This window comes from Burkholderia lata, assembly GCF_902499335.1.
GTDB classification, from domain to species: Bacteria; Pseudomonadota; Gammaproteobacteria; order Burkholderiales; family Burkholderiaceae; genus Burkholderia; species Burkholderia lata_B.
Genome location: NZ_CABVQK010000001.1, coordinates 57,672 through 280,193, shown reverse-complemented (window position 1 = coordinate 280,193; position 222,522 = coordinate 57,672). Strand labels below are relative to the sequence as shown.

Here is a 222,522-nt window from a genome sequence, read left to right as displayed (position 1 = left end):
GATGTGCCGGATCGCCCCGGTGAAGTCGACGTGGCCGGACAGCGGATGCCCGCCGATTTCCGCGCCGTCCTTCGCGGCCCGCTCCACGTTGACGTTGGCGCCCGTCGCGAGATCGGCCAGCGTGGTGATCCGCAGGCTCGGCAGCATCACGTCGAAGTCGATCAGCTCCGGCGAATGGATGGTCGTCACCGTCAGGCAGACGCCGTCGACCGAGACGCTGGCGCCGATCTCGATGTCGTCGGTAAACCGCTCGGGGAATTCGATGCTGAAGGTTCTCAGTTCCCCGTGATCGGCGATGGTCTTGATGGTGGCAACGCCCTGGACAATTCCTGTAAACATGGTCGATCCCTAGTCGCAAATTTCCTGGTCGACATGATAAGTGATCCCGGAAGCGGCGGCCTTGCGGCGCGCGCTTAGGAGCGAGAGACGAGGTTCGCGGGCGAAAAAAAGGCCGTGCACCTGGCACGGCCTCGATCCGGATCCGTTTATCGACACGCGCCGGCGGTGATGACCGCACCGCCGGCGCGCATCGCGACGCGCTTGCGTCACACTTCGGCCGGCTCGCCCAGCGGCCCGGCGGCGTCGTCCGCCGTGCGCCGCGGCGAATCGGCGAGCCCCTTCGCGAGCTCCAGCGCCTGCCGCTCGAACAGCCGGCGATAGATGCCGCCGTCGATCCGGATCAGCGCGTCGTGGCTGCCTTCCTCGATCACCTTGCCGCGATCGAGCACCAGCAGCCGGTCGAGCGCGCGCACGGTCGACAGCCGGTGCGCGACCACGAGCGTCGTGCGGCCGACCATCAGCCGCTCCATTGCCTGCTGGATCAGCAGCTCGCTTTCGCTATCGAGGCTCGACGTGGCTTCGTCGAGGATCAGGATCGGCGCATCGGCGAGGAACGCGCGCGCGATCGCGACCCGCTGGCGTTCGCCGCCCGACAGCTTGATCCCGCGCTCACCGACGAGCGTGTCATAGCCGTCCGGCAGCGTGGCGATGAAGTCGTGCGCGCTGGCGAGCCGCGCGGCGCGCTCGATGTCGGCCCGGCTTGCGTCGGGACGCGCATACGCGATGTTCTCCGCGAGCGTGCGGTGGAACAGCACGGGTTCCTGCTGGACGATCGCGATCTGGCTGCGCAGCGAATCCTGCCGCACGCTCGCGATGTCCTGGCCGTCGATCGTGATGCGGCCGCCCGACACGTCGTACAGGCGCTGGATCAGCTTGATGAACGTCGTCTTGCCCGACCCCGAGTGGCCGACGAGGCCGACGCGCTCGCCCGGTGCGATCCGCATCGAGAAATCGTCGTACAGCGGCACCGGATGGTTGCCGTAGCGGAACGTCACGTGCTCGAAGCGGATCTCGCCTTGCCCGATCCGGATCGCCGGTGCGCCGGGACGATCGTCGATGCCGAGCGGCTGGCGTTCGAGCGCGACGAGTTCTTCCATGTCGTTCACCGAGCGCTGCAGGTTGCGAATGTGCATGCCGACGTCGCGCAAGTAACCCTGCAGCATGAAGAACATCGTCAGCGCGAACGCGATGTCGCCGACGCTCGCCTCGTTGTTCGCCCACAGCCGCAGCGCGACGCCGATCATCGCGGCCTGCATCGCGACGAGCATCGCGCCCTGCAACCCGCCGTTCAACGTGCCGCGCACCCAGGTGCGGCGCGTGCGTTGCCGCCATTTGCTGATCACGCGCGCGAGCCGCGCTTCCTCGCGCGTTTCCGCGCCGAACGCCTTCACGACCGCGTTGCAGCTCACGGCATCGGCGAGCGCACCGCCCATGCGCGTATCCCACAGGTTGCCGAGCCGCGCGGCCGGCGCGACGATGCCGAGCGACACCGCGACCGTCACCGTGATGTACAGCAGTGAACCCGCGCCGACGACGAGCCCCATCACGGGCCAGTGCGTGCCGAGCAGCACGGTGGCGCCGACGAGCATCGTGACCGACGGCAGCAGCGCGATCAGCACGGTGTCGTTCAGCAGGTCGAGCGCCCAGATCCCGCGCGTGATCTTGCGCACGGTCGAGCCCGCGAAGCTGTTCGCGTGCCAGTCGGTCGAGAAGCGCTGCACGCGATGGAACGACGCGGCCGCGATCTCGCTCATCATCTTCAGCGTGAGCGTGATGATGTTCAGGTAGACGCCTTGCCGCAGCACCGTCGCGCCGAGCCCGAGCGCGGCGAGCGTGCCGAACGCGACGAGGGCCGCATGCCATGCGGCGGCGCGGTCGGTCAGGCCGGTCGACAGCGCGTCGACGAGGCGGCCGGCGAACAGCGGCGTGAGCACGTCGGCGAGCGCGGCGAGCAGCGCGAGGCCCGCGACCGTGGCGGTGCGGGCCGGCTGCTTGCGCCAGTAACGGAAGGTGAAGCCGAAGACGGCCTGGAATGCCTGGCCGCCCAGATGGGTGGTTTTTCTGGTCATTTATCGTTGCCCGGCGCATCGCGCGACGGGACTTTCCGGTTCGGAGAACATCGAAAACGCAACAGCCGGGCCGCGCGGAAACCATGCGGCGAAACGAAACGGGCTGTCGGGAAACGGCGCGGCTGACGGGTTAGCGGAAAACTCGGGAGCCGGCGCGGACGGCGGGCTGGATCAGCTGTGCCGTGGGACCACGTTCGGGAAGGTTGCTGGCATTCGGAACATCTGCACCTCCCCTGAAGTGAACGGTTGAAAGGACGCCGAAAAGACGTGTAAAGATTCTATCAGCAGTGAAGGGCGCGCCGCAACGTCTGACGAATGCGGCGTTGCAGCGTCGATACGGTTAGTATTCGGGGTTTTGGCCCTTCTCTCGCGGGCCAGCCGCAGTGCGGCAGCGCAAGGGCCGGCATGCGCATCGATTACACTTCAGCGTCTGCGGCGCACGACGCCGTGGCCCTCGCAGATTCACCACGATACATTCCTGAGGAAACGATGAGCGACGTTCAGCAAGGCATCCTGACCCCGATCGATACGGCGGCCCGATACCTCACTTTCACGATTTCGAATGACGGCAATGTGGCGGCGGCGCTGGCCGCGCTGCGCGAGATCGTCGACGGACGCGACACGGTGGTCGGGTTCGGGCAAGCGCTGGCGGCGCACCTCGGGCACCCGGTGCCGGGCCTGACCGAATTCCCGGCGTTCGCGGTGAAGGACCGCACGCTGCCGGCGACGCCGGCCGACGTGTGGGTCTGGCTGCGCGGCGGCGACCGCGGCGAGATCGTGCTGCGCGCGCGGGCGATCGAACGCGCGCTGGCGCCGGCATTCGCGCTGCAGGACGCCGTCGACGGTTTCCGCTATTCGAACGATCGCGACCTGTCCGGCTACGAGGACGGCACCGAGAATCCGGAAGGCGACGACGCGGTGGCTGCGGCGATCGTGACGGGGCAGGGCGCGGGGCTCGACGGCGCGAGCTTCGTCGCGGTCCAGCAATGGCTGCACGACTTCGACCAGATGGAGCGCATTCCGTCGGGCGACATGGACAACATCATCGGGCGCCGCCGCTCGGACAACGAAGAACTCGACGACGCGCCCGAGTTTGCGCACGTGAAGCGCACCGCGCAGGAAAGTTTCGAGCCCGAAGCGTTCATGCTGCGTCGCTCGTCGCCGTGGTCGGACGCGCGTCGTGCGGGCCTCTACTTCGTGGCGTTCGGCTGCTCGTTCCGCGCGTTCGACGTGCAGATGCGCCGGATGAGCGGCGCGGAAGACGGGATCGTCGACGGCCTGTTTCGCTTCACGCGGCCGCTGACGGGCGCGTATTTCTGGTGCCCGCCGATGAAGGACGGCAAGCTCGACCTGTCCGCGCTGGGACTGTAAGCGCCTGACGGTATCGACGAACGGGGGGCCGCGCATCGTGCGCGGCCCCCGTTTCTTTTTGGCGCGGCGATCGAGCGCCGCGTGCGTTGTGTGTCAGGTCAACGTCGTGTCGATCCGCGTGCCACGCTTGATGAACTGCGTGACCGGCGTCTTCTCGCAGATTTCGGCAAGGCGCTGGCGCTGCGCTTCGTCGAGCGGGCCGTCGAGCGTCACGACGCGGCGCACGTACTGCGTGCCGTCGCGATCGGCATGCAGCTCGGTGCGCACGTCGATGCGCGTGGCCGGCCACGTCTTGCGCTGCATGTACATGCGCAGCGTCGCGGCCGTGCATTGGGCGAGGCCGGCCAGCACGAACTCGTACGGTGCGGGCCCGCGATCCTGGCCGCCTTCGCGTGGTGCTTCGTCGCCGGTCAGCACGTGCGTGCCGGCCTGCAGCTGGACGACGTAGTCGGGCGCATCGGCGTCGAGGACTGCGGCGGCATGGATGAGCGACATGGCAAGTCTCCGGTCAGCGGAAAGAGGGAAGCGGGCGCCGCGTGGCGGCGCGCAGCCGTCAGCATACCGCCCCGATCGTGACGGCGTGCGCCGCGCTGCCGTGCGGCGGCTATGCGCCGGTGACGCCGGCGCTGCTGCGCACGAGCGCGGCGATGCGTTCGCGTACCCACTGGTGCGCGCGATCGGCGTCACGCGATTCGTGCCAGTACGCGAGGAGCGGGAACGGCTTGAGCCGTAACGGTAGCGGCCGTACGTCGATCGGCAGTAGCGCGGCCATCCGCAACGCGTACGTGTGCGGCAGCGTGACCAGCAGGTTGCCGGTCGCGGCGATCTGGCATGCGGCGAAATAGTGCTGGCAGGTGAGCCGGATATCGCGGAAGCGGCCGTCGTTGCCGAGCAGCACGTCGAGCGATTGCGGCTCGCCGAGCGACGACACCGCGACATGCTGCGCCGCGAAATAGTCGCCGCGCCGCAGCGGGTCGCGCGCAAGCGGATGATCGCTGCGCAGCGCGACGACGAGCGAATCGTCGAGCAGGTGTTCGGTGGCGATGCGCGGTCCGGTCGGCACGCGGCGATCGACGGCGAGATCGAGATTGCCCGATGCGAGTTCGCGCTCGATGTCGGCCACCGCGATGCGGCGGCTCACGAGCCGCAGGCCCGGCGCTTCGTCGGCGAACGCGGCGACGATCCGCGGCAGCGCGATCGACTCGAGCACGTCGCGAATGCCGACTGCGATGCTCAGGTCGAGCGTCGCGGGATCGAATGCCGACGGCGCGCGCGCAGTGCCTTGCAGTCCTTTCAGGTGCAACTGCACGTCCGCGATGATCGAACGCGTGCGTTCGGTTGCGACGACGCGGTTGCCCTGCCGCACGAACAGCGGATCGTCGAAATGCGCGCGCAGCCGGTTGAGTGCATGCGTGACGGCCGGCTGCGTGAGATGCAGCGCGCGGGCGGCCGCGCCGATGCCGCCGTGCACGTAGACGGCGTCGAGCACGCGAAACAGGTTCAGGTCGAGACGGTGATCGGCGGGCACGGGGCGCGGGCGGCGTGGTGAATGGTGGACCGATTCTAAAGGATGCGCAGGCAACGGATACGCGGGCTTTCCTGCGTGGCGATCGGCGGCATCGGATACGAATCGATATCGTTTGCGCCGATATTCGGTTGTGCATTTATCCGGATACCCGACGCAATAAGCCGCAATGAAATGCGCGGATTGCAACGTACACAATCGCAATAATTGGCGATATCGGCCCGGGCTATTCCACACAGGGCCGCCAGCAAACCGTGACAGCCTGTAGTAATCCGCCATCATGCTGTCCACGTCGGCCATTTCGCGCCAAAGGCGCGACCCGTTCGGCTAAGATGCCGTCGCTTCATATTTCGGGATAGCCGTCCTGTCGCACGCATTCAAACCAAATATAAGCCTGACAGTTCGACGGTATTAAAAGAAGTCGAACGAGTCGGGGGCTTGGCCAGTGAATGCAGCAGATCAGAGATGGGTCGTTATCTATTTGAGTACGGGATTTTCGTTGGCCCAGGCCGCGCGTATTGGCGAGGCTTTCAACCTGGCGAATCGCCTGCACGCATACAGTGCTGACTACCAGTTGAAGTACGTGTCCGAAAGCGGGGGGCTGTTGCAGTCGTCCTCCGGCGTGAGCATCGCGGCCGATCCGCTCGGTGACGAGCACGGGCGTCGCGCGCTCGCGTTCTTTCATCTTCACGGTGACCGCGCGGCCGTCAACTGGGACGACGCATTGCAGCGTCGCCTCAGCGACATTCGCCGTCATGCGCGCTGGATCGTCGACGGGATGGACCTGCCTACGCTCGCGGCGATGCAGCGTCCATCGGCGGCGATCGAAGGGCGGCCCGGCCGGGGCGGGCGACGGGTCGCCACGACGGTCGAGCTGCAGGCCGGCGAAACCGACGTGTTCGCCGCCGTGCTCGACATGTTCCGCGTCGACCTCGGCGACGGCGCCGCGCAGGAGATCGCCAGCAACATGCTGCGGCCGGTCGAGCAACGCTATACGCAGTCGATGTGGGCCTTTCGCGAGCTGAGCGCGAGCCCGTCGATCCGGATGTCGGCGCAGCGGCTGCGCGCGCAGAGCGTGAACCGCATCTCGATCGCGAACGCCGCACAGGCCGCCGCGATGAGCGAGCGCAATTTCCTGCGGCGCTTCAAGAAGGAGATCGGCGTGACGCCGACCGAATTCGTGCAGCACGTGCGGCTCGAGCGCGCCTGCCACATGCTGGTCCACACGACGTTGCCGGCCGACAAGGTCGCGCGCCGCACCGGGTTCGGCAGCGGCGAGCGGCTCGCGAAGCTGTTTCGCCAGCGCATCCTGATGTCGCCGACCGAATTTCGCGTCACCGAGCGTGAAAGGATCCTCACCCGTGGCGCGCCGCCGGCCGATGCGCACGGGGGGGCCTGCGATGGCGCGGGGGGGCTTTGCGCCGCGTGCGCCGCCGCGCAGGGGAAAACCGGACGGATACCCGTAGAATCGTCCTGTCGCGATCTCGATTCCCGGTTTCCATGTCCCTCCTCCCCACTACCGCCACCGCCCCTTTCTGCCCGTCGGAAGTAAAGGGCAGCATCACGATCGATGCCGGTGCGCCACGCTGGCAGAAGCTCAAGCGCTTCTTCGGCCCCGGCCTGCTGGTCGCGATCGGCTACATGGATCCCGGCAACTGGGCGACCGATATCCAGGCCGGCTCGCAGTTCGGTTATTCGCTGCTGTGGGTCGTCGCGTTCTCGAGCCTCGCGGCGATCTTCCTGCAGATGCTCGCGGCGCGGCTCGGCCTCGTCGCGGGCAGGGATCTCGCGCAGGCCAGCTACGACCGCTACGGCCGGTTCGGCCGCGTCGTGCAGTGGGTGACCGCCGAAGTGTCGATCATCGCGTGCGACATCGCGGAAGTCCTCGGCTGCGCGCTCGCGTTCAAGCTGCTGCTCGGCGTGCCGCTCGCGTGGGGGATCGTGCTGACCGCGCTCGACACGGTGATCGTGCTCGGCCTGCAGGGCAAGGGGTTCCGGCAGATCGAGGCGATCGTGCTCGCGCTGATCGCGACGATGGCCTTCTGCTTCGTCGCGCAGGTCGCGATCACGCCGCCCGACTGGCACGCGGTGGTCGGCGGGCTGGTGCCGGGCGATCCGGGCCATGACCGCAAGGACGCGATCGTGCTTGCGCTCGGCATCGTCGGCGCGACGATCATGCCGCACAACCTGTACCTGCATTCGTCGGTCGTGCAGACGCGGCGCGTGGTCGGCGGTGCGCGCGGGATGATCCGCGACACGCTTGCGCTGGTGCGCATCGATACTTTCGTGTCGCTGTTCGTCGCGATGCTCGTCAACGCGGCGATCCTGGTCGTCGCGGGCGCGGCGTTCCATGCGACGGGCCAGCACAACGTGGCCGACATCGAACAGGCCTACAAGCTGATTACGCCGATCGCGGGCGGCGCGGCCGCGCTGCTGTTCGGCATCGCGCTGCTTGCGTCGGGGCAGAGTTCGACGCTGACCGGCACGATCGCCGGCCAGGTGATCATGGACGGCTTCCTGCACACGAAGATCCCCTGCTACCAGCGCCGGCTGATCACGCGCGGGCTCGCACTCGTGCCGGCGCTGATCGGCGTGCTGTGGCTCGGTGACAACTCGGTCGGGCAGCTGCTCGTGTGGAGCCAGGTGCTGCTGAGCCTGCAGCTGCCGTTCGCGATGTGGCCGCTGATCCGCTCGGTCAGTGATCGCAACACGATGGGCGAGCACGCGATCGGGCGCGGGATGCAGGTTGCCGCGTGGGCGCTGTTCGTCGTCATCACCGGCACGAACCTGCTGCTGATTACCGGTGTCGCGAGCTGATACAGGCTGTCACAGGCTGAAACAGGCGCGCTGCGCGCATGCGGTAAACTGCGGCCTTTCGATCGTCGTCCGAAGTCCGTTATGTGGAGTGAAATCAGCAACATCGGCGATGCCGCGCTGACCTTGCCGATCGCGCTGACGTGCGGGGCGTGGCTCGCGCTCACCGACTGGCGCCTCGCCGTCCGCTGGGGCGTGCTGCTCGCCGCCGGCATGGGCCTCGTCGGCGCCACGAAGATCCTGTATGCCGGGTGCGGCATCGAGCTGCCGCAATTCGGTTTTCGCGTGATCAGCGGCCATACGATGCTGTCGACGTCCGTGTGGACCGTCGCGCTGTCGATGCTGTGGCAGGCGTTCCGGCCGGGCAAGGCGCCCGGCATCGCGGCCGGGCTGGCCGTCGGCGCGGTCACGGCCGTCGCGCGCGTGTTCGATCATTCGCACACCGTTCCGGAAGTGATCGTCGGCTGGATGCTCGGCGCGCTCGTCGCGCTGGTGTTCCTGCGCGGCTACGACGGCGCGCGGCAGCGTGCCTTCTCGCCGCGCGTCGCGGCCGTCTGCCTGCTGCTCGTGTCGGGCATCGCGTACGGGCACCGTGCCCCGTTCCAGCAGATGATCGATACGCATTCGCCGCAACTCTGCGCGTTCGTGCGCGCGCCGTCGGGCGACGGATTCTGACGGTAGCCGGTCGCGGCGCCCCGGTGCCGCTTTCTTGCCACCGGCTTTCGCCCGGCGGTTGCACGATTCCACGCCGTTCATCTTCCCGATTGCTTCCTCGTCTGCACGGAACGCCGTCCTCCTTCATTCCCGGAATCGACGAACCGCCCGGTCTACGAGACTGGCGGGCGCCGCCGGCCGGTGCATGCATGCCGGGATGCGAAAGTCATGAACCAGGTCTATGACCGGGCATAACGATTATTCATTTCATCGATTGGCGGCATTCGCGTACGCTGGCTGACGTTCAACCGGGGCAGGCTGCCCGGCCGGTCCGGCGCGCGTCACGTTCATCTCGATATACTCGCGGAAACCGTGCGATGCCTCGTGATATCGAGGCGCGGTCGACCGGCCCGCGTCGGCCGGAGCAGGCACGGCACGGCCACCCCGTCGCGGCAGCGTTCCGCGATGACGATTCACGATAGGAGCAGGTCACATGACAGTCGTTTCTTCGCGCCTTGCCGGCAAGTGCGCATACATCACGGGCGCCGCGGGCGGCCTCGGCCGCGCGATCGCGCGCCGGATGGTCGAGCAGGGCGCGCGCGTGTTCGTGACCGACATCGCCGACGCGGCGGTGCTCGACGCGTTCGCGCAGGAACTCAACGCAGGCCGCGCGACGCCGGTCGCGTTCGCCGCGACGCAGGACGTGCGCGACGAGGCGCGCTGGCAGGCGCTGCTCGCGCAGGCCGTCGATGCGATGGGCGGGCTGTCGGTGCTCGTCAACAACGCGGGCGTCGGCTCGATCGGCTCGCCCGCGCAAATCGAGCTGGACGAATGGCGGCGCGTGATGGCGATCAACGTCGAGAGCATCGTGCTCGGCTGCAAGCATGCGCTGTCGTATCTGGCCGAGAGCCATCCCGCGTCGATCATCAACATCTCGTCGGTGGCCGCGTTCAAGGTCGAGCCGGATTTCACCGCGTACAACGCGTCGAAGGCGGCGGTTGCGTCGCTGACGAAGTCGGTCGCGATCGACTGCGCGCGCCGGGAGATCGACGTGCGCTGCAACTCGATTCACCCGGCGTTCATCCGCACGGGGATCGTCGAGCCGCTGTTCCAGTCGCTCGGCGAACGCGATGCGACGCGCAAGCTCGCGCGCGGCATTCCGCTGCGCCGGCTCGGCGAGCCGGATGACGTCGCGCACGCGGCCGTGTATCTCGCGTCCGACGAGAGCCGCTTCGTGACGGCCGCCGAACTCGTGATCGACGGCGGCATGTGCGCGGTCTGACGCGCATCCCGAACTACAACGACCGGAGGAGAACATCGTGTCCACACCCGTGAACCGCCAACTGCTGCTGAAGACGCGCCCGGAAGGGCGGGTCGGCCGCGAACACTTTTCGCTCGTCGAGACGCCGGTGCCGGCGCTCGCGGACGGCGAGGTGCTCGTGCGCGTGTTGTACCTGTCGATGGACCCGACCAACCGCGTGTGGATGAGCGACGTGCCGCAGTACCTGCCGCCCGTCGCGATCGGCGAGGTGATGCGCGCGCTCGGCATCGGGCGCGTGGTGGCGTCGCGCCATGCGGGGTTCGCGGAAGGCGATCTCGTGCAGGGGCTCGTCGGCTGGCAGGACTACGCGGTCGTGCCGGCCGACCAGGCCGCGCAACTCGTGAAGCTGCCCTCGGAGTCGGGCCTGCCGCTGCCGACGCTGCTCGGCGCGTGCGGGATGAGCGGGCTGACCGCGTACTACGGGCTGACCGACATCGCGCCGGTGCAGCCGGGTGAAACGCTCGTGGTATCGGCGGCGGCCGGCTCGGTCGGCTCGATCGCCGGGCAGATCGGCAAGATCCACGGCGCGCGCGTGGTCGGCATCGCGGGCGGTGCGGACAAGTGCCGCTACCTGACCGAGACGCTCGGCTTCGACGCGGCCGTCGACTACAAGGCCGACGATTTCCGTCAGCAACTGAAGGCGGCGACGCCGGACGGCGTGCACGTGAACTTCGAGAACGTCGGCGGCGAGGTGATGCGCGCGGTGCTGTCGCGCATGGTGATCGGCGGGCGCGTTGCGCTGTGCGGCGTGATCTCGAACTACAACAGCGGGCGCGCGGCGGACGACGTCGGCGTGCTGATCTCGAAGCGGCTGACGATGCGCGGCTTCCTGATCCTCGACTATCGCAAGAGCCGCGAGGCCGTGCAGACGCTCGCGGGCTGGCTGCGCGACGGCCGGCTCAAGGCCGAGGAGACGGTTGCAGACGGTCTCGAGAATGCGCCCGACGTGCTGAATCGCCTGTTCGACGGCGACCATCGCGGCAAGCTCGTGCTGCGCGTCGATCCGGACGCGTGACCGGCCCGCGGCATGCCGTGCGATGCCGGTCGTACGCTGCCGCGAGCGGCGCGAACGCGGTGCGTTCGAACGACCGGGCTTTAGTTTCGGACTTGTCCCATATATTGTCCGGGCGTCTCTCCCTAAAGTGATTGCCAGCAGACAGGCGGTGTGACCGACGCGTCACGCCGCTTTTTTTCTGGTCACGTCAGGGGAGAAGGAACATGCGAAACGACGCGAAGCGGGCGGCATTGGTGGCGATGCGCAATCGAACGGTGCGGTGTGCCGGTGCCGTGTGGAAGATCGCAATAGGGCTTGGCGTGGCGTTCGCGATGTCGAATGCGATGGCTGCCACGCACGCTGCGTCAGGCGGTGACGTGCGCTTCACGGGTGCGCTCGTCGATCTCTACGACGTGACGCTCGACGCACGATCGAGCCTAGTCGTCGAACGAAGAGAGATGGCGCACGGCGGGGCGGCGGCAACGCTGCGGTTCGATACGCATGGCCGCCGTTTGCCGGGCGCCCATGTGGCGCTGGTCGGGCCTGACGGTGCGCCGTTCGCGCCGGATGTCGCCTCGCGCGTGCGTGCAACGTGGCGCGATGCGCACGACGATCGAAGCGTGCCGCTGGTGTCGGGCCGTACGTATCGCGTCGGGCCGTATGGCGGCGTGATGATGCTGGCGGCGGATGAAGAAACGGGCGCCGTGGCGCCCGTTTTGATTCGCATTCGTCACCCGTGACCGCAAAGGTCCGCAGGTGCGTGGCACGCGGCCACGCGCAGTGTCATTCGCCCTGTTCGGAGCGTGCGTAGATGTCCCAGCTCGCCATGAACAGCGCGGCGACGAGCGGCCCGATCACGAAGCCGGTGATGCCGAACAGCGCCATCCCGCCGAGCGTCGAGATCAGCACGACCCAGTCGGGCATCTTCGTGTCCTTGCCGACGAGGATCGGGCGCAGCAGGTTGTCGACGAGACCGATCACGCCCACGCAGAACGCGACGAGGATCACGCATTTCCACACCGCGCCGATCATCAGCAAGTAGAGCGCGGCCGGCACCCAGACGAGGCTCGCGCCGATCGCGGGCAGCAGCGACAGGAACGCCATCAGCGCGCCCCACAGCACGACGCCCTCGATCCCGAGGATCCAGAAGATCAGGCCGCCGAGCGCACCCTGCACGAGCGCGACCGCGATGTTGCCCTTCACGGTCGCGCGCACGACCGTCGTGAATTTCGCCAGCAGCAGGTTCTTGTGCTCGTCGTCGAGGGGCAGCGCGCGGCGCACGCGGCGGCCGATTTCGCCGCCGTCGCGCAGCAGGAAGAACACCATGTACAGCATCACGCCGAAGCTCACGACGAACTGGAACGTGTTCTGGCCGATGCTGAGTGCCTGCGCTGCCGCGAGCTGGCTGATCTGCGCGGCGCCATCGGTCAGTTTCTTCTGGATGCCCGGGAGGTTGCTCAGCCCGTATTTCTGCAGCAGGTGCTGGATCGAAGACGGCAGCGCGTGGATGATGTCCTGGAAGTATTGCGAATAGTTCGGCTGTGCGGTCTTGATTTCCTGGTACACGTACGCGATTTCCTGCACGAGCGTCGCGGCGACGAACACGAGCGGCAGGATCACGATCAGGACGATCAGCGACAGCGTCACGAGCGCGGCCAGGTTGCGCCGCTTGCCGAAGCGCGCGGCGAGCCAGCGTTGCACGGGCTGGAACAGGATCGCGAGAATGGTGCCCCAGAACACGGCTCCGGAAAACGGCGCGAGGATCCAGCAGAGTCCGACGGTGACCGCGGCCAGCAGGAAATAGAAGAATTTTTGGTGGTCGTGTCCGCTTTCCATGGATGACATTCGCGCAGATTGATGCGTGGTTTGATTGAATCTCGTTGCTCCGCGCACGATCGGTTCGCGATCGTCACGGGTTCGCGGCGAAATGCGCCGCGGAGCGGCCCGAAGCGGAGTATGCCCGCAAAGGTGCCGCCATCATAGCCGCTGCGCGCGGCACATGCGAAAACGCCGCGGCCGGGGCCGCGGCGCTGCCGGGAAGCAAACGCGGCGCAACGCCGCGTGCCGCATCGTCAGATATCGAGCTTCGTGACCTTGGTGCCGTTCACCGACAGGTCACCCATCAGGCCCGCGTTGGTCAGGACCAGCACCTCGACCGGTGCGGTGGCCGTGGTCGTATCGACCGCGCCGTTCGCGCCGACCTTCACGACCGCGACCGATGCGTCGGCGCCCGCGGCCCAGCCTTCGGACTTGCGGAACGAGTCGAGCGCATCCTGCGTCATGAACAGGAACACGATCGCCTTCGACTGCGCGCCGGCCTGCAGGCCGACCGACAGCGACGACGTGTTGTAGTAGCCGACCGTGCTGCCGCCGACGCGCAGCGCGCCGTTGCCGGACTGGCCGCCGACGATGAAGCCGGCCTGCAGCACGTTCGGGAACACGAGCACGCCACGCGATTTCGCGACGAGTTCACGCGAACCCGGTACCGTCGAATAGAGGCGCGACAGCGTTGCGTTCACGCTGGCGTCGATCGACTGGCGCTTCGACGCGCTGGTCGCCGCGTTTTCGGGTTTGTCGGGCGTGGTCGTGCAGCCGGCGAGCGCGAGGCTGCCGAGCAGGACGGCGGCGGCGGCTTTCATGGCAAAGGTTTTTTGCATGGCGTTTCTCCTTCGTTGTCTGATTGAGGACGGTCGGGGCGGGCAGCGGGGCGGCCGGCTCCGTTCAACGGCGGGCAAGGAGCAGGCCCGCAACGAACGCGAGACCGGCGACGACGCCGGCGGTTTGCCACGGGTTGTCGTGCACGGCCTGCGACACGCGTTCAGCCGAATCGCGCAGCCGGGCGGCTGCGCTGCCCGACGCATGGTCGAGCGCGCTGCGCGCTTCATCGAGCCTGGATTGCACGCGCTTGCGCAGCGCGGCGATATCGCCGTCGCCATCGTTTTTCAGCAGGTCTTCCAGTTCGTCGACCAGCCCGCGCAGATCGTCGGTGACGTCGGCATGCAGGTCGCGGGCGGCCGAGCGCGTCGTGCGTCCCACGCGCCGGCCCGTGCGACGAATGTCGGACAGGCCGCGGTCCAGCTTGTGTTCGATCGAGTCGGTGAGCGCCATGGTGTTGATCCTCCTTCGATTCAAGGCCAATTTGAAGATAAGACGAATCCCAGCAACTTGTGTGATTCACTTGGCCCGATTTTGTTTCGAGACAAATTTTCAATTCGTCGGCAGGATTGCCGCGAAGCCCCGCCGCACGGGGCGGCACGGCGGTTGAAAAAAATTCGCATTCCGGGCGAAGCGGCGTATCGGGCTGCGGTACGCGGTGAAGGCACGGTAAATATGGCGTCGCCAGGGCTATCAGGTAAATAGTGCCGTTGCAGGCCTTGAGCTGATGCAAATGCACTAGTCGACGCGTTGTGGACGAGCACGGTTCGTGCCCGGGGCCGCCAACGTGCCGCCGTCGTCAAGCGCGACGTCGATCACGACGGGATCGTGGTCCGATGAACGGTACGCGTCGGGTGCGTAATAAGACGACCGTTGCGAGGACGTTTTGTAATCGGGCACGGGTTGCAGCGCGACCGGTTCGTCGGCGTTGATGTGCCAGACGTGCACGGCCTTCACGCGCGCGGCGAGCGCTGACGTGGCGAGCGCGTGGTCGAGGCTGCCCGCTTCGCCGCGAAATACGTAGCTGTACGCAGTATCGCCGACGAAGCGGGCCACCAGGTTCGCGTAGCCGCGCGATTCGAGCATGCGCACCGGATCTTCCTTCGCGTAGCTGTTCAGGTCGCCGATCAGCAGTACGCCGTCGGCTGCGGTACCTGTCGGCGACGTGGCGAGCCAGTCGGAGACGCGTGCGGCCGCTCGCGTGCGCGCTGCGTTCCAGCAGCCCTGGCCGTCCGACTGGTCGCGATCGGCGCCGGTCGCGTTCGGGCAGTTCTTCGATTTCAGGTGATTGACCGCGACCGTGAACGCGCGCGTGCCGCCGATGCGCCGGAATGTCTGCGCGAGCGGCGGGCGGTGCCGGCCGCCGAGTGAGACGGTCGCCGCACGCCCGGCCGGCTCGACCGTGCGGCTGTCGTACAGCAGTGCGACCGCAATCGCATCGCGGCCGAGCCGCGCGGTGCCGGGATCGACCGCGCGCCAGCCGTCGCCAAGCTGCCCTGCGAGACGCTGCACGGCGCTCGCGTCGCCGTGGCCGTTGTTCGCGATTTCCATCAGCCCGATCACGTCGGCACGCAGCGCGCGCAACGCCGCGACGATCTTCGCTTCCTGTCGCGCGAACCCGGCGGGCGTTTTCGCGCCGCGGTTGGCCGGGGCATCGAATCCACTGCCATGCCCGTCGCCGTTGAAATAGTTGAAGACGTTGAACGACACGATGCGCACATCGGCGTCGGGATGCCGGGCCGGCGCATCGGTACGCGGGTTCGCGGCGGCATCGAACACCGGCGCCGCGCCGGCAACCGGTTGCAGCCGCCATGCGCCGTGGCGCAGTTCGAGCACGCCTTCGACGCGGCGCACCGTATAGCCCGCGCGCAGTGTGTTGGCGGCGCTCAGCGCGGGCGGCGGATAGCGCACGGTCGCGGGATCGCGGCGGCTCGAGCCGTCGTCGAGCACGATGCGGTTGTGTGCGTTGGCTGCTGCGAGCGCGGCGGCCTCGGCCGGCGGGGCGACGTGGGTCGGAATGCGCAGCCGGCCGTTGCTGAGGACGACACTGCCGTAGCGGCCGAGTTCGTGGGTATCGCTGACCGTCAGCGTTTGTGGCAGGCGCACCCGCATCCCTTCATGTGCGGCCAGCACGGATAGCGTGGCGACCGGCAGCGTGAGCGTTGCCGGTGTGACAGCCTGCCCGCGTGCGCAGACGGTCACGCCGCCCGACAGCGTGAATTGCGTCCGGCCGTATCGCTCGTCGACGCGGCCCGTGAGATGGACGAGATCGCCGGCCTTCGGGCGTGCGTTCGGCGCGTACACGAACACGCCTTCCGGGACGCCCGGCCGGTGCAGCCGCTGCGCGTCGGCCTGCTGAACGAAGAAGCCGCCGAGGCCGTCGGCGCCGCCGAACGCCGCGGTGACGACCGCTTCGATCGAGGTCGTTTGCCCGGCCAGCGGCGACGGGCCGCCGTCGCCGCGGAGCTCGGCAATCGGCGTGGTTGCGCCGCCGCAGCCGGCGCTGACCGGCGGCGCGGCCGTGGCCGGCCGGGCGAAGAGGGCGGCGGGTGCGAAGACGGTGGCGAGGGCGATGAACGGTGCAACGGCAAGCGGCGGAAGCAGGCGTGACATGGGGCGGTCCACAGGAAGAAAATCCGACGGTTCGGGCAGGCATCTTGACGGCAAAATGTCAGGAAGCGGCCGAATTGGCCGTCCGGCCAGTGCCGATTGGCCGACGATGCAAGCCGCACGGCGGCTGCTACGCTTTTGCATCGGTCGGCGCATCCCGATCGCGCAGCGAACGCTGCCGCGCCCCGTTCCCACAGGAGAAATCCATGTCTTACATGCTGTTGATTGTCGAGCCAACCGACCAGCGCGCCGAGCGCACGCTCGACGAAGGTCAGGCGCTGTACGCGCGGATGGTCGATTTCGCCGAGACGCTGAAGGCGCGTGGCGTGCTGCGCGGCGTCGAGTCGCTGGAGCGTTCCGAGCGCGGGACGCGCGTGCAGGTGCGCGACGGCGAGACGCGCCTGCTCGACGGCCCGTTCGCGGAGGCGAAGGAGATGGTCGGCGGCTTCTTCCTCGTCGATGTCGACACGCGTGAGGAAGCAATCGAGATCGCGCGCCAGTGCCCGGCCGCGCAATGGTGCACGGTCGAGGTGCGGGCGGTCGGCCCGTGCTTCCTGTGATTGCCGCGACTCGGTATTTACCCTGATCTATCGCGGAATATGTCGATCCGGCTGTCTTCCGGCCGTCGTCCGGATAAGGCGCCGATGAACGGGCGCTGCCTTCCACCACGACAAGGAGTGAACGATGCGATTCATGATCATGATCCGGGCGAACGCCGTCAGCGAGTCCGACGCGTTGCCGGACAACCGGCTGGTCGAGGCCATGACCGTCTATCACGAGGAACTGGCCAGTGCGGGCGTGCTGCTCGACGCGAACGGGCTGCGGCCGAGCGCGCGCGGCTGGCGCGTGCGCTACACGGGCGGCAAGGGCACGGTGGTCGACGGCCCGTTCGCCGAAACGAAGGAACTGATCGCCGGCTATACGCTGATCCAGGTGCGTTCGCGCGACGAAGCGCTCGAATGGACGCGCCGGTTCCCCGCGCCGTTCGGCGCCGAGATGGATTGCGAGATCGAGGTGCGGCCGTTGTTCGAGCTTGACGACCTCACGCCGAGCGACGCGGTCGAGCGGTTCCGCGAACTCCACGTCGGCCGCACCGGCGCCTGATTGATCACCCACCACCTGAGTCCAACCTCACCGGGAGCACCCGACATGCACAAGATGGTCTTCATCAACCTGCCCGTGGCCGACCTGCCGCGTTCGAAGGCGTTCTACCAGGCGCTCGGCTTCGAGGTCGTGCCGGCCTATACCAACGACCAGGCCGCGTGCATCAAGATCAGCGACACGATTTTCGCGATGCTGCTCGTGCGGCCGTTCTTCCAGACGTTTACCGGCAAAACCATCATCGATCCCGCGACGCAGGTGCAGGCCCTGTCATGCCTGTCGTGCGAAAGCCGCGCCGAGGTCGATGCGATCGTCGCGAAGGCGCTGGCGGCCGGCGGGTCCGCGCCGCAAGCGCCGCGCGAGTACCCGAACATGTACGGCCACGGGTTCGACGATCCGGACGGCCATGCATGGGAACTGATGGCCATGCCGCTGGACGCGTCCGCCGAGGGGCAGGCGTCGTGACGCGTGAGGCGACTCACCGTGCGATCGAAGCGGTCTGGCGGATCGAGGCGCCCAAGATCATCGCGCGCGCCGCACGCGTGGTGCGCGACGTCGGCGTGGCCGAGGAACTGGCGCAGGACACGCTCGTCGCGGCGCTCGAGCACTGGCCCGTCGACGGCGTGCCCGACAACCCCGCCGCATGGCTGATGACGGCCGTGAAGCGTCGCGCACTCGATCGTGTCCGGCAGGAGTCGCTCCACGCGGCGAAGCGCGACCAGCTCGGCCACGAGATGGACGCGCTCGAAGCGCATGTCGTCCCCGACATCGCGGAGGCGCTCGCCGACGCGAGCGACGACGACATCGGCGACGACCTGCTGCGGCTGATCTTCACGTCGTGCCACCCGGTGCTGTCGACCGATGCGCGCGTCGCGCTCACGCTGCGGCTGCTCGGCGGGCTGACGACGGGCGAGATCGCACGCGCGTTCCTGACGCCCGAGCCGACGATCGCGCAGCGGATCGTTCGCGCGAAGCGCACGCTCGCGGCGGCGCACGTGCCGTTCGAGGTACCGGCCGCCGATGCGCGGCCCGCGCGGCTCGCGTCGGTGCTCGAAGTGATCTATCTCGTGTTCAACGAAGGCCATGCGGCGACCTCGGGCGACGACTGGACGCGCCCCGCGCTGTGCGACGAGGCGCTGCGGCTCGGTCGCGTGCTGGCCGGGCTGGCGCCGGACGAGAGCGAGGTGCTCGGGCTTGTCGCGCTGATGGAGCTGCAGGCGTCGCGCATGCATGCGCGCACCGACGCGCAGGGCCGGCCCGTGCTGCTGCTGGACCAGGATCGCAGCCGCTGGGATCCGTTGCTGATCCGGCGCGGCCTCGCGGCGCTCGAACGCGCGACGAAGCTCGGCGGCGTACGCGGGCGGTATGCGCTGCAGGCCGCGCTGGCCGCCTGCCATGCGCGCGCGCGGCAGGCGTCGGATACTGACTGGGCGCTGATCGTCGCGCTGTATGACGCGCTTGCCGAAGTCGCTCCGTCGCCCGTCGTCGAGCTGAATCGCGCGGTGGCGGTCGGGATGGCGTTCGGGCCCGCTGCGGCGCTCGAACTCGTCGATGCGCTGCGCGACGATCCCGCGCTCGCGCGCTATCACTGGCTGCCGAGCGTGCGCGGCGACCTGCTGGCAAAGCTTGGCCGTGCCGACGAGGCGAAGGCCGAATTCCGCCGCGCGGCGGAACTGACGCGCAACGAGCGCGAACGCGAATTGCTGCTCAGGCGCGCGACGGACGCGTGACGCTCGCGGCACGAGCGAACGAGCGAACGAGCGAACGAGCGAACGAACGAACGAACGAACGAACGAACGAACGAACGAACGAACGAACGAACGAACGCGGCGCACCGTGCGCCAGCCGCGCCCGGTAGCACGCGCCGCGTCCCGCCGGGCACTATCGCCCGGATTGAAAAAGCCTATTGGGGGATGCGAACGCGAGCGCCTAGATTGAAGAGCACGATGCGTGCGCCCCGGCGCACGCATCGTTCCCCACATATCTGATCGGTCCGGCTTCGCACGCGGCCGCGCCGACTCGAACGGAGGCGCAAATGGCTCAACTCAAGGGCAGCAAAACCGAAGAGAACCTGAAGGCCGCATTCGCGGGCGAATCGCAGGCGAACCGGCGTTATCTGTATTTCGCTTCGAAGGCTGACGTCGAAGGCCAGAACGACATCGCCGCGCTGTTCCGCTCGACCGCCGAAGGCGAAACCGGCCATGCGCACGGCCACCTCGAATACCTGGAAGCCGTCGGCGATCCGGCAACGGGTTTGCCGTTCGGTTCTTCGCGGCAGAATCTCGAATCGGCGATCGCCGGCGAAACGCACGAATACACCGACATGTATCCGGGCATGGCGAAGGCGGCGCGCGACGAGGGTTTCGACGAAATCGCGAACTGGTTCGAGACGCTCGCGAAGGCTGAACGCAGCCACGCGAACCGCTATACGAAGGCGCTGGACAGTCTCGTCGACTGACGGGCCGCCGCGGGCCGCACGGCAGGCCGTGTGACCGGCAAGCGGCCGGCTGTTCGTTCATCGCTGCCCGCATCGCGCGGGCGGCGCTGGCGCGCATGCGCGCCACGCTGGAGCGCCCCATGCCCCACAAGGAAGGCAGTCTCGAAGCCCCGACCCGGCATCCGCTCGACTGGCAGTCCGATACGTTCTACGACCAGGCCGCGATCGATGCGGAAATGACGCGCGTGTTCGACATCTGCGCCGGGTGCCGGCGCTGCGTGTCGTTGTGCGGCGCGTTTCCGACGCTGTTCGATCTGGTCGACGACACGCCGATGGGCGATATCGAGGAAGTGCCGAAGGAGGCATTCGGCAAGGTCGTCGACCAGTGCTACCTGTGCGACCTCTGCTACATGACGAAATGTCCGTACGTGCCGCCGCACGCATGGAACGTCGACTTCCCGCACCTGATGCTGCGCGGCAAGGCCGCGCGCTACAAGCGCGGCGAAGCGACGCTGCGCGACAAGGTGCTGTCGAACACCGACGCGCTCGGCCATTTCGCCGGTATCCCGATCGTCACGCAGGCGGTGAACGCGGTGAACCGCACGCCGCCCGCGCGCCATGCGCTCGAAGCGACGCTCGGTGTCGACCGCGATGCGTGGCTGCCGGAATTCGCGCCGCGCAAGTTCCGGCGCACGGCGAAGCCCTCGGACGGCTTGCCCGTGCGCGACGGCGAACGCACGCCCGGCAAGGTCGCGATCTACGCGACCTGCTACGTGAATTTCAACGAGCCGGGCATCGGCCACGACCTGCTCGCGATCCTCGCGCACAACGACATTCCGTACGAGCTCGTCACGCGCGAAGCCTGCTGCGGGATGCCGCTGCTCGAGCAGGGCAATCTCGCCGGCGTCGCCGCGAAGAAGGACGTGAACCTGCCCGTGCTCGAACGCTATGCGCGTGAAGGCTATGCCCTGATCGGCGCGATCCCGAGCTGCGTGCTGATGTACAAGAGCGAGCTGCCGCTGATGTTCCCCGGCGACGAAGCGGTGCGTGCGGTGGCCGAAGCATTCTGGGATCCGTTCGAATACGTGATCGCGCGGCATCGCGACGGACTGCTGAAGACCGATTTCAAGACGGGCCTCGGCACCGTGTCGTATCACGTGCCGTGCCACGCGCGCGTGCAGAACATCGGCCGCAAGACGGCCGACGCGCTGTCGCTCGTGCCCGATACGCGCGTGAATGTCGTCGAGCGCTGCTCGGGCCACGCGGGCACGTTCGGCGTGAAGAAGGAGTTTCATGCGGACGCGATGCGGATCGGCGGGCCCGTGTTCAAGGCGATGGCCGAGCCGCAGCCGGATTTCGTGTCGTCGGATTGCGCGCTGGCCGGCCATCACATCGTGCAGGGCATCGACGACAAGGGGCTGCCGTCCGCGCCGCTCGCGCATCCGCTCACGCTGCTGCGCCGTGCGTACGGCATCTGAGCCGCCGCCGGCCGACCCACGAGGACATCCCATGACGTTGACCCGCGACTCCCTGCTGACGCTCGAGGCGTACGCGAAGATCCGCAAGGCCGAACACGCGCGGCTCGTCGCGTACAAGCGCCGCCGCGCGGTGGCGCTCGGCAATCATCTGCGCTTCCTGTTCGAGGACGAGACGACGATCCGGTATCAGATCCAGGAGATGCTGCACATCGAGAAAATCTTCGACCAGGCGGGCATCGAAGGGGAGCTGGAAGCGTATCTGCCGCTCGTGCCCGACGGCACGAACCTGAAGGCGACGTTGCAGATCGAGTACGAGCACGAGATCGAACGGCGTGCGGCGCTCGCGCGGCTGATCGGTGTCGAGGATCGCGTGTACCTGCAGGTCGACGGGCACGCGAGCGTCTACGCGATCGCCGACGAGGATCTCGAGCGCGACACCGCCGAGAAGACGTCGGCCGTGCACTTCGTGCGCTTCGAGTTCGGCGCGCCGATGCGCGCGGCGCTCAAGGGCGGGGCGGTGCTGTCGATCGGCTGCGATCACCCGGCCTACACGATGCCGGCGCAGCGCGTGGACGCGGACGTGACCGCATCGCTGGCCGGCGATCTGCGCTGACGCGTCCGCGGCGCGCCCGGTACGCCTGACCCACCGGTTTCCCTTTTTCTGTTCCGACCCGAAACTCGCGTTCCGCACGCGATGCGGCGCTGCCGCTCGTCTGCCGCCGCGAAGATGTAACAGACGTCACGCGTTTGCGTGTGGCGACAAATGTGCATCGCGCGTCACCGTGCTTTCATCACTCGCAGAGAAACAATAAAAAGATTGTGCATGGAGATAATTAAAATCGGCGAAATTCGAATGATTTACCGATTCGTGAATATCTTGTTACGATTTTTTCCCTGATTTACCGATGTTCGGCAGCAATGCTCTGGATTGTTGCCGGCAGGGGTCGGAGCAGCGCGAAAATGCCCATAAAAAGGTATTCTTCATACGCTCCAGAGCCCCGCCAGGCGGGCCTTTGCAGCGACGGGCATAAAGATCTCGCAAAAAAATTCAAGCGTAAATACATTACGCACCCATGGCAGGTTGTTTCAGTGCGTAACATTAAGTCATTGTCATATTGAGATAAACCCTAGGGATGGTATGCTTCGTGCACAAAAATTCCCACATTGGAGTGAGACCGTGATTTGTGCGTCATTGCCGGGAATTTCGGCACCGTGAAAGTGCGGTGTCGCGCCGGCATGCACAACACCGGATAACCATAATGTGCAACCTGGCCGCCCCGCGACGCGATGTGTCGCGACGGCGCCGCCAATCGCAGCCCCGGCCTGGCTGCGTGGAGAGATCTACTATGTTCTTCGATGAGCTTAACGATGAAGAGTGGTTTCGTCTTTCAACGCTGATCGCCGATGAACCCATCCGGCTGAACCGTCGTGGGCGTCCACGAGCCGAACCGCGCGTCGTTGCCAACGCGGTGCTCTGGATCCTGACGACCGGTGAAGCCTGGTCGAAGCTGCCCGGACGTTATCCGTCCGGGCCGACGTGCCGTCGCCGTTACGAGGAGTGGCTGGCGTCCGGTACGTTGCTGCAGATGATCGACGTGCTGACCCAGTTCAGCGGGCGAACGTTCGCGTATATTCCGCCGCCGCCGGAGGCGGTCGTGCCCGCGCGTCGTGCCGAGCCGGTGCCCGACAACGATCGCTTGCGCGGCGTGTTCTGGCAAAACCCCGAGTCGTGGCAATTGCCGGTCGCTCAGGCAAACGTTTGGGAGGGCGAGGGCGCGTCGCTGAGCGCGATGCCGGTCGACGAAGTGGTCGATCCGTCGGCCGTCTCGTTCGAGGTGCCCGGTGCGCCGTCTACGGAGTTGCGCCATGCGCATGCGTCGTCGGCGAGCTTCGCGGCAGCCGAACCGCAAGTCGACGAGTATCGCGGCTATACGATCTGCGGCATTGCGCAGCCCGTGCAGAACCTGATGTATCGCGCGTGGGCGGAGATTTCGCAGGACGACCGGCGCGTCGAGCGCTCGGGCCTCATCGGTCCGCGCTTCACCGACGCCGAGGAAGCCGAGCAGTTCGCGCTCGACTGGGCGCGCCAGTGGATCGATCGCCATGGCGCGAGCGACGAACCGGCACGCGAGCCGCAAGGCGAGGTGCTGGCCGGCCTGTCCGCGCTCGCGCGTGCGGAGTCGGACATCAAGCGCTTCATCGCCGAGCATCACGCGAGCACGCTGTCCGAAAGCCGCAACGATCCGGTGCAGCCGGAGCGCCGCGAATTCGTGTACCGCGTAGGCTGATCGCCGTACCGCTGACACGCGCGGGCCGTCGTGTGCCACGACGTCCGCGCGGAAGCCCCGTCTTTCCATGCCTGCCTTGTCCGGGGCGCCGCTGTCGAAGCGGCGCCCCGGGTGCATTGCATTACTGCCGGCCGTAGGTATCGTCGAAGCGGACGATGTCGTCCTCGCCGAGATACGCGCCCGACTGCACTTCGATCAGCTCGAGCGGCATCTTGCCCGGGTTCTCCAGGCGGTGCGCCACGCCGAGCGGGATGTACGTCGATTCGTTTTCGGACAGCAGGAACGTTTCGTCGCCGCGGGTAATGCGCGCGGTGCCGCACACGACGATCCAGTGTTCGGCGCGGTGGTGGTGCATCTGCAGCGACAGTTGCGCGCCCGGCTTCACGACGATGCGTTTCACCTGGAAGCGCTCGCCCATGTCGACCGAGTCGTAGTGGCCCCACGGGCGATGCACCTTGCGGTGATCGGTCGCTTCCGCGCCGCGTTGCGCCTTGATGCGCCCGACGATTTTCTTTACGTCCTGCACGCGCGACTTGTCCGCGACGAGCACGGCGTCCGGCGTTTCGACGACGACGAGGTTCTGCGTGCCCACGCAGGCGACGAGCCGGCTTTCGGAATGCGCGAAAGTCGATTCGGCGTCTTCGAACAGCACGTGGCCGCGACCGACGTTCTCGGCATCGTCCTTCGGCGAAATCTGCCAGATCGCGTCCCACGAGCCGACGTCCGACCAGCCCGCATCGAGCGGCACGACGACGCTTTCGCACAGTTGCGGCAGGCTCGCGAGCGGCTCCATCACCGCGTAGTCGATCGAGTTCGACGGCGACGCGGCGAACGCTTCGCGATCGACGCGGAAGAAATCGCCATCGGCCTTGCCCTGGGCGACAGCCTGTTCGCAGGCCGCGTAGATCGCGGGTTCGAGCTGGCGGATCGCCTTGAGCCAGACCGATGCGCGCACGATGAAGATGCCGCTGTTCCACCAGTATTCGCCCGATGCGACGTACTGCTGAGCGAGCTCGAGATGCGGTTTCTCGACGAAACGGTCGAGGCGGCGCACGTCGAGGTTGCCCGTCGCGGCATCGCCGAGCGGCGCGCCGACGCGGATGTAGCCGTAGCCGGTTTCCGCGTGCTTGGGCACGATGCCCATCGTCGCGATCTTGCCTTGCATCGCGCTGTGCACGCCGGCGGCGACGGCCGCGTGGAAGCGCGGCAGGTCGGCGACCGCATGGTCGGCCGGCATCACGGTCATTACCGCATCGTTGCCGTCGGCGACGAGCCGCAGCGCGGCGAGTGTCAGCGCGGGCGCGGTGTCGCGGCCGACCGGCTCGAGCATGATCGATGCCGATTTGCCGGTCAGGCGCAGCTGTTCGGCGGTGGTGAAGCGGTGATCCTCGCCGCATACGATCAGCACGTCGTCGTTCAGCGGATGGTCGGCCGTCAGGCCGTCGAGGCGCAGCGCGGTCGACTGCAGCAGCGAATGTTCGCCGAGCAGCCCGATCAGCTGTTTCGGAAAACGTTCGCGCGACATCGGCCACAGGCGGGTGCCGGAACCGCCGGCGAGAATCACCGGTTGCACGGCGACGCGCGTGCCGGCGGCGGGTGCGGCGGATGTAGCGGAAGAAGAATGGCGCGTTTCGGCAGCCACGGCCGGAGCATTCATGAGGACACTCTCCACGGTTGAAGTCAGTGCCTGTCGTTGTAGCACGAAGTAAATCGACAATAAAACCGGATCCATTGCCGGATATTCGCCATGAACGCATCAGGAAGATTTTTCCGCGCTAGCATCCGATGCAAATAAAAAATTAAAAAATAAATCCGGATATCGGCCGGTGTTGACCGCCCGCAAAGGGCGGGCGGGAATCGTAATGCTTCCGAAAAATTCCCGATTTCCGGGCATTTCGGGAAAACCTGCCGATTTAATTAAAAAACATCGCGGCAAGAATTTCCGATTATTTTTCGAAATACTTGTACGCTTGAGGCGAAAATTTCTTACCGCTTCAATAGCGTCATGCAACGTTTGAATCGAATGTGCGGCACGGGTCGCACAAGCAGCAGTTCGGCAAACGCCTGTTCAAAGAGGAAGCAGACATGTTGAGCGTGCTGGCGAGAGTCATCGATATCGCGATGGTCGTGACGGGGGCGCTGATCGCCGCCGCGCTGCACGGTGGCGGCATCTGGCTCAACGACCTGCAGCGCACGATGATGCTGTTCGATTGCCTGCTCGTCGTCGTGTGTTTTCCCGCCTTCGGCATCTACCAGTCCTGGCGCGGCAAGCGTCTCGTCGGGCTCGTGGGGCGGGTCGCGTTCGCGTGGCTCGTGGTCGAGCTCGCGGGCATCCTGTTGAGCTTCAGCTTTCATCAGTCGGGCGACCTGTCGCGGCTGTGGCTGGGTTACTGGGCGTTCGTGACGATGGCGCTGCTCGCCGGGTCGAAGACTTGCGTGCACGTCGTGCTGCGGCAACTGCGCCGCGGCGGCTACAACCTGAAGGCGGTGGCGATCGTCGGCGGTACGCCGGCGGCGCGGCGGCTGATCGCGCAGATGCGGGCACGGCCGGAAGCCGGGTTCAACCCGGTGTGCGTGTACGACGAAAGCGAGGCGCCGGGCGAAGTCGCGCTCGACGACGTGCGCATCGAGCGGCAGTTCGAATCGCTGGTGTGGCTGGTGCGCAGCCGCGCGATCAGCGAGCTGTGGCTCACGTTGCCGATCACGGAGGAGCGCCGGATTCACCAGATCGTGACGGTGTTCCGCCACGACTTCGTGAATATCCGCTTCATCCCGGACGTGCGCACGCTGTCGTTCTTCAACCAGGAAGTGGTCGAGGTGCTCGGCGTGCCGGCGATCAACCTCGCGGCGTCGCCGATCACCGACGTGCGGATCCTGCCGAAGTTCGTGTTCGACCGGTTGTTCGCGCTGGCGGCGCTCACCGCGCTCGCGCCGGTGATGGTGCTGATCGCCGGCCTGATCAAGCTGACGTCGCGCGGGCCGGTGTTCTTCCGCCAGAAGCGCAAGGGCATCGACGGGCACGAGTTCGAGATCTACAAGTTCCGCTCGATGAAGGTGCACCAGGAAGTGGCCGGGCAGGTCACGCAGGCGAAGAAGAACGATTCGCGCGTGACGCCGGTCGGCCGGTTCCTGCGCCGCACGAGCCTCGATGAGCTGCCGCAGTTCATCAACGTGCTGAAGGGCGAGATGTCGGTCGTCGGCCCGCGCCCGCATGCGCTCGCGCACGACGACATCTACAAGGATCTGGTCAAGGGCTACATGTTCCGCTACCGGATCAAGCCGGGCATCACCGGGTGGGCGCAGATCAACGGCTTTCGCGGCGAGACCGACCAGATCGAGAAGATGATGGGACGCGTGAAGCTCGATCTGTACTACATGCAGAACTGGTCGTTCTGGCTCGACATCAAGATCGTCGTGCTGACGCTCTGGAAAGGCTTCACCGGCAGCAACGCGTACTGAGTACCGAGTACCGAGATCGTGCCACGCGGGCATTCCGGTTTTACGAATTTCGAATCATTGGTCAAGAGGTCCGACACATCATGAATCTGACTATCATCGGCAGCGGTTACGTAGGTCTTGTCACCGGCGCGTGTCTCGCCGACATCGGGCACGACGTGTTCTGTCTCGACGTCGACCAGGCAAAGATCGACATCCTGAACAACGGCGGCGTGCCGATCCACGAGCCGGGCCTGAAGGAAGTCATCGCGCGCAACCGCTCGGCCGGCCGCCTGCGCTTTTCGACCGATATCGAGGCCGCGGTCGCGCACGGCGACGTGCAGTTCATCGCGGTCGGCACGCCGCCCGACGAGGACGGTTCGGCCGACCTGCAATACGTGCTCGCGGCCGCACGCAACATCGGCCGCTACATGACGGGCTTCAAGGTGATCGTCGACAAGTCGACGGTGCCGGTCGGCACGGCCGAGCGCGTGCGCGCGGCGGTGGCGGACGAGCTCGCGAAGCGCGGCGGCGACCAGATGTTCTCGGTCGTGTCGAATCCGGAATTCCTGAAGGAAGGCGCGGCGGTCGACGATTTCACGCGGCCGGACCGCATCGTGATCGGCTGCGACGACGATGTGCCGGGCGAGCGCGCCCGCGAGCTGATGAAGAAGCTCTACGCGCCGTTCAACCGCAACCACGAACGCACGCTGTACATGGACGTGCGCTCGGCCGAGTTCACGAAATACGCGGCAAACGCAATGCTCGCGACCCGCATCTCGTTCATGAACGAGCTGGCGAACCTCGCCGATCGCTTCGGTGCCGACATCGAGGCCGTGCGCCGCGGGATCGGCTCCGATCCGCGCATCGGTTATCACTTCCTGTACGCCGGCTGCGGCTATGGCGGCTCGTGCTTCCCGAAGGACGTCGAGGCGCTGATCCGCACGGCCGACGAGCACGGGCAGGCGCTGCAGATCCTGAAGGCCGTGTCGTCGGTCAACGCCACGCAAAAGCGCGTGCTCGCCGAGAAGATCGTCGCGCGCTTCGGCGAGGACCTGACCGGCCGCACGTTCGCCATCTGGGGCCTCGCGTTCAAGCCGAACACCGACGACATGCGCGAAGCGCCGAGCCGCGAGCTGATCGCCGAACTGCTGTCGCGCGGGGCGCGCATCGCCGCGTACGACCCGGTCGCGCAACAGGAAGCGCGTCGCGTGATCGCGCTCGATCTCGCCGATCACCCGAGCTGGCTCGAACGGCTGACCTTCGTCGAAGACGAGGCGCAGGCCGCACGCGATGCCGACGCGCTCGTGATCGTCACCGAATGGAAGATCTTCAAGAGCCCCGACTTCGTCGCGCTCGGCCGCCTGTGGAAGACGCCGGTGATCTTCGACGGCCGCAACCTGTACGAGCCGGAGACGATGAGCGAGCAGGGCATCGAATACCACCCGATCGGCCGGCCGGGCTCGCGCCAGGCCGTCGCCGCCCGTGTGCCGGGCACCGCGCCTGCAAGCGCGTAACCCGCTTCCCGTCACTCATTACGAGACGCCATGTTCCGGAACATCCTGATCGTCTGCCACGCAAACGTCTGCCGCAGCCCGGCAGCGGAAATGCTGTTCAAGTCGCACGCCGCGTCGCGCGGCGGCCCGCGCCCGACGTTTCACTCGGCCGGGGTGCATGCGAACGACGGCGACGGCATCGATCCGGTGATGCGCCAGCTGCTCGCCGAGCGGGGCGTCGATGCGACGACCCATCGCTCGCGGCGGCTGTCGCGCCGGATCGTGCGCGACGCCGACCTGATTCTCGTCAGCGAGCGCGGACAGATTGCGGCCGTCGAATCGGTCGATCCGTTCGCGCGCGGCAAGGTCCACCTGCTCGGCAAGTGGGAAGGGGCCGAGATTGCCGATCCGCACGGCGGCCCCGAGGCCGATTACCGCGAGAGCTACTCACTGATCGAACGTCTGGTTCAAGGATGGCTACAGAAACTATGCTGAAACGCCCGATGCGCCCGGTGGCGCTTGCCGTCGCGCTGACGACTTTCCTGTCAGCCTGTGCAACCGCGCCCGGCAACTACCTCGACTCGTCGAACCTGAAGGACGAAGGCCGGCAGCAAGCGGCCGAGACCTATCCGGTTCATTACATCGACGCCAAAGTGGTGATGGACCAGCTGCAGAAAGCGCAGGTCGACCACCCGCTGCCGCCCGGACGTTACACCGATCCGTCGGAGTACGTGTACCGCGTCGGCCCGCAGGACATCCTCGGCGTCACCGTGTGGGATCACCCCGAGCTGACGACGCCGCAGGGCCAGTCGTTCTCGAGCGGCGGCAACACGACGCAGACGATCGCGGGCGCGCTGCAGCAGCCGTATACGACTGCGCTGCCGGGCCAGGCCGATCCGTACGGCCAGACGGTGGCCGCCGACGGCACGATCTTCTTCCCGTTCGTCGGCCGCATCAAGGTGGCCGGCAAGACGGTCGCGCAGATTCGCGAGCAGATGGCCACCACGCTGTCGCGCTACGTGAAGAATCCGCAGCTCGACGTGCGCGTGCTGTCGTTCCGCAGCCAGAAGGTCCAGGTGACGGGCGAAGTGAAGCAGCCGGGCCCGCTCGCGGTGAGCGACGTGCCGCTGACGCTGGTCGACGCGATCTCGCGCTCGGGCGGCTCGACCAACGAGGCCGACCTGCAGCGCGTGCGCCTGACCCGCGACGGCAAGCTCTATACGCTCGACGCGAACGGCGTGCTCGATCGCGGCGAAGTGCGGCAGAACGTGATGCTGCAGCCGGGCGACATCATCAACGTGCCGGACCGCAGCGACAGCCGCGTGTTCATCATGGGCGAGGTCAAGACGCCGGTCACCGTGCCGATGCTCAAGGGCAAGCTGACCCTCGCCGATGCGCTGACGTCCGGCGGCGGCATCCTCGACACCGATGCGAACCCGCGCAAGATCTACGTGATGCGCGGGATGCGCGACAACCCGACGAAGCCGGAAGTGTTCCGTCTCGACATGACGCAGCCGGATGCGCTGATGCTGTCGAGCCGCTTCCCGCTTCAGCCGCTCGACGTCGTCTACGTCAGCACGGCCGGCTCGGTGCAGTTCAACCGTGTGCTGCAGCAGGTGTTGCCGACGATCCAGACGATCTTCTTCATGCGGCAAATCACGCGCTGATAGCCCGCCGGGGCGGCGCCTCCGCCCCGGCACCACTCAAGCGGGAACGAATGGTGAACACGCAAGCGAAACACTCCTACGCGGACCTGACCGCGAAAACCGAGGAAGAGGACGTCGTCCTCGGCCAGCTGCTCCAGGTGATCATGGACGACATCTGGCTGCTGCTCGGCATCGCGGTGACGGTCATCGCGCTCGCCGGCCTCTATTGCTACATCGCGAAGCCGGTCTACCAGGCCGACGTGCACGTGCGGGTCGAGGGCAACGACAACACGTCGCAGGCGCTCACGCAAACGCAGACGGGTGCGATGATCAACAGCGGCCCGCAGCAGGCGCCGACCGATGCGGAAATCGAGATCATCAAGAGCCGCGGCGTAGTCGCGCCGGTGGTCGAGCAGTTCAAGCTGAATTTCTCGGTCGTGCCGAAGATGCTGCCGGTGATCGGCAGCCTCGCGGCGCGCGTCGCGACCCAGGGTGAACCGGGGCGGCCGTGGCTCGGCCTGAAGTCGTACGCGTGGGGCGGCGAAATCGCCGACGTCGATTCGATCAGCGTCGTGCCGGCGCTCGAAGGCAAGAAGCTGACGCTGACGGCAGGCCCGAACGGCACCTACTCGATCGTCGACCAGAACGGCATGCGGCTGCTGTCGGGCCATGTCGGCGAAGCGGCGCAGGGCGGCGGCGTGACGCTGCTGGTGTCGAAGCTCGTCGCGCGCCCCGGCACGCAGTTCACGGTGGTCCGCTACAACGATCTCGACGCGATCAGCGGCTTCCAGACCGGCATCCAGGTGACCGAGCAGGGCAAGCAGACGGGCGTCGTGCAGATCTCGCTCGAAGGCAAGGACCCGGACCAGACCGCCGCGATCGCGAACGCGCTCGCGCAGTCGTACCTGAACCAGCACGTGGTCGCGAAGCAGGCCGAGGCGACCAAGATGCTCGACTTCCTGAAGGGCGAGGAGCCGCGCCTGAAGGCCGACCTCGAACGCGCGGAAGCCGCGCTGACGCAGTACCAGCGCACGTCGGGCTCGATCAACGCGAGCGACGAGGCGAAGGTCTACCTCGAGGGCAGCGTGCAGTACGAGCAGCAGATCGCCGCGCAGCGCCTGCAGCTCGCGTCGCTCGCGCAGCGCTTCACCGATTCGCACCCGATGGTGATCGCCGCAAAGCAGCAGCTCGCGGAGCTGCAGGGCGAAAAGGACAAGTTCAGCAACCGCTTCCGCAGCCTGCCGGCCACCGAAGTGAAGGCCGTCCAGCTGCAGCGTGACGCGAAGGTTGCCGAGGACATCTATGTGCTGCTGCTGAACCGCGTGCAGGAGCTGTCGGTGCAGAAGGCCGGCACGGGCGGCAACATCCACCTCATCGATTCGGCGCTGCGTCCGGGCGATCCGGTCAAGCCGAAGAAGGTGCTGATCCTGTCGGCCGCGGTGTTTCTCGGCCTGATCCTCGGCACGGGCGTCGTGTTCCTGCGCCGCAACATGTTCCAGGGCATCGAGGATCCCGACCGCATCGAGCGCGCGTTCAACCTGCCGCTGTACGGGCTGGTGCCGCAAAGCGCCGAGCAGGTGAAGCTCGACGCACAGGCCGAGAAGGGCGGCAGCCGCGCGCGGCCGATCCTCGCGAGCCTGCGTCCGAAGGATCTCAGCGTCGAGAGCCTGCGCAGCCTGCGCACCGCGATGCAGTTCGCGATGATGGATGCGAAGAACCGCGTGATCGTGCTGACGGGCCCGACGCCCGGCATCGGCAAGAGCTTCCTGACGGTCAACCTCGCGGTGCTGCTCGCGCATTCGGGCAAGCGCGTGCTGCTGATCGACGCCGACATGCGTCGCGGCCTGCTCGACCGCTACTTTGGGCTCACCTCGCAGCCGGGCCTGTCCGAGCTGCTGAGCGACCAGTCGGCGCTCGAGGACGCCGTGCGCGAAACGCCGGTGCAGGGCCTGTCGTTCATCTCGGCCGGCACGCGCCCGCCGAACCCGTCGGAACTGCTGATGTCGACGCGCCTGCCGCAATACCTGGAAGGGCTCGGCAAGCGCTACGACGTCGTGCTGATCGATTCGCCGCCGGTGCTGGCGGTGACCGACGCGACCATCATCGGCCGCATGGCCGGCTCGACGTTCCTCGTGCTGCGCTCGGGCATGCATACCGAAGGCGAGATTGCCGACGCGATCAAGCGCCTGCGCACCGCGGGCGTCGACCTGGAAGGCGGGATCTTCAACGGCGTGCCGCCGAAGGCGCGCGGCTACGGCCGCGGCTATGCGGCCGTGCATGAATACCTGAGCGCCTGATCCGCATCGCACGTAACCGGGCGGGCAGCGAGCGTTGCCCGCCCGGCCGACAGGAGAACCAACGATGAAAATTTCCGTGCTCGTTCCGACCTATCGGCGTCCCGCCGACCTCGCGCGCTGCCTGCTGGCGCTGCAGCGGCAGCATCGGCTGCCCGACGAGGTGATCGTCGTCGCGCGCCCGGAGGACGATGCCACGCACGAACGGCTCGCCGATCCGGCGGTCGGCGGCGCGCTGCCGCTGCGCATCGTGCCGGTCGACGTGCCGGGCCAGGTCGCCGCGCTGAACAAGGGGCTCGACTCGGCGAACGGCGACATCGTCGCGATCACCGACGACGATGCGGCGCCGCATCCCGACTGGCTCGCGCGCGTCGAGTCGGCGTTCGCTGCCGATCCGCGCGTGGGCGCCGTCGGCGGGCGCGACTGGGTGCACGAGAAGGGCCGCGTACTCGACGAATCGCGTGAACTCGTCGGCCAGCTCACGCTGTCCGGCAAGATCGTGGGCAACCATCATCTCGGCGTCGGCGGCATGCGCGAAGTCGACATGCTGAAAGGCGCGAACATGAGCTACCGCCGCGCCGCGATCGAGCGGCTGCGCTTCGACACGCGGCTGCGCGGTGCCGGCGCGCAGGTGCACAACGACATGGGTTTCAGCATGCATGTGCAGCGCGACGGCTGGAAGCTCGTCTACGACCCGGCGATCGCGGTCGATCATTTCCCGGCCGAGCGCTTCGACGACGACCGGCGCGATGCCGCGTCGCTGAATGCGATCAGCAACGGCGCGTACAACATGCACCTGATCCTGCGTGAGCATCTGCCGCCGGTCCGGCGCGAGATCGCGTGGTGGTGGTGGACGCTGGTCGGTACGCGCGTCTATCCGGGTCTCGCGCACGTGCTGCTGTCGTTGCATACGGCGAAGCGCGAGCGGATCCGCGAGCACTGGCGCGCGGTGCGCCGCGGCGCGCGCGATGCCCGCCGCGTGAACCTTGCCCCCCATCGTGCGGCGATGCCGCCGGTGACGTCTTGAACGGCCTGCGCGCCTCGCGCGCGGCCACCCACGGAGGGCTCGCATGACTGCAACGAAAGCTGCAACGAATGTCCACGTTCACCTGTTTTACGGCGCCGATCCGCGCACCTATCGGAAAGGCGAGAACATCGGCTGCCTGTACGGCTATCACCATGCCGAATCCGACGAATTCCGGCTGACCTATTCGCAGGACGGCGGGGAGAACCGCGTCGCCAGCCTCGCGCGCCGCGCGCTGAAGGCGGCGCTCGGCTTCGACGTCGTGCATGCGTGGCGTAACCGCGCCGCGCTGCTGAACACCGACGTGATCTGGACGCATACGGAGCAGGAACACCTTGCGGCGTCGCTGATCCTGAAACTCGCCGGTGCGCAGGGCAAGCGCCCGCTGCTGCTCGCGCAGAGCGTGTGGCTGTTCGACAAGTGGGGCAGCTTCGGCGGCCCGCGCCGCTGGCTGTACCGCAAGCTGATCGCGCGCGCCGACGCGCTGACCACGCTGGCCCGCGACAACGCCGACCTGTGCCGCCGCTATCTCGGGCGCGACGCCGAGTTCGTGTACTACGGGCTGAACACGCAGGACTTCCCGCTCACCGAGCCGCAGCAATGGCAACCGAACCGGCCGCTGCGGATCGCGGCGATCGGCAACGACCGCGACCGTGACTGGCGCACGTTCCTCGCCGCGTTCGGCGGCGACGCGCGTTACGACGTGCGGCTCGCGACGCGGCGCCGCGTGCCGCGCGAGTGGCATGCGCCGAACGTGAGGATCGGCTCGGCATCGGGGCTCGCGAAGCAGCACGAGCTGTACGCGTGGGCCGACGTGATCGTCGTGCCGCTGCGGCCGAACTTCCATGCATCGGGCATCACCGTGATGCTCGAGGCGGCAGCCGTCGGCAAGCCGATGATCGTGTCCGACGTCGGCGGGCTCAGCGACTACTTCCCGCACGATACGGCTGCCTATGTGCCGGCGTTCGACGCGCAGGCGATGCGCCAGGCCGCCGATCGCTTCGCGGCCGATCCGGTCGTGGCGCTGGGCTGCGCGCGGGCCGCCGCCGCATGCCTGCGCGAGCGCGACCTGACCACGCAGGCGTTCGCCGAGCAGCACGTGCGGATCACGCGCGACATGCTGCGCCGGCGCCGGACGCCGGCCGCCGCGGGCCTGGCGATGCCGCTCGCGGATTCGCGCCCGTCGTCGCGGTGAGAGCGGATCGATGAGTACGATTGCCGCCGAACGCGCACCGTCGCGCAACCGCAACTGGCTTCCCGAGCCGAAGCACTGGGTCGGGCAGGCCGGGCTGTGGACGTTCACAGCCGCGCTGATCGCCATTCACCAGGGCAAGGTGCTGACGCTCGCGTTTCCGGTGCTGGCCATCGCGGTCGGCATCTGGCTGTATTTCAAGAGTCCGGCGCGCTACGTCGGCTTCATGTGGTGGGTGTGGTTCCTGAGCCCGGAAGTGCGGCGTCTCGCCGACTGGTCGAAAGGCGCGTTTACGCCAACGAGCCTGATCCAGGTCGCGCCGCTCGCGGTGACGATGATCGCCGGCCTCGGGCTGATCCGGCATTACCGCGTGCTCGCGCAGAGGCGCGGGATCCCGATCCTGCTGATGCTGTTCGGGCTCGCGTACGCGTACCTCGTCGGGATCGTGTCGAGCGGCGTGATGGCCGCGACCTACGATCTCGCGAACTGGGTGTACCCGGTGCTGATCGGCTTTCACATCATGGTCAACTCGCGCGACTACCCCGAGTACCGCGACGTGCTGCTGTCGACGTTCATGTGGGGCATGCTCGTGATGGGCGTGTACGGCGTCGTGCAGTACTTCGTGATGCCGCAGTGGGACGTGCTGTGGATGATCGGTTCCGACATGGGTTCGCAGGGCGAGCCGGTGCCGTATGGCGTGCGCGTGTTCAGCACGATGAACTCGTCGGGGCCGTTCGCGTTCGCGATGATGGGCGCGCTGGTGTTCGTGCTCGCGGCGCCGCAGAAGATCCGCTGGTTCGCGGGGGCGGCCGGCTTCGTGTCGTTCGCGCTGTGTCTCGTGCGCTCGACGTGGGGCGGCTGGGTGATCGCGCTCGCGATCCAGCTCGCGCAGTCGAACAACCGGGTGCGGATGCGGATCCTCATCAGCGGCGTCGTGCTGGTCGGGCTGTGCGTGCCGCTGCTGACCGTCGGGCCGGTGGCCGACCGTCTCGGCGCGCGTCTGCAGTCGATCACGAACCTGAAGGACGACCGCAGCTACGACGACCGCAACAAGTTCTACGCCACCTTCGCGCAGACGGCATTCACCGACGTCGCCGGCGAAGGGATGGGCGCGACGGGCGCATCCACGAAGCTGTCGAGCGACAGCGGCGAACTCGGCAAGTACGGCAGCTTCGACAGCGGCGTGATGAACGTGCCGTTCGTGCTCGGCTGGCCCGGCACGCTGCTGTATCTCTCGGGCGTCGTGATGCTGTTCGGGCGTACGCTGCGCGCGGCGTTCAAGCTGCGCAAGGACAAGTTCGTCGGCGCATGCCTGAGCCTGTGCCTGTCGACCTTCGCGATGCTCGTGTTCACGAACTCGCTGATCGGCACGGGCGGCCTGCTGATGTTCACAGCCATTTTTTCGATTCTTTCCGCGGCGCACTGGCAAAAGGCGCAACGCCTGCTGGCCGCCGCGCGTTTACGGGGAGGCGAACATTGAGAATCGCGATCGTCACGCACGTCGTGCGACATAACGACGGGCAAGGCCGCGTCAATTACGAAATCGCGCGCGCGGCGCTGGCCGAGAACTACGAGGTCACGCTGGTCGCGTCGCATGTCGCGCCCGAGCTGCTGGCCGACCCGCGCGTGCGCTGGGTGCCCGTGAAGGTCGGCGGCTTCTGGCCGTCCAATCTCGTCAAGCAGCAGGTGTTCGCGCTGAAGAGCGCGGCCTGGCTGCGCGCGCACCGCAGCGAGTACGACGTGCTGCACGTGAACGGCTTCATTTCGTGGATCAAGGCCGACGTGAACACCGCGCACTTCGTGCACGGCGGCTGGTTCAAGAGTCCGTACTATCCGTTCGGGCCGACGAAGGGGCTGTGGTCGGCCTACCAGTATGTCTATACGCGCGTGAACACCACGCTCGAGCGCTGGGCGTACAAGCGCTCGCGCGCGATCACGGCCGTTTCGCAGAAGGTGGCCGACGAGATCGCCGGACTCGGCATCGACAGCCGCAAGATCAGCGTGATCTACAACGGTGTCGACGGCAGCGCGTTCGCGGGCGCCCAGGCCGACCGCGCGGCGTTCAAGCTGCCGGACGATGCGTTCCTGCTGCTGTTCGTCGGCGACCTGCGCACGCCGCGCAAGAACCTCGGCACCGTGCTGAAGGCGCTGACGAAGCTGCCGGCGAACGTGCATCTGGCGGTGGCCGGCTATCTGCCCGGCAGCCCGTATCCGGAAGAGGCGCGTGTGCTCGGCATCGATTCGCGCGTGCATTTCCTCGGTCTCGTGAAAAACATGCCGACGCTGATGCGCTCGGTCGACGCGTACGTGTTCCCGTCGCGCTACGAAGCGATGAGCCTGTCGCTGCTCGAGGCGATGGCGGCCGGGCTGCCGGTCGTCACCGCGCGCACGGCGGGCGGCGCGGAAATCATCACGCGCGAATGCGGGATCGTGCTGGAGGATCCGGACGATTCGGCGGCGCTCGCGCAGGCGATCGGCTCGCTCGCGGCATCGCGCGACACCTGTCGCGCGATGGGCGATGCAGCCCGCGAACTGATGACCCGTTTCGGCTGGGCGCACATGGGCGCCCAGTATGTCGCGCTTTACCGGCGCATCGGCCAACCCTCGCAGCCGTCCGCTTTCGAGCGGGTCGAGCATGCGGTCACGCAGGAGCAAACGTGATGTCCCAATCTTCCCGGCCGATCAAATCGTTGCAGATCGGCATGCACTGGTTCCCCGAACGCGCGGGCGGCCTCGACCGGATGTACTACTCGCTCGTCGGCGCGCTGCCGGGCGCGGGCGTCGAGGTGCGCGGGCTCGTCGCCGGCTCGCCGAAGGTCGCCGACGACACGGGCGGTGCGATCCAGGGCTTCGGCCCCGCAACGGAGCCGCTCGCGCGCCGGATGCTCGCCGCGCGGCGCGCGCTGCGCGAGGAGGTCCGCAGCGAGCGGCCGGACGTGATCTCGTCGCACTTCGCGCTGTACACGTTCCCGGGCCTCGACGTCATGCGCGGGATTCCGCAGGTGTCGCACTTCCAGGGGCCGTGGGCCGACGAAAGCCAGGTCGAGGGCGCCGCGTCGCTCGGCCAGCGCGCGAAGCGCTATCTCGAACAGGCCGTCTATACGCGTTCGTCGCGGCTGATCGTGCTGTCGCAGGCGTTCGGCCAGATCCTGACGAACCGCTACGGGATCGATCCGTCGCGCGTGCGCGTGATTCCCGGCTGCGTCGATACCGCGCAGTTCGATACGCCGCTCACACCGGCCGAGGCTCGCCACAAGCTGCAACTGCCGCAGGACCGGCCGATCGTACTGGCCGTGCGCCGGCTCGTGCGGCGCATGGGGCTGGAGGACCTGATCGACGCGATCGGCCTCCTCAAGCACCGTCACCCGGACGTGCTGCTGCTGATCGCCGGCAAGGGCAAGATCGGCGAGGAACTGCAGCAGCGCATCGATGCGGCCGGGCTGCAGGACAACGTGAAATTGCTCGGCTTCGTGCCCGACAACCATCTCGCGGCGCTGTACCGCGCGGCGACGGTCAGCGTCGTGCCGACGGTCGCGCTCGAGGGCTTCGGGCTGATCACCGTCGAATCGCTGGCGTCCGGCACGCCGGTGCTGGTCACGCCGGTCGGCGGGCTGCCGGAGGCGGTTGCCGGGCTGTCCGACGATCTCGTGCTGCCGTCCACGGGCGCGGACGCGATCGCGGAAGGGCTCGGTGCCGCGCTGTCGGGCGCGATCACGCTGCCCGACGAGGCCGCGTGCAAGCGCTATGCGCGCGATCATTTCGACAACGCGGTGATCGCACGACGCGTTGCCGGCGTGTACGAAGAGGCGATCCAGGCGGCAGGCTGAGCGCTCGCGGCGCGCTACTTGCGCGCCGAACCGAAAGCCGAACCGGCGCGCGTGCGCGGCCGGTTCGCGTACCGGCCGGCCGCGAAGGGCCGGCCTTCTCCATCCGATACGCGGTGCCGGCACGCATCACGCGCGCCTGAGCGTCGCGGCCCAGACCCCGAGCGCCGCCACGCTCACGACCGCGCCGAGCACGCAGACGCCCGTCCATCCGGCGCGCGCATACATCATCGTCGACGCAATCGCACCGAGCCCGCTGCCGGCCGAATAGAACAGCATGTAGCAGCCGACGAGGCGCGCATGCGCGTCGGGCCGCGCGCCGAGAATCATGCTCTGGTTGACGACATGGACCGCCTGCCCGCCGACATCGAGCAGCACGATGCCGACGATCAGCAGCGCGATCGACGTATCGCCGAACGCGAGCGGTAGCCAGGAGCACGCGAGCAGTGCGAGCGCGACGCCGGTCGTCGCTTCGCCGCGCCCGCGGTCCGCGAGCCGGCCCGCGCGGGCCGCCGCCGCCGCGCCCAGCGCGAGCATCGAGATCGCGAGGGCACCCGACACCAGATAGACGGCCCGCCAACCCGCGATATCGGTGACGACGCCTGCCAGCGAGCGCGCGGCCAGTAACCCGACCACGACGCCACCTTGCGCGGCGCCCACCACGCGCCCGCGTTCGCCGGCGCCCGCGAGCGCGGCCGAGCACGCGATCAGCCCCTGCGTCATCGCGGTGCCGAGCAGCCCGACCGCGACCATCCCTGCCAGCAGTGCGACGCGCGTCGACGATGCGGCCACACCGATGCAGGCCGCCGTCAGCAGCAGAAGCTGCACGGTGATCAGTCGCTTGCGGTTCAGCAGGTCGCCGAGCGGCACGACGAACAGCAGGGCGAGCGCACAGCCGAGTTGCGTCGCGGTGATGACGCCGCCGACGGCCGCCTGCGACACACCGAAATCCCGCGCGATCGAATCGAGCAGCGGTTGCGCGTAGTAGACGTTTGCGACACTGGCCGCGCAGCAGACGGCCAACAATGCGACGCGTGCCGCGGACAAGCGGCCGCCATCGGCCGGGTGTGCCGCATGCGCAGGGCCGTTCGATGCAACGGTGCCGGTATGACAGGAAGACTCCATGGGTTCCCTCGTGCAAAGTAGTTGCAAATTGAAACTGGTGTGGAGTGTAGGAAAAGTAGTTTTAAAATGCAACCTGTTGTGCGTCGGGCGAGATGTCCGTGCACGGATGGCCGGCGTTGCCGCGAAGGCGGCCGGCAAGATTGCGGAGAGGAACATGGCCAGGCAGAAAAGTCTTGCGGATTCGCCGTGCCCGGTGGCGCGGGCAACCGATATCGTCGGCGATCGCTGGGCGTTGCTGATCGTGCGCGACGCGTTCGACGGCGTGCGCCGCTTCGGCGATTTCCGCGCGAGCCTCGGCGTCGCGAGCAATATCCTGTCCGATCGGCTGAAGATGCTGGTGGACGCCGGCGTGTTCGACGTCGTGCCGGCGTCGGACGGCAGCGCGTATCAGGAGTACGCGCTCACCAAGAAGGGCGAGGGACTGTTTCCGGTGATCGTGATGCTGCGGCAGTGGGGCGAGGCGAACCTGTTCGCGCGCGGCGAGCCGCATTCGGTGCTGGTCGACCGCGGTACCGGGCGCGCAATCCGCAAGCTCGCGCTGCGGCATGACGATGGCCGGCCGTTGAAGGCCGGCGAGACGCTTGTGAAGAAGGTCGGCGACGCATGACCGCACCCGTTGTTCAATCGGCTGCCGCCACGACCTGACGCGCGGGCGACGCGCCGCGATGCGCATCGTGCCGCACCAGCGTCGCGAGCAGCGCGGCGGTGACCAGCAGCGCGACCGATACGGCCGTTTCGATCCGCAACCCGTCCACGACCTGCCCAGCGCCGCCACCGCCGGCGAGCGCGCCGAATGCTGCGACGCCCATCGCGCCGCCGGCCTGCCGCGCGGTATTCAGCACGGCCGACGCGATGCCGGCTCGTTCGGGAGCGACCGACGCGAGCACGGCGGTCGTCATCGCCGGCACCGCGAACCCCATACCCGTCGGAATCAGCAGGAACGGCACGAGCAGGAGGGCCAGCGGCGTCGATGCGTCGACGAAATGCAGCGACCCGTAACCGAGCGCGGCGACGAGCGCGCCCGCCAGCATCGGCGCACGCGGGCCGTGACGCGCCACGACGCGGCCGCTCGCGAGGTTCGACAACAGGAAGCCGCCCGTCAGCGGCAGGAACGCGAGGCCCGCCTGCAACGCCGATTCGCCGCGTGCGCGCTGCAGGTACAGCGCGAGCACGAACACGGTGCCGTAGTACGTGAGGTTCACGCAGATCCCGAACAGCACGGCCGCGCTGAACGTGCGATGGCGGAACAGCGACAGCGGCAGCATCGGCGTGGCCGTGCGTGCTTCCACCGCGACGAATGCGAGCGCGGCGAGTGCGGCCAGCGCGAAACCGCCGGCGACGACCGGATGCGTGAAGCCGAGCGGCCGCCATTCGATCACGGCGCCGGTCAGTGCGGTCAGCATCGCGATCGCGATGAACTGGCCGCGCAGGTCGAGTGCACGGACGGAGGCGCGGGATGACGCGGCCGGCGTCACCGCCACGCGGCGCGCGGGTACCCACGCGAAGGCGGCTGCCAGCCCGGCCGCACACAGCGGCAGGTTCACGAGGAAGATGCCGCGCCAGCCCCACGTCGCGATCAGCAGGCCGCCGACGACCGGGCCGGCCGCGATCGAGATCGAACCGGCCGCCGTCCACCAGCCGACGGCCCGCGCACGCAGGTGCGGGTCGTGCCGGCACGCGTCGTTGAGCAGCGCGAGCGAATTGGGCAGCATCGCCGCGGCGCCGACGCCCTGCAGCGCGCGCGCCGCGATCAGCATCGCGGGCGCGCTCGCGGCGCCGCACGCGAGCGACGCCAGCGCGAACAGCATGAGGCCGGCGATGTACAGGCGGCGCGCGCCGAAGCGGTCGCCGAGCGCGCCGCCCGACAGCATCAGTACCGCGAACGCGAGCGTGTACGCATCGACGACCCACTGCAGGCCGGCGACCGGCAAGCGCAGGTCGCCGGCGAGATGCGCGAGCGCGATGTTGACGATCGTCACGTCGAGCTGCGTGACGACGAAACCGGTGCTGACGGTCGCGACGACGCGGGCGAGCGCGGACGGGAAGCCAGGGGTGGGGGTGGTCGTATCCATGCGTCAATCGTAGGACGCGGCCGGCAGGCGATGTTTCAGCGGAACGTGAAGCGTCGAAACGCCAGATGCGAAGCAGTGGGGTAGCGAGCGGGAACGAAGCGGGAACGACGAATGCTGCGGCCGGGCCGGCGCGAACGCGGTTTGCCGAGCCGTGCCGCTACGTGCGTTGAAGCGTGTTCAGCGCGGGACCGCGGCTGCGTTCAATGCCGCTCGCCGCGCCAGCGACCCGGCGCAACGCCGAAGCGCTTCGTGAAAGCGTGCGTGAACGTGCTTTGATCCGCGAAGCCGACCATCCCGGCGATATCGACGAGCGGATACCGGCCGTCCGCGAGCAGGATCACGGCCGCGTCGAGCCTGAGCCGCTGCAGGTAGCGATGCGGCGTTTCGCCGAATGCGTCGACGAACAGTTGATGAAAGCGGCGCATCCCGTAGCCGCAGTGCGCGGCGAGATCGGCGATGCGTAGCGGCTCCGCGAGCCGTGCGCGCAGCCAGCGGTCGATGCGCGCGAAATCGAGGCCCGAGGCGGGCGCGGCGATGTCGCGTTCGTCGATCAGCGCGCCGCACAGCCGCGCGGCGGCCTGCCACTGGAAACGGTGCGCGGCCGCGTGCTGCGCGTCGCCGGCGGGTGCTTCGAGTTGCGCGGCGGCGGCCGCGATCTGCGCGACCAGCGACGTCAGTGCCGGATCGATCGCCACGGCGCGCGCGCTGTCGAATAGCCGCTGCGGCACCGCGAGCGATGCGAGGGGAAGATTGAGCACGAGCTGGCGGTTCTCGCCCAGGCCCGCGTAATCGTGGCGGGCGCCGGCCGGAACCAGCCACGCGCCGTGCCGGTCGAGCCGCTGGCTGACGCCGTCCACCGCCATCACCATCGCGCCGTCGATGCCGAGCACGATCTGGTGAAAGTCGTGCACGTCCGACGCTTCGAGCGTGTCGTAGCGTTGCAGCGCGACGGTGGGGGACGGAAGGTGTGCCATGAGGCAGGGCGTCAGCTAGCGGCTCGAGTGCGGTGTCAGATGTCGAGCAGTTCGACTTCGAACACGAGCGTGGCATTCGGCGGAATCACGCCGCCTGCGCCGCGCGGGCCGTAGCCGAGTTGCGGCGGGATCGTCAGGCGACGCACGCCGCCGACTTTCATGCCCTGCACGCCTTCGTCCCAGCCCTTGATGACCATGCCGCCGCCGAGCACGAACGCGAACGGGTCGTTGCGATCCTTGCTCGAGTCGAATTTCTGACCGTCGGTCAGCCAGCCCGTGTAGTGGACGCTGACGGTCTGGCCGGCTTGCGCTACGTCGCCGGTGCCTTCGGTCAGGTCTTCGTATTTGAGGCCCGATTCGGTCGTGATGACAGACATGACTTCTCCTGAAAAAGGATGGGTAAAACCGCTATTGTAGGCGAGCGCGCAGCGGGCCGCCGCTCGTGGCTTTCGCCCGGTCGCGCGCGTGTCGCGGGCGGCGGCGCACCACCTCGGCCGCGATCGTCCGAAACGCAAATGGAACGCGTGTTTGAATTTTTTGCGAGCCTCGCGACGGCGGTTGCACCGCGCGAGTGCGGCGGGTGTATGAATCGGTGCTACCGGGGAGCTCGGTAGCGTGCCGCGCCGCTTCGCCGGATTCCGCGAAACACCCGCCACACGGGGCTTTCGGGCCGCCACCATGGCACCGCGCGGGTCAGCGCGTATCGCTCGCGAGCCACCGCGCGCGTTCGAATCCCGCCCCGTCCGGATGCCGTTCGAACGCCGTTTTTTCCGCCTTTTCGACCGTGCCCTGTTTGGAAGCGCGCATCTACCGCGCAGCTTGCGCGTGCCGCTGCGGGCGGCCTATCTTTACATCTGTCGATGTCAAGATTTTGGCGGTGCGCGACGCGCCGCCCGGGCCCGCGCCGGCCGCGTCGAGTGACGCGCCGGGCCGCTCCGGAACCAGGAGAACGATGAACATGAAGTCAGCCGCTTCCGCCACCGCAGCCGGGATCATGCCGGTGCGCCGCGACCTGCGCTTCGACCTGCCGGTCGAACGCGCGAAGGACTGGCATGGCCTCGGGTCGCACGTGACCCATTTCTTCAACGCGTTGTCGCTGCTGTTCCCGGCCGGCGAGCGTTTCTTCATGGATTCGGTGCGCAACTACCGCGACCGGATCGACGATCCCGTGCTGAAGCAGCAGGTGCTCGGCTTCATCGGCCAGGAGGCGATGCACACGCGCGAGCACATCGAGTACAACGAGCTGATGCAGGCGAATCACCTGCCCGCGCGCAAGCTCGACAAGCGCGTGTGGACGGTGCTCGGCTACATGAAGCGCAAGCTCCCGCATTCGGTGCAGCTCGCGCATACGGTCGCGGCGGAGCACTACACGGCGATGCTTGCCGACTGGCTGCTGCGCGACCCGACGCGCCTCGACGGCTCGGTAGAGGGCTACCGCCAGATGTGGATCTGGCACGCACTCGAGGAAACCGAGCACAAGGCCGTGTCGTTCGACGTATGGAACGCCGCGATGGAACCGGGGCTGCGCCGTTACCTGATCCGCATCGGCGTGTATCTGCTGACGACGCTGACGTTCTGGCCGACCGTGTTCCTGATGCACGCGACGCTGTTGTGGCGCGATCGCGGCGCCGGCCATCACGTGCGCGGCATGCTGCGGATGATCGCGTTCCTGTACGGGCCGCGCCGCGGGCTGTTCCCGCGCATCGCCGGCGAATGGCTGAGCTTCTTCCGGCCGGGCTTCCATCCGTGGGATCACGACAACCACCACCATCTGGCGCGGGTCGACGCGCTCGCCGCCGCCTACGGCGAACACGGCGGCACGCCGGCCGGCCGCGGTCGCGCGAACGCGCCGGCACCGCTCGCATCGGGCCGCTGAAGCCGCCGATGCGCCGGCGCGCGCGGCATCGGGCCGCGCATGTTGCATTCGTGCATCAGCCGGCTTCCTCTGACGATTGACCGAAGTCAATTCGAACCGGCTGCGCGGGCGTCCGGCCGGCCGCTCGACCGGCTGCGCACGCATGCGCGGGCGGGCCGATCCTCCGTGCAGCGCATCGCCCGCGAACGCCATGCGCCAGCACCGGCGCGGCTTTGCGCGCCGCGCAGCCGCCCGTTCAGGGTTCGCGCCGCGTACGCCACCGGGATAACACCCATCTAGCCTTGCGTCGGCCGCATCGATATACCGTTCATGACAATGTCCACCTCTCGCGTGATTCGTGCGCGGGGGGATTTTATTCGGACGGAAATGCGGCCAATATGTCGGTTCTATCGAGGTCCGTCGCGTGCGACGGCGAGCCGGCGCGATACCAACGCCAAGCGGGGAACAACGATGGTTGCTAGGTCACCTGACGCAAACGGGCAAGCGGTGTCCGAGACGACGCATGTGTCCGTCACCGCGCCCGAAGACGGACGCAAGCTGTTCGTGATCATGCGTTCGCCCGACGAGCCGTTGCTTGCGCAACTGCGCGGGCTCGGCTGGGAAATCTCCGTCGCGAAGACGGCCGGCGCCGCGCAGAACATGACGTCCGGCGTGACCGTCGCCGCCGGTCTGGTCGATTTCACCGGGTTTACGTCGCGCGATTATCCCGCGCTGAAGGCGTGCCTGAGCCAGCCGGCGATCGGCTGGATTTCCATTGCGCAGGCCGGCATCACGATCGGCCCCGCCGTGCGCGAACTGATCCGCAGCTACTGCTTCGATTACGTGACCCTTCCGTTGCCCTACGAATGGATTTCGCACGTGCTCGGCCATGCGCGCGGGATGGCCGCGCTCGATCGCGTCGACGGCGCGGCCTATGCGGCGTCGATCGGCGAACACGGGATGATCGGCAACTGCGAGGCGATGCAGCAGCTGTTCAGCACGATCCGCAAGGTCGCAAAGACCGACGCGAGCGTGTTCATCTCGGGCGAGTCGGGCACCGGCAAGGAGCTGACGGCGCTCGCGATTCACGAGCGCTCCGGCCGCGGCAAGGGGCCGTTCGTCGCGATCAATTGCGGCGCGATTCCGCATCATCTGCTGCAGTCGGAACTGTTCGGCTACGAACGCGGTGCGTTCACCGGCGCGAACCAGCGGCGTGCGGGCCGGATCGAATCCGCAAACGGCGGCACGCTGTTTCTCGACGAAATCGGCGACATGCCGGTCGAAAGCCAGGCAAGTCTGCTGCGTTTCCTGCAGGAAGGGAAGATCGAGCGGCTCGGCGGGCAGGAATCGATTCCGGTCGATGTGCGGATCATCTCGGCCACCCACGTGGATCTCGACGGCGCGGTCGAGGCCGGACGCTTCCGCGCGGACCTTTATCACCGCCTGTGCGTGCTGCGCATCCACGAGCCGCCGCTGCGCGCACGCGGCAAGGACATCGACATCCTCGCGCATTACGTGCTGCAGAAGTACAAGGCCGACAGCGGCCGCAAGATCAGCGGCTTCACGTCGGCCGCGCTCGACGCGATGCGGCGCTACGAGTGGCCCGGCAACGTGCGCGAGCTGATCAACCGCGTGCGGCGCGCGATCGTGATGGCCGAGAGCAGGCTGCTGACGCCGCACGATCTCGGGCTCGACACGCCGGGCGAAACCGAGCCCGTGACGCTCGAACAGGCGCGGGCGCTCGCCGAGCGCACCGCGATCGAGAATGCGCTGCTGCGCAACGACCACCGCATCAACAAGGCCGCTGCCGAACTCGGCATATCGCGCGTGACGCTCTACCGGATGATGATCGAGCACGGGTTGAACGATCACGACAACAGCGGCGGGAACGGCGACAACGGCGGGCATGACGGCACGCCGTCCGGCGACGCAGGGCATCAGCGGGTCGGCTGAGCGGTGCACGCGCGACGCGTGAACCGGGGCGGCGATCGGTCCAGGGCCGGTGCAGCAAGAACGTGACGGGCGGCACGCACGGCACGACTACGGCGCTGCGCCACGCGCGGACAACCCGCGGCTCGCGGGCCGCCGACAGCATGTAAAGCGCATGAAACATTTCGCTTCGGCAGCCAGGCAAATTTGCGCGGCGAATCAGGGTGAGCGGCCGGCCGTCCATCGGTAAAAATGCCGTGCTCCATTGTTCAGCCTTATCCGGCAAGGCAGGGCCGCCACGTGGCCGCTGCGTGCCGTGCGCCGCGTGTTTCAGTTTCGTAACTTCCCGCCTTCCGCACCCGTTCCGGCCGCCATGCTGCCCGGTCAACCCCTTGTCCGGGCGGGCTTGCGCGAAGCTGGCCCGCTCCTTGCGAAAGTGGTCTTGCGAAAGTCGACGATGCAAGGTCCGTCCGGTTCGGCAGCGAACCCTGTCAGTACCGGCCAGGACACAGTCCGCGGGGATGCGGCGGCGGAGCGCGGCACGACAGCCGCGTTCCGGCGAGCACGGAGCGTCGTCATCTGATCGTCGGAGCACCGGCTTCGTCCGGTTGCCGGAACAACCATCAGACTGATACGGGGAAGAAAAATGAACGATCGCTACACACTGCGGCAAGCAGGCCGCGATCGCAGTGACTCGGAGCATCGCCGATCCAACGTCGTTCTCGCAGCCGGCCGGCATGCATCGACAGGCCATCTCTCCGCGCCCGGTGCGAGGCGGATCCGGCTGATTGCCGGTCATCCGCGCCGGGTCGGCACTTTCCTGCACGCGAACCCGATTCGCAAGGGCATGTGCGCACGGGCGCCGGTACCTCGACGCCCGATATTCGCCTACTGACTGAAGCAGCACGATTGCTGTTCGCGCCGGGCATTGCCCCCGCGAACGATCAATCTGCAATCCGAATGAAATGCGCAGCGTCGTGCCGCACGTACGACGGATGATGCATTCGATGTGACGGCAAACGGCATCATGCGCTCGCCGTCTGGTTGTAGGGGAGGGGCGGTCGGACGCGCGCGACGGGTGTGGCGCCCGTACGCGCGCGACGCCGTTTCAGCCGCCGTAGATGTCGAAGTCGAAGTACTTCGACGCGAGCCGCTTGTAGGTGCCGTCCTTGACCATGTCGAGGATTGCGCTGTCGATCTTCGCCTTCAGGTCGGTGTCCTCCTTGCGCAGCCCGATGCCCGCGCCGATGCCGAGCACCTTCTCGTCGACGAGCTCGGGGCCGACGAACGTGTAGTTCGCACCGCGCGACGATTTCAGGAACCCGATGGCCGCCTGCACTTCATCCTGCAGCGCCGCGTCGAGGCGGCCCGAGGTCAGGTCCGCGTACACGCCGTCCTGGTTCTGGTACGACACGACGTTCGCACCTTGCTTGCCCCAGTACGCCTTCGCGTACGTTTCCTGCGTCGTGCCCTGCTCGACGCCGATCGATTTGCCCTTCAGCGATTCGGCCGTCGGCAGCAGCGGCGAGCCCTTCTTCACGACGAGCCGCGTCGGCTGGTTGTAGATCTTCGTCGTGAAGCCGATCTGCTGCGCGCGCTGCGGCGTGATCGACATCGATGACAGCACCGCGTCGAACTTCTTCGCCTTCAGCGCCGGAATCATCCCGTCGAAATCGTTCTCGAGCCACACGCACTTCGCCTTCAGGCGCGCGCAGATCTCGTTGCCGAGGTCGATGTCGAAACCGACGAGCTTGCCGTCGGGTGCCTTCGACTCGAACGGCGCGTAGCTGGCATCGGTGCCGAAGCGGATCGTGGTCCAGTCCTTCGCGACGGCGGGGCCTGCGGATACCGCGAGCAGGGCGATCGAAACAGCGGCAATCAGTCTCTTCATGGTGCGTTCCTTGGCGGGGTGCTTCCGGTTTCTGTGCGACACGGTTTCACGGACCCGAGCCGCGTCTGCGCGCGGTGTCCGCACGGTCATTAACGCAGAAAATAAAATCCGAGTCCAGAATGGACAAAAAATATCGTTTCGTTGGAAGCAATCGCCAATCGACGGGTCTTGACCCTTGCAAAAATACGAAAATGGACTAATCTTGTTAGTAAATTCGTTTCGAGACTAACGATCATGTCACAGCCCGCCTACGAATCGCATTCCGCCCCGCCGCAGGCCTCGGTCGCGCAGATGTCGGCGGCCGGCCTGCGTGCGTTTTTCAACATCGCGCGCGACTGGGAGCTGACGATCGACGAGCAGATCGTGCTGCTCGGGTCGCCCGGCCGTTCGACGTTCTTCAAGTGGAAGTCCACGCCGGAATCGGCGCGGCTGCCGCGCGATACGCTCGAGCGGCTATCGCTGCTGCTCGGCATCTACAAGGCGCTGCAGATCCTGCTGCCGCAGCCGGCCGCGGCCGATGCGTGGGTCAAGCGGCCCAACGATGCGGCGCCGTTCGGCGGCAGGCGCGCACTCGACCGGATGCTCGCCGGCAACGTCGGCGATCTGGTCGCCGTCCGGCAATATCTCGACGCGATGCGAGGTGGCTGGGCGTGACAATGCCGATCCAAGCACAACAATGGCCCACGACCGCGGTCGACTGGGCACCCGCCTATCGCGTGATCCCCACTCGCTTTCCGGCGATCAACCTGTTCGACCGCGTGGCCTCGGCGGACGATTTCGACGCGCTTTACGCGCTCGAATCGCTGACCAACGACCGCATCCGCAACGAAGTCGGCACGCTCGACCTCGTGCCGCCCGCCGAGCGCCGCTACGGGCTGGGCTGGGGGCCGATCATGGCCGCGTTCACGCACTTGAATCCGCAGGGCAGCCGTTTCTCCGATGGCAGCTACGGCGTGTTCTACTGCGCGCGTTCGCGTGACACGGCGATCGCCGAAACGCGTTATCACAGCGCGCTGTTCCTGGCCGCGACGAGGGAGCCGCCGATGCGCCAGCAGATGCGGCTCTATACGGTGATCGCGCAAGGCGACGTGGCCGATATACGCGTGTGGCCGAAGCGCGATCCGGCGCTGCTGCATCCGCTCGATTACAGCGCCGGGCAGGCGCTCGGTCGCGCGGTGCGCAATGCCGGCGGCGCGGGCATCGTTTATCCGTCGGTGCGCGACCCGCGCGGCGAGTGCCTGGCGGCGTTCCGCACCGCGCTGCTGCGCGACTGCCATCACGCGGCGTACCTCGAATACAACTGGAACGGCTCGGCCGTCGATGCGGTGTTCGAACTGAACCAGGTCGGCTAGGGCCCGCCCACGGGCATCAGCGCCTCAGGGCAGCGGCCAGTCGCCCGAGTGGCGTTCGCGCGCTTCGGCCTGCGTCATCGACCACGTGCGCCCGGTGCGCGGCTCGGCGAGCGTGAGCCGCCCGGCCGGCGCGAACGCGCCCGTGTCGATGAACCACTGCGCGCCGATCCGCTGCGGCGCACGCACCGGCGTGTGCCCGGTGCAGGTCAGCGACAGTCCGGCCTGCCTCGCCGGATCGGCGAGCCCCTGGACGAGATCGCGGCCCCAGATCAGCCGCTCGCGCACGTCGTGCGAATAGCTGCCCGTGTCGAGATCGGCATCCGAGCCGAAGAATTCCGCGTGCAGCACGTTGAAGCGCCCGGGGCCGTCGCCGATCACGCGCACCAGCGGCAACGCGTCGACGCGCGCCGCATGCGCGTGCAACCGTTCCGGCGGCAGGTCGGCGCCCCAGTCGCCGCCGATCCCGCGCCACGCGTCGGGCGACAGCTTGCCGCGCGCCACGAGGCTCATCACTTCCTCGTGATTGCCGCGCACGACGTGGCACCACGGGCGGTCGAGCAGGTCGAGCGTGGTTTCGGAGGCAGGGCCGCGGTCGACGAGGTCGCCGACCGAAAACAGGCGGTCGCGAGCCGGATCGAAGCGGATGTCGTGCAGCAGCGCGCGCAGCACATCCACGCAGCCGTGCAGGTCGCCGACGGCGAAGTCGCGGCCAGCCGTGTTCGCCGGATGGTGGCAGAGGGGGGCGGTGGCAGTCATCCCAATATCTTAGGCGCTCGCGCCCCCATCGCCACGTCACGATGGAATGACGATAATCGGGGCAGTCCCCACCGGTGCGGCGCGGTGGGCCGTCCCGCGCGCCGGCCGAACCCTTTCCATTTGCTTTCGGAATCACACGATGACGATTTATCCGCAGGTATTACGCAACCGGCCGCGCATGGTCGCGGCGTTCGTCGCCGGCGTGCTGTGCGCGGTGCTGCTGCCTTTTTCGCTGCGTCCGACCGTGCGTGCGCTGATCGGCTGGGATTGCGCGATCTGGCTGTATCTCGTGCTGATGTGGGTGCGCATGATCACCGCGCATCATCACCAGGTGCGTGATATCGCGATCCGCGAGGATGAAAACGCGACGACCGTGCTGACCGTCGTGTGCCTCGCGACCGTCGCGAGCGTCGCCGCGATCGCGATCGAACTCGCGACCGCCAAGAGCGTCGGCTTCAGCGCGGGGCTCAGCCACTACGCGATCACGGGCGCGACGCTGTTCGGCGCATGGTTCCTGATCCCGACGATCTTCACGCTTCACTATGCGCGGCTCTATTACGGCTCGCCGAGCAAGGATCGCGCGCTGCGCTTCCCGGACCAGAACCCCGAGCCCGATTACTGGGATTTCCTGTATTTCGCGTTTACGCTCGCGGTCGCGTCGCAGACCGCCGACGTGTCGCTGACGAACCGTTCCGCGCGGCGCTCGGTGCTCGCGCAGTCGATCCTGTCGTTCTACTTCAACATGGCCGTGCTCGGGCTGTCGATCAACGTCGCGGCGGGCCTGCTGAGCTGACGCAGGCCAGGGCTACTTGAGCAGGTCGTACGGGCCGCCGCGCTCCAGCGCCCGCTGGTACGCGGGCCGCGCGTGGATCGCATCGAGGAAGCGCGCGATCGCGGGATACCGGCTGCCGCCCCCGCGCGCGGTCGCGGCTTCGAGCGGAAAGCTCATCTGGATGTCGGCTGCGCTGAACCCGTCGCCGACGAACCAGCCGGTGCGGCTCAACGTGTCGTCGAGATAGCCGAGATGCAGCGCGATCTGCGGATCGACGAAGCTCGATTGCAGCGTGTCGGCGATCTTGCGCGCGATCGGCCGTGCGAAGAACGGCATCGGCGCGTGCGCGATTCGCAGCGCGACGAGCTTGAGCAGCAGCGGCGGCATCGCCGACCCTTCCGCGTAGTGCAGCCAGTACGTGTAGCCGTGCCGCTCGGGCGTGCCGGGCGGCGGCGCGAGGCGCCCGTTGCCGTAGCGTTCGACCAGGTATTCGATGATCGCGCCCGATTCGGCGTACGTGCGGCCTTCGTCGGTGACGACCGGCGACTTGCCGAGCGGATGGATCGCACGCAACTCGGGTGGCGCGAGCATCGTTTTCGGATCGCGTTCGTAGCGCACGATCTCGTACGGCACATCCAGTTCTTCGAGCAGCCAGAGCACGCGCTGCGAGCGCGAGTTGTTCAGGTGATGGACGGTGAGCATGGCGACGCCGGAAGTGGGGGCGGGAACGACATCATACCCACCGCGTATGGCGCGCACACGAAACGCGTTGCGCGCCGTGACGGGCCGCGTCCAGCCGACCGCGTCTGGCCGACCGCCCCGATCCATCACGCGCGCCGCACCGCGATCCACGCGCCCCAGAACAGGCTCGCGAAAAAGCGCAGCGGCGCATCGAAGCCCGCCTCGCGCAGCAGGTCGAAGACGGCTTCCTCGGACGCGGGCGGATCGGCGCCCTGCAGGATCTTCGCGAGCTGCGCGCGCACCGCGTCGGGTGTCGCGCCTTTCATGCGCCAGCGCTGCTGCCATGCGTCGAGCAGGCGAGGGTGGTCCGCGTAGCGGCGATGGTTGCCGGCGAGCACGAGCGGCGCGCCGGGTTTCAGGCGCCGCGCGATCGCATGCAGCAGCGCTGCCTTCGCTTCGTCGCCGGGGACGTGATGCAGCACGCCGATCAGCGTTGCGCCGTCGAACGCGGGCGTATCGGGCAACGCATCGACACCGTCCTCGACGAACGCCGTGCGCGCGCCGAATCCCGCGGCCTCGACGTTCGAACGTGCGAGCGCGAGCATCGGCGCGGACGGGTCGACGGCCGTGAACCGCCAGCCCGGCTCGAGCGCGGCCGCCACGCAGATTTCCTGCCCCGTGCCGCCCGCGCCCGCGACGAGAATCCGTGCGTCGGGCACATCGATCGCCGACGCGAGCATGCACGCGGTGAGTTCGTGGCACGCATCGTAGCCGGCGAGCGCGATGCGGGATTGCTCGGCGTATTCGTGTGCGCGTGCGGGATCGAATTTGGCGGCGCTGGCGGGAAGCGACATGGCGGGTTCCTCGGGTCGGGCGCGGACGACGTGTCCGCGAGCATGGCGCAGAGCGTAAGCGTGCGCGGCCGGTGCAACAAGGCGAGCAGCCATTCCGGTATGGCTGCTACCTGACTCGCCGGAGCCCGCCGGATTGCGGGTTTTCCCGGGGTCGATTCGTATTTAAAAATGTCCGGGAACGATGCATCGCGGTGGCGAATCCGGCGCATACTCGTTTCTCTCCCCCCGCCTGGCCGTCGCATGCCGGGCCCCGATGCGCCGCGCCCCGCTGGCGCGGCCATGCCGCTCGGCACGCACGAGGAGCGCATGATGTCCGATTGTCCGCACGATCCGTATGCGCAGCACCACATCCACTGCTTGCCGTTCGGCGCACAGCCCTGTGGCGCGCTCTGCGCGACGCCGCGCACGCACTTTCGCGTGTGGGCGCCGGGCAGCACGCAGGTCCAGCTCGAACTCGATACCGGCTTCGGCCCGTTGTTCGTCCCGATGACGGCGGCCGGCACGAACTGGTTCGAAGTCTTTGCCGATTGTGGTGCGGGTGCGCTTTACCGCTATCGCCTCGACGATACGGTATCGATTCCCGATCCCGCGTCGCGCTCGCAACCCGAAGGGCTCAACGGCCCGAGCGAGGTCGTCGATCCGCGCGCGTTCACGTGGCGCAACACGTTCTGGCACGGGCGCGCATGGGAAGACATCGCGCTCTATGCGATTCGCCCGCACGCGGTGGGCGGCTTCGACGGCGTGCGCCGGCGCCTGCCGCAACTCGCGCGCCTCGGCGTGACCGCGCTGGAGCTGCTCGCGTCGCCGCACGACAGCCTGCCGTTCGCGCCGCTCGCGGTCGAAGGCGGCCCCGACGCGCTGAAGGCGCTAATCGACGATGCCCACGGCTACGGCCTTGCGGTGCTGCTCGAGCTCGACTATGCGCGCTTCGGCAGCGGCACCGATGCGCTGCGCCACTACGCGGCGCCGTTCTTCCATACGCGCGACGATCCGCTGCAGGCGCCGCCGCTCGCGCTCGATCATCCGGAAGTCTGCGATTTCTTCTGCGACAACGCGTTGTACTGGATCGACGAATACCGTTGCGACGGGCTGCGCCTGCGCGAAGCCGACCGGATCGGTGTGTCGTGGCTGCGCGAGATCGCGGATCGCGTGCGCGCGGCCGTGCCGGCCGACCGGTTCATCCATCTCGTACTTGGCAGCGAGCGACATCCGGCGCATCTTGCCGACACCCATTTCGATGCACAGTGGAACGGGTGCGGCGAACGCGCGCTGCACCGGCTGACGGGGCGCGACACGTCGGCCCACGAAGGCATTTCCACGCACCAGTCGATCCACACGCTCGCCCGCGCGCTGACCGCGGCCGGTGCCGCGTTCCAGCCGGCCGGGTCGGGAGAAGGCATGGTTGCCGACAGCGGGCTGTCGTTGACGTCGCTGGTGCTGTCCGATGGCGCGTGGCGCGACAGCGGGCAGGGCGACCACGGGCAGGAGGCCGGTCTGGCCGCACTTGCGCTGTCGCTGCTCACGCCGCAGATTCCGTTGATCTTCGACGAAACCGCGCGCGACATCGATCGCGCGCATTTCGTGCAGTCGGCACTTGCGGTGCGCGCGAAGCTGATCGCACCGCGGCTGTCCGATTGCCGGCCGCAGGATGCGCGTGCGCTGAAGTCGGACGGCGACGGCGATGCCGACGCGCTGCTCGCGTCATGGCGGCTCGCCGACGACGAGACGCTGACGATTGCGTTGAACCTGTCGCCCGAGGCGCTGCCGTTCGACGCACCGAAAGGGCGAGTCGTGTTCGAGACGCCGGCGCGTGCGCGCGACCGGGTCGATGAAGGGGTGTTGCCGCCGTATGCGCTCGTTGCGTGGCTGACGGGTGACGTCAACCGCTATGCGCTCACGCACGATGCGCGTCGCATCGATGACGGCACGTGGCGCGGAATGCGTCCGAACCTGAACGCATGACGATGTGAGCGCTTGAGAGTCCGAGAGGCCGGGCGCATTCGCGCCCGGCTGCCCCGCAGGAAATCCCGAACTACCAGAACCCGCGAATGCCCGCGATGCCGTATGCGCGGTGGCGGCGTGCATCGTCGAGGTGCGTGCGCGTCATGCCGCCGAGCGCGAAGACGGGCATCGCGGCTTCGGCGGCCAGCGTTTCGAACAGCGCCCAGCCGAGCGTCGGCGCACCGGGATGGCTGAGCGTCGGCAACACGGGTGACAGCGTGACGAAATCCGCGCCGGCGTGAGCGGCCAGCAGCAGGTCGTCGCGCGTGTGACAGGCGGCGGACACCCATCTTCCGGCCGGCAATGGCCGCTGCGCGGCGGTGCGCAATGCGGTGCCGTCGAGATGCCAGCCGGCGCCGTCGAGCCGCATCACGCCGGCCGCATCGATCGGGCCGTTCAGCATCAGGTGTGCGCCGGCCGCGTCGCAGCGCGCGAGCGCTTCGGCGGCGAGTGAAACGAACGCGCCTGCGTCGAACGATTTCACGCGCAGTTGCACGAGCGTCTCGCCGCGCGCGAGCACGGCCGACAGCCGGTCGAGGAACGCCGCGCAATCGGCCGCCGACGCGGACGCCGGTTCCGGCGTGATCACGCAGCAGCGCGGCAGCGCGGCGTTCATCGCGTGCGGCGAAGCGCGGCCGTCATTCGTCGGCCTCTTTCGCGATCTTCGGGTAGACGCGCACGAGCACGATGCGCGGCCCGTTCATCTTCTTCACGACGACGTCGAAGCGGTCGAACGACACGCGCTGCCCTTCGGTCGGCAGGTCGCTGAGCGCCTGGATCACGAGGCCGCCGACCGATTCCGCGCGACCTTCGTCGATGTCGATGCCGAGCGCCTGCTCGAGCGACACGACGGGCAGGCTGCCCTTGCCCATCAGCGTGCCGTCGTCGAGGCGGCTCCAGTCGGCGTCGCCCTGGCGGAACTCGTCGTGGATCTGGCCGACCAGCGCGCCGAGCAGGTTGTCGAGCGTCAGGAAGCCGATCGGCTTCTCGCCCTTGTTGCCGACCAGCGCGAAGTGCGGCGCGCCCTTGCGGAAGCGGCGGAACAGGTCGAGCGCCGGCGTGTCGGGCCTCACGTACTGCACGGGGCGCACGTAGTCGGACAGGTCTTCGAGCGCCGCGCCCGCGTGACGTGCGAGCAGCAGGTCCTTCAGGTGGATCAGCCCGCTCACCTGCTCGCGCGATGCATCCTCGAACAGCGGATAGCGGCTGAAGCGGTGGCGCGCGACGATTTCCATGTTGTCCGGCAGCGGCAGGTCGCGGCGCAGCCCGATCATTTCATGGGCCGGCCGCATCAGGTCCGACACGGTCATCGACGAAAAATCGAGCGAATGCGCGAGCGTATTCCACTCGTCGTTGCTGTACGTGCCGCGAGCCGGCTGGGCCGGATTGCCGGCCGTGCTGCGGCGGCTGCGCAGGATCAGCTTCAGCTCGTCGGTCGAATAGTGGGCGTCGCCGCCGTGGTCGGCGGACAGCCCCGCGAGCCGCAGCACCGCGTTGGCGCTGTTGTTGAGCACCCAGATCGCCGGATACATCGCCCAGTAGAACGCGTAGAGCGGCAGCGCGACCCACAGGCCGACCTTCTCCGACTGGCGGATCGCCATCGATTTCGGCGCCAGCTCGCCGACGACGATGTGCAGGAACGAGATCAGCGAGAACGCGAACACGAGCGAGATCAGGTGCACGACGCGTTCGGACTGCACGCCGATCAGGTCGAGCAGCGGGCCGAGCAGTTGTGCGAAGGCCGGTTCGCCGACCCAGCCGAGGCCGAGCGACGCGAGCGTGATGCCGAGCTGGCACGCGGAAAGATACGCGTCGAGGCGGCCGTGCACGATGCCGAGGATGCGGCCGCGCAGGCCGTGCTTGCGGGCCAGTGTCTTGACGCGCGTGGCGCGCAGTTTGACGAGGCCGAATTCGGCCGCGACGAAGAACCCGTTCAGGGCCACCAGGAACAACGCGCCGATGAGCGCGAAGATCTGTAACAAAGAATCACTCCGGTTATGACAGGCCCATCAGTATAGAGCCAGAAAGGAATTTGTAATGTATCAGGCGGCCGATTGCTTACACCGGCGCCTCGCAGGGGACGGAGAAGGTGAGGGTGGCGGTTGCGCCATCGGCGAACGCGTCGTGCGAGAAACTGCCGCCGTGTGCGAGCGCGACGCGCTGGCAAAGCGCGAGGATCCAGGCGATCCGCTTGGCGTCGCGCTCGCGCAGCAGCTCGCGCCGTGCGAACGATTCGAACGCGTGCGGCTGCGCGGGATCGGCGAGTGCGCCGGCGTTGACGGTGCAGGTGGCGCGTGCGGTGAACTGCACGCCGTCGCGTGCGCACACGAACGCCACGCGGCCGCCAGCGGCGCTCGCTTCGACGGCCGCCGTCAGCATCGTCCACAGCGCCTGAGCAATGCGTTCGCGGTCGGTGGTCAACGACGGTTCGCCGTCCGGCAGCGTCGCGTCGAGCGCGACCTGCCGTGCGTCGGCGAGCGCGAAACGGACCAGCGCGATCGTGTCGTCGAGCAGCGCGCGCAGCGCGAACGGCTGCGGCTCGAGGGCGAGCGTGCGCGAATCCGCGCGCGGCGCGTCGAGCACGTTGTCGATCAGCGCGACCTGCTGGTCGATGCCCGTGCGGATGCCCGCGAGCGCGCGCTGCAGGTTCGGATCGGCGTTGGCGAGCTGGCGCTCGAGCACATACGCCCAGCTATGCATGGCGTTCAGCGGGCTGCGCAGGTCGTGCGACGCGGTGGAGAGCGCCTGGTCGCGCAGGAACAGCGCCGCCTGGGTGGCGTAATGCGCTGCGCGTTCGCGCAGCAGGTCGGCGGCGGGATCGACGGAAGTGGACGTCACGGAGCTGGCCTGTCGGAAGCGGTTGGCGTGGAAGTCACGCGAACCGCCATTATAGGGACGGTGCGTGTCACGCCGGCAGCGCGTCCTCGTCCTTTTTCCGGGCGTCCCCGTTCGGCAGCAGCTGGCACGCGAGCAGGCCGGCCAGCATCAGCGCGCAGCCGATGAGCGCGCGCAGCGTCAGCGTTTCGCCGAGCGCGGCCCAGCCGGCGATCGCCGCGAACACGCCTTCCATGCTGAAGATCACGGCCGCGTGCGCCGGTGCCGCGTCGCGTTGTGCGACGACCTGCAGCGTATAGCCGACGCCGACCGACAGCAGGCCGCCATACAGCAGCGTCGGCAGTGCGTTGCGCAGCATCGCGCCGCTGACCGGCTCGATGACGAGGCCGACCGCGAGGCACGCCGCGCCGCATACGACGAACTGCAGGAACGCGAGCACGAGCGGATTGTGGCGCTTCGCGAAATGGCCGACGGCCATCACGTGCGCGGCGATGATCACGGCGCCGGCGAGCTGGAACCAGTCGCCGTACAGCACCGAGAAGTGCTCGTTGATGCTGAGGAAATACAGGCCGATCGCCGCGAGCAGCGCGCCGAACCACGTGCCCGGGCCGATCCGGTGACGTGCGAACACGCCCATCAGCGGCACGATCACGACGTACAGCGAGCTGATGAAGCCCGCGTTGGCGATGCGCGTGTACTGCAGGCCGATCTGCTGCAGCGAAATCGATACCGCCAGCAGCCCGCCGAGCGCGAGGCCCGGCAGCAGCAGCTTCGGTTCACGGCGGATCGCCGCGAGTTGCGTGCGCGACGCCGTGTTCAGCATCAGCAGCGGCACCAGCACCAGCGCGCCGAGCAGGAAGCGGAGCCCCGTGAACAGGAACGGCCCGATCACGTCGAGGCTCAGGCGTTGCGCGACGAAAGCCGAGCCCCAGATCGCGGCGGCGGCGAGCATCAGCAGGTTGGCACGGAGGTGCTTGCGGGCGTCGGATTTCATTGGAATTCTTCTGGAGATTGCGGGCGGCGTAATCCGCTAGTTTACGCCGAGATTGCAAGGCTGTCGGCAAACCTGCGCAATGCAGCGCCGGCGCGTGCGTCGCGCACGCGCGAATACAGCACGACCTGCGACAGCGGCAGCGGCGGAAGCCCGAACTTTGCGCCGACGTCGACCAGCGTGCGCGGCGCGACCCGCCGCGCGAGCGGGCAGACGGCGAGCCCCGCGGCAGCGGCGGCCGTGACCGCCGCCACGCCGCCGCCCGTAAAGCGCTCCCGCCACGGCCGCCCCGCATGGTCGAGCGCGCGCAGCGCGGCGGCCCGCACGCCGCACGGGCCGGCCAGCACCGCGAGCGGCAGCGGTTCGCCCGCGCGCGGCACCCAGTCCGGTGCGGCGAGCCAGGCCAGCGGTTCGGAAAACAGCAGCGTGCCGTCTTCGCGCGGCGGGTCTTCGCCCGGCTCGTGCCGCACGATCACCGCATCGAACCGGCGTTCGTCGTATTGCGCGAGCAGGTTCGTCGACGTTCCGAGATGCATTTCGAGCGACAACCCCGGATCCTGCCGATGCAGGCTCGTGAGCACGGCCGGCAGGTCGGGCACCGCGACATGCTCGCTGACGCCGAGCGACAGCCGGTGCGTGCCGGCCGAGATCGCGCCGAGCGCGTGATCGTGCGCGTCGAGCAGCGCGCGGGCGGCCGGCAGGAAATTCTCGCCGTCGGCGGCCAGCTTGATGACACGTGGCGTGCGCGCGAGCAGCGGCTTGCCGAGGTGTGCCTCCAGCCGCTTCAGCTTCAGGCTGACGGCCGACTGCGTGGTGCCGAGCGCATCGGCGGCGCGTGTGAAGCTGGCGAGATCGGCGACCAGCACGAACGCGCGTACAGCATCGAGATCAAGGACTTTCATTTCAGATGTAAATAGATGAAATATCTATCGATGACTGTTCATTATAGTTCGGCGAGCCTAACCTGACGCTGTGTTTTCGTTCTTCAACGCCAACTTCACCGACAGGAGCAGGACCATGCCATTCACCCGTATCGCAGTCCGCGAAGGCAAACCGGCCGCCTACCGCGCGGCGCTCGTCGACGGCGTGCATCGCGCGCTGATGCATACGTTCAACGTGCCCGAGGACGACATCTTCATGGTCGTCACCGAGCATGCGGCCGAGAACTTCGTGTTCGGTCGCCATTACCTCGATATCGAGCGCAGCGACGATCTCGTGATGATCCAGATCACCGCGAACAACACACGCACGCTCGAGCAGAAACGGGCGCTGTACCGGGCGATTGCGGACAACCTCGCGCAGCAGCCCGGCGTGCGGCAGCAGGACGTATTCATCAGTCTTGTCGAGGTGCTGAAGGAGGACTGGTCGTTCGGCAACGGCCTCGCGCAATACGCCGTTTGACCTGCGACAGCACGACAGGGCCAGATCGTCGCCCGCGAGTTTTGGCGACGTGTACTATGGAAGCAGCTTCACGGACGACGCCGGCGCGGTCGATGCGCCGGCGATTCTTCATGTGCAGGAGCCTCCATGTCGCGTGTGCTGGAAATCGTGTTGTCGCTGTCACTGGAAGGGTGGCCGGTCAAGGCCGCAAGTCGCGCCCGCGGCGCGCAGCGTGATTTCGGCGCCGAACTCGTGCGCGCATGGCGGATCTGCCCGCAGGTCCGGATGCGCCGCGGCCATGAGCGCGTGACGATCGAGCCGTGCCAGATCGAGGAGGCCGAGCCGAGCCCCGGCGCAAGCTGGTGGACGTGGGTCGAGTCGAATGCGCACGGCAGGCGGGTCGTCGCATCGCGCACGAAGGCGTTTGCGCCAGGTGTCACGGCGCGCGAACTGTTCGACGCGGAGCATGCGGGCATCGTCGTCGCGATGCCGCTGCCCGTACCCGAGGCGGCCGTCGCAGCCGAGGCCGTCGTCGCGACAGGGGAAATCGACGGCACCGCGCCGGATTCGGCCGGGCGCCCGGAGGAGGTCGCTACCCAGCCGGAATCGTCCGCGTTGCGCCTCGTCAGCGAACGGCGGCGCGGGCGCTGGGCCGACGACAGCGGTGTCGTGGTCGAGATGACGCTCGACGACGTCACGCTGCATCACGGTAGCGAGCCGCCGCGCCGCTATGTCGAGCTGCGTCTCACCGCACCCGACTGGGAAACCTTGCCCGCGCGCACGGCCGCGCTGCACGCGCTGTTTGCCGCGGCGCGCGAATTGAGCGGCGCGTGGCCCGCATTCGCGCAGCTGACGAGCGTGATCGATCGCGCATGTGCGGCCGAGCCGGCCGCCGACGGGCCCGTCAAGGCAAAGCTCGTCGACCTGGCCGGCGTGCGCACGCAGCGCGCCGCGCTGTTCGCGCTGTCCGGCGACATCACCGCGCAATGGCTCGGCAACGAAGGCGGCGTGCTCGAGCACGACGATCCCGAATTCGTGCACCAGATGCGTGTCGCGCTGCGCCGCCTGCGCACGCTGATGCGTTTCTTCCCGATCTTTGCCGACCGCCAGTGGCGGGACACGCTCGGTGTCGACCTGCGCTGGCTTGCCTCGCTGCTCGGCACGGTGCGCGACTGGGACGTGTTCGCGACCGAAAGCCTGCCCGCGCTGATCGCGGCCGACGGTGGCGACGGCGAGTGGAACGGCACGCTCGATGCCGCGCGCGCGCAGTGCACGGCTGCGCGGGTCGAGCTGCGGCAGGCGCTGCATTCGGCCCGCTATGCAAGGCTGACGCTCGGCTGGCTCGAATGGCTGGGCTCGCTTGCGCTGCCGTCCGCCGAAGACGGCGACGCACCGTCGCTGCGGCGCCACGCGACGAAGCGCGTGCGGCGGCTGTTCGGTCATCTCTACGCGTCGCCGTCGCTCACGTCGCTCGACACGGCCGCGCGCCATCAGGTGCGGATCGATGCGAAGCGGCTGCGCTATGCGCTCGAATTCTTCGCGTCGCTGGCGTCGCGCCGCACGCGCACCGAGACGGTCAAGACGCTCACGCGCGTGCAGAGCGTGCTCGGCGAAGCGAACGACACGATGGTCGCGCTGCATCACCTCGAAAAACTCGCGGCGCCGCCGTACCAGCTCGGTTTCGTGCGCGGCTACGGCGCGGCGCTCGAGCAGCGCGCGGCGCGCGACGCTGAGACGCTGCTGGCCAGCCTGCGGCCGCCGAAGCTCGACGGCAAGCCGAGTTGACCGGCACGCGCTGACTATAATGGCCGCCCGATTCCGGCACGTATCCCGATGACCGACACACCGCATTCTTCCCCGTCCACCGAACCGCTCGAACTGGGCGGCGAGCTGTGGCTGCGCGCCGGCGAGCAGACGCTCGGCGGCGCCGCGCGTATCGCACTGCTCGCGGCGATCGGCGACACCGGTTCGATCACGCGTGCGGCGAAGGCCGTCGGCCTCAGCTACAAGGCCGCATGGGATGCGGTCGACACGATGAACAATCTTGCCGGCGAACCGCTCGTCGCGCGTTCGACGGGCGGCAAGGGCGGCGGCGGTACGACGCTGACGCCGCGCGCGACGTCGCTGATCGCCGCGTTCCGCACGATCGAGCGCGAGCATCGCCGGTTCATCGAGGCCGCGAGCGCGGCCGTGTCCGGGTTCGACGTCGACTGGGCGTTGATCGGCCGGATCGGGATGAAGACCAGCGCGCGCAACCAGTTGTTCGGCAAGGTCGCATCGATCGTGCGCGGTACCGTCAACGACGAGGTCACGCTCACGCTGCCCGGCGGACAGCCGATCGTTGCCGTGCTGACGCACGAGAGCGCCGATGCGCTCGGCCTGCAGGTTGGCGCGGACGCCTGCGCGCTGGTGAAGGCGTCGTGGGTCGTGCTCGCGGTCGACGATGGCGAGCCCGAGTTGAAGGTGTCCGCGCGGAATCAACTGCGCGGCAGCGTGGAAACCGTCGCGGCGGGCGCGGTGAACAGCGAGGTGACACTGGCGCTCGACGGCGGCGGGACGCTGACGGCCGTCGTCACCAACGACAGCGTCGCTGCGCTGCAGCTCGACGCCGGCCGGCCGGCGATCGCGCTGTTCAAGGCGTCGAGCGTGATTCTTGCGGTGACGGGGTGACGAAGCAGGTAGGGCGGCGCGCTTCGACGATCGAGTGACGGGCGGGGCGAAGCCGGCATCGCATGGTGCCTGCACGGTACCGGCTTCGTTTCCGCTTTCAGCATATGCCGCTACGCGCGGCTTCTCTCAGGCTCCAACGGTGCCTGCCACGACCACGGCCTCGCGCGCTCACGTGACGCGCGTCGGCCACTCGGCGTGCGGCGGAGCCGCCTGCACGCGTCCTTCGCTCAACTGCACGACCTGGTCGCCGAACGCGGCGACGTCGTCGGGATCGTGCGAGATCAGCACCATCGGGATATCGAGCCGCGCCTGCAGCTCGGCGAGTTCGTGACGCATGCGCTGGCGCATGGCGCCGTCGAGCGCCGCGAACGGTTCGTCGAGCAGCAGGATCCGCGGCTGCGCGACCAGTGCGCGCGCGAGCGCGACGCGCTGTTTCTGCCCACCGGAAAGTTGCGACGGGTACTGCCCGGCGAGCGCTTCGAGATCGAACGCCTTCAGCCAGTACGCGACTTCCGGCGACACCGTCTTCGCGCGCGGGTTGCGCAGTCCCGACGTGAGCCCGAACGCAATGTTCTGGCGCACGTTCAGATGCGGAAACAGCGCGTAGTCCTGGAACAGGTACGCGACACGGCGTTCGCGGGTCGGCACGTCGATGCGGCGCGCGGCGTCGAACAGCGGTTCGTTGTTCAGCACGATCGTGCCTTCGTCGGGCGACAGCAGCCCGGCGATCGCCTGCAGCGTCATGCTCTTGCCCGCGCCGGACGGCCCGAACAGCACGACGCGCTGCGTCGTTGCCGTGAACGACATGTCGAGCGTGAAGCGGCGCTCGGCGTTCGCGTAGGTCTTGCGGATGTCGACGACGAGGCTCATGCGGGCCTCCGCCGAAGCCGCCCTGCCGCGAAAGACGATGGACGAGGCAGGCGCTTCATGTCAGCTGACTCCGCCGGGCACGCGACGGCACGAGCCAGCCGGTCGCGAGCAGCACGAGCACGCAGGTGATCGACGTCACCAGCACGAGGAAGTTGGCCGTGCTGTCGTCGCCGGCCTGCACGGCCGCGTAGATCGCGACCGACAGTGTCTGCGTGCGGCCGGGCAGGTTGCCCGCGATCATCAGCGTCGCGCCGAACTCGCCGAGTGCACGTGCGAACGCGAGCAGCGCGCCCGCGAGGATCCCGCGCGTGGCGAGCGGCAGCGTCACGCGGAAGAACACCGCGACTTCGCCGAGCCCGAGTGTGCGCGCGGCGCGCTCGAGATGCGGATCGACGCCTTCGAACGCGGCCCGCGCCGACTTCAGGATCAACGGAAACGCGACGACCATCGACGCGATCACCGCGCCCTGCCACGTGAAGACCAGCTCGATGCCGAGCTTGTCGAGCCACGCGCCGAACACGCCGCGCCGGCCGAGCAGCACGAGCAGGTAATACCCGAGTACCGTCGGCGGCAGCACGAGCGGCAGCGTCAGCACGGAATCGACGACGTCGCGCAGCGGCGAGCGCCAGCGCGCGAGCATGAACGCGGCGGCGACGCCGAGCACGATGTCGAGCGCGGTTGCCCAACCGGCAACCTTCAGCGACAGCAGCAGCGGTACCCAGGCGTCTTGCATCGCGCTACGCTCACTTGCCCGCGGGCTTGAAGCCGAACGTCGACAGCACGGCCTGGCCCTGCGGCGACGCGACGAAGTCGATGAACGACTGCGCCTGCGCGGCGTGGCGGCTGTCCTTGACCACGGCGATCGGATAGGTGATGGCCGTCTTCGTCGGCACCGTCAGCGCGACCTTCACGCGGCCCGGCATGATCGCGGCGTCGGTGCCGAACACGAAGCCCGCGTCGACTTCGCCGCGCGCGACATAGTCGAGGCTCTGGCGCACGTTGGCGGCCAGCACGCCTTTCGCGCTGACGGCATCCCACACGCCGGCCGTGCGCAGTGCGCCCTCGGTGTAGCGACCGACCGGCACCGATGCCGGGTCGCCATACGCGATGCGCTTCACGCCGGGCGCCGTCAGGTCATTCAGCGACGTCGGCGCGGCGGCCTTGCTGTCCGCCGGCACGATCAGCACGAGCGAGTTCGCCGCGAAATCGCGGCGCGTGCCGGGCACGATCACCTTTTCGTCGGCCGCACGATCCATCGCCTTCTGGTCGGCCGACGCGAACACGTCGGCCGGCGCGCCCTTGGCGATCTGCTGCATCAGCACGTCCGACGCGCCGAAGTTGAACAGCACCTTGGTATCGGGATGCTGCTTCTCGTACGCATCGCCGACGGCCTTGAACGCGTTCGTCAGGCTGGCGGCGGCCGACACGACCAGTTCGTCGGCGGCGGACGCGGGCGCGCTGAACGCAATACCGGCAGCGGCAAGCGTGGCGATCGGCAGCAGGCGAAGCAGGGTGCGGCGAAGCGGACGGACGGTTGAGCGCATGGTGGATTCGTTTTGAATGGGTGGAAACCGTAATCGTAATATAGGGCGGGTTATAACGCTCGACATACCGCTCATGCGACGGCGTGCATGAATGGTCAGACCAGAAAAGGGGCGGGCGTGACGGCCGGGCGGCCGGTCACGTACGGAGCGTTTGCGGCGGCGACTGGGTGCGCTGCAGCGACGACGGCTGCGATGCGGGTCGGTAGTTCGGGTTGGCCTTCCAGCGCGCGCGGACGAACGGGCGCTCGTGGCCCGACAGTTGCAGCGCCACCTTGGTGACCCAGCGATGCGACGGCACGGTGATGCCGTGCAGCGCCACGGTGACGAGTGCGAGGCTCGCGACGACCGCGGGCACCGACCAGCGGTGCGGTACCGCGCGCCACGAACCGGCGATGAACGCGAGCGCGGCGATCGCGCCGACGATACAGCCGGTGATCGATTCGGACGGCGAATGCGCGTCGAGCGCGACGCGCGACACGCCGACCGCGACGCCGGCCGCGAGCCCGAGCGCGATGCCGGCGATCCTCACCGGCGTGCGCGTGCGGATCAGCGCCAGGAAAATCGCGACCGGATAGACCGACGTCGACAGCATCGCATGGCCGCTGAACCCCGTGAAATCCCACTTGCGGATGCCGATCCCCCAGCCGAGGAACGCGATCTTCGTGAGCGCGACCACGCCGATCGCGGCCGCGAGCACACCGAGCCACGCGGCCGCGCGCTGCCACGAGTAGCCGAGCGCGAGCCAGACGGCGATCGTGATCGCGAGCGGCAGGGTCAGGCCGGCGCCGCCGAACGCGGTGATCATGATCCACAGGTGAGACGACAGGTCGAACATCGGGAAGGGGACGAACGAAGGCGGGGAAGATGCTTAAATCAACGCGCGAGCCGGAAAGAACGACTACAACGGATACAAGCGGCGAAGCCCCAGTATAGCGCCGCGTGCGCACGAGCCCCGTTTTTTGCGCGGCCGGGAACTATCCACGTGCAGGAAAAATCCCAGAAACAATGTTATGGTGCATTGCACAAAGACGAACGATGCATCCGCTGTGGTGCCCCTATTTTTCCTGACTGCGAGCCCGATCGATGACCAAAAGTCTGACCAAGGTGTGGCTGGGCGGCATGAAACGCATGCTGTCTCCGGCCGCCCAGCGCGCGGCGCGTGATGCGCAGCGCATCACACGCGACGCACTCGAGGCCGCTGCCTCTCCCGCCGTATCCGATCTGTCCCCGCCGCGCGAATCGCGCGTGCGACCGCGCGCGGCCGCCTGGGCGGCCGGCGAGTGGACGCGCGGCGAACATCCAATGGCACCCGCGCTCGGGCGCCTCGTCCAGAATCTCGCGTACGGCCTCTACGTGCCGACCGGCCGCCGGCGCGGCGCGATGCCGCTCGTCGTGATGCTGCACGGCTGCCAGCAGTCCGTCGACGAATTCGTGCAGGGCACGCGCATGAACCTGCTGGCCGACAAGTACGGCTTCGCGGTGCTGTATCCGGAGCAGTCGCTGCGCGCACATGCGCACGGCTGCTGGCACTGGTATGAAGACACTGACCGCGCGGGCCGTGGCGAGGCGAATGCGGTGGCATCGCTCGTCGACGCGCTCGTCGACGAACGCGGTTTCGACGCGTCGCGTGTCTATGTCGCGGGGCTGTCGGCCGGCGCGGGCCTGGCGTCGCTTCTTGCACTGCACCATCCCGACCGCTTCGCGGCGGTGGCGCTGCACTCGGGCCCGGCGCTCGGCGAGGCGAATTCCGGCATTACCGCGATGGACGTGATGCGGCGCGGCGTGCGGCAGAATCCGGCCGCGGCCGTCGATGCGCTGGTCGATGCCGCCGCGTATCCCGGCATGCCCGCGCTGATCGTCCAGGGCGATGGCGACCACGTGGTCGCACCGAAGAACGCCGACCAGTTGACGGTGCAGTTCATGCGCCTGAATGGGCTGGCCGACAGCCGCGGCGCACTGCGCGGCGGCGAGCGGGTCGAGACGCGCGAAGCGGGCGCGCAGATCACCGATGTCTGCCGCGACGGCGAGCCGGTCGTGCGGCTCTGTCATGTGAAAGGGCTCGATCATGCGTGGGCCGGCGGCGATGAAGCCGTGCCGTTTCATGCGGCGGTCGGCCCCGATGCGAGCGCGATGATCTGGGCCTTTTTCGAAGCCAATCGCCGCACTGTGGCGACCGAACGACGCATCGGTTGAGCGACGCTGGTCAAAGCCTAGGGTTTTCCCTATAATTCGGGAAAACCCTAGTCAAAGAACCTTCGAATAGCGAGATCAACCATGTACCTGCTGAGCCACCTCTTCCTGATGCTGACCAAGAACGCTGAAAAGGCCTCGAAAGAGCGCGCCGACGCGTACCTGGCCGACGCCACCGACATCTACGATCTCGAATTCCGCATGCGCAAGATCGATCGCGAAGCGGCGATGAATCGCCCGTATTCGTTCGGCGCGCGCTAAGCAGCGCAGGGCGGGCCGGCTGGTCCGCCGTTCCGGCGAGTCACGCAGCAAAAAGGGCGCGTGCGGCTACATGCCGCACGCGCCCTTTTTGCATGGGTGGCTTTGCGTCGCGTCAGACGACCGTCAGGCGCACCGGCACGTTGTTGCGCGTCGCGTTCGAATACGGGCACACGTGGTGCGCCTTTTCGACCAGCGCTTGCGCGTCGGCCTTGTCGAGCCCGGGCAGCGACACGCGCAGCTCGACGTCGAGCCCGAAGCCGCCTGCGTCATTCGGGCCGATGCCCACTTCCGCGGTGACCTGCGTGTCGGCCGGCAGTGCCTTCTTGTCCTGGCCGGCAACGAATTTCATCGCGCTCAGGAAACAGGCCGAGTAACCTGCGGCAAACAGTTGCTCCGGATTCGTGCCTTCCGCGCCCGTGCCGCCGAGTTCGCGCGGCGCGGCCAGCTTCACTTCCAGCTTGTTGTCAGCGGATACCGCGCGGCCGTCGCGGCCACCCGTGCTCGTGGCGCTGGTCTTGTACAGAATGTTCATCGTGCAGCTCCTGTCTGGGAAAGGGAGGAAAAGCGGCCCGGTCGAACGGGGTGTCGCCGGCCACGAAGAAAATATAGAACACAAATCATTAGTGTGCAAATGAAATTTTGAAGAAAAGGCCCGGCAGCGCCGGGCCGGTTCGCCGAGGCTCGCCTGTCAGCGTTCGTTGGCGGCCGACAGCGCGTCGCGCAACTGCTGGAGATCGGCGCGCAGCCTGACGAGGAATTCGGGGGATTGCTGCATCGCGCAAAAGAGATCGGCGGGTACCGAGCGTGCGCGGTCTTTCAGCGCACGGCCTTCCGGCGTCACGCGCACGTTCACCACGCGTTCGTCGGCTGCGCTGCGCACACGCTCCACGTAGCCGAGCGCCTCCAGCCGCTTCAGCAGCGGCGTGACCGTGGCCGGGTCGAGGTCGAGCCGCGCGGCGATGTCCTTCACGGCGATGTCGTCGCGTTCCCACAGCACGAGCATCGCGAGATATTGGGGATAGGTCAGCGACAGCTTGTCGAGCAGCGGCTTGTACGCCTTCGTCATCGCATGCGAAGTCGAGTAGAGCGCGAAGCAGAGTTGCTCGTCGAGCGTCTGGGGCAGCGGGGGCAGGCGGTCCATGATTCGGGAGGCGCGGCGAACGCGCGAACAATTTGCACGCAAATTATTTTGCGCGCAAATGATCGGGATGAACAGGGGGCGGCCGGCGCGGGGCGGTGGCCGACGGAGGCGGGGAAGGGATGAGGCGCCGGGAGGCAACCCGGCGCGGAGAACGGTGGCCGGCGACGTGCGCCGGCCGGGGATACGTCAGCGGCCCGACGTGGTGGTCGTTGCGCCGGGTTCCTGTACGCCGAAGCAGCCGCGATAGGTCGCGTAGAACGAGCAGTACAGCATCGTGACGATGATGATCGTCACCGGCATCATGATCGTCAGCGCGTACGCGCCGGCGCCGAGCGCCTGCAGCAGCAGCGACAGCGCGAGCGACGTGCCGAGCGCGACGGCGAACCACAGCACGCCGTACACGACGAACGCGCCGCGATTGCGCCAGCAGCTGACGACGCTGAAAAACAGCGCCTTCGCGGGCGGCACGTCATGCCATGCGACCAGTACCGGCGCGAACCAGAACAGCATTGCGACCGGCAGATAGAGCAGCGTCGCGAAGAACAGCGCGCCGAGCGTGCCTTGCGCGGCGAGCGTTTCCGGCGTCGCGCTTGCCTCGTCCGCCGCGCCCATCATCACGTGGAACAGCGCGCCGCCGTCGACGAACGACGAAGCGGCGAACACCAGCACCATCGACGCGACGTAGATCACGCCGAGCACGAGCAGCCGCTGGGTCGCGACAGTGCCGTACGAGCGGAAGCCGTCGACGAGGATCGTCGGCATCACCGGCTTGCCGGCCACCGTGTCGCGGCATGCGGCCATGAAGCCGACCGCGACGCCCGGAATGAACACCAGCGGCAGCGCGGAGCCGATCACGGGCACCATCGACACCAGCGTGATCGCCAGCAGGTACGTGAAGAACAGCGTGATGAACGCGAGCGGGTTCCGGCGGAACAGCCAGACGCCTTGACGGAACCAGACATAGCCCGTTTTGGCGGGCACTTCGATCAGTTGCATGCGGTTTGGATCTCGGGAAGCGCGGGCGTATGCGCGATACGCTCGCGCAGGATGCGTTCGAAATGGCCGGGGTCGTGCGGCTTGAGCATCTCGGCCGCACGCGGCAGGTAGAAGTCGTACAGGCGCGACACCCAGAAGCGGTACGCGCCCGCGCGCAGCATGTCGCTCCAGTGGCGGCGCTCCTCGGCCGTGAACGGCCGGACGGTCTGGTACGCACGCAGCATCGCATCGGCGCGCGCGACGTCGAGCACGCCGGTCGCGAGGTCGACGCACCAGTCGTTGACCGTGACCGCGACGTCGAACAGCCACTTGTCGCAGCCCGCGAAATAGAAGTCGAAGAAGCCGCCGAGCCGCACGTCGTGGCCGGTGCCGGGCGCCGCGTGCGCGAACAGCACGTTGTCGCGGAACAGGTCGCAATGGCACGGCCCGGCAGGCATCGCCGCGTAGTCGTCCGATGCGAAGAAGCTGGCCTGGTGCGCGAGTTCGCCCTCCAGCAATGCGCGCTGCTCATCCGTGATGAACGGCACGATCGCCGGCACGTTCTCCTGCCACCACGGCAGGCTGCGCAGGTTCGGCTGGTTGCGCGGATAGTCGCGGCCGGCGAGGTGCAGGCGCGCGAGCATCTGCCCGACCTCGATGCAGTGTTCGACCCCCGGCGCGAGTTCGGCCGAGCCGTCGAGCTTCGTGACGATCGCGGCCGGCTTGCCGTGCAGCTCGCCGAACAATGCGCCGTCGTCGCGCGGGATCGGATCCGGCACCGGCACGCCGTGGCCGGCCAGATGGCGCATCAGGTCGAGGTAGAACGGCAGTTGCTGCGCCGTGAGCTTTTCGAAGATCGTGAGGACGTACTCGCCGCGCGTCGTCGTCAGGAAGAAATTGCTGTTTTCGATACCGGACGGAATGCCGCGGAACGCAAGCACGTCGCCCAGTTCGTAGTGGCGCATCCATTGCGCGAGATCGGAGTCGGAAACAGCAGTGAAAACGGCCATGCGGGATGCGTCAGGTCAGGGTGTCGGCACGCGGGCGGCGTGCGTCGCGACAGCAGGTGAAGGGAGGCGGCGCGCGGCGTTCGACGCGGCGCGCCACGGAATCAGTAGCGCAGGTTCAGCGACGGCAGGCGCGTGATCGGGATGCCCGCGTCGTGCGGCTTCGGCGACGTGTCGGGCGTCGAGCTCATCTGGTAGCGCGTGCCAAAGTTCGACTTCACGTCGATCTCGACCGGTTTGCCGCGATCGCGATACTCGGTGACTTCGGTGCCGTTCTTGCTCTTTTCGTGGAAGCTCGGCGTGCGGCGGATGTCGGCGAAGTCGACTTTCGACGTGACTTCGGCACCCGGCCGGTTGATCTTGCGGAGATCGGGCAGGCCGGCGGCCTCGTTGGCCTCGGCCCGAGCCTGCGCGTCGGCGTCAGGCGTACCGCCGGCGGCGTAAGCGACGCTGGCGGCGGCAAACGCGGCGGCAGCGGCGACGAGAATGAGCGGCTTCATGATGAGTCTCCAGTGAACCCACCGATTTTAGCAAATACTGCGCCCCTTCCGGCCCTCGCGTGCGCAGGGGCGGCCATAAGCGTGACCAGGTTCCGTGGTAATGTCGTCAGATCAGACGAGGTGATGAAAATGAAGAACGATTTGAGCCGCCGGCACCGAGTGCTGACGCCCGAAAGCCCGTCGGTCGAGGCTTTCGACGATCCGATCGCCGCCGTCGCGCGGCTGTCCGCCATTTACGATACGAATACGGGCTTCCTGCGCGACGCCTTCGCGCGCTATCGCCGCCACGAACCGATTACCGACCACGTGCGCGCATGCTACCCGTTCGTGCGGATCCGCACCGACGTCAACACGCACGTCGATTCGCGCCGCTCGTACGGTTTCGTCGCCGGCCCCGGCGTATTCGAGACGACGGTCACGCGCCCCGATCTCTTCGCGAACTACTATCGCGAGCAGTTGCGCCTGCTGGCGAAGAACCACCATGTGAAGATCGAGATCGGCGTGTCGTCGCAGCCGATTCCGGTTCATTTCGCGTTTCCGGAAGGCATCCATCTCGAGGGCGAGCTCGATCGCGACCGCCTGCTCGCGATGCGCGACATCTTCGATACACCCGACCTGTCGTATCTCGACGACCGCATCGTCAACGGCACGTTCGAGCCGGCGCCGGGCGAGCCGCATCCGCTCGCGCTGTTCACGGCCGCGCGCGTCGACTTCTCGCTGCACCGGCTGCGCCACTACACGGCCACGTCGCCCACGCACTTCCAGAACTACGTGCTCTACACGAACTACCAGTTCTACATCGACGAATTCGTGAAGCTGGGCCGCACGGTGATGACGGAGAGCGACGATCCCGAGGTGCGGGCATACCGCAGCCAGTACAGCTCGTTCGTCGAGCCGGGCGATGTCGTCACGTACAACGCGAACCTCGGCAGCGAGCCGGCCGAGGGCAACGCGCCGCCGCGCCTGCCGCAGATGCCCGCGTATCACCTGAAGCGCGCGGACGGCAGCGGGATCACGATGGTCAACATCGGCGTCGGTCCGTCGAACGCGAAGACGATCACCGATCACATCGCGGTGCTGCGTCCGCACGCGTGGGTGATGCTCGGTCACTGCGCGGGGCTGCGCAACACGCAGCGTCTCGGCGACTACGTGCTCGCACACGGTTACGTGCGCGAGGATCACGTGCTCGATGCCGACCTGCCGCTGTGGGTGCCGATTCCGGCACTGGCCGAAGTGCAGCTCGCACTCGAACGCGGGGTGGCCGACGTGACCCGGCTGGAGGGGGCTGAACTGAAGCGCGTGATGCGCACGGGTACGGTCGCGAGCGTCGACAACCGTAACTGGGAGTTGCGCGATCATCGCGAACCGGTGCAGCGGCTGTCGCAGAGCCGTGCGGTCGCGCTCGACATGGAAAGCGCGACGATCGCCGCGAACGGCTTCCGCTTCCGCGTGCCGTACGGCACGCTGCTGTGCGTGTCGGACAAGCCGCTGCACGGCGAGCTGAAACTGCCGGGCATGGCCGACACGTTCTATCGCGGGCAGGTCGACCAGCATCTGCAGATCGGGGTGAAGGCGATGGAGATCCTGCGCACGAACGGGCTCGACAAGCTGCATAGCCGGAAGTTGCGGAGCTTTGCGGAAGTGGCGTTCCAGTGATAAATCCTTGCTGTACAAGGCTCCCCGGCCGGTTCGGGGAGCCTTCGTGTCTAACATGAGCGTCGGTGTCTAACTTGCACGCGTCAATGGAACTGGTTGGACGCGTTCTACTTCACGTGATTTTGTGTAGTGTGCCGTCATGCTTTCGGTCGTGTGGCCGGCAAGTGATTGCGCTGCCGCTGCTCCCCGCTGCCGCTTTAGATCGGTCAGCGCCTTCGCCCGCAGATCGTGGAAGTGCATGCCGATCAGGTATAGCGGGTTCGGGGTGATTCTCCTTTCTTCGCAGTCTTTCTCGTAGGCCGTTCGCGCGCGCTGGCAAGCGCGTTTCCACCCTGAGTACGCGCCGATGTAGGTGAAGCGGCCGCCGGCATGCGTGCAGATCACCGGCCCGATGGCCGTGATCTTGCCGCCGCGCGCTCGATCCAATGTTTCTCGCAGGTCGGGTGTCATCTCGATCAACAGGCGCACGCCGCTACTGTTGACCGTCTTGCTCGGGTGAAACGAAATCCCCTCGTCGGACACGTTCTGCCAGTTGAGCGCGAGAAGATCTCCGATACGTTGAGCGGTCTGGTACGCCAGGTCGATCAGGCAGAGGATCGACCGTGCGGACGATGTCTTATAGCCTGCACTGGCAACGATGGCCGCCCGCACTGCGTCCAGTTCGTCGTCCGTGATGTAGCGATCCCGCTTCTTTTCCCTGGCCGCGCCGATCTCGCGCGCGGGATTGCGGTCGCAAAGCCCACGCCGAACCGCATGCATGAAGATCAGCGACAGCAATGCCTTGTGTTTGTTGCTGCTGCTCGCCTTGTCGTGGAAATGCTTGTCCAGGAACCGAGCAACATCGGCTGGCCTGACGTCCTCGATCAGCCACTGCGGGCCAAACTCCTTGCGAATGAGTCCAATCATCTTGACGTAGTTGGAGCGAGTCTTCGGCGCATACGCGGGAAGCTTTTTCCGCACCCAGTCATCGATGAGGGCCGGCATCGTGTTCTCGAGAGCTGCTTTGCTGTCGGATGCACGCGTGAACTCGGCCAGCGATTCGTACAGGCGGACGATGCCGTCTTTGACGCGGCAGAGCTTGTGCCATTTGCGGTCCTTGTCGACGAACCACCATGATCCGTGCTTCTCGTAGACGCGAGCGGGCAGGAAAGAGGGGCTTTGACGGCGTCCGATCATTTCGTAGTGTCCTTCATGTCAGAGGTTAGTTTTGGGCGTTTGCGATGGAGCGTCTTTTCTTGAGCGCCGAAACCCAGCACGTGGTGTCGCCAAACTCTGACGCTGCCATCAGGTCGGCGGTCGGCCGGAATCCCCGCGACCGCGAGGGCCCGCAGTTGTCTCGCTGGTTGGCGGTATCCCGTCGCTTCGTAGATTTCTCGCACTGTCAGGGTGAGCGAGCTCGCCTGGATCGCGTGCGAATGGTCGCCGGGCTCGGAGCGCGAAGGGCGGGGGCGCAGAACAACTCGTGGACTCGTGGTTTGAATTGCGTCGAGCATTTAACTTATTGATTCGTAAAATATTTTTGCGCCATCAATTGCCACGAAAAACACGTGGCACCCCCTTGCGACTCGTGGCCTAAAAAATAGGCAGCGTTCGCGACTCGTGGCAAAACGCACCCGACTCGTGGCATGACATTTCGGTCAATTTCCGCCCCTTCTACGTATTCTTTCTTCTTCTTTTTCAATGAATTAGAGAGAAGAGAAAAAGGGGCGACGGCGGCCAGCGCAAAAACCGGACTAGTGGCAAAAACGGCCCGACTAGTGGCAAAAGCGGACTGACACATGGCGGCACTCGCTTCAAGAATCAAAGACTTACGAGCGAGCAGCCCCGAAAACCACGATTCACGTGCACTGCCTGCCCGTTCCCTGTGGAAAAACCGGCTCGCGCGGCCCTTCTCCCTCAAGGCCAGCGTAGTTGCCCGGCCGTTTCGACTTGCGGGGGGGACGGGGGGCAGCGGAAAGAGCGACGGCCGGGCATTCGCGTGCACCGATTGCTGCGCGCATCGACGCACGCACCGGAAACTCGAATACAGGGCCGCTACGCGGCCGGAAAGAAGAGGGAAAGGGGCACGGCCGCATGGCGGCCGCATCGGCTGAGAGGGCGTCACGCTGCAGCCCCTTGCCGCGCATCGGTGGCCAGATCTTCGCGGATGGACACGTGCAGCCCGAAGCCGGCCAGGCGGTCCAGCGAGATCGGCGTGAGGTACGGCACGCGTCGGGTGTAGATGCGGCGCTCGACTTCCTTCTCGCCGACCACGACGCCGGCGTGCTTGAGCTGCGCCTTGAACACGCGGTCGGATTTCACCGGCAGGCCGTTCCATTTGTCGCGCAGCGCGCTCGTGTGGGCGATGTGGTCCATCACATGCCCGGTGCGCAGTAGCAGGCAGAACTCGCCGTCGACGGTATCGAACGTGAACGGGTGCTTGTAGTTGCCGCCGTCGATCTCCGACAGCACGGTTTCCATGATCCAGACCCACGGCTCGCGATCGGCGCTCGTCTCGGCGACGTGGCCGTTCATTTCGGTGAGCAGGTCGCGCGCGAAGTCCCCTTCACTCGGGTCCATGCCGGCGAACTCGCACAGGTAGCGCCAGGCGAGTGCGACGGCTGCATAGTTGCCGGCCATTCGCTTCGCGCCGTCGTCCTCGCCGCTCGCACGGCAGTTGGCCAGAGCCTTGTCGCGCAGCGTCGCGTACTGGTCGGCCACGGCGCGCTTGTCCAGGCCTGCGAGGAATTCGAGCCACTGCCGAACCGGGAAGCGCGGCAGGCCGTCGGGCATCAGCGGGCCGCGCTTGCCGGTCAGCGTCGTGCGCACGAGCTTGCCGAGCAGGCTGCGCACGGGTACGTCCTCGCCGGCCAGCATCACGGGCGCGCACAACAGGTATTCCGTCATGTCGGTGCCGCGACGCGTCACGGTGTACTGGTAGTTCTCCTGCAGCAGCCCGACCGCCTTGTCGATCACGTCCTGCCGGCGCGCGGACAGTTCTTCCCATCCGACCGGATGGCTCGTGTGGCTGATGCTGGTGAGCAGGCGGAACTCGGTCTGCAGCGACTGCCCGGAGAACATCGTGAACGCCAGCGAGCGCTCGAGGCGCTTGATGAGCGTCGACTTGCCGGCGCCCTTGTTCGCCTGGATCGTGATGTGCGGCCAGAAACCGAGCAGCGCCTTCAGGTGGCCGCCGAGCGCCCACACGAGCGGGATCGTCGCGGCGTTCTGCTTGAACGTCGCCTGGTACGCGGCGATCACGCGGCGCGCATCGCTGGCCGGGCCAGTCGGGAACGTCAGGTTGTGATACGGGCACTGCTTGTCGGCTTCGGTGAAATAACAGTCCGGGCCTTCGTTGACGATCAGGCGGCCGTCGCGCCAGGCGAGCCCGACGAAGTTGGCCGCCTGACGCGCGCCGAGGTCGGCGCCGCGCTCGAGGATGTTGACCATGCGCTTGAACGGCGCCGGCGCCCAGATCGGGCCGAACTTGCCCCACTGGTCGACGTTGTGGAGCTGGTCGTCGAGCATCACGCGGCGCACGAGCTGCGCGCCGTGGCGCGGCGCCTGCACGGACACGGCGAAATAGACGGTGGGCGCCTGGTCGGCGTCGCCCGTCATCGTCGACGTCGCGCTCGCGACGGACACGCGGCTGATGCCGGCGATCCGGAAGCCACACAGATCCGTCACGACGGGCGTCTCGACGCCCGATTCCTCGTTGCGGTCCATCTTCGTGATGTAGCTGGTGAAGTCCGGCCGCACGCGAAAGCGCCAGTACTGCGCGAAGTCGTGCGACGGCAGGAAGATGCGCGGCCGGCCGCGTCGCGTGGTATCGCCAGGCATGCCGGCGATGAGCCACGGCTCGAGCTGCTCGAGCGCGTGCTGCAGCCCAGCCGCGCCGCGCATCTGCAGGTAGTCGTTCACGTCGTTGATCGGTTTGGCGGTCTTCTCGCCGTCCGCGAGGTCGGCGAGCCAGCCGGCCTGGTCGACGAGCATGGCGCTGATGTTCAGCGCCGTGAGCCGTTCGTAGAGCGCCCACGCGGCTTCTGGCCCAGGGCGGCGGCCGGCGCGCGGGTGGCCGTCCGCGAACGGCTCGTCGTTGTCCATGCAGATCACGGCCTGTTTGCCGCGCAGGAACGCGAAGTCGATGCCGTCGACGTTCGCCAGGCCGCGCAGCGCGAGTGCGGCCGTGCCAGGCAGCGCACAGGTGTCGATCGACAGCGCATTGATCGCGCTTTCGACGATGAACACGCGCTTTGCCTTGTCGAGCCGCCGAGGGTCGGCGGTCCAGCCGTAGCCGGCCTTGTCGCCCTGGGTTTGAGTCTTGACACCGCCGTTGAGCGCCGGATCGACGTAGCGCATGTCGACGGCGACGACGCGGCCGTCGCCGGCCCCGCGCACGATGAACGCAGCGGCCGGGCCGGCGTGGCCGACTTCGCCGGCCGCGACCTTCGCGCTGGTCCAGGTGTTGAAACCGAGCGTGCGCGCTGCGATCGCGGCGTCGATCGCAGCGGCCGAAATGGCGCGGCCGGCGAGATACTCGCGCGCGCGATCGCGTTCGGTGAAGCAGCAGTCGGCAATGTATTCGAATTTCGTTTTCTCGCGGCGCTCGGCCGGCGCCTGGCGGTCGAGCGGGATGCCGTACGCGTCGTGCAGGTAGCGCACCGCGTCGGCAACGGTGCCGCCGCGCGCATGAATGACCAGGTCGATACACGAGCCGCCGGTGTCGGCGCTGTGGTCGCGCCAGCCGGTGCCGTGCTTCGGGTGGTTCACGTAGATCGACAGTGACGGACTCTTGTCGTCGTGCTGCGGCGAGTGGTAGAGCGCGCGGTCGCCGCCGCGACCGCGTTTCATGCCGAGGCGATCGGCGAGGTCGTGCAGGTCGATGTGTTGTTTCAGTTCGTCGATCGAGGCCATCGTTATTGCTGTTGCTGTTGATGCAGGGAGAGGGCGGCAGGGTTGCCGGGTGTCGCGGGGCTGTCGACGAGCGCACGCAGTGCGCCGGACGACGCGGGGAAGGCCAGCGCTAGGCGATCGCCGAGGACGCTGACGAACAGCGCGAGCACCGCGACGCGCTGCAGGCCGCCGGCTTCGTGGTCAAAGCGAAGCGCGTCGGCGGCAGCTGCGATGGAAGCCGCGAGCGCGGCGTCGTGAGGGGTAGTGGTGCGCGTCATGCTGCTGCGCCTCCGAGGATGTCGTGATGGTTCTGCTGCAGGCGGTATGCGGCGTGTTGCAGCTCGTAGCGCGAGGCCGTCGCCTGCTCGAGGATGTCGCGCAGCCGGCGGCGGTTGCGTTCGACGTTCGAGGTCGCGTTCGCGAGCGCTGCGGTGCGTGTTGCGCCGTGGCCGATCCGCATGCCCGAGATCAGGTGCGTGACGATGTACCTTTCCGGATGACCGTCGCGCATCTGCAGCTCGGCATGAATGCCGAACGTGGCATCGGCAGTGTTCGGGATGACGACGTGCTCGCCGGCGACGGTGCGCAGGCCGGCTGACGTCAACAGTTCGTAGCGGATGGTGGGTTCGTTGGTCATCGTGTCACCCGCGCGGCGGAACGGACGAGGCCAGCGCCACGACCAGGACGAACGTCACGGTGGCGCCGATCACGAATGCGATCGGTCGTGCGAGGCGCACGTCGAATAGGCGCAACAGGTCGGCGGCCAGGCTGTAGACGCCGGTAAGGGAGAAGGCAAGCATCAGCAGGACGCTGATGCCGAACACGTAGGGCTTCATGGTGTGGTTCCAGGTGATTGCGTCGGCGACCGGCGCGGATGGTCAGTCGAAGTCGTTCGCGGCGCGACGCTTCACGTCGACGAGTGGTGACTCGGGTACTGGCTCCCTGGCCCGCCATACGCTCGCCGTACATTCGAAGGCGCGGCGTGCGGCCGGGTGAAGCGAGTCAAAGTCGCCGACCATGTGCAAGCGCCGCCAGGTCGCGCGCAGCTCGAGCTCGGTGAGGGCGGGGCGCATCGTGTGGGCGGTCAGTGCAGCCATGCGAGGATCGGCGTGCCGTTGGCGTGGTCCCAGGTCACGCGGAAGCCGAGCGCGCTTGCGGAGCGGACGAACACGTCGGCGCGCACGTCGGCGGCGGAGATCTTCGTGAGGTAGGCGATGCGCTCGTCGTAGGACATCGATTCAGCGAGCGCGGCGAGCGGGGCATGGATCAGCGATTGCATACGGCCTCCAAGAAATTTCAGGCAAAAGGAGTCCCTCACGCCCGCAGAGCGGGCGCGATGGGTGTTCAGCGAAAAAGCGAGTTAGGGTTTAGGCGTCGAGCAGCGGGAGCTGACGCGAATCAGTCGGGAGCCGATCAACCTTGCCCATCGGCACGTACACATGCGGATTCGGGTTGAGGCTCGGCGCGATCGTGTGGACAGTGGCGACGTGGATCTTGTACGTCGTCGCGCATTCGACGTTGGTGCACTGGCAGTACGCTTCGCGGACGAGGGACGACAGCGTGCGGCTGGTTCGAATGACGGCGCGGCTGCCGCAGTGGTGACACTTCAATTTCATCGTGACTTCCTGTCGGAGACTGCCGCGTTAGTTACGGCTGGTGGTTACGGCGTAAAGCGCCCGGTTTCGTCCGGTGAGGCGACGCGCACCATTGCGCAGTCGTCGCTTCACGAGCCATTCGGCCGCCTGCTGGATCGTCGCAAGACCTTCCTGCAGTCGCACGCGCTCGAGTAGTTCGGCTTCTTGCTCGGTGAATGTGAGTTCGAGTTCGGGCATTGGATCGGCTGCTGTTTGGCTGCTGGTTTCAGCCGTGCTCGCGGGCTACATTGCACGCTGGCATCAGAGCTTCGGCGGCTTCGCGCATAACCATTTCGCGAATCAGCGTTGCAGCGCATGCGCCCTGGTAGTTGGCGAGCGCGGTGATGAGGGCGTATTCGTAGTCGTCGAAACGCACCATCAGGCGGTTGTCGCGGACACGTTTTGGATCCGGATACATGGTGGTCACCTCGGGTTCAGCTTGTGGAAACGTTGCCCGTGGTGTCCTCAAACGAGGACATCTTGGCGAGGTAGCGGGGGAGCCCTTCGAGATAGATGAGGCGCGCCAAGCTCGACAGGGAGCGCCGCTCTTGACGGCCGAGCTGCTCGAGCTGGGTACGCTCTGCGGGAAGGAGGCGCAGCGAAACGGTCTTGCTGGACATGACGCCCGGCGGCGCACGCCGCGGGCCTTTGTGGGTAGTCATGGCGGGTATACTCAATTTCGATAGTGCTTCACTAGGGATAAGTGAAGTGTAAGTTACTCAAAACGAATACGCAAGATGTCGGATACAACAATCGGATTACGGCTGAAGGAGGAGCGGATGCGCATCGGTCTGAGCCAGGCGGAGTTCGCCGCGCTCGGCGGGCTCGGGAAACAGGCTGAGTTCAACTACGAAGCCGATGCGCGATCGCCCGATGCGAACTACCTGGCCGCGCTTGCGAAGGTCGGGGTCGACGTGCTGTACGTTGTAACGGGCGAGCGTGCACAGGGGGTAGTGACGCCAGATGATGAGGCCGAGCTGCTTGAGGGGTTCCGCCAGTTGAACGACGTCGGCCGCACGGCCGTCCAGGCGTCGGTCAACGGGTTCCTGCTCGCGGGGACGATGACGATCTCAGGCGCGCCGGCGAAACGGCTTCCGCGACTTGCTGAAAATCGAGCCGCGAAATTGGACGCTGCGGCGCTCAAGGTGCTGCGAGATGCACAGGACGATGCGGACCGCGTAAAGCGTAAGCGCGCATCGACGCGAAGCGCCGGGAAAGATCAGGACTGACGAAGAGTCTCTGCGGCGCGCTCGAGCGCCGCCATCGCGGTTTCGACATCTCCCAGCACGTCGCTCGTTGTCATGTTGGGCGATGCCCCGCCGGACAGTTCGCATAACGCAGCGAGTTCACGATCGAAACGGGCTACGACGGTGCGGAGTTGCGCGCCGAAGTCCGTGAGCCGAAACCCGTCACTCCCCGACCGACGCTCCATCAGCGGGCGGCCAAGGACGCGCTCAAGTGCGGATACCTTTTCGCTGACGGTCGGTCGCTGCACTCCCATAGCCTGCGCCGCCTCCGAGATGCTGCGATAGCGCGCGATCTCGCTGTATGCGCGCAGCAGATTCCAATTGAGGCGCGGGGGAGTCGTCCGGGAAACCATGATTCAAGCGATAGTTGTTATTGGCCGTAATGCGCCCTTCGCAGTGGCTGGGGACGGGTGATCGGGAGAGAGCCCGCAAAAGTTAGGCATTTTCCTAACTTTCAAGGGGCTTTCTCCTACATTCCATTTGTCTGAAAAAAGCACGAGAATGGGGCAGCGTTACAGCACGCGTGAATGCCGTTTCACGTCGTAGCGCCTCTCAAAATATCCGAAGAGGAAGCCGTTGTGAGTTACAAGCCGCAAGACCCGCAATTCCGAATTGCAACAGCCGAGGATGGGGTAATCCGACGCTGTACCGAAGCCACGATAGCCGCGCAATGTGGGCGCGCCGGCTCCACTGTAGCCGGGAACCGCGAGGCGCGCGCAGTGCGTGACTTATCGGCCGTTGAACGAGCTGCGCTGCTGGCACAGGTGACGAGTGCAATGTTGAGCCTGTCGAATATCCGTGACCTGCTGCTGACGTAACGTCAGCCATCCTCCGAGGTGTCGATCTCCGGCACCTCGGTCGCCTTGACCTCTAGATCGAGGTCCGATGTAAATCCGCCGTTACCGTCGACCGTATGTGTAACGCGCGCAATGATCCAGTTGCAATCATCAATGACACGTTTGTAACCGCGCACGGTTACAGGCAATTCGGTCATCAGCTCGGGGCGGCCGAGCGCCAGCACGACGCTGAATTCCGCGACGCCGCGCTGTAACTTCTCCCATTCCGCCTTCGCCGCGCGCGTCGCGTTCCCCTTGTTCGCATACGTGTGTCGCAACGTCTTGACGTTCTCAGCCGTGCCGAACAACACGTCGCCGCTCTTGTCGATCGGCTTCTTCTTTTTCGTGGTCGTGCGCCGCCGGCGCCGCTTCACGGTGGTCGACTGTTTCTTCGCGGTGCGCGTGTTCAGGTAGAACGCCTGCACGCCGGAATACGTGTCCCGATCGGCGACGCCGAACTCGTGGCGATCGCCGACGTCGCGCGTGATCGTGACGGCGGGCAGCGGCTTGCCGTTTGCGGTCGTCGCCTCGCCAGCCTTGATGAACAGCAGCAGCCCGTTTTTCACGGTGGCGATCGCGTCGAACATCTTCGCCAGGCGCGATAGCAAGTTGGCGTCCGATTCGGCCGTCTGGTCGATGTGGTCGACGAGCTGCGCGTCGAGCGCCTTGCTGATGCGCGCCTCGACCTTGTTCTGACTGGCGATCGCGCGCACGATGGCGCCGACCGTCTGCCGATGCCAGGACCGCTCTTTCTTGATCGACAGGCCCGCGCGCAGATCGACGCTGCGCGCGCGGATCGTCAGCACGTCGGGCGTGCCGGTGTGCCGCACCTCATCGACCATGAATTCACCCTTGTCGACCAGGCCGTTCGCCGCACCGGCCCAGCCGAACGAAAGCTTCAGCGTGACGCCCCGACTCGGGATCTCGAGTGCGCCGTCCGAATCGTCGAGGCTGATGTCGAGCTGGTCAGCTTCGAATCCGCGGTTGTCCTGCAGCGTCATCGAGATCAGCCGGCCGTCGAACTTCTTCGTGATGTTCTTGCCGTTCAGCGTGATCGAGTAGATCGCGCGCGGCACGCGATCGTTGGCAAGCGCGGTCTTCTGTACCAGGTCGGCGCCGGGGATGTTGGCCAGGTTCATAACGAGATTGCCCCCTTGATGGCGTCGGTCACGATGCCGAGCAGGCTGAAGTCGTCGCAGCGCGTCAGCGTCATTGAGAACTCGATGCGGCGGGCGGCGCCGTCATCGAAAAACAGCGTGCGCGTCGTTTCGATGCTGTCGATCGTGAACATGCCGTAAATGTGTCCGTTGCCCTCGATCAGCGGCCAGGAGGTGTGCTGCGTCGCCATCGCTTCGATGGTGGCAAGCGACAGGTCGCCGCCAGTCAGCTCGGGCAGCAGCACGCCGGACAGACTGATAGTTTCGTCGTCATCGCCGACGTACTGCCGCGCCGGCTTTTTTCCGACGCGGTTGTTGCTCGCGAAACGCCAGCTGCGCCGGCGCTTCAGCTCCTGGTACGGCAACGTCGACAGGCTGAACACGAACAACCCGAGCGCCATCATCATGAGAAACCCTCCATCAATCGCGATCGCGCAGACGCGAGCGCTCGCGCGCGGCCTGCGCGGCCTGTTCCTGGCGCATCACCTGCAGCACCTTCTGCGCGAGCGCCTGTTCGTCCATGCCTGGTGCCGCATACACCTGGATCGTGATCGGCGCCGGCGTGACCGGTGCGCGTGCAGCGGCCGACGCGACCGTGAGCGGCGGCCGGTTGTCGACGGTGAGCGGTGCGCCGCCGACGATCGCCGCGCCCGTGATGCCGATGCCGGCGCCGGCGGCGACGATCCGCTTGCCGACCTCGAGCACGGTCGACAGCGGCCCGTCCTGACCTTCGCGTAGACCCTGATCCAGGCCGGCCATCGTGAAGCCGCCGAGCGCGGCGAACACGCGGCTGGGCGAATGGATGCCGAGCTTTTCCTTGAACCAGCCGATCACACTGCCACCGGCCGACTCGATCGCATCCTTCACCGAGCCCAGGCCGTTCTTGATCCCGGTGACGAGCCCTGACATCAGATTGGCGCCGAATTCGATGAAGCGCGCGGACACGTTCGCAAAGGTCACGATGATGTCCGCAAGCCACGCGCCGAAGCCCTTGCCGGCGTTGGTCGCCGCGTCGAGGCTCTTCTTGCTGGTGTCGACCGGCCCCAACAGACGCGAGATCCAGTCCCAGGCGCTCTTCACGGCGTCGACCAACCAGTCGAACACGGGCTTCAGCGGCGCGAACGCCGCACCGAGCGTCGCGAGCACACCGCTGAAGATCGGCGCGAGCGGCCGCAGACCTTCGGTCAGTCCCTGCCAGAAGCCCGAGAAAAACGCCTTGATCGGCTCCCAATACTTCCAGATCAGCAGCGCGGCGAGCGCGATCGCAGTGATCGCGAGGCCAACCGGGTTCATCAGCGCGACGCGGCCGACGAAGAGGAACATCTGCGCGAGCCCTCCGAGCGCAGCCCGCACGCCGTTGATCGCGCCCATCGTGCCGCCCTTGACCAGATTGAGGCCACCGCGCGCCGTATCGACAGCCATCCCGGACGCGCCGCGCCGGGCGACGTACTTTCGGGCTGCGGTCCAGCGTGACGCGGCCGACGCACGCGTCGCGGCCGCCTGCGCGCCGATCGCACGCCCCATCTGGACGGTGTATTGCCGCGCGGCGCCGGCGCCATCCTTCATCGCGGTTACGGTCGAGCCGCCCCACTGCTGCACGGCTGTCTTGGCGGCCTGGCACGCGGCCGGCACGCGCTGGGTGAGCGATGAAACGTAAGTGCGCAGCGACGACGTCGCAGCGCGAGGCGATGACGCCTGCCAGGCGCCCGACAGTGCCTTGCGAATGCGCCCGGCTGCGGACTGCGTGCCCTTGCTGGCGGCCGTCACGCCCGATGCTGCGCCGGACGCCGCGCGGGAAATACCACCCAGCGCGCGGGCACCGTCGCCGAGCGCGCGCGCGATGGCGCCGCCCTTGATGCCGAGCATCGACATACTGAAGCGCACGATCGCCATCGGCCCGAGGATGCCCGCGAGCGCGATCGTGATCGTCCCGAGTACGGCGAGCAGCACGCCGAGGCCGGTCGCGCCGATCGCGACCGCGCGCGTGAACTTCGGGTATTCCTTCGCGAAGCCGAGCAGCCGCTCGAGGACGCTCGACGTCAGCTCAAGCGCGCGGGTGTACAAGGGCAGCACCTGCTCGCCGATGACGGTGCGCAGGTTGCGCACCTTCTCGAGCGCGATGAGTTCCTTGCCTTCTGGCTGCTCCATTCCGACCTTGTACAACTGGTCGATCCCGTACGCGCCACGGTTCAGCTTTTCGTTCTTGTGAATCTGCTCGCGCTGCATGTACATCGTGGCGAACAGGTTCGCACCGTTGCCGTTCGTCATGATCGTGGAGAATTCCTCCAGGATCTTCGCGTCGGACGTAATGCCCTTGGCCTTCAGCTTGGGCAGAAGCACCTTCTCCATCCATTCGAACGGCGATGCGTTGAAGAGATCACCCTGCAGCAGCGCGCCGGGCTTGATGCGTTGCACGTTGCCGACGCCGTCGTACTTCACCATCTTCTTGTCGACGAGCCCGAGCTCGACGAGGCGCTTCGACGCCCGGTTGGTGGTCTTGCCCTGCATCAGGTTGCTGTACGCGGCCTGCACGCCGGTGCCGGCCGCATGCCCGCCCATTTCCTGAATCAGCGGTTCCATCTGGTAGTAGAACGCGTCCGCGCGCATCTGCTTTGCCGCGACCTTGCCGGTCTGGATGAAGTTGCGCCACTCGGAGCCGCCGACACGGGCGCCCGTCGCGGACACCACCTGCTGGACCATGTTCGCTTCGCGCTTGGCTGATTCATCGCTTTTCATGCCGCCGCGCAGCTCAATCACCTTCAGCATGTCCATGAACTTCTCTTCGTTCTCGTGCCCCTGGCCTGCACCGAACACAGCTTCGTTCGCGAACTTCATTTTCGTGAGCGTCGGCATGATCATCTGCGCGTGATGCTCGTCCGCGAAGATCGACATCGCGTCGCGCATCAGCGTCATGTTGTCGGCCATGGCTACGCCGGGCGACTTCATCGACCGCACGTAGCGCTCGGCGTCCTGCGTCGCCTGGTCGCCCAGGCCGAGCGCCTGGATGCGGCCACGCTCGTTCTGCATCTTCTTCGCTTCGGTCATCGGTTCGCGCAGGTCGTTCAGGATGTGCGAACCGGTCGCGCGCGCGGCATATCCGCCGATCGCCATTTCGGCCGCTGCGGTGCGCGCGGCGCCCATCTTGGCGCGCGCGTCCGCGATGCGCTTCTGGCGGGTATTCAGCGCGTCAAGCCGACGCGATTGGGCGTCAATCGCGCCGGTCGTTGCGGCGATGTCAGTGCGCAGTGTGCGCTCGTGCTGGGAAAGATTGCGCGTGTCGACGCCGGCGCGGCCGAGCCGGTTGCGCAGCTCGTCGACGCTGGCCGATTGCTTCTTGAACGCGGCACCGAGCTTGGATGAGGCTTGCCGGGCTTTCGCCAGTTCGGCGGTCATCTGCTGCGATGGCGGCCCATACGCGCGCAGCGACTTCGCGAGTTCCTGGACCTTCTTCTGGGCGTTGGCGAGCTTCGTCGCGGTGTTGGTGAGCCCCGCGCGCATCTCGCGGAACTCGCCGATACGCCGCTGCGTGTCGTTGAGTTCCTTGAGTCGCGCGCGGGTGTCGCGCAGATCCTTCGCGAGCGTGCGATTGCGGCCGGCGATCTCACGGATCGGCCGGCTCGCCTGGTCGAGCGCCTTAAGGACGACCTCGAGGCGCAGGGAACGATCGCTCATGCGTCGCCTTGTTCGTTGCGTTCACGGGCACGCTCGCGCCAGGCCATCAGGTCTGGCAGCGACATAACGTCCATAACGTCGAGCGACCAGTGGAACACGAGCGCGATGTCGGCCATTACATCGTCGACGGTTCGAGGGAGCCGTCCACCTTCGACGACTTCGGCAACAAAAAACCGGCCACCTCCGTACCGAGCTGCAGCAGGTCGGCCGGGTCCATGCGCAGGACGTCCTGGTCGGTCAGCGTCGGATTGCTGATGCGCGGCAGCACCTTGGACAGTGCGATCACATCGAGCTGCAGGAGGTCGGTGAGGGCCACGCCGCGCAGCGCGCCGGACTGCGGCTTGGTCAGCGTGATAACGGCGATTTCCTGCTCGCCGCGTCGGATCGGCGTGTCGAGCGTGATGATGGCGGTTTGCTTCGATTGCATGGTGTGTTTCCTGAATGGGTAGTGGAAAGGGGGTTACAGGCCGAGCGCGCGGCGCTGCTGGGCAAGGCGATCGACACCGCCAACCATTTCGATGAAGTTCGGGAAGTCGATCTCGATCAGGGTCTCGCCGTTGGATACGAGGCGGTAATACGCGAGCGACATCGTGCCGGTCTGGTCGGCGTTGTCGCCGGCCTTGGCTTTGCCGGGGTCGATTTCCTTGTAGCGGCCGCGCACGTACACCTCGACCGCATCGACTTCCTCGGTGTCGTCGCGCTGATAGGAGCCGGCGAAACGCACGGTGACACCGTCGACCTTCGAGGTGCCCCACGTCTTGAACATCTCCTTCATGAAGCCGCCCATCGTGAGGCCCAGTTCGAGCTTCTCCATGCCGAGGTCGATGTCGACCTCGCCGTTCATGCCGCCGCCGCGATACGCCTCCATCTTGCGTGTGAGCTTCGGCAACTGGATTTCCGGCACCTCGCCAACGAACGAGACACCGTCCTCGAACACGAGGAAATTCTTGAGTTTGGATGGCAGAGCCATTGCGTTTTCCTATGGTGAGTGGCGGGCCGTCAGACGGCGATGCTTTCCGCGAACTTGAGCAGGTAGCGATCCGTGATGCGCTGGCGGAACGTCAGGTCTTCGAGCGGAGGCGTCGGGCAGAAGTCGTAGTCGAGATAGCCCTGGCCGGCCTTGAGCGAATCCTTCTCGTTGGCGGCCGGATCGAACCAGCATTCGCCGTCGATCAGGTAGCCGGCGGTTTTCCACGCGCGGAACTTCGCGTTCACGCCATCGACGATGTCTTTGATCAAGCTGCGGCTCATCGGCTGGTCGACGGCCCACAGGTGCGCCTCGGCCATCGTGTCGGCGATCACCTGCGCGCTGCGCACATAGTTTTCGAACGCCCACAGCTTGTCTTCGGAACAGGTGCGCGAGCCCCATAGACGGTAACCATCCGCGTTCACGAGCGTGGTGACCTCGTGACTGTTCAGGTAGCCGGCGTCGGTGTTCGGGTCCTGCAGGTCCCAGAACACGTCGCGGCTGATGCCGGTGACGCCGTTCACGACGACGTTCGAGATCGTCTTGTGCCAGCCGGTTTGTTCGTCGATCTTCGCGCGCATGCCGAGCGCGCGCGCCGTCGCACACGTGATGTCCTCGGCGTTGGTCGTGGTGTTCCAGTTCACGAAGTCCGGCCAGATCGTCATCAGCTCGCGCTGACCGAAATTCGCGCGGTAGGCGACGGCCTCTTCCTTCGTCTTCGCGCCGAATGCGTTGACGTAGCCGAAGCCGCGCAGCTTCTGCGCGATCGTCGCCAGCTCGGTTGCAACCGGCAGCGTGTCGAGACCAGGGCAGCCGAGCACGCGCGGCTTCACGCCGAGCCGGCTCTTCGCGGCGAGCAGCGCCTTCATGCCGGTGAACTGACCGTCCGCGGCGTTGGTGGTGCCGATCACGTTGCTGGTCGTGGCGTCCGCATCCTTGCCGGTCGGTACGCGCACGGCGACGATCAGCGGCGAGGTCTGCGCGGCGATCGCGTCGAGCGAACGCGCGAGCGTGCCCTTCGTGCCGGCACGGCCGATCGCGGCCTGCACGTCCGTGATGAGGACGGGACGGTTTTCGGGGAAGGTGGCCGCATCGGCGTCGTCGCCGGTGCTGACCAGACCGATCACGGCCGTGCTGACCGTGCGGATGGGGCGCGTACCGTCATTGATTTCAATGACGCGTACGCCGTGGTGGTAATCAGAAGGCAAGCTTTTCTCCCGGAAGTGAGCCTTCCGAAAGATTGCCTTCCGCGCGCGTGGAGATCACGCGCGGTAGGTTGTGGGACATCCTGATACAACCTAAGTGTGTCGTTCAATGTGCCGGCACAACCAAAGGTGCTATGTAACGTGACTATGCTGCGGTATGCAGCGCGTCCAGTTCGGCCAGGCGTGTGGTCGCGACCTGGTGGTAGCTCGGTTCGAGCTCGCAGCCGATCCAGTTCAACCCTGCTTCCTTCGCTGCGGCGAGGAACGTGCCGGACCCCGCGAACGGGTCGAGGACCACACCGCCGGCCGGCACCAGGCGCACGACGTCGCGCGCGAGCTGCGACGGCTTCTCGGTCATATGGCGTTTCGGATGCGCCAGGCGTTCGGAGAAGACGCCGGGCAGGTACACGTCGGTGCGTCGCACCGCGCCCTTCGTCGCCCAGACCAGGAATTCGGTCTGCTGCGCGAAGCCGCCCATACGTGGCCGCGTGCGGCCGCTCGTCTTGTCCCACACGGCAACGCCGCGCCACGTGAAGCCGGCCGCCTGGATCGCGTCGGTGAGGCTCGGCAACTGGCGCCAGTCGACGAAGCAGGCCAGGTGCGCTTCGCCGCTGCACACACGATAGGCTTCCGCGAGCCACGTCATGCACCAGAATGTCCACGACCGCTGGTCCTTGGTGTCGTGCTGGAATTCAGGATAGACGGTCTTCACGTCGCCGCCGATGTACTTACTCGACGGTGCCTGGCTGCGCGACGCGCTCGTGGTGCCGCCGGATGAGTAGGGCGGATCGGTGAACACCAGGTCGACGCAAGCATCGGGCAGCGCGCGCATGACGCTCAGGGCGTCGGCCTGGTGCACGCGGTTGATCAGATCAGCGGGGAGAGAGTGTTGCATGGGGCGAATCCCTTATATCGGAGGCTCGGTGGCCTGCGGGTAAGGGGCTCACGGCCCTCAAAATGTTCATTGCGCCGCAGCGCGGGCATTTGATGGTGAGCCGGACGTATTCGCCGGCGCCGAGTTTGCGGTTACAGCTTCCGCAACGGATGTCCTGCATGGGGGTGATTCCTGCCTGTGCTAGGATGCCGGCGCCTCTCGAGAGGTGTCGCGGCCCTGGCCAATCCTGCAGGTCTGCTCTGCGGGTGCGGGGCGTGCACGATGTTCCTGCATCGCGCACGTCGCCGCGTCCTTTCCTTCCTATGTCGCCTTACGCGACGATTACACCGCCAGCCAGCATGTAACGGTCGACCGCGTTGTACATCATCGGTCGATCGGCTGCCGGCTTGTCATCTTCCGGCTTCGCCTCGATCAGGCGACGATGAATGTACGGCAGCGCGCCCTCGTTCTCTTCCGGTACGCCCTCGACCGAAATGCTCGCCGCGAGCTGCAGCGGTTGCTTGCCCGACTTGTACGTGTCCTCCGACACATAGCTGTTGAGCGACGCTACGGTGGTCCCGCTCAGTACGTCGATCGAGACGTTGCCGATCACGTGGTAGCCGGCCGTCGCGCCGGTCAGTACGAGAACAACATTTTTCTTGATTGCCATTTCAAACTCCTGTTGGTGTGTGTCAATTCAGTGAGACGGGGGACTGCGGCCATACAACGTTCAGCGGGAATCCCGTCTGCTGCGGAACGTCGCGCAGCTCGGCGCGATAGCGTCGAAGCGCGGTCTCCAACTCGGCCTGTCCCGAGTCGGCCGCCCGTTCGACGAGCGGGTCGACCTGGGCGAGCAGCTCGTCGCGCTGGCGCCGCACGTTCGCGGTCGCATCGGCCAGTTCGAATTCGGCCCGGAACTCGGGCCACCAGTTCAGCAGATCCGCTGGCGTCGGTTGCGCGATATCGGTCGGCTCCCAGATCGGCACCCATGCCGTCTTGGTCTGTTCGAACGATTTATCGTCGACCGGATGCGCGACCCAATAATCCTTGCAGCGGACAAGCTGCGGGAATTTCTTCGCCAGGATGAAAGCGGCTTGCTCGACGTGGAGCATGGTGTTGTTCGTCATTGGTTCCTCAGAAGTACGCCGTAGACCACGATGGCATTCGCCGTTCCGTTGCCCGGACCGCTCAAACCGCACATCACCCACGGGGCGGGCAGTGCGCCGTTAAGTCGATCCACGGTGCCGAAATTGTTCACGCCGGAATCCCACTGCACGCGCGCGCCCGCATTGGCCTTGCTGCCGATAGCGTTGTCGATGTTGTTGAGCTGGTCAGACAGCCATACCCCACGAAACGTGAGATTCAGATTCCCGTCCGTGTTGAGAATCTGTTGGCCGCGCATGAACATCGTTCCCCAGTCGTCAACGGACCACGTGACCGCGTTGTACGCACTGTTGATGATTTCCATGCCGCCGCCATCGCGCGCGCGGAGATATGTCCACGAGTCATAGCCGGGCCGGTTGTTCCGCAAGCCGATGTCGGCCTGCCACCCGTCACGGTTCAGGGTAGGACGGTTGTAGAAGCGCGACAGCGCTGTGATGTGGATATCCGTGTTGAACTGGACGCGGTTGTCCGCGTTGTAGACGACGATCGCATTTGACTGCCACGAACCGTCAGCCTTCATGGTCGCCCATGCCGAATAGCTGCCGTTCATCGTGCCGTGGAACCACGCCTGCGCCGTGCCGTCCGCGCGGGCAAGCACCAAGCCGCGTGCGTCCGTGTTGTTCGGCTGCTTAACGCGAATGTCGCCGGTCATGGTGTCGCCGGCCTTGTTTACCTTCGAGTTCGGATCGAAGTTGCCCGTGTCGAACGGTGTCAGGCCACCGGCCCATGTCGGGCGCTTTGCGAGCGATACAACCTGCGTGCCACGCGCGATATCCAGCACCTTGGACTGCGTGGTACCGTCGTCGGCCCACGAGGTCATTGCGAAGTCATCAGTGTCTGTTTTGCCGATCGCGAAGCGCGTCTTCGTGCTGTTCTTGAAATAGATCGTCGCCCACGACGATCCACCATCAACAGCGAACCCGAGTCCGCGAACAAGACCGGCCGCGTTCAGAATCGAACCATCATCGGCCGCGCCACCGATCAACACGCGCCCGCCACTTTGCATCAGCACCATGTTGCCAACAGCAGAGCCATTGCCACGCGTGACCCACATCGCGTTCATGGAGGCCGAATAGGCGTCGTTGACTGTGCGAAGGGCGAACGTCCCGTCGCCGCCCTGCAGGAATTCCCACTGCTTCTGGTCAGCGGCTCCGCCTTCACGCCGCAGGATGATCGACGTCTGCCCGGTGCCGGCTCCATTCGACGCGACCAACGCGCCAACGCCGCTCGACGCCTTGATCGGACCATTCGCCTGCACGAGCGCACTGCTGCCGTCCTCTCCAGTTGCGCCGACCACAAACTTGCCACTGGCTGTCACACGTGCGCGTTCGGTTCCACCTGCGCTGAAGGTCAATGCGCCCGCGCCGATAGAGTCGCGGCCGTAGACGCCGATGTTCGGACCGTTGGCCCCCTTGTTCATGCCGATCAGGCCATACGTGCCGACGCCTTGCTCGTTGATGAAGTAGTTCCCGGCGCGCATGCTCCCCGCAACCTGCGCCGTGTTCGTTCCGTCGTCAGTTGTTCCGCCGATCGTCATCCGGCCGCCAGGATAGAGCCGTGCGATTTCGGCGTTCCCTGCGATCAGTTGCAGAACACCGGACGCGCCTTCGCTGCCGACCGACACATTGCCGTTCGAGCGAAAGTAACCCCAGTCGCCGCCGCTGTTAGCCCATGCGGTGGTCTTGCCGTTGCCAAATCGGTGCAGTCCACGCGTGACCGCGTTGCCAGCAACCTGGAACATGTGCCCGTCGTCGACGGTCGTGCCGACTAGGACGCGGTTCGGCTCGCCAGCGAGAAACCGCATGGTTTCTCGACCGTTGTTCGTGACCGCGAACACGCCGTCCGAAATATGGAAAAAGCCGGTGTCTGGCGCGCCGTCGTTCACGAACGAAATGCCGGGTTTGTCCACTGTGCCTTCGGCGGCCAGTATCTGCCCCGTCATGATGAAGCCCGACGTCTGCGCCGGATTCGGCAAATTGCCCGCGTTCCACACTTCGTTTCCGACGATAGTCAGATTCTTTTTCGCGAAGTCGAACGCGAACATCGCGCCCGTCGACGGGAGGTAGAACCCGGCTGCATTGCCGGTCCCGAAGAAGTACCCGCCGCTCGGGCCGAGAAGCATGCGCGCCTCGTTGGAGCCATTGCTGACGTTGAGCAGGCCCTTGACGGCCAACTGGCCGCCGACATACGTCCCGGCCCCCGTGTCGTCCAGCACCACGGCACCCGTGGCGACGTTGATCGTTAGCGGCCGGAAGCCATTCCACGATGCGCCCGGGTCGCTCGTGTTGGTCAGCAGGAGATAGAAATTCGAGCCGTCGTTGCGCAGGAGTACATCGCGGCTGTTACGCAGCCGAATGTTCGCACCGCCGGCGTCGAGGCCGGAACTGATGATGCCGCCGGAGAATGTGCCGTTACCCCCGACCTGAAGCGCGTTTGAGCCGTCATCATCGCGATTGCCGACCAGGACCCGGCCGCCGTACGTGATCCGCATCGCGCGGACCTGGTTCGTGTCGCTGTTGGAATCGTTGGGCGTTCGATTGATCCAGAAATCCAGGTACTCGCGGCCCCACGTGCCGCCGTCGTAGCCGGCGCGGATCGACGCGACGAGCCGTGCATTGGTGTCCGCGGTGCCCGCTGCGAACGTGCCGTGAAAGCGGATCTTCGCCCCTCGGTTGAGAGCTCCCGAAGTAGCTGCGACGGCGAGCTGCGCGTCCTGGTCCGTCGACGTCGACGTGACGCTGACGGGGCCGATGAGCTGCGGGCGTACGAGCGGCGCATACCGCTTGGCTGCGGTCTTCGGCGTCACGGCGCGCGTGTCGTCCGAGCCGTCGTCGACCTCGACCTGCGTCGCCAGTTCGATGACGCCCTTGCGCTCGGTGGTCGCAGGCGGATTGAGGAACGAGGTCGGCCCGAAAACGAGCTTCGACACGTCGATCGAGGCGAACATGGTATCGGCGGCCAGCAGCAGCATCGACGCCGGCGCCTTCTCCAGGATCGGATCGTTTTGCACATAGACACCGAACAGCACGCCGTTGTCCAGGTACAGCCCGAAGCCGTACAGCTTGTACTGGTCCGCGCTGTCGTCCTGGATCACGATATGGATCGTGTCCTGCGCAACGGTATCGCCGCCGAAGGTCGTGATGCGCTTCAGCTCGCTCGGAAGCGCAATCATGTCCGGCTTGAACACGAACGCCGCCGTTGCGAGGCCAATCTGCGTGACTTGGTGCGCGGTCGTCCCGGTGTTGCCGGGCGCGACCAGTGCGGCGCGGCCGGCGTCCGTGATGTAGATGAGGTTTCCAGCCATGTTCGTCAGTCCGTGAGAGAGAGGCGGCGATAGACGGCCGCGCGCACGCCGCATGCGACGCCGATTGAGCCGTGCATGCTGAAGCCCTGCGTGAAGGTGTAGTGGGCGGTGCCGCGCTTCGCGCGATCGACCTCGGCCCGGATGTCGTTGACGTACTGCGCCGTGGCCGGCACGCCGTCACGCGCACCGACCGTCATCACGATCTCGAACGTGCCCGGCACGCCTCGCGGCGTTTTCTCGAACCACTCGCGCATCACGACGTTCGCGCCGAACGACGCGCAGACGTCGCGCACGGCGTCGGCAGTGCCCTTTTTGCGGGCGATGCGGATCGCGGCTTTCACGCGTGCGCGCTTCACCTGCTCGGGCCATTCGTCGCGCCAAGTGTCGACGCCCATGTGCCAGGCGAGCCACGGCAGGAAGCGCAGCGGGATGCGATCCGGGTCCATCAGCGTGTCGATCTCGACCGGAATGTCGAGCACGTCGGCATTGGCTTGCGCCAGACGACGTTCGAGCACCGTCGCGTTCGGCAGCAGCAGGGAGGGGCGCAGCTTAGTCATCGGCCACCCCGCCGTCCTTCAGCTCGACACCCGTGCAGTACGGCGCCTGGTCAATCGCGATCGCCACGCCTTCGGCCGGCGTGTCGAGCAGCACCTTCTGGACGCCGGCGACGCGCATCGACGCGTACAGACCATCCTTCGTGATCTCGGAACCGGGGCGGTGCATCGATTCGGCGAACTGCAGCGTCTTCTTCTGCGCTTCCGCGAGCGCGACCGCGCGATCCGGGCCGTCGAAGAAGCGCAGCGTCCCCTGGATCGCGTAACGGACGATCTTCGCGCTCTGCACAATCACTTCGTCGGCCTGCGGCCGCTTCTTCTCGAGTGCCTTCCGGACGATGCCGAGCAGTTCCTCGTTCGCTGTACCGTCACCTTCGCGCGACAGGACCGTGACGATCATCACGCACGGCGACGGGCTGTAGGCGGTCGCGGCCTTCACGCGCCCGTCAGCGGCGCGCGCGTGGAACACATACGCGTCGGTCGGCCCGGCGACAGAAAAGCCGCGCGGTGCGAGCTGGATGCGTTCGCGCAGGTTGTCGTCGTCCTCGTAGACGGGATCGATACCCTTGTCCGGATCGCCTGGCGAGATCATCAGGCGGTCGACGTCGAAGAGGGCGCCGATGTGCTCGAGAGTCGTGCGCTTCGCATACGCGAGCAGGATGCCGCGCGCCTTCTCGTTCATGAGCGCGAGCAGCAGCATCTTGTCGTACGCGGCTTCCTGCAGCAGCTTCACCATCGGCTCGGATTCGAGCTCGAGCGTGGCTGAGATCTCGTCCTGCTGTTCCTTCGGATACAGGGCGACCAGGCGAGCCTTCTTTTCGGCCAGGATCGTTTCGTAGTCGAGTTCGTCGACGATGTCCGGGGCCGGGAGCTGCGACAGGTCGATCGGCGTCGTTCTCATGCCGCACCTCGCCCGTTCGTTGCCGGCAGGCGCATGGCGAACGATGTGCCCGCGCGCGGGCCGTCCGTGCGTTCGCCTTGCAGCTCAAGCACAGCGCCGCCGTCGATGCCCGTGCTACCGAAGTCCACCTGGTTGACCTGGATGCGCGGTTCCCACCGTGCCAGCGCCATGACAGACGCCGCCATGACGCGCATGCGCATCAGCGGATTGACCGGGCCGTCGATCAGCTCGGGAAGAAGGGAACCGTATTCACGGCGCATCACGCGCGTCCCGAGCGGCGTGAACAGGATGTCCGCGACGGACTGCTCGATGTGGGCCTGGCCGGCGATTGCGCGGCCGGTGCGTGCGTTCATGCCGATCATGCGCCACCCGCGATCGGTTTCGTTGTCACGGCGAATTCGCCTTGTGCCTGGTGCGGGTGCGCCACGAGGCTGACGTTCCGCGACCGCACGTCGACATCGGCTGTCACGACTTCAGTGAAGTGCGCGCTGCCGTGAATCTCGATCACGGGGCCACTACCGCCCGTGCCACCGCCACCCTTGCCGGTCGCGCCCGATTCGAACGTGAGCGGCCCCTTCACGAGCAGCGAGCCCGTGACCGTCGTATCGTCGGCGTCGAGCGTGACGGACTTCGCCTTGACGGTCGCGGTGTTGGTTTCGACCGTGACGCTGACCGGCGCGACGACGCGCACGGTCGCACCCGCCGGCAGTTCGGCGGTGAGGGCATGCGATGCGAAGTCGTACGAGATGCGCGCCTGGTCCTTGTAGACGCGCACGTGCAGCGTTGCGCTCGAGCTGGGCGAGTCGTGGCCGTCGCAGTACACGCCAGGGAGAAAGAGGCCCGTCGTCGGTTCGCCGGACGGGCAGAAGAGCAGGCCCGGCTCGCCGATCGACGGCGGGTCCCACACGATGCTGTCGCCGGTGCGCTGCGCGAGCCAGCGAATCCAGTCGGTTTGCAGGCCGCCGGATTCGATGCGAACGCGGCGGGCGCCGTGGTCGACTTCGATCACGGTGCCCTCGCGCAGGAGGCTTTCAAGGCGGCGGTTCAGGTCGGCAAAATCATCCATGCGACGAGGATGCCGCGCGCGCGGGAGAGGGTCACGCGAAAAGGGTTGTACACGGCTGGTTAACAACCGTGACCCCATGCGATCAGCCAGAGCGTCGCGCTATCGCGACAGGAAGTCGAGGACGATGTCAGCGATCCGGTCGACGTCCGCATCGGCCAGGCCGAGCAGCTCGCGCACCGGATACTGGACGGTCGGGCCGTTGCGCTCGACGCGATCGCGCAGGCCCTCCTGGTGGACGCGCGCGATGCGCTCGACCTGGCGCGTGAAATGCAGCACGGACGCGTCGGCCGTCGCGGTGGTTTTGAGGAAGCGGGCGGTGCGCAGCTTCGCGAACATCGCGCGCCGGATGCGCCCCTTCTTGCGCCGGGCCTGCGGCTTGCGCGGCGCGAAGCGGCTACCGTCCGGGTTGCGGGCCTCGGCGATGCGTCGCGAGTGACGCCGGCGCAACTCGCCGGCCAGCCCCTTCGCCAGGACCACGCGCTGCGCGGGCGTGAGCTGGCCGAGCAGGCCAGACGCCCAATCCTCGGCGCGGGACAGTCGATCGACCATCAGGCCCCCGCGATCGGGGGCTCGCCGAAGTGGCGAATCTCGTAGCCGTTCGCCTGCTCGACTACGCCTACGCGCTCGGTAAGCTTCAGCAGGATCTCGACATCGGATTTGTCGTTGTCGAGCAGCTCGGCCTGGAATTTGAACCCGTCGCGGCAGAGGTCACGATTGAGCAGCAGCTCGGGCTGGTGGATCTTCAGCCAGGCGATGATCGGGACCATCAGGAGATCCGAATGGCCGGCGTACTCGGTCACGACGATGTCGAGCGTGTACGCATATTCGAACGACAGCGACTTCGCTGCGGTGACGGCAATCGACCCGTGTTCGATGAAGATGTGCAGCCGGTCAGGATTGCGCGCGAACTCGGGCAGCGCTGCGGTGAGCGCCGCGCGCAGGCTGTTGGGCTTGTTCATGGTGCGGGTTCCTCGCCATCGCGCACGCGAGTCTGCAGCGCGATCAACTGCTCGGCGTTTTCGTGACAGGTGGTGTAGTTGTCGGCGATGGTTGCGGCGACGGCAGAGAGCGCAACGCCCGAGGGGGCCGCATCAGCGTTTCCGGGATCGCCCAGCGGCACGTTGGCGGCGGCGCCGTCGTGCACCCGCACAAAACCGACAGGGACAACACAAGCACGATCGGCTTCGCGATCCACATAAACGGGAACCTCCTGGATGATGGTGTTGCCTTTTTCGCGCACGACCTGGACACGGTCGACGTACTGCGTGACGACCTTCACATCGCGGCGTGCCGCATCGCGCTCGGCCGTCCGCGCGCGCACGTCGCGCGCCAGATCGTCGACGCGCTGGCCGGCATCGATCAGGCGCGCATGCTGGATCGCGATGACGACGCCAGCCACGGCGAGCGCGATCGCGCCAGCGGCGAAGACACGGGCGCCGGCGGTCACGTGCCCGCCCGGCTGTAGCGATCGAACGCCCGTTCGAGCTTCACGTCGTACAGGTTCTCGGCGTACGCGCGGCCGTTGTACAGCTCGGCGAACTTCGCCCATTTCCGGCCGCGCAGCGCGGCCAGCAGCGTCTTGTCGTTCAGGATGAACCGGACGAACGCCTCGAGCTGCTCGGCCTCGCTGACCTTCATCGCATCGACGAACGCGAACACGTCCGGATAGCCGAGTGCCTTCCAGTGGAAGCCCATGATTTGGAACGCGCCCCAGCTCGTCGCCTCGAGCGCGCACACGGCTGAAATTTGCGACGCACTCGCCAGGCGGGCATATTCGGCGGCATCGCCGGCATAGCCGCCGCGCTTCGGGTTGACCAGGGCCGGGTACTTCGCTGCCAGCGCATCGGCGTCCAGGCCGGCGGCCGCGAGCTGGCGGTACATGACGTGCCGCTCGTACAGGACCACGGGCCGGCCGTCCGGCAGGAACCCGGCGCCATGCGATTCCACCTCGTTGACGGCGCGCACGGCCGCGAGATCGACCTGCAGCCGATCGGCTGCACGCTGAAGATCCGCGTCGGTCAGGTGTCGCGGATCACGCCGGCCGGCCGCGAGCGTCGACCAGGTCTTCGGGCCGGCGACGCCGTCCGCTACCAGGCCGTGCGATGCCTGGAACGCCATGACAGCGGTGCGTGTCGCACTCCCATAAATAGCGTCGGTGTCGATACGCGCGCCGGCCGCGACGAGTTGGCGCTGCAGGTAGCCGACATCCGTGCCACGGTCGCCCAGGCGAAGGGTCTTATACATGGCGCCCCCATACCTTGAATTGCAGCACGCGCGCGATCAGGGAGTCGCGCGGGTTGCCACGGTGGAACAGCTCGACCACGTTACCGCGCACGCCGTACACGGCGAGACACAGGACGCCGACCAGGACCGTGTCCGCGATACCCACCGGCGGCAGCGTGCCGAATGCCGCGCGGATCGGCGCGGCGCCGGCGGCGACGGCCAGGGCATAGGCCAGGCACGAAGCGAGCGGACGGTGTGCGCCGCCGCCCCGGCGAAAGGTGACCAGGCGCAGCGCGAGCAGCGCGCACAGCACCGCGTAGATGATCGTCAGCATCACTTTTCCCTCCCCTTGAACACGTTCAGCAGCCGATCGGGCGCGTCGGCTTGGGCGATCAGCCACAACAGCAGCTTCACGACGAGCGCGGAAGAGATCAGCGCGCCGATGCCGGCGTGCACCTCGACGCGGGCCGGCAGCACGGCGTCGAGTGCGGCGGCGAACAGCTCGGCCGTGAGGCAGCCGGCGACGAACGAGATCACGAAGAACGCGATGCGCTTCGGGATCGACGGGTCGGCGGCCGTCATCACGAACAGCAGCGAGCCGGCGAACGCGCCCATGACGACGTTGGCGTCGACGCCGGGAAACAGCGACAGCGTGGCGACGCCGAGCGCCGCGACCGTCGCGGACGACGTGGAAATAGGTTCAGCCATTCTCAGTCCCATAACTGGAGCCGCTCGGCGCCGGATTGCGCCGCTTGCGGTACTTCGTCGGGCAGCTCGACGAGCAGCCCGTGAGGCAGGATCGGGCCGTACTGCGCCAAGTCCCGATTGAGGTCGAGCACCGTCTCGACGATGCCGCGCGTGCGGCCGAGTACGCGCCAGCACAGCGCGTCGACGGTTTCCCCCTGGAGCGCGCGGACCATCATGATTCGATGCGCCTGCCGCGCCGATCAAAAACAGCGACGAGAAACGGCGGCCGCCCGGTGAGCGTGGACAGCGCGAATTCGGCCTCTTGTTCCGTTTCGAACGATTCCTTGCGGGCATCCCGCCAGCCGCGCCACGTGCGCCGCTGAACGCGATAGCGCTCGACACGCCGGACCTGGTCGATCGGGTCCGGCGCAAGCGGATACCGAATTAGCAGTTCATCAACGAGCACGATGCGATAGCGTTTCTTCATCAGATCAACTCCACCGTGACGCGCGGCCGGCGCAGCAGTGCGCTGATGGCCCATCGCGCGTCGCGGCGCAGCTCGTCGCCTTGCGGCTCCAGCTCGTCGGCACGGCGCGCACCGTCGCCGGTCGTGTCGTAGTCGCGGTACCGCTCGATGAGCGACGCCTTCGCCAGGCAGTACACGGCGCGGCGGTAGTGGTGCAGCAGCACGCTTTCGCCGTCGAGCTGCTCGGCTGGAACCGTGGCGAGCTGCCCGGCGCCATCGGCCTGCCACGCCGCGCGTGCGCCGCGCAGCTCGTCATTTACGCTGGCGACTGCGTCGAGCAGCTCGTGGCGCAGGCGTGCGTCGGTCACGGAGCCGTCGAGGCGCATCGTGTCGCGCGCCTGCTCGAGCGCCACGTTGGGATAGAACGGGTCGTTCTTGATCGGCTTGGCGGGTTCCGTTTCCGCCGGCGCACGCGACAGCGGCAGGGTCGAGACAAAGGACATGGTCGGGCTCGTCAGGTTGATCGGATGAGGCGGTGGACGGGGCTTTCGCGCGGACAGTGCCGGCTACGGCCCCGTGCCGCCTGGTGCGCGGGGTACGCTCGGTGTCAGCCACCGGGGCCGGACTGGCCCCCGTTGGCGGAATTCTTCAGCTCGCGCTCGAGCCGCTCGATGTCTTTCTTCACGCCCACGTTCGCGAAGAGCTGCAACGCGCGGCGCAGGTGATCGAGTGCCTTCGCCGGATCGGACGCGGCCAGGCCGTAGCCGATCGCCTTGTGCAACTTCGCGCGCACCTCATCCGGCATGTCGCAAACGACGGTCAACCATTCGATCTCGAGCAGCGGCTCGACCTGGATCGACTCGCCCGCCCGGTTCGCGCGAAGTGCGGCTTCGGCGAACTCCTCGACCAGCAGGCACGGTGTGCTGCGCTTGTACTGGTCGGGCAGTGCGAGTTCGTGTCGTACCGCGTACGCGCCAATCTCGAGCGCGCCCCGGAAGTCGCCGACGTCGATGCGCCAGACCATGATCGTCATCAGCACGTCGTCCTGAGCGCCGGCCGCACCGTCCAGTACGCCGGCGACCCACGCGTCGTATGCCGGCAGGAACTGCCGCTTCAGGTCGGCCTTGCGCTCGAGCGATTCGACGGCCTTCAGCGCCCGGCGGTGTTCGTCGAGCTGCGCGAGCATCAGCGTGTAAGCCGAGTCGTCGCGCAGCCCGCCGACACTCGTCGGCGTACCGCGCGCGGCTGTGGCCGCGACGGTGCGCTGGAAGTGTTGGCGGAACGGGTTCGTCATGCGCCACCCTGCGGAGCGGCCGGAGCAGCGTCGACGAGCTGGATGTTCTCGACCACGCAGCCCGCGCCGTACTGTTCGATCACGTACGCGTCGTTCGAGCTTTCATAGTTTTCGATGCGATCGCGCTCGGGCACTTCCTTCAGCGAGCGTCGGCGCGCGCTGATTTGCCAATAGATCGACAGGTTGTCCAGACGCGTGACCATCAGCGCATGCGCCGGGAAGAACGGCACGCTGACGGCCGGCAGGTTGCCGACGCGCTTCTGCGACACGACGATGTCGGTTGCGAGCGTTTCGGTCGACGGCTGTGCCTGGTTGATGAGCGGGAAATACTTGTCCTGGAGCAGCTCGCGGCCACAGATCACGACGAGATTCGGATCTTCGGCGTACCACGGGTCGAGGAACTCGTTACGTGCGAGCGAAACGACAGCGTCGAGATTCTTGAATTCCTCGCCCTTGCCGATCTTCACGCCCGAGAACACGCGTTGCTTCGCGTTGTTGCGGTACTGCTGCAACCAACCGATGTTGACGTCCTGCAGCAGCGGGTTCGTCTCGAGATTGGTGTCGGGCGCAACCTTCTCGCCGTTCCAACCGATCATGATGCGATCGAGCGCCTGGCGCGCGATGATGGAATCGCGCACGCGCGCCTGAAAATCCGGGAACTTCGCCCATGCGTCGAGCTGCTGGTAGCGAATGTGGGTGTCGTAGTCGGTCTTCTCGCAGCGGTATTTCTGGTTGTCGAGTGCCGAGACGTCGCGAGTCTCACGTGCGCGCTTGGTCGTATCCGTGCGGCTCGCGATCGGCCCGGACACGCCGAGGCCGATTTTCTCGCCTTCCATTTCCTCGACGCCGTGGATGTTGATGAGGCCAAGGAAGTCGCTCGATTGCTGAATTTTGGTTTCGACCGTCTGCTGCACGCTCGGCGCGACCGAAAACTTCTTCGTTGCATCGCCGACGCCGTTCAGTTCCTGGATGCGCGCCAGGAACCGGTTGTACTGCTCGCGGGTAGTGTTCCGCATGGGTTCTCCGTCTTTTGAAAATGGGATGAGGGCGGGTTAGCAGTCGGTCTGCGCCCCGTTGTCGCTGCCCGTCGACGTCGGGCGCTGCTGCGTGCTGCTGTCGGTGCGGGACAGCTTCACGACCAGGTCGCTGTGGCGCTTGTCGCCGGCCTGCTGCGCCTTCTGCAGTTCGGTGAAGTTCGCGTTGAACTTCTCGAGCTGCTCGAGCACCTGGCCCTGGCTTTCGGCGAGTGCGACGACCGATTGCGACAGGTCGGAAAAGCGCTGGTCGTCGGTTGCTTCCTTGCGAGTCAGCAGCCCACGTACCTTCGTGAACAGCGACTTGCCGGCGTCGCCGGTGCGCGGCGCGTCATCCTCGAACTCGATCTCGGCTTCGACGGCAGCGCTGAAGAGGTTTTCCGGGCGCTGCTTGCGCGTGTCGAATGCGCGGCTCTTCGCGCTGAACTGCAGCATTTCGGTGCCGAGGCTGGCCGGGTTGTCGGTGACGGCCAGACCGACCAGATACGTCTCGCCCGTGTCGGCAAAATCCGGGTCGATCTCCATCGACGTGTAGACCTTCTGGCGCTGCTCGGTGGTCAGGTCGATCAGCTCTTTCGTCGGCGAGAGCTGCGCGAGCAGGCGCAGCTTGCCGTCCTGCTCTTCGGTCTTCAGTGCAATCACGTCGCCGTATGCGCGAAACGCGCTGTCCGGGTGGATGCCGCGAATGTGTTCCATGTTGATGCGCGCGCCGTAGACCTGCGGGTCGTAGGTGCTCGCCATCTGCTCGAGCATCGTGCGATCGATCGTGCGGCCGTCCGTCGTCGCTCCTTCGGTCGCGATCCGGAAAAACTTTGTCTTCTTTGCCTGTGCCATGTGCGAATCCTGAGAGGGGGCTGTGTTCAGGGATTCCAGTTTCGGCAGTTCGACCCACGGTCGCAATTCATGTTGGTTGTGCGCGCAACCGATACAACCTCATGCAGTAGGGCCTACGCGCGCGCGTCGGTAGCCTTGCTGCATGACTGCACTTCCCATCGATTCATCCGACGTTGATCCACGTCGACGCGCACGTGACCTGTACTGGCAGGGGTATCGCATCGCGCGTATCGCCGAGCTGCTCGGTGTGAAACCGGCCACGCTCTATAGCTGGAAGAAGCGCGACCGATGGGACGACACCGAGCCAGTCGATCGCGTCAACATGACGATCGAAGCGCAGTTGATCAAACTGGTCACGAAGGAGGCGAAGGAAGGGCGCGACTTCAAGGAGATCGACCTGCTGACGCGCCAGCTCGACCGGTTGCGGTCGCGCCCGGCGAACGATGCAAGGGTGAGCGAATCCGGGGGCGCGAGCAGCGCGCGCCGATCGCGCAGCTCGGACGACCGCAATGCGTTCAGCGAAGAGCAGGTCGAGAAGCTGAATGACGCGTTCCTCGAATCGATTTTCGACTATCAGCGCACCTGGTATCGCGCGGGCTTCAAAGAGCGGATTCGCAACATCCTGAAGAGCCGGCAGATTGGCGCGACGTGGTACTTCGCGCGCGAAGCGCTGCTCGACGCGCTGAACACGGGGCGCAACCAGATCTTCCTGTCGGCAAGCAAGGCGCAGGCGCATGTGTTCCGCCAGTACATCGTCCAGTTCGCGAAGGACGCGGTCGGCGTCGAGCTGCGCGGTGATCCGATGGTGCTGCCGAACGGCGCGACGCTGTACTTCCTCGGCACGAACGCGCGCACCGCGCAGAGCTATCACGGCAACCTGTATTTCGACGAGTACTTCTGGGTTCCTCGTTTCCAGGACCTGCGCAAGGTCGCGTCGGGCATGGCAATCCATTCACAGTGGCGCCAGACGTATTTCTCGACGCCGTCGAGCCTCGCGCACGACGCGTATCCGTTTTGGTCCGGGAAACTGTTCAACCGCGGACGGCCGAAGGATCAGCAGGTGTCGATCGACATCTGCAACGCGGCGCTCGCTGCGGGCCGTGCGTGTGGCGATGGTCAGTGGCGGCAGATCGTGACCGTCGAGGACGCCGTACGCGGCGGCTGCAACCTGTTCGACCTCGAGCGGCTGAAGCTCGAATACAGCGCCGACGAATACGCGAACCTGCTGCTGTGCCAGTTCATCGACGATTCGCTGTCGGTGTTCCCGCTGTCGACGCTGCAGTCGTGCATGGTCGACACCTGGGAAGTGTGGGACGACTACAAGCCGCTGTACCTGCGCCCATTCGGCGACGAAGAGGTGTGGATCGGCTACGACCCGTCGCACACCGGCGACAGCGCGGGCTGCGTGGTCTTGGCGCCGCCGAAGTATCCCGGCGGGAAATTCCGCGTGCTCGAGCGGTTCCAGTGGCACGGCCTGGACTTCGAAGCGCAGGCCGCGCAGATCGAGGCGCTGACCAGGCGCTACCGCGTCACCTACATCGGCATCGACACGACCGGGATCGGGCAGGGCGTCTATCAGCTCGTCACGAAGTTTTTCCCGGCCGCGACGGCATTCCACTACTCGGTCGAGATCAAGACCGGGCTGGTGATGAAGGCGCAGAACGTGATCCGCAAGGGCCGGCTCGAGTTTGACTCGGGCTGGAAGGATCTCGCCGCGTCGTTCATGGCGATCAAGAAAACCATCACGCCCAGCGGCCTACAGGTCACGTACAAGGCGAGTCGCTCGGAAGAGGCGAGCCACGGCGACTTGGCCTGGGCCTGCATGCACGCGCTCGCGAACGAACCGCTCGAAGGGGCGACGGGCACCAATACCGGATTCATGGAGATTTTCTGATGTCACGCAAGTATCGACGCGGCGCCGGGCGCCGCACGCACGGCAGCGCCGAGCCGGCGGCCGACTCGACGCCGGCGCCGGCGCCGGCGCCGCGCGCGGAAGTTTTCTCGTTCGGTGATCCGGTCGAGGTGATGGATCGGCGCGAGCTGCTCGAGTATGTTGAATGCATGCGGATGGGGAACTGGTACGAGCCCCCGCTGCCCCTCGACGGTCTCGCGCGCTCGTTCCGGGCCGCGCCGCATCATAGTTCGGCCATCTACGTGAAGCGCAACATCCTCGTGCAGTCGTACGTTGAGCACCCGCTTCTGTCGCGCGCCGACTTCAGCCGATTCGTGCTCGAGTACCTGGTCTTCGCGAACAGCTACCTCGAGCTGCGCACGAACCAGCTCGGTACGCCGATGGCGCTGAAGTCGTCGCTCGCGAAATACACGCGGGTCGGCGTCGAGCCGAACCAGTACTGGTTCGTGACAAACGTGCGCGAGCCGTACGCGTTCCCGAAGGGCGCGGTCTATCACCTGTACGAGCCGGACCTGAACCAGGAGATTTACGGGCTGCCGGAATACCTGTCCGCACTGAACTCGACCTGGCTGAACGAGAGCGCCACGCTGTTCCGCCGGCGCTACTACAAGAACGGCAGTCACGCGGGCTTCATCCTGTACATGACGGACGCGGCCGAGCGGCAGGAGGACGTCGACAATCTGCGTTCGGCGCTGAAGAACGCGAAGGGGCCGGGCAACTTCCGGAACCTGTTCATGTACGCGCCGAAGGGGAAGAAGGACGGCATTCAGCTCCTGCCGATCGGCGAGGTCGCTGCGAAGGACGAGTTCTGGAACATCAAAAAGGTGACGGTCGAGGACCAGCTCGCGGCGCACCGCGTGCCGCCGCAACTGATGGGGATCATCCCGTCGAACGCGGGCGGGTTCGGTGACGTGGAGAAGGCGGCCGGGGTGTTCAATGGCCTTGAGATCGAGCCGCTGAAGGCGCGGCTCCGGGAGTTGAACGACTGGATCGGGATCGAGGTCGTGCGGTTCCGCCAATATGTGCCGCCGACGCAGTGACGGGACCGCCGGATGCCGACAGTACCGGCTACTTCGCCGGCCGGTCATGCTCGGCGGTCGTTTCGTTGACGGGGTAGAGCTGCAGTGCGCTATCAATGGTAGGCGCGTGTCGCGCTCATCCTCGGCCGAAGTCACTTTCTCTTGCGACGGGCGGACCCTCGCGAGGTAGGGAGCGAACCAACATCAATGTCGCGACGTTGGGCGGTCCAATACTGCAGCTTCGAAATCTCGATGAGCAGCTCATCAGAGCGAGCCCGGAGATCCCGATAGTTGTAGCGATCGGCCGTAACACGAATGGACTCAAGTCGTGCCCGCCAATATGCGGGATCGCGGATCGACGCCCCAAGCGGAAACTCGTCGCGTTTTTTCGAGAGAGTTTGCAGCGCGTTTTTTACATGCACCAGATCTCGTTCAATCCCAGCGTAACGATCACACATACTTACCCCCGTAAGCGTATTGTCCACAATACAGCGGCCACGGCTGCTCTGGCTCATAAGATTCAGTTAGAGGTAAAAAGAGAGCCGTGCCCCGTACCCCCTACGGGACACGGCCCCAACACGGGAATCAATTGCTCCCGCGAGCCAACTACACAACCTTACGACACGCTCAGTTCACAATTCCGCGCGCGTTAAATGTCGGGTTCCGGATGTCGCATCAAGTGTTCGCCATGTCGGCACACTATGCACGGCGTTGGAGCGGACTCCACTTCTGTTCGCGTTTTCGACGCTCGTGTTATGTGATGCCAGATCTACAGCCAACAGTCCGAAATCGATAATCACCACGGCGACCAATGCAATCACCCATCGGATATTTCTCGATCTTCGCACCTTCTTTGAAGGGACGCCGTAAAGCAGACGTTCATAGTCTTCCGGATCGATCGGCATATCCTAGGTCTCCTTCTCGTCATTCGACCAATCGCGCAGGCGTGAGCGCGCCATAGTACGGCCCGACACCACCTGCCCCCGATGCTTGGCATTTGTCCGGATTGTTGCTCATCTCCATTTGGATGTACTTCCCGCTTCCGCCAACTGCTTGATCAATGTGTACACACGCAAATGCAAGGATTCGCTCGTAGGACGTTGTCGTGAGATCCTGAACAATCGGGACCAGGACATACTCGCAAGCTTTGTTGCCTGCGGCGCTACAGTCGTTGACGGACGTATACAGCGTCGTCTTCGTGCCGGGCTGGATATAGGTGCATGTTGCGTCCGGTGTCGAGCAAACACCACTAGGTGATCCCACTGCTGCCGGATTCGGATTGCCGCTGGATATCAAGTTGCGCACGGTCGGAACATCATTTGCCGTTGTATCGAATGTCGTCCATTGACCTGCTTCGCAAGGACCAGCATGGTATGACGAGGTCACATAAAAGGTGTACGGTTGTCCGACCGTTTGGTTTGGCTGCCCTGAGCCCGGCGGCGTCGTGGAGGTCGCAACTTTGGGTTTTCCGTTTGTCGAATCCCAATACTGGTCATACATGCATTTCGTCAGCGCAACCGGGAATAACGAACCGGAGCCAACGTTTCCGGGGTCCGAAACGACCGCGACGGCCACGGCGTTCTCGGGCACAGACTGGAAACCCCAAAGCCTCGCCAGAAAAGAGGGAACACCGCCGCCATTCTTCGTTCCTGAACGAGTGACCACCACCTGCACGGCAGGCTTGCCAATGGCGGGCGAAGGCGGCATCGATGTTTGAAGGCCCTTAACGCTGCCAGTGACGTCCCAGTAACCGTACGACACATCGGACGTATATCCCGTCAGCGTTTTATTTGACGACTTGTTTAACGAGACACCCAGCACGGCCTGTGCTTGGGCCGTTGCCCAATCTGGAGCCGCGGTTTTTGTATTGCCGCATAGCGCTCGCGGGTAGATGCATGGCGCACCGGCCAGCGCGGCAGCATCGGCTGCGTTTTGCAGTTCATTCCGGACAACAAAAAGATAGCCGACATCGATTGCGAGCGCGGCGAAGCCGAGCAGAATCGACATCAAGAGAGCGACGGTTATCGCTACCGCACCTCTTTGATTCCGACGACTCTTCGAACCGCAGCGGTTGTACATCGACTGTCTGAGCGAACAAGGCGCCTCTACCGACTGTGAGCGAGTGCGATCCATGACCGGCTCCTCATTCATTGTTCATGACAGTAGTAGCCGTCAACGTTAGCAGCTTGCTGAACGGACCGATCCACGAACCCAAAGCCAGTCCAGTGAATTTGTATGTGACAGTGACAGTGAGTGGCGTACCAAAACTTCCACCTTGGCCCGACGGAACGGAGACAGTAGGGGCTGACGTGTTGCCCAAACTGATCAGGTGGCTTTGGCAGTAGTTGAGAGCGACCGTCTGTATGTCGGTTGTTGTCGCTTTCGGCGTTTTGAGAACAATCCCCGCGCGCGCACCTTCCCGGCTTGCGTTTGTGATGACGGCTTGGTCGAACATCACAAGTCCGAACTCGATAATGCCGAACAGAATCAGTAGCAGCACGGGAAGTACCAGTGCAAATTCCACAACAGCAACGCCTCGTTGCTTCTGCCAGTTTTTCCGATTCGTCATTATTTTTCCCCGTTGAGCCAAGCCTTTGTGGCTTGCAGCGTCCGCTGACCAGATCGCCATCAGTGCGTCGATTCGTCGCATTTGAATGCGCAGATGGAGGCGCGCCATCCGGTTGCACGAACCGAACGTGCCGTGTCCCAAATACACGCCCACACTTGGTCAGTGACTTAGCAAAACGCGTGCCATACGCAGTCCTCGCTTGTGGCATGAGGCGCTTGATTGAGCTATGGACGGACAAAAAATGGGGTGGCATCGGAAGTGTTTCAGGCTTGTACCGTGAAACACAAATTCCGCGTCGACTGCGCGCTCCACCTACAAGCTCATGCACGTTGGAAGGGGAGAGATTGGCCTGGAAGATTCAAATCTGAAACGCCGAAGAGTCCGAAGGGTGACCGTCGACATTCCTCTCCGTTGTTTGCCGGGCAAATCTAGGGCGGGCTTTTTCCATCTCCCTGCGCATGCCGGCCGGCTCAGCCGCTCGCCAAGGAGACTGCCGCAAGCGGCGGGGTGGGCTACCCGTCTGCCCGCGACAGACCGGTGGCGAGCCGGAGGCCCCGTGCCACGTGGCGGCACGGGGCCGGGTGAGAGTCGGAAGATGCCGACTCTCACCCGGCGCGCGCAGTTGTGACCCCGCCCCACCTGCCCGCAAAAATGAATGATTTTTATGCACTCATGCGCCCGGTGCCTGGGGCCGCCTAGCGCGGTCGGCGCGGCGATCGGCGTGGCGATTCTTCTATGCACTTTTATGCGCCTTCGTTATGCAGTCTCAGCGTTTTGTAATATTGTTGTCGATGCGACTGAGGAAAATGGGAGCTGCAATTTATGCGACGTGTCCCATACTGGGCCAGCAAGGTACCTTGTCTCGACCGATGCCAAGTGTCGGGCGAGCGAGAGCGGGGGAGCGTCGCGCTTTTCTTCCTGCTGTTCTTGATTCCGCTGCTGATGTTCGGCGCTTTGGCCGTCGATGTTGCTTGGGTTGCGGTTGTCCGCAACCAATTGCAGAACGCGGCCGATGCGGCCGCGCTCGCGGGTGCCAGAGCTTTGACGTCCGGTGGAACGACACTGAACTGGTCGCAGGCGGCCACCGCAGCGAACCAAGCCGTTGCGCTCAACGCGGCGGCAGGAGTTCGGCTATCGACCGGCACGGTTACGGCCGGCTATTGGAATTTGACGCGAACGCCCTATGGAATGCAGTCCGCCACGATTACAGCAGGTACGTACGATGTACCTGCTGTACAGGTCACGGTGTCGCGCTCAACCAATGTGAACGGCGGCAATATTCCGCTGTTGTTGGGTGGCCTGCTTGGAGTCTCGAGTACGTCAGGCAGCGCCACCGCGGTTGCAGTCGTGACGTCGCCGGGGTCAATTGGCGCGGGCGGAGTGTTTCCAATAGCGCTGGACCAATGCGTATTTAACCAGTATTGGAATTCGACGACCAATCAGCCACTTTATTACCCGCTGACGAACATACCGTACGAACTCACCATCACGAACGGGCAGGAATACGGCTCATCTTGCACAGCTGGTACCTGGACATCATTTCTCAGTAACGCGAACGACGTACCAACGCTCGCGGGCCTGATGCAATCGGGTAATCCGACCCAGCTCAGCATCGGAGAAAGCATTTACCTCGCCCCAGGTGCAAAGACGGCGCTTTACGGTTCAGTTCCGGTAGGCGTGACTGTACTAATGCCTGTCGTCACAAACAGTTCGAGCTCGTCCTATGTGCCGATTGTTGCGTTCGCTCCATTTGCAATCGATGCATCTGTCGGAGGAAGTGGGAAATACATCATGGGGCATTTTGTCTCCGGCTACAAAGCGTCTGTGGCCGTGAGCGGTGCGGGGCCGAATTACGGTGTGTATGGGCCGCCAAAGCTCGCGTTGTGAGCTTACCTATCTCGGGTAGGAGGTTGCGCAGGTCCTGTACAGTGAAATTACAGTTTGGACGAGCTTGGATAGCCCTGATTGACCTTGATGAGCCTTGGTTTTGCTGATTGCGAGTCGTGCAAGGCATTCATTTTTAAAGGCTCTTGGTGTGCCGGTAAAGCTCCGAAGGCAGCGTTTGACCGCCCGCAAAGGTTGTCTAACTTGCTTCCAGATTGCTGCTGAAATCCCTGTGTAATCGTGAACGGTATTTTTGCAAAAAGTTAGACGAAATGACGGAGCGCCTTGATTTGATGCGATTTTGTGTCTGCAAGTTGCGGAGCTTTGCGGAAGTGGCGTTTCAGTAAGTGCAATGACCGGTGGGCCCTGCGGGGCGTTACCGGGGGCACGTTTTCCGGTTTGCCGCACCGGCGGATGTGACGGCGCATGCGATTTCGAGGGCTGGCAGCTTCGGTCGCGTGCCCGTCATGATCGACGCGGCGTCGAAACCCCGGCTGGATAGGATTGCCGGGGCCTTGGTCACCATTGCACCGGTTCGACTGTCCGGTCGAATGCGGCCTCGAGCAACGCGGTCTCGCGATCGTCGAGTCTCAGGTCGAGTGCCGCGAGCGCGTCGGTCGGGTGATGCGGTTTTGACAACCCGACGATCGGCGCGGTGATGCCTGGCCGGCGCAGCACCCATGCCAGTGCGATCCGCGCGGGCGTCACCCCGCGCGCCTGCGCCACCTGCCTGACCGTATCGACGGTCGCCGCGACCGCGTCGCGCCCGTCGTACCAGGACACCATTTGCTGGTCGGTCGCGGCCCGCGTCGTCGCGGCGTCGCGCGAGCCGGCCAGCAGCCCGCGGCCGAGCGGGGACCACGGCGTGCAGGCAATCCCTTCTTCCATGCAAAGCGGCAGCATGTCGCGCTCGTCGTCGCGGCAGATCAGGCTGTACTGGCTCTGCATCGACACGAATCGGGCGAGTCCGTGATGCCGTTGAAACGCGAGCATCTTCATGAATTGCCACGCATGCATCGACGACGCACCGAGATAGCGGACCTTGCCGTTCCTCACGAGGGTATCGAGCGCATCGAGCGTTTCTTCGATCGGCGTGTCCGGATCGAACCGGTGGATCACGTAGAGATCGACGTAGTCCGTCCCGAGGCGCTGCAGCGACGCATCGATGCTGGCGAGCAGATGCTTGCGCGACAGCCCGCGCGCATTCGGCCCGTCGCCGGTTGGAAAGAACGCCTTGGTTGCGATCACCACATCGTCGCGCGTCGCGAAATCGCGCAGCGCGCGCCCGAGAATGCGCTCGCTCTCGCCGCCCGAGTAGATGTCGGCCGTGTCGAAGAAATTGATCCCCGCATCGAGTGCCGTGCGAATGAAAGGGCGGGCCTCCTCCTCGGTCGTGACCCACGGGCGCCACGACGGGTCACCGTAGGTCATGCAACCCAGGCACAGCCTCGACACCTGCAGCCCGGACGCTCCCAGTCTCACGTATTCCATCGGTTCTTCCTCCGTCGCGGCGCCGGTCAGCGCATGCCGCCGATCGTGTAGCCGCCGTCGACCAGCAGCGATTCGCCTGTCACGAAGCGCGCTTCGTCGCTGCAGAGCCAGACGGCCGCATCAGCCACGTCCTCGGGCGTGCCGATCCGCCGGGCGGGCGTGAATGCGGCGAACGGGCGGAACATCTTGTCGTCGCCGAAGCGGCGCGCCATCGGCGTGTCGATGATGCCGGGGTTCACGTTGTTGATCCGGATGCCGTGCGGGCCGCCTTCGAGTGCGACCGCGCGCACCAGCGCATCGAGCGCGCCCTTGCTGGCCGAATAGGTCGACGAGCCGGCAAGCGCGCCTTTCGCGAGCCACGACGACGTATTGACGATCACGCCGCCGCCGTGCGCGAGCATCGCCTCCATTTCGTATTTGATCGACAGCCACGCACCCTTGAGATTGGTTGCGATCACCTTGTCGAAGTCGGCCTCGGTTTGTTCCACGATCGGCGCGAACGTGCCTTCCGTACCCGCATTGTTGAACGCAGCATGCAACGCGCCGTAGCGTCCGATCGTTGCGTCGACGAGCGCGCGCACGCCATCGGCGGATCCGACGTCGATGGCCATCGCGAAGGCTTCGCCACCGCGCCCGGTAATCGCGCGCACGGTTTCGTCGAGCGGCGCCGCGCGCCGTCCGGCGACGACGACGCGGGCGCCTTCCCGCGCGAATGCGAGCGCGGCCGCCCGGCCGATGCCGGTGCCGCCGCCGGTGACGAGCGCGACGCGTCCGTCGAGCCGGGGGCGCGTCGTGGCGGGAGATGATGGCAAGCTTCGTGAATCGGGCATGGCGAGAGTGGCTCCATGTAAAGGGAAGCGATCTGGCCGGCGGGCCGGCGCATGGTCGAGGTGCTTAGTCCCGGTGGTCGGGCACCGTCAGGGGCGTGCCAGGCGCGCCGGCGTAGAACACGATCAGTTCGGCGCGCTCGTCGCCGGTTTCGCCGCGATGGGCGCCGTCGACCATTTCCGGCACCACGTCGCCGGGGCCGAGCGCCAGCCGCTTGCCGTCGCTGCGGCGCACGGCGGTCAGGTGGCCCGACAGCACGTAGCCGATGTTGATCGACGGATGCGTATGCCACGGCAATACCGCGTGCGGCGGAATCGTGTAGCGTACGACCGTGATCTCCGGTTGTCCTGACGGATAGGTGCGATACCGCGAGCCGTCCCACGCATGCGTGGTTCGCAGCAGTACCGTCTCGGTCACGCGGCTACCCGCGTCCGCTTCCTGTGCGGTGGCTCGCGGCGAACCGGCGACGATCAATGCGGCCGCGAAGACGGTTCGCGAAACGGCTGAAAATGAAAATGTGTTCATGGCGGCGAGCCGTTTGGCTCCGGGTATCGAATACAGCGCCATTGTGCGAAGCAGGGTGCCGCGCGAATAGCACCCGACCGGTTGAAACCGATTCAACCGGCCGGACAGGCGTTGCGATGCGATGGACGATTGCCCGGGCGTTCCGGGTTTGACGGGAGCTGCGAATGGATCGGTTGAAGGCGCTGACGGTATTCGTCCGTATCGCGGCCGCGGGCGGCATCAGCGCGGGCGCCCGCGAGTTGGGCATGACGCCGCAAGCTGCCAGCAAGCAGGTCGCAGCGCTGGAAGCACTGTTGAACGTGCGGCTGCTCCAGCGCTCGACGCGCGGAATCGTACTGACGCTCGAGGGCGAACGCCTGCTTGCGCAGTGCCGCGGCGCGGTCGGAGAACTGGAGAGCGCGCTGCGCATGCTCGACGACGATCGGGCGCACGCGGCCGGCACGATCCGTGTTGCGGCGCCGTATTCGCTGGCCAGGCGCTTTCTCGCGCCGCTGCTCGGCGAATTCTGCGACCGGCAGCCGGGCGTCACGGCCGAGCTGATCGTCAGCGACGACATGGCCGACATCGTCGAACAGCGGATCGACATTGCCGTGCGGACCGGCAATCTGCCCGACAGCGGGCTCGTGGCTCGGCGCATCGCCGATCTGCAGTTGATCGTCTGCGCGGCGCCTGCGTATCTGCGTCGCCACGGCGAGCCGCGGACGATCGACGCGTTGCGCGATCATCGTTGCACCGCATTCCTGTATCCGCGCACGGGCAAGCCGTTTCCGTGGGAATTTCTGGTTGACGGTCGTGTCGACACACGACAGATCGACCCGTTCATCGCGACCAACGACATCGACGCGGAACTCGACACGGTGCTGAGCGGCGCCGCGATCGGCCAGTTCTTCGGCTATTCGGTTCACGCGCACATTCGCGAGGGGCGCCTCGTGCCGCTGCTGACCCGGCACGTGACCTGCCGTTACGGCCTCCACCTGTGTATGCCGCAGCGCATGCACCTGCCGCAGAGGAGCCGTTTGCTGATGGATTTCCTTGTCGACCGGCTTGGCGCGCATCCGGATCTTGCGCCGCTTTCGTTTGCGGAAGCGTCGGCATGACTCGCGCCTGATCGCGGGTGAGCCTCCGGGCGGTTGCGCGTCGTCGCTTCGCGCTCGCCGAGCATCAGTACGCGAGCCCGGCGTCGCGAACGTGCGCTACGTCTTGATGCGTCTCGCGCATCGCGGCGAGCACGGCTTCGAGCGCCGCGATCGCATCCGTGCGCCGCTTGATCGCCAGCCGCTGTTCCCCGAGCGCCCGCAGCGCTGCGTCGCCGAAATATTCCATGATGTCCGGCAGGCGCCGCACCACACCGCGGCTACCCCAGCAACCGTCGTCGATTTCCGTTGGAAAGACCCACACGCGCGTCGCGACGGCGTCGACCGGCACACCTTCCGCGCGAGCCACGGCAGCGGTCACGTCCGCAATCAGCCCCGCGCGTGCGGCGTCCGTGTACTGACCTTCCGGCACGGTCGGCACGATCCGGTAGATCGGCGCAGGCGCGATAGCCCCGGCGCGATACACGGCCGCAGGCCGATGGACGAAGATCCAGGTCACGTCCCGCACGCGCGGATTGTCGGGATCGAGCTCCTCGTGACGGATCAGCGTATCAGTTAGCGCTTCCATCAGTCGTGCTTCGGCCTGCGGTGCGAGCGCACCTTCGGGGATGGTGACGTCGATCATCGGCATGACGGTGTCCTGGCTCGGTGGAGAGGGCGCCGCTCCGGGGCGGGGCGGCGTGAATCCAGTGTATGGACCTCGTGCCGATGCGCGCAGTGGCGAAACTGCCATTCGACGATGCCATTTCAGACATCGTGTGCGACGCTTGTTGCGCGCGGCTATTGTGTGAAGCGCCGGCGATACTCGCTAGGGGAGATACCGGTCTCGCGCTTGAACAATTGCCGAAAGCCGCTGATGTCCGCGTAGCCGACGCGCTCGCAGACGGTGTCGATCGCGAGCTTCGTTTCCGCGAGCAAGCGCTTCGCGACTTCGATCCTGAGCGTCTGCAGATACCTGAGCGGCGGCGCGCCCACCGCGTCCCTGAAGCGGCGATGGAGCGTGCGTTCGCTCATCGCGACGTGATCGCTCAGCCGGGCGAGGCTGAAGGGTTCCCGCAGGTGCTTTTCCATCCAGCGCTGGGCACGCGCGATGGTCGCATCGTCGTGCCCGCGATGGCCCATCCGGTCGAGGTCGATGAATGAATCCTGCGAGACGCGGTTCATGTCGATCAGCATGAGCCTGGCGACCGACGCGGCAAGGCGCGCATTCGCCAGTTTTTCGATGACGCGCAACGCGAGATTCTGGTACGAGGTGACGGTGCCGCCGCACAAAATCCCGTCCTGCTCGGTCAGGATGTCCGACGCACGCAGCGCCACGTCCGGATAGCGGGCACGGAAGCTGGATGCTTTCGACCAGTGCGTCGTGGCAAGGCGGCCGTCGAGCAAGCCGGCCTCCGCGAGCAGGAATGTGCCGGTGCAGTACGTCGCGATCAGCGTGCCGCGCGCGTGTTGCCGGCGCAGCGCGTCGAACAGCGGGGCGAGTGCCGCGGGCCGGTCGAGCAGCCGCTCGAGATCCGCGACGAACGGGCTCGTCAGCCAGATCGCGTCGGCGGGACTGCTGCCGTCGATCGCGCCATCGACCGGGATGACCTGGCCGGAGCTTGCGCGCACCGGCCGTCCGCCGACCGATTCGACGCGCCAGCGAAACGGTGCACTCGCGCGGCCCTGCGACGTCGTCGCGGCGAGATGGTTGGCCGCCGTGAGAATGTCGGTCGGCGCGGCGACGCCGGATGCAAGGGCATGTTCGACAGCCCAGATTCGGATGAGCGGCATGGGTGGCGGGATTGGCATCGGGCAAGGGCAATCCTACCACCGGGCGCCGCGCGATTTTGCGAGCCGGCAAGGCCGTCGATTCATGCGGCCAGCGGACGAAAATCAAAAGGCCGCCCGGCGCCGAAGCGCACGGACGGCCTTGCGTAGGTCGAGCGGCCGCGCGGTGTCGCTCAGCACTCGCCCTTCTTCGCGTGTCCCGGCGGGCAGTGATAGCCGCGATCGTCGTGGCCGCGATGACGCTGGTGGTCTTCCCACTCGCGGCGTTCCCAGTAGCGGCGGCCGTCCCAGTAGCGGTCGCCATGCCAGCCGACGATCACCGCGGGCCCCGGGGCGACCATGACGGGCGCGGGCGCGACGACGACCGGTGCGGGCGTGCCGATGTTGACGTCGACGTTGACGGCGTGGGCGAGGCCGGACAGCGAAAGGCCGAGGCCGGCGAAGGCAAGGGCGATCAGCGAGCGTTGCATGTTCTTTTCCGTGATGTCGTTGTAAAAGGCCGGCGCGACGCGATGGAAGCGAGGGGGACCGTTCCACCGGGGGAAACGCCGCACCGACACATGCAGTGTGCGGGTGCGCGACGGAAAACGCGAGGCGGGTTTGTTACGGCGGATTGGCGGCCGGCAGGCGCGGGGTGCGGGCGTCGGGCCGCGTCATTTGACAATGGCGGCCCGCGTGTACGGATGATTGCGCGCGCGTCGCACAGCGCCGGCTGCGCGGATTTGACATTCGGAGGCGTACGGCGCGAAGCGCGATTAACGGCGCGTTACAAAGTGACACGCGGCAGGTGGCGGGATCGCCATGCCTGCCGCGCGGGAAGCGGTACGTCGGCCGTCGGGCCGGCGGTCGCCACGGATGGATTACAGATAGAACATCCGGTCTTCTTCGGGGCGCGGCGGATGGCCGTCATCGTCCGAACCTTCTTCCTCGCCGCTGTCCTCGTAGAACGCGAGCACTGCGTCGAGCACCTGGTCGGGCTCGTCGATCACCTGCATCAGGTCCATGTCTTCCGGATTGATGAGGCCCATCGGGATCAGCTGGTCGCGGAACCACTGCAGCAGCCCCTTCCAGAAATCGCTGCCGACGAGGATGATCGGCACGAGGCGCGACTTCTTCGTCTGGATCAGCGTGAGCACTTCCGACAGCTCGTCGAGCGTGCCGAAGCCGCCCGGCATCACGATCACCGCATCCGAATTCTTCACGAACGTGACCTTGCGCGTGAAGAAGTGGCGGAAGCGCAGCGAGATGTCCTGGTAGTGGTTGCCGGCCTGCTCGTGCGGCAGCTCGATGTTCAGGCCGACCGACGGCGCCTTGCCGGCGTGCGCGCCCTTGTTCGCGGCTTCCATGATGCCGGGGCCGCCGCCGGAGATCACGGCGAAGCCGGCGTCGGACAGCTTGCGCGCGATCTGCGCGGCGAGCTTGTAGTGCGGCGTATCAGGTTTGAGGCGGGCAGAACCGTAGATGCTGACAGCCGGGCGGATCTCCGACAGGTACTCGGTCGCCTCGATAAACTCTGCCATAATCGTGAACATCTGCCACGACGCGCGCGCCTTCTTGGCCGTCGCGCGTTCTTGATCTGCGAGCGAACGCAGACTCGGAATCACTTTTCTCTTGTTCATAATGCCTGAAGAACGAAATCTGGAAGGTAAGACCCTGCTATTGGTTGACGGTTCGAGCTATCTGTATCGGGCTTACCATGCGATGCCTGATTTGCGTGGCCCTGGCGGGGAGCCGACCGGAGCGCTCTACGGAATCATCAACATGCTGCGCCGTATGCGCAAGGAAGTCAGTGCAGAGTATAGCGCTTGCGTGTTCGATGCAAAGGGTAAGACGTTCCGTGACGACCTTTATGCCGACTATAAGGCAAACCGTCCGTCGATGCCGCCCGACCTCGCATTGCAGGTCGAACCGATCCACGGCGCCGTGCGTGCGCTCGGCTGGCCGCTGCTGATGGTCGAAGGCGTCGAGGCCGACGACGTGATCGGCACGCTCGCGCGCGAAGCCGAGCGGCACGGGATGAACGTGATCGTGTCGACGGGCGACAAGGATCTCGCTCAGCTCGTCACCGACCACGTCACGCTCGTCAACACGATGACCAACGAGACGCTCGACCGCGACGGCGTGATCGCGAAGTTCGGCGTGCCGCCCGAGCGCATCATCGACTACCTCGCACTGATCGGCGACACCGTCGACAACGTGCCGGGCGTCGAGAAGTGCGGGCCGAAGACGGCCGTGAAATGGCTGGCGCAGTACGACAGCCTCGACGGCGTGATCGAGCATGCGGGCGACATCAAGGGGGTGGTCGGCGACAACCTGCGCCGCGCGCTCGACTTCCTGCCGCTCGGCCGCAAGCTCGTGACCGTCGAGACGGCCTGCGATCTCGCGCCGCATCTCGATTCGATCGAGGCGTCGTTGAAGACCGACGGCGAAGCGCGCGACCTGATGCGCGACATCTTCGCGCGCTACGGCTTCAAGACCTGGCTGCGCGAAGTCGACAGCGCGCCGGCGGAAGGCGGCGGCGCCGATGCGCCGGACGGCGAGCCGGCACCGGTCGTGGCGGCCGACATCGTCCGCGAATACGACACGATCCAGACCTGGGAGCAATTCGACGCGTGGTTCGCGAGGATCGACGCGGCTGCACTGACTGCATTCGACACCGAGACGACCTCGCTCGACCCGATGCTCGCGCGGCTCGTCGGCCTGTCGTTCTCGGTCGAGCCGGGCAAGGCAGCGTACCTGCCGGTTGCACATCGCGGCCCCGACATGCCCGAACAGCTTCCGCTCGACGAAGTGCTCGCGCGCCTGAAGCCGTGGCTCGAATCGGCCGATCGCAAGAAGGTCGGCCAGCACCTGAAGTACGACGCGCAGGTGCTCGCGAACTACGACATCGCGCTGAACGGCATCGAGCACGACACGCTGCTCGAATCGTACGTGGTCGAGTCGCACCGCACGCACGACATGGACAGCCTCGCGCTGCGTCATCTGGGTGTCAAGACGATCAAGTATGAAGACGTGGCCGGCAAGGGCGCGAAGCAGATCGGTTTCGACGAAGTAGCGCTCACGCAGGCCGCCGAATACGCGGCCGAAGATGCGGACATCACGCTGCAGCTGCATCACGCGCTGTATCCGCAGGTTGCGCGCGAACCGGGCCTCGAGCGCGTGTATCGCGAGATCGAGATGCCCGTGTCGCTCGTGCTGCGCAAGATGGAGCGCACGGGCGTGCTGATCGACGATGCGCGCCTGCAGGCGCAGAGCACCGAAATCGCAACGCGCCTGATCGAGCTCGAAGCGCAGGCGTACGAACTGGCGGGCGGCGAATTCAATCTTGGCTCGCCGAAGCAGATCGGGCAGATCTTCTTCGAAAAGCTGCAGTTGCCGGTCGTGAAAAAGACGCCGAGCGGCGCGCCGTCGACCGACGAAGAAGTGCTGCAGAAGCTGGCCGAGGACTACCCGCTGCCGAAGCTGCTGCTCGAGCATCGCGGGCTGTCGAAGCTGAAGTCGACCTATACCGACAAGCTGCCGCGCATGGTGAACCCTGCAACGGGCCGCGTGCACACGAATTACGCGCAGGCCGTCGCGGTTACGGGCCGCCTGGCGTCGAACGATCCGAATCTTCAGAACATTCCGGTGCGCACGGCCGAGGGCCGGCGGATCCGCGAGGCGTTTATCGCCTCGCCGGGCCACCGGATCGTGTCGGCCGATTATTCGCAGATCGAACTGCGGATCATGGCGCATATCTCGGGCGACGCGTCGCTGTTGCGCGCGTTCTCGCAGGGCGAGGACATCCACCGCGCAACGGCCGCCGAGGTGTTCGGCGTGACGCCGCTGGAGGTCAATTCCGACCAGCGCCGCATTGCGAAGGTGATCAATTTCGGGCTCATCTACGGGATGAGCGCGTTCGGGCTCGCGTCGAACCTCGGCATCACGCGCGATGCGGCGAAGCTCTATATCGACCGCTATTTCGCACGTTACCCGGGTGTCGCGCAGTACATGGAAGACACGCGTTCGGTTGCGAAGGAGAAGGGCTACGTCGAAACCGTTTTCGGTCGCCGCCTGTGGCTGCCCGAGATCAACGGCGGCAACGGCCCGCGCCGCCAGGCGGCCGAGCGCGCGGCAATCAATGCGCCGATGCAGGGCACGGCGGCCGACCTGATCAAGCTGTCGATGATCGCGGTGGACGACTGGCTCACGCGCGACAAGCTTGCATCGCGGATGATCATGCAGGTGCACGATGAACTGGTGCTCGAGGTGCCCGACGGCGAACTGTCGCTGGTGCGCGAGAAACTGCCGGAAATGATGTGCGGCGTGGCGAAGCTGAAGGTGCCGCTGGTCGCCGAAGTGGGCGCCGGCGCGAACTGGGAAGAGGCACACTGACGCACCGCCGCGCGGTTCCCGATTCCTGCGGCATATTGTTGCAGGGATGCTGAATATCGAGATGGTTTGCTTGTGGTCAACGCGCAAGCTCCCGGACAATGCATGTCATTGACACGGGGGCATGCGCACCCCGCGTTCCGGGGTTGGAAACATCGAAGTGATTCGAACTGCACATTGATGATGTCCGAACCGGTTAATCCACCGGGTGGCGCGAATGCATCGCTTTCGCACGCTCCGGCGGCAGCAGTTTCGAATCGCAAAGGGGGAACAGATGCATCGGATCATCATCGTAGGCGGAGGCGCGGGCGGCCTGGAACTGGCGACGCGGCTCGGCGACCGGTACGGCGCACGCGGCAGTCGTCCCGCGCGGGCGCTTGTCACGCTCGTCGACCGCAATCCGACCCACATCTGGAAACCGCTGCTGCACGAGGTTGCGGCCGGCAGCATGGACCCGTTCACGCAGGAGCTCGAATATGCGGCGCAGGCGCGCTGGCATGGCTTCGAGTTCCAGCAGGGCGGGCTGACCGGGCTCGACCGCGCAGCGAAGCGCATCACGCTCTCGCCGGTCAACGACAGCGACGGCGAGGAGCTGTTGCCGGCGCGTGAGCTCGAATATGACACGCTCGTGATCGCGATCGGCAGCACGACTCACTTCTTCGGCGTGCAGGGCGCACCGGAAAACGCGATCGCGCTCGATACCGTTGGTGAGGCCGAGCGCTTCCGCAAGCGGCTGATCGCCGCGTGCATGCGCGCCGAGCACCAGGCGCCGGCGCCGACCGCGCCGGGCGAGGCGGCCGAGCCGCGCATCCAGGTCGCGATCGTCGGCGGCGGCGCGACCGGTGTCGAGCTGTCTGCCGAGCTGCGCAACACCGCGCAGGTGTTGTCGGCCTACGGGTTGCACAAGCTCGACCCGCGGCACGACGTCGGCATCGTGCTGATCGAATCGGGGCCGCGGATCCTCCCGGCGTTGCCGGAGCGCGTATCGTCGGCGACAGCCGAACTGCTCGAGAAGATCGGCGTGCGGCTGATGCTCGCCGAGCGCGTGACCGAGGTGGCGCCGGGGGCCGTCCATACGGCGAGCGGCAAGACGGTGCGTGCCGACCTGACGGTCTGGGCTGCGGGCATCAAGGCGCCGTCCGTGCTCGCCAATCTCGATGGCCTCCAGGTCAACAAGCTCGGCCAGCTCGACGTGCGCCGCACGCTGCAGACCTTCACCGACGACAACGTGTTCGCGCTCGGCGATTGTGCGGCATGCGCATGGCCCGGCAACGAACGCAACGTGCCGCCGCGCGCGCAGGCTGCGCACCAGCAGGCGAACTTCCTGCTGAAGGCAATCGGCTGCCGGCTCGACGGGCGCCCGCTGCCCGAATTCACGTATCGCGACCTGGGCTCGCTCGTGTCGCTCGGCCATTTCAGCGCGGTCGGCAACCTGATGGGCGGGCTGATCGGCGGCAACATGTTGATCGAAGGGCTGTTCGCCCGCTTCATGTACATGTCGCTGTACCGGATGCACATTGCCGCGCTGCACGGCTATCCGCGGATGATGCTCGATACGGTCGCGCACTGGCTGCGGCGCACGACGCTGCCGCGCGTCAAGCTGCACTGAACGCGCGTTCGCGCGGGAAGCGGGCGGGGAGTGCGCACGTCGTGCGTACTCTCCGCCCGTCGTTTTTTTGCGGGCCGCCGGGCTACCGAGCCCGCGTGTGACGGGCAACATCGGCCGTGCGTTGCTCGCTCCAATCGCCAGGCATCCGATCAAGCAACGGCGATCGACAGGCGGCTTGTTGCATCGCGATTCGACGGGCCGCCTGCGCGTTTCTCCGCTGTCGAATCAACGCGTCGTAATCGAGTCTTACATATCCGACAGTTGACGTGACAACGGATTATTGGGCATCTTGTCCGGGTTTCCGTTCGCGGCGGGGTGCCATCCGCCGCGACATCCGCGCCGCGCGCCGGCGCGATGCCCCGTCATGCCGTGTCCGTGATCGTGACGGCGGCCCCCAATCGAGGAGTGCATTCATGTTGAAACCCGAAGTCGACAGCCTGGTTCCCCACGTTCCGTTCTCGCGCCGCAAGTTCATGCAGGCCGCGCTGGGCGGTGCCTTCGCGGCGGCCGTGCTGCCCGTGTCGGCGCAGACGGTCACGACCGACAGCGAAGGGCTGGACGTCGACACCGTCGAGATCCGCTCGGGCGACGCGAGCGTGCCCGCGTATCGCGCGCAGCCGAAGGACAAGACGAACCTGCCGGTCGTCATCGTGATCCACGAGATCTTCGGCGTGCACGCGCACATCGCCGATGTCTGCCGCCGCTTTGCGAAGCTCGGTTATCTCGCGATCGCCCCCGATCTGTTTGCGCGGCAGGGCAACGCGGAGAAGTATCCGACGATCAAGGATCTGGTCGAGCACGTCATCAGCAAGGTGCCGGACCGGCAGGTTACCGAGGATCTCGACGCGACCGTCGCGTGGGCCGGCAAGAACGGCGGCGACCTGTCGCGTCTCGGCGTGGTCGGGTTCTGCTGGGGTGGCCGTCAGAGCTGGCTGTATGCGGAGCACAACCCGCACGTGCGTGCGGCCGTTGCGTGGTACGGGTTCGTCGAAGGCAAGACCGACGAGATGACGCCGTTCAACCCTGTCGATCATGCATCGCTGCTGAAGGTGCCCGTGCTCGGGCTCTACGGCGAGAAGGACACGAACATCACGCAGGCGTCGCTCGCGGACATGCGCAAGGCGGTCCAGACGAGCGATTCGAAGCTCGCACGTGAATCGGAGATCGTCGTGTATCCGGATGCCGGTCACGCGTTCTTTGCCGATTACCGGCCGAGCTATGTGAAGGCCGATGCGGAGGAGAGCTGGAAGCGCGCGATCGCGTGGCTCCACAAGTACGGTGTGATGTAAACGGCAAGCGGCGGCACATGCCGCCGCTTCGTTGCGACTGCGCCGCGCCGGCGCTTACGGCGTCGGGCCGGTTGCGATCGGCCGCGACGGATCGGCGCTCCATTCGCTCCACGAGCCTGGATACAGCGACGCGCCGTGCAGGCCCGCAACCTCCAGCGCAAGCGCGTTGTGGCATGCGGTGACACCGGAGCCGCATTGCAGGATCACTTGGTTCGGCTCGGTGCCCGCCAGCACGGTGGAAAACGCCTCGCGCAGTTCGTGGCCGGTCTTGAAGCGGCCGTCGGCGGTCAGGTTGTCCTTGAAGAAGCGGTTGCGCGCGCCCGGAATGTGGCCGCCCACGCGATCGATCGTTTCGTTTTCGCCACGGTAGCGATCGGGTGCGCGCGCATCGATCACGACGCGCGTGGGTGCGTTCACGTTGGCGAGCACGGCTGCCGCGTCGACCGTCGCTTCGAGCGGCGTGGCTGCGCGGAAATCGCCGGCGGCCGGATGCGGCACGTCGATTGCCAGCGGCTGGCCGGCTGCTTCCCAGGCCTGCAGGCCGCCGTCGAGCACGGCAACCGAATCGTGGCCGAGCCAGCGCAGCAGCCACCACAGGCGTGCCGCATAGGCGCCGCCTTGTGCGTCGTACGCGACGACCTGTTGACCCTGCTTGAGGCCGCGGCTCGCGAGCAGCGTGGCGAGCGCGTCGCGGGTCGGCAGCGGATGGCGGCCGTTGGTGCCCGTCTTGCGGCCCGACAGGTCGCGGTCGAGATGGAGGTACTGGGCGCCGGGGATATGGCCGGCCGCATACGCGGCTTCGCCGGCAGCGGGATCGACGAGATCGAAGCGGCAGTCGAACAGCGCGACGCTGCCGGGCGCCGCCGCCAGGCGTTCGGCGAGATTGGCGGCGGAGATGAGCGTGGTGTAGTGAGTGTGTGGCATGACGGCTCCCTGGAGTGCGAATGTCCTGACATTCCAAGTCTAAACAAAAAAAGACGGGCCGAAGCCCGTCTTTTCGTCTGCCGGATGCGGTGCGGCGTCAAAGCGCCGCACCGGCTGTCAGATGTCGCCGAGGTGGCGGCGCAGGAACTCGTGGAAGTGCTGCATGCCGTCTTCCATCGGGCTCTGGTACGGGCCGACCTGCGACTCGCCGCGTGCCATCAGTGCACGGCGGCCTGCGTCCATCCGCATGGCGATTTCGTCGTCCTCGACGGCCGTTTCCATATAGGCGGCGCGTTCCGCCTCGACGAATTCGCGTTCGAACAACGCGATTTCCTCGGGGTAATAGAACTCGACGATGTTGGTCGTCTTCTGCGGGCCTTGCGGGATCAGCCACGACACGACGAGCACGTGCGGATACCACTCGATCATCAGGCCCGGGTAGTAGACCATCCAGATCGCGCCGAACTCCGGCGGCACGCCGTTGCGGAACTTCAGCACCTGCTCGTGCCATTTCTGGTAAGTCGTGCTGCCCGGTTTCGCGAGCGCGTTGTGCACGCCGACCGTCTGCACGCTGTACCAGTCGCCGAATTCCCACTTGAGGTCGTCGCACGACACGAAGCTGCCGAGGCCCGGGTGGAACGGGACGACGTGGTAATCCTCGAGGTAGACCTCGATGAACGTCTTCCAGTTGTAATTGCACTCGTGGACTTCGACGTGATCGAAGTGGTACTCGGAGAAGTCGAAGTGATGCTTCGTGCCGAGGTTGGCGAGGTCGCGCGCGACATTGCGGCCCTCGGCCTCGAACAGCAGCCCCTGCCAGTTCTGCAGCGGGCTCTTGCCGAGGTTCAGGCACGGCTTGTCGGGGAAGTGCGGCGCGCCCAGCAACTCGCCTTCCAGATCGTACGTCCAGCGGTGCAGCGGGCACACGATGTTCTGCGTGTGGCCGCGCCCGTTGAGCATGATCGCCTGCCGGTGGCGGCAGACGTTCGACAGCAGTTCGATCTGGTTCGCCTGGTTGCGAACCAGCACGCGGCCTTCCTTCTCGGACGGCAGCGCAAAATAATCCCCCGCCTCCGGCACCATCAACTCGTGCCCGACGTAACGAGGTCCTTTCTTGAAGAGGGTTTCGATCTCGCGCTCGAGTAGCGCCTCATCGAAGTATGCAGTGACTGGAAGCTGGCTGTGAGCCGACTTCAACTGAAGCGCATCGCTCAGATTGGACATTCCCACTCCCGGTGTTAGCGTGAAAGCAGTGAACAACCCAACCATCGAAAAATCGATTTAGGGAAACGGGGAATTATACCCGGTTCGCCTCGTAAGGCTAGGATTAAGTGCCTGATTTGTGTCAATTTTTTGTCGGGCGACAATCGGAAGGTGCACACTGTGTGTCGAAGATGGGGCCGGAATATGTACCCGGGTGCCCAAGTCGGCAGATCGGAGAATTCTCTTTTGCCGTAGAATGTCCGACTTGTTTTGAAATTTGACACCCTCGTCCATGGCGAAAACCGCATCCCCAGGCGCCACGCCGCCCGGCAATGGCACCGAACCGTTGCCGGACAATTACGAGATGGCGCTCGCGGAACTCGAGACGCTGGTTGCCCGGATGGAAGGCGGCGCGTTGAGCCTCGAGGATTCACTGACGGCGTATCGCCGCGGTGCGACCCTCGTTGCGTTTTGCCAACAGCAGCTCGAGAAAGTGGAGCAACAGGTTCGCGTGCTCGACGGCGCGACGCTGAAGCCGCTTTCGTCCGGAACGGCCGCCACGGACGGCGAAGACGACGATCTATGACATTCGAACAATGGATGCGGTCCGTGCTTGACCGTGTCGAGGACGCACTCGGCCACTATTTGCCCGCTGAAACCGCGGTGCCGGAAAAACTCCACGAGGCGATGCGTTATGCGGTCCTCGGCGGTGGCAAACGCGTTCGCCCGCTGCTGTGCCATGCAGCAGGCGAACTGACCGGCGCGACGGAAGCGGCGCGCAATGCGGCGGCAGCAGCACTGGAGATGATCCACGTCTACTCGCTCGTGCACGACGACATGCCGTGCATGGACGACGACGCGCTGCGTCGCGGCAAGCCGACCGTGCACGTGCAGTACGACGAGCCGACGGCACTGCTCGTCGGCGACGCGCTGCAGTCGCAGGCGTTCATTGCGCTGACCGATGCCGCCGCGCTGTCGCCGGTGCAGCAGGCCGCGCTCGTGCGCGAACTGGCGCTGGCAAGCGGCTCGATCGGCATGGCCGGCGGGCAGGCGATCGACCTGGCGAGCGTCGGCCTCAAGCTGACGCGCGAGCAGCTCGAGACGATGCACCGGATGAAGACGGGCGCACTGCTGCGCGCGGCCGTGCGGATGGGCGCGCTGGCCGGCGAAACGCCGTCCGCGGAAACGATGGCTGCGCTCGATGTGTACGCGGGGGCCGTCGGCCTGGCCTTCCAGGTCGTCGACGATATTCTCGACGTCACGACCGATTCGGCGACGCTCGGCAAGACGGCCGGCAAGGACGCGGCGAACGACAAGCCGACCTATGTATCGATCCTCGGCCTCGAGGCGTCGCGCGAGCTCGCAGCGCAACTGCGCGCCGAAGCGCACGACGCGCTGAAACCGTTCGGCGCACGCGCACAGCGTCTCGCCGAACTTGCCGACCTGGTAGTGAACCGGGTCAGCTGACGCGAAAGCCCGCCGCCGCGCACATGCTACGGTGCGTGCAACAGAATGCGGGCGCGTTTGATTTCCTACAATGGAACGACGATGTACGACTTGCTGAAAACCATCGACGACCCGGCGGATTTGCGCCGCCTCGATCGTCGCCAACTCCAACCGCTCGCGGATGAACTGCGCGCGTTCGTGCTCGACAGCGTGTCGAAGACGGGCGGCCATTTGTCGTCCAACCTCGGGACGGTCGAGCTGACGATCGCGTTGCACTACGTGTTCAACACGCCGAACGATCGCATCGTCTGGGACGTGGGCCACCAGACCTACCCGCACAAGATCCTGACGGGCCGCCGCGACCAGATGCATTCGCTGCGCCAGCAGGACGGCATTTCGGGCTTCCCGCGTCGCAGCGAATCCGAATACGACACGTTCGGCACCGCACACTCGAGCACGTCGATCTCGGCCGCGCTCGGCATGGCGATCGGCAGCCAGCTGAATGGCGACGATCGCTTCTCGATCGCCGTGATCGGCGACGGCGCGATGACGGCCGGCATGGCGTTCGAGGCGATGAACAACGCGGGCGTGTCGGAAGATGCGAAAGTGCTCGTGATCCTGAACGACAACGACATGTCGATCTCGCCGCCGGTCGGCGCGCTGAATCGCCATCTCGCCCGCCTGATGTCGGGCCGCTTCTATGCGGCTGCGCGCGCGGGCGTCGAGCGCGTGCTGAGCGTTGCGCCGCCGGTGCTCGAACTCGCGCGCAAGCTCGAGGAGCACGCGAAGGGCATGGTCGTTCCGGCCACGCTGTTCGAAGAGTTCGGCTTCAACTACATCGGCCCGATCGACGGTCACGATCTCGATTCGCTGATCCCGACGCTGCAGAACATCCGCGAACTGCGCGGTCCGCAGTTCCTGCACGTGGTGACGAAGAAAGGCCAGGGCTACAAGCTCGCCGAAGCCGATCCCGTGCTCTACCACGGCCCCGGCAAGTTCAACCCGGCCGAAGGCATCAAGCCGTCGACCACGCCCGCGAAGAAGACGTACACGCAGGTGTTCGGCGAGTGGCTGTGCGACGAAGCCGAGCGCGATTCACGCGTGGTCGGCATCACGCCCGCGATGCGCGAAGGCTCGGGCATGGTCGAGTTCGAGAAGCGCTTCAAGGATCGTTACTACGACGTCGGCATTGCCGAGCAGCACGCGGTGACGTTCGCGGGCGGCATGGCAACCGAAGGCCTCAAGCCGGTCGTCGCGATCTACTCGACGTTCCTGCAGCGTGCTTACGACCAGCTGATCCACGACGTCGCGCTGCAGAACCTGTCGGTCGTGTTCGCGATCGACCGCGCGGGCCTCGTCGGCGCGGACGGCGCGACGCACGCGGGCGCGTACGATCTCGCGTTCATGCGCTGCATCCCGAACATGACGATCATGGCTGCGTCCGACGAGAACGAATGCCGCCAGATGCTGCACACGGCGCTGCAGCAGCCGAACCCGACCGCGGTGCGCTATCCGCGTGGCGCGGGCACGGGCGTGGCGACGGTGAAGGAATTCACCGAGATCCCGCTCGGCAAGGGTGAAGTCCGTCGCCGCACGTCGCAGCCGGAAGGCAAGCGCGTCGCGATCCTCGCGTTCGGCACGATGGTCGCACCGTCGCTCGCCGCAGCCGAGGAACTCGATGCAACCGTCGCGAACATGCGCTTCGTGAAGCCGGTCGACGCGGCGCTCGTGCGTGAACTCGCCGAGACGCACGACTACCTCGTCATGATCGAGGAAGGTTGCGTGATGGGCGGCGCGGGCTCGGCCTGCGTGGAAGCCCTGATGGAGAGTGGGGTTATCCGACCCGTACTACAATTGGGCCTCCCTGACCTGTTCATCGATCACGGCGACCCCGCGAAGCTGCTGTCGCAATGCGGCCTCGACGGCGCGGGTATCGCGAAATCGATTCGCGAACGCTTTCTGAATCCGGCGGCCGACGTCGCCGGTCAGGCGAAGCGCGTCGCATAAGCTGGCACCGCCTGTGGGCGGTGTCGGTGCGACTGGCGCAACCGGTCTTCATTGATGCGGAAAACATGGGCCTGCGGGCCCATGTTGCTTTTCCGGCTGCCGCATGACGCGGCGTGCGCGTCGTCGAACGCGCGGCTTACAAGGATTGAACAAGATGAACCAGATGAATCCCGCCTTCGTGATGCCCGACGTGCAGAGCACGGTGGATACCCGCCAGATTCCGATTCAGCGCGTGGGCGTGAAGGCGGTCCGGCATCCGTTGACGGTGTGTACCGAAAGTGGCGACGTGCAGCCGACCGTCGGTGTCTGGAACCTCGATGTCCGCCTGCCGGCCGACCAGAAGGGCACGCACATGTCGCGCTTCGTCGCGCTGCTCGAAGAGAATCGTGCGCCGCTGACGGTCGAGCGTTTTCGCGCGATGCTCGCGTCGATGCTCGAGAAGCTGGAAGCCGAGGCTGGCCGCATCGAAGTCACGTTCCCGTACTTCGTGAACAAGACGGCGCCGGTGTCGGGTGTGCAGAGCCTGCTCGACTATGAAGTGACGCTCGCGGGCGAAAGCCGCAACGGCGACACGCGCCTGTTCCTGAAGGTGCTCGTGCCCGTGACGAGCCTGTGCCCGTGCTCGAAGAAGATTTCGCAGTACGGCGCGCACAACCAGCGCTCGCACGTGACGATCGACGCGGAGCTCGCGGCCGACCTGCCGGTCGAGGCGCTGATCCGCATCGCGGAAGAAGAGGCGTCGTGCGAGCTGTGGGGCCTGCTGAAGCGTCCGGACGAGAAGTTCGTCACCGAACGTGCGTACGAGAACCCGAAGTTCGTCGAGGATCTCGTGCGCGACGTCGCGCAGCGTCTCGACGCGGACGAACGCGTGGTCGCGTACGTGCTCGAAGCCGAGAACTTCGAGTCGATCCACAATCACAGCGCGTATGCGCTGATCGAACGCGACAAACGGCAGGCTGCATAACGCCGCGGCGTTTTGTCGCGCCGATGAAAAAAGGCCGCTCGTATGAGCGACCTTTTTGTTTGATGGTGCGACGTTGCGTCGCACCGCGCGGCTCAGCGTGTGAGCGACGCGAGATCCCAGCGCGGCTTCACCGTGAATGCGTAGTCGGCATTCGCCTGCTCGGGCCAGCGGCCGAGCCGCAACGCGCCCGCGAGCGCGATCATCGCGCCGTTGTCGGTGCAGAGCGCGAGATCGGGGTAGTGCACGTCGAAGCCGCGCTTGGTCGCAGCGGCCGACAGCGCGGCGCGCAACTGGCGGTTCGCGCCGACACCGCCCGCGACCACGAGGCGCTTGAGCTTCGTCTTCTTCAGCGCGGCGAGCGACTTGGCGACGAGCACGTCGACGGCCGCATCGACGAAGCCGCGCGCGAGGTCGGCCTTCGCGCGTTCGAGCGCTTCACCTTCTAGCTTCGCCGCTTCGAACTTCTTCATCTGCGTGAGCACGGCCGTCTTCAGGCCGCTGAAGCTGAAGTCGAGATCGCCCGAATGCAGCATCGGACGCGGCAGCACGACCGCACCCGGCGTGCCGGTTTCTGCGAGCTTCGATACTTCCGGGCCGCCCGGGTAGCCGAGGCCGATCAGCTTGGCCGTCTTGTCGAACGCTTCGCCGGCCGCGTCGTCGAGCGTTTCGCCGAGCGTTTCGTACACGCCGACGTCGGTCACGCGCATCAGTTGCGTGTGGCCGCCGGACACCAGCAGCGCGACGAACGGGAACGGCGGCGGCTCGTCGACGAGCAGCGGCGACAGCAGGTGGCCTTCGAGGTGGTGGATGCCGACGGTCGGCTTGTTCCAGGCGAGCGCGAGCGCATTGGCGATGCTCGCGCCGACCAGCAGCGCGCCGGCGAGGCCGGGGCCCTGGGTGAACGCGATCGCGTCGATGTCGTCGCGGCGCGTGCCGCTTTGCGCCATCACTTCCTCGAGCAGCGGCAGCGCGCGGCGGATGTGGTCGCGCGACGCGAGCTCGGGCACGACGCCGCCGTATTCGCGGTGCATCGCGATCTGCGAGTGGAGCGCGTGCGCGAGCAGGCCGCGCTGCGTGTCGTAGAGCGCGAGGCCGGTTTCGTCACAGGAGCTTTCGATGCCGAGAACGAGCATGGTGAGGGCGGGGCGCGCCGCCAAAAGGGCGTGCCGGAATGTCAACGATAACCGGAAATTATAGCAGGCAGGTAGCAGCGACCGCTGGGGGGCGGGCGGGCGGTACTGCGTCCGATGCCGGGCGGGTACAACGCTTCTGGAACCTTTCTGACCAGTCAGGGCTTCGTACATTGTGACTGGGGCTGGTCATATCGTTGCCCCTTGAGAGCGGCGACACTCTGGATCGGCGCGTCGACGACCTGCTGGTCGCGATCGCGTCGAGCGCCGGACAATACCGTTGCACATCCGAGTGCGATGCATCGGCGGTATGGCGGGCGAGCGCTGGCGCTGGTAGCCCCGGTCACGATCGCCTCGATCATGGGTGACAAACTGGATGGCTGCGTGGCTGCAGCATGAATTCTGCCGACTGGTGTCGCGCATGGCTCGTCCGCCGCCCGTGTCCGCTGCGGTGTGCCAAGCACTGCGCCGCGTGACTGGAGCCTGCTAAACCATCGCACTACTGGATCCGTCTATGGATGAGCTCCGCCGAATCGACCTCAACCTGCTACTGACCTTGCATGCCCTGCTGACGGAGCGTCACGTGACGCGGGCCGCAGTGCGCCTGCACAAAAGTCAGCCCGCCGTCAGCCATTCCCTCGCTCAGTTGCGCGAACGGTTCAACGATCAGCTCTTGATCCGACGGGATGGCTACATGGCGTTGACGGCCAGGGCACAAGCCCTGATTCGGCCCCTGGAAGCGGCGCTACTCAGCTTGAACGGTCTTCTCGGTGAGGCCGATTTTGTGCCCGCGACAGCCCGCGCCAGGCTGCGCTTGTCGCTGTCCGACTACGCAGCCAAAACCATCTTCCCCTCGGTTGTTCGCCGTGTGAGAACGGAAGCGCCTGGCATCGAGCTGGCGATCAGCCAGGCGAGCCGCGAAGCGATGCATGCGCAGTTGTCCGATGGCGAGTTGGACCTCGCATTGGGAATTTTTCCGAATCCGCCAGAGGAAATTCTTGTGGAGGACCTGTTCCCGGACCACTTCGTATGTGTGGCCGATGCATCCGCGTTGCCGGCCGATGGCCAGTTGTCGTTCGAGGATTGGCTCGCACGACCGCACGTGATGCTCGCGCTGCGGCCCGATGCCAATGATGAGATCGAGAAGACGCTCAGCGCGAAGGGGCTGCGCAGGCACATTGCTTTGGCGCTCCCGCACTGGACTGCCGCTGTTCAGATGCTCGAAGGAACCGATTTGATCCTCACGATCGCAAAACGGGCTTTGATCGGGATCGAGCAATATCCAGCACTGCGTTGCTTTGACCCGCCGCTGGTCCTCCCCGAGATTGCCTATCAGCAGGCATGGCATGTCAGAAAGGACCAGGGTCCGGCATTGAGATGGCTACGAAGATGTTTCGTTGAAGCAGGGCAGATGATGAACACCGGCGGCCCTTCAGTGGCTCAGTGATTGCGCCAAATTGCTCGGCCCCTTGAGTTCAACCCGATTTCCGTCCGGGTCGAAGCAGTAGATGGACGGGCCCTCACCCTCTGCACCGTACCGGATGACAGCCTCTTCTGCCGGGACGCCGGCCGAGTGCAGAAAACTCAAAATGTCGGCCTCGTTGAACGGAGCAATGCGCAAACAGAAGTGATCCACGTTCCGATGTGCAGGGTCGGCCGGACCGCCGGCTTGCAGGCCCAGTGGGCCATGAACATCGACCAGATCGATCATTGAGGTGCCGGCGCCAAGATGAATCATGCCGAGATCGTCGCGGCGTTTCCTGATTTGGCACCCGAGCACTTCCGTATAAAAGTGCACGCTACGCTTCATGTCCTGGACCCTCAGTACCACGTGGTCCAGGTGCTTGATTTCAAATGGCGTCATCGTTTCATCTCGTTGAGGGCTTGGGCATTCACATTGCCCAAGCCCGGCTGCGAATGGCAGATCAATTGGTTGGAAGATTATTGAACCTTGTCGAGAACGGCCGGCATGTCGCGACTGAAGTCGACCCACGGATTCGTTCCCAGAAGGTTCGCGTGCGGGACATCAGCCTGGTATCGCATGGTGAATGCTTTCGGGCCATGACCGTAGGCCACGATCAGGCCTTGCCTGGCATCCATGATGCCGGCGTGCATGCCAAGCCCGTGATAGCTGACTCGCACGGCTTTTTCGCCCAGGTTCACTTTCTCGACTTGAAAGCGAGCAATCGAGCCATCCTTTAACGTGAACGCCCAGCGGAACGGACCGCCCGAGACGACCGTCATCACCTCGTCGATGTCAGTCCCGTCGTCCGCCGAGTTGACGTGCATGCGCCCATACTTTTCCAGAACCGCTTTGTGCGTCGCGTTATCGAGCGCCTTCATGTCGTACACCTTGGGGTAGGGGCCCGTGCCTGTTTCTTCGGTCATGACACCCCCTCCGGCGACAGCCGGCGTACGAGAGGCAAGCCTGACTTGCTCGAGCAGTTCCGGCGTAGTCAGCTTGAACTCGTGAATCAAATCTTGTTTTTCTCGTTCGCTGAGTGCGCGCTCATACGATGCGGCGAGAATCGAATGAGCAGACTTCGGAGCATCGATCGTCATGACATGCACACCGATGTCTTTCAGTGCGACATTGACCTTCTCAACACCGACAATATCGGGTCGCCCATCACTGAATTTGAGAGAGACCACATCGCTTGCCATTGCATTCGCGGAGGCGCCGATCGAGGCGGCAACCGCAGCAGAGGCCAATAGAATGTCTTTGGTTTTCGGCTTCATATTCGGAATCCTTTGCGATTAATAACAACGTCTGTTGTTGTGATAGAGCATCGCATTGCATTCGAATTTCTGGAAATCGATTATCCGTACAAGCCTCATTCGCGTAGCGAATGATGTGTCTCCGATGACGAGGATCGGCCGCATTCAGGTTCTCTGGTCGACCAGCGGCGATGAAGTTTGTCGACTCGCGATTGTGTGCAGGAACACCTGCGATTCGAGGCTGCGTCACCATGCCGGCGTTGAGTTCTCCGTCGCCGCATGTATCATTCGCCTCTCCTCAGGGTGCTCATTCGCCGCGTTTCTCACGGCGCTTGATATGCCTGAATGGTTTTCCTGACCCTTGCAAAGTTCCTGAACAAACCGCGCCATGGAAACTTATGACATCGCCGTGATCGGCGCGGGCGCCGCCGGGATGATGAGCGCCGCGGTTGCCGGGCAGCTCGGCCGCCGCGTCGTGCTGATCGATCACGCGCCGCGGCTCGCCGAGAAGATCCGCATCTCGGGCGGCGGCCGCTGCAACTTCACGAACCTGTACGCCGGACCCGACAACTACCTTTCGTCGAATCCGCATTTCGCGCGCTCGGCGCTGGCGCGCTATACGCCGCGCGACTTCCTTGCGCTGCTCAAGCGCCATCACGTGAGCTGGCACGAAAAGCACAAGGGCCAGCTCTTTTGCGACCACGGCAGCGACACGATCATCGACGTGCTGAAGCACGAGTGCGATGCGGGCGGCGTCGCGTGGCGCCGGCCCGTCGTCGTCGACGCGGTGCGCCACGCGCCGGCCGACGGTTTCATGCTCGACACGCAGCAGGCGGGGACGATCGGTGCGCGCGCACTGGTCATCGCGACCGGCGGCCTGTCGATCCCGAAGATCGGCGCGACCGACTTCGGCTACCGGCTCGCCAAGCAGTTCGGCCACAAGCTCATCGACACGCGACCCGCGCTCGTGCCGTTGACGTTCGCGCAGCAGGACTGGGAGCCGTTCGCGGCATTGTCCGGCGTATCGCTCGAGGTGCGCGTATCGACCGGCGACAAGAAGCGCGGCGGCGAATTCGTCGAGGACCTGCTGCTGACCCATCGCGGCCTGTCCGGGCCCGGAATTCTGCAGATCTCGAGCTACTGGCAGCCCGGCGACCCGATTCGCGTCGACCTGTTGCCGCAGCGCGACGCGGTGTCCGACCTGCTCGACGCGAAGCGCACGTCGAAGCGCCAGATCGGTTCGCTGCTCGCGGACTGGGTGCCGTCGCGCCTCGCGCATGCGTGGCTCGACACGCATCGCGTCGCGGCCGACGCGCGGCTCGCGGATCTGCCCGACAAGACGCTGCGCCAGGTCGGCGATGCGCTGTCCGGCTGGACGCTGACGCCGAACGGTACCGAGGGCTACAAGAAGGCCGAAGTGACGAAGGGTGGGGTCGATACACGCGACCTGTCGTCGGCGACGATGATGAGCACGCGCGTGCCGGGGCTGTTCTTCGTCGGCGAGGCGGTGGACGTGACGGGCTGGCTTGGCGGCTACAACTTCCAGTGGGCGTGGGCGTCCGGCACGGCGGCCGGGCAGGCCGCGGCGGAGTATGCGCGCGGCGCCTGACGGGGCCGGGCCGGCGCCGTTTTGACGGGACCAGTCCCCGTGCCTTTAGGCAATCGCTCTGCTATACTCGGTAGTCTTTCCCTGCAATCCTTTATTCGTGTCGGATCATGACGATCATTCGCGTTAAAGAGAACGAGCCGTTCGAAGTTGCAATGCGTCGCTTCAAGCGCACGATCGAGAAGAACGGTCTGTTGACCGAGCTTCGTGCGCGAGAGTTTTTCGAGAAGCCGACCGCGGAGCGCAAGCGAAAGAAGGCTGCTGCGGTGAAGCGTCACTACAAGCGTATCCGCAGCCAAACGCTGCCGAAGAAGCTGTACTGAACGATTGGGCGCCGTGCGGTTCGCTGAGCGGCGCACCGGCGACTCCGGGCGATCGCGGAAGATCGAGCATGATCGTGCGACCGATCAGGCGAGCCGCCGATGCCGGATTCGAGCAACCCGCTTGAGACATTGTCCCAAGCGGGTTTTTGTGTTGACGCCCTTTTGGCGGGCGTCGGATTCACATTTCCATCCCGGGTGAAAGATGAGTTTGAAAGAGCAGATCAGCGAAGACATGAAGGCCGCGATGCGCGCGAAGGAAAGCGAGCGCCTGGCAACGATTCGCCTGCTGATGGCCGCGATCAAGCAGCGCGAAGTCGACGACCAGATCACCCTCGACGACGCGGGCATCACCGCCGTGATCGACAAGATGATCAAGCAGCGCAAGGATTCGATCAGCCAGTTCCAGGCAGCCGGCCGTGACGACCTCGTCGCGAAGGAGCAGGCCGAACTGGTCGTGCTGGGCGGCTACATGCCCGAGCAGTTGTCGGATGCCGAGGTGGCCGCCGAAGTCCAGGCCGCGGTTGCGCAGACGGGTGCCGCCGGCCCGCAGGACATGGGCAAGGTGATGGGCGTGCTGAAGGGCAAGCTCGCCGGCCGTGCCGACATGACGGCCATTTCCGCGCTGGTCAAGGCCGCGCTCTCGAAGTAACACCTGTTTCCCCGGTGTGCGCAGTGCGTGCGCCGGGGTGTCGTATTGTCTTTTTTCGCTCGATCCCACGGTGATTCCGCATTCGTTCCTGCAGGATTTGCTGAACCGCGTCGATATCGTCGACGTGGTGGGCAAGTACGTGCAGCTCAAGAAGGGCGGTGCCAACTTCATGGGGCTGTGCCCGTTCCATAACGAGAAGAGCCCGTCGTTTACCGTCAGCCCGACCAAGCAGTTCTATCACTGCTTCGGTTGCGGCGCGCACGGCACGGCGATCGGCTTCCTGATGGAGCACGCGGGGCTCACGTTCCCGGAGGCCGTGCAGGACCTCGCGCAGTCCGTCGGGCTGACCGTGCCGCACGAGCCGTCGATGCGTGGCGGCGGGGGCGGAGGTGGTGGCGGTGATTATCCGGCGCCGGTGTCGAAATCGGTCGCGACCGCGCTGTCCGATGCGATGACCGCCGCGTGCGACTACTACCGCAAGCAGTTGCGCGGTGCGACCGTCGCGATCCAGTACCTGAAGAACCGGGGCCTGACCGGCGAGATCGCCGCGCGCTTCGGGCTGGGTTATGCGCCGGACGGGTGGCAGAACCTCGAAGCCGCGTTCCCGGACTATCGCGACGAGTCGCTCGTCGAGTCGGGTCTCGTGATCGTCAGCGAGAAGACCGATGCCCAGGGCGTCGCGCGCCGCTACGACCGGTTCCGCGAGCGGATCATGTTCCCTATCCGCAACGTGAAGGGGCAGGTGATCGGCTTCGGCGGGCGCGTGCTCGGCAGCGGCGAACCGAAGTACCTGAACTCGCCTGAAACCCCGCTGTTCAACAAGGGCAGCGAGCTGTACGGCCTGTTCGAGGCGCGGCTCGCGATTCGCGAGCGCAAGTACGTGCTGGTCGTCGAAGGCTACATGGACGTCGTCGCGCTCGCGCAGCTCGGGTTCCCGAACGCGGTCGCGACGCTCGGCACCGCATGCACGCCGATTCACGTGCAGAAGCTGCTGCGCCAGACCGATACGGTCATTTTCAGTTTCGACGGCGATTCGGCCGGGCGACGGGCGGCCCGGCGCGCGCTCGAGGCCTGCCTGCCGCATGCGGGCGATAACCGCACGATCCGGTTCCTTTTTCTGCCGGCCGAGCACGATCCGGACAGCTATGTGCGCGAGTTCGGCGAGGAGGCGTTCTCCGAGCAGGTCGAGCGCGCAATGCCGCTGTCACAATTTCTGCTGAACGAAGCAATTTCCGGTAAGGCGCTCGATCAGCCGGAAGGCCGCGCGAAGGCGCTGTTCGACGCGAAGCCGTTGTTGCAGGCACTGCCCGCGAACGCGTTGCGCGCACAGATCATGCACATGTTCGCCGATCGCCTCGACATCCCGTTCGAAGAAGTCGCGGGGCTGTCCGACGTCGATACGCGGATCGCGGCACCGCCGCGCCAGGCGCCCGCGCGCAGCGAGCGGCGCCGCGTGACGGACAGCGAAAAGCGCGCGCTGCGCACGCTGGTGATGCATCCGCGCATCGCGTCGCAGCTCGACGACGAGCAGCTTGCGACCCTGCGCACGTTGCCGCGTATCGGCGAACTGTTCGCGGAAGTCGTCGATCATGCGCGCGCACTGGGCGATGGCGCGGAGTTCCGGCTGCTGTCGGATGTCCTGCGGACGTCCTCGAATGGAGCGACTTACGAGGAAATCTTCCGCGAAATTCTGGACTATGATGAAAACGTCCGCGACTTGCTGTTACAGAATCCGGAAGACGAGACGGTGCCCGAGCGGCAGCGTGAACAGGAACGGATCGCGGGGGAGGAACTGCAGGCGGCGGTGCTCAAGATGCGTTACGACGCCTGCTGCGACCGGCTTGACAGGCTGGCGCGGCAATCCACCTTCACACCCGAGGAATTGGCCGAATTGACGGAATTGAACCAGCAGCGAACCGACATGAAGCGTCGGCTCGGGCTGTAGGCGGCCGGGGAGCTTAGAGAGGGTTCCCCAGCGTGCTATAATATAAGGTTTCCAGCGGTTTGTTTTCTAAGCAGAGGCGAGAATCGCGATGGCAAAGACGACAGGCGGAAAGAAAGCAGCAGGCAAGGGCTCGACGGAGCCGACCAAAAAGGTCACAGCGGCCAAGTCTGCTTCTTCCACCAGGACAACGTCTTCAGCCACGTCAGCCCCTGCAGGAAAGAAAACCGCGGCCGGCACTGCTCAGGCTGCGCCGGCGTCGGCAGCCAGAACACGGGCTGCCGCCAGACCCGACTCCGGGCCGGCCAAGCCGGCGGCGAAGCGGGCAAGTGCGAAAAGCGCAAGGGACACGACTGCCGCCGCGGACGAAACGGCAGTACGTACTACTCATGCACCCACGGTTCAACCGGCTGTCGTCCAGCAGCCGCGAGTCGATATAGCCGGTACGGCGAACTCCATGACCAAAAAGCTGAACGAAGTATCCGTCGAAGACGACGCAAATCAGAGCGACGAGCAGCCCGCAGCAGCAGCGGCGGCTGCACCGGGCAAATCCAAGGTGCGCGATCGTCGCGCCAAGGAAAAGGCGCTACTGAAGGAAGCGTTCGCGACGAGCACGCCGGGTACGGCCGAGGAGCTCGAGGAGCGCCGCGTGAAACTGCGCGCGCTGATCAAGCTCGGCAAGGAGCGCGGCTTCCTCACGTACGCCGAAATCAACGACCACCTGCCGGACAACTTCACCGAGACCGAAGCCCTCGAAGGCATCATCGGCACGTTCAACGACATGGGCGTGGCGGTCTACGAGCAGGCGCCGGACGCGGAAACGCTGCTCCTGAACGACAACGCTCCCGCCGCGTCGTCGGACGATGAAGTCGAAGAGGAAGCGGAAGTTGCGCTGTCCACCGTCGATTCGGAATTCGGCCGCACGACCGATCCGGTCCGGATGTACATGCGTGAAATGGGTACGGTCGAGCTGCTCACGCGCGAAGGCGAAATCGAGATCGCGAAGCGGATCGAGGACGGCCTGCGCCACATGGTGATGGCCATCTCCGCGTGCCCGACGACGATCGCCGACATTCTCGCGATGGCCGAACGCGTCGCGAACGAAGAGATCCGCGTCGACGAACTCGTCGACGGCCTGCTCGATCCGAATGCTTCGGACTCCGCCGATACCGACGGATTCTCCGCGAAGGAAGCGGAAGCCATCGAGAACGAGAACGAGGAAGCCGAAGAGGAAGAGGAAGAAGAGGAAGAGGAGGAGGATGACGGTGCCGCCCAGGCATCGGCCAACGCCGCCCAGCTCGAAGCCCTCAAGCGTGCGTCGCTCGACAAGTTCTCGCAGATCAGCGAGTGGTTCGACAAGATGCGCCGCGCGTTCGAAAAGGAAGGCTACAAGTCGAAGGCCTACCTGAAGGCGCAGGAAACGATCCAGACCGAACTGATGACGATCCGCTTCACCGCGCGTACCGTCGAGCGTCTGTGCGACACGCTGCGTGCGCAGGTGGACGAAGTGCGTCAGGTCGAACGTCAGATCCTGCACATCGTCGTCGACAAGTGCGGCATGCCGCGTTCGGAATTCATCGCGCGCTTCCCGGGCAGCGAAACCGACCTCGACTGGTCCGAGAAGATCATGGCCGAAGGCCATTCGTACAGCGCGGTGCTGTCGCGTAACGTTCCGGCAATCCGCGAACAGCAGCAGCGCCTGCTCGACCTGCAGGCGCGCGTCGTGCTGCCGCTGAAGGACCTGAAGGAAACCAACCGCCAGATGGCGGCCGGCGAACTGAAGGCACGCCAGGCGAAGCGCGAAATGACCGAGGCGAACCTGCGTCTCGTGATCTCGATCGCGAAGAAGTACACGAACCGCGGCCTGCAGTTCCTCGACCTGATCCAGGAAGGCAACATCGGCCTGATGAAGGCGGTGGACAAGTTCGAATACCGTCGTGGCTACAAGTTCTCGACCTATGCGACGTGGTGGATCCGCCAGGCCATCACGCGTTCGATCGCTGACCAGGCGCGCACGATCCGTATTCCGGTTCACATGATCGAGACGATCAACAAGATGAACCGCATCTCGCGGCAGATCCTGCAGGAAACCGGTCTCGAGCCGGATCCGGCAACGCTTGCCGAGAAGATGGAGATGCCGGAAGACAAGATCCGCAAGATCATGAAGATCGCGAAGGAGCCGATCTCGATGGAAACGCCGATCGGTGACGACGACGATTCCCATCTCGGCGACTTCATCGAGGACAACAACACGGTCGCGCCGGCGGATGCCGCGCTGCATGCGAGCATGCGCGACGTCGTGAAGGACGTGCTCGATTCGCTGACGCCGCGCGAGGCGAAGGTGCTGCGGATGCGCTTCGGTATCGAGATGAGCACCGATCACACGCTCGAGGAAGTCGGCAAGCAGTTCGACGTCACGCGCGAGCGGATCCGTCAGATCGAGGCCAAGGCGCTGCGCAAGCTGCGTCACCCGAGCCGTTCCGACAAGCTGAAGTCGTTCCTCGAAGGGAACTGATTTCCAGCGTCTCTCCTGCGAACGCCGCCGGTATCTGCGTGATGCCGGTGGCGTTTGTCTCCTTTGTTGTTACAATGCCGGCCCGGCTTCGTTGTCGGGGCGGCGTGTGACACGCTTTGCTTCTCATCAGGGCTTGTAGCTCAGCGGTTAGAGCAGTCGACTCATAATCGATTGGTCGCGGGTTCGAACCCCGCCGGGCCCACCAGATTTCATGCGCGCGATCGCGCATGCCGAAAACCCGCGATGGCTTCATGCGTCGCGGGTTTTTCTTTGCGTGGACGCGTGACGAGCGTCAGGATCAGGAAAGTACCGAGAAGGTGTCGCGCCACGGTCAATCGAAGTATGCTGTAGCGCGGCCGCTTCACACTCGACACGCGACGCGGGTTGCGGCCGAAGGAAAGCCAAACAGCCCCGCGATCCATCCGGCGGCGAGAATAAACAGACTTCGGCCGGGAGTGGGACGTCAATCATGACGATGCTGCGTTCGTGGGGTGCGATTCTTTCGTTGCTTGTGCTCGTCGCATGTGCGAGCCTGCCGCCGCAGGCCGATCGAGCGCCGACGCACGCGTACACCGATACGGACAACACGCGGCTGGGCGTCGCGTTCCAGCAGCAGGCCAGTGCGCATCCAGGGCAGGATGCGTTTCATCTGCTGACCGATCCGGTTGATGCGCTGGACGCGCGCGTGTTGCTTGCCGATCGCGCGGACCGGTCGATCGACCTTCAGTACTACATCTGGCATGACGACCTGACCGGGCACGAACTGGCCGACGCGATCATTCGCGCGGCCGATCGTGGCGTGCGCGTCCGTGCGCTGCTCGACGATCTCGGCACGAACGCGGACGACCGCAAGCTGCTCGAGATCAGTTCGCATCCGAACATCGAGATCCGGCTGTTCAATCCGGTCGCCACGCGACGCTTCAAGAAGATCGGCACGGTGTTCGAGTTCTCGCGCGTCAACCGGCGCATGCACAACAAGGCGATGATCGCGGACAACCAGGCGGCGATCGTCGGCGGCCGCAATATCGGCGACGAGTACTTCGGCGCATCGTCGATGCTGGAGTTCGGCGATCTCGATGTCGTCGTTCACGGCCCGGTCGTGAAGAACATCTCGACGGAATTCGACACATTCTGGAATTCGCCGTATGCGTATCCGATCAGTGCGCTGGTCGGGCACGATGCAGCGCCGGGCGGGCTGGATCGCGAGCGCGAACGGTTGCGCGACTACCTGAGGGCCATGGAGGACAATCCGTACGTGCTCGAGGCCAGGCAGCGGCTCGACCGGATCGTTCACGGGCAGGGTACGGAACTGTCGTGGGGCCACGCGACTGTGCTGTACGACGATCCGTCGAAGATCGCACACGCGCCGAAGGACAGCGACGGGCACCTGATGCCGCAGTTGCGGGCGCTCGCGTTGCAGCCCGAACATGACCTGCTGATCGTGTCGCCGTATTTCGTGCCGGGCAAGGAAGTCGTCGAGCGGCTGCGCGCGCTCACCGCGCGCGGCGTGCGCGTAACGGTGCTGACCAACTCGCTCGCGTCGACCGACGTGGCGGCCGTGCATGCGGGCTACCGGCACTACCGAAGCGATCTCGTGGCGGCCGGCGTGCGGCTTTACGAGCGGCGGCCATCGGGTGACAAGAGCATTTCGAAGCAGGTCATCATCGGGTCGTCACGTGCGTCGCTGCACGCGAAGACCTACGTGTTCGACCACAAGAGCATTTTCATCGGCTCGATGAATCTCGATCCGCGCTCGCTGAACCTCAATACGGAGATCGGCGTTTACTGCGAGAGTCCGGCGATTGCGTCGCAGGTCGCCAACGATCTGGAGGCGCGGCTCGATCGAATCGCGTGGCGCGTCGAGCTGAGGACCGATCCGGCGGGTAAAGGGCAGCTCAAGTGGATTCAGACCGATTCGGACGGGAAGGTCACCGAGCTCGATCACGAGCCGGAAGTGTCGGCCCCGCGGCGGATGGAAGTCTGGTTTCTCGGGCTGTTTCCGCTCGAGTCGCAGCTGTGAGCGACGACGTCGCGCGTGACGCTCAGCAACGCGTGCGGCCGTGCTGCTCGATGACGGCTGCGAGCTGTCTCGTCGCGGCCTCGATCGTCGCGTCGTTCAACCCGGCGTATCCCAGCACGAAGCCGTTGTACGGCCGGCCGTCGCCGACCCGGTAGCTGCTCAGCGGCTGAAGCAGCAGGCCCTGTGCGGCCGCGGCGCGGGCGACGTCGGTATCGTGCAGCGGCATCGCGAGATCCGCCGACAGGTGCATGCCGCCCGGGCTTTCGCGAACGCTCAGCACGTTGCCAAGGTGGCGGGCGAGTGCCGCTTCGAGGCTGCTCCGCCGCTCGGCGTACAGCGTCCTCATCCTGCGCAGGTGCCGCGCGAAGAGGCCGGTGTCGATGAATTCGGCCATCGCCAGTTGATCGGCCGAATGACCGCGATGGACGAGTTCGCGCAGCGTTCTGGTGAAGCGTTCGACCAAAACCGGCGGAACCACCATGAAGCCGAGCCGCAGGGCGGGAAACATCGTCTTGCTGAAGGTGCCGAGATAGCAGACCGGTGCGTCGGCATGCAAGCCCTGGATCGCGGGTAGCGGCTGGCCGCCGTGGCGGAACTCGCTGTCGTAGTCGTCCTCGATGATCCAAGCGCCGCACGCACGTGCGTGCTCGACGAGCGCAGCTCGTCGCCGGGGGCTCATCAGCGCGCCGAGCGGGTATTGGTGCGATGGTGTCGTGTAGATCAGCCGGGGCGGCCGGGTGCGCCACTGTTCGTCGGTTGGCGCCATCCCTTCGTGGTCGACCTCGATCGGCACCAGATCCAGCCCGGTCGAGCGGAATGCGGTTCGGGCGCCGTTGTAGCAAGGGTTCTCGAGCCAGCCATATTCACCGGGATTCGCCAGCATGCGCGCGCACAGTTCGAGGCTGCTTTGCGTGCCGTCGGTGATGAATACCTGGCCAGTTTCGCAGCGCACGCCTCGCGAGACCCGGATGTAGGCGGCCACGGCACGCCGTAACTCGGGCAGTCCTTCGACCGGGCCGTAGGCGAGCTGCGCGGGCTTGATGACTTTCCATGCGCGCTCGATGCAGCGGCGCCATTGGGCAATGGGGAATTCATCGAGCGAAGGGAGGCCGGGAACGAACGGCAGCATGCGTTCGGGTTCCGGATCGGCGTTCTCCAGCCCGTGCACGCGCTCGGACAATTGAACCGGGGCCGGGCCGCTTTCGAGCCCTGCGCTGGAACGGCCGCATCCATCCCATAGCGTGACCGTTCCGTTGCGCGTGGCCGCCACGAAGCCTTCCTCGGCAAGGCGCTCATACGCGTACACCGCCGAGTTGCGCGCGATGCCCAGCTCCGCCGCGAGCACGCGCGTCGACACGAGCCGCGTGCCGGGCGGGATGTGCCCGTCCAGCAGCAGGTTGCGCAGGCTCCGGTAGAGGGCTTCCTGCTGGCTGTGGCGTGTCGTGCCGTCCTGTCTGGAAAGCGATGAGATGAGCAGCGCGAGATCCATGGGCTGGTTCTAGAATTTTTCGTTGAGCTGGTTCTTTTGAAGATTCGACGCGCGTCGTATCGTTCACGTTCTCGCGGTGCCGGCCGGCGCGCGGTATTTCCGGCGATCGTCACGGATAGCGGCACGCGCGTATTTTGATCGATCTGGCAGGCGATTGTCGATGGGCCGATCGACCGGTCGACCGGTCGATCAGGCGTGGAAGCCGTAGCGTTCGATTCGATTAACTTCGTAGTGCAAATATATTCAGAGTGGATGCCTGCATCTTTCCGGAATGTGGGCCGCTCGATGCGCGCAAGGGCGCGCAAACAGGAAAGCGAAACATGAAAGACCATGCCGTCATCTCTTCCACATCCCGCACCACCATTCGCCGCTTGCCGGAACTGGCGAACCACGATCGCGCGATGCTGCATCGCATCGTGGACGCGGCCTACGTCTGCCACATCGCGTTCGGCGCAGGCGAGGACACGCACTGCATTCCAACTGCGCACTGGCGACGCGGCGATGACCTTTATATTCACGGGTCCAACGGCAGCCGGATGATCAAGGCGCTGTCGGCAGGCGCACAGGCCTCCGTCGCGATTACGTTGCTGGACGGTCTCGTGTTGGCCAGGTCGGCCTTCAACCATTCGATGAATTATCGATCCGCGGTGATCTACGGGCGGTTCGACATCGTGGAGGGCAGTGGGGACAAGCTCGTGGCGCTGGGTGCATTGATGGACAAGATCGCACCGGGTCGCAAGCATGACGCGCGGCCCGGCAACGAGAAGGAACTCAATGCGACCAGCGTGCTGCGGATTGCCCTTGCGGAAGCCGCCGTGAAAGTCAGCGATTCGATGCCGTCCGACAAGGACGAAGATCTTGCGCTCGCTGTCTGGACGGGAATCCTGCCGCTGACGACGAAGCGCGGTGAGCCGGTTCATGCCGATGGCAACATGCCGGTGCCGGACTACGTTCGCAACTGGGCCGAGTGAGTTGCGCTGCAAGGCCGCGCGGTATTGAGAAAAACGGCGGCGCGAGGTGTTGGGGGGCGCTGGTTTCGCTGGCCGGCAGCGCGAATGCCGCGCTGCCGTGACGGGGGGGCGTTTCACTCGGTACGGTGCTCATGCTCCTCGTGCGGCGGATGCGACTCCGCAGGGTGCGGATGCGGTGCGAGCGCGTGCTCGGTGGTCGGTTGCCGCGGCTGCGGCGCCGCGCGTTCCTGCGGTTGCGCGTCGTTGCGAGGCGGCGTTTCCTTGTGCAGTTGCTGCTGAGCTTCGTTGCGTTGCTGCATGGCTTCGCGCTGCTGTTGCTGCGCCGCATTGCGTTGCTGCATCTCCTCGCGCTGCTGTTGCTCCGCTGCGTTGTGTTGCTGCATTTCTTCGCGTTGGTGTAGTGCTTCGTTACGCTGCTGTTGCTGAATTTGCTGTTGTTGTGCAATCACGCGATTTTCCTGCGCGGCATGCTCCTGCTGCAGCGCTTGCTGCCGCTCCTCGCGCATCGCGCCGGGCGCATGTTGCGCCGGTGTTTCGGCATGCGGTTCGTTCGCACGGTTCTGCGCGAACGCGTCGGGCGATGGGCGCGCGCCAGGGCGCGCGTCGTTCGCGCCGAAGTGCGGCATCGTCATCGGCATGGCGCCCGGGCGTTGCTCCATGGCCTGCCCGCGCATCGGCTCCGCGCCCGGCTGCATCGTGTTGCGTTCGATCGTCGTGTTCGTCGTGTTGTTGGTGACGTTGCCGCCGTAGTTGTTCGTGATGCGCGTGTTGCGGATGTTGGTGATGTTGTTGATCACGGTGGTCGACTTCGACACGTACGTGGTGTGGTTGTACACCACGGCCGGGCGCTGCCAGCCGCCGTTCCAGCGGGGGCCTTCCGGATGCGGCGCGCCCCAGTTCATACCCCATGCATGCCAGCCCCAGTCGTGGTGCCCGAAGATCGCGGCGCCGACGGCGATGCCGACGCCGAACGTGATCACGCCGGCGGCAACGACTTCACCGGTGCTGTATGAAGGCGGCCGATACATGTAGCCGGGGTAGGACGAAACCGGCTCGCCGTAAACGACCGTCGGGTTGTAAGACGGAACATAGACGACATCGGGCTGTGCGGATTCGATCTCGATGGCCTGCGCGGGCGGCGGCACGATCGCCGGCCCGGCGTAGACCACGGGCGCGTCGGTGGCCGGCGTATAGCCGGACGGTGCGGCCTGCGCGACTTGCGTGACCCGCATCTGGCCGCCCGAGCGGAGATGGCCGGACGTCTGCGCGCGCTGGCGCATCGCCTGGATCGCGTTCATCACGTCGGTCGGATCGTTGTAGTACGCGTGGCCGAGCGACGTGGTCCAGGCCGGGTTCGACGCCATCTGCGACAACACCGCGGGGAACGCGGTCAACGCCTTGACCGACGGGTCCCACGGCTGCGTATCGGTGGCGGTTGCGAGTGCCTGCCCCTTCAACGACGGATTCTGCATGACCCAGTTGTTGGCGGCCGTGACCTGGTCCGGGTATGTTGCACCCGCAAGCACCAGTGCGACGAGTTTGTCGGGGAAGAGTGCGATCGGCGCAACCATCTGGTAGAGCTGGTCGGCAGTCGGCGGTGTGTAGGCGACGGGCGTCGATGCGGGCTGTGCCGCCGCGGCCGCACTTGCATCGCTGGCCGGAGCGGCGGCGCTGCTGTCCCCGTTCTTGTTGCAGGCCGAGAGGCCGAGCAGCGACACGATGAGGGACGACGCGATCAGCGTCCTGACGGGGCGGTGTGCACGTGTGTTGGTCATGTTGTGCGTTCGGTGTGGAGTCGGCGTTGGCAGATATGCGGGCCGCGCGATCGGCTTGAGCACTGTGCCGCGACCGTTTGCACATGCTCCGGAGGCATCGGCCGGAGCAGGCGGCAAGGTCGTGTTCGCATGGTGTTTGTCCCGCGACGAATCGATATATCCAGTTAAACGCACGACACGCGCGGAAGTTGTCCGGGTGTTGTGTAACAGTATGTGTACCTTGCAGTCCGTAAGCGGGTTGGCACTGCCCGGGTAAGGGTCATGAAAGTTGCTTGCGCAACTATTGAAAGGTCGACAAGTGCGTCGCTGCGCCTGATGCTCGCTCCGCGAGATTACGTGAACGCAAAAAAACCGCGAAGGCTTTGCAGCCTTCGCGGGTTGTTCAAACGATTCCATCCGGTTCCATGCGTGCGCGACGGCGCGCACGCGGAACCGGTGCGTTCATCGATCCATCAGCGTGCGAAATCCGACGTGCTCTGGATGAACGTGTTCAGCTTCGAGATGTTCACGCTGCCGAAGCCCGTCGTTGCATCCCAGCCGGCCTTCGCCTTGTAGCCGTAGGTGCCGCTGCCGTTGTTGCCGGACGTGACGTCGTGCAGCAGCGCCGCGTTGCTCGGGAAGTACTTGTAGATGCTCGACGCAGGGAACCCGAGCGCGTTGTTGTTCGCGGACTGCAAGCGCGCCCAGATGCCCGTGAAGATCGGCGCGGCGAGGCTCGTGCCGCCTTCGTTGTTCAGATAGCCCGAGCCCCACAGCGTGTCGGACGTCTGGCCGTTCACGACGAGAATCGCGCCGGTGCGCAGGTCCGCATCGAAGCCGACGTCAGGCAGTGCGCGCTTGGTCGATCCGGTGAGGCTCGACGATTGCCACGACGGCGCGGCTTCGTACTTGCTGTACCCGCCGCCCGTCGACCACACCGTGCCCGGCTGCCAGCTCGGGTCGTTCCACACGATCTCGCTGTTGTACGCGTTGGTCGATGTATTCGTGAACAGCGTCGTGCCGCCCACCGCGATCACGTACGGCGACGTTGCCGGTTCGCTCACCGTGTAGGTCGAGCGCGACGGCGTGCCGCTCGCGCATTCGTACGCGCCGTGATCGCCGGCGGATACCGAGAAGGTCTGCCCCTGCGCGACCGCTTGCTTGAATATGGTGTCGTCGGTTGCCTGCGAGCCGGTGCTGTTCGCGGACGATTCGCACACGCCGAGCGACACGTTGATCACCTTCGCGACATTGTCGGTCACGGCCTTGTTGTACGCGGCGGTGATCGCCGTGAGCGTCATCGACGGTGCGACGTAGAACACGACCTGATTCACGCTGCCGCCGGCCGCGCCGACGATCGACTGGCTGTCGAGGTTCCATTCGACGGTGCCGTCGGTGTCGGTGTACGAGCTGCCGGACGGGCCCGTCTTCACGATGCTGCTGCTGATCGAGCCGAGGCTGTTGTTCGAGGCGAACGTATTGAGGTCGCTCACCGTCTGCGACAGGTCGCCTTCGGAGATGATGCCGACGGTGGTCTGCGAGGCCGTCGGCGTGCCGTCGCCGCCGTAGATCGACGAGAATTCGGTCGGGTTGTGCGGCACGGCCGATGCGCCGGCCGGAATCGTCAGGTTGCTGGTGTTGCCTTGCGGCTGGCTGCCCGCGCCCGTGTGCATCAGCTCGACGTTCTGCAGGCCCAGCACCGAACCCACGACGCCGCCGATCGCGTTCGGCACTTGTGCGGCGTCGGTATTCGCGTAGACGCTGCGACCGTTGCGCGTGAAGCGCTTGAGCGTCGTGCGGAACGCGGACTTGATGGTGGCTGCGGTACCGGACGCGGAGACCAGCAGGCGGTTCGGCGCGACCACGATGTTCACGAAGCCTTCCTTGCGCAGATGCGCGACGACCGAGGCGACCTGCTGGTCGGTCGGCGCATATTGCGCCGCGAACTGTGCCGGCGTGAGGAACTGCCGGTAGTGCGGCGAACCAGGCGTATGCAGGTCGTGCAGGTATTGGTCGAGTTGCGCCTCGTTGCGCAGGTTCAGCCCGAGCACGATGTCCACCGATTCGCCCGGCGCCATCTCGATTGCTGCCGTTGCAGCAGCAGCCGTGCTCGCGGCCGGCGCGCCGGCCGTACCGGCTTCGCTCTGCTGCACGAGCGGCAGGAAGCCCTTGGTGTGCGTTTCCGTCCAGCCGGCCGCAGGCGCGGCGTAGGCGGTCGCCATGCCGAACGACGCGGCTGCTGCTGCGGCGAATGCGAGCTTGACGAGGCGAATATGCTTTTGTTTCTTGTCTGCAACCTGATTCATTTGAATTACCCCTCCGGTTGAACATCGAACAGCACGAACAACAACGGTCGACAGCGGCGCGGGTCATGCACCGCCGATTTCTGTCGCACGCGTGCGGATGGCACGGACGCGACAGGGCCTTTCGCCCGATCCGGAAAGGTGTTTTTTCTCCGGGGGCGAAATACGGAAAGCGCGGTAACGGGAAGGTTGCGCCGCGAAACGACGCAACTGCGCCGGGCATGGCGCGGGCGGGATTGCTAGAGCAACAGCTTCGGTGTCCTGCTCATTTGGTTCGATCCTTCGGCCCGCTGCCGGATGGCAGTTGTCCAATGAGATGCATCGGGATGTTGCATGCGCCGGCGCGCGAACGATACAGCCGGCGGCGAGCACTTCGGTGCGGCGGAAGCGAAAAAACGTAGAGCGGAAACGATTGCGTGGAGAGCAATTCGTCAGATTGCTTGCATCGGACGGTATCAAGAACGAAAGCGAGGTGTCAAACTTTTTTTGATTATATGAAACTAAATTAAAGCGAATAAGTGCAATGTTTTTGAAAACATTGGCAGTGTTTTGTAATATTCGAAGCCCACAAAGAAAGTAATGGCGAATGCGATTTGCTGATCATTTCTGGTTCCTCGCGTAATAGAGGCGCATTTGGCCGATCGTGTTCGAGGCGTGACTCGAATCGCAGGGACGCGGCGGAGAAAGTCGAGTCCGCGGGCAGCAGGAAGTGGGGCATGAAGTCGCGAGGTGTTCGACGTTTCGCATGCCGCCCCAGTCAACGAGGATCGAATCTGACGTGATCGATAAAGAAAGGCTTTGCATCGAAGTGCCCGCAACCTGGAACGCCACGCTGGCAGATTGCCGATGGACGCGACAGACGGAAGGGCAGTCGGATGCCGCGGTGTTCCGGCTCGATGCGCAAGACGGATCGTGCCGGTTCGTCAAGACCGAACCGGCGGGACCGCTGGGCGAACTGAGCGACGAGGCGGCGCGACTGCGTTGGCTGGCGACGACGGGTTCGCCGGGCGCGCAGGTGCTCGAGGTGGCATCGGCGGCGGGGCGCGAGTGGATGCTGCTGAGTGCCGTGTGCGGCGAAAATCTCGAAGTCGCGCCGCTCGGGCCGGCGGAGAAGGTGGCGATCATCGCCGACGCGCTGCGTGCGCTGCATCGGCTCGATCCGGCAACCTGTCCGTTCGATCATGGTGCCGAGTCTCGTATCGCGCGCGCCCGTGCACGGATGAACGCGGGGCTCGTCGACGAGGACAACCTCGATGAGGCGAATATGGGCGTGTCGCTCGACGAACTGTTTGCCAGGCTTCGGGCGAGCCGGCCGTCGATCGAGGACAGGGTCGTTACGCACGGCGACGCGTGCCTGCCCAACTTCATGGTCGAAAACGGTCGCTTCTCGGGCTTCATCGACTGCGGACGCCTCGGCGTGGCCGATCGCTATCAGGATTTGGCGCTGGCAGCGCGTGATATCGAAGCAGATCTCGGCAGTGAATGGGTCGCGCCTTTCTTTACCCGGTACGGAATCGAGCAGCCCGATCCGGGCCGGATCGCTTTCTACCGGCTGCTCGACGAGTTTTTCTGATTCCGCGGAGTGTCAGGGTGACGCAAGAGGACGTTTCCTTGTTCCTCCGCGTTACCGGAAACAAGCAGGAATCCTGCTCTTTACCGTTCCGCACCTGCATGCCGCAGCGCATCCTCGGCTTCCGTGTTCTCATGCGACCGCGCGAGTTGCAGCAGCGACTGGCCGCGCCGATCGACATGATCCGGATTCGCGCCACGCGCGACGAGGAGCGGGATCAGCTCGAATCGATTGAACAGCGTGGCAAATCCCAGCGCGGTTTCCCCGGCGCCGTTCGTCTGGTCGATCGGGCATTGCGTGTCGATCAGGCGCCGCGCGATGTCGGGTTCGTTCTTGAAGAGGGCGCCCATCAGTGCCGTGTTGCCGTGACGGTCGCCGGCGCATGCGTTTGCGCCGGCCGACAGCAGGTAGTCGAGCGCGGCTGGCTGGCCATCGTAGGACGCGAGTATCACGGCCGTAAAGCCGTGGCTGTCGGTGGCGTCGACGGGATAGCCGGCGTCGTGCAGTGCACGCAGGATGTCGACCCGTCCGACACGGGCGGCGTCGAACCAGTCGCCGTCGTAGCGGCGCAGCGCGGCAGGGTCGGCACGCGTATACGCTGGCCGGTCGGGAAGGTGCGCGCAACCGGCGAGTGCGGCCAGCGCCAGGATTGCTGCGGTCGAGCGGATCGCGCGCGTCAGGCGTTTGGATTGCATGAGGATGTCCTGATGGTTGTCTAAGGTCGACGTGCGCGGCGCAACCCCGCACGTCGACAGCGACCGGCGTCGCGGGATCAGTTCTCGCTCAGTTTTGCCGCGAGCGCTTGCACTTGACCGACGTCGGCGTGAACGGCCTGCGCGAGACGCGTGCCGTAGTCGGCATCGGCCTTGTAGAAGTAAGACAGCATCGCGTATTGGTTGTGCGCGTTCGTTACCTTGCCGAGATCGCCGGACAGCGCGGTGATCAGGTCGTCCCTGTCCTGCTGCGACAGGCTGCGGTAGTACTCGCCCGCCTGACGGAACCGCAGCTTCTTGTGGATCGCTTCCTGTTGCGTCGTTCCGCCGAGCGTCATGCGTACGGACTTGTACTGCGGATTCGGCGCGAGTTCATGCAGCGTCGACGGTTCGTAGTTCACCTCGCCCTTGCGGTCACCGGCGTTCATCTTGCCGTCCTGGTTGTTGTTGACCACCGGCACGACGGGCCGGTTGATCGGCAGGTCCATGTAGTTCGCGCCGAGCCGGTACATCTGTGTGTCGGCGTACGCGAACAGGCGGTCCTGCAGCATCCGGTCTTCGGACGGCTCGATACCCGGCACGAGTCGCGACGGCGCGAACGCCGACTCCTCGGTCGACTGGAAGTAGTTGTCGGGCACGCGGTTCAGCGTCATCGTGCCGATCTTGCGCTCGGGCACGCCGGCCCAGACCTTCGTGTCGTCCAGCGCATCGAAGTCGAACCGGTTCAGGTCCTGCGGGGTGAGCACCTGCACGTACAGATCCCACTTCGGGAAGTCGCCTTGCTTCAGCGCGCCGTACAGGTCGTTCGTCATCATGTTCCAGTCGCGCCCGATCGATGCGTCGATGTCTTGCGGACGCAGGCCGTGTACGCCTTGCTGGCTTTTCCAGTGGAACTTCACGTAGTGCACGTCGCCGTGCGCATTGACGAACTTGAACGCGTGCACCGCGAAGCCGTCCATGTGACGATACGAATCGGGCATGCCCGCGTTCGTGTACAGCATCGTCAGCATGTTCGTCGCTTCGGGCGTGTTCGCGAAGAAGTCGAAGGCGAGGTTCGGATCCTGCACGCCGGTCACGGCACTCGGCTTGTTCGCGTGAACGAAGTCGGGGAACTTGATGCCGTCGCGAATGAAGAACACGGGCCAGTTGATGCCGACCATGTCCCAGTTGCCCTGTTGCGTATAGAACTTCACCGCGAAGCCGCGCGGATCGCGGGCCTGTTCGGGCGAGCCGCGATAGCCCATCACGGTGGAGAAGCGCACGAATACCGGCGTGCGGGTGCCGGGTGTGAAGACCTTCGCTTTCGTCAGGTTCGAGATGTCGGCGGTCGGCACGAACTCGCCGAATGCACCGGTGCCGCGTGCATGCACGACGCGCTCCGGAATGCGTTCGCGATCGAAGCGCTGCAGTTTCTCGATGAGTGCGGAGTCTTGCAGAAGCACGGGGCCGGCAGGGCCGGCGGTCTGCGAATTCTCGTTGTCGCCGACGGGGGCGCCCGTGTCTCGAGTGAGTTCGGCGGCATGGGGGGACGCGGAAAGTGCAACGCAGATCGCGGCGACTGCGTGTCTCAGCACGCGATTGGAGGATGAGGACATGACGATGGAACTCCTTGAATCCGATCGGTGGTGGGGAAGCCGACTGAATTAGAAGAGATCGTCAGACGATTGGCTAATTGATATTGGATATGTTTTCGATAGCCGCGCCGTCGATGCGGTGCCAGCCCGGTTGCTATCGGTGCCGATGGTGAATATTGTTGCGCGCGCAAATAGTTGTTGCATCGCGCATCGTGAAGCGATCCATGCTCGTCGAGCCCGGACGCATTGAAAATTCGACACCTTGCGCGGGTTTTGCGATCCGCATTTCAAGCATCGGTGCCGCAGTAGCGCCGACAATCCCGGCCGTGTGGCACCGATCCAATCGACGTCAACCTGCGCCAGTCTGCCATCCGAGCCCGAGGCTCTTCTGCAGCGACACATAGTCCTTGATCAGTTCGGCTTGCCCGGCAATCACGTTCTGCTGCGCGGACAGCGCTTCGCGTTGCGTATCGAGCAGGTCGATCATCGATGCGACGCCCGCGCGATAGCGCTCGTCCATCAGCGATCGGGAATGCACGGCCGATGTCTGCACCTTGGCGAGCGCGACGACGTGCTCGCGCTGGTGCCCGTAGCGCTGCAACGCCGTGTTGGCATCCTGCAAGGCACCCAGCACCGCCTTCTGATAGTTCGCTTCCGCTTCGTCACGCGACGCTTCGGCCGCGCGCACCGCGCCGCGCGTGCGCCCGAAGTCGAGAATGTTCCATTGCAGATACGGCGCGCCAACCCACGTGAAGTTCTGCTTGCGGAACAGGTGGCCCGGGTCGGTCGCGCTGAAGCCGAGATCGCCGAGCAGCGTCACTTTCGGGAAATAATCGGCGACGTGCTCGCCGATCTGCGCATTGCTCGATGCGAGCCGGCGTTCAGCCGCGCGAATGTCGGGGCGCTGCTTCAGCAGCGCAGCGGGATCGCCGATCGCGACGCTGCCGGGCAGCGTCGGCAGCGGCGTGTCCGGTGTCGACAGTGCTGCGTCGAGCGCACCGGGCGCGCGGCCCGTCAGGATCGCGAGCCGGTCGAGCGATTCCGTCACCTGCGCGTCGAGCGGAATCAGCGATGCGCGCGTGTTTTCGACCTGTGTCGTCAGGCGTTCGATGTCGACATCTGCGGCGACGCCGCGCGCGCGGCGCTGCTGCGTGAGGTCGAGCATCTCCTGCTGCAACTCGGCGGTGCGGCGCGACAGCGCGAGCCGCTGCTGCTGGTCGCGCAGATCGACGTACGCGTTCGCGACTTCGGCCGTGATCGACACTTGCGTATCGGCGAGGTCGGCGTCGACCGCTTCCGCCTGTGCGGACGCGGCTTCGACCGCGCGGCGCGTGCCGCCGAACAGGTCGATTTCCCAGGTCGCGTCGAAGCCTGCCGAATAGAGCTGCAGCGGGCCCGAGCCACCCAGCGACGGCGATGTTCCGCCCGACTGGCTCGATCCGTTCGACGGCAGCAGCGAACCGAGTGCGCTAACGTCCGGCTCGCGCATGCGGATGGCGGCGACGGTGGCCGACGATTTCGGCAACTGCGCCGCGCGCTGTTGCGAGAGCTGCGCACGCGACGCGCGCAAGCGTGCCTGCGCAGCGTGCAGATCGGGGTTGTACGCGAGCGCGGCGGTGATCAGGTCGTCGAGCTGGCGATCGTTGAGCCTGTGCCACCACGCGCTCGGCGCGGGTGCAGTGGTATCGACGCCGGAGGCAGGCGCGCGCACGAAAGTCGGCGCATCCGGTGCGGCGGGCGCGCCGCGGTAGTCGGGGCCGACCGTGCAGCCGGCAAGCAGGCACGCGGCCGCGCACAGCATGAGCGCGGGGCGGCGGGGCAGGGAGAAGGGTTTCATCGCGTAAGACGGTTCAGTGGCCGGACGACATCGGCTGCGGCCCGCGCGGCGTTCTCAGCAGCAGCGCGAGCGGCACGCAGGCGAGCAGTGCGAGGCCCAGCAGATAAAAAGTTTCGGAGTAGGTCATCACGACGGCCTGGATCTGGATCTGCTGCGCCAGCTGTCCGAGCGCGCGCATGTTCGAATACGCGAGGTCGCCGGTGTGCGCGAACCAGTTGGCCGCGTAGGCCGACAGCCGGTCCTGCCCGATCAGCGAGTTCGCCGTCACCGATTCGCGGAGCGCGGCCGTATGGAAGGTCGTGCGCCGGTCGATCACGGTGCCGATGATCGCGAGCCCGATCGAGCCGCCGAGATTGCGCGCCATGTTGTAGAGCCCGGCCGCATCGCCCGAGTCTTCGCGCGCGACGGCCGCCATCGATGCCTGGTTGAGCGGCATCATCGCGAGCATCTGCGCGACGCCGCGGATCAGTTGCGACCAGACGAAGTCGTGGCCGACGCTCTGCGCGGTCAGGCTGATGTCGAGCATGCAGCTCAGGCAGAACAGGAGCAGCCCCGAGATCACGAGGATGCGGAAATCGACCTTGCCGAGCAGGCGCGGCAGGATCGGCATCACGAGAAAGGCGGGCAGCCCCGACAGCAGCATGATCGCGCCTGCCTGTTCCGCGTTGTAGCCGGCGACGATCGCGAGGAACTGCGGCAGCAGGTAGGACACGCCGTACAGCCCGGCACCGACCGCGGACACGATCACGATCACGCTCGCGTAGCGCGGGTTGCGCATCAGCGACAGCCGCATGATCGGTCGCTTCGCGAAGATCTGCGACAACGCGATCAGGATCATCCCGGCGAGCGACACGATGCTCAGCATGACGATCATCTGCGATTCGAACCAGCGTTCACGCTGGCCTTCCTCGAGCACGACGGTCAGCGAGCTCAGCCCGATCGCGAGGCCGAAGATTCCGAGCCAGTCCGCGTTCAAGAATGAGTGCCATTGCGGGCGGTCCGACGGCAGCCCGAACACCAGCAGCGCCATCAGCAGCAGGCACACCGGCAGGTTCAGGAAAAAGCACCAGCTCCAGTTCACGTTTTCCGCGAGCCAGCCGCCGAGCACGGGGCCGAACAGCGGCCCGAGCAGCACGATCAGGCCGAACAGCGTCATGCCGACCGGCAACTGCGACAGCGGCAGCCGCGTGCGGATGATGGTCTGCGCGGTCGGGATCAGCGCACCGCCGGTGAAGCCCTGGCCGATCCGGCCGGCGATCATCATCGGCAGCGAATGCGACCAGCCGCACATCATCGAGAACGCGATGAACAGCGCGGAGTTCGTCAGCAGGAAATTGCGCAGCCCGAACACGCGCGTGAGCCATGCCGCGAGCGGGATCATCACGATCTCGGACATCAGGTAGCCGGTCGAGATCCACGTGCCTTCGGTGCCGGTCGCGCCGATTTCGCCCTGGATCTGCGGCAGCGCGGAGTTCGTGATCGAGATGTCGAGCGTCGCCATCAGCGCGCCGAGCGCGCCGGCCGCGACCGCGATCCAGTCGGTCACGCTCGCGCGGCCTTCGTGCGGCGGCACGGGCATCGTGGCGGACGGTTCAGCCATGATGCGTCTCGTCGCGGGCCGAGCGCGTATCGATGTCGACCGTCACCGACAGCCCCGGCAGCAGCATGCGCTGCGCGCGGGCGTTCGCGGCGAGGCGGATGCGCACCGGCACGCGCTGGACGATCTTCGTGAAGTTGCCGGTCGCATTCTCGGGCGGCAGCAGCGCGAACTGCGCGCCCGTGCCGGGTGCGAAGCTGTCGACGACGCCGGACAGCGCACCGTCCGGCAGCGCGTCGACGTGCAGTTCGACGGGCTGGCCGATACGCATGTTGGTGATCTGCGTTTCCTTGAAGTTCGCGACGAGGTAGATCGAGTCGACGGGCACGACGGTCAGCAGGCGCGTGCCGGGCTGCACGTATTGACCGACGCGCACCGTGCGATCGCCGACGCGGCCGGCGAGGGTGCTGCGCACGATCGTGTTGTCGAGATCGAGCTGCGCCTGCGCGGCGCTGGCCTGCGCGGCTTCGAGCTGCGCGTGCGCCTGCTGGAGCTGCGCGGTGAACGACGCGATCTGCGTGCGCGCGGCAGCGATCGACGCATTGTTCGCGGCGAGCGTCGCCGCCGCCTGATCGCGCGTGCTCTTCAGGTCGGCCACGCGTTCGTGCGTTTCCGCGCCGGTCGCCGCGAGCGGCGCATAGCGAGAGTATTCGTCGCTGGCGTGCTGCGCATTGATGCGCGACACCTTCGCCTGCGCGTCGGCCTGTTCGAGATTCGCATGCTGCTGGCTGATGTCGGCCTCGGCGCGTGCGATATCCGCGCGGCGCGCGTCGACGGTCGCAAGCGATTGTGCAAGCGCGACCTGGTACTGGCGGACATCGAGCCGCACGAGCGGATCGCCGGCCTTCACGGCCTGGTTGTCGCGCACATACACGTCGGTCACGTAACCGGCGACCTTCGGCGCGGCGGTCATGCTGTCCGCCTGCAGGTACGCGTCGTTGGTGCTTTCGATGAAGCGGCCGACGGTCCACCAGCGGCCGAGCCAGACGGCGCCGCCGATGGCCGCGAGCACGGCGACGACGAGCAGGACGCGCCGCTTCGAGCGGTTGCCGTTTCGCGGTTTTGTTCCGTTTTCCTGACGATTTGCTTTCTGTGGAGAGTCTTGCAGCGTCGACATGCTGGCATCCAATTTATTCCAAGTGGAAGAATTATTCCAGTTGATAAAATTGTGTCAAGTAGAATGTCGATCGACCGAATGACGAGGAAGGCATGAACGAAGCGAAGAAGCTGCGCCGCACGTCGGCGGGCGGCTACGCCCGCGGCGACGAAACGCGCCAGCGGATCATCGAGGCGGCGATCGAACTGTTCGGCGAACGCGGGTTCGCGGGTGCGTCGACACGCGAGATCGCCGCGATGGCCGGCGTGAACGCGCCGGCGCTCCAGTACTACTTCGAGAACAAGGAAGGCGTGTACCGCGCGTGCGTGGAGACGATCGCGGAGCACGGCTGGGATGTGTTCGCGCCGGCAGTCGGCCATGCGTGGGCGATGCTCGATGCGGACGCGGACGTCGACGTGCTGATCGATGCGTTCGTCGGGCTGCTGCGGGCGCTTGCGGACCGGATGTTCACGGCGCCGAAGACGATGAACCAGCGGATGTTCTTCGCGCGCGAGCAAGGCGGCCAGGAGCCGGCGAGCGCGAGCGAAATCCTGATGAAACGCATGCGCAAGCCGCTCAACGACGTGAGCGCCGAGTTGATCGGCCGTATCTCGGGGCGGCCGGCCAATGATCCGGTCACGCGATTGCGCGCGCTGAGCCTGTTCGGGCAGATCACGGTGTTCCACATGGCGCAGCGTTCGGCGCTGCAGTTGCTCGAATGGGAGGCATTCGAGGGCGAGCGTGCGGCGCTGCTGACCGACACGATCGCCGGACAGACACGCGTGCTGCTCGAGCAATGGCACGCGCAGCGTGACGTATTAGCTGCGGATCCTGAAGCCGGCTCGAAGCCGGGGCGGGGCGCGGTGGCGAAACGCTCGGCGAAGGCGGGGGCGTCGGCACCCGCCGCGAAAAGCACTCGACGCGTGAACAAGCCTGCCGCGCGTTGAACGCGGCGCGCCGTCAGCCCCGGCGGGTCAACCCGGCTTGCGCGCCGGTTCGGCGGGCGACGGCGGCCGGGCCGTCGGTTCGGCAGCATGGCCGTTGCCGCCGTTGCTACCGTTTTCGCCATTGACGACAGGCTGCGATCCGTCCGCGTACGCAACGACGCTGCGCTGCGGATTGGCGATCCGGATGCCGCGTTCGCGGAACGTCTCGGCGATCCGCCGGTTGAATTCACGCTGCACGCTCCAGCGCGTCGAGTCCGTACATTGCATCTGTCCAGCCAGCGCGAGCGTCGCGCCGTCGACCTGGTCGATACCCCAGTAGCTGAAGTCCGACAGGATGCCGTCGCGGTACTTCGGATCGTCGCGCAACGCGGCACCGATCTCCTTGAGCGTCGCGATCGCGCGATCGATATCCTCGCCGTAGGCAATGCCGATCTTGACGGCTGCGTTGCCGAGCCCGCGATTCGTATTGTTGACGGTCGTCACCGAGCTGAACGGGATCGTGTACAGCGATCCGTCGCCGGCGCGCAGCCGCACGGTGCGGATCGACAGGTACTCGACCGTGCCCGACACGCCGGCGAGCGTGACCCAGTCGCCGACCTGCATCGCGTTTTCCATCAGCAGGAAGATCCCGGTGATGAAATCCTGCACGAGCTTCTGCGAGCCGAAGCCGAGCGCGACGCCGAAGATGCTGGCGCCGGCAAGCAGCGGGCCGACGTTCACGCCGAGCTGGCTGAGGCCCGTCAGCACGACGACGAGCGCGATCATCACGAACAGCAGCGAGCGCAGCATCGGCAGCAGCGTGCGCAGCCGCGCCGCGCGCACGAGATTGCCTTCGCGCGTCCATCGCTGCAGCCGGCGCTCGATCGCGATGTTCGCGGCTTCCCACACGATGAGCGCGACGATGGCCGCGATCGCGATCGTCACCAGCGCCGACGCGAGCCGGTGGCCGATCGTGCCGGTTTCGAACGCGCGGAAGATCGGCACGCCCCAGATCTGCAGCAGCAGCACGACGGTCACGATGCCGATCGCGCCCGACACGATCTGGCGCAGCAGCGGGTAGTAGCGGTATGCGTGCAGATGAACGAGCGTGCGGTCTTCGTCGCGGTCCTGGAACAGCCGTGCGAGCGCGCCGAACACGACGATCGACACCATCCGCATGCCGATCATGACGGCGATCGAGCGGCCGCCGAGCGTGATCAGCACGCGGTAGCCGTTGTGGACGTCGAGCGCCCACACGAACCACAGCGCCATCACGATGAATACCGACACGGGCGCCCATGCGTCCGCGAGCGCGTTGGCGATCATCGTGAAGGAAGGGCGGCCGTCGCCGGCCGCGCGGATCCGCGCGGCGACCGGCTGGCGGCACTGCAGGATCAGTGCCGAAACCATCAGGTGCCCGACGAGCGCGACGGCTTTCAGCAGCGCGACGTGACCGGCGTCGCTGAGACCGAAGTTCGCGGCGATCTCGACAGCGGCCGTGCAGGCGCCAACCACGATCACGATCCGCGCGATCGAGCGTTGCGCGAAATCGGCCCACGCGTCGCTGATATGCAGCAACCGCAATTGCCGCGCATCGGGTTGGAAGAACAGCCGGCTGACGATCGTGACGAGCCGGCAGATCACGTAGATGTCGATCAGCGCTTCGAGCGCGGATTCGATCGGCGTGCCCGTATCGCCGATCGCCGACATCGTCAGGCTCGCGACGCCGACGAACACGAGCAGCGGCACCGCACGCAACGCGAGGCTGACGAGCGCGCGCGGCATCCGGTGCAGCAGCGTGGTGTGGCGGCGCGCGTGGCCACGGCCTTGCGACGCTGCGGGCGCGGTGTCGGGGGCGTCGGGCGTGTCCGGCGGCGCGTTGTCGTCGGCGGGCGTGGGGGAGTCGGGCGCAGTGGGGGGCGACGTGCCGGCGCGCCGTGCGGCCAATGCGGCCAGCGCACGTCGCAACAGCCGCTTCGCGAACCATTCGACGACGAGCGCGGGCACGAGCACGGCGATGATGATCCAGAGCGCGTGCGCAAGATCCGCGCGCTCGTCGGCGCGCACCAGCCGGTCATGCCACCAGCTTCCAACCGAGCCGACATCGAGCAGCGAGTGCAGCGATTCCTTCAGCGCACCGCCGATTTCGGTGGTCCAGCGCGACCCCTGCCGGACGAGCATCGACGCGAGCCCGTTCGACGCGAGCGCGGCCGGGGCCGCGGCAGCCGATGCGCCGCTGGCCGCAGCCGCGTCGCTTGCCGCGACCGCGGGCGCGCTCAGCGCGCCGACGGCCGCGATGGCACGCAGCGTCGTTTCGACCTGCGCGCGAGCGCGCGGATTCTCGAGCACATTGAGTGCCTGCTGCGCCTGTTGCGGTGTCAGCGCGGGCGCGGTGCCGGACGCGGCTGACGCGGCGGCAGGGACGGGAGCGGCCGCGTGGGCGGCCGAGATGACGGCGGCAAGCAGCCAGCCGAGGAGGAAATGTCGCATGGAGTAGGCATGCGGGCGCGCATCGGCGCGCGGCCCGCCGGGCTGAACGATGGACGGAAGTTAACATGATCGCGATCGGAACCGAATAGTTCCATCGACGATCATTCGAATCGGGCATACACAACGCGGCGCGGGCGTGTGCGGTGCGCTTGCGCAGTCATGTGTCTGACGCAGACTGTAGGCGGCCGGATAGGCGGCGGCTTCTCAATTGCCGATATGTAAGGCGGTTGTAATAACGGCTTGCCGGCAACGGTGAGCGATGTACGCGTCGCACCGGATTAATCCGGAATCCTGCCGAATCACGCTTGCCCGTCGTGAAAAACCGGCAGCACGTGTTCCGCGATTTCTTCGACGACTTCGCGCACGGGCCGGTCCGAGCCCGGATTCAGCGTGACGTGATGCGTGCCCGCCGCGCGCATGTCCTTCAGGAGGTCGATCAATGCGCGTCGTCCGGTTGCATAGCCGAGCGGCAATGCGGTGGCCGGCGCGTCGGGATCCGCGACGAGGTCGAGCCGCATCGACACGCCGAACGCGCGAAAGGCGGGCGACGCGAGCCGGTCGACCGCCGCGCGCCACATCGAATAACGTGCGCGCTGCGTGTCCGGATCGCGGTGGTACGTCATCCAGCCGATCGAGTGCCGTGCGATCCAGTCGACGCTTTGCCCGCCTGAGCCGACCGCCAGCATCGGCACCGCGTCGGCGCCGCGCGGCAGCAGCGTGAATTCGGGCGCATCGGGCGGCGTTGCGTCGGGCAGCACGCGCGGCGGCACGCCGAGCGCGGCCGCGACGACGTCCCAGTGCGCGCGGTACCGGTCGCGCCGCGTCTCCGCATCGACGCCGAACGCCGCGTATTCGGGCGGCCGGTCGCCGGAGCCGAGCCCGAGGAGGAAGCGGCCGCCCGACAGCGTCGCGACCGACAGCGCGCCTTTCGCGATATGCAGCGGATGACGCAGCGGCAGCACGATCGCGCCGCTGGCAAGCGCGATCCGGCGCGTGCGTGATGCCAGCGCGCCGAGCAGGACCCACGGGTCGAGGTGGCCGACCGGGTCGGGGTAGTCGGCGCTGTTCAACGGCACGTCGCGAATCCACAGCGCGCGAAAGCCGAGCGTGTCGGCGAGCGCCGCGAGGTCGAGCTGCTCGTCGAAGTCGGCGACGATATGGCCGGTGCGAAGCAGCGGAAGCGAGAGGCCGATCGACAACCGTCCGTCCGAAAAGACGCGATGCGCGACGTCTGGGCGGGCAGGGGCGGGCGTGGACATGTCGAATCCTTGGGGGCGGTAAGAAGCGAACGCGCGATGTTGCGTGTCCGAATGCTAGCGTGTTTGCACGCCGGTTGCGCGGCACGGCATGTGCAGTGACCGAGCGAGCGTGACCGGTTGACGTCGAGGCAACGAGGGCCATGCGGGCGGCGGGCCGGGCATAATCGGAGGCCTTCCGATATTGAAAACAACGAATCCGGATGAACGCGCTTCAACACACGGTGATCGGTCTGGCGGCGGGCGCAATGCTCTGCGCGGTTGCGTCCGGTGCGCTCGCGGGCGATGCGGAACGCGCCGCTATCTGCAGAACCGCCGAGCAAACGGGCTATACGGCCGACATCCGCAATTGCCTCGGGCTGAAATACGACGCGGCCGACAAACGGTTGAATGCCGTCTACAAGACGAAGATGGCGAGCCTGGACGAGCAGGGCAAGGCGAGGTTGCGCAACGACGAGCGCCGCTGGCTCAAGGCGCGGGACGCCGCCTGTGCCGAATCGCGGCAGCCCGATGCAGGCGGCACGCTCGGGCTCGTGGAGGTCGACAGTTGCTTCGTCGACGCAACCGAGCGGCGCATCAAGGTGATCGAAGCCTTTCGTTGACGCGTTGCACCGGCCCCGGCGCGCTATACCACCCGCAGCGTCGTGCCGCGCAGCGTGAGGCCGAGGCGCGACGCCACGCGCTGTGACGCGTGGTTGTCGCGGTCGGCGCTGTAGTACAGCGTGCGCGTTTGAAGCGACGGCAGCCGCGACCATGCTGCGGTTGCTGCCGCCGCGAGGCCACGCCCTCGAAACGCCGGGGCCGTCGCGAGACCGAGCTCGGCACCGACCTCGGACAGCCGCGCGGCGAATGCGACCGATGCGATTTCTCCGTCGACGACGGCCGCGCACCACGGCGCCCACAGATCGGCGGCGCTCCGAAACCCCATCGAGAACAGGCCTTCGGGCATCCCGTGCGTGGACAGCGAGTGCATCAGATGCCGGCCAGCGTCGCTGTCGCCGTCGATCAGCGCGACGCGTGTGTCGGTGTCGAAACCGCGTGCGTGCGGCAGTGCGTAGACGAGGCCGATATTCCAGTGTGCGACCGGGGCGAGCAGCGCGAGATAGCGTTCGAGATGCGCGGGTGGCATGCGGTCCGCCGACGGCGGTTCGCTGCTGGCCAGGCGCACCAGTTCGTCCGCGACAGCGCGAGGCACGTCGGCGCGTACGCCCGCCAGGTTGCCGTCCGCGCATCGGCCGAGCCAGAAGCGCGGCCCGGGCGAGCAGTCGGGATCGTTCTCGCGTTCGATCCGGCGATCCGGGTGCAGCCGGAACAGTGTGCGGTAGTCGATATCCAGCCAGTCGTTGGCGTCAGGCATGTGTCGAGTAAGGAGCTCCGGTCAGGTGGCGCGCGCTGGGCGACGAATGCCGGGACGGGGCCGCGCGCCCATTCATGCGGCACAGTGGGGCGATTGTAAGCCGATCGTCGATCGCGCGCGGATGCAACGCCGCGCTGCCCAAGCGGGCCGGGCGGGCGCAGCGTGACGGCGTGCCGGGCCGCCGGCCGCCGATCCGACAGGCGTTTCAGTTTCGAAACGTTCGCGCTTCCTGGCGGTGCGCGATTCGCGTCGATGGCCCCGATTCGGCCCGCGCGGCCTTGCGGCGTGCAGCATGGTGCGCTCCTTGCATATCTGTACGGGCCGTGAGCGCGGTCGCGGACGCAGTCGGTCCGGCGATCGCTTCAGTGGGTCGGACGTATCGGAGACGGGGACAAGAGAATGAAAACAGACCGAATCGCAACGTGTCGTGTTGCAAACATGAATCGCCGACCTGCCGGGTTTTTCGCTTCGCCGTTTATCGAGGCGACGTGAGCGCGCGGCTTTCCGTTCCATCCGAGCAATCGGGTTTGTTCTGAACGACGACGTGCAGGTATGGCGCACGAGGCCGACTGGTGCCAGTCGGCCGTCGGGGATGAACCGTGAATGCCTGTGGATGGCCCGGCCCGGATCCCGGATTTTCAAGCTGCCGCGCGCAACGCGAGTCGTCGTCGCGCGGCGTATGCGTGTGCGCGCCGTGCATCGCGTCGGCGCGACGGGGCCGAGCCGGATCGCACCGGAACGCCTGCAGCGCATCGATGCATTCGGCATCGCCGAACACATGTAGTCCAGGGGAAGCGTTCGCCGCCCGCAGCCGGGCGGACGCCGCGAAATTGTGCTGTCAGTTGATCCACTACCCCGATGGATCAATTGTTGAAGCGCCCATCGCCGAGTGGCGGATGGGCGTCTTTTTTTGTGCGCCGGTTTGCGACACGGGCCTCCGGCCCGATCGCGCGGCGTTCTGTATCATGTGCTGGCGTGGCTGGCCGCCCGTGCGGGCGCACGGCTTGCCGGCGCACCCGATCACGCGTTGCCAACATGAACGACAAAGCATTGCACGACCCTTCAACCGCCGACATCGATCCGGCCGCACTCGATGCGCTGCACACGTTCGTCGAGCGTCATCCGCGCCTGCTGGTCTTGACCGGCGCGGGCATCAGCACCGACTCCGGCATTCCCGGCTATCGCGACCGCAACGGCCAATGGATGCGCTCGCCGCCGATCCAGCTCCACGAATTCCTCGGCTCCGATGCCGCGCGGCGGCGCTACTGGGCGCGCAGCATGATCGGCTGGCCCGTCGTCGGCCGCGCGCGGCCGAACGGGTCGCACGTTGCGCTGGCGAGGCTCGGCAGTGCGGGACGGATCGAGCGACTCGTCACGCAGAACGTCGACGGCCTGCACCAGCGCGCGGGCAGCGATGACGTGATCGAGCTGCACGGCGGAATCGACGGCGTCACGTGCCTCGATTGCGGCGCGCATCATGCGCGCGCGACGATCCAGGTCATGCTCGAGGCCGACAATCCCGAACTGCTGGGCGCGGAGGCCGAGCCGGCCGCGGATGGCGACGCGCACCTCGAATGGGCCGCGCTCGACACGTTCCGCATCCCGGCGTGCCCCGCGTGCGGCGGGCTGCTGAAGCCGGCGGTCGTGTTCTTCGGCGAAAACGTGCCGCGCGAGCGTGTGGCGCTCGCGTCGCAGGCACTCGATGCGGCCGATGCGCTGCTCGTCGTCGGCTCGTCGCTGATGGTGTATTCCGGCTATCGATTCTGCGTGTGGGCGCAGGCGCAGCACAAGCCGGTCGCCGCGCTCAATCTCGGCCATACGCGCGCCGATCCGATGCTGACGCTGAAGGTCGAGGCGCGCTGCGCACCCGCGCTCGACGCGCTGACTGCGCGGCTGGGCCTCGCGGGCCACGCACCGGAGCAGGCATCGTGACCGGCCCGACATCTTCTCCCGACCCGTCCGCGCGGCTGTCGGCGCCGGCGGCCGAACGCAATCGCGGGCCGATTCTCGATGTCTTGCGCCGCGTGTTGCCGGCGAGCGGCCGCGTGCTCGAAATCGCGAGCGGCACGGGGCAGCACGTGGTCCACTTCGCGCAGGCGCTGCCGGGCCTGCAGTGGCAACCGAGCGATCCTGATACGCAGGCACGGCGCTCGATCGCCGCGTGGGTTGCCCATGCGGGCCTTGCCAACGTTGCCGGGCCGCTCGCGTTCGACGTGCGCGACGAGTCGTGGCCGGTCGACGCGCTCGATGCAATCGTCTGCATCAACATGATTCACATCTCGCCGTGGGCCTGCACCGACGCGCTGTTCGCGGGCGCGTCGCGCCTGCTGCGGCCGGGCGGTGTGCTGTTCCTGTACGGGCCGTATCGCCGCGAGGGCCGGCATACGGCGCCGTCGAACGAAGCATTCGACCTGCAGTTGCGCAGCCGCGACCCGTCGTGGGGCGTGCGCGATCTCGAGACCGTCGTCGCGCTCGGCCTCGATCGTGGGCTCGACTGCATCGAGGTGGTCGAGATGCCGGCGAACAACCTGAGCGTCGTGTTCCGGCGGCTGCCGCACGCGGAGCAGTGACACGGAAGCGCGCAGCGCCGCCGGGTTTCCACTATCCTTTCGCCTGTGCGCGACCCGGCTCGGGTCGCGCCCCGTTTTTTCCGGAGAATTGACTAATGGGCAAACAAGCAATCGGTGTGATCGGGCTCGCGGTGATGGGCCGCAATCTCGCACTCAATATCGAGAGCCGCGGTTACGCGGTGTCGGTGTACAACCGCAGCCGCGAGAAAACCGACGAACTGATCGCCGAATTCCCCGGCCGCAATCTGGTGCCGACCTATACGCTCGAGGAGTTCGTCGCGTCGCTCGAAACGCCGCGCCGGATCCTGATGATGGTGAAGGCCGGCGAAGCGACCGATGCGACGATTGCGTCGCTCAAGCCGCTGCTCGAGAAGGGCGACGTGCTGATCGACGGCGGCAACACGCATTTCACCGATACGATCCGCCGCAACCAGGAACTCGCGCAATCGGGCCTGCACTTCATCGGCACCGGCGTGTCGGGCGGCGAAGAGGGCGCGCTGCGCGGCCCGTCGATCATGCCCGGCGGCCAGCGTGACGCGTACGACCTCGTCGAGCCGATCCTCAAGCAGATCGCCGCCAAGGCGCCGTCGGACGGCGAGCCGTGCGTCGCGTACATGGGCCCGGACGGTGCGGGTCATTACGTGAAGATGGTCCACAACGGCATCGAGTACGGCGACATGCAGCTGATCGCCGAAAGCTATGCGGTGCTGAAGGACGTCGCGGGCCTGACCAACGACGAGCTCGGCGCGGTGTACACCGAATGGAACCAGGGCGAACTCGACAGCTACCTGATGGAGATCACGTCGAAGATCTTCGGCAAGAAGGACGAGGAAACCGGCAAGCACCTGGTCGACGTGATCCTGGATCGCGCCGCACAGAAGGGCACCGGCAAGTGGACGAGCCAGAATGCGCTGGATCTCGGCGTGCCGCTGCCGCTGATCACCGAATCGGTGTTTGCGCGCGTGCTGTCGTCGCTGAAGACCGAGCGTGTCGCGGCCAGCAAGGTCCTGTCGGGCCCGGCCACCGCGCCGTTCGACGGCGATCGCGCCGCGTTCGTCGAAGCGGTGCGCCGCGCGCTGTACCTGAGCAAGGTGATCTCGTACGCGCAGGGCTTCGCGCAACTGCGCACGGCGTCCGAGGAGTACGGCTGGAGCCTCGATCTCGGGACGATCGCGAAGATCTTCCGTGCGGGCTGCATCATCCGCGCGCGCTTCCTGCAGAAGATCACGGACGCGTACGCGAAGGATTCGGCGCTCGCGAACCTGCTGCTCGATCCGTACTTCAAGGACATCGCCGCGAACTACCAGGCGTCGCTGCGCGACGTCGTGGTCGCCGCGGTGAAGGCCGGCGTGCCGGTACCGGCGTTCGCGTCGGCGGTCGCGTACTTCGACAGCTACCGCTCCGAGCGGCTGCCGGCGAACCTCGTGCAGGCGCAGCGAGACTTTTTCGGCGCGCACACGTTCGAACGTACCGACAAGCCGGGCAGCTTCCACGCGAACTGGTCGTAACCGGCTGGCGGGGACAGCATTGTTGCGAAAATCTATTCTATGAATAGGGTTTTTCTATCCCGGATGCCGACATTGTTAGCTCCGGGGAAACAGTGTTTTCGTTGTTTCATGGTTTTCCCTAGGGGACACCGGGACTAAACTCTGTTCCATCGCTGCAGACATGGTGTGTGCGGCGGAGCAAAAAAATCCCGGAGGTAATCATGAAATCGCTGATCGCAACGTTCGCTGCAGCTGCCGTCCTCGCCGTTCCCGCCGTCTCGTTCGCCCAACAGAACGCGCCCGTCACCCGTGCACAGGTCAAGGCTGACCTGGTTGCCGTGCAACAGGCCGGCTACAAGCTGGGCAGCGACCGTACGAACTACCCGGAAGGCATCCAGGCTGCTGAAGCCCGCCTGAACCCGCAACAGAACGTCGCCGCCGCCGACACGACCGGCTACGGCGCGCAACCGGCCGCCGCACAAGAATCCGGCGCACCGGCCAAGGCCAAGACCGGCTGGCAAGTCAAGCGCATCGCTGACGACGCTCCGATCTACAAGGGTCGTTAATGGTTTGGCCGCCTCGGCGGCCTGATCCGGCCCCTGAAGTACGAACAGCCCGCCGTTCCGTCATCCGGAACGGCGGGCTGTTTTCATTGGCGGCGCGCGTGTCGCGCCAGCCGTCAGTTCAGTGCAGCGCGCGCCTGCCGCGCCCGATATCCCGGAACAGCGCTTCGGCCGGTTCCAGCACCTGAAGCCACGTTTCGTCGTAGCCGCTCAACGTGTCGAGTGCATCGCGCAGCCGCTCGATCGCGAGGACCGGCAGCTCGACGCTGTGTCGCGTGGCGCCGGTCATATGCGCGACGCTCGCCAGCTGGACGAGCGCATCGGCAGCCTCGGCGACGTCGGTCGCGAACAGCAGGTGCCGGTTGAGCAATTCGACCAGGCCGCTGGAACCGGAGAAATCGTCGGCGTTGAGCTGCACGGAAAGAAACGTCGCGTTGTTCATTGTCATGCTCCTCGTTGTCGTTGGATCGCGCAGTGCATCACCGAGTATAGGTGGCGATCGAAGGGGAGAATGTGACGGGATCGATACGGCCCGCGAGGGCGGCGCGGCATGCGGAAGATCCGCGGCGGGCCCGCCCGGCGGCCCGCGCCACGCGGCTTGCAGGCTGCCGGCACATCGGTGCGACGCCGCAAGATTGTTGCCGGATCGGGCACCTGACGCGGCCGTGACCGCCACAAATGGTATCTTTGCCGATCGGACGACGCGAAAAAGGGGCCGATGAGCCCATTCGCGCCGACGTTCCGCTGTGGAAACTGACGGCCGCGAGAGCGGTCGGATACTGGTTGGTCCGGCCGTCAGGCCGGACGGACATCGTGCGTCGCGCGCCGGGGGGCGGTGGGCGACGCAACGACGCAAATCCGGGAGGACCCTTGAGAGAAACTATTCCCATCCACGATGCGCTGACGCGCTGGCTGCCGCAGGCGGCGCTCGTTGCCGCAGCCATCGCGCTGACGGGCTGCACGTTGACGCCGTGGACCGACAGCTGGCAGCCGGCGCGTCAGTCGGCACCTACGTCGGCCGCGACGCCGGGCGTGATCGCCGGCTATTACCGCGTGAATCCGGGCGATACGCTCGCGGGCGTCGCGAACGCCTACGGGCAGCGCGTCCAGGACGTGGCCAGCTGGAACCACATGGCGCCGAGCGATGCCGTGTATCCCGGCCAGGTGCTGCGCGTCGCGCCGCCACCTGCCGCGACGTCGCTCGGGCAGCCGCCCGCGGCCGCGCAGCCGGGTTCGCTCGCATGGCCGGCCACCGGTGTCGTGGCGACGCCGTTCTCGGCAGGCAAGACGCGCGGCATCGTGATCGTCGCATCCGGGCCCGACCATTCGGTGCGGGCTTCGGCGGCCGGGCGTGTGGTTTACGCCGGATCGGGCGTCAAGGCCTACGGCCCGCTCGTGATCCTGAAGCATGAGAACGGGCTCATCACGGCCTACGGACACAACGGCAAACTGCTCGTCAACGAAGGCGACGCGGTGCGCCAGGGCCAGCCGGTCGCTGAAATGGGCACCGACGCAAGCGGTCGCTCGACGTTCGAGTTCGAAGTCCGCCAGAACGGCAAGGTTGTCGATCCGATGAACTTCCTGCCGCGCAACGGCGGCTGACTGCCCGCATCATCCCGTGTGCGCCGGGCGGCGCACACGCTCCCGCCTTCATCCCTTCCTGAGCGTCACCGTGCCGGACTGTCTCGCGTAATTGCCGAGCCAGCGAATGCCCAGTGCGAGCCCCGCCGCACCGAGCGCGATCAGCGAACACTGGATCGCGACCGGCAGGTAGCCGTGCGGCCGCGGATCGACGAACGGGTACGGATACCAGTTCTCGAATGAGCCGCGCACGAGCGTATAGCCGAGATAGACGATCGGGAAGCCGAGCCACGCGAACGCGCTGCGCCACGGGATCGGCAGGCGCGGCTCCACGTACAGCCAGTCACACAGCATGACGAGCGGTACGATCCGGTGCAGCACCCAGTTGTTGAACGCCGGCGTGACGTGGCGCAGCGCATCGAGCCGCGCGAGCAGGAGTTCGTAGACGATCGCGGTGATCAATACGTACAGCACCGCGGCGCCGCGCATCGATTCGTAGCGGGCCGAGCCGGGGCGCGCGATGCGCCAGAGCCCGACGGCGAGCATCGCGGCCGCGTAGAGGCTGCTCAGTTGCGTGAAGTAGCTGAGGTAGTTGCCGAGATGAAAGCCCGGCAGGTGCCAGTAGTCGGCGACGCTGTGCAGCGTGGTGGATACCGCGAGCAACGCGGCGATCAGCCGATAGGCCGCAACGAAGAACGCCTTGCTCATGATGCCCGCGTGCCGTCGCACCAAAGCTCCATCGTGCCACAGCCGTCCGGGCGCGCGATGCGGACTTTCCATATGGTGCGCCGCGCGGCGTGCGTGGACGATTCGTCGGATATTTGCGCGCGTCGTGCAAAACCGGACGCACGTGCGGCTACAATCGGGGCAGCTTTGCCGGGCGCAGGCCGGTTGCCGCATGCGCCCACCCCCGCATACAACACGAGACGAAGCATGAGAAACATCCTCGCGAAACAGACGCGCTACAGCTCGCCCGCGATCTTCTTCCACTGGGCCGTGTTCCTGCTGGTGGCGCTGGCCTACCTGGCCATCGAGATCCGCGGGCCGAAAGGCAGCGACAGCCGGGTGTTCTGGATGAACGTGCATCTCACCGCGGGCACGCTCGTGCTCGTGCTGTCGGTGCTGCGCGTGCTGTGGCGAGCCGTCAGCCGCGTGCCGGCAGCCATTCAGCAAGCGGTGCTGCTGCGCTGGCTCTCGACGCTCGCGCATGTCGCGCTCTACGTGTTCATCATCGCGCAGCCGCTGCTCGGCATCATGATGATCAACCTGGGCGGCAAGCCGGTGTCGCTCGACTGGCTCGGCGTGTCGTTCACGCTGTTCGGCCCCGACAAGGCGCTGCGGCCGACGATCAAGGAAGCGCACGAGCTGATCGGCAACGCGTTCTACTTCGTGATCGGCCTGCACGCGCTGGCCGCGCTCTACCATCATTTCATCCGTCGCGACGACGTGCTGCGGCGCATGGCGCCCTGAACGGCACGGTCCGGAAGCACGCAGCAGGCGGGGGCGCATGGTTGTGTTGACAACCATGCGCCCCCGGTCCGTTTACCGACATCCGTGCTGGTCATCGCGTTAAACATTCTGTAACATCTCGGCTGTTTTTACATTCCGCTTACTTGCCGCCGCGCATGCTGCACCGACATCGTCACCTGACCGCCTGGCTTGGCGTGCTCGCGATCTGGTTCGCGATCGCGGCGCCGCTGGTGTCGCAGTGGCGCGTCGCGCAAGCGGACACACCTGACTCGATCGTCTGCAGTACAGAGCATGGCGCGCATCGGTCGCCCGATGCGGGCCGCATGCACGATCATGCGCTGCATCTCGATGCGTGCGGCTATTGCGGTTTCTTCGCGCACAGCCCCGCGATCGGCGGGCCTGCCGCCGCGGCACTCGCTTCCGTTCCCGCCGTTTCCGTTTCCGCCGTCGCGCCGCCTGCCGTCGCGGCGCGCACCGACCGCTATCCGCGCGCGTACCCGCGCGCACCGCCCGAGCGCGCCTGACGCGCTGCTTCCGTTCCATTCACCGCCGATATCCGTGCGGCCCGTCGAGGCCGCGTGGAGGGCGTCACTCGGGCTTTCGATCATGACCATTTTCCAGTTGCGTGCGCCGCGGGCGTCACGCAATGCCTGTGCGCGGCGCATGCCGCGCGTGCTGAAACTCACCGTTCCCGCGCTCGCAGCCGGCGCACTGGCCGCGAGCGCCGCGGCCGCCGAAGCGACGCGCGTGGCAAGCGCGCCGACCGACGATACGGCTGCGCCGTTGCCGGCCATCGAAGTCGTCGCATCGCCGCTGTCGACGCCGCTCGTCGTCGTCACGGATCCGAAGACCCCGCGCCAGCCGCTGCCCGCCAGCGACGGTGCGGATTACCTGAAGACGATCCCCGGCTTCACGTCGATCCGCAGCGGCGGCACCAACGGCGATCTCGTGCTGCGCGGGATGTTCGGCTCGCGGCTGAACATCCTGGCGAACGGGATGTCGACGCTCGGAGCATGTCCGGGCCGCATGGATGCGCCGACGTCGTACATCGCACCGGAAAGCTACGACAAGGTCACCGTCGTGAAGGGGCCGCAGACCGTGCTGTACGGTCCCGGCGCGTCGGCCGGCACCGTGATGTTCGAGCGCGTGACGCCGCGCTTCGACAAGCCCGGCATGCGCTTCGAGGGCAGCCTGGTCGGCGGGTCGTTCGGCCGCAACGACCAGAACATCGACGTGACGGCCGGCACGCCCGACGTCTATGGCCGCGTGACCGCGAACCACGCGCATTCGCAGGACTACAAGGACGGCAACGGCAACACCGTGCCGTCGCAGTGGGACAAGTGGAACGCCGATGCGGCGCTCGGCTGGACGCCGGACGACCACACGCGCGTCGAGCTGACCGCCGGCACCGGCGACGGCTATGCGCGCTATGCGGGGCGCGGGATGGACGGCGCGCATTTCCGTCGCGAGACGTTTGGCCTGTCGTTCGACAAGAAGCATCTCGGCGACGTGCTCGACCGGATCGAGGCACGCGTGTACTACAACGAAGCCGATCATGTGATGGACAACTACACGTTGCGGCAACCGGACCCGACCAGCAGCATGCCGATGCGGATGGCGTCAGAAGTGCGGCGTCGCACGTTCGGCGCACGCGCAGCCGCGACGTTCCGCTTTGCCGACGACTTCAAGCTCGTGACGGGCGTCGATGCGCAATCGAACCGGCTCGACTCGCGCTCGGCGATGGGGCGACAGAACTACGGCGACAAGCCGTGGGATGCGCAGGCGACGATGTGGAATGCGGGCGTGTTCGGCGAACTGACCTGGTACGCGAGCGAAGTGTCGCGCGTGATCGGCGGTGCGCGCATCGACTATGCGAGCGCACGCGACAAGCGCGCGACGACGAGCGGCATGATGAAGAGCAAGCCGAATCCGACCTTCGACGACGATCGCACCCGCGTGCTGCTGAGCGGCTTCATCCGCTACGAGCGCGATCTCGCATCGCTGCCCGTCACGTGGTACGCGGGTGTCGGCCATACGGAACGCTATCCCGACTACTGGGAGCTGTTTTCCGCGAAGCGCGGGCCGGCCGGGTCGGTCAACGCGTTTTCGGCGGTGCAGCCGGAGAAGACCACGCAGCTCGACATCGGCGCGCAATACAAGAGCGACCGGCTCGATGCATGGGTGTCGGCCTACGCGGGGTACGTGCAGGACTTCATCCTGTTCAACTACGCGGCCGGCATGATGGGCCCGACTACTCAGGCAACCAACGTCAATGCGCAGATCATGGGGGGCGAAGCGGGTGTGTCGTGGAAACCGGTTTCGCCGCTGCGTGTCGAGACGTCGCTCGCGTATGCGTGGGGGCGCAACGTGGCAAGCGGCGATCCGTTGCCGCAGATGCCGCCGCTCGAGGCGCGCATCGGGCTCGAATACACGCGTGGCGCGTGGTCGGCGGGGGGCCTGTGGCGCATCGTTGCGCCGCAACATCGCTATGCACTGAACGAGGGCAATGTGGTTGGCAAAGACTTCGGCCCGAGCGCCGGATTCGGTGTGCTTTCGCTGCATACGCAGTACAACGTCAGCAAGACCGTACAGATCTCGGTCGGCGTCGACAACGTGCTGAACAAGGCCTACACCGAGCACCTGAACCTCGCCGGCAATGCGGGCTTCGGCTATCCGGCGAACTCGCCGGTGATGGAGCCGGGCCGGACCGCATGGGTGCGCGTGAGCGCGAAGCTGTAACGCATCGCGCGTGTGCGTTGCAGCATGCGCACGCATGAACGCGGCCCCGCCCGAACGGGCGGGGCGCGTCAACCGATTAGAGAACCGTATCTAGTCAGGGCGCAAACGTTCGCGAGTCGTGATTCACTCCCGCATTCGACGCACACGGTGGTCGCGATGTTTGCGACGCATAGTGCGTGTCGATCCGGCTTCATTCGCACCGGCAGCACAATAATCAGGAGAACATGCATGGCCAAAACGATGCGTTCCAGGGTTGTGGCAGGGGCAGTGGCATGCGCGATGAGCATCGCGCCGTTCGCGGGGGCGACCGCTGTGATGACGTTCGCGACGACGCACGCGGCAGTGGCGGCGACCGCGCCCGCCGACAACTACGCGGCGACGCGCTATCCGATCATCCTCGTGCACGGGCTCACAGGTACCGACAAGTACGCCGGCGTGCTCGAGTATTGGTACGGCATCCAGGAAGACCTGCAGCAGAACGGTGCGACCGTCTACGTTGCGAACCTGTCGGGTTTTCAGAGTGACGATGGCCCGAACGGGCGCGGCGAACAGTTGCTCGCTTACGTGAAGACGGTGCTCGCGGCGACGGGCGCGACCAAGGTCAATCTCGTCGGCCACAGCCAGGGCGGCCTCTCGTCGCGTTATGTCGCGGCCGTCGCGCCCGATCTCGTCGCGTCGGTGACGACGATCGGCACGCCGCATCGCGGCTCCGAGTTCGCCGACTTCGTGCAGAACGTGCTCGCGTACGATCCGACCGGGCTTTCGTCAACGGTGATCGCCGCGTTCGTCAATGTGTTCGGGATCCTGACGAGCAGCACCCACAACACGAACCAGGACGCGCTCGCCGCACTGCAGACGCTGACCACCGCACGGGCCGCCACCTACAACCAGAACTACCCGAGTGCAGGCCTGGGTGCGCCGGGCAGTTGCCAGACCGGTGCGCCGACCGAAACCGTCGGCGGCAACACGCATCTGCTGTACTCGTGGGCCGGCACGGCGATCCAGCCGACGCTCTCGCTGTTCGGCGTCACGGGTGCGGCAGATACGAGCACCATTCCGGTCGTCGATCCGGCGAACGCACTCGACCTGTCGACGCTCGCGCTGTTCGGCACCGGCACGGTGATGATCAACCGCGGCTCCGGGCAGAACGACGGGGTCGTGTCGAAGTGCAGTGCGCTGTACGGCAACGTGCTGAGCACGAGCTACAAGTGGAACCATCTCGACGAGATCAACCAGCTGCTCGGCGTGCGCGGCGCGTATGCGGAAGATCCGGTCGCGGTGATCCGTACGCATGCGAACCGGCTGAAGCTGGCGGGCGTGTAATCGATGGCGGCACGTGAAGGGCGCGCGCCGCTGGCGCGGCGCGCCATGGTCTATGGTGTCGTGGGGCTGGCGGCGATTGCCGGCGTCGCGATGTGGAGCGGCGCGGGCTGGCATCGTGGAGCGGGCACTGCCGGTGAGTCGTCGGATGCGCTGGCGCCAGGCGGATCGGCTGCCGCACCGCCGCAGGCCGCCGTGCCGGCGAGCGCGGGCCTGCCGCCGTCACTCGCCGGCTCCAGCGCGCCACGGCTGCCGCTCGATGCTGGCGGCCATCTTGCGAAGTCGCGCGCGGTGCGCGATTTCTTCGACTACTGCCTGACCGCACAGAGTGACCTGAGCGCGGCCGCGCTCGATGCGTTCGTCGTGCGGGAGATTGCCGCGCAGCTCGACGGCACCGTGGCGCAGGTCGAGGCGCTCGACGTGTGGCATCGGTATCGCGCGTATCTCGACGCACTCGCGAAACTGCGCGATGCCGGTGCGGTCGACAAGTCCGACCTGGGCGCGCTGCAGCTCGCGCTCGACCAGCGCGCGTCGATCGCGTACCGCACGCTTGGCGACTGGAGCCAGCCGTTTTTCGGCGCTGAGCAGTGGCGGCAGCGCTACGATCTCGCGCGGCTGAAGATCGCGCAGGATCCCGCGCTGACGGATGCGCAGAAGGCCGAACGACTCGCGGCGCTCGAACAGCAGATGCCGGCCGACGAACGCGCCGCGCAGCAGCGCATCGACCGGCAGCGCGCGGCGATCGACCAGATCGCGCAATTGCAGAAGAGCGGGGCGACGCCCGATGCAATGCGCGCGCAATTGACGCAGACGCTCGGCCCCGAAGCCGCCGCGCGCGTCGCGCAGATGCAGCAGGACGACGCGTCGTGGCAGAGCCGCTACGCGGACTATGCGACGCAGCGTGCACAGATCGAGTCGGCCGGCCTGTCGCCGCAGGATCGCGACGCGCAGGTCGCCGCGCTGCGGCAGCGCGTGTTCACGAAGCCCGGCGAAGCCGTGCGCGCGGCGTCGCTCGATCGCGGGGCGGGCAGCGCGCGGTAGTGTGGGACGCGCGGGCGGCGCGGCGCATGATCGCGGTCATGCCGCGCGCGTGAGGTCCCGCGGCAGGTGTTGCTCGATGGTGTTCGCGAGCGTGTCGAACGCGGGCCCGATGCCTTCGTGCGCGACGCACGCATAGCCGAGCAGCAGGCCGCGCCGCGCGGTGTCGAGGCTGCTGTAGTAGCTGGTGAGCGGGCGCACGATCACGCCCGCATCGAACGCGCTCTGCGTGACCGCGCGATCGTCGCAGGCGTCGGGCAGGCCGAGCACGAGATGCAGGCCTGCCTCATCGCCCATCACGGGCAGCGCGTCGCCGAAGCGCGCGCGGATCGCGTCGATCATCAGTTGCCGGCGCTCGCCGTACAGCGTGCGCATTCGTCTGACGTGCGAAGTCAGGTGGCCGTCCATGATGAACTCGGCGAGCACGGCCTGCTGCATCAGCTGGCCTTCCCGATACAGCTCCGACAGCCCGGTGCGGAACGTGTCGATCAGATGCTCGGGCACGACCATGTAGCCCATCCGCAGCCCCGGGAACAGCATCTTGCCGAGGCTGCCGACGTAGATCACGCGGCCGCCGTCGTCGAGCCCCTGCAGCGATGCGAGCGGGCGGCTGCCGTAGCGGAACTCGCTGTCGTAGTCGTCCTCGATGATCCAGCAGCGGTGCTGGCGCGCGTATTCGAGCAGCATCCGGCGCCGCGCGAGGCTCATCACCATCCCGAGCGGGTATTGATGCGACGGCGTGACGAGCACGAGCCGCGGCGGATGCTGCATGTCGCTGGCACGCGGGTCGAGCCCTTCCTGGTCGACCGGCACCGGCGTCAGCGTGAGGCCGGCCGCCTGCAATACGCTGCGCACGCCCCAGTAGCACGGCTCCTCGACCCACGCACGATCGCCGATGTCGGACAGCAGCCGCACCGCGAGATCGATCGACTGGTGGATGCCCGTCGTGATGATCACCTGGTCCGGCGAGCATTTGACCGAGCGCGCGACCCGCAGGTAGTCGGCGAGCGCGCGCCGCAGCGGCCGGTAGCCGCCGCCCGGCGCGTAGGTCAGCAACTCGGGGTTTGCTTCCTTCCACAGCCGCGCCTGCAGGCGGCTCCACGTCCGGCTCGGGAATTCCGACACGTCCGGCACGCCCGGCATGAACGCCCCCCACTGGCGCCGCGACACACCCGCATGCTCGATCAGCTGCCGGCCGCGCATCGACAGGCTGCCCTGCGCGTCCGGCAACGGCGGTTCATCGGCGCTCGACGGCGGCGGTGCGGCGCCGGGCACGTGGATCGCGGCGGCGTCCGGCCGCGTGTCGGCCACATAGGTTCCGCTGCCGGTGGTCGTCAGCACGTAGCCTTCGGCCGTCAGCTGGTCGTACACGTGCAGCACGGTATTGCGCGCGATCGACAGGTCGGCCGCGAGCGTGCGGGAGCTGGGCAGTTTTGTTCCTGGCCCCAATTCCCCGGTCAGGATGGCCTGCTGCATCTGCTGCAGCAGCTGCCGGTACATCGGCTCGGGCGAACTGCGGTCGAGCCGGGCAGAGAGCCAGTCGGCGAGGATCACGGTATCCAAAGTGGTCCTACTAGTAATATTGAAATGGTTCCCTATTGTAGAACCGTGCGCGCCGTATAGTGGCTCGCATCTCAAAATCAATTGTCGCGAAGCAAGGGGACAGCCACGATGAAGTCCGATGATGTGATCGTCAGCTTTCGCGGCGTGCGGAAGACCTACGACGGCGAAACGCTCGTCGTCAAATCGCTCGACCTCGATATCCACCGCGGGGAATTCCTGACGCTGCTCGGACCGTCGGGTTCGGGCAAGACCACCTGCCTGATGATGCTGGCCGGCTTCGAATTCCCGACCGGCGGCGAGATCCGCCTCGACGGCGAGCTGCTGAACAACGTGCCGCCGCACAAGCGCAACATCGGCATGGTGTTCCAGAACTACGCGCTGTTCCCGCACCTGACGGTCGAGCAGAACGTCGCGTATCCGCTGACCGTGCGCAAGCTGCCGGCCGGCGAGCGCGCGGAGCGGGTCGCGCATGCGCTGAAGATGGTGCAGATGGAGCGCTTCGCGAAACGCTATCCGGCGCAGTTGTCGGGCGGCCAGCAGCAGCGCATCGCGCTGGCGCGCGCGCTCGTGTTCGAGCCGAAGCTGGTGCTGATGGACGAGCCGCTCGGCGCGCTCGACAAGCAGCTGCGCGAACACATGCAGTACGAACTGAAGGCGCTGCACGAAAAGCTCGGCGTGACCTTCGTGTACGTGACGCACGACCAGGGCGAGGCGCTGACGATGTCCGATCGCGTCGCGGTGTTCGACAAGGGCATCGTGCAGCAGCTCGACACCGTCGACCGCCTGTACGAATCGCCGTGCAACGAATTCGTCGCGAACTTCATCGGCGACAGCAACCGGCTGCGCGGCACCATCGCGCGCGTCGACGGCGAATTCTGCGAATTCCGGCTCGACGACGGCACGAAGCTCGTCGGCCGCCGCATCGGCGATGCGGCCGAGGGTGCGCCCGCCGTCGCGTGCATTCGCCCCGAACGCATGAGTCTTGCCGCGCACGGCGCGAACGGGCACGCGAACGGCTCGGCCGCCAACCAGCTGAGCGGCGAGGCGCGCAGCCTCATCTATTTCGGCGACCACGTGCGCATGCGCTGCGCGCTGCCGGGCCAGGACGAATGCTTCGTGAAGGTGCCGCTCGGCACCGGCGCGATCGATGCGTTCTCACCCGGCGCACCGGTCGCGCTCGCGTTCGCACCCGAACACCTGCGCGTGTTCGCTTGAGCAGGGTTTTCCCGATTTTCCGTAGCACGTCGTCAACAACAACTGCCCACTTCCACCACGAGAGGAGAGGAACCACCATGAACCGAGCAAGCTTTACCGCACGGCGCACCGCGCTGGCATTGGCGCTCGCCGTCGTCGGCGCATCGGCATCGGCTGCCGAACTCACGGTCGTCAACTTTGGCGGCGCGAACGGCGACGCGCAGAAGGCCGCGTTCAACCAGCCGTTCGAGAAGGCGACCGGCAACAAGGTCACGGCCGTCGAGTACAACGGCGAGCAGGCGAAAGTGAAGGCGATGGTCGAGGCGAAGCACGTCAACTGGGACGTGGTCGAAGTCGAGTCGGGCGACCTGAACCGCGGCTGTGACGAAGGGCTGTACGAGAAGCTCGACTGGTCGAAGATCGCGAAGAAGTCCGACCTGATTCCGGAATCGCCGCAGGTGTGCGGCGTCGGTTTCTTCGTGTGGTCGACGGCGCTGTCGTACAACGCGGACAAGCTGAAGTCGGCGCCGACGGGCTGGGCCGATTTCTGGAACGTGAAGAAATTCCCCGGCAAGCGCGGCATGCGCAAGGGCGCGCGCTATAACCTCGAGTTCGCGCTGATGGCCGACGGCGTCGCGACGAAGGACGTCTACAAGGTGCTCGGCACGAAGGCCGGCCAGGATCGCGCGTTCAAGAAGCTCGACGAGCTGAAGCCGTACATCCAGTGGTGGGAAGCGGGCGCGCAGCCGCCGCAGTTCCTCGTCGCCGGCGACGTCGTGATGTCGACCGCGTACAACGGCCGCATCGACGCCGCGCAGAAGGAAGGCAAGAACCTGAAGGTCGTGTGGAACGGCAGCATCTACGACCTCGACTACTGGGCGATTCCGAAGGGCTCGCCGAACAAGGCGCTCGCCGAGCAGTACATCGCGTACACGCTGACGCCGAAGCCGCAGCAGGGTTATGCGCAGCACATCGCGTACGGCCCGGCGAACATCGCGGCGATCAAGTCGCTCGACGCGAAGACGCTCGCGAACCTGCCGAACTCGCCGGCCAACGGCAAGAACGCCGTGCTGGAAGACATCGGCTTCTGGACCGACCACAGCGACGAGCTCGAGCAGCGTTTCGCCGCGTGGGCGACGAAGTAACAGCCGTTCAGGTGTCCTGATGCAACCGGCCGCGCGACGCGTCGATCGCGTCGCGCGGCATTCCGCCGGAACGTGCCCGGCCGGAGAGAACCGTTGAATACGATGACGATCGCGCCTTCCTCGCCGTCGAACGCCGCGCTCAAGCGCGAGCTGAAGGCCGCCGAGGCCCGCAAGCGCACGATGGCACTGCTGCTGGTCGCGCCGCTCGCGATTTTCCTGCTGCTGATTTTCGTCGTGCCGATCGGCACGCTGCTGACGCGTGCGGTGCAGAACCCCGAGATCGCCGCAGCGCTGCCGAACACGGTCAGGGCGCTGTCGGGCTGGGACCGCAAGGCGCCGCCGGCCGACGCCGCGTATGTCGCGCTCGCGGCCGACATGACGAAGGTGGCCGACAGCGAGGCGATGGGTGCGCTCGCGCGGCGGCTGAACACCGAGATTCCCGGCTATCGCTCGCTTGTCGCGAAGACGGCGCGCGCGATGCCGCTGAAGGGTGACAACGACGCGGCGCTGACACCCGCGCAGACGCGCGACAAGCTGGTCGAGCTCGATTCGCGCTGGGGCGATGCCGCGTACTGGCAGGCGATCGCGAAGAACGGCAGCGTGTATTCGCCGTTCTACCTGCTCGCCGCGCTCGACCACAAGCAGAATGGCTTCGGCCACGTCGTGCAGGCCGATCCCGACCAGTCGATCTACCTCGCGATCTTCGGCCGCACATTCGTGATCGGCGTCGCCGTCACGCTGTTCGCGCTGCTGCTCGGCTATCCGCTCGCGTACTGGATCTCGACGCTGTCGGAGCGGCGCGCGAACCTCGTGATGATCCTCGTGCTGATTCCGTTCTGGACGTCGGTGCTCGTGCGCGTCGCCGCGTGGATCGTGCTGCTGCAGAGCGAAGGGCTCATCAACACGGCGCTGATCGGCAGCGGGCTGATCTCGCATCCGCTGACGCTGCTGTTCAACCGCGTCGGCGTGTACATCTCGATGACGCACATCCTGCTGCCGTTCATGATCCTGCCGCTGTACAGCGTGATGAAGTCGATCCCGCCGACCTACCAGCGCGCGGCCGTGTCGCTCGGCAGCCATCCGTTCGCCGCGTTCTGGCGCGTGTACGTGCCGCAGACCTATCCGGGCGTCGGCGCGGGCGCGCTGCTCGTGTTCATCCTCGCGATCGGCTACTACATCACGCCCGCGCTGCTCGGCGGGCCGAACGACCAGATGGTCAGCTACTACGTCGCGTACTTCACGAACGTGACGATCAACTGGGGCATGGCGTGTGCGCTCGGCGGGCTGCTGCTCGCGGCGACGCTCGTGCTGTACGCGGTGTACGGGCGCTTCACGCGCACGAACGTGAGCCTCGGCTGAGCGCCGCGCGCAACGAAACGGGAAGGGGAATCCGACCATGAAACTCGCCAGGCCGCTGTTCGCGCCGCACATGTCGTTCGTCGAGCGCGCGTGGTACGTCGCGCTGCGCGTGCTCGTCGTGCTGACGCTGCTGTACCTGATCCTGCCGGTGCTCGCGATCGTGCCGCTGTCGTTCTCGTCGAGCACGTTCCTCGTCTATCCGATCCCGGGCTTCTCGATGCGCTGGTACGAGAACCTGATCGCATCGGACGAGTGGCGGATGGCCGCGAAGAACAGCTTCATCGTCGCGCCGTCGGCGACCGTCGTCGCGACCGTGCTCGGTACGCTCGCCGCGATCGGTCTCACGAAGGCGGACTTCCGAGGCAAGGGGCTGCTGATGGCCGTGCTGCTGTCGCCGATGATCGTGCCGGTCGTCGTGGTCGGCGTCGGCATGTACCTGTTCTTCGCGCCGCTCGGGCTCGCGAACACGTACACGGGGCTGATTGCCGCGCACGCGGCGCTCGGTGTGCCGTTCGTCGTGACGACGGTCGCTGCGACACTGCAGGGCTTCAACCAGAACCTCGTGCGCGCGAGCCTGTCGCTCGGCGCGAATCCGGTGTCGACGTTCTTCCGCGTGACGCTGCCGGTGATCGCGCCGGGCGTGATGTCGGGCGCGCTGTTCGCGTTCGCGACGTCGTTCGACGAAGTCGTGGTCACGCTGTTCCTCGCGGGCGCGGACCAGACGACGCTGCCGCGCCAGATGTTCACCGGCATCCGCGAGAACATCAGCCCGACGATCGCTGCGCTCGCCACGATCCTGATCATCTTCTCGACGAGCCTGCTGCTTGCGCTCGAATGGCTGCGCGGACGCAATGCGCGGCGCGCGGTGAGCTGACCCGGCGGGCCGGTCCGCTGCGCCTGCGTTGCCGCGCGTCCTGCACGGCAACGCGCTTTCTTTCATTTCGCTGACTGGCGAGGCGGCCGCCTGCACGTTCGATGCGGCTCTGCAACAATACGGGGCGCGGCGGCGCGCGTTCCGTGCGGTGTGTCCGGAACGCCGCCGCGAGTCCAATCCGCGACGCGGCGCAACGCGTCGCTCGTCAGCCGAGCCTCATCTTGTCCGAATTCGCTTCCCCCGCCGGCGCGCATGAGCCGGCCGTCAACTGGCGCGCGATGTCCGCCGTGCTGCTGGCCGTTGCGCTCGCGACGCTCGACACCGCGATCGCGAACACCGCGCTGCCCGCGATCGCCGCGGACCTGCATGCATCGCCGGCCGCGTCCGTATGGATCATCAACGCCTACCAGCTCGCGATGGTCGCTACGCTGCTGCCGTTCGCATCCCTCGGTGACATCGTCGGCCACAAGCGCGTGTATATCGCCGGGCTCGCGGTGTTCACGCTCGCGTCGCTCGGCTGCTCGCTCGCGTCGACACTGCCGATGCTGACGGCCGCGCGGATCGTGCAGGGCTTCGGCGCGAGCGCGATCATGAGCGTCAACGTCGCGCTGATCCGCGGCCTGTTCCCCGCACACCGGCTCGGGCGCGGCGTCGGCTTCAACGCGCTCGTGGTCGGCGTGTCGTTCGCGGTGGGGCCGACCATCGCGTCGCTGATCCTGTCGGTCGCCGCGTGGCCGTGGCTGTTCGCGGTGAACGTGCCGCTCGGCGTGTTCGCGCTTGCAGTAGCGATTCCGTCGCTGCCGCAGACGACGCGCGGCAAGCATGCGTTCGATCCGGTCGCCGCATTGTTCAACGTGATCACGTTTGCGTCGCTGATCTTCGCGCTCGGCGAATTCGCGCAGCGCGGGCCGCTTTCCGTCGTGTTCGCGATGGCCGCGGTCGCGCTCGTATTCGGCTGGCTGCTGATCCGCCGCCAGGCCGGGCATCCGGCGCCGATGCTGCCGGTCGACCTGTTTCGCCGGCCGGTGTTTACGCTTTCCGCGCTGACCGCCGTGTGCGCGTTCGCCGCGCAGGGGCTCGCGTTCGTGTCGCTGCCGTTCTATTTCGAAACCGTCCTGCATCGCAATGCGGTCGAGACGGGATTCCTGATGACGCCGTGGTCGGTGATCGTCGCGCTCGCGGCGCCGATCGCGGGCCGGTTGTCGGATCGCTATCCGCCGGGCCTGCTCGGTGCGATCGGTCTTGCATTGCTGAGCGCGGGCATGGTGTCGCTCGCCGCGCTGCCGGCGGCGCCAGGCGTCATCGACATCGGCTGGCGGATGATGCTGTGCGGCGCGGGCTTCGGCTTCTTCCAGTCACCGAACCTGAAGGCGTTGATGTCGAGCGCGCCGCCCGAGCGCAGCGGCGGCGCGAGCGGGATCATCGCGACCGCGCGGCTGATCGGGCAGGCGACGGGCGCGGCGCTCGTCGCGCTGTCGTTCGGGATCGCGGGGCGCCACGGGCCGACGCTTGCACTGATGCTCGGCGCGGGCTTCGCCGGGGCCGCGGCCGTCGCGAGCGGATTGCGGCTCTTTGCGCCGTCGCATCGGGCCGGCGAGCCGGCCGCGTCGGAGCGCGTGGGCGAGCGGGCGACGGAGTAGGGTTGAGCGCCGTTGCGGCGCAAGCTGACGACCGGACTACGATCGCGGGAAAGTCTCGAACCGGCGCGCAACGAACCACCGCCGCGCGCCGGCCTTCACGCTTCGCTTAGAACCTGCCCGACTTGATCAGCTGGTTGAGGTTCGCGATGTTCAGGCTGCCGAAGCCGGTCGGGTAATCCCAGCCGGTGCCTGCGTTGTAGCCATACCCCTGATAGCCGTTGTTTCCTGACACCACGTCGTAGCGCACGAGCGACGGGTTCGACGGAATGTCGGCGTAGAACTTGCCGGCCGGGAAGCCGATGCCCGTGCCGTTTGCTGCGAGCAGGCGGGCCCAGAAGCCCGTGAAGATCGGCGCGGCGAGGCTCGTGCCGCCGATCTGCTGCAACTGGCCGTAGTTGTAGATGTACGCGCCCGTGCTTTGCGCGGCGTCGAACGACACGTCCGGCAACTGGCGGTTGCTGCCCGACTGCCACGACGGGGCGGGCAGGATCGTGCTGACACCGCCGCCCGTCGCCCACAGCTTGCCGTTGCCGTCGAGCCCTTCGTTCCACACCGTCTCGTTCGAGAAGGCGCCTGCCGACGTCGTGTAGAGCGTCGTGCCGCCGATCGCGAGCACGTGCGGCGACGAAGCCGGCCACGACACCGTGTAGTTCGCGCCGTCCGGATAGCCGCGGTTGTTGCACTCGTACACGCCTTCGTCGCCCGACGAAACGGAGAACGTCTGGCCTTGCGCCGCGGCGGTCGTGAAGATCTGTTCCTCGGCGTCGATCGTGCCGTCCGCGTTCGCGTCGGTCTCGCACCAGCCGAGCGACACGTTGATCACCTTCGCGGTGTTGTCCGACACCGCCTGGTTGAACGCCTGCGTGAGGCCCGTGTTGCCGCTGGCGTTGAGGTCCGCCATGTAGAACACGAGCTTGCCGACCTGGCCGCCGGCCGAGCCGACGATCGACTGGCTGTCGAGATCCCACTCGCCCTGGCCGTCCTGGTCGTCGGTGTAGGTGCCGCCCGAGCCGTTGGTCTGGACGGTCTGCGTCGAGACCGTGCGGTAACCGTTGCTCGACGTGAACTGGTTCAGGTCCTGCAGCGTCTGCGACACGCCGCCGATCGTGATGATGCCGACGGTGACGCCGGCTGCGGTCGGTACGCCGGTTGCGTTGTACAGACCCGGGAATTCCTTCGGATAGTGGCCGGTCGCCGTGCCGGCGGCGAGCGCCTGCGGCTTCGCCACGTTGCCGATGCGCAGCAGCGGCCGAGCATGTGCGACGCTCTGCAGCCCGAGCACCGAGCCGACGACGTCGCCGAGCGCGCGCGGCACCTGGGCGGTCGACGTGTTCGCGAAGCCCGAGCGGCCCGCGTATTCGAAGTGCACGAGCGACGTGTTGAATGCGGTCTTCACCGTGCCGGCCGTGCCGCGTGCGGATACCAGCAGCCGGTTCGGTGCGACCTCGACGTTCACGAAGCCGCTCTTGTGCAGATAGTCGACGACCGACTTCACTTGCGCTTCGGTCGGCGCGTAGCTGGCGAGGAACTGTGCGTGCGTGAGGTACTGGCGGTAATGCGCGCTGCCCGGCCGGTTCACGTCGCGCGCCAGTTGCTTGAGCTGCGCGGCATTGCGCAGCTTCAGGCTGACGACGACGTTGGTCGTTTCGCCGGCAGACAGTTCGAGCGACGGCGCTGCGCTGCGCGCCATCAACTGCGGGCCGGTCAGAAAGGCCTTCGTATGGGTGTCGACCCAATCCGTGGCCGCGTGCGCCGCAGCGGCGGCGAACACGAGCGGTGCCACGCACGCGAGGCGGCGGGGCGACGGAAGGGGCAGGGCAAACCAGGCGTTCCTTTTCATCGGGAGTCCTTTTTAGGAGAGACGACGTTGCTGGAGCCCTCGACCCTTGTGGGATCGCGAGCGGAGACGAGCGTAGGGCGTCGCTGCCGTTCAGGTAGCTGCCATTTTCCATAGCTGTCAGTTCTGACATCGGCGCGGGCGCGCGCATGCGCTGCGTCATGCGCGCAAGCGATCGCGGGCGCATCGAACGGAACCGGTTCGCGACACGATGGCGCGGCAATGCGCGACGTTCGCACGCACGAGTCGCTCGTCGCGACGCCGGAACGTGCGCGATCTTGGAGCGGATCGTCCCGTGAACGCATTGCGCGCGACCGGTCGTTGCAACGTGCCGCGTTGCACTATGTGGTCAAACGAAGGGACACGGCAGGAACGGAGCCGCGCGTGCACAAAAGAGGGGCTGGTCGACAGCAAACGATTCCCGAACTGTGGAACGGTGCTTCCGGCAGTCTTGCGGGCTGCTTTCGGATCGCATGCGGTGACTGCGGATTAGAGGAAATGCTCGAATCCGGGGACGTGCACGCGCCGGCGCGGCGGACAGCAGGCCCGCGCAAGATCGCGCGGCGTCGTGCGCGAAATTCCGCCTTGACGCGCGTCGATCAGCGGATATCCTTCAATTCATAACCACCGGGTTATGGATTTGGACATGCAGAACGCACACGACATGCTTTTCAGGACGCTTGCCGATCCCACGCGCCGCGCGCTCTTCGAGCGGCTATGTGCGAACGGCGAACTGACGGTTGCCGCGCTGACGGCCCATGCGGGCGTCTCGCAGCCGGCCGTCTCGAAGCATCTCGGTGTCCTGAAGCAGGCCGGGCTCGTGAGCGACCGTCACGAAGGCCGGCAGACGCACTACAGCGCGCAGCCCCAAGCGCTGGCCCCGTTGATCGACTGGACGAGCCAGATGGCCGGCTTCTGGCAGAACCGGTTCGATGCCCTCGAAGATCTTCTGAAAAGGATGGACCAGTAATGAACCAGGCCACCACCGAAACGCGCTCCGTCGTCGTCGACCGGGAGCTGCCGCATCCGCCGGAGAAGATCTGGCGCGCGCTCACGCAACCGCACCTGATCGAGGCGTGGCTGATGAAAAGCGATTTCGAGCCCGTCGCGGGCCGTGCCTTCAGCTTCCGCGCCGACTGGGGCTCGGTCGACTGCACGGTCCTGACGATCGAGCCGCCGCGCGCGTTGTCCTATACGTGGGCCGCATACGGCCTCGAAAGCGTCGTCACGTGGACGCTCACGCCCACGCCGGCCGGCACGCACCTGCGGATGGAGCAGGTCGGCTTCCGCACGGACCAGGAGCAGGCGTACCGCGGTGCGCAGCACGGCTGGGTGCGGTTCTTCGATTCGCTCGAACAGGTGCTGGCCCGCCCCGACGAAAGCACGGAGGCCCGCGCATGAGCACAACGGACCTCACGCCGTCGGAGCGCATCGACGCGCTGATCGCCGGCATCGACGACTGGCGCGGCAAGACCTTCGCCGACCTGCGCCAGACGATCCTCGATGCGCAAGCGGGCATCGTCGAGGAGTGGAAATGGATGGGCAGCCCCGTATGGTCGTGCGACGGGATGATCGCCGTGGCGAACGCGCACAAGGGCAAGGTGAAGCTGACCTTCATGCACGGCGCGCAGCTGCCCGATCCCGACAAGCTGTTCAACGACGGCCTCGACGGCAATGCGCGGCGCGCGATCGACCTGTTCGAAGGCGACCGGCTCGACAAGCGGGCGCTGAAGAATCTGGTGCGCGCGGCGATCGACTACAACCGCACGCATCTGAAGAAGAACACCCGGCGAGCGGGTGCAGGCACGAAGGCGCGGGCCGACAAGGCGGCATGACGCGCCGCACGACCGGTCACGCCGCGTAGCGCGCAGGCAAAAAAAAGCCCGACACGAGGTCGGGCATCCAAATCGGCCGCAACCGCCGCGAGGCGGCTGCGGCACCTGCAAAAGCAGGGCGCTTACGCTGCGAGCAGCGAGCGCAGCACGAACGGCAGGATACCGCCGTGCTTGTAGTAGTCGACTTCGATCGGCGTATCGATGCGCAGCAGCACCTGCACGCGCTGCGATTCGCCGTTCTTGCGGTTGATCACCAGCGTGACGTCCTGCTGCGGCTTGAAGTCGTCGCCGAGGCCTTCGATGTCATACGTTTCGTCGCCGGTGATGCCGAGCGACTGGATGCTGTCCGAGCCCTTGAACTGCAACGGCAGCACGCCCATGCCGACCAGGTTCGAGCGGTGGATGCGCTCGAAGCTGCGTGCGATCACGGCCTTCACGCCGAGCAGTTGCGTGCCCTTCGCGGCCCAGTCGCGCGACGAGCCCGTGCCGTACTCTTCGCCCGCGAACACGACGGTCGGCGTATCGGCGCCGACATATTGCATCGCCGCGTCGTAGATCGACTGCTGTTCACCGCTCGGCTGGTGGATCGTCAGGCCGCCTTCGACGCGCGAGCCGTCTTCCTTCGCCGGGATCATCAGGTTCTTGATCCGGACGTTCGCGAACGTGCCGCGCATCATCACGTCGTGGTTGCCGCGGCGCGAGCCGTAGCTGTTGAAGTCGGCCTTCTGCACGCCGTTTTCCTTCAGCCACTTGCCTGCCGGCGAGTCTTCCTTGATCGAGCCTGCCGGGCTGATGTGGTCGGTCGTGACCGAGTCACCGAAGATGCCGAGTGCGCGCGCGCCCTTGACCGTCGGGATCGATGCAGCCGGTTCCATCGAGAAGTCGTTGCCGAAGAACGGCGGCTCGGCGATGTAGGTCGACTTCGGCCAGTCGTAGACCTGGCCCGATTCGCCCTCGATCTTGCTCCAGAGGTCGCCCTTCTTGGTCAGCTTCGAGTAGTTGTCCTCGAACTTCTTCGGATCGAGTGCGAACTTGAGCAGCGCGTGGATTTCTTCGCTCGTCGGCCAGATGTCGCCGAGGTAGATGTCGCGGCCGCCCTTGCCCTTGCCGACCGGTTCCGTCATCAGGTCGCGCGTGATGTTGCCGGCGATCGCGTAGGCGACGACCAGCGGCGGCGATGCGAGGAAGTTCGCACGGATGTTCGGGTGGATACGCGCTTCGAAGTTACGGTTGCCCGACAGCACGGCTGCCGCGACGATGTCGTTCTTCGTGATCGCTTCGTTCAGCTCCGGCGTCAGGTCGCCCGCGTTGCCGATACAGGTCGTGCAGCCGTAGGCCGCGACTTCGAAGCCGAGCTTCGACAGGTAGGGCAGCAGGCCCGTCTTCGTCAGGTACTCGGTGACGATGCGCGATCCCGGCGCGAGCGAGGTCTTGATCTTCGGATCGACCGTGAGGCCGGCTTCGACGGCCTTCTTCGCGAGCAGGCCGGCGGCCAGCAGCACGCTCGGGTTCGACGTGTTCGTGCACGACGTGATCGCGGCGATCAGCACGTCGCCGTTCTTCACGTCGACGCCGTTGCTCGTCGTGTATTGCGTGGCCAGGTCGTCCGCCTTCTTCGCGAAGCCGTTTTCCGCGACCGGCTTCGAGAACAGGTCGGTGAACGTCGACTTGACGTTGCCGATCTCGATGCGGTCCTGCGGGCGCTTCGGGCCAGCCAGCGACGGGGCGACCGTCGCGAGATCCAGCGTCACGACCTTCGTGTAGTCGATGTCGCCGGCCTTCGGGATGCCGAACAGCTTCTGCGCCTTGAAGTAGTTTTCGAACGCGGCAATTTCCGCCTTCGTGCGGCCCGTGCCTTCGAAGTAGTCGATCGTCTTTTCGTCGACTGGGAAGAAGCCCATCGTCGCGCCGTATTCCGGCGCCATGTTGCCGATCGTGGCGCGGTCCGGCAGCGACAGCGACTTCGTGCCTTCGCCGAAGAACTCGACGAACTTGCCGACGACCTTCTCCTTGCGCAGCATTTCGGTGATCGTCAGCACCAGGTCGGTGGCCGTCACGCCTTCGCGCAGCTTGCCCTTCAGCTCGACGCCGACGACGTCCGGCGTCAGGAAGTACACCGGCTGGCCGAGCATGCCGGCTTCTGCCTCGATGCCGCCCACGCCCCAGCCGACCACGCCGATGCCGTTGATCATCGTCGTGTGGCTGTCGGTGCCGACGAGGGTATCCGGGTAGTACACGGTGTCGCCGCCGTCCGCTTTCTTGTGGACGCCGCGCGCGAGGTATTCGAGGTTCACCTGGTGGACGATGCCGACGCCCGGCGGCACGACCTTGAACGTGTCGAATGCCTGCATGCCCCACTTCATGAACTGGTAGCGCTCGTTGTTGCGCTGGAATTCCAGTTTCATGTTCAGGTCGAGCGCGTCCTTCTGGCGGAAGTAGTCGATCTGCACCGAGTGATCGACGACGAGATCGACCGGGACCAGCGGCTCGATCTTCTTCGGGTTCTTGCCCGTACGCTCGGCGACGCCGCGCATGGCCGCGATGTCGGCGAGCAGCGGCACGCCCGTGAAATCCTGCAGCACGACGCGCGACACCACGAACGGAATCTCGTCGACGCGCTTCGCGGTCGGCTTCCAGTTCGCGAGCTGCTCGATGTGCTCTTCGGTGATTTTCTTGCCGTCGTAGTTGCGCAGCACGGACTCGAGCACGATACGGATCGACACCGGCAGGCGTTCGATCTTCGTCTTCAGCTCCTTGCCGAGGTGCGGCAGCGAGTAGAACTTGCCTTTGCCGGAACCGCTGTCGAATTCCTTGAGGGTCTTGTGGAGATTGTGGGCCATGGTGATTTTCCTGGGTTTAAGGCTAGGAAACAACGTGTCCTGTAGATGACGGCTATATCACATACAGATCGACGTACTGATCGACCGGCATCGCTTCGAGCTTTGCCTGGTCCAGCGACACGTCGAGAATCGCTTGTTGCTGCTTGGCCGGAAAGCGGCGGGCAAGGTTGGTCCTGAACTTCTCGACCAGCAGCGGAACGCTTTCGGCCCGGCGCCGCCGGTGGCCGAGCGGGTATTCGACCGCCACCTCGGCAAGCGTCGACCCGTCCGTGAACTCGATCGTCAGTGCATTCGCGATCGAGCGCTTGTCCGGGTCGTGGTAATCCTTCGTGAACTGCGGATCCTCGACGCATACGGTCTTCGCGCGCAGCGCGTCGATGCGGGGATCGGCGGCGGCCGAATCTTCGTAGTCGGCCGCTGTCAGCCGGCCGTACAGCAGCGGCACGGCGACCATGTACTGGATGCAGTGGTCGCGGTCGGCCGGATTGGCGAGCGGGCCCTGCTTGTCGATGATGCGGATCGCCGCCGCGTGCGTGCGGATCGTGATCCGGCTGATGTCGTCGGTCGTGCGGCCTGCGGCGGCGAGCTGCGCGTGCAGCTGCAGCGCGGCTTCGGCGGCCGTTTGCGCGTGAAATTCGGCGGGGAACGCGATCTTGAACAGCACGTTTTCCATCACGTACGTGCCGTACGGGCGCTGGAAGCGGAACGGCTTGCCGTCGAACAGCACGTCGTAGAAGCCCCAGGTCTTGGCGGTGAGCGCGGACGGGTAGCCCATTTCACCCGTTTTCGCGATCAGCGCGAGGCGCACCGCGCGGGACGTTGCATCGCCGGCCGCCCATGATTTGCGCGAGCCCGTGTTCGGTGCGTGACGGTAGGTGCGCAGCGCCTGGCCGTCGACGAACGCGTTGGACACCGCATTGATCAGCTCGTCGCGCGTGAGCCCGAGCAGCCGGCCGACGACAGCCGTCGATGCGACCTTCACGAGCAGCACGTGGTCGAGCCCGACCGCGTTGAACGAATTCTCGAGTGCGAGGCAGCCCTGGATCTCGTGGGCCTGGATCATCGCGACCAGCACGTCGCGCATCGTGAGCGGCTTCCGGCCGGCCGCGACGGCCGTGCGGGAGAGCCAGTCGGCCGTCGCCAGGATGCCGCCGAGATTGTCGGACGGATGACCCCATTCGGCGGCGAGCCAGGTGTCGTTGAAGTCCAGCCAGCGGATCATCGCGCCGATGCCGAACGCGGCCTGGACGGGATCGAGCTGGAAGGACGTGCCGGGCACCTTCGCGCCGTTCGGCACGATCGTACCGGGCACGACGGGGCCGAGCAGCTTGGTGCAGGCAGGGTAGGACAGCGCCTCGAGTCCGCATCCGAGCGTGTCGATCAGGCAATGACGCGCCGTCTCCAGCGCGAGCGCGCTGTCGATGCCGGCATTCAGCACGTAGTCGACGATATCGACGAGTACCGTATCCGGAGCAGGGCGGACGTTGGAGACCGGGGCGGACATCGAGGGGCCGATGGAAACGCGCTTAGTTCGTTGCCGGCTTCAGCTCGTTCGACTGCGTCGGTGCCGGCGTGCCTTGCGCCATTTCCGGCGTCACGCATTCGTCCGCGAGGCGTTCGCCGCCATTCGCGTCGGAGAACAGCATCGCCTTGGTCGGGATCACGACCAGCTTGAAGCCTGCTGCCGGATCGTAGAACGTGTCGGCGCCCGTCGTCGTGGCCTGACGCGGCAGCTTGTAGTTCTTCTTCGCCCAGTGAACCGTGACGACCTGGTCGCGCTTCATGTCGCCGGCGAGGTCGAACGACAGACCTTCCTTGCAGGACCACTTGACCGCGCCTTCCGGCACCGTATCGACCTTGGCTGCGGCACGCGCCTGTGCCTTCTTGCTGCGCGGGATGATGCGCTTGGCCGGCGCCGGGCGCTTGGCCGTCGCCTTCTTCGCGGTCGTCGTGGTCGTACCCTGGGCAAACGCGCTCGGAGCCGACACCAGCATCGTGGCGGACAAGGCGCCGATGGCGGTAGCGATCAGGAGTTTCTTCATGGAGTCAGAACCTTTCGATAATCAGTTGACAAGGGCCGGCAATCGAAGCTGCCGGCCGGTTTGAAACTGCACGCGCCCCGAGAGCGCGCAGCGGCCGCTATTTTCACCTATTTGGCCACGTACATATCAGGTTTTCAGGCTCCGTTACGTTTTTTGTCGTTTCGCAAACCTCTACCCGGTTCGCGCGTCGTCGATTGCATGAAACTCGTGTATCGGCCGGCGGCGCGCGCTTACGGCGCGCTGCCCGCGGCGGCCGGCCCGAACAGCGGCGCGGCCTCGGCCGGTACGGGCTGGCCGGTGGCCTGCGCGCGGCGCAGCACCGACCAGTAATACCGGTAACTCGCGCGATCGTGCAGCGTATCACCGTGGCGCGTCGGCCCCCAGTCGGCGGCCTGCGCGGCCAGCAGGATCTCGGCGGCCAGCTCGACCTCGTCGGTGCGGGGCGCGAATGCGTCGACGATCGGGCGGACCTGCGCGGGGTGGATGCTCCACATCCGCGTGAACGCGAATTCGTCGCGCGCGCGGCGTGCATCGGCGGCGACGACGCTCATGTCGCGCACCTCGGTCGTCACGTTGTGCGACGGCGTCTTGCCGTGCGCGTGGCAGGCCGCGGCGATTTCCAGCTTCGCGCGGCGCACGAGCGGATGCTCGAACTGGCCGGGCGAGCGCATCGCGGAATCGGGAATCGCGCCATGGTGCGCGGAGACGAAATCCATCAGCCCGAAGCTCAGCGTGCCGACCGTCGGCAGCGCGGCGAGGGCGGCCGCGTGCGCGAGCGCGCCGTGCGTCTCGACCAGCACGTCGACGGGAATCGGCTGCGCGATGCCGAGCTCGCGGCGCGTGCCTTCGATGAACGCGGCCATTTCGGCCGCGTCGGCGGCACTCGCGATCTTCGGGAGCGTGATGTAGGCGGGGGCGCGCGCCGCACGCAGCACGATGCGCACGTCGTCGCGCCAATGCGGATGGGAAAAGTCGTGGATGCGGACGCCGACGCGGCCGAAGCGGTTCTCGTCGCTGCCGAGCAGGTCGGTGACGAGTGCGGCGTGCGCGGCTTCCTGGCCGACGGCCGCGCCGTCTTCGCAGTCGAGCGTGATGTCGAACACGGGGCCCAGCTCGGCCTGTAGCGCGAGCGACTTGCGCATCAGCTTTTCGCTGCCCGCGTAGTGATCACAGCAGGGCAGGATCGCGGGCGGGGACGCCCCGTCGTACAGCACTTGTGCAGGAGTGAGCGCGGCCATCTCGTCTACGTCAGGGAAACGGGTCAACGTGGAGAAAATCGGATTCGGGCGCGTTCTGGGCCGGTGCGCGGCAAGCGCGGGGCGGCAAAACGTGCGCGGATCGGATCGGTCGGCCGGGCCGGCGGCGTGCCGGCCCGGGCCGAAACCGGGCTGCCCGAGGGCCGCCCGGCGATACGCGTGATGCTTAGTTCTTCAGCAGGTGGGCGACGCCATCGCGCTCTTCGAGCAGCTCGGCCAGCGTGCCGTCCATCTTCTCGCGCGAGAACGCGTCGATTTCCAGGCCTTCGATGCGCTTGTACTCGCCGTTTTCGCAAACGACCGGCACGCCGTAGATGATGTCTTCGGGGATGCCGTACGAGCCGTCCGACGGGATGCCCATCGTGACCCACTTGCCGTTCGTGCCGAGGACCCAGTCACGCACGTGGTCGATCGCCGCGTTCGCTGCCGACGCTGCCGACGACAGGCCGCGCGCTTCGATGATCGCCGCGCCGCGCTTGCCGACGGTCGGGATGAACGTGTCGCGGTTCCACACGTCGTCGTTGATCAGCTTCAGCAGCGATTCGCCTTCGGCGGTCGCGAAGCGGAAGTCGGGGTACATCGTCGGCGAGTGGTTGCCCCACACGGCGAGCTTCTCGATCGATGCGACCGGCTTGCCCGACTTCGCTGCGAGCTGCGACAGCGCGCGGTTGTGGTCGAGGCGCAGCATGGCCGTGAAGTTCTTCTTCGGCAGATCCGGTGCCGACTTCATCGCGATGTATGCGTTCGTGTTCGCCGGGTTGCCGACGACCAGCACCTTCACGTCGCGGCTCGCGACTTCGTTCAGCGCAGCGCCCTGAACCGTGAAGATTTCGGCGTTTGCCGACAGCAGGTCCTTGCGCTCCATGCCCTTCGAGCGCGGACGTGCGCCGACCAGCAGTGCGACGTCGGCATCCTTGAATGCGACCTTCGGATCGTCGGTGATCACGACGCCCGACAGCAGCGGGAACGCGCAATCGTCGAGTTCCATCACGACGCCTTTGACGGCGCCTTGGGCTTGCGGGAGGTCGAGCAGTTGCAGGATGACCGGCTGGTCCTTGCCGAGCAGGTCGCCGTTCGCGATGCGGAACAGCAGGGAGTAAGCGATTTGACCTGCGGCGCCGGTGACGGCAACGCGCTTTGCGGGCTTAGCCATTGAAAATCTCCAGGACGGGGTGAAGCGTTGGACGCTAGCGAAAACGCCATTCTATGCGCGTTGTGCGTAGCGTTGCATTGAAGCAGGGCGGAGGACTCGCGATGGCAGACGCGGTGAACCTGGAGACGGCCGTGGCACGTAGCCGGGGACGCGCTTTTGCACCCGCGAACCCTTGCTCGACCCGGAGTGTAGGAGCCGTCACGCGCAAAGTCAAACGGTATCATATGTCTTATATAAGACAGATGTTTTGCGGAATTTGAGTGGACGAAAAAGTGCGGTTTGTGATGAAATGCGCGCCATGACATCGAACCAGGCGAATACCGCGAATCAGAACGGCGCAGGCAGCCCAGGGCAGCCGGGCGCGAGCGATCCCGCATCTTCGCCTGCGGCTGCTCCGTCGCCGACGTTCAGCCCGTTATACCAGCAGATTAAGTCATTAATCACGCAAAGTCTCGAAACCGGTGAGTGGAAGCCGGGCGAGATCATTCCGAGCGAGGTGGAGCTCGCGGCCCGCTACAAGGTCAGCCAGGGCACCGTCCGCAAGGCGATCGACGAGCTGGCCGCCGAAAACCTCGTGGTCCGGCGGCAGGGCAAGGGCACTTTTGTTGCAACGCACAATGAAGATCGCGCGCAGTTCCGCTTCCTGCGGCTGCTGGCCGACGACGGTGCCGAGCATCCGCACGTGAGCCGCCTGCTCGAATGCCGTCGCCTGCGCGCGCCGGCCGAGATCGCGCGGCAGCTCGACCTGAAGCCGGCCGATCCCGTCGTGCAGGTGCGCCGCCTGCTGGAGTTCGAGAACGAAGTGACGGTGCTCGACGAGATCTGGCTGCCGGGCGCGATGTTCCGCGGGCTCACGTTCGAGCGGCTGAGCGAGTACAAGGGGCCGCTCTACGCGATGTTCGAGACGGAGTTCGGCACGCGGATGATCCGCGCGACGGAGAAGATCCGCGCGGTCGCGGCGGAGCCGGCGGTAGCCGACCTGCTGCACGTGCCGGCGGGTTTCCCATTGCTGTCGGTCGAGCGCGTGTCCTATACATACGGAGACCGGCCGGTGGAAGTGCGTCGCGGCTGGTATGTCACAACCGGGTACTACTATCAGAATGACTTGAGTTGACGGTGTATCGGCTCAAGCCGAGTGCGTTCGCGTTCCCCACGTTCGCGAAGCACGTTTCGGGCCGCCTTTGTTCTTGTTCGCGCAACTATCCAGAGCAGACTTTCGCTGCAGCGCGATATAAAAAGGCGCTAAAATCGCGGATTAGTGTGACAACATAGTAGGGGTCTAGCATGACTGATGCAGTAAGAAAGCCGAGGCCGGAATACCGGAACATCGGATTCGGCGATATCACGATGAAATATCGCATGCCGCTGGCAGCGATATTGTCGATTCTCCATCGAGTCAGCGGCGCGCTGCTGTTCTTGTTCCTGCCGTTCCTGCTGTTCCTCTTCGACCAGAGCCTCACGTCCGAGCTCAGCTTCGAAGTCTTCAAGGCTTTCCTCTCCAACATCATCGTCAAGCTGATCGTCCTCGCACTGTCGTGGGCCTTCTTCCACCATTTCTGCGCCGGCATTCGCCACCTGCTGATGGACGTCAACCACGACGCCGTCACGAAGGAAGGCGGCAAGCGGACGGCAGTCGTCGTCTTTGTCGTCTCGATCGCCCTGACGATCGCCATGGCACTCAAACTGTTCGGAGCATTCTAAGAAAATGGCAGCCAATAACCGAATCGGCTCGAAGCGCCTCGTCGTCGGCGCTCACTACGGCCTGCGCGACTGGCTTGCGCAGCGCATCACCGCCACGATCATGGCGGTCTACACGGTCATTCTGCTCGTCCTGTTCTTCGGCGCGCACGATTTCTCGTACGAAGGCTGGGCATCGATCTTCGCCGCGCAATGGATGAAGCTCGCAACCTTCGTGATGCTGCTTTCCCTCTTCTACCACGCATGGGTCGGCGTGCGCGACATCTGGATGGACTACGTGAAGCCCGTCGGTGTGCGCCTGCTGCTGCAATCGCTGACCATCGTCTGGCTGCTCGCATGTGCGGGCTATGCCGCGCAGATTCTCTGGAGAGTGTAAAGAATGGCTGCAATCAAAACTAACCTCCCGCGTCGCAAGTTCGACGTGGTGATCGTCGGCGCGGGCGGCTCCGGCTTGCGCGCAGCGCTGCAACTGTCGCGCGCGGGCCTGTCGGTCGGCGTGCTGTCGAAGGTGTTCCCGACCCGTTCGCACACGGTGGCCGCGCAGGGCGGTATCGGTGCGTCGCTCGGCAACATGAGCGAAGACAACTGGCACTTCCACTTCTACGACACGATCAAGGGCTCCGACTGGCTCGGCGACCAGGACGCGATCGAATTCATGTGCCGTGAAGCGCCGAACGTCGTGTACGAACTCGAGCACTTCGGCATGCCGTTCGACCGTAACGCGGACGGCACGATCTACCAGCGCCCGTTCGGCGGCCACACCGCGAACTACGGCGAGAAGCCGGTCCAGCGCGCATGCGCGGCCGCCGACCGTACCGGTCACGCGCTGCTGCACACGCTGTACCAGCAGAACGTCGAAGCGAAGACGCAGTTCTTCGTCGAATGGATGGCGCTCGACCTGATCCGCGACGCGGAAGGCGACGTGCTCGGCGTGACGGCCCTCGAGATGGAGACGGGTGACGTCTACATCATGGAAGGCAAGACCACGCTGTTCGCGACGGGCGGCGCAGGCCGGATCTTCGCGGCATCGACCAACGCGTTCATCAACACCGGCGACGGCCTCGGCATGGCCGCGCGTTCGGGCATCGCGCTGCAGGACATGGAGTTCTGGCAGTTCCACCCGACCGGCGTGGCCGGCGCGGGCGTGCTGATCACCGAAGGCGTGCGCGGCGAAGGCGGTATCCTGCGCAACGCGAACGGCGAGCGTTTCATGGAGCGCTACGCGCCGACGCTGAAGGATCTGGCGCCGCGTGACTTCGTGTCGCGTTCGATGGACCAGGAAATCAAGGAAGGCCGCGGCGTGGGTCCGAACAAGGATCACGTGCTGCTCGACCTGTCGCACATCGGCGCCGAGACGATCATGAAGCGTCTGCCGTCGATCCGCGAAATCGCGCTGAAGTTCGCGAACGTCGACGCGATCAAGGAACCGATCCCGGTCGTCCCGACGATCCACTACCAGATGGGCGGCATCCCGACCAACATCCACGGTCAGGTCGTCGGCACGACGCGCGGCGGTCACAAGGATCCGGTCAACGGCTTCTACGCAGTGGGCGAATGCTCGTGCGTGTCCGTGCACGGCGCGAACCGCCTCGGCACGAACTCGCTGCTGGACCTCGTGGTGTTCGGCCGTGCGGCCGGCAACCACATCGTCGAGCACGTGAAGAACCAGCGCGATCACAAGCCGCTGCCGGCCGATGCAGGCGAATTCTCGCTGGCGCGCCTGGCGAAGCTCGACAAGTCGACCTCGGGCGAATACACGCAGGACGTCGCGAACGACATCCGCGCGACGATGCAGAAGCACGCAGGCGTGTTCCGCACGTCGGCGCTGCTGAAGGAAGGCGTCGAGCAGATGGCCGGCCTGGCGGCACGCGTGGAAAACATCCACCTGAAGGACAAGTCGAAGGTGTTCAACACCGCGCGCGTCGAAGCGCTCGAGCTGGAGAACCTGATCGAAGTGGCCCGCGCCACGATGGTGTCGGCGGAAGCACGCAAGGAAAGCCGCGGCGCACACGCACACAGCGACTACGAACACCGCGACGACGAAAACTGGCTGCGCCACACGCTGTGGTACAGCGAAGGCGATCGCCTCGACTACAAGCCGGTTCAAATGAAGCCGCTGACGGTCGAATCCGTGCCGCCGAAGCCGCGCACGTTCTAAGCCGAGTCAAAGGAATCCGAAATGGCAAAACGCATTTTTGAAGTCTACCGCTACGATCCGGACAAGGACGCAGCGCCGCGCATGCAGACGTACGAACTCGAGCTCGAGCACGAGCGCATGCTGCTCGACGCACTGGTGAAGCTGAAGGCAGTGGACGAGACGTTGTCGTTCCGCCGTTCGTGCCGTGAAGGCGTGTGCGGTTCGGACGCGATGAACATCAACGGCAAGAACGGTCTCGCGTGCCTGACGAACCTGAACGACCTGCCGCAGAAGATCGTGCTGCGTCCGCTGCCGGGCCTGCCCGTCGTGCGTGACCTGATCGTCGACATGACGCACTTCTTCAACCAGTACCACTCGATCAAGCCGTACCTGATCAACGACGCGCCGCCGCCGGAGAAGGAACGCCTCCAGTCGCCGGAAGAGCGCGACGAGCTCGACGGCGTGTACGAGTGCATTCTGTGCGCGAGCTGCTCGACGTCGTGCCCGAGCTTCTGGTGGAACCCGGACAAGTTCGTCGGCCCGGCCGGCCTGCTGCAGGCTTACCGCTTCATCGCGGATAGCCGCGACACGGCCACCGGCGAGCGTCTCGACAACCTGGAAGACCCGTACCGTCTGTTCCGTTGCCACACGATCATGAACTGCGTCGACGTTTGCCCGAAGGGCCTGAACCCGACGAAGGCGATCGGCAAGATCAAGGAACTGATGGTCCGCCGCGCGGTTTAAGGTCGAGATGAGCGACGATTCGCATCAATCCGACCCGCACCGTCGCGCACGCCTCCGCTGGCGTGCGCGGCGGGGTCTGCTGGAGAACGACATCATTTTCGAGCGTTTCTTCAGCAGATACGAGCATGACCTCACCGATGCAGACGTAGGCGCGTTGTCGCGCCTGCTCGATCTGAGCGACAACGACCTGATGGACTTGCTCCTCGCGCGCAAGGAACCAGAAGGCGACCTAGACAGCCCGGACATTCACCGGCTGTTGGAGATGCTGCGCAACGTGTAACGCGTTACGCCCGTTATCGAATCCCGTTTCTTTATTTCGATTGAGGATGTGCCATGACTCCGTCTGATGTTAAAGCCACGCTATCGTTCAGCGACAATTCGCCGAGCGTCGAACTGCCGATCTACAAGGGCACGTTGGGCCCGGACGTAATCGACATCCGCAAGCTGTACGGCCAGACCGGCAAGTTCACATACGACCCGGGTTTCATGTCGACGGCAGCTTGTAATTCGGCGATCACGTACATCGACGGCGACAAGGGCGAACTGCTGTACCGCGGCTACCCGATCGACAACCTCGCGCAAAACGCGGACTTCCTCGAAAGCTGCTACCTGCTGCTGAAGGGTGAACTGCCGAACGCAGCGCAGAAGAAGGAATTCGTCGACACCGTCACGAAGCACACGATGGTGCACGAGCAGATGCACTTCTTCTTCCGTGGCTTCCGCCGCGACGCGCACCCGATGGCGGTGCTGGTTGCCGCAGTCGGCGCGCTGTCCGCGTTCTACCACGACTCGCTCGACATCAACGATCCGCGTCACCGTGAAGTGTCGGCGATCCGCATGATCGCGAAGCTGCCGACGCTCGTCGCGATGGCGTACAAGTTCAGCATCGGTCAGCCGTTCGTCTATCCGAAGAACGAACTGTCGTACAGCGCGAACTTCATGCACATGATGTTCTCGAACCCGTGCGAAGAGTACAAGGTCAACGACGTGCTCGTCCGCGCACTCGACCGTATCCTGATCCTGCATGCCGACCACGAGCAGAACGCATCGACGTCGACCGTCCGCCTGGCCGGCTCGTCGGGCGCGAACCCGTTCGCCTGTATCGCTGCCGGTATCGCATGTCTGTGGGGCCCGGCGCACGGTGGTGCGAACGAAGCCGCGCTGAACATGCTCGAGCAGATCGGTTCGCCGGACAACATCCCCGAATTCATCAAGCAGGTGAAGGACAAGAATTCGGGCGTGAAGCTGATGGGCTTCGGTCACCGCGTGTACAAGAACTACGACCCGCGTGCGAAGCTGATGCGCGAAACGTGCTACGAAGTGCTGAACGAACTGGGCCTGCACGACGACCCGCTGTTCAAGCTCGCGATGCAGCTCGAGAAGATCGCGCTGGAAGACGAGTACTTCGTGTCGCGCAAGCTGTACCCGAACGTCGACTTCTACTCGGGCATCGTCCAGCGCGCGCTGGGCATCCCGACGTCGATGTTCACGTGTATCTTCGCGATGGCACGTACGGTCGGCTGGATTGCACAGTGGAACGAAATGATCGGCGATCCGGAACAGAAGATCGGCCGTCCGCGTCAGCTGTTCATCGGCGATACGCCGCGCGAAGCGAAGCCGCTCAACGCACGTTAAGTCGTGCGCCGCGCGAACGGCCGGCAGGCCGCTCGCGTCGGGCGATCGCAACGCCACGACACCCCGACGGGTCATCCCGTCGGGGTGTTTTCATTTGTGCGACCGAGGTTGGCCCGCGCCGGCGCGGTGCTCCAGCGAAGGCGGGCGTGTGTCGAGTTCGGGCGCGTCGTTGTCAGGCGCGTGCCCGTGCTGCACGAAGAACTGCCGGTATGCGCCGGGTGTCATCCCGCGTGCGGCAAGAAACTGGCGATTGAAGTTCGCGGCATTCGGAATACCGCAGCGCGCGGCCACGGTCGCGATCGGCCAGTCGGTGCCGACGAGATGACGGCACGCGTGCGCGAGCCGCAGCCGCTGCACGTAGCGGCCGACGCTTGCGCCGAGATGCCGGACGAACAGGCGCTGCAGCGTGCGTTCGGACATGTGCGCGGTGGCGGCGAGCGTGTCGATGCGCAGCGGTTCGTGGAAGTGCCGGTCGATCGCGTCGAGCACACGGTCGAGGCGTTCGGCTTCGGGGGCGGCCGTGTCGGCGGGCGGTGTCGTGCCGTCGGCACGGTCGTACGCGTGCGCGGTGGCGAGCGGTTCGCCGCCGGCTTCCGCGAGATCGGCGAGGGTGTCGAGCGCGGCCGCGAGCCGTGTGCGCGGCGACGGATCGAGCAATTGCGGCAGCCGTGCGCGCATCGCGCGGGCCGCATCCATGTCGAAGCGCAGGCCCGGTGCGGCTCGCCGCAGCAGCGAGCGCAGCGGCGCGTATTCGGGGCAACAGTCGGCCAGCCGCCGCACCCAGTCGCCGTCGAACCAGATGACGAGCGCGACTTCGGGCGCCTCGCGATCGATGCGGGCATTCGACGACCAGGTATGCGGCAGGTTGGGCGGCACGAGCACCAGGTCGTCGTCCGCGTAGTGGGCGACGTGATCGCCGATGAAGCGCCGGCCGCGGCTGTTGAGCGTCAGCGTCAGTTCGTATTCGGGATGGCGATGCCATTCGAACGGGATGCGGGCGAGCTGGCGGTGATAGACGCGGATCGAACAGCCGGGGGCGAACGTCACATGCTCGTACTGCGGCTTCATCGCGGCCTCCGGGTGAGGGCGGGCATCGCGCCGTGGCATGATCGTGAGCGATCGTCACAACGGAGCGATGCCATGTTTTCACATGTTTGCGTGGGTGTGACCGACACCGCGCGCGCCTACGATTTCTACGCGCCGCTGTTCGCGGAACTCGGGCTGCGCCTGAAATTCCGCGAGCCGGACGGCTGGTCGGGCTGGATGCCGGCCGACGCCGACCGGCCGCTGTTCTTCTTCGGCCAGCCGCTCGACGGCCGCGCGCCCGAACCGGGCAATGGCCACACGATCGCGTTCGATGCGTCGACACGCGCACACGTCGATCGCTGCCACGCGCTCGCGCTGCGCCACGGCGGTACCTGCGAAGGGCCGCCGGGCTTGCGGCCGGACTATCACCGCGACTACTACGGCGCGTATTTCCGTGACCCGGACGGCAACAAGCTGTGCGTGGTCTGCCATCGTCCGGCGTGACGCACGGTTGTCAGAATTGTATCGATAGTTGGCCGGATAGTGGCGAAGGCGGTCGCGCACCGGCCGTACGCTGACAGCACATCACGACACCTGTCAGCGAGGAGACCACGATGCAACTGACGATTGACGACCTGCCTGCCGCGATTCGCGAGGCAAAAAGGGTGCTGCGCGCCGACCTGCCCGGTTATGCGGCCACGTTCCGCGAGCTGGAGGGCGATATCGCGCGGCAGGTCGACGCGATCCGCCGCGCGCATGCGCATGGCCATGACGTCATTCCGGTGGTGCCGTTCGCGGATATCGCGGGCGGGACCGTCGATCCGCAAGCGGTTGCCGCGATCCGCACGCATGGCGCCGTCGTAATTCGTGGCGTATTCGATGCGCAGCAGGCGCGCGACTGGAACGACGAGATCGGCACGTACCTGGACGCGAACCGCTTCGCCGATCGGCTGCACGCACGCGCCGAGGACCGCTATTTCGGCAACCTCGCATCGGGCAAGCCGCAGATCTACGGCGTCTACTGGTCGAAGCCGCAGGTGGCTGCGCGCCAGTCGCCGGCACTGACCCAGGCGCGCGTGTTCCTGAACCGCCTGTGGCGGCACGCGGACGGCGGGCGCATGCACTTCGATCCCGATCAGGTGCCGGCCTATGCCGACCGGATTCGTCGCCGCCCGCCCGGCTCGACGTCGCTCGGGCTGTCACCGCATGTCGACGGCGGTTCCGTCGAACGCTGGCTCGGCGCGAATTTCCGCCAGGTCTACCGTCACGTGCTCGCCGGCCGCTGGCGCGATTACGACCCGTTCGATGCGGCGTTCCGTCCGGACGTCGAGGAGATTCCGTCGCCGGCCGTGTGCTCGATGTTCCGCACGTTCCAGGGCTGGACCGCGCTCACGCCGCAGGGGCCCGGCGACGGCACGCTGCAGTTGATTCCGGTCGCGAACGCGATGGCCTATGTCGTGCTGCGCGCGCTGCAGGACGATGTCGCCGACGATGACCTGTGCGGCGCGCGTCCGGGCCGCGCGCTGTCGATCCGGCCCGAATGGCACGCGCTGCTGCTCGACGCGCTGGTGCCAATCCCGCACATGGAGCCGGGCGACGCGGTGTTCTGGCACGGCGACGTCGTGCACGCGGTCGAGGATGCACACGGCGGCAGCGGCGACAGTAACGTGATGTACATCGCGGCCGCGCCCGGTTGCGCGAAGAACGACGCGTACCTGCAGCGCCAGCGGGCTGCGTTCTTGCGCGGCGAGAGCCCGCCCGATTTCCCGGCCGATCACTTCGAGGTCGAATTCGACGGACGCGGCGGGGAGGGCGATCTCACGGCGCTCGGCCGTTTGCAGATGGGGTTCGGGCCGGGCGTGTAGCAGCTGCGCCGCATGCGCAGGCAGCCGTTTGCCAGGCGGTGAGCGGCCGTCTGCCGAATCCGCTGCGTGCCGCGTGCAATTCGACGCAATCGGCTGTCGGCGCAGCCGAAATCGACGCGAATTGCGCAAATTGGCTTCCGATAATGGTCCGGACACAACGCAGCCGCCCCGTGTGTCGCACGGGTGTGGCGCTGACCATGGAGGAGTCGATGCAATTCACGCAAGCGATCGTTCGCCGCCCCGCGCCGTCCTGTGGCGCGGGCCTGACCACCGCCGAACTCGGCGCGCCGGACTACGACAAGACGCTCACGCAGTTCCACGCATACTGCGACGCGCTGCGCACGCTCGGCGTCGAGCTGACCGAGCTGCCGCCGCTGGAGGCGTTCCCCGATTCGCACTTCGTCGAGGACACCGCGGTCGTGACGCCGGAATTCGCGGTGATCACGCGCCCCGGTGCGCCCGCGCGTCGCGGCGAGACGGTGCACATCGAAGCGGCGCTGGCCGCGCATCGCGACCTGCTGCCGATGCAGGAAGGCCGTCTCGACGGCGGCGACGTGATGCAGGTCGGCAAGCGCTTCTACATCGGCCTGACGGGCCGAACCGACGCCGAAGGCATCGCCGCGTTCGAATCGCTGGTGTCGCGCTACGGCTATTCGGTCGTCGCGGTGCCGGTGGGCGCGGGCCTGCATCTCAAGTCGGTCGTCAACGCGCTCGGCGACGACACGCTGCTCGTGACCGAAGCGCTGGCCGCGCATCCGGCCTTCGCCGACTATCGCCGGATCTCGATCTCGGCCGCCGACGAATACGCGGGCAACACGCTGCGGGTGAACGGCACGCTGATCACGCCGGCCGGCTACCCGCGCGTGCACGACGCGATCGCGTCGCTCGGGCTGCCGCTGCACGTGATCGACACGAGCGAGTTCCGCAAGATGGACGGCGGCCTGACCTGCCTGTCGCTGCGGTTCTAGCCGATTGGCGCGCGGCCGCTTCGGCCGGATAATGTGGCCCCCGCGCGGAACAGCAGACGTTCCGCGCACCAGCCACGACCCGACCGGAGCGAACGCGGATGACCGACAAGAAGATGCAGCTCGACAAGATCGATCTCCGGATCCTCGACATCCTGCGCACCGACGGGCGGATTTCCTACCGGAAGCTGTCGGAGCTCGTGAACCTCACACCGCGGCCGTGCCAGGCGCGCGTGGAGCGGCTCGAGGCGCTCGGCGTGATCGAAGGGTACCGCGCGGTGATCAAGGCGCCGCGCGCGACCAAGCCGATCGTCGTGATCGCGCAGATCACGCTGGCCGACCACGGGCGTTCGCAGGCGCCGTTCGAGGACGAAATGCGTGCGAATCCGGCCGTGCTCGATTGCTGGCTCGTGAGCGGCACGTTCGATTTTCTCGTGCGGCTCGCGTGCGAGGATCTCGACGAGTACCGGCGGATCGCGAACGTGTGGCTGGAAAGTCCGCGGTTCCGGATCGAGAAGATCGTGACGACGGCCGAACTGCAGGCGATCAAGCGCAGCGTCGTGTGATGCGGCCGGCCGGGAAGGGCCGGATTCGACGCGAATGACCGGGCCTGACGATTTGCATTCCGAATCAAATCGTCCGGCTCGAATCACAATCAGGGTGAACACTATGGATGCTTTGCAAGCGGCAGCGGAGACGGCCGCGCCGTCCGGAACGACGCTGAAGCGCCGTCTGCAGGGCCGCCACATCGCGATGATCGCGATCGGCGGCTCGATCGGCACGGGGCTGTTCGTTGCATCGGGCGCGTCGGTCGCACAGGCGGGGCCGGGCGGTGCGATCGCCGCGTATATCGCGATCGGATTGATGGTGTACTTCGTCGTCACGGGCCTTGGTGAAATGGCCGCGCTGATGCCGGTATCGGGCTCGTTTGCGATCTACGGCGAGAAGTACGTCGACGAAGGATTCGGCGTCGCGCTCGGCTGGACCTACTGGTACAGCTGGGCGGTGACGATCGCGATAGAACTGGTCGCCGCACAGATCGTGATGCGCTACTGGTTTCCGACCGTGCCCGGCATCTGGTGGGGCGCGGGCTTCCTCGTGCTGATCTTCCTGCTGAACACGCTGTCGGTGCGCGGCTTCGGCGAATCGGAATACTGGTTCTCGCTGATCAAGGTCGTCACCGTGGTCGCGTTCATCGCGGCCGGGCTGCTGATCGCTGCCGGCCTGATCGGGAACGGGCATCCGGTCGGCTTGCGCAACTTCACGACGGGCGACGCGCCGTTCGTCGGCGGCGTGCACGCGATGATGAGCGTCGCGCTGATCGCGGGCTTCTCGTTTCTCGGCACCGAGCTGGTCGGGATCACCGCTGGCGAATCGGAAAACCCGCGCAAGACGATCCCGCGCGCGGTGAAGCAGATCTTCTGGCGGATCATGCTGTTCTACGTGTTCGCGATCTTCGTGATCGGCCTGCTGGTGCCGTACACCGACCCGAACCTGCTGAAGAGCGACGTGACCGACATCGGCGTGAGCCCGTTCACGCTGGTGTTCAGCCACGCGGGTTTCCGCCTCGCGGCCGGTGCAATGAATCTCGTGATCCTGACGGCCGTGCTGTCGGCCGGCAATTCCGGCACCTATGCGGCGACGCGGATGCTGTACAACCTCGCGTCGGAAGGGCGCGCGCCGGCGATGTTCGCGACGCTGTCGCCGGGCGGCGTGCCGCGCAATGCGCTGTACGCGACGATGGCCGTCGGCGGGCTGTGCTTTCTCACGTCGCTGACCAACAACCAGGGCATCTATTTGTGGCTGCTGAATACGGTCGGCATTACGGGCTTCATCGCGTGGCTCGGCATCGCGGTCTGCCATTACCGGTTCCGCAAGGGGTTCCTGAAGCAGGGCTACCGGCTCGATCAACTGCCGTACCGCGCGAAATGGTTTCCGTTCGGGCCGCTGTTCGCGATCGCGATCTGTATCGTGATCTCGCTTGGGCAGGATTACCAGGCGTTCTTCGCGGCCCGCATCGACTGGATGGAAGTGCTGTCGATCTACGTGTGGATTCCGCTGTTCGTCGCGATCTGGTGGGCGTATCGCCGCGCGCGCAAGAGCCGGCTCGTGCGCTACGAGGAGATGGACATCGGGCCGTGGCTGACGCGCTCGGTCGAGGCCGTCGATGCGACGGTCACGCAGCACGGGCAGCCGCACTGACTGCCCGGCACCGAAAGCGCGGTAACGGGAGCCGGTTGTATCGCACGGCCGGCTCCGATGCGGCGGCCTGCGCGCGGTGACGCACGCAAGCCGCGCTCAGTGCACCTGCTGCAGCTGCGCCTTCATGAAATCCACCCATGCACGCACTTTCTGCGGCACGTGCCGCGTCGCGACGTACAGCGCGTAGACGTTCTGCTGCGGAAACCGGTAAGCGGGCAGTGCATCGACCAGTACGCCGCTGTCGAGATCGTCGCGCACGAGCCATTCGGGCAGCAGCGCGACGCCGCTGCCCTGGCGCGCGAGTTCACTCAACACCGATGCATTGTCGACGACGACGCGAGGCTTCGTGCCCGGTCGAAACGCATGTTCGTTGCCCGCGCGATCGGTGAGCGGCCATTCGGCAATCCGCTCGAGCCGGCTGTGGCCGAGCTGCGGCAGGCGGGCCAGATCGGCGGGCGACGCCGGTTGCGGGAGTCCGGCCTTCGCCGGCAGGTCGGGCGCCATCACGGCGAGCACGTCGTAGGTGGCGAGGCAGACGCCTCGATAGGGCAGGTCGCGAAAGTGCTCATGACGTCCGAGCCGGATCGCGACGTCGAAGCGGTCGCGTACGAGATCGGCCTGCGACGTATGCGTTTCGAGCCGCACGCGTAACGCGGGATGCTGCGCGGTGAACGCATGCAGTATCGGTGCGAGGACGCGCGCCGCATATTCGACCGTCGACGTCACGCGCAGATTGCCGTGCATTCCGCCATGCTCGCCGCGTACCTCGTCGATCGCGCCTTCGGCTTCGTCGAGCACGCGCAGGCAGCGCTGGTAGAAGCGCTCACCGGCGTCGGTCAGCTCGACACGCCGGGTCGTCCGCGTGAGCAGCGTGACGCCGAGCTCGGCTTCGAGTTGCTTCACGTTGAAACTGACGGCCGCACGCGCCTGGTTCAGCGCGGTTGCGGCGGCCGTGAACGAACCGGCTTCGACCACGGCACGGAAGACGGCGAAACGATCGAGGCTCACCATGGTTGGGGCGTGGGTCCTGTCTATGCGTTGGATCGCTCGAAGGGTACCCGAATGTGCCGCCGCGTGCGGTGCGTTGTCGTGGCGTGATCCGATTGTCAAAAAAATTCGACGAGACTCGTCGAATCCGGCCGCTTACCGATGCGGCTGCCGGCTTCTACACTGCGGCGTTTCGTGATGTTTCCGCTGCCATGCCAGACCGCTCCAGAATTGCCGCCGTCTACCTGCTCGGCTTCGCGATCGATCTCGCGAACATGTTCATGCTGAACGCCGCGTATCCGGCACTGCAGCGCGAATTGCACGCATCGGTCGCGCAGCTTGCGTGGGTCGGCAACACGTATGTGCTCGGCCTGACCGTCGTGATTCCGTTCGGCACGTGGCTCGCGCGCCGCTGCGGCGAGCGGCGCGTGTTCGCCGCATCGTTGCTGCTGTTCGGGCTCGGCAGTGCCGGTGTCGGCGCGGCGTCGTCGATCGAAGCGTTGCTCGCCTGGCGGCTGGTCCAGGGGCTCGGCGGCGGGCTGCTGATTCCGGTCGGGCAGACGATGGCCTATCGTGCGTATCCGCCGCAGGCGCGGGCGCGGCTCACGTCGGTCGTGATGATGGTCGCGCTGCTCGTGCCCGCGTTGTCGCCTGCGATCGGCGGTGCAATCGTCGATCGCGGGTCGTGGCGCGCGATCTTCTTCGCGATGTTGCCGATCGCTGCCGCGACCTGCGCGCTCGCGTTCGCGTGGCTGCCGGGCGACGGCGCGCGCGACCGGCCGCCGCGGCTCGACTGGCCGGGACTTGGGCTGAGTGCGGTGGCGCTCGTCGCGTTGCTGCTTGGGCTGACCGCCGCGGGGCAGCCCGGCGGTGTGGCATTCCCGCTCGCGATGCTGGTGGTGGCCGTCGCGGCAGGCGCCGGCTATGCGGCGCATGCGCGTCGGGCCATGGCGCCGGTGGTCGACCTGCGCCTGCTCGCACAGCCGCTGCTGAGGATCGGCGTGGTGGTCTATCTGTGCGTGCCGGGCATCTTTACGGGCGTCAACCTCGTCGCGTCGCTCTATCTGCAGAACGCGCTCGGATTGAGCGCCGCGCATGCCGGCGCGTTGATGTTGCCGTGGGCGATCGCGGCGTTCTTCGCGATCGCGACCACGCGCCGCTGCTTTCCGCGCCACGGTGCGAAGCCGCTGTTCGCGTGCGGCATCGCGATCGATTGTGTCGGCATCACACTGCTCGCGACGCCGTGGGCGAGCGTCGAAGCCGTGCGCATCGCGGCGTTCGCGGCAATGGGGTTCGGCGCGAGCCTGTGCACGAGCACGTCGCAAAGCGCGGCGTTCGTCGATGTGCCGGCCGACCGGATGGGCGACGCGAGCGCGCTGTGGAACATCAACCGACAGCTGAGTTTTTGCATTGGCGTGGCCGTGCTCGGCAGCGCGCTCAATGCGTTGCTGGCGTTCGACGCAGGCGGCCCTTCGCTCGCACCGTACCGCTGGTGCTTCGGGCTGGCGATCCTGCTGACGTTACTGCCGCTCGGCCTGATCGCGCGGCTTCCCGCCCACCATGCGCCGGTCGCGCAACCCGCTTCATCCCATTCCTGAGAACCTGAGAGCCTTATGAATCTGCCGAATCCGTATTTCAAGGAAGTCGTCGATACCATCGTCGACATCGAGTGCTGGTTGTCCGGACGTGCCGGCCCCGAGCGGCTCGCGCCGCTGTTGGCGCGCTTCTCGCCGGGATTCTCGATGATCACGATGTCGGGTACGGTGCTCGATTACGCGGGCGTCGATGCGTTGTTTTCACATGGACACGGCGCACGTCCGGGGCTGGTGATCGATATCGATGAATTGCGCGGGCTGGCCGTGTGGTCCGATGGCGCGACGATCGGCTATCGCGAGACGCAGACCGACGCGCACGGGCGGCGCACGGTGCGGCGCTCGACGGTCGTGTTCCGGCGCGAGGTGGATGGGCTGATCGTGTGGCGTCATTTGCACGAGACACCGGTCGCCGCATGAGCGACGGTATCCGCGGCCTCGCATGAAGCGGCGCGGATGCCGTGCCGGCGTTACTTGTCCAGCTCCGGATAGTGCCGGAAGATGCCCATGTCGTTGAACGGGATGCGGCGCTCCGACTCGAGATAGAGCGCGACCGGCGGATGCAGCGCGACGCGGTCGTGCAGTGCGACCAGCGCCGGGATCTTCCGCTCCGCCCGCTTCATCGCTTTCGGAAACGCGTAGCGCAGGCCCTCGATCAACTGGAACAGCGACAGGTCCGCATAGCTGAGTGCGTTGCCGGCGAGGTAGCCGCTCTTGTGCGGATTCTGGTCGAGTACCCGCTCGAAGTAACCGAGGAATTTCGGCAATCGGTTTTCCAGGAAATCCGCCGCGCGCTCGGCGGCTTCTGCCTGCTGATCCTCGTAGTAGAGGCCGCTTGCGATCGGATGATGCGTGTCGTGGATCTCGGTGACGAAATCGGCGACGGTCAACTGAAGCTGGTGCACCCACAGCCGGCCGGCTTCGTCGCCGGGCGCGAGCCCCAGCCGAGTGCCGAGAAACAGCAGGATGTTCGCGGTCTGCCCGACCACCAGGTCGCCGGCTTTCAGGAACGGCGGCGCGAACGGCACGCATTCCGCCTTCGTGCTGTCCATCATGCGCATCATTGCCGGCACGCCCATGCCGCGCCCCGATTCACGCGCGACGTCGACATAGTCGGCTTCGGCTGCTTCAAGTGCGAGCCGCACGTACTCGCCTCGGCCCTGGATCTCGGGCCAGTAATACAGTTCGTATCGCATGCTGTTTTCCCGTTCGTTGAACCGGCTGCCACAGGCATCGTGACGACCGGGCGGCTGCGCGTCGCGTGCCGCCCGCTGCGAATAGACAGTCTAGGCGATCGCAGGAAAAGTGCCGCGCGCATCGCGCGCTACGCGTCGTGCTCGCCGCCTTCGGGGCCGTAGAAGAACACCCAGGTCGAGAAGTCGTCGGAGAAGCCGATGAAACGGTGCTCGGCGCGCGCCGGGACGAACAGCACGTCACCCGTCGCGACTTCGCATTCGCGTCCGTCGACGACGAAGCGCGACGAGCCGGTGGCGATCACGTAGACCTCGTCGCGCGTATGCGGCTTCTGCTTGTCCTCGAAGCGCGGCCGGTACAGCTCGATGTCGAGCGTACCGTGGCGAAACAGCGTCGTGAACAGCGTGCCTGCTTCGTCGAGGCGGGCGATCGATTCGTTCAGGCCGAGCTTCATGGCGGGGGCTCCGGATCCGGATCGTGGGGGCTTGGGCATGCGCGTTGCACCATCGTATCTCGAAATAAGGAGCGCGACGTTCAGCGCCCGACGAAGCTGGCGAATCGAGTCTCTCACCACCGATGAAACATCTGAGGTGCACGCTCGCCATGGATGAAACGCACGCGTCCATCGATGAAACGGCGCGACGATCGTCCGCATTCGATCGACAGGTTCACCGCGGTTTAATAAACGCCCACTACGATCCCGCATCGTCGATCGACCGATGCGCAGCGATCCGATTCGAGCGCCGGCCCTGACATCCATCGCCCAACCGTGCGACGCGTCCGGTTGTCGTTTCCCGTGAACCCGCGATTTGCAACGCCGTGACCGGCTGCCGGCGTTGCTCGCATCATTTCGTATTTCTCATGAATCTGAACCCGTCGGCTTCTTTACGCAGAAAATTCCTGGCTGCCGCGCCCGCGGTTGCGGTGGCGCCGTTGTTGAGCGCATGCGGCGGCGACGACGTCACGTCGGCACCCGTCACCGATGCGGCGCTGGCCGCGCAGATGTCCGCGAAGCTCAACGCGCAGCTCGGCGACGCGGCGACGGTCAACGCGCTCGTGCCGGCGCTGACCGATGTCGGTTTCACGTGGGACCTGCCGACGGTGCCGGCCGCGCAGATCGGCGCGATCGTCGCGTACAGCTTCGGCAATCGTCCGAACGCGGCAAGCGGCAATACGTCGAGCACCGGTGGCAACCAGTCCGCGCTGCCCGACCCGGGGCCCGTCAACGAAGCGCTCGCGGATGCCGTGTACCGCATTCGCCAGCTGAAACCGGTCAAGGTCTACGCGCAGTGGGAGATTGCACGCTTTCTCGTGTCGAAGTACGGGATGGGCGCGGACGTGCTGTCGTCGGTCGAGCCGGTAATCGCGAGCGACGGCTCGATCGTGTACCTGAGCACGGCTGGCGTCGCGGCCGTGGCCGTGTCGCGCGCGGGCGGCGCGGCCGCGATGGGCACCGTCGCGGTGGTCGGCCACCGCGACCACGCGAAGCGCTGCATCCAGACCTCGCAGCAGGCGGGCATGAAGGCGGCAGCGGTGGCCGAGGTGTCGCTGCCGACGACGTACGACCCGCAATCGGGCCAGCCGTGGACGCGCAACCGCAGCCTCTATCTCGTGCACGACATGTATGCGCAGATGCTTGGCCGCGCGGTGACCGCGACGATGCAAGCGTTCCCGAAGGGCTGACGCCTTCCGCTCACACTCGACTCTCATGACCATGACGACCCGCCGCCATTTCCTGGCTTCCACTTCGTTGCTCGCCGCTTCGTCTGCGGCCGTTACCGCCGCCTTTGCCGGCGACGCCCCCGTTTCCGATGCGGAATTGCAGCGCCAGATGCTCGGCAAGCTGACGAACGAACTGAACGACCGCGCGACCGCCACTGACGAAACCGGCTACCTTTTCGACACGTTTTTCTCGTGGACGCCACCGACCGTCGCCGCCGCCGCGATCAATACGATTGCCGCGTTCGGCTTTGGCAGTCGCGCAGGGGCATCGGGTGCTGCGCCGGTGCCTGGCCCCGTGAACGAGGCGATTGCCGACACCGTGTTCCAGCTTCGCCAGAAGGTCCCGGCCCCGATCTTCGCGCAGCAGGAAGTCGCGAGCGTGCTCGCGGCGAAGTACGGACTGACGGCCGGCGTGACGTCGATCGCGACCCCGGTCCTGGCTGCCGGCAGCCCGATACCGACGCCCGACGGCGTCGCCGCCGCGATCGTCAAGCAGGCCGGCTCCACTGCGGCGCTGGGGAAGGTCGGCGTCGTCACGCATTCGGATCAGGCGTCGATCGCCGTGCGCGTGTCGATTGCGGCAGGGATGCAGGCCGCCGTGCCGGCCGGCCTCACGCTGCCGTCGCTCTACGATACGTCGGCGCTGATGCCGGCGTTGCGGCGGCGCGATCTCTACCTGATGAGCAACGCGGGCGTGCAACTCGGCATGCTGCGGCTCGACCTGATCAATCGCGAGTACCCGAACGGCTGAAGCCGCGAGGCATCGGCGTGCGCGATCCGCAATCGCATTACGCGGGATCGCGCGCGCCCGTTTGGCTGGTAATGCCGATACAGGTATTGGCACTACCAGCCAAACCACTGTTTTTAATGGGTTTTTTCGCGTCCGGCCTGCGCCGTGACGCGTTCTGCGTGGCATAATCGACCGCATCCGCAAGGCTTGTAGTCACAACGACCCCGCATACCCATGGCACAGACTCTCTACGACAAACTGTGGAACACCCACGTGGTCCACACCGAGGAAGACGGCACGACTCTGCTCTACATCGACCGTCAGCTGCTGCATGAAGTCACGAGCCCGCAGGCATTCGAAGGGCTGAAGATGGCGCAGCGTCCGGTGTGGCGCATCAGCGCGAACCTGGCCGTGTCGGACCACAACGTGCCGACCACCGATCGCAGCCACGGCATCGCCGATCCCGTCTCGAAGCTCCAGGTCGACACGCTCGACGCGAACTGCGATGCGTTCGGCATCACGCAGTTCAAGATGAACGACGTGCGTCAGGGCATCGTCCACATCATCGGGCCGGAGCAGGGCGCGACGCTGCCGGGCATGACGATCGTGTGCGGCGATTCGCATACGTCGACGCACGGCGCGTTCGGCGCGCTCGCACACGGCATCGGCACGTCGGAAGTCGAACACGTGCTCGCCACGCAAACGCTGCTGCAGAAGAAGAGCAAGAACATGCTCGTGAAGGTCGAGGGCACGCTGCCGCGCGGTTGTACCGCGAAGGACATCGTGCTCGCGATCATCGGCAAGATCGGCACCGCAGGCGGCACGGGCTACGCGATCGAATTCGGCGGCTCGACGATCCGCGCGCTGACGATGGAAGGCCGCATGACCGTCTGCAACATGGCGATCGAAGCCGGCGCGCGCGCGGGCATGGTCGCGGTGGACGACACGACGATCGATTACCTGAAGGGCCGTCCGTTCGTGCCGACCGGCGCGGAATGGGGCCAGGCCGTCGAATACTGGCGCCAGTTCAAGTCGGACGAAGGCGCGCAGTTCGATCGCGTGGTCGAGCTGAACGCAGCCGAGATCGTCCCGCAGGTCACGTGGGGCACGTCGCCGGAAATGGTCACGTCGATCGACGGTCGCGTGCCCGATCCCGAGCGCGAGAAGGATCCGGTCAAGCGCGACGCGATGGAGCGTGCGCTGGCCTACATGGCGCTCGAGCCGAACACGCCGATCGAATCGATCAAGGTCGACAAGATCTTCATCGGCTCGTGCACGAACGCGCGTATCGAGGACATCCGCGCAGCCGCGTATGTCGTGAAGAAGTTGAACCGTCGCGTCGCGTCGAACGTGCGGCTCGCGATGGTCGTGCCGGGCTCGGGTCTCGTGAAGGCGCAGGCCGAGCGCGAAGGGCTCGACAAGGTGTTCACGGACGCCGGCTTCGAATGGCGCGAACCGGGCTGCTCGATGTGCCTGGCGATGAACGCCGACCGACTCGATCCGGGCGAGCGCTGCGCGTCGACGTCGAACCGCAACTTCGAAGGCCGGCAGGGCGCGGGCGGCCGCACGCACCTCGTGAGCCCCGCGATGGCGGCGGCTGCGGCCATCGAAGGTCACTTCGTCGACATTCGCAAGCTGGGGAACGCGTGACGGCATCGAAGGTCATTGCGCGGCTGGTTGCCGCACTGGCGCTGGCGGGGCTGGGTTTCGGCCTCGCGGGCTGCAATACCGTCCGAGGCTTCGGCCAGGATGTCAACGCCGCCGGCAACGCGCTTCAGCGCGCCGCGGACTGACGCCGCCGACCGAGAATTTGCGATGGGCGCCGGCTGGATGCCGGCCCTTCAACCGGATAGACGGATCATGGAAAAATTCACTGTGCATACCGGCGTCGTGGCGCCGCTCGATCGCGAGAACGTCGACACCGACGCGATCATCCCGAAGCAGTTCCTGAAGTCGATCAAGCGCACGGGTTTCGGCCCGAATGCGTTCGACGAATGGCGTTACCTCGATCACGGCGAGCCGGGCCAGGACAACTCGAAGCGTCCGCTGAATCCCGACTTCGTGCTGAACCAGCCGCGCTACCAGGGCGCATCCGTGCTGCTCGCGCGCAAGAACTTCGGCTGCGGCAGCTCGCGCGAGCACGCGCCGTGGGCGCTTCAGCAGTACGGCTTCCGCGCGATCATCGCGCCGAGCTTTGCTGATATTTTCTTCAACAACTGCTTCAAGAACGGCCTGCTGCCGATCGTGCTGACCGAGCAGCAGGTCGATCACCTGTTCAACGAGACGGTCGCGTTCAACGGCTTCGAGGTGACGGTCGACCTCGACGCGCAGGTCGTACGCACGGGCGACGGCCGCGAGTATCCGTTCGAGGTCACCGCGTTCCGCAAGTACTGCCTGCTGAACGGCTTCGACGACATCGGCCTCACGCTGCGCCACGCGGACAAGATCCGTCAGTTCGAGGCCGAGCGCCTCGTGAAGCAGCCGTGGCTCAACACCAAGCTGGTCGGCTGAGATCGCCATTCGGGCGGGCGCGCCGGCGGCGCGTTCGCCGGCCTGCCTCCAAAAAAACCTACCCAGTCAGGAATTTCGCATGAAGATTGCAGTGCTGCCCGGCGACGGCATCGGTCCGGAAATCGTCAATGAAGCGGTGAAGGTGCTGAACGCACTCGACGAGAAGTTCGAACTCGAACAGGCGCCGGTCGGCGGCGCGGGCTACGAGGCGAGCGGCCATCCGCTGCCGGACGCGACGCTGAAGCTCGCGAAGGAAGCCGACGCGATCCTGTTCGGCGCCGTGGGTGACTGGAAGTACGATTCGCTCGAGCGCGCGCTGCGCCCCGAGCAGGCGATCCTCGGGCTGCGCAAGCACCTCGAGCTGTTCGCGAACTTCCGCCCGGCGATCTGCTATCCGCAGCTCGTCGATGCATCGCCGCTGAAGCCCGAGCTGGTCGCGGGCCTCGACATCCTGATCGTGCGCGAGCTGAACGGCGACATCTACTTCGGCCAGCCGCGCGGTGTACGCGCGGCACCGGACGGCCTGTTCGCGGGCGAGCGCGAAGGCTTCGACACGATGCGCTATTCGGAACCGGAAGTGCGCCGCATCGCGCACGTCGCGTTCCAGGCGGCTCGCAAGCGCGCGAAGAAGCTGCTGTCGGTCGACAAGGCGAACGTGCTCGAAACGTCGCAGTTCTGGCGCGACATCATGATCGACGTGTCGAAGGAATACGCGGACGTCGAGCTGTCGCACATGTACGTCGACAACGCGGCGATGCAGCTCGCGAAGGCGCCGAAGCAGTTCGACGTGATCGTTACGGGCAACATGTTCGGCGACATCCTGTCGGATGAAGCGTCGATGCTGACGGGCTCGATCGGCATGCTGCCGTCGGCGTCGCTCGACAAGAACAACAAGGGCCTGTACGAGCCGTCGCACGGTTCGGCGCCGGACATCGCGGGCAAGGGCATCGCGAATCCGCTCGCGACGATCCTGTCGGCCGCGATGATGTTGCGCTACTCGCTGAATCGCGCGGAGCAGGCCGATCGCATCGAGCGCGCGGTGAAAACGGTGCTCGAACAGGGCTACCGTACGGGCGACATCGCGACGCCGGGCTGCCAGCAGGTCGGCACGACGGTGATGGGCGACGCGGTGGTCGCGGCGCTGTAACGCAATCATGTAGAAAGGGCGCGAACGGGCCGCGAAATCGGCCGGTTCGCGTGCGGTTGGCCGTTGTGCGGGCCACCGGCTTTGTGTAGACTCGAACGATGGCGCATTTTTCCCTGATCTCCCCGGTCTTGAAACTCCACGGCAACATTGCCCGTGCGGGTGCGCGCGCCATCGTCATCACGAAAACCATTACCACGAAAACGATCATTAAACGCTGATCGTCCGTCGTGCCCGCCTATTTCCCCGCGCGGTCACACCGGGGACGGAAATGGCGGGGAAGCTCCATCAAAGGGTTAGTCATGAACGTAGGTCTCGTAGGTTGGCGCGGCATGGTCGGCAGCGTCCTGATGCAGCGCATGCAGGAAGAGGGCGATTTCGACCTGATCGAACCGGTGTTTTTCAGCACCAGCAACACGGGCGGCAAAGCGCCGTCGTTCGCGAAAAACGAGACTACGCTCAAGGACGCGACCAACGTCGACGAGCTGAAGAAGTGCGACGTGATCATCACGTGCCAGGGCGGCGATTACACGAATGACGTGTTCCCGAAGCTGCGCGCAGCCGGCTGGAATGGCTACTGGATCGATGCGGCATCGTCGCTGCGGATGAAGGACGACGCGGTCATCATCCTCGATCCGGTCAACCTCGACGTGATCAAGGACGCGCTCGTCAAGGGCCAGAAGAATTTCATCGGCGGCAACTGCACGGTCAGCCTGATGCTGATGGCGCTCGGCGGCCTGTTCCGCGAGAACCTCGTCGACTGGATGACGGCGATGACCTATCAGGCCGCATCGGGCGCGGGCGCGCAGAACATGCGCGAACTGCTGTCGCAGATGGGCACGCTGAATGGCGCGGTGAAGGAGCAGCTCGCCGATCCGGCTTCCGCGATTCTCGACATCGACCGCCGCGTGCTGGCCGCGATGAACAGCGATGCGATGCCGACGAGCAACTTCGGCGTGCCGCTCGCCGGCTCGCTGATCCCGTGGATCGACAAGGATCTCGGCAACGGGATGTCGAAGGAAGAGTGGAAGGGCGGCGCGGAAACCAACAAGATCCTCGGCAAGCCGGCCATGGGCGAGCCGGGTTCGATTCCGGTCGACGGCCTGTGCGTGCGGATCGGCGCAATGCGCTGCCACTCGCAGGCGCTGACGATCAAGCTGAACAAGGACGTGCCGCTCGACGAGATCAACGGCATCCTCGCATCGGCGAACGACTGGGTGAAGGTCGTGCCGAACGAGCGTGAAGCGTCGATGCGCGACCTGTCGCCGGCGAACGTCACGGGCACGCTGACGGTGCCGGTCGGCCGCCTGCGCAAGCTCGCGATGGGTGGCGAATACCTGTCGGCGTTCACGGTCGGCGACCAGCTGCTGTGGGGCGCGGCCGAGCCGCTGCGCCGCATGCTGCGCATCCTGCTCGACAAGTAAGCCTGCATGTCCGGCCCGCGAGACGCGGGCCGCGGTGCACCAGATTGCGCGCCGCGTCGGCCTTGACGATATCAAGGCTGGCGCGGCGCGTTTTTCATGCGCGGGTCAGCGCATGTTCAGGAGCGTCTGGTCGACGGTTTGCTGGGTCTTGATCGTCTGCGCATTGGCCTGGTAATCGCGCTGCGCCTTGATCAGGTTCACGAGCTCGGTCGTCAGGTCGACGTTCGAGTTTTCCAGCGCGCTCCCCTGCAGCGTGCCGTGGTTCGTGCTGCCCGGCGCGGAGATCTGCGGCACGCCCGACGCGGAGGTTTCCACGTACTGATTGCCGCCGATGTTCTCGAGCCCGTTCGGGTTGTTGAAGTTCGCGAGCGCAATCAGGCCGAGTACCGCGCTCTGGCCGTTCGAGTAATTGCCGGTGAGCTTGCCATCGGTGCCGATCGAGAACGTCGTCAGCGTGCCGCTCGCGAAGCCGTCCTGCGCGAGATTGTTCACGCCGCTTTTCCCGCCGAACTGCGTCGTGCCGCCCAGGTCGAGCGTCAGGTTCTGCGGATTGGCGGCGCCCGACGCGTTCGGGATCGAGAACGCGAACTGCCCGAGGCTCGGCGTCGGCTGGCCGGTTGCGGCCGACGTCGTCGAGGTGATTCGGCCCGATGCGTCGAACGTGACGGTGCCGAGATTCGTCGGCGTCTGGCCCTGCACGCCCGCGTAGGCCTGCCAGGTGCCGGCCGCGTTCTTCGTGAAATACATCGACACCTGTTGCGCGCCGCCGAGCGTGTCGTACACCTGGATCGACGAATTGTAGTTGTACGTCGTGTTGTCGCCCGCGTTGAACGGCGTCTTGGCCGGCACCTTGTCCTGCGAGTTCAGGTTGAACTGGCCGGTGACCTTCGTCGTCGCCTGCGGTGCGATGTTGTTGGTCGGCGCTTGCAGTGGCACGGTCGCCGCCGTATTGATCGCGCCGCCCGGGCCTGCCGCATAGCCCATCAGGTTGCGGTTTTGCGCGTCGACGATGGCGCCGCTCTTGTCTCGGTGGAATACGCCGTCACGCGAGTAGGTCGTCACGCCGTTGTTCGACATCTGGAAGAAGCCGTTGCCGTTGATCGCGATGTCGAGCGACGACTTCGTCGTGTTGATCGTCCCCTGGCCGAATTGTTGCTGCACCGACGTGAGCCGCGTGCCGATGCCGATCTGCGTATTGGTCGAGGTCGCGACCGAATTCGCGTACATGTCGGCGAAGTTCGCGCGGCCCTGCTTGAAGCCAACCGTGTTTGCGTTCGCGATGTTGTTGCCGATCACGTCGAGATGGTTCGCCGCGCCGGCCAACCCGCTCAAACCCTGTTGATAGCCCATGTTCGATCCCCGTAACGAGCTGGTGAGTAAATGCAGTCGTGCGACTGCGTGATGCCTCCCTGGCACCTCACGGCGTCAGCCCGGCCGACCGCGTGCCCGCCTTTCCGGCAGGTGCGGGCGCGATGGTCGAACTGCGCCGATTCTTGTTTGAAGACGATCCTAGCGACGGCAATTATTTGATCTGTGTAATTTTGTGTAATGTAATTGAATTGTCTACGAAATGATGGATTTCGTATGAGTAATGGAGAGGGGTGTGGGCTGGAAAGCCTTGTGGGGCGGGGGTTTGGTGGTGGAAATGTTCAATTCAACGATAAGAGAGGGGAATTGGCCTCTTATCGATCAATTGAAATTGATTTGAATGGGTTGAGTGATCGACTGGATTTATTTTTATTGTCTGTTGTTAATCCATTAACGGCGGGCGGCGTGAATTATTGAGCAAATGTGCACGATTTTCCGGGCGCGGCGCGGCATCGAGCCCCGGTTGTGCAAGCCACCCGGTGAGCGAGCAAACGCCGCGACAATCGTTCCGGATGCGATGCGGTCGGGTTTTTTTTCAACTGCGGCAGGCGTGCGTCCGATCGATCGCGGGCGCTGGTCTCGGTGTGCGCACCGGGCATCAGCGCGGCACGGTCGCAGGGTGCGTCGATGTGCGCGCGCGGCAGGTTGCACCCATCGGCGACGAATTCGGCCCGAACGCGATCGCGTGAAGTAAACTACGCGGTTACGACGCACAGAGCCTCCGAAAGCGTCGCGTTCGACGCGACGCTTTTGCATTTCTGCGGCAACTTTATTGACGCTTTCAACCGCGAATCCGAGCCGCGCCCGCGCGCGGCGATAGAGCCAACGATGTCCCGAATTTCCTTGTTTCCGCGTCTGTCCCGTCTGTCGCGTGCCGTGCGTGGCGCGCTGGCGATCCTGGCGCTCGGCGCAACCGCATCGGCCTGGGCGGCCGGCACCGGCGAACTGCCGGCGTCCGCTGCCGACGGCGCGGCGCCGCTTACCGTGACGGTCCAGCCCGGCCAGTCGCTGAACGACATCGCGAAAGCGGCCACGCAGTCGCGCGATCCCGGTGTGCTCGCGCGCGCCGGCCGCGCGCTGTTCGACGCCAATCCTCAGGCGTTCATGAAGCACGACGCGAGCCGCCTGAAAGTCGGCGCGACGCTGACCGTGCCCGCGCTCGACGCGACAGGCGCGGCACTCGTGCCGGCCGGTGCGTCCGCGGCATCCGGTGCAGAGGCAGCTTCCGCACCCGCTGCGGCATCGGGCGGCACGGCGGTCGCGCAGCATGGCGCGTCCGCACCGCATCCGGGATCAGCCGTGCAATCCGCGCCGGTGGCGCCCGCCGTGCATGCGGCGCCGGTGAGCGGCGCGAGCGCCGCAACGGCCGCCGGTGCGTCGGCATCGATCGGCGCTTCGGCGGCGCACGGCGCATCGGCTGTCGAAAGCATGCAGCCGGCGGCGCCGGTTGCCGGTGCAAGCGGTCCGCATGTGTGGAGCGGCACGATCCAGTCGGTGCCGTCGTCCGCGAGCGGTGCCGCGGTTTCGCCTGCGCCGGGCAGCCAGGTTTCAGGCATGAACGAACCGGCTGGTGCGGCGCCCGTTACGGGCGCGTCGCAGCCGCGGCCGTCGAGCCTGCAGCAACTGCTGGCGCTGAAGAATCGCGTGCTGATGGAATTGCAGAAGCACGGCATCGGCAAGCCGGCCACGACGAACGACGTCACGCCGGCTCCGGCTCCTGCACCTGTCGCGCCGCGTCCGGCCGCAAGTGATGCAGGTGCGTCCGCTGCTGCGCCGACGGCAGGCGAAGCCGCGTCCGGCGTCGCCGCCAGCGCGGTGCAGCCGGCATCGGTATCGGCGCCCGCGCAACCGGTCGCGCCGGTGGCGGCACCTGCACGCAGTACCGAGCAGATGGACTGGCGTCCGGCCGCGGTGGCCGGTGCGGCCGTGATCGTCCTCGCGGCAGGTTTCGCGTGGCGCAAGCGCAGGAAGAGCCGGCGCACGGACGATGCGGGTTCGGACACGGGGGCTACCGCTACGGCAGCGGGCGGTGCCGCGGCTGCGGCTGCCACTGCGCAAGCCGAAGCCGCGCCTTCTGTCGAAGCTGAACTGCCGATCCGGCCCGAGATGCCGGTCGCGCGTGATGCCGCTTCCGACCTGAACCTTGCCGCGGCGACTGCCGCAGCGGCGGAGCCGATCGAGGTGCCGGATACGGATGTGTCGCCGGCGTCGGATGTGGCGCAGCCGCATGTCGAGCAGCCTGAAGTGCCGACCGCGCATGCCGCAGTGCCGCCCGTAAGCGAGGCGGCTCCGGTTTCGCACGATGCCGAGCCGATCGAAAAGGTCGCGACCGAAACGCAGGCAGAAACGCAGGCGGAAAAGCCGGTCGAAACGTCGCCAGAGACGCCGAACGAGGCATCGGTGGAGACACGGGTAGCGATGCCGGTGGAGACGCCGGTCGAGACACCGGCCGCACCCGCGGTCACCGAAGCGCAGCACGCGGCGCTGATGC

The 222,522-nt window shown here is 66.1% G+C and carries 214 protein-coding genes and 1 tRNA gene (2 of these 215 running past the window's edge); 103 read left to right on the top strand and 112 right to left on the bottom strand.

The features are described from left to right. Both BCO18175_RS01300 and BCO18175_RS01295 read right to left on the bottom strand, forming a co-directional pair. A protein-coding gene (locus BCO18175_RS01300) for a riboflavin synthase subunit alpha (protein ID WP_174979027.1) crosses the window boundary here: on the bottom strand, window positions 1–339 show its start. The gene continues 375 nt to the left of window position 1, outside the view; the window shows 339 of its 714 coding nt (coding positions 1–339); it begins with the start codon at window positions 337–339; its stop codon lies off the left edge, out of view. A gap of 206 nt (window positions 340–545) precedes the next feature. Further along, entirely contained in the window at window positions 546–2,408 is a 1,863-nt protein-coding gene (locus tag BCO18175_RS01295; protein ID WP_174979026.1) for an ABC transporter ATP-binding protein, read from the bottom strand. Between the two features lie 489 nt (window positions 2,409–2,897). Between BCO18175_RS01295 and BCO18175_RS01290 the strand changes: the two genes are divergently transcribed. Next, window positions 2,898–3,779 (top strand): Dyp-type peroxidase, encoded by an 882-nt coding sequence (locus BCO18175_RS01290; RefSeq protein WP_174917642.1) that lies wholly within the window; start codon window positions 2,898–2,900, stop codon window positions 3,777–3,779. Window positions 3,780–3,872: 93 nt separating this feature from the next. Here the strand turns inward: BCO18175_RS01290 and BCO18175_RS01285 are convergent, their stop codons facing one another. Both BCO18175_RS01285 and BCO18175_RS01280 read right to left on the bottom strand, forming a co-directional pair. Next, the gene (locus BCO18175_RS01285; RefSeq protein WP_174979025.1) at window positions 3,873–4,274 is read right to left on the bottom strand and encodes an OsmC family protein; all 402 of its coding nucleotides are present in this window, start codon (window positions 4,272–4,274) and stop codon (window positions 3,873–3,875) included. Between the two features lie 109 nt (window positions 4,275–4,383). Continuing rightward, window positions 4,384–5,307: a LysR family transcriptional regulator gene (locus BCO18175_RS01280; protein WP_174979024.1), complete on the bottom strand. Its 924-nt coding sequence runs from the start codon at window positions 5,305–5,307 to the stop codon at window positions 4,384–4,386. Window positions 5,308–5,803: 496 nt separating this feature from the next. On the opposite strand from BCO18175_RS01280, the gene BCO18175_RS01275 reads away from it, so the two are divergent. The 6 genes from BCO18175_RS01275 to BCO18175_RS01250 all read left to right on the top strand — a co-directional run bounded on the left by BCO18175_RS01275 (window position 5,804) and on the right by BCO18175_RS01250 (window position 11,827). Next, window positions 5,804–6,856: a helix-turn-helix domain-containing protein gene (locus BCO18175_RS01275; protein WP_174917645.1), complete on the top strand. Its 1,053-nt coding sequence runs from the start codon at window positions 5,804–5,806 to the stop codon at window positions 6,854–6,856. Next, complete coding sequence (locus tag BCO18175_RS01270) at window positions 6,805–8,121, top strand: Nramp family divalent metal transporter (RefSeq protein WP_174979023.1); 1,317 nt, start codon at window positions 6,805–6,807, stop codon at window positions 8,119–8,121. Before BCO18175_RS01275 ends, BCO18175_RS01270 begins: the two co-directional genes overlap by 52 nt. Before the next feature lie 81 nt (window positions 8,122–8,202). Then, window positions 8,203–8,793 carry a phosphatase PAP2 family protein gene (locus BCO18175_RS01265; protein ID WP_174979022.1) on the top strand — a complete coding sequence of 197 codons (591 nt, stop codon included), beginning with the start codon at window positions 8,203–8,205 and terminating at the stop codon, window positions 8,791–8,793. Window positions 8,794–9,265: 472 nt separating this feature from the next. Then, window positions 9,266–10,054 carry an SDR family oxidoreductase gene (locus tag BCO18175_RS01260; protein WP_174979021.1) on the top strand — a complete coding sequence of 263 codons (789 nt, stop codon included), beginning with the start codon at window positions 9,266–9,268 and terminating at the stop codon, window positions 10,052–10,054. A gap of 37 nt (window positions 10,055–10,091) precedes the next feature. Next, on the top strand, window positions 10,092–11,108 hold the full coding sequence (locus BCO18175_RS01255) for an NADP-dependent oxidoreductase (RefSeq protein WP_174979020.1): 1,017 nt from the start codon (window positions 10,092–10,094) through the stop codon (window positions 11,106–11,108). Window positions 11,109–11,311: 203 nt separating this feature from the next. Then, the gene (locus BCO18175_RS01250) at window positions 11,312–11,827 is read left to right on the top strand and encodes a thioesterase (RefSeq protein ID WP_174979019.1); all 516 of its coding nucleotides are present in this window, start codon (window positions 11,312–11,314) and stop codon (window positions 11,825–11,827) included. 43 nt (window positions 11,828–11,870) lie between these two features. Here the strand turns inward: BCO18175_RS01250 and BCO18175_RS01245 are convergent, their stop codons facing one another. The 4 genes from BCO18175_RS01245 to BCO18175_RS01230 form a co-directional block, all read right to left on the bottom strand. Further along, window positions 11,871–12,923, bottom strand: a complete 1,053-nt coding sequence (locus BCO18175_RS01245; protein WP_174979018.1) for an AI-2E family transporter — start codon at window positions 12,921–12,923, stop codon at window positions 11,871–11,873. 236 nt (window positions 12,924–13,159) lie between these two features. Beyond that, entirely contained in the window at window positions 13,160–13,744 is a 585-nt protein-coding gene (locus BCO18175_RS01240) for a BPSL1445 family SYLF domain-containing lipoprotein (RefSeq protein WP_174979017.1), read from the bottom strand. 64 nt (window positions 13,745–13,808) lie between these two features. Continuing rightward, on the bottom strand, window positions 13,809–14,195 hold the full coding sequence (locus BCO18175_RS01235) for a DUF883 family protein (protein ID WP_069750125.1): 387 nt from the start codon (window positions 14,193–14,195) through the stop codon (window positions 13,809–13,811). 285 nt (window positions 14,196–14,480) lie between these two features. Continuing rightward, window positions 14,481–16,355, bottom strand: coding sequence for an ExeM/NucH family extracellular endonuclease (locus BCO18175_RS01230; protein ID WP_174979016.1), 1,875 nt, complete (start codon window positions 16,353–16,355; stop codon window positions 14,481–14,483). A gap of 203 nt (window positions 16,356–16,558) precedes the next feature. Between BCO18175_RS01230 and BCO18175_RS01225 the strand changes: the two genes are divergently transcribed. The 8 genes from BCO18175_RS01225 to BCO18175_RS01190 all read left to right on the top strand — a co-directional run bounded on the left by BCO18175_RS01225 (window position 16,559) and on the right by BCO18175_RS01190 (window position 23,656). Then, complete coding sequence (locus BCO18175_RS01225) at window positions 16,559–16,912, top strand: YciI family protein (RefSeq protein ID WP_034185206.1); 354 nt, start codon at window positions 16,559–16,561, stop codon at window positions 16,910–16,912. Window positions 16,913–17,036: 124 nt separating this feature from the next. Beyond that, the gene (locus tag BCO18175_RS01220; RefSeq protein ID WP_174917654.1) at window positions 17,037–17,456 is read left to right on the top strand and encodes a YciI family protein; all 420 of its coding nucleotides are present in this window, start codon (window positions 17,037–17,039) and stop codon (window positions 17,454–17,456) included. Between the two features lie 45 nt (window positions 17,457–17,501). Continuing rightward, window positions 17,502–17,918, top strand: a complete 417-nt coding sequence (locus BCO18175_RS01215; RefSeq protein ID WP_122949114.1) for a VOC family protein — start codon at window positions 17,502–17,504, stop codon at window positions 17,916–17,918. Beyond that, on the top strand, window positions 17,915–19,183 hold the full coding sequence (locus BCO18175_RS01210; RefSeq protein WP_174979015.1) for an RNA polymerase sigma factor: 1,269 nt from the start codon (window positions 17,915–17,917) through the stop codon (window positions 19,181–19,183). The genes BCO18175_RS01215 and BCO18175_RS01210 overlap by 4 nt, the downstream gene beginning before the upstream one ends. Before the next feature lie 305 nt (window positions 19,184–19,488). Further along, window positions 19,489–19,911, top strand: a complete 423-nt coding sequence (locus BCO18175_RS01205; protein ID WP_043177896.1) for a rubrerythrin family protein — start codon at window positions 19,489–19,491, stop codon at window positions 19,909–19,911. A 119-nt stretch (window positions 19,912–20,030) separates the two neighbouring features. Continuing rightward, window positions 20,031–21,368, top strand: a complete 1,338-nt coding sequence (locus tag BCO18175_RS01200) for a heterodisulfide reductase-related iron-sulfur binding cluster (RefSeq protein WP_174979014.1) — start codon at window positions 20,031–20,033, stop codon at window positions 21,366–21,368. A gap of 31 nt (window positions 21,369–21,399) precedes the next feature. Then, on the top strand, window positions 21,400–21,981 hold the full coding sequence (locus BCO18175_RS01195; RefSeq protein ID WP_174979013.1) for a DUF3501 family protein: 582 nt from the start codon (window positions 21,400–21,402) through the stop codon (window positions 21,979–21,981). Window positions 21,982–22,714: 733 nt separating this feature from the next. After that, complete coding sequence (locus tag BCO18175_RS01190; RefSeq protein WP_174979574.1) at window positions 22,715–23,656, top strand: transposase; 942 nt, start codon at window positions 22,715–22,717, stop codon at window positions 23,654–23,656. 121 nt (window positions 23,657–23,777) lie between these two features. Here BCO18175_RS01190 and BCO18175_RS01185 read toward each other — a convergent pair whose 3' ends face one another. Beyond that, window positions 23,778–25,313, bottom strand: coding sequence for a mannose-1-phosphate guanylyltransferase/mannose-6-phosphate isomerase (locus BCO18175_RS01185; RefSeq protein WP_174979012.1), 1,536 nt, complete (start codon window positions 25,311–25,313; stop codon window positions 23,778–23,780). Between the two features lie 428 nt (window positions 25,314–25,741). On the opposite strand from BCO18175_RS01185, the gene BCO18175_RS01180 reads away from it, so the two are divergent. From BCO18175_RS01180 to BCO18175_RS01135, 10 genes are all read left to right on the top strand, one after another. Continuing rightward, window positions 25,742–27,115 (top strand): undecaprenyl-phosphate glucose phosphotransferase, encoded by a 1,374-nt coding sequence (locus BCO18175_RS01180; RefSeq protein ID WP_174979011.1) that lies wholly within the window; start codon window positions 25,742–25,744, stop codon window positions 27,113–27,115. An 80-nt stretch (window positions 27,116–27,195) separates the two neighbouring features. After that, window positions 27,196–28,608, top strand: a complete 1,413-nt coding sequence (locus BCO18175_RS01175; RefSeq protein ID WP_174979010.1) for a UDP-glucose dehydrogenase family protein — start codon at window positions 27,196–27,198, stop codon at window positions 28,606–28,608. Window positions 28,609–28,638: 30 nt separating this feature from the next. Further along, a complete protein-coding gene (locus tag BCO18175_RS01170) occupies window positions 28,639–29,082 on the top strand; it encodes a low molecular weight protein-tyrosine-phosphatase (RefSeq protein ID WP_059583036.1) in 444 nt (147 codons plus the stop codon). Next, window positions 29,076–30,254, top strand: coding sequence for a polysaccharide biosynthesis/export family protein (locus BCO18175_RS01165; protein ID WP_174979572.1), 1,179 nt, complete (start codon window positions 29,076–29,078; stop codon window positions 30,252–30,254). Before BCO18175_RS01170 ends, BCO18175_RS01165 begins: the two co-directional genes overlap by 7 nt. Before the next feature lie 50 nt (window positions 30,255–30,304). Further along, a complete protein-coding gene (locus BCO18175_RS01160) occupies window positions 30,305–32,530 on the top strand; it encodes a polysaccharide biosynthesis tyrosine autokinase (protein WP_174979009.1) in 2,226 nt (741 codons plus the stop codon). Between the two features lie 64 nt (window positions 32,531–32,594). Next, a complete protein-coding gene (locus BCO18175_RS01155; protein ID WP_174979008.1) occupies window positions 32,595–33,554 on the top strand; it encodes a glycosyltransferase family 2 protein in 960 nt (319 codons plus the stop codon). Window positions 33,555–33,597: 43 nt separating this feature from the next. Then, window positions 33,598–34,746, top strand: coding sequence for a glycosyltransferase family 4 protein (locus tag BCO18175_RS01150; protein WP_174979007.1), 1,149 nt, complete (start codon window positions 33,598–33,600; stop codon window positions 34,744–34,746). Between the two features lie 10 nt (window positions 34,747–34,756). Next, complete coding sequence (locus BCO18175_RS01145; protein WP_174979006.1) at window positions 34,757–36,223, top strand: glucose-6-phosphate isomerase; 1,467 nt, start codon at window positions 34,757–34,759, stop codon at window positions 36,221–36,223. Further along, on the top strand, window positions 36,220–37,404 hold the full coding sequence (locus BCO18175_RS01140) for a glycosyltransferase family 4 protein (RefSeq protein WP_174979005.1): 1,185 nt from the start codon (window positions 36,220–36,222) through the stop codon (window positions 37,402–37,404). Before BCO18175_RS01145 ends, BCO18175_RS01140 begins: the two co-directional genes overlap by 4 nt. Continuing rightward, the gene (locus BCO18175_RS01135) at window positions 37,404–38,570 is read left to right on the top strand and encodes a glycosyltransferase family 4 protein (protein ID WP_174917667.1); all 1,167 of its coding nucleotides are present in this window, start codon (window positions 37,404–37,406) and stop codon (window positions 38,568–38,570) included. The genes BCO18175_RS01140 and BCO18175_RS01135 overlap by 1 nt, the downstream gene beginning before the upstream one ends. Window positions 38,571–38,696: 126 nt before the next feature. On the opposite strand, the gene BCO18175_RS01130 is transcribed toward BCO18175_RS01135, so the two are convergent. Continuing rightward, complete coding sequence (locus BCO18175_RS01130) at window positions 38,697–39,692, bottom strand: MFS transporter (protein WP_174979004.1); 996 nt, start codon at window positions 39,690–39,692, stop codon at window positions 38,697–38,699. A 154-nt stretch (window positions 39,693–39,846) separates the two neighbouring features. Here BCO18175_RS01130 and BCO18175_RS01125 point away from each other — a divergent pair, with 154 nt between their 5' ends. Then, window positions 39,847–40,299, top strand: coding sequence for a winged helix-turn-helix transcriptional regulator (locus BCO18175_RS01125; protein ID WP_174979003.1), 453 nt, complete (start codon window positions 39,847–39,849; stop codon window positions 40,297–40,299). A 13-nt stretch (window positions 40,300–40,312) separates the two neighbouring features. Here the strand turns inward: BCO18175_RS01125 and BCO18175_RS01120 are convergent, their stop codons facing one another. The 3 genes from BCO18175_RS01120 to BCO18175_RS01110 form a co-directional block, all read right to left on the bottom strand. After that, entirely contained in the window at window positions 40,313–41,764 is a 1,452-nt protein-coding gene (locus tag BCO18175_RS01120) for an MFS transporter (RefSeq protein WP_174979002.1), read from the bottom strand. A 200-nt stretch (window positions 41,765–41,964) separates the two neighbouring features. After that, window positions 41,965–42,738 carry a helix-turn-helix transcriptional regulator gene (locus BCO18175_RS01115; protein ID WP_174917671.1) on the bottom strand — a complete coding sequence of 258 codons (774 nt, stop codon included), beginning with the start codon at window positions 42,736–42,738 and terminating at the stop codon, window positions 41,965–41,967. A gap of 35 nt (window positions 42,739–42,773) precedes the next feature. Beyond that, complete coding sequence (locus BCO18175_RS01110; protein WP_011355854.1) at window positions 42,774–43,115, bottom strand: FKBP-type peptidyl-prolyl cis-trans isomerase; 342 nt, start codon at window positions 43,113–43,115, stop codon at window positions 42,774–42,776. Window positions 43,116–43,696: 581 nt separating this feature from the next. Between BCO18175_RS01110 and BCO18175_RS01105 the strand changes: the two genes are divergently transcribed. Both BCO18175_RS01105 and BCO18175_RS01100 read left to right on the top strand, forming a co-directional pair. Then, window positions 43,697–44,614, top strand: a complete 918-nt coding sequence (locus BCO18175_RS01105; RefSeq protein ID WP_174979001.1) for a metal-dependent hydrolase — start codon at window positions 43,697–43,699, stop codon at window positions 44,612–44,614. Window positions 44,615–45,064: 450 nt separating this feature from the next. After that, a complete protein-coding gene (locus BCO18175_RS01100) occupies window positions 45,065–46,546 on the top strand; it encodes a sigma-54 dependent transcriptional regulator (protein WP_174979571.1) in 1,482 nt (493 codons plus the stop codon). Window positions 46,547–47,630: 1,084 nt separating this feature from the next. On the opposite strand, the gene BCO18175_RS01095 is transcribed toward BCO18175_RS01100, so the two are convergent. Next, the gene (locus BCO18175_RS01095; RefSeq protein ID WP_174979000.1) at window positions 47,631–48,413 is read right to left on the bottom strand and encodes an ABC transporter substrate-binding protein; all 783 of its coding nucleotides are present in this window, start codon (window positions 48,411–48,413) and stop codon (window positions 47,631–47,633) included. Window positions 48,414–48,647: 234 nt separating this feature from the next. Between BCO18175_RS01095 and BCO18175_RS01090 the strand changes: the two genes are divergently transcribed. Together BCO18175_RS01090 and BCO18175_RS01085 are read left to right on the top strand one after the other, a co-directional pair. Next, complete coding sequence (locus BCO18175_RS01090; RefSeq protein ID WP_174919053.1) at window positions 48,648–49,067, top strand: MbcA/ParS/Xre antitoxin family protein; 420 nt, start codon at window positions 48,648–48,650, stop codon at window positions 49,065–49,067. 2 nt (window positions 49,068–49,069) lie between these two features. Continuing rightward, window positions 49,070–49,765, top strand: coding sequence for an RES family NAD+ phosphorylase (locus BCO18175_RS01085; RefSeq protein WP_174919057.1), 696 nt, complete (start codon window positions 49,070–49,072; stop codon window positions 49,763–49,765). A 24-nt stretch (window positions 49,766–49,789) separates the two neighbouring features. On the opposite strand, the gene BCO18175_RS01080 is transcribed toward BCO18175_RS01085, so the two are convergent. Further along, window positions 49,790–50,521, bottom strand: coding sequence for a metallophosphoesterase (locus BCO18175_RS01080; RefSeq protein ID WP_174978999.1), 732 nt, complete (start codon window positions 50,519–50,521; stop codon window positions 49,790–49,792). Window positions 50,522–50,660: 139 nt separating this feature from the next. On the opposite strand from BCO18175_RS01080, the gene BCO18175_RS01075 reads away from it, so the two are divergent. After that, the gene (locus tag BCO18175_RS01075; RefSeq protein ID WP_174978998.1) at window positions 50,661–51,314 is read left to right on the top strand and encodes a DUF1345 domain-containing protein; all 654 of its coding nucleotides are present in this window, start codon (window positions 50,661–50,663) and stop codon (window positions 51,312–51,314) included. A gap of 12 nt (window positions 51,315–51,326) precedes the next feature. On the opposite strand, the gene BCO18175_RS01070 is transcribed toward BCO18175_RS01075, so the two are convergent. After that, entirely contained in the window at window positions 51,327–51,995 is a 669-nt protein-coding gene (locus BCO18175_RS01070) for a glutathione S-transferase (protein WP_174978997.1), read from the bottom strand. 125 nt (window positions 51,996–52,120) lie between these two features. After that, entirely contained in the window at window positions 52,121–52,828 is a 708-nt protein-coding gene (locus BCO18175_RS01065) for a class I SAM-dependent methyltransferase (protein ID WP_174978996.1), read from the bottom strand. Between the two features lie 309 nt (window positions 52,829–53,137). Between BCO18175_RS01065 and BCO18175_RS01060 the strand changes: the two genes are divergently transcribed. Beyond that, window positions 53,138–54,790 (top strand): DUF3459 domain-containing protein, encoded by a 1,653-nt coding sequence (locus BCO18175_RS01060; protein ID WP_174979569.1) that lies wholly within the window; start codon window positions 53,138–53,140, stop codon window positions 54,788–54,790. 70 nt (window positions 54,791–54,860) lie between these two features. Here the strand turns inward: BCO18175_RS01060 and BCO18175_RS01055 are convergent, their stop codons facing one another. The 5 genes from BCO18175_RS01055 to BCO18175_RS01035 all read right to left on the bottom strand — a co-directional run bounded on the left by BCO18175_RS01055 (window position 54,861) and on the right by BCO18175_RS01035 (window position 59,557). Continuing rightward, a complete protein-coding gene (locus tag BCO18175_RS01055) occupies window positions 54,861–55,445 on the bottom strand; it encodes a thiamine phosphate synthase (RefSeq protein WP_174978995.1) in 585 nt (194 codons plus the stop codon). A 22-nt stretch (window positions 55,446–55,467) separates the two neighbouring features. After that, on the bottom strand, window positions 55,468–56,811 hold the full coding sequence (locus BCO18175_RS01050; protein ID WP_174919047.1) for a hemolysin family protein: 1,344 nt from the start codon (window positions 56,809–56,811) through the stop codon (window positions 55,468–55,470). 76 nt (window positions 56,812–56,887) lie between these two features. After that, window positions 56,888–57,667, bottom strand: a complete 780-nt coding sequence (locus BCO18175_RS01045; RefSeq protein ID WP_174978994.1) for a sensor histidine kinase — start codon at window positions 57,665–57,667, stop codon at window positions 56,888–56,890. 67 nt (window positions 57,668–57,734) lie between these two features. Next, window positions 57,735–58,658: a DMT family transporter gene (locus BCO18175_RS01040; RefSeq protein WP_174978993.1), complete on the bottom strand. Its 924-nt coding sequence runs from the start codon at window positions 58,656–58,658 to the stop codon at window positions 57,735–57,737. 41 nt (window positions 58,659–58,699) lie between these two features. Next, window positions 58,700–59,557 (bottom strand): LysR family transcriptional regulator, encoded by an 858-nt coding sequence (locus BCO18175_RS01035; RefSeq protein WP_174978992.1) that lies wholly within the window; start codon window positions 59,555–59,557, stop codon window positions 58,700–58,702. Window positions 59,558–59,672: 115 nt separating this feature from the next. Between BCO18175_RS01035 and BCO18175_RS01030 the strand changes: the two genes are divergently transcribed. The 3 genes from BCO18175_RS01030 (at window position 59,673) to BCO18175_RS01020 (ending at window position 62,705) form a co-directional block, all read left to right on the top strand. Further along, window positions 59,673–60,056: a tautomerase family protein gene (locus BCO18175_RS01030; RefSeq protein ID WP_011355834.1), complete on the top strand. Its 384-nt coding sequence runs from the start codon at window positions 59,673–59,675 to the stop codon at window positions 60,054–60,056. A 126-nt stretch (window positions 60,057–60,182) separates the two neighbouring features. Further along, the gene (locus BCO18175_RS01025; RefSeq protein ID WP_174978991.1) at window positions 60,183–61,820 is read left to right on the top strand and encodes a CHAD domain-containing protein; all 1,638 of its coding nucleotides are present in this window, start codon (window positions 60,183–60,185) and stop codon (window positions 61,818–61,820) included. 48 nt (window positions 61,821–61,868) lie between these two features. Continuing rightward, window positions 61,869–62,705, top strand: a complete 837-nt coding sequence (locus BCO18175_RS01020; protein ID WP_174978990.1) for a TOBE domain-containing protein — start codon at window positions 61,869–61,871, stop codon at window positions 62,703–62,705. A gap of 168 nt (window positions 62,706–62,873) precedes the next feature. On the opposite strand, the gene BCO18175_RS01015 is transcribed toward BCO18175_RS01020, so the two are convergent. The 4 genes from BCO18175_RS01015 to BCO18175_RS01000 form a co-directional block, all read right to left on the bottom strand. Beyond that, window positions 62,874–63,575, bottom strand: a complete 702-nt coding sequence (locus BCO18175_RS01015) for a sulfate/molybdate ABC transporter ATP-binding protein (protein ID WP_174978989.1) — start codon at window positions 63,573–63,575, stop codon at window positions 62,874–62,876. 55 nt (window positions 63,576–63,630) lie between these two features. After that, window positions 63,631–64,308 carry a molybdate ABC transporter permease subunit gene (gene modB, locus BCO18175_RS01010; protein ID WP_039358066.1) on the bottom strand — a complete coding sequence of 226 codons (678 nt, stop codon included), beginning with the start codon at window positions 64,306–64,308 and terminating at the stop codon, window positions 63,631–63,633. 10 nt (window positions 64,309–64,318) lie between these two features. Further along, a complete protein-coding gene (gene modA / locus BCO18175_RS01005) occupies window positions 64,319–65,119 on the bottom strand; it encodes a molybdate ABC transporter substrate-binding protein (protein ID WP_041493354.1) in 801 nt (266 codons plus the stop codon). Window positions 65,120–65,255: 136 nt separating this feature from the next. Next, entirely contained in the window at window positions 65,256–65,954 is a 699-nt protein-coding gene (locus BCO18175_RS01000; RefSeq protein WP_174978988.1) for a phosphatase PAP2 family protein, read from the bottom strand. Between the two features lie 248 nt (window positions 65,955–66,202). Here BCO18175_RS01000 and BCO18175_RS00995 point away from each other — a divergent pair, with 248 nt between their 5' ends. Both BCO18175_RS00995 and BCO18175_RS00990 read left to right on the top strand, forming a co-directional pair. Continuing rightward, window positions 66,203–67,312 carry an extracellular catalytic domain type 1 short-chain-length polyhydroxyalkanoate depolymerase gene (locus BCO18175_RS00995; RefSeq protein ID WP_174978987.1) on the top strand — a complete coding sequence of 370 codons (1,110 nt, stop codon included), beginning with the start codon at window positions 66,203–66,205 and terminating at the stop codon, window positions 67,310–67,312. An 81-nt stretch (window positions 67,313–67,393) separates the two neighbouring features. Further along, window positions 67,394–67,570, top strand: a complete 177-nt coding sequence (locus BCO18175_RS00990) for a DUF3563 family protein (protein ID WP_085040617.1) — start codon at window positions 67,394–67,396, stop codon at window positions 67,568–67,570. A 112-nt stretch (window positions 67,571–67,682) separates the two neighbouring features. Here the strand turns inward: BCO18175_RS00990 and BCO18175_RS00985 are convergent, their stop codons facing one another. From BCO18175_RS00985 to BCO18175_RS00965, 5 genes are all read right to left on the bottom strand, one after another. Beyond that, window positions 67,683–68,102, bottom strand: coding sequence for an organic hydroperoxide resistance protein (locus BCO18175_RS00985; protein WP_174972915.1), 420 nt, complete (start codon window positions 68,100–68,102; stop codon window positions 67,683–67,685). A gap of 156 nt (window positions 68,103–68,258) precedes the next feature. Then, entirely contained in the window at window positions 68,259–68,711 is a 453-nt protein-coding gene (locus tag BCO18175_RS00980) for a MarR family winged helix-turn-helix transcriptional regulator (RefSeq protein WP_122949153.1), read from the bottom strand. Between the two features lie 186 nt (window positions 68,712–68,897). Continuing rightward, window positions 68,898–69,707 carry a BPSS1780 family membrane protein gene (locus BCO18175_RS00975; protein WP_174917443.1) on the bottom strand — a complete coding sequence of 270 codons (810 nt, stop codon included), beginning with the start codon at window positions 69,705–69,707 and terminating at the stop codon, window positions 68,898–68,900. Then, window positions 69,698–70,696, bottom strand: a complete 999-nt coding sequence (locus BCO18175_RS00970; RefSeq protein ID WP_174972919.1) for a homoserine kinase — start codon at window positions 70,694–70,696, stop codon at window positions 69,698–69,700. The genes BCO18175_RS00975 and BCO18175_RS00970 overlap by 10 nt, the downstream gene beginning before the upstream one ends. A 101-nt stretch (window positions 70,697–70,797) precedes the next feature. Further along, complete coding sequence (locus BCO18175_RS00965; RefSeq protein WP_039358086.1) at window positions 70,798–71,193, bottom strand: hypothetical protein; 396 nt, start codon at window positions 71,191–71,193, stop codon at window positions 70,798–70,800. Between the two features lie 129 nt (window positions 71,194–71,322). Between BCO18175_RS00965 and BCO18175_RS00960 the strand changes: the two genes are divergently transcribed. Continuing rightward, window positions 71,323–72,849: an AMP nucleosidase gene (locus tag BCO18175_RS00960; protein ID WP_174978986.1), complete on the top strand. Its 1,527-nt coding sequence runs from the start codon at window positions 71,323–71,325 to the stop codon at window positions 72,847–72,849. Window positions 72,850–72,918: 69 nt separating this feature from the next. Here the strand turns inward: BCO18175_RS00960 and BCO18175_RS40445 are convergent, their stop codons facing one another. The 12 genes from BCO18175_RS40445 to BCO18175_RS00900 form a co-directional block, all read right to left on the bottom strand. After that, window positions 72,919–74,025, bottom strand: coding sequence for a tyrosine-type recombinase/integrase (locus tag BCO18175_RS40445; RefSeq protein ID WP_254607935.1), 1,107 nt, complete (start codon window positions 74,023–74,025; stop codon window positions 72,919–72,921). After that, window positions 74,022–74,342 (bottom strand): DUF4224 domain-containing protein, encoded by a 321-nt coding sequence (locus BCO18175_RS00950; protein ID WP_174978985.1) that lies wholly within the window; start codon window positions 74,340–74,342, stop codon window positions 74,022–74,024. Before BCO18175_RS00950 ends, BCO18175_RS40445 begins: the two co-directional genes overlap by 4 nt. Before the next feature lie 607 nt (window positions 74,343–74,949). Next, entirely contained in the window at window positions 74,950–77,742 is a 2,793-nt protein-coding gene (locus tag BCO18175_RS00945; RefSeq protein WP_174978984.1) for a toprim domain-containing protein, read from the bottom strand. Between the two features lie 2 nt (window positions 77,743–77,744). After that, the gene (locus BCO18175_RS00940) at window positions 77,745–77,999 is read right to left on the bottom strand and encodes a hypothetical protein (RefSeq protein WP_174978983.1); all 255 of its coding nucleotides are present in this window, start codon (window positions 77,997–77,999) and stop codon (window positions 77,745–77,747) included. Next, entirely contained in the window at window positions 77,996–78,358 is a 363-nt protein-coding gene (locus BCO18175_RS00935; RefSeq protein ID WP_174978982.1) for a hypothetical protein, read from the bottom strand. Before BCO18175_RS00935 ends, BCO18175_RS00940 begins: the two co-directional genes overlap by 4 nt. A gap of 4 nt (window positions 78,359–78,362) precedes the next feature. Beyond that, a complete protein-coding gene (locus BCO18175_RS00930; protein WP_059709545.1) occupies window positions 78,363–78,557 on the bottom strand; it encodes a hypothetical protein in 195 nt (64 codons plus the stop codon). 42 nt (window positions 78,558–78,599) lie between these two features. Then, entirely contained in the window at window positions 78,600–78,818 is a 219-nt protein-coding gene (locus BCO18175_RS00925) for a hypothetical protein (protein ID WP_254607934.1), read from the bottom strand. Then, complete coding sequence (locus BCO18175_RS00920) at window positions 78,806–79,000, bottom strand: hypothetical protein (RefSeq protein ID WP_071335464.1); 195 nt, start codon at window positions 78,998–79,000, stop codon at window positions 78,806–78,808. The genes BCO18175_RS00925 and BCO18175_RS00920 overlap by 13 nt, the downstream gene beginning before the upstream one ends. An 88-nt stretch (window positions 79,001–79,088) precedes the next feature. Next, entirely contained in the window at window positions 79,089–79,337 is a 249-nt protein-coding gene (locus BCO18175_RS00915; RefSeq protein ID WP_174978981.1) for an ogr/Delta-like zinc finger family protein, read from the bottom strand. Window positions 79,338–79,364: 27 nt separating this feature from the next. Then, window positions 79,365–79,553, bottom strand: a complete 189-nt coding sequence (locus BCO18175_RS00910; protein WP_082160889.1) for a hypothetical protein — start codon at window positions 79,551–79,553, stop codon at window positions 79,365–79,367. Window positions 79,554–79,581: 28 nt separating this feature from the next. After that, window positions 79,582–79,773, bottom strand: a complete 192-nt coding sequence (locus BCO18175_RS00905) for a hypothetical protein (protein WP_174978980.1) — start codon at window positions 79,771–79,773, stop codon at window positions 79,582–79,584. A 16-nt stretch (window positions 79,774–79,789) separates the two neighbouring features. Beyond that, entirely contained in the window at window positions 79,790–80,017 is a 228-nt protein-coding gene (locus BCO18175_RS00900) for a hypothetical protein (protein ID WP_254607933.1), read from the bottom strand. A gap of 75 nt (window positions 80,018–80,092) precedes the next feature. On the opposite strand from BCO18175_RS00900, the gene BCO18175_RS00895 reads away from it, so the two are divergent. Then, on the top strand, window positions 80,093–80,584 hold the full coding sequence (locus BCO18175_RS00895) for a helix-turn-helix domain-containing protein (RefSeq protein ID WP_254607932.1): 492 nt from the start codon (window positions 80,093–80,095) through the stop codon (window positions 80,582–80,584). Here the strand turns inward: BCO18175_RS00895 and BCO18175_RS00890 are convergent. The 29 genes from BCO18175_RS00890 to BCO18175_RS00750 all read right to left on the bottom strand — a co-directional run bounded on the left by BCO18175_RS00890 (window position 80,575) and on the right by BCO18175_RS00750 (window position 102,840). Then, window positions 80,575–80,955, bottom strand: a complete 381-nt coding sequence (locus BCO18175_RS00890; RefSeq protein WP_174978979.1) for a helix-turn-helix domain-containing protein — start codon at window positions 80,953–80,955, stop codon at window positions 80,575–80,577. The two genes, BCO18175_RS00895 and BCO18175_RS00890, sit on opposite strands and share 10 nt — an antisense overlap. 467 nt (window positions 80,956–81,422) lie before the next feature. Beyond that, window positions 81,423–82,577, bottom strand: a complete 1,155-nt coding sequence (locus tag BCO18175_RS00885) for a phage late control D family protein (protein WP_174978978.1) — start codon at window positions 82,575–82,577, stop codon at window positions 81,423–81,425. Continuing rightward, on the bottom strand, window positions 82,574–83,002 hold the full coding sequence (locus tag BCO18175_RS00880; protein ID WP_174978977.1) for a phage tail protein: 429 nt from the start codon (window positions 83,000–83,002) through the stop codon (window positions 82,574–82,576). Before BCO18175_RS00880 ends, BCO18175_RS00885 begins: the two co-directional genes overlap by 4 nt. A gap of 13 nt (window positions 83,003–83,015) precedes the next feature. Then, window positions 83,016–86,267, bottom strand: a complete 3,252-nt coding sequence (locus BCO18175_RS00875; protein WP_174978976.1) for a hypothetical protein — start codon at window positions 86,265–86,267, stop codon at window positions 83,016–83,018. Then, window positions 86,264–86,383, bottom strand: coding sequence for a GpE family phage tail protein (locus BCO18175_RS00870; protein ID WP_174974812.1), 120 nt, complete (start codon window positions 86,381–86,383; stop codon window positions 86,264–86,266). Before BCO18175_RS00870 ends, BCO18175_RS00875 begins: the two co-directional genes overlap by 4 nt. Then, window positions 86,383–86,694, bottom strand: coding sequence for a phage tail assembly protein (locus BCO18175_RS00865; protein ID WP_174978975.1), 312 nt, complete (start codon window positions 86,692–86,694; stop codon window positions 86,383–86,385). Before BCO18175_RS00865 ends, BCO18175_RS00870 begins: the two co-directional genes overlap by 1 nt. 33 nt (window positions 86,695–86,727) lie before the next feature. Next, window positions 86,728–87,237 (bottom strand): phage major tail tube protein, encoded by a 510-nt coding sequence (locus tag BCO18175_RS00860; RefSeq protein WP_174974816.1) that lies wholly within the window; start codon window positions 87,235–87,237, stop codon window positions 86,728–86,730. 29 nt (window positions 87,238–87,266) lie between these two features. After that, window positions 87,267–88,442: a phage tail sheath protein gene (locus tag BCO18175_RS00855; protein WP_174978974.1), complete on the bottom strand. Its 1,176-nt coding sequence runs from the start codon at window positions 88,440–88,442 to the stop codon at window positions 87,267–87,269. A 142-nt stretch (window positions 88,443–88,584) separates the two neighbouring features. Then, a complete protein-coding gene (locus BCO18175_RS00850) occupies window positions 88,585–89,334 on the bottom strand; it encodes a DNA-methyltransferase (protein ID WP_174978973.1) in 750 nt (249 codons plus the stop codon). Further along, the gene (locus tag BCO18175_RS00845) at window positions 89,312–89,494 is read right to left on the bottom strand and encodes a Com family DNA-binding transcriptional regulator (protein WP_174978972.1); all 183 of its coding nucleotides are present in this window, start codon (window positions 89,492–89,494) and stop codon (window positions 89,312–89,314) included. Before BCO18175_RS00845 ends, BCO18175_RS00850 begins: the two co-directional genes overlap by 23 nt. A gap of 150 nt (window positions 89,495–89,644) precedes the next feature. Then, window positions 89,645–89,983: a hypothetical protein gene (locus tag BCO18175_RS00840; protein ID WP_174978971.1), complete on the bottom strand. Its 339-nt coding sequence runs from the start codon at window positions 89,981–89,983 to the stop codon at window positions 89,645–89,647. Between the two features lie 22 nt (window positions 89,984–90,005). After that, window positions 90,006–90,440 (bottom strand): XkdW family protein, encoded by a 435-nt coding sequence (locus BCO18175_RS00835; protein WP_174978970.1) that lies wholly within the window; start codon window positions 90,438–90,440, stop codon window positions 90,006–90,008. Then, on the bottom strand, window positions 90,437–93,781 hold the full coding sequence (locus BCO18175_RS00830; protein ID WP_174978969.1) for a phage tail protein: 3,345 nt from the start codon (window positions 93,779–93,781) through the stop codon (window positions 90,437–90,439). The genes BCO18175_RS00835 and BCO18175_RS00830 overlap by 4 nt, the downstream gene beginning before the upstream one ends. 5 nt (window positions 93,782–93,786) lie before the next feature. Continuing rightward, window positions 93,787–94,338 (bottom strand): phage tail protein I, encoded by a 552-nt coding sequence (locus BCO18175_RS00825; RefSeq protein ID WP_174978968.1) that lies wholly within the window; start codon window positions 94,336–94,338, stop codon window positions 93,787–93,789. Next, window positions 94,331–95,236, bottom strand: coding sequence for a baseplate J/gp47 family protein (locus tag BCO18175_RS00820; RefSeq protein ID WP_174978967.1), 906 nt, complete (start codon window positions 95,234–95,236; stop codon window positions 94,331–94,333). Before BCO18175_RS00820 ends, BCO18175_RS00825 begins: the two co-directional genes overlap by 8 nt. Then, window positions 95,233–95,598, bottom strand: coding sequence for a GPW/gp25 family protein (locus BCO18175_RS00815; RefSeq protein ID WP_174978966.1), 366 nt, complete (start codon window positions 95,596–95,598; stop codon window positions 95,233–95,235). Before BCO18175_RS00815 ends, BCO18175_RS00820 begins: the two co-directional genes overlap by 4 nt. After that, complete coding sequence (locus BCO18175_RS00810; protein ID WP_174978965.1) at window positions 95,595–96,302, bottom strand: phage baseplate assembly protein V; 708 nt, start codon at window positions 96,300–96,302, stop codon at window positions 95,595–95,597. The genes BCO18175_RS00815 and BCO18175_RS00810 overlap by 4 nt, the downstream gene beginning before the upstream one ends. A gap of 99 nt (window positions 96,303–96,401) precedes the next feature. Then, window positions 96,402–96,851, bottom strand: a complete 450-nt coding sequence (locus BCO18175_RS00805; RefSeq protein WP_174978964.1) for a phage virion morphogenesis protein — start codon at window positions 96,849–96,851, stop codon at window positions 96,402–96,404. Then, a complete protein-coding gene (locus tag BCO18175_RS00800) occupies window positions 96,851–97,261 on the bottom strand; it encodes a phage tail protein (protein WP_174978963.1) in 411 nt (136 codons plus the stop codon). The genes BCO18175_RS00805 and BCO18175_RS00800 overlap by 1 nt, the downstream gene beginning before the upstream one ends. Further along, window positions 97,258–97,749: a hypothetical protein gene (locus BCO18175_RS00795; RefSeq protein WP_174978962.1), complete on the bottom strand. Its 492-nt coding sequence runs from the start codon at window positions 97,747–97,749 to the stop codon at window positions 97,258–97,260. The genes BCO18175_RS00800 and BCO18175_RS00795 overlap by 4 nt, the downstream gene beginning before the upstream one ends. Continuing rightward, window positions 97,746–98,546, bottom strand: coding sequence for an N-acetylmuramidase domain-containing protein (locus BCO18175_RS00790; RefSeq protein WP_174978961.1), 801 nt, complete (start codon window positions 98,544–98,546; stop codon window positions 97,746–97,748). Before BCO18175_RS00790 ends, BCO18175_RS00795 begins: the two co-directional genes overlap by 4 nt. Further along, complete coding sequence (locus tag BCO18175_RS00785) at window positions 98,539–98,859, bottom strand: phage holin family protein (protein ID WP_174978960.1); 321 nt, start codon at window positions 98,857–98,859, stop codon at window positions 98,539–98,541. Before BCO18175_RS00785 ends, BCO18175_RS00790 begins: the two co-directional genes overlap by 8 nt. Next, window positions 98,859–99,233 (bottom strand): putative holin, encoded by a 375-nt coding sequence (locus tag BCO18175_RS00780; protein ID WP_174978959.1) that lies wholly within the window; start codon window positions 99,231–99,233, stop codon window positions 98,859–98,861. The genes BCO18175_RS00785 and BCO18175_RS00780 overlap by 1 nt, the downstream gene beginning before the upstream one ends. A 2-nt stretch (window positions 99,234–99,235) precedes the next feature. Continuing rightward, window positions 99,236–99,448, bottom strand: coding sequence for a tail protein X (locus BCO18175_RS00775; protein WP_174978958.1), 213 nt, complete (start codon window positions 99,446–99,448; stop codon window positions 99,236–99,238). After that, window positions 99,445–99,699 (bottom strand): hypothetical protein, encoded by a 255-nt coding sequence (locus BCO18175_RS00770; protein WP_174978957.1) that lies wholly within the window; start codon window positions 99,697–99,699, stop codon window positions 99,445–99,447. Before BCO18175_RS00770 ends, BCO18175_RS00775 begins: the two co-directional genes overlap by 4 nt. Then, window positions 99,699–100,181, bottom strand: coding sequence for a head completion/stabilization protein (locus tag BCO18175_RS00765; RefSeq protein WP_174978956.1), 483 nt, complete (start codon window positions 100,179–100,181; stop codon window positions 99,699–99,701). The genes BCO18175_RS00770 and BCO18175_RS00765 overlap by 1 nt, the downstream gene beginning before the upstream one ends. A gap of 104 nt (window positions 100,182–100,285) precedes the next feature. Continuing rightward, window positions 100,286–100,972, bottom strand: coding sequence for a terminase endonuclease subunit (locus BCO18175_RS00760; protein WP_174978955.1), 687 nt, complete (start codon window positions 100,970–100,972; stop codon window positions 100,286–100,288). Next, window positions 100,969–101,988 (bottom strand): phage major capsid protein, P2 family, encoded by a 1,020-nt coding sequence (locus BCO18175_RS00755; RefSeq protein WP_174978954.1) that lies wholly within the window; start codon window positions 101,986–101,988, stop codon window positions 100,969–100,971. The genes BCO18175_RS00760 and BCO18175_RS00755 overlap by 4 nt, the downstream gene beginning before the upstream one ends. Before the next feature lie 36 nt (window positions 101,989–102,024). Further along, window positions 102,025–102,840, bottom strand: a complete 816-nt coding sequence (locus BCO18175_RS00750; protein WP_174978953.1) for a GPO family capsid scaffolding protein — start codon at window positions 102,838–102,840, stop codon at window positions 102,025–102,027. 142 nt (window positions 102,841–102,982) lie between these two features. Here BCO18175_RS00750 and BCO18175_RS00745 point away from each other — a divergent pair, with 142 nt between their 5' ends. Both BCO18175_RS00745 and BCO18175_RS00740 read left to right on the top strand, forming a co-directional pair. Then, window positions 102,983–104,734, top strand: coding sequence for a terminase ATPase subunit family protein (locus tag BCO18175_RS00745; protein WP_174978952.1), 1,752 nt, complete (start codon window positions 102,983–102,985; stop codon window positions 104,732–104,734). Beyond that, on the top strand, window positions 104,734–105,792 hold the full coding sequence (locus BCO18175_RS00740) for a phage portal protein (protein ID WP_174978951.1): 1,059 nt from the start codon (window positions 104,734–104,736) through the stop codon (window positions 105,790–105,792). The genes BCO18175_RS00745 and BCO18175_RS00740 overlap by 1 nt, the downstream gene beginning before the upstream one ends. A 611-nt stretch (window positions 105,793–106,403) precedes the next feature. Here the strand turns inward: BCO18175_RS00740 and BCO18175_RS00735 are convergent. The 3 genes from BCO18175_RS00735 to BCO18175_RS00725 form a co-directional block, all read right to left on the bottom strand. Further along, window positions 106,404–106,676, bottom strand: coding sequence for a hypothetical protein (locus tag BCO18175_RS00735; protein WP_174978950.1), 273 nt, complete (start codon window positions 106,674–106,676; stop codon window positions 106,404–106,406). 19 nt (window positions 106,677–106,695) lie between these two features. Beyond that, the gene (locus BCO18175_RS00730) at window positions 106,696–107,850 is read right to left on the bottom strand and encodes a pilus assembly protein TadG-related protein (protein WP_174979563.1); all 1,155 of its coding nucleotides are present in this window, start codon (window positions 107,848–107,850) and stop codon (window positions 106,696–106,698) included. A gap of 64 nt (window positions 107,851–107,914) precedes the next feature. Then, entirely contained in the window at window positions 107,915–108,340 is a 426-nt protein-coding gene (locus tag BCO18175_RS00725) for a TadE/TadG family type IV pilus assembly protein (RefSeq protein WP_174979561.1), read from the bottom strand. An 822-nt stretch (window positions 108,341–109,162) separates the two neighbouring features. Between BCO18175_RS00725 and BCO18175_RS00720 the strand changes: the two genes are divergently transcribed. Next, entirely contained in the window at window positions 109,163–110,227 is a 1,065-nt protein-coding gene (locus BCO18175_RS00720; RefSeq protein ID WP_174978949.1) for a pilus assembly protein TadG-related protein, read from the top strand. Between the two features lie 516 nt (window positions 110,228–110,743). On the opposite strand, the gene BCO18175_RS00715 is transcribed toward BCO18175_RS00720, so the two are convergent. From BCO18175_RS00715 to BCO18175_RS00705, 3 genes are all read right to left on the bottom strand, one after another. After that, a complete protein-coding gene (locus BCO18175_RS00715) occupies window positions 110,744–111,715 on the bottom strand; it encodes an aldo/keto reductase (protein WP_174978948.1) in 972 nt (323 codons plus the stop codon). A gap of 26 nt (window positions 111,716–111,741) precedes the next feature. Further along, window positions 111,742–112,527 carry an SDR family NAD(P)-dependent oxidoreductase gene (locus BCO18175_RS00710; protein WP_254607930.1) on the bottom strand — a complete coding sequence of 262 codons (786 nt, stop codon included), beginning with the start codon at window positions 112,525–112,527 and terminating at the stop codon, window positions 111,742–111,744. An 82-nt stretch (window positions 112,528–112,609) separates the two neighbouring features. Next, on the bottom strand, window positions 112,610–113,068 hold the full coding sequence (locus BCO18175_RS00705) for a cupin domain-containing protein (protein WP_254607929.1): 459 nt from the start codon (window positions 113,066–113,068) through the stop codon (window positions 112,610–112,612). 164 nt (window positions 113,069–113,232) lie between these two features. On the opposite strand from BCO18175_RS00705, the gene BCO18175_RS00700 reads away from it, so the two are divergent. Next, window positions 113,233–114,165: a LysR family transcriptional regulator gene (locus BCO18175_RS00700; RefSeq protein ID WP_174978945.1), complete on the top strand. Its 933-nt coding sequence runs from the start codon at window positions 113,233–113,235 to the stop codon at window positions 114,163–114,165. 64 nt (window positions 114,166–114,229) lie between these two features. On the opposite strand, the gene BCO18175_RS00695 is transcribed toward BCO18175_RS00700, so the two are convergent. The 4 genes from BCO18175_RS00695 to BCO18175_RS00680 form a co-directional block, all read right to left on the bottom strand. After that, window positions 114,230–114,793 (bottom strand): tautomerase family protein, encoded by a 564-nt coding sequence (locus BCO18175_RS00695; protein ID WP_174978944.1) that lies wholly within the window; start codon window positions 114,791–114,793, stop codon window positions 114,230–114,232. A 149-nt stretch (window positions 114,794–114,942) separates the two neighbouring features. Next, complete coding sequence (locus BCO18175_RS00690; protein ID WP_174978943.1) at window positions 114,943–115,935, bottom strand: GlxA family transcriptional regulator; 993 nt, start codon at window positions 115,933–115,935, stop codon at window positions 114,943–114,945. Between the two features lie 170 nt (window positions 115,936–116,105). Beyond that, complete coding sequence (locus tag BCO18175_RS00685; protein ID WP_174978942.1) at window positions 116,106–116,402, bottom strand: hypothetical protein; 297 nt, start codon at window positions 116,400–116,402, stop codon at window positions 116,106–116,108. A 390-nt stretch (window positions 116,403–116,792) separates the two neighbouring features. After that, entirely contained in the window at window positions 116,793–117,551 is a 759-nt protein-coding gene (locus BCO18175_RS00680; protein ID WP_174978941.1) for a TIGR00730 family Rossman fold protein, read from the bottom strand. 1 nt (window position 117,552) lies between these two features. On the opposite strand from BCO18175_RS00680, the gene polA reads away from it, so the two are divergent. The 3 genes from polA to BCO18175_RS00665 all read left to right on the top strand — a co-directional run bounded on the left by polA (window position 117,553) and on the right by BCO18175_RS00665 (window position 123,201). Next, on the top strand, window positions 117,553–120,306 hold the full coding sequence (gene polA, locus BCO18175_RS00675; RefSeq protein WP_174978940.1) for a DNA polymerase I: 2,754 nt from the start codon (window positions 117,553–117,555) through the stop codon (window positions 120,304–120,306). 271 nt (window positions 120,307–120,577) lie between these two features. Continuing rightward, window positions 120,578–121,912, top strand: a complete 1,335-nt coding sequence (locus tag BCO18175_RS00670) for an NAD(P)/FAD-dependent oxidoreductase (protein ID WP_174978939.1) — start codon at window positions 120,578–120,580, stop codon at window positions 121,910–121,912. Between the two features lie 413 nt (window positions 121,913–122,325). After that, on the top strand, window positions 122,326–123,201 hold the full coding sequence (locus BCO18175_RS00665) for a dienelactone hydrolase family protein (protein WP_174978938.1): 876 nt from the start codon (window positions 122,326–122,328) through the stop codon (window positions 123,199–123,201). Between the two features lie 54 nt (window positions 123,202–123,255). Here BCO18175_RS00665 and BCO18175_RS00660 read toward each other — a convergent pair whose 3' ends face one another. Both BCO18175_RS00660 and BCO18175_RS00655 read right to left on the bottom strand, forming a co-directional pair. Then, window positions 123,256–124,125 carry a sulfurtransferase gene (locus BCO18175_RS00660; protein WP_174978937.1) on the bottom strand — a complete coding sequence of 290 codons (870 nt, stop codon included), beginning with the start codon at window positions 124,123–124,125 and terminating at the stop codon, window positions 123,256–123,258. Window positions 124,126–124,242: 117 nt separating this feature from the next. Next, window positions 124,243–125,349 (bottom strand): aromatic ring-hydroxylating oxygenase subunit alpha, encoded by a 1,107-nt coding sequence (locus BCO18175_RS00655; protein WP_174978936.1) that lies wholly within the window; start codon window positions 125,347–125,349, stop codon window positions 124,243–124,245. Between the two features lie 271 nt (window positions 125,350–125,620). Between BCO18175_RS00655 and BCO18175_RS00650 the strand changes: the two genes are divergently transcribed. From BCO18175_RS00650 to folE2, 4 genes are all read left to right on the top strand, one after another. Further along, complete coding sequence (locus tag BCO18175_RS00650; protein WP_011355806.1) at window positions 125,621–125,914, top strand: exodeoxyribonuclease VII small subunit; 294 nt, start codon at window positions 125,621–125,623, stop codon at window positions 125,912–125,914. Next, complete coding sequence (locus BCO18175_RS00645) at window positions 125,911–126,795, top strand: polyprenyl synthetase family protein (protein ID WP_174978935.1); 885 nt, start codon at window positions 125,911–125,913, stop codon at window positions 126,793–126,795. The genes BCO18175_RS00650 and BCO18175_RS00645 overlap by 4 nt, the downstream gene beginning before the upstream one ends. 81 nt (window positions 126,796–126,876) lie before the next feature. Continuing rightward, window positions 126,877–128,781, top strand: coding sequence for a 1-deoxy-D-xylulose-5-phosphate synthase (gene dxs / locus BCO18175_RS00640; protein ID WP_174978934.1), 1,905 nt, complete (start codon window positions 126,877–126,879; stop codon window positions 128,779–128,781). Between the two features lie 154 nt (window positions 128,782–128,935). Next, window positions 128,936–129,745 carry a GTP cyclohydrolase FolE2 gene (gene folE2, locus BCO18175_RS00635; RefSeq protein WP_006486446.1) on the top strand — a complete coding sequence of 270 codons (810 nt, stop codon included), beginning with the start codon at window positions 128,936–128,938 and terminating at the stop codon, window positions 129,743–129,745. Between the two features lie 92 nt (window positions 129,746–129,837). Here the strand turns inward: folE2 and tsaD are convergent, their stop codons facing one another. Next, window positions 129,838–130,878, bottom strand: coding sequence for a tRNA (adenosine(37)-N6)-threonylcarbamoyltransferase complex transferase subunit TsaD (tsaD, locus tag BCO18175_RS00630; RefSeq protein WP_174972945.1), 1,041 nt, complete (start codon window positions 130,876–130,878; stop codon window positions 129,838–129,840). 511 nt (window positions 130,879–131,389) lie between these two features. Here tsaD and BCO18175_RS00625 point away from each other — a divergent pair. Further along, window positions 131,390–132,322 carry a LysR family transcriptional regulator gene (locus tag BCO18175_RS00625; protein ID WP_174978933.1) on the top strand — a complete coding sequence of 311 codons (933 nt, stop codon included), beginning with the start codon at window positions 131,390–131,392 and terminating at the stop codon, window positions 132,320–132,322. Here the strand turns inward: BCO18175_RS00625 and BCO18175_RS00620 are convergent. Further along, window positions 132,308–132,739, bottom strand: a complete 432-nt coding sequence (locus tag BCO18175_RS00620; RefSeq protein WP_174978932.1) for a VOC family protein — start codon at window positions 132,737–132,739, stop codon at window positions 132,308–132,310. The two genes, BCO18175_RS00625 and BCO18175_RS00620, sit on opposite strands and share 15 nt — an antisense overlap. A 77-nt stretch (window positions 132,740–132,816) precedes the next feature. Beyond that, window positions 132,817–133,614, bottom strand: coding sequence for a hypothetical protein (locus BCO18175_RS00615; RefSeq protein ID WP_174978931.1), 798 nt, complete (start codon window positions 133,612–133,614; stop codon window positions 132,817–132,819). A 367-nt stretch (window positions 133,615–133,981) separates the two neighbouring features. Here BCO18175_RS00615 and BCO18175_RS00610 point away from each other — a divergent pair, with 367 nt between their 5' ends. From BCO18175_RS00610 to BCO18175_RS00580, 7 genes are all read left to right on the top strand, one after another. After that, window positions 133,982–135,202 (top strand): NAD(P)/FAD-dependent oxidoreductase, encoded by a 1,221-nt coding sequence (locus BCO18175_RS00610; RefSeq protein ID WP_174978930.1) that lies wholly within the window; start codon window positions 133,982–133,984, stop codon window positions 135,200–135,202. A gap of 107 nt (window positions 135,203–135,309) precedes the next feature. Beyond that, window positions 135,310–135,522: a 30S ribosomal protein S21 gene (rpsU, locus tag BCO18175_RS00605; protein WP_006751743.1), complete on the top strand. Its 213-nt coding sequence runs from the start codon at window positions 135,310–135,312 to the stop codon at window positions 135,520–135,522. Between the two features lie 202 nt (window positions 135,523–135,724). Next, window positions 135,725–136,171: a GatB/YqeY domain-containing protein gene (locus BCO18175_RS00600; protein ID WP_174978929.1), complete on the top strand. Its 447-nt coding sequence runs from the start codon at window positions 135,725–135,727 to the stop codon at window positions 136,169–136,171. A gap of 70 nt (window positions 136,172–136,241) precedes the next feature. Beyond that, the gene (gene dnaG / locus BCO18175_RS00595; protein ID WP_174978928.1) at window positions 136,242–138,116 is read left to right on the top strand and encodes a DNA primase; all 1,875 of its coding nucleotides are present in this window, start codon (window positions 136,242–136,244) and stop codon (window positions 138,114–138,116) included. Between the two features lie 88 nt (window positions 138,117–138,204). Then, entirely contained in the window at window positions 138,205–140,628 is a 2,424-nt protein-coding gene (gene rpoD, locus BCO18175_RS00590) for an RNA polymerase sigma factor RpoD (protein WP_174917465.1), read from the top strand. A 129-nt stretch (window positions 140,629–140,757) separates the two neighbouring features. Beyond that, window positions 140,758–140,833, top strand: a tRNA-Ile gene (locus BCO18175_RS00585). A gap of 264 nt (window positions 140,834–141,097) precedes the next feature. Next, window positions 141,098–142,648: a phospholipase D family protein gene (locus BCO18175_RS00580; RefSeq protein ID WP_174978927.1), complete on the top strand. Its 1,551-nt coding sequence runs from the start codon at window positions 141,098–141,100 to the stop codon at window positions 142,646–142,648. Window positions 142,649–142,670: 22 nt separating this feature from the next. On the opposite strand, the gene BCO18175_RS00575 is transcribed toward BCO18175_RS00580, so the two are convergent. Continuing rightward, window positions 142,671–144,137, bottom strand: coding sequence for a PLP-dependent aminotransferase family protein (locus tag BCO18175_RS00575; protein WP_174978926.1), 1,467 nt, complete (start codon window positions 144,135–144,137; stop codon window positions 142,671–142,673). Window positions 144,138–144,457: 320 nt separating this feature from the next. Here BCO18175_RS00575 and BCO18175_RS00570 point away from each other — a divergent pair, with 320 nt between their 5' ends. Next, a complete protein-coding gene (locus BCO18175_RS00570) occupies window positions 144,458–145,108 on the top strand; it encodes a pyridoxamine 5'-phosphate oxidase family protein (protein ID WP_174978925.1) in 651 nt (216 codons plus the stop codon). Window positions 145,109–145,221: 113 nt separating this feature from the next. Here the strand turns inward: BCO18175_RS00570 and BCO18175_RS00565 are convergent, their stop codons facing one another. Further along, window positions 145,222–146,883: a DUF3300 domain-containing protein gene (locus BCO18175_RS00565; RefSeq protein ID WP_174978924.1), complete on the bottom strand. Its 1,662-nt coding sequence runs from the start codon at window positions 146,881–146,883 to the stop codon at window positions 145,222–145,224. 452 nt (window positions 146,884–147,335) lie between these two features. Continuing rightward, a complete protein-coding gene (locus BCO18175_RS00560) occupies window positions 147,336–149,168 on the bottom strand; it encodes a S53 family peptidase (RefSeq protein ID WP_174978923.1) in 1,833 nt (610 codons plus the stop codon). 775 nt (window positions 149,169–149,943) lie between these two features. Here BCO18175_RS00560 and BCO18175_RS00555 point away from each other — a divergent pair. Continuing rightward, window positions 149,944–150,738 (top strand): APH(3')-II family aminoglycoside O-phosphotransferase, encoded by a 795-nt coding sequence (locus BCO18175_RS00555; RefSeq protein WP_438820478.1) that lies wholly within the window; start codon window positions 149,944–149,946, stop codon window positions 150,736–150,738. 80 nt (window positions 150,739–150,818) lie between these two features. Here the strand turns inward: BCO18175_RS00555 and BCO18175_RS00550 are convergent, their stop codons facing one another. From BCO18175_RS00550 to BCO18175_RS00530, 5 genes are all read right to left on the bottom strand, one after another. Next, window positions 150,819–151,430, bottom strand: a complete 612-nt coding sequence (locus BCO18175_RS00550; RefSeq protein ID WP_174978921.1) for an ankyrin repeat domain-containing protein — start codon at window positions 151,428–151,430, stop codon at window positions 150,819–150,821. Window positions 151,431–151,507: 77 nt separating this feature from the next. Further along, a complete protein-coding gene (locus tag BCO18175_RS00545; protein WP_174978920.1) occupies window positions 151,508–153,043 on the bottom strand; it encodes a catalase in 1,536 nt (511 codons plus the stop codon). A gap of 328 nt (window positions 153,044–153,371) precedes the next feature. Further along, window positions 153,372–154,859, bottom strand: coding sequence for an efflux transporter outer membrane subunit (locus BCO18175_RS00540; RefSeq protein ID WP_174978919.1), 1,488 nt, complete (start codon window positions 154,857–154,859; stop codon window positions 153,372–153,374). Between the two features lie 13 nt (window positions 154,860–154,872). Next, the gene (locus tag BCO18175_RS00535; protein WP_174978918.1) at window positions 154,873–156,459 is read right to left on the bottom strand and encodes an MDR family MFS transporter; all 1,587 of its coding nucleotides are present in this window, start codon (window positions 156,457–156,459) and stop codon (window positions 154,873–154,875) included. Then, a complete protein-coding gene (locus BCO18175_RS00530) occupies window positions 156,452–157,573 on the bottom strand; it encodes an HlyD family secretion protein (protein ID WP_174978917.1) in 1,122 nt (373 codons plus the stop codon). Before BCO18175_RS00530 ends, BCO18175_RS00535 begins: the two co-directional genes overlap by 8 nt. 92 nt (window positions 157,574–157,665) lie before the next feature. Between BCO18175_RS00530 and BCO18175_RS00525 the strand changes: the two genes are divergently transcribed. Then, complete coding sequence (locus BCO18175_RS00525; RefSeq protein WP_174978916.1) at window positions 157,666–158,499, top strand: CerR family C-terminal domain-containing protein; 834 nt, start codon at window positions 157,666–157,668, stop codon at window positions 158,497–158,499. A gap of 27 nt (window positions 158,500–158,526) precedes the next feature. Here BCO18175_RS00525 and BCO18175_RS00520 read toward each other — a convergent pair whose 3' ends face one another. Continuing rightward, on the bottom strand, window positions 158,527–160,968 hold the full coding sequence (locus BCO18175_RS00520) for a mechanosensitive ion channel domain-containing protein (protein ID WP_174978915.1): 2,442 nt from the start codon (window positions 160,966–160,968) through the stop codon (window positions 158,527–158,529). 299 nt (window positions 160,969–161,267) lie between these two features. Further along, on the bottom strand, window positions 161,268–162,227 hold the full coding sequence (locus BCO18175_RS00515; RefSeq protein WP_174978914.1) for an LLM class oxidoreductase: 960 nt from the start codon (window positions 162,225–162,227) through the stop codon (window positions 161,268–161,270). Window positions 162,228–162,427: 200 nt separating this feature from the next. Here BCO18175_RS00515 and BCO18175_RS00510 point away from each other — a divergent pair, with 200 nt between their 5' ends. Continuing rightward, the gene (locus BCO18175_RS00510) at window positions 162,428–162,826 is read left to right on the top strand and encodes a lysozyme inhibitor LprI family protein (protein WP_174978913.1); all 399 of its coding nucleotides are present in this window, start codon (window positions 162,428–162,430) and stop codon (window positions 162,824–162,826) included. A 23-nt stretch (window positions 162,827–162,849) separates the two neighbouring features. Here the strand turns inward: BCO18175_RS00510 and BCO18175_RS00505 are convergent, their stop codons facing one another. Next, a complete protein-coding gene (locus BCO18175_RS00505; RefSeq protein ID WP_174978912.1) occupies window positions 162,850–163,581 on the bottom strand; it encodes a GNAT family N-acetyltransferase in 732 nt (243 codons plus the stop codon). 1,035 nt (window positions 163,582–164,616) lie between these two features. Here BCO18175_RS00505 and BCO18175_RS00500 point away from each other — a divergent pair. The 4 genes from BCO18175_RS00500 to BCO18175_RS00485 all read left to right on the top strand — a co-directional run bounded on the left by BCO18175_RS00500 (window position 164,617) and on the right by BCO18175_RS00485 (window position 168,204). Further along, window positions 164,617–165,513 carry an NAD-dependent protein deacetylase gene (locus BCO18175_RS00500; protein ID WP_174917480.1) on the top strand — a complete coding sequence of 299 codons (897 nt, stop codon included), beginning with the start codon at window positions 164,617–164,619 and terminating at the stop codon, window positions 165,511–165,513. Beyond that, entirely contained in the window at window positions 165,510–166,151 is a 642-nt protein-coding gene (locus tag BCO18175_RS00495) for a DUF938 domain-containing protein (RefSeq protein WP_174978911.1), read from the top strand. Before BCO18175_RS00500 ends, BCO18175_RS00495 begins: the two co-directional genes overlap by 4 nt. A gap of 95 nt (window positions 166,152–166,246) precedes the next feature. Continuing rightward, entirely contained in the window at window positions 166,247–167,659 is a 1,413-nt protein-coding gene (gene gndA / locus BCO18175_RS00490; protein WP_174978910.1) for an NADP-dependent phosphogluconate dehydrogenase, read from the top strand. A 200-nt stretch (window positions 167,660–167,859) separates the two neighbouring features. Beyond that, on the top strand, window positions 167,860–168,204 hold the full coding sequence (locus BCO18175_RS00485; RefSeq protein ID WP_043177725.1) for a DUF4148 domain-containing protein: 345 nt from the start codon (window positions 167,860–167,862) through the stop codon (window positions 168,202–168,204). Window positions 168,205–168,322: 118 nt separating this feature from the next. Here the strand turns inward: BCO18175_RS00485 and BCO18175_RS00480 are convergent, their stop codons facing one another. Then, the gene (locus BCO18175_RS00480) at window positions 168,323–168,643 is read right to left on the bottom strand and encodes a hypothetical protein (RefSeq protein ID WP_174978909.1); all 321 of its coding nucleotides are present in this window, start codon (window positions 168,641–168,643) and stop codon (window positions 168,323–168,325) included. Window positions 168,644–169,071: 428 nt separating this feature from the next. On the opposite strand from BCO18175_RS00480, the gene BCO18175_RS00475 reads away from it, so the two are divergent. Then, entirely contained in the window at window positions 169,072–169,803 is a 732-nt protein-coding gene (locus tag BCO18175_RS00475; RefSeq protein WP_174978908.1) for a peptidoglycan DD-metalloendopeptidase family protein, read from the top strand. Between the two features lie 48 nt (window positions 169,804–169,851). On the opposite strand, the gene BCO18175_RS00470 is transcribed toward BCO18175_RS00475, so the two are convergent. Then, window positions 169,852–170,490: a Pr6Pr family membrane protein gene (locus BCO18175_RS00470; protein ID WP_174978907.1), complete on the bottom strand. Its 639-nt coding sequence runs from the start codon at window positions 170,488–170,490 to the stop codon at window positions 169,852–169,854. Between the two features lie 225 nt (window positions 170,491–170,715). Here BCO18175_RS00470 and BCO18175_RS00465 point away from each other — a divergent pair, with 225 nt between their 5' ends. The 5 genes from BCO18175_RS00465 to BCO18175_RS00445 all read left to right on the top strand — a co-directional run bounded on the left by BCO18175_RS00465 (window position 170,716) and on the right by BCO18175_RS00445 (window position 176,352). Beyond that, entirely contained in the window at window positions 170,716–171,252 is a 537-nt protein-coding gene (locus BCO18175_RS00465; protein WP_174972985.1) for a cytochrome b, read from the top strand. A 155-nt stretch (window positions 171,253–171,407) separates the two neighbouring features. Then, window positions 171,408–171,776 (top strand): DUF2946 domain-containing protein, encoded by a 369-nt coding sequence (locus tag BCO18175_RS00460; RefSeq protein ID WP_174978906.1) that lies wholly within the window; start codon window positions 171,408–171,410, stop codon window positions 171,774–171,776. Window positions 171,777–171,858: 82 nt separating this feature from the next. Beyond that, window positions 171,859–173,991 (top strand): TonB-dependent copper receptor, encoded by a 2,133-nt coding sequence (locus BCO18175_RS00455; RefSeq protein WP_174978905.1) that lies wholly within the window; start codon window positions 171,859–171,861, stop codon window positions 173,989–173,991. 228 nt (window positions 173,992–174,219) lie between these two features. Beyond that, window positions 174,220–175,314 carry an esterase/lipase family protein gene (locus tag BCO18175_RS00450; protein WP_174978904.1) on the top strand — a complete coding sequence of 365 codons (1,095 nt, stop codon included), beginning with the start codon at window positions 174,220–174,222 and terminating at the stop codon, window positions 175,312–175,314. Window positions 175,315–175,317: 3 nt separating this feature from the next. Beyond that, window positions 175,318–176,352: a lipase secretion chaperone gene (locus tag BCO18175_RS00445; protein ID WP_174978903.1), complete on the top strand. Its 1,035-nt coding sequence runs from the start codon at window positions 175,318–175,320 to the stop codon at window positions 176,350–176,352. A gap of 36 nt (window positions 176,353–176,388) precedes the next feature. Here BCO18175_RS00445 and BCO18175_RS00440 read toward each other — a convergent pair whose 3' ends face one another. Further along, window positions 176,389–177,912: a PLP-dependent aminotransferase family protein gene (locus BCO18175_RS00440; RefSeq protein WP_174978902.1), complete on the bottom strand. Its 1,524-nt coding sequence runs from the start codon at window positions 177,910–177,912 to the stop codon at window positions 176,389–176,391. A 108-nt stretch (window positions 177,913–178,020) separates the two neighbouring features. Between BCO18175_RS00440 and BCO18175_RS00435 the strand changes: the two genes are divergently transcribed. The 5 genes from BCO18175_RS00435 (at window position 178,021) to BCO18175_RS00415 (ending at window position 184,124) form a co-directional block, all read left to right on the top strand. Further along, entirely contained in the window at window positions 178,021–179,127 is a 1,107-nt protein-coding gene (locus BCO18175_RS00435) for an ABC transporter ATP-binding protein (RefSeq protein ID WP_174972995.1), read from the top strand. Window positions 179,128–179,204: 77 nt separating this feature from the next. Beyond that, complete coding sequence (locus BCO18175_RS00430; protein ID WP_089453390.1) at window positions 179,205–180,251, top strand: ABC transporter substrate-binding protein; 1,047 nt, start codon at window positions 179,205–179,207, stop codon at window positions 180,249–180,251. A 102-nt stretch (window positions 180,252–180,353) separates the two neighbouring features. Then, complete coding sequence (locus BCO18175_RS00425; RefSeq protein WP_174979560.1) at window positions 180,354–181,610, top strand: ABC transporter permease; 1,257 nt, start codon at window positions 180,354–180,356, stop codon at window positions 181,608–181,610. 37 nt (window positions 181,611–181,647) lie between these two features. Then, the gene (locus BCO18175_RS00420) at window positions 181,648–182,484 is read left to right on the top strand and encodes an ABC transporter permease (protein ID WP_027791109.1); all 837 of its coding nucleotides are present in this window, start codon (window positions 181,648–181,650) and stop codon (window positions 182,482–182,484) included. Between the two features lie 221 nt (window positions 182,485–182,705). After that, on the top strand, window positions 182,706–184,124 hold the full coding sequence (locus BCO18175_RS00415) for an MFS transporter (protein WP_174978901.1): 1,419 nt from the start codon (window positions 182,706–182,708) through the stop codon (window positions 184,122–184,124). 106 nt (window positions 184,125–184,230) lie between these two features. Here BCO18175_RS00415 and BCO18175_RS00410 read toward each other — a convergent pair whose 3' ends face one another. Beyond that, window positions 184,231–185,964, bottom strand: a complete 1,734-nt coding sequence (locus BCO18175_RS00410; RefSeq protein ID WP_174978900.1) for a S53 family peptidase — start codon at window positions 185,962–185,964, stop codon at window positions 184,231–184,233. A gap of 643 nt (window positions 185,965–186,607) precedes the next feature. Between BCO18175_RS00410 and BCO18175_RS00405 the strand changes: the two genes are divergently transcribed. From BCO18175_RS00405 to BCO18175_RS00395, 3 genes are read left to right on the top strand one after another with little or no spacing between them, the layout of a single operon-like run. Beyond that, window positions 186,608–186,931, top strand: coding sequence for an ArsR/SmtB family transcription factor (locus tag BCO18175_RS00405; protein WP_174978899.1), 324 nt, complete (start codon window positions 186,608–186,610; stop codon window positions 186,929–186,931). Then, window positions 186,931–187,362: an SRPBCC family protein gene (locus BCO18175_RS00400; protein ID WP_174973009.1), complete on the top strand. Its 432-nt coding sequence runs from the start codon at window positions 186,931–186,933 to the stop codon at window positions 187,360–187,362. Before BCO18175_RS00405 ends, BCO18175_RS00400 begins: the two co-directional genes overlap by 1 nt. Next, a complete protein-coding gene (locus BCO18175_RS00395) occupies window positions 187,359–187,796 on the top strand; it encodes a DUF1801 domain-containing protein (RefSeq protein WP_174978898.1) in 438 nt (145 codons plus the stop codon). The genes BCO18175_RS00400 and BCO18175_RS00395 overlap by 4 nt, the downstream gene beginning before the upstream one ends. Window positions 187,797–187,918: 122 nt before the next feature. On the opposite strand, the gene acnA is transcribed toward BCO18175_RS00395, so the two are convergent. The 5 genes from acnA to BCO18175_RS00370 form a co-directional block, all read right to left on the bottom strand. Then, on the bottom strand, window positions 187,919–190,636 hold the full coding sequence (gene acnA / locus BCO18175_RS00390) for an aconitate hydratase AcnA (RefSeq protein ID WP_174978897.1): 2,718 nt from the start codon (window positions 190,634–190,636) through the stop codon (window positions 187,919–187,921). 52 nt (window positions 190,637–190,688) lie between these two features. Beyond that, window positions 190,689–192,140, bottom strand: a complete 1,452-nt coding sequence (locus BCO18175_RS00385) for a bifunctional 2-methylcitrate dehydratase/aconitate hydratase (protein ID WP_174978896.1) — start codon at window positions 192,138–192,140, stop codon at window positions 190,689–190,691. A 22-nt stretch (window positions 192,141–192,162) separates the two neighbouring features. After that, the gene (locus BCO18175_RS00380) at window positions 192,163–192,678 is read right to left on the bottom strand and encodes a hypothetical protein (protein WP_174978895.1); all 516 of its coding nucleotides are present in this window, start codon (window positions 192,676–192,678) and stop codon (window positions 192,163–192,165) included. A 230-nt stretch (window positions 192,679–192,908) separates the two neighbouring features. Continuing rightward, window positions 192,909–193,916 carry an HpcH/HpaI aldolase/citrate lyase family protein gene (locus BCO18175_RS00375; protein ID WP_174971000.1) on the bottom strand — a complete coding sequence of 336 codons (1,008 nt, stop codon included), beginning with the start codon at window positions 193,914–193,916 and terminating at the stop codon, window positions 192,909–192,911. Between the two features lie 184 nt (window positions 193,917–194,100). Beyond that, entirely contained in the window at window positions 194,101–195,087 is a 987-nt protein-coding gene (locus BCO18175_RS00370) for a malate dehydrogenase (RefSeq protein ID WP_011355748.1), read from the bottom strand. 289 nt (window positions 195,088–195,376) lie between these two features. Between BCO18175_RS00370 and BCO18175_RS00365 the strand changes: the two genes are divergently transcribed. From BCO18175_RS00365 to gltA, 7 genes are all read left to right on the top strand, one after another. Beyond that, entirely contained in the window at window positions 195,377–196,201 is an 825-nt protein-coding gene (locus BCO18175_RS00365) for a GntR family transcriptional regulator (protein ID WP_174979558.1), read from the top strand. Window positions 196,202–196,371: 170 nt separating this feature from the next. After that, complete coding sequence (gene sdhC / locus BCO18175_RS00360; RefSeq protein ID WP_034185792.1) at window positions 196,372–196,788, top strand: succinate dehydrogenase, cytochrome b556 subunit; 417 nt, start codon at window positions 196,372–196,374, stop codon at window positions 196,786–196,788. 4 nt (window positions 196,789–196,792) lie between these two features. After that, a complete protein-coding gene (gene sdhD, locus BCO18175_RS00355) occupies window positions 196,793–197,161 on the top strand; it encodes a succinate dehydrogenase, hydrophobic membrane anchor protein (RefSeq protein ID WP_011355745.1) in 369 nt (122 codons plus the stop codon). A 3-nt stretch (window positions 197,162–197,164) separates the two neighbouring features. Beyond that, the gene (gene sdhA / locus BCO18175_RS00350) at window positions 197,165–198,943 is read left to right on the top strand and encodes a succinate dehydrogenase flavoprotein subunit (RefSeq protein WP_174978894.1); all 1,779 of its coding nucleotides are present in this window, start codon (window positions 197,165–197,167) and stop codon (window positions 198,941–198,943) included. A 21-nt stretch (window positions 198,944–198,964) separates the two neighbouring features. Then, window positions 198,965–199,666 carry a succinate dehydrogenase iron-sulfur subunit gene (locus BCO18175_RS00345; RefSeq protein WP_011355743.1) on the top strand — a complete coding sequence of 234 codons (702 nt, stop codon included), beginning with the start codon at window positions 198,965–198,967 and terminating at the stop codon, window positions 199,664–199,666. A 7-nt stretch (window positions 199,667–199,673) separates the two neighbouring features. Further along, a complete protein-coding gene (locus tag BCO18175_RS00340; protein ID WP_011355742.1) occupies window positions 199,674–199,946 on the top strand; it encodes a succinate dehydrogenase assembly factor 2 in 273 nt (90 codons plus the stop codon). A gap of 53 nt (window positions 199,947–199,999) precedes the next feature. Beyond that, on the top strand, window positions 200,000–201,301 hold the full coding sequence (gene gltA / locus BCO18175_RS00335) for a citrate synthase (protein WP_174911326.1): 1,302 nt from the start codon (window positions 200,000–200,002) through the stop codon (window positions 201,299–201,301). Between the two features lie 90 nt (window positions 201,302–201,391). Here the strand turns inward: gltA and BCO18175_RS00330 are convergent, their stop codons facing one another. Next, on the bottom strand, window positions 201,392–202,369 hold the full coding sequence (locus BCO18175_RS00330) for a helix-turn-helix domain-containing protein (protein WP_174978893.1): 978 nt from the start codon (window positions 202,367–202,369) through the stop codon (window positions 201,392–201,394). Window positions 202,370–202,441: 72 nt separating this feature from the next. Here BCO18175_RS00330 and BCO18175_RS00325 point away from each other — a divergent pair, with 72 nt between their 5' ends. The 5 genes from BCO18175_RS00325 (at window position 202,442) to BCO18175_RS00305 (ending at window position 207,359) form a co-directional block, all read left to right on the top strand. After that, complete coding sequence (locus BCO18175_RS00325) at window positions 202,442–202,831, top strand: VOC family protein (protein ID WP_174978892.1); 390 nt, start codon at window positions 202,442–202,444, stop codon at window positions 202,829–202,831. A 110-nt stretch (window positions 202,832–202,941) separates the two neighbouring features. Beyond that, complete coding sequence (locus BCO18175_RS00320; RefSeq protein WP_174978891.1) at window positions 202,942–204,192, top strand: DUF1479 domain-containing protein; 1,251 nt, start codon at window positions 202,942–202,944, stop codon at window positions 204,190–204,192. A 209-nt stretch (window positions 204,193–204,401) separates the two neighbouring features. Next, window positions 204,402–205,160 carry a dimethylarginine dimethylaminohydrolase family protein gene (locus BCO18175_RS00315; protein WP_174978890.1) on the top strand — a complete coding sequence of 253 codons (759 nt, stop codon included), beginning with the start codon at window positions 204,402–204,404 and terminating at the stop codon, window positions 205,158–205,160. Window positions 205,161–205,258: 98 nt separating this feature from the next. Continuing rightward, a complete protein-coding gene (locus BCO18175_RS00310) occupies window positions 205,259–205,723 on the top strand; it encodes an Lrp/AsnC family transcriptional regulator (protein ID WP_011355736.1) in 465 nt (154 codons plus the stop codon). Window positions 205,724–205,826: 103 nt separating this feature from the next. Beyond that, window positions 205,827–207,359: an amino acid permease gene (locus BCO18175_RS00305; RefSeq protein ID WP_174978889.1), complete on the top strand. Its 1,533-nt coding sequence runs from the start codon at window positions 205,827–205,829 to the stop codon at window positions 207,357–207,359. Window positions 207,360–207,455: 96 nt separating this feature from the next. On the opposite strand, the gene BCO18175_RS00300 is transcribed toward BCO18175_RS00305, so the two are convergent. Beyond that, window positions 207,456–208,370, bottom strand: coding sequence for a LysR family transcriptional regulator (locus BCO18175_RS00300; protein WP_174978888.1), 915 nt, complete (start codon window positions 208,368–208,370; stop codon window positions 207,456–207,458). A gap of 188 nt (window positions 208,371–208,558) precedes the next feature. Between BCO18175_RS00300 and BCO18175_RS00295 the strand changes: the two genes are divergently transcribed. After that, complete coding sequence (locus tag BCO18175_RS00295; protein ID WP_174978887.1) at window positions 208,559–209,944, top strand: MFS transporter; 1,386 nt, start codon at window positions 208,559–208,561, stop codon at window positions 209,942–209,944. Window positions 209,945–209,959: 15 nt separating this feature from the next. Then, complete coding sequence (locus BCO18175_RS00290; RefSeq protein WP_174978886.1) at window positions 209,960–210,358, top strand: DUF4440 domain-containing protein; 399 nt, start codon at window positions 209,960–209,962, stop codon at window positions 210,356–210,358. 50 nt (window positions 210,359–210,408) lie between these two features. Here the strand turns inward: BCO18175_RS00290 and BCO18175_RS00285 are convergent, their stop codons facing one another. Together BCO18175_RS00285 and BCO18175_RS00280 are read right to left on the bottom strand one after the other, a co-directional pair. Further along, a complete protein-coding gene (locus BCO18175_RS00285; RefSeq protein WP_174978885.1) occupies window positions 210,409–211,134 on the bottom strand; it encodes a glutathione S-transferase in 726 nt (241 codons plus the stop codon). A gap of 128 nt (window positions 211,135–211,262) precedes the next feature. After that, the gene (locus tag BCO18175_RS00280; protein ID WP_174978884.1) at window positions 211,263–211,586 is read right to left on the bottom strand and encodes a cupin domain-containing protein; all 324 of its coding nucleotides are present in this window, start codon (window positions 211,584–211,586) and stop codon (window positions 211,263–211,265) included. Window positions 211,587–211,993: 407 nt separating this feature from the next. On the opposite strand from BCO18175_RS00280, the gene BCO18175_RS00275 reads away from it, so the two are divergent. The 7 genes from BCO18175_RS00275 to asd all read left to right on the top strand — a co-directional run bounded on the left by BCO18175_RS00275 (window position 211,994) and on the right by asd (window position 218,663). Next, window positions 211,994–212,815, top strand: a complete 822-nt coding sequence (locus BCO18175_RS00275; RefSeq protein ID WP_174911293.1) for a hypothetical protein — start codon at window positions 211,994–211,996, stop codon at window positions 212,813–212,815. Between the two features lie 31 nt (window positions 212,816–212,846). Beyond that, window positions 212,847–213,605: a Tat pathway signal protein gene (locus tag BCO18175_RS00270; RefSeq protein WP_174979556.1), complete on the top strand. Its 759-nt coding sequence runs from the start codon at window positions 212,847–212,849 to the stop codon at window positions 213,603–213,605. 213 nt (window positions 213,606–213,818) lie between these two features. Further along, window positions 213,819–215,234: a 3-isopropylmalate dehydratase large subunit gene (leuC, locus tag BCO18175_RS00265; RefSeq protein ID WP_174978883.1), complete on the top strand. Its 1,416-nt coding sequence runs from the start codon at window positions 213,819–213,821 to the stop codon at window positions 215,232–215,234. Further along, entirely contained in the window at window positions 215,231–215,377 is a 147-nt protein-coding gene (locus tag BCO18175_RS00260) for an entericidin A/B family lipoprotein (RefSeq protein ID WP_085041497.1), read from the top strand. Before leuC ends, BCO18175_RS00260 begins: the two co-directional genes overlap by 4 nt. A gap of 67 nt (window positions 215,378–215,444) precedes the next feature. Further along, window positions 215,445–216,095 carry a 3-isopropylmalate dehydratase small subunit gene (gene leuD, locus BCO18175_RS00255; RefSeq protein ID WP_174911287.1) on the top strand — a complete coding sequence of 217 codons (651 nt, stop codon included), beginning with the start codon at window positions 215,445–215,447 and terminating at the stop codon, window positions 216,093–216,095. A 79-nt stretch (window positions 216,096–216,174) separates the two neighbouring features. Next, entirely contained in the window at window positions 216,175–217,242 is a 1,068-nt protein-coding gene (gene leuB, locus BCO18175_RS00250; RefSeq protein ID WP_174978882.1) for a 3-isopropylmalate dehydrogenase, read from the top strand. A 299-nt stretch (window positions 217,243–217,541) separates the two neighbouring features. Continuing rightward, window positions 217,542–218,663, top strand: a complete 1,122-nt coding sequence (asd, locus tag BCO18175_RS00245; RefSeq protein WP_174978881.1) for an aspartate-semialdehyde dehydrogenase — start codon at window positions 217,542–217,544, stop codon at window positions 218,661–218,663. Between the two features lie 105 nt (window positions 218,664–218,768). Here the strand turns inward: asd and flgE are convergent, their stop codons facing one another. Continuing rightward, window positions 218,769–220,013, bottom strand: a complete 1,245-nt coding sequence (gene flgE, locus BCO18175_RS00240; RefSeq protein WP_174911284.1) for a flagellar hook protein FlgE — start codon at window positions 220,011–220,013, stop codon at window positions 218,769–218,771. Window positions 220,014–220,247: 234 nt separating this feature from the next. Here flgE and BCO18175_RS00235 point away from each other — a divergent pair, with 234 nt between their 5' ends. Both BCO18175_RS00235 and BCO18175_RS00230 read left to right on the top strand, forming a co-directional pair. Next, window positions 220,248–220,448 (top strand): hypothetical protein, encoded by a 201-nt coding sequence (locus BCO18175_RS00235; RefSeq protein ID WP_174978880.1) that lies wholly within the window; start codon window positions 220,248–220,250, stop codon window positions 220,446–220,448. 411 nt (window positions 220,449–220,859) lie between these two features. Beyond that, a protein-coding gene (locus BCO18175_RS00230) for a FimV/HubP family polar landmark protein (RefSeq protein ID WP_174978879.1) crosses the window boundary here: on the top strand, window positions 220,860–222,522 show its 5' portion. Its footprint extends 542 nt past the window's final position; the window shows 1,663 of its 2,205 coding nt (coding positions 1–1,663); its start codon is at window positions 220,860–220,862; its stop codon lies off the right edge, out of view.

What these genes read in the sequence shown, in the direction of transcription:
- BCO18175_RS01295 (WP_174979026.1), bottom strand. Translation starts at nt 2,408, where the DNA reads ATGACCAGAAAAACCACCCATCTGGGCGGCCAGGCATTCCAGGCCGTC.
- BCO18175_RS01290 (WP_174917642.1), top strand. Translation starts at nt 2,898, where the DNA reads ATGAGCGACGTTCAGCAAGGCATCCTGACCCCGATCGATACGGCGGCC.
- BCO18175_RS01285 (WP_174979025.1), bottom strand. Translation starts at nt 4,274, where the DNA reads ATGTCGCTCATCCATGCCGCCGCAGTCCTCGACGCCGATGCGCCCGAC.
- BCO18175_RS01270 (WP_174979023.1), top strand. Translation starts at nt 6,805, where the DNA reads ATGTCCCTCCTCCCCACTACCGCCACCGCCCCTTTCTGCCCGTCGGAA.
- BCO18175_RS01265 (WP_174979022.1), top strand. Translation starts at nt 8,203, where the DNA reads ATGTGGAGTGAAATCAGCAACATCGGCGATGCCGCGCTGACCTTGCCG.
- BCO18175_RS01260 (WP_174979021.1), top strand. Translation starts at nt 9,266, where the DNA reads ATGACAGTCGTTTCTTCGCGCCTTGCCGGCAAGTGCGCATACATCACG.
- BCO18175_RS01250 (WP_174979019.1), top strand. Translation starts at nt 11,312, where the DNA reads ATGCGAAACGACGCGAAGCGGGCGGCATTGGTGGCGATGCGCAATCGA.
- BCO18175_RS01245 (WP_174979018.1), bottom strand. Translation starts at nt 12,923, where the DNA reads ATGGAAAGCGGACACGACCACCAAAAATTCTTCTATTTCCTGCTGGCC.
- BCO18175_RS01240 (WP_174979017.1), bottom strand. Translation starts at nt 13,744, where the DNA reads ATGCAAAAAACCTTTGCCATGAAAGCCGCCGCCGCCGTCCTGCTCGGC.
- BCO18175_RS01235 (WP_069750125.1), bottom strand. Translation starts at nt 14,195, where the DNA reads ATGGCGCTCACCGACTCGATCGAACACAAGCTGGACCGCGGCCTGTCC.
- BCO18175_RS01230 (WP_174979016.1), bottom strand. Translation starts at nt 16,355, where the DNA reads ATGTCACGCCTGCTTCCGCCGCTTGCCGTTGCACCGTTCATCGCCCTC.
- BCO18175_RS01225 (WP_034185206.1), top strand. Translation starts at nt 16,559, where the DNA reads ATGTCTTACATGCTGTTGATTGTCGAGCCAACCGACCAGCGCGCCGAG.
- BCO18175_RS01220 (WP_174917654.1), top strand. Translation starts at nt 17,037, where the DNA reads ATGCGATTCATGATCATGATCCGGGCGAACGCCGTCAGCGAGTCCGAC.
- BCO18175_RS01215 (WP_122949114.1), top strand. Translation starts at nt 17,502, where the DNA reads ATGCACAAGATGGTCTTCATCAACCTGCCCGTGGCCGACCTGCCGCGT.
- BCO18175_RS01205 (WP_043177896.1), top strand. Translation starts at nt 19,489, where the DNA reads ATGGCTCAACTCAAGGGCAGCAAAACCGAAGAGAACCTGAAGGCCGCA.
- BCO18175_RS01200 (WP_174979014.1), top strand. Translation starts at nt 20,031, where the DNA reads ATGCCCCACAAGGAAGGCAGTCTCGAAGCCCCGACCCGGCATCCGCTC.
- BCO18175_RS01195 (WP_174979013.1), top strand. Translation starts at nt 21,400, where the DNA reads ATGACGTTGACCCGCGACTCCCTGCTGACGCTCGAGGCGTACGCGAAG.
- BCO18175_RS01190 (WP_174979574.1), top strand. Translation starts at nt 22,715, where the DNA reads ATGTTCTTCGATGAGCTTAACGATGAAGAGTGGTTTCGTCTTTCAACG.
- BCO18175_RS01185 (WP_174979012.1), bottom strand. Translation starts at nt 25,313, where the DNA reads ATGAATGCTCCGGCCGTGGCTGCCGAAACGCGCCATTCTTCTTCCGCT.
- BCO18175_RS01180 (WP_174979011.1), top strand. Translation starts at nt 25,742, where the DNA reads ATGTTGAGCGTGCTGGCGAGAGTCATCGATATCGCGATGGTCGTGACG.
- BCO18175_RS01175 (WP_174979010.1), top strand. Translation starts at nt 27,196, where the DNA reads ATGAATCTGACTATCATCGGCAGCGGTTACGTAGGTCTTGTCACCGGC.
- BCO18175_RS01170 (WP_059583036.1), top strand. Translation starts at nt 28,639, where the DNA reads ATGTTCCGGAACATCCTGATCGTCTGCCACGCAAACGTCTGCCGCAGC.
- BCO18175_RS01165 (WP_174979572.1), top strand. Translation starts at nt 29,076, where the DNA reads ATGCTGAAACGCCCGATGCGCCCGGTGGCGCTTGCCGTCGCGCTGACG.
- BCO18175_RS01160 (WP_174979009.1), top strand. Translation starts at nt 30,305, where the DNA reads ATGGTGAACACGCAAGCGAAACACTCCTACGCGGACCTGACCGCGAAA.
- BCO18175_RS01155 (WP_174979008.1), top strand. Translation starts at nt 32,595, where the DNA reads ATGAAAATTTCCGTGCTCGTTCCGACCTATCGGCGTCCCGCCGACCTC.
- BCO18175_RS01150 (WP_174979007.1), top strand. Translation starts at nt 33,598, where the DNA reads ATGACTGCAACGAAAGCTGCAACGAATGTCCACGTTCACCTGTTTTAC.
- BCO18175_RS01145 (WP_174979006.1), top strand. Translation starts at nt 34,757, where the DNA reads ATGAGTACGATTGCCGCCGAACGCGCACCGTCGCGCAACCGCAACTGG.
- BCO18175_RS01135 (WP_174917667.1), top strand. Translation starts at nt 37,404, where the DNA reads ATGTCCCAATCTTCCCGGCCGATCAAATCGTTGCAGATCGGCATGCAC.
- BCO18175_RS01130 (WP_174979004.1), bottom strand. Translation starts at nt 39,692, where the DNA reads ATGGAGTCTTCCTGTCATACCGGCACCGTTGCATCGAACGGCCCTGCG.
- BCO18175_RS01125 (WP_174979003.1), top strand. Translation starts at nt 39,847, where the DNA reads ATGGCCAGGCAGAAAAGTCTTGCGGATTCGCCGTGCCCGGTGGCGCGG.
- BCO18175_RS01120 (WP_174979002.1), bottom strand. Translation starts at nt 41,764, where the DNA reads ATGGATACGACCACCCCCACCCCTGGCTTCCCGTCCGCGCTCGCCCGC.
- BCO18175_RS01115 (WP_174917671.1), bottom strand. Translation starts at nt 42,738, where the DNA reads ATGGCACACCTTCCGTCCCCCACCGTCGCGCTGCAACGCTACGACACG.
- BCO18175_RS01110 (WP_011355854.1), bottom strand. Translation starts at nt 43,115, where the DNA reads ATGTCTGTCATCACGACCGAATCGGGCCTCAAATACGAAGACCTGACC.
- BCO18175_RS01105 (WP_174979001.1), top strand. Translation starts at nt 43,697, where the DNA reads ATGAAGTCAGCCGCTTCCGCCACCGCAGCCGGGATCATGCCGGTGCGC.
- BCO18175_RS01100 (WP_174979571.1), top strand. Translation starts at nt 45,065, where the DNA reads ATGGTTGCTAGGTCACCTGACGCAAACGGGCAAGCGGTGTCCGAGACG.
- BCO18175_RS01095 (WP_174979000.1), bottom strand. Translation starts at nt 48,413, where the DNA reads ATGAAGAGACTGATTGCCGCTGTTTCGATCGCCCTGCTCGCGGTATCC.
- BCO18175_RS01090 (WP_174919053.1), top strand. Translation starts at nt 48,648, where the DNA reads ATGTCACAGCCCGCCTACGAATCGCATTCCGCCCCGCCGCAGGCCTCG.
- BCO18175_RS01085 (WP_174919057.1), top strand. Translation starts at nt 49,070, where the DNA reads ATGCCGATCCAAGCACAACAATGGCCCACGACCGCGGTCGACTGGGCA.
- BCO18175_RS01080 (WP_174978999.1), bottom strand. Translation starts at nt 50,521, where the DNA reads ATGACTGCCACCGCCCCCCTCTGCCACCATCCGGCGAACACGGCTGGC.
- BCO18175_RS01075 (WP_174978998.1), top strand. Translation starts at nt 50,661, where the DNA reads ATGACGATTTATCCGCAGGTATTACGCAACCGGCCGCGCATGGTCGCG.
- BCO18175_RS01070 (WP_174978997.1), bottom strand. Translation starts at nt 51,995, where the DNA reads ATGCTCACCGTCCATCACCTGAACAACTCGCGCTCGCAGCGCGTGCTC.
- BCO18175_RS01065 (WP_174978996.1), bottom strand. Translation starts at nt 52,828, where the DNA reads ATGTCGCTTCCCGCCAGCGCCGCCAAATTCGATCCCGCACGCGCACAC.
- BCO18175_RS01060 (WP_174979569.1), top strand. Translation starts at nt 53,138, where the DNA reads ATGTCCGATTGTCCGCACGATCCGTATGCGCAGCACCACATCCACTGC.
- BCO18175_RS01055 (WP_174978995.1), bottom strand. Translation starts at nt 55,445, where the DNA reads ATGAACGCCGCGCTGCCGCGCTGCTGCGTGATCACGCCGGAACCGGCG.
- BCO18175_RS01040 (WP_174978993.1), bottom strand. Translation starts at nt 58,658, where the DNA reads ATGAAATCCGACGCCCGCAAGCACCTCCGTGCCAACCTGCTGATGCTC.
- BCO18175_RS01035 (WP_174978992.1), bottom strand. Translation starts at nt 59,557, where the DNA reads ATGAAAGTCCTTGATCTCGATGCTGTACGCGCGTTCGTGCTGGTCGCC.
- BCO18175_RS01030 (WP_011355834.1), top strand. Translation starts at nt 59,673, where the DNA reads ATGCCATTCACCCGTATCGCAGTCCGCGAAGGCAAACCGGCCGCCTAC.
- BCO18175_RS01025 (WP_174978991.1), top strand. Translation starts at nt 60,183, where the DNA reads ATGTCGCGTGTGCTGGAAATCGTGTTGTCGCTGTCACTGGAAGGGTGG.
- BCO18175_RS01020 (WP_174978990.1), top strand. Translation starts at nt 61,869, where the DNA reads ATGACCGACACACCGCATTCTTCCCCGTCCACCGAACCGCTCGAACTG.
- BCO18175_RS01015 (WP_174978989.1), bottom strand. Translation starts at nt 63,575, where the DNA reads ATGAGCCTCGTCGTCGACATCCGCAAGACCTACGCGAACGCCGAGCGC.
- modB (WP_039358066.1), bottom strand. Translation starts at nt 64,308, where the DNA reads ATGCAAGACGCCTGGGTACCGCTGCTGCTGTCGCTGAAGGTTGCCGGT.
- modA (WP_041493354.1), bottom strand. Translation starts at nt 65,119, where the DNA reads ATGCGCTCAACCGTCCGTCCGCTTCGCCGCACCCTGCTTCGCCTGCTG.
- BCO18175_RS01000 (WP_174978988.1), bottom strand. Translation starts at nt 65,954, where the DNA reads ATGTTCGACCTGTCGTCTCACCTGTGGATCATGATCACCGCGTTCGGC.
- BCO18175_RS00995 (WP_174978987.1), top strand. Translation starts at nt 66,203, where the DNA reads ATGACCAAAAGTCTGACCAAGGTGTGGCTGGGCGGCATGAAACGCATG.
- BCO18175_RS00990 (WP_085040617.1), top strand. Translation starts at nt 67,394, where the DNA reads ATGTACCTGCTGAGCCACCTCTTCCTGATGCTGACCAAGAACGCTGAA.
- BCO18175_RS00985 (WP_174972915.1), bottom strand. Translation starts at nt 68,102, where the DNA reads ATGAACATTCTGTACAAGACCAGCGCCACGAGCACGGGTGGCCGCGAC.
- BCO18175_RS00980 (WP_122949153.1), bottom strand. Translation starts at nt 68,711, where the DNA reads ATGGACCGCCTGCCCCCGCTGCCCCAGACGCTCGACGAGCAACTCTGC.
- BCO18175_RS00975 (WP_174917443.1), bottom strand. Translation starts at nt 69,707, where the DNA reads ATGCAACTGATCGAAGTGCCCGCCAAAACGGGCTATGTCTGGTTCCGT.
- BCO18175_RS00970 (WP_174972919.1), bottom strand. Translation starts at nt 70,696, where the DNA reads ATGGCCGTTTTCACTGCTGTTTCCGACTCCGATCTCGCGCAATGGATG.
- BCO18175_RS00965 (WP_039358086.1), bottom strand. Translation starts at nt 71,193, where the DNA reads ATGAAGCCGCTCATTCTCGTCGCCGCTGCCGCCGCGTTTGCCGCCGCC.
- BCO18175_RS00960 (WP_174978986.1), top strand. Translation starts at nt 71,323, where the DNA reads ATGAAGAACGATTTGAGCCGCCGGCACCGAGTGCTGACGCCCGAAAGC.
- BCO18175_RS40445 (WP_254607935.1), bottom strand. Translation starts at nt 74,025, where the DNA reads ATGATCGGACGCCGTCAAAGCCCCTCTTTCCTGCCCGCTCGCGTCTAC.
- BCO18175_RS00950 (WP_174978985.1), bottom strand. Translation starts at nt 74,342, where the DNA reads ATGCTCGACGCAATTCAAACCACGAGTCCACGAGTTGTTCTGCGCCCC.
- BCO18175_RS00945 (WP_174978984.1), bottom strand. Translation starts at nt 77,742, where the DNA reads ATGGCCTCGATCGACGAACTGAAACAACACATCGACCTGCACGACCTC.
- BCO18175_RS00940 (WP_174978983.1), bottom strand. Translation starts at nt 77,999, where the DNA reads ATGACGCGCACCACTACCCCTCACGACGCCGCGCTCGCGGCTTCCATC.
- BCO18175_RS00935 (WP_174978982.1), bottom strand. Translation starts at nt 78,358, where the DNA reads ATGACCAACGAACCCACCATCCGCTACGAACTGTTGACGTCAGCCGGC.
- BCO18175_RS00930 (WP_059709545.1), bottom strand. Translation starts at nt 78,557, where the DNA reads ATGAAGCCCTACGTGTTCGGCATCAGCGTCCTGCTGATGCTTGCCTTC.
- BCO18175_RS00925 (WP_254607934.1), bottom strand. Translation starts at nt 78,818, where the DNA reads ATGGCTGCACTGACCGCCCACACGATGCGCCCCGCCCTCACCGAGCTC.
- BCO18175_RS00920 (WP_071335464.1), bottom strand. Translation starts at nt 79,000, where the DNA reads ATGCAATCGCTGATCCATGCCCCGCTCGCCGCGCTCGCTGAATCGATG.
- BCO18175_RS00915 (WP_174978981.1), bottom strand. Translation starts at nt 79,337, where the DNA reads ATGAAATTGAAGTGTCACCACTGCGGCAGCCGCGCCGTCATTCGAACC.
- BCO18175_RS00910 (WP_082160889.1), bottom strand. Translation starts at nt 79,553, where the DNA reads ATGCCCGAACTCGAACTCACATTCACCGAGCAAGAAGCCGAACTACTC.
- BCO18175_RS00905 (WP_174978980.1), bottom strand. Translation starts at nt 79,773, where the DNA reads ATGTATCCGGATCCAAAACGTGTCCGCGACAACCGCCTGATGGTGCGT.
- BCO18175_RS00900 (WP_254607933.1), bottom strand. Translation starts at nt 80,017, where the DNA reads ATGACTACCCACAAAGGCCCGCGGCGTGCGCCGCCGGGCGTCATGTCC.
- BCO18175_RS00895 (WP_254607932.1), top strand. Translation starts at nt 80,093, where the DNA reads ATGTCGGATACAACAATCGGATTACGGCTGAAGGAGGAGCGGATGCGC.
- BCO18175_RS00890 (WP_174978979.1), bottom strand. Translation starts at nt 80,955, where the DNA reads ATGGTTTCCCGGACGACTCCCCCGCGCCTCAATTGGAATCTGCTGCGC.
- BCO18175_RS00885 (WP_174978978.1), bottom strand. Translation starts at nt 82,577, where the DNA reads ATGAACCTGGCCAACATCCCCGGCGCCGACCTGGTACAGAAGACCGCG.
- BCO18175_RS00880 (WP_174978977.1), bottom strand. Translation starts at nt 83,002, where the DNA reads ATGATGATGGCGCTCGGGTTGTTCGTGTTCAGCCTGTCGACGTTGCCG.
- BCO18175_RS00875 (WP_174978976.1), bottom strand. Translation starts at nt 86,267, where the DNA reads ATGAGCGATCGTTCCCTGCGCCTCGAGGTCGTCCTTAAGGCGCTCGAC.
- BCO18175_RS00870 (WP_174974812.1), bottom strand. Translation starts at nt 86,383, where the DNA reads ATGGCCGACATCGCGCTCGTGTTCCACTGGTCGCTCGACGTTATGGAC.
- BCO18175_RS00865 (WP_174978975.1), bottom strand. Translation starts at nt 86,694, where the DNA reads ATGCAATCGAAGCAAACCGCCATCATCACGCTCGACACGCCGATCCGA.
- BCO18175_RS00860 (WP_174974816.1), bottom strand. Translation starts at nt 87,237, where the DNA reads ATGGCTCTGCCATCCAAACTCAAGAATTTCCTCGTGTTCGAGGACGGT.
- BCO18175_RS00850 (WP_174978973.1), bottom strand. Translation starts at nt 89,334, where the DNA reads ATGCAACACTCTCTCCCCGCTGATCTGATCAACCGCGTGCACCAGGCC.
- BCO18175_RS00845 (WP_174978972.1), bottom strand. Translation starts at nt 89,494, where the DNA reads ATGCAGGACATCCGTTGCGGAAGCTGTAACCGCAAACTCGGCGCCGGC.
- BCO18175_RS00840 (WP_174978971.1), bottom strand. Translation starts at nt 89,983, where the DNA reads ATGGCAATCAAGAAAAATGTTGTTCTCGTACTGACCGGCGCGACGGCC.
- BCO18175_RS00835 (WP_174978970.1), bottom strand. Translation starts at nt 90,440, where the DNA reads ATGACGAACAACACCATGCTCCACGTCGAGCAAGCCGCTTTCATCCTG.
- BCO18175_RS00830 (WP_174978969.1), bottom strand. Translation starts at nt 93,781, where the DNA reads ATGGCTGGAAACCTCATCTACATCACGGACGCCGGCCGCGCCGCACTG.
- BCO18175_RS00825 (WP_174978968.1), bottom strand. Translation starts at nt 94,338, where the DNA reads ATGACTAAGCTGCGCCCCTCCCTGCTGCTGCCGAACGCGACGGTGCTC.
- BCO18175_RS00820 (WP_174978967.1), bottom strand. Translation starts at nt 95,236, where the DNA reads ATGAGAACGACGCCGATCGACCTGTCGCAGCTCCCGGCCCCGGACATC.
- BCO18175_RS00815 (WP_174978966.1), bottom strand. Translation starts at nt 95,598, where the DNA reads ATGATCGGCATGAACGCACGCACCGGCCGCGCAATCGCCGGCCAGGCC.
- BCO18175_RS00810 (WP_174978965.1), bottom strand. Translation starts at nt 96,302, where the DNA reads ATGGATGATTTTGCCGACCTGAACCGCCGCCTTGAAAGCCTCCTGCGC.
- BCO18175_RS00805 (WP_174978964.1), bottom strand. Translation starts at nt 96,851, where the DNA reads ATGGTCGATCGACTGTCCCGCGCCGAGGATTGGGCGTCTGGCCTGCTC.
- BCO18175_RS00800 (WP_174978963.1), bottom strand. Translation starts at nt 97,261, where the DNA reads ATGAACAAGCCCAACAGCCTGCGCGCGGCGCTCACCGCAGCGCTGCCC.
- BCO18175_RS00790 (WP_174978961.1), bottom strand. Translation starts at nt 98,546, where the DNA reads ATGTATAAGACCCTTCGCCTGGGCGACCGTGGCACGGATGTCGGCTAC.
- BCO18175_RS00785 (WP_174978960.1), bottom strand. Translation starts at nt 98,859, where the DNA reads ATGCTGACGATCATCTACGCGGTGCTGTGCGCGCTGCTCGCGCTGCGC.
- BCO18175_RS00780 (WP_174978959.1), bottom strand. Translation starts at nt 99,233, where the DNA reads ATGGCTGAACCTATTTCCACGTCGTCCGCGACGGTCGCGGCGCTCGGC.
- BCO18175_RS00775 (WP_174978958.1), bottom strand. Translation starts at nt 99,448, where the DNA reads ATGATGGTCCGCGCGCTCCAGGGGGAAACCGTCGACGCGCTGTGCTGG.
- BCO18175_RS00770 (WP_174978957.1), bottom strand. Translation starts at nt 99,699, where the DNA reads ATGAAGAAACGCTATCGCATCGTGCTCGTTGATGAACTGCTAATTCGG.
- BCO18175_RS00765 (WP_174978956.1), bottom strand. Translation starts at nt 100,181, where the DNA reads ATGTCCTTTGTCTCGACCCTGCCGCTGTCGCGTGCGCCGGCGGAAACG.
- BCO18175_RS00760 (WP_174978955.1), bottom strand. Translation starts at nt 100,972, where the DNA reads ATGACGAACCCGTTCCGCCAACACTTCCAGCGCACCGTCGCGGCCACA.
- BCO18175_RS00755 (WP_174978954.1), bottom strand. Translation starts at nt 101,988, where the DNA reads ATGCGGAACACTACCCGCGAGCAGTACAACCGGTTCCTGGCGCGCATC.
- BCO18175_RS00750 (WP_174978953.1), bottom strand. Translation starts at nt 102,840, where the DNA reads ATGGCACAGGCAAAGAAGACAAAGTTTTTCCGGATCGCGACCGAAGGA.
- BCO18175_RS00745 (WP_174978952.1), top strand. Translation starts at nt 102,983, where the DNA reads ATGACTGCACTTCCCATCGATTCATCCGACGTTGATCCACGTCGACGC.
- BCO18175_RS00740 (WP_174978951.1), top strand. Translation starts at nt 104,734, where the DNA reads ATGTCACGCAAGTATCGACGCGGCGCCGGGCGCCGCACGCACGGCAGC.
- BCO18175_RS00735 (WP_174978950.1), bottom strand. Translation starts at nt 106,676, where the DNA reads ATGCCGATCGATCCGGAAGACTATGAACGTCTGCTTTACGGCGTCCCT.
- BCO18175_RS00730 (WP_174979563.1), bottom strand. Translation starts at nt 107,850, where the DNA reads ATGTACAACCGCTGCGGTTCGAAGAGTCGTCGGAATCAAAGAGGTGCG.
- BCO18175_RS00725 (WP_174979561.1), bottom strand. Translation starts at nt 108,340, where the DNA reads ATGACGAATCGGAAAAACTGGCAGAAGCAACGAGGCGTTGCTGTTGTG.
- BCO18175_RS00720 (WP_174978949.1), top strand. Translation starts at nt 109,163, where the DNA reads ATGCGACGTGTCCCATACTGGGCCAGCAAGGTACCTTGTCTCGACCGA.
- BCO18175_RS00715 (WP_174978948.1), bottom strand. Translation starts at nt 111,715, where the DNA reads ATGGAATACGTGAGACTGGGAGCGTCCGGGCTGCAGGTGTCGAGGCTG.
- BCO18175_RS00705 (WP_254607929.1), bottom strand. Translation starts at nt 113,068, where the DNA reads ATGAACACATTTTCATTTTCAGCCGTTTCGCGAACCGTCTTCGCGGCC.
- BCO18175_RS00700 (WP_174978945.1), top strand. Translation starts at nt 113,233, where the DNA reads ATGGATCGGTTGAAGGCGCTGACGGTATTCGTCCGTATCGCGGCCGCG.
- BCO18175_RS00695 (WP_174978944.1), bottom strand. Translation starts at nt 114,793, where the DNA reads ATGCCGATGATCGACGTCACCATCCCCGAAGGTGCGCTCGCACCGCAG.
- BCO18175_RS00690 (WP_174978943.1), bottom strand. Translation starts at nt 115,935, where the DNA reads ATGCCGCTCATCCGAATCTGGGCTGTCGAACATGCCCTTGCATCCGGC.
- BCO18175_RS00685 (WP_174978942.1), bottom strand. Translation starts at nt 116,402, where the DNA reads ATGCAACGCTCGCTGATCGCCCTTGCCTTCGCCGGCCTCGGCCTTTCG.
- BCO18175_RS00680 (WP_174978941.1), bottom strand. Translation starts at nt 117,551, where the DNA reads ATGAACAAGAGAAAAGTGATTCCGAGTCTGCGTTCGCTCGCAGATCAA.
- polA (WP_174978940.1), top strand. Translation starts at nt 117,553, where the DNA reads ATGCCTGAAGAACGAAATCTGGAAGGTAAGACCCTGCTATTGGTTGAC.
- BCO18175_RS00670 (WP_174978939.1), top strand. Translation starts at nt 120,578, where the DNA reads ATGCATCGGATCATCATCGTAGGCGGAGGCGCGGGCGGCCTGGAACTG.
- BCO18175_RS00665 (WP_174978938.1), top strand. Translation starts at nt 122,326, where the DNA reads ATGTTGAAACCCGAAGTCGACAGCCTGGTTCCCCACGTTCCGTTCTCG.
- BCO18175_RS00660 (WP_174978937.1), bottom strand. Translation starts at nt 124,125, where the DNA reads ATGCCACACACTCACTACACCACGCTCATCTCCGCCGCCAATCTCGCC.
- BCO18175_RS00655 (WP_174978936.1), bottom strand. Translation starts at nt 125,349, where the DNA reads ATGTCCAATCTGAGCGATGCGCTTCAGTTGAAGTCGGCTCACAGCCAG.
- BCO18175_RS00650 (WP_011355806.1), top strand. Translation starts at nt 125,621, where the DNA reads ATGGCGAAAACCGCATCCCCAGGCGCCACGCCGCCCGGCAATGGCACC.
- BCO18175_RS00645 (WP_174978935.1), top strand. Translation starts at nt 125,911, where the DNA reads ATGACATTCGAACAATGGATGCGGTCCGTGCTTGACCGTGTCGAGGAC.
- dxs (WP_174978934.1), top strand. Translation starts at nt 126,877, where the DNA reads ATGTACGACTTGCTGAAAACCATCGACGACCCGGCGGATTTGCGCCGC.
- folE2 (WP_006486446.1), top strand. Translation starts at nt 128,936, where the DNA reads ATGAACCAGATGAATCCCGCCTTCGTGATGCCCGACGTGCAGAGCACG.
- tsaD (WP_174972945.1), bottom strand. Translation starts at nt 130,878, where the DNA reads ATGCTCGTTCTCGGCATCGAAAGCTCCTGTGACGAAACCGGCCTCGCG.
- BCO18175_RS00625 (WP_174978933.1), top strand. Translation starts at nt 131,390, where the DNA reads ATGGATGAGCTCCGCCGAATCGACCTCAACCTGCTACTGACCTTGCAT.
- BCO18175_RS00620 (WP_174978932.1), bottom strand. Translation starts at nt 132,739, where the DNA reads ATGACGCCATTTGAAATCAAGCACCTGGACCACGTGGTACTGAGGGTC.
- BCO18175_RS00615 (WP_174978931.1), bottom strand. Translation starts at nt 133,614, where the DNA reads ATGAAGCCGAAAACCAAAGACATTCTATTGGCCTCTGCTGCGGTTGCC.
- BCO18175_RS00610 (WP_174978930.1), top strand. Translation starts at nt 133,982, where the DNA reads ATGGAAACTTATGACATCGCCGTGATCGGCGCGGGCGCCGCCGGGATG.
- rpsU (WP_006751743.1), top strand. Translation starts at nt 135,310, where the DNA reads ATGACGATCATTCGCGTTAAAGAGAACGAGCCGTTCGAAGTTGCAATG.
- BCO18175_RS00600 (WP_174978929.1), top strand. Translation starts at nt 135,725, where the DNA reads ATGAGTTTGAAAGAGCAGATCAGCGAAGACATGAAGGCCGCGATGCGC.
- rpoD (WP_174917465.1), top strand. Translation starts at nt 138,205, where the DNA reads ATGGCAAAGACGACAGGCGGAAAGAAAGCAGCAGGCAAGGGCTCGACG.
- BCO18175_RS00580 (WP_174978927.1), top strand. Translation starts at nt 141,098, where the DNA reads ATGACGATGCTGCGTTCGTGGGGTGCGATTCTTTCGTTGCTTGTGCTC.
- BCO18175_RS00575 (WP_174978926.1), bottom strand. Translation starts at nt 144,137, where the DNA reads ATGGATCTCGCGCTGCTCATCTCATCGCTTTCCAGACAGGACGGCACG.
- BCO18175_RS00570 (WP_174978925.1), top strand. Translation starts at nt 144,458, where the DNA reads ATGAAAGACCATGCCGTCATCTCTTCCACATCCCGCACCACCATTCGC.
- BCO18175_RS00565 (WP_174978924.1), bottom strand. Translation starts at nt 146,883, where the DNA reads ATGACCAACACACGTGCACACCGCCCCGTCAGGACGCTGATCGCGTCG.
- BCO18175_RS00560 (WP_174978923.1), bottom strand. Translation starts at nt 149,168, where the DNA reads ATGAATCAGGTTGCAGACAAGAAACAAAAGCATATTCGCCTCGTCAAG.
- BCO18175_RS00550 (WP_174978921.1), bottom strand. Translation starts at nt 151,430, where the DNA reads ATGCAATCCAAACGCCTGACGCGCGCGATCCGCTCGACCGCAGCAATC.
- BCO18175_RS00545 (WP_174978920.1), bottom strand. Translation starts at nt 153,043, where the DNA reads ATGTCCTCATCCTCCAATCGCGTGCTGAGACACGCAGTCGCCGCGATC.
- BCO18175_RS00540 (WP_174978919.1), bottom strand. Translation starts at nt 154,859, where the DNA reads ATGAAACCCTTCTCCCTGCCCCGCCGCCCCGCGCTCATGCTGTGCGCG.
- BCO18175_RS00535 (WP_174978918.1), bottom strand. Translation starts at nt 156,459, where the DNA reads ATGGCTGAACCGTCCGCCACGATGCCCGTGCCGCCGCACGAAGGCCGC.
- BCO18175_RS00530 (WP_174978917.1), bottom strand. Translation starts at nt 157,573, where the DNA reads ATGTCGACGCTGCAAGACTCTCCACAGAAAGCAAATCGTCAGGAAAAC.
- BCO18175_RS00525 (WP_174978916.1), top strand. Translation starts at nt 157,666, where the DNA reads ATGAACGAAGCGAAGAAGCTGCGCCGCACGTCGGCGGGCGGCTACGCC.
- BCO18175_RS00520 (WP_174978915.1), bottom strand. Translation starts at nt 160,968, where the DNA reads ATGCGACATTTCCTCCTCGGCTGGCTGCTTGCCGCCGTCATCTCGGCC.
- BCO18175_RS00515 (WP_174978914.1), bottom strand. Translation starts at nt 162,227, where the DNA reads ATGTCCACGCCCGCCCCTGCCCGCCCAGACGTCGCGCATCGCGTCTTT.
- BCO18175_RS00510 (WP_174978913.1), top strand. Translation starts at nt 162,428, where the DNA reads ATGAACGCGCTTCAACACACGGTGATCGGTCTGGCGGCGGGCGCAATG.
- BCO18175_RS00505 (WP_174978912.1), bottom strand. Translation starts at nt 163,581, where the DNA reads ATGCCTGACGCCAACGACTGGCTGGATATCGACTACCGCACACTGTTC.
- BCO18175_RS00500 (WP_174917480.1), top strand. Translation starts at nt 164,617, where the DNA reads ATGAACGACAAAGCATTGCACGACCCTTCAACCGCCGACATCGATCCG.
- gndA (WP_174978910.1), top strand. Translation starts at nt 166,247, where the DNA reads ATGGGCAAACAAGCAATCGGTGTGATCGGGCTCGCGGTGATGGGCCGC.
- BCO18175_RS00485 (WP_043177725.1), top strand. Translation starts at nt 167,860, where the DNA reads ATGAAATCGCTGATCGCAACGTTCGCTGCAGCTGCCGTCCTCGCCGTT.
- BCO18175_RS00480 (WP_174978909.1), bottom strand. Translation starts at nt 168,643, where the DNA reads ATGAACAACGCGACGTTTCTTTCCGTGCAGCTCAACGCCGACGATTTC.
- BCO18175_RS00470 (WP_174978907.1), bottom strand. Translation starts at nt 170,490, where the DNA reads ATGAGCAAGGCGTTCTTCGTTGCGGCCTATCGGCTGATCGCCGCGTTG.
- BCO18175_RS00465 (WP_174972985.1), top strand. Translation starts at nt 170,716, where the DNA reads ATGAGAAACATCCTCGCGAAACAGACGCGCTACAGCTCGCCCGCGATC.
- BCO18175_RS00460 (WP_174978906.1), top strand. Translation starts at nt 171,408, where the DNA reads ATGCTGCACCGACATCGTCACCTGACCGCCTGGCTTGGCGTGCTCGCG.
- BCO18175_RS00455 (WP_174978905.1), top strand. Translation starts at nt 171,859, where the DNA reads ATGACCATTTTCCAGTTGCGTGCGCCGCGGGCGTCACGCAATGCCTGT.
- BCO18175_RS00450 (WP_174978904.1), top strand. Translation starts at nt 174,220, where the DNA reads ATGGCCAAAACGATGCGTTCCAGGGTTGTGGCAGGGGCAGTGGCATGC.
- BCO18175_RS00445 (WP_174978903.1), top strand. Translation starts at nt 175,318, where the DNA reads ATGGCGGCACGTGAAGGGCGCGCGCCGCTGGCGCGGCGCGCCATGGTC.
- BCO18175_RS00435 (WP_174972995.1), top strand. Translation starts at nt 178,021, where the DNA reads ATGAAGTCCGATGATGTGATCGTCAGCTTTCGCGGCGTGCGGAAGACC.
- BCO18175_RS00430 (WP_089453390.1), top strand. Translation starts at nt 179,205, where the DNA reads ATGAACCGAGCAAGCTTTACCGCACGGCGCACCGCGCTGGCATTGGCG.
- BCO18175_RS00425 (WP_174979560.1), top strand. Translation starts at nt 180,354, where the DNA reads ATGACGATCGCGCCTTCCTCGCCGTCGAACGCCGCGCTCAAGCGCGAG.
- BCO18175_RS00420 (WP_027791109.1), top strand. Translation starts at nt 181,648, where the DNA reads ATGAAACTCGCCAGGCCGCTGTTCGCGCCGCACATGTCGTTCGTCGAG.
- BCO18175_RS00410 (WP_174978900.1), bottom strand. Translation starts at nt 185,964, where the DNA reads ATGAAAAGGAACGCCTGGTTTGCCCTGCCCCTTCCGTCGCCCCGCCGC.
- BCO18175_RS00405 (WP_174978899.1), top strand. Translation starts at nt 186,608, where the DNA reads ATGCAGAACGCACACGACATGCTTTTCAGGACGCTTGCCGATCCCACG.
- BCO18175_RS00400 (WP_174973009.1), top strand. Translation starts at nt 186,931, where the DNA reads ATGAACCAGGCCACCACCGAAACGCGCTCCGTCGTCGTCGACCGGGAG.
- BCO18175_RS00395 (WP_174978898.1), top strand. Translation starts at nt 187,359, where the DNA reads ATGAGCACAACGGACCTCACGCCGTCGGAGCGCATCGACGCGCTGATC.
- acnA (WP_174978897.1), bottom strand. Translation starts at nt 190,636, where the DNA reads ATGGCCCACAATCTCCACAAGACCCTCAAGGAATTCGACAGCGGTTCC.
- BCO18175_RS00385 (WP_174978896.1), bottom strand. Translation starts at nt 192,140, where the DNA reads ATGTCCGCCCCGGTCTCCAACGTCCGCCCTGCTCCGGATACGGTACTC.
- BCO18175_RS00380 (WP_174978895.1), bottom strand. Translation starts at nt 192,678, where the DNA reads ATGAAGAAACTCCTGATCGCTACCGCCATCGGCGCCTTGTCCGCCACG.
- BCO18175_RS00375 (WP_174971000.1), bottom strand. Translation starts at nt 193,916, where the DNA reads ATGGCCGCGCTCACTCCTGCACAAGTGCTGTACGACGGGGCGTCCCCG.
- BCO18175_RS00370 (WP_011355748.1), bottom strand. Translation starts at nt 195,087, where the DNA reads ATGGCTAAGCCCGCAAAGCGCGTTGCCGTCACCGGCGCCGCAGGTCAA.
- BCO18175_RS00365 (WP_174979558.1), top strand. Translation starts at nt 195,377, where the DNA reads ATGCGCGCCATGACATCGAACCAGGCGAATACCGCGAATCAGAACGGC.
- sdhC (WP_034185792.1), top strand. Translation starts at nt 196,372, where the DNA reads ATGACTGATGCAGTAAGAAAGCCGAGGCCGGAATACCGGAACATCGGA.
- sdhD (WP_011355745.1), top strand. Translation starts at nt 196,793, where the DNA reads ATGGCAGCCAATAACCGAATCGGCTCGAAGCGCCTCGTCGTCGGCGCT.
- sdhA (WP_174978894.1), top strand. Translation starts at nt 197,165, where the DNA reads ATGGCTGCAATCAAAACTAACCTCCCGCGTCGCAAGTTCGACGTGGTG.
- BCO18175_RS00345 (WP_011355743.1), top strand. Translation starts at nt 198,965, where the DNA reads ATGGCAAAACGCATTTTTGAAGTCTACCGCTACGATCCGGACAAGGAC.
- BCO18175_RS00340 (WP_011355742.1), top strand. Translation starts at nt 199,674, where the DNA reads ATGAGCGACGATTCGCATCAATCCGACCCGCACCGTCGCGCACGCCTC.
- gltA (WP_174911326.1), top strand. Translation starts at nt 200,000, where the DNA reads ATGACTCCGTCTGATGTTAAAGCCACGCTATCGTTCAGCGACAATTCG.
- BCO18175_RS00330 (WP_174978893.1), bottom strand. Translation starts at nt 202,369, where the DNA reads ATGAAGCCGCAGTACGAGCATGTGACGTTCGCCCCCGGCTGTTCGATC.
- BCO18175_RS00325 (WP_174978892.1), top strand. Translation starts at nt 202,442, where the DNA reads ATGTTTTCACATGTTTGCGTGGGTGTGACCGACACCGCGCGCGCCTAC.
- BCO18175_RS00320 (WP_174978891.1), top strand. Translation starts at nt 202,942, where the DNA reads ATGCAACTGACGATTGACGACCTGCCTGCCGCGATTCGCGAGGCAAAA.
- BCO18175_RS00315 (WP_174978890.1), top strand. Translation starts at nt 204,402, where the DNA reads ATGCAATTCACGCAAGCGATCGTTCGCCGCCCCGCGCCGTCCTGTGGC.
- BCO18175_RS00310 (WP_011355736.1), top strand. Translation starts at nt 205,259, where the DNA reads ATGACCGACAAGAAGATGCAGCTCGACAAGATCGATCTCCGGATCCTC.
- BCO18175_RS00305 (WP_174978889.1), top strand. Translation starts at nt 205,827, where the DNA reads ATGGATGCTTTGCAAGCGGCAGCGGAGACGGCCGCGCCGTCCGGAACG.
- BCO18175_RS00300 (WP_174978888.1), bottom strand. Translation starts at nt 208,370, where the DNA reads ATGGTGAGCCTCGATCGTTTCGCCGTCTTCCGTGCCGTGGTCGAAGCC.
- BCO18175_RS00295 (WP_174978887.1), top strand. Translation starts at nt 208,559, where the DNA reads ATGCCAGACCGCTCCAGAATTGCCGCCGTCTACCTGCTCGGCTTCGCG.
- BCO18175_RS00290 (WP_174978886.1), top strand. Translation starts at nt 209,960, where the DNA reads ATGAATCTGCCGAATCCGTATTTCAAGGAAGTCGTCGATACCATCGTC.
- BCO18175_RS00285 (WP_174978885.1), bottom strand. Translation starts at nt 211,134, where the DNA reads ATGCGATACGAACTGTATTACTGGCCCGAGATCCAGGGCCGAGGCGAG.
- BCO18175_RS00280 (WP_174978884.1), bottom strand. Translation starts at nt 211,586, where the DNA reads ATGAAGCTCGGCCTGAACGAATCGATCGCCCGCCTCGACGAAGCAGGC.
- BCO18175_RS00275 (WP_174911293.1), top strand. Translation starts at nt 211,994, where the DNA reads ATGAATCTGAACCCGTCGGCTTCTTTACGCAGAAAATTCCTGGCTGCC.
- BCO18175_RS00270 (WP_174979556.1), top strand. Translation starts at nt 212,847, where the DNA reads ATGACGACCCGCCGCCATTTCCTGGCTTCCACTTCGTTGCTCGCCGCT.
- leuC (WP_174978883.1), top strand. Translation starts at nt 213,819, where the DNA reads ATGGCACAGACTCTCTACGACAAACTGTGGAACACCCACGTGGTCCAC.
- leuD (WP_174911287.1), top strand. Translation starts at nt 215,445, where the DNA reads ATGGAAAAATTCACTGTGCATACCGGCGTCGTGGCGCCGCTCGATCGC.
- leuB (WP_174978882.1), top strand. Translation starts at nt 216,175, where the DNA reads ATGAAGATTGCAGTGCTGCCCGGCGACGGCATCGGTCCGGAAATCGTC.
- asd (WP_174978881.1), top strand. Translation starts at nt 217,542, where the DNA reads ATGAACGTAGGTCTCGTAGGTTGGCGCGGCATGGTCGGCAGCGTCCTG.
- flgE (WP_174911284.1), bottom strand. Translation starts at nt 220,013, where the DNA reads ATGGGCTATCAACAGGGTTTGAGCGGGTTGGCCGGCGCGGCGAACCAT.
- BCO18175_RS00235 (WP_174978880.1), top strand. Translation starts at nt 220,248, where the DNA reads ATGAGTAATGGAGAGGGGTGTGGGCTGGAAAGCCTTGTGGGGCGGGGG.